Below are 221,374 nucleotides of genomic sequence, written 5' to 3' on the forward strand. Positions count from 1 at the left end.
TGCGCTGATGGCGCTGGTGTTCAGCTTCCTTGCCACGCTTTACCCGGCCTTCAAGGCGGCGAGCACCGATCCTGTGCAGGTGCTGCGTTATGAGTGAGCCAGTCCTCCAAACCTCGGGCCTCAAGCGCACCTTCAGCCAGGGCGGGGCGGACATCCATGTCCTGCGCGGCGTCGACCTGACCGTCGGGCAGGGCGAGATCGTCGCGCTGCTCGGCCCCTCCGGCTCGGGCAAGTCGACGCTGTTGCAGGCGGTCGGTCTGCTCGAAGGCGGGTTTGCGGGTTCGATCCGCATCTCGGGCGTCGAGGTCGGCAAGCTCGAAAGCCATGCGCGCACCGTTACGCGGCGCGACAAGCTTGGCTTTGTCTACCAGTTCCACCACTTGCTCCCCGACTTCAACGCGGTCGAGAATGTCGAGCTGCCCCAGCTCATCCAGAACGCCACCCTCGCCGATGCGCGCGCGCGCTCGGAAAGCCTGCTCACAGCACTTGGCCTCGGCGCGCGGCTGACGCACCGGCCGAGCCAGCTGTCGGGCGGCGAGCAGCAGCGCGTCGCGGTCGCCCGCGCGCTCGCCAACCGGCCGGCGCTGGTGCTGGCGGACGAGCCGACCGGCAATCTCGATGAACATACCGCGGATGTTGTGCTCGCCGAATTCCTGCGGCTGGTGCGCGGCGAGGGCGCTGCGGCGCTGATCGCCACGCATAACGAGCGGCTGGCGGCGAAGATGGATCGCGTCGTGCGGCTGCATGAGGGCGTCCTGGAGTGAGCGTCTGGCGCAAGACGCCGACCCTCACGGGCCGGCACGTCACACTGCGCCCGCTCCACCGCAACGATCGTGCTGCGCTCCTCGACGCGTTCGATGGGCTTCAGGTGTTCACCACCTTCGTGCCCGGACCCGCGACGATCGACGGTTGGTATGACCGTCTGGAGGCTGAAACGGCCGCCGGGCGCACACTTCCCTTCACCGTGCTCGACGCGAGCGGTTCTGTCGTCGGCGTCACCCGCTTCATGCGGATGAGCGAGCCGCATCGGCGGGTCGAGATTGGCGGCACGGTCTATGCCCGCCGCGTTCAGCGCACCGGCCTCAATACCGAGGCCAAGCGCCTGCTGCTGACCCACGCGTTCGAGACGCTCGGCGCGAATTGCGTCCAGCTGCGCACCGATTTCCTCAACCACGCCTCGCGCCGCGCGATCGAGCGGCTCGGCGCGCGTCTCGACGGCGTGCTGCGCGGGCATCTGATCCTTGGCGATCATCTGCGCGACAGTGCGGTCTACAGCATTCTCGCGCACGAATGGCCCGGCGTGCGTCGCAACCTCGACCAGTTGATGGCACGCTGAACCCAACGGTTCGCGCGCCCCGTTTTACGCTGCTATGATCGCTGTCTGCCGGTCCGCGTCAGGCCCGGAGCGCAAGGGAGTGAAGGCATGAATCTGACCGATATCCTGTCCCAGACGGGCGGCATCGAATCGATGGCCAGCGAGCTTGGCGTTTCGCCCGACACCGCCAAGGCGGGTGCAGAGGCGTTGCTTCCCGCGATTCTCGGTGGCTTCAAGAAGCAGGCGCAGGGTAGCGGGGGGATCGAGGGGCTGGGCGGGCTGCTCGGCCAGCTCGGCGGCGGCGGACTGTTCGATGCGGTGCTGAATTCCCAACCGACCCCGGTCGATCAGGGCAATGACGTGCTCGGCCAGATCTTCGGATCCAAGGATGTCAGCCGCACCGTTGCGGGTCATGCCTCGGAACAGACCGGCCTCGATTCCGGGCTGCTCAAGAAGATGTTGCCGATTCTTGCGATGCTCGTGGCCGGCTATCTGGCCAAGCAGGGCGGCCAGCAAGGCGAAGGCGGCGGGCTTGGCGGCCTGATCGGGGGAATGCTCGGCGGTGGCGGCGCAGGCGGCCTTGGCGGAGTGCTGGGTAGCGTGCTGGGCGGCGGAAACGCCGGCGGCGGCGCACCGGCTGCGGCGGGCGGTCTTGGCGGTCTCGGCAAGCTCATCGACTTCAACGGCGATGGTAACCCGCTCGACGATATCATCGGCATGGCCGGAAAGCTCACCCGCTGAACCCGCTGGAAGGAAACACGATGGCCGCGATCACCGACATTCCGGTCACCACGCCGGAAGGGACACAGGTCGACCTCACACCCTATGCCGGCAAGGTGCTGCTGATCGTCAACGTCGCATCGAAATGCGGCTTCACCCCGCAATATGAGGGGCTGGAGGCGCTCCATCGCCAGTTCTGGGATCGCGGGTTCGAAGTGCTGGGCTTCCCCTGCAACCAGTTCGGGTCGCAGGAGCCGGGCGACGCGGCGGAGATCGCGAATTTCTGTTCGCTGACCTATGACGTGACCTTCCCGGTATTTGGCAAGATCGACGTCAACGGACCGGATGCGGCGCCGCTCTATCGCTATCTCAAGAAGGCGGCGCCGGGGCTGTTCGGGACCGAGGGGATTAAGTGGAACTTCACCAAGTTCCTGATCGACCGCGACGGCAATGTTGCCGATCGCTACGCCCCGCAGACCAAGCCCGAAGACATCGCTTCGGATATCGAGAAGCTGCTTTGACCGTGCGGGGCAGGGTGGGCTCAGCGGTCATTGTCGGCCTGCTTCTGGCGCTGGCCTCGCCCGGCCATGCTCAGGAAGTGGCGGAACCCGCATCCACCAGCGTCGCCGGCAACTATGTCGCGTCCGAGCGGGAGATGGTCGCCGGGTTGCGGCTGGACAAGGACGGGCGATTCCAGTTCGGTCTGACCGTCGGTTCGCTGGATCAGATGGCACAGGGGCGGTGGAAGGCGGATGGCAATCGGGTCCATTTGACCAGCGACCCCCGCCCGGTCCCGCCGACCGTCAGGGCCGGACGGGTGGAGACGACGAAGCCGGATCAGCCCTTCGCCATTCGCCTGGTCGGACCATCGGGGGACGATGTGCCTGGCGTGGAACTGCGGATCGAGTTCGACACGGGGGAGCCGCTTGAAAGCTATCTTCCCGGTAGCGCCTGGTCTTTGCCGGAGGAGGAGAAGCGTATTCCCCGCTTCATCACTTTCAGCATCCCCTCGCACCGGATCGACTTCCCCCGCCTGCCACTCGATGCCCGGCCCGGCACGACGGCGATATTCGATCTCACCCCCAATGATTTCGGCGTGGCGGACATGACCGATGCGGTGGTGACGGTGGACGACGGTACGCTGACGCTGACCTACACATTGGGGACGCTGCGGATGAAGCGGCGCGCGGACGACTAGCCCGACGCAGACGTGCGATTAGCTGTGGAAAACCCCGCCGCTTCCTTTGACCCTTCGGCACCCCCACCTATAACAATCCTATGCCCCATTCCGGCTTCGTCCCCCTCCGTATCTTCTCCGCCTACACGATGCTGGAAGGCGCGATCGAGCCCAAGGCGATCGCCGGACGCGCGCGCGCGCTGGGGTTCCCTGCCGCCGGATTGTGCGACCGCAACGGGCTCTATGCCGCAATGCCGTTCGGCGATGCCGCGAAGAAGGCCGGGGTCCAGCCCGTCGTCGGCACGCTGCTGTGCGTCGAGCGACCCGACATGCCCGAGGGCGTCACCCCGCCGCTCGACTGGCTGGCGCTGTTCGCACAGGACCAGCGCGGCTACGAAAATCTCTGCGACCTCGTTTCGCGCGCGCATCTCGAACGCCCGATCGAGAAGGACGCGCATGTCCTCTTTTCGGATCTCGAAGGCCGCACCGACGGCCTGATCGCGCTCACCGCGGGCAAGGAAGGCGGGCTCGCCCGCATGTTCGCCGAGGAGCAGGATTCGGCCGCATTCGCCTATGTCGACCGGCTTCAGGCGCTGTTCGGCGACCGCCTCTATATCGAGATCATTCGCCGGCTGGACGAGGTCGAGGGCAGGGCAGAGCCCAAGCTGCTCGACCTTGCCTATGATCGCGGCATTCCCATCGTCGCGACCAATCCGGCCTGCTACGCCGAGCCCAATTTCCATCAGGCGCACGACGCGATGCTGTGCATCGCCGGGTCCGCCTATGTCGCCAGCGACGAGCGCGCACGCTCCTCGCCCGATACGTGGATGAAGCCCGCGACCGAGATGAAGCGGCTGTTCGACGATCTGCCTGAGGCGATCGAGAACACGCTCGTCGTCGCGCAGCGCTGCGCCTATGCCGCGCCCAAGCGCAAGCCGATCCTCCCCAGCCTCGCCGGCGATCTCGAGGGCGAGGCTGCGCAGTTGCGCGACGACGCGCGCGCCGGACTTGAGGAGCGGCTGGAAAAGGCCGGCGTCACTGACCCGGCCAGGCGCGAGGAATATTTCGCGCGGTTGGCGTTCGAGACCGACATCATCATCCAGATGGGGTTCCCCGGCTACTTCCTGATCGTCGCGGACTTCATCAAATGGGCGAAGATCAACGGTATCCCTGTGGGACCGGGCCGTGGCTCGGGCGCGGGCAGCGTGGTCGCATGGGCGCTGACCATCACCGACCTCGACCCGCTTGAACTCGGCCTGCTGTTCGAACGCTTCCTCAATCCGGAACGCGTGTCGATGCCCGACTTCGACATCGACTTCTGCGAAACCCGCCGTGGCGAGGTGATCCGCTACGTCCAGGCGAAATATGGTCGCAATCAGGTCGCGCAGATCATCACCTTCGGAACGATGAAGGCGCGCGCGGTGCTCAAGGACACCGGGCGCGTCCTGCAGATGAGTTATGGCCAGGTCGACCGCCTTGCCAAGCTCGTCCCCAACCACCCGACCGATCCGTGGACGCTGCCGCGCTCGCTCAACGGCGTCAGCGAGTTCAAGGCCGAATATGACGGCGACGAGGGGGTCAGGCACCTCGTCGATCTCGCCATGCAGCTCGAAGGGCTGCCGCGCCACAGCTCCACCCATGCCGCCGGCGTGGTGATCGGCGACCGCCCGCTCGCTGAGCTGGTCCCGCTCTACCGCGATCCGCGCTCAGACATGCCCGTCACGCAGTTCGACATGAAATATGTCGAAGGCGCGGGTCTGGTGAAGTTCGACTTTCTCGGTCTCAAGACGCTGTCGGTGCTGCAGAAGGGCGTCGAGCTGCTCGCCGCGCGCAACATCCAGATCGACCTCGCCGCGCTCGGCTGGGACGATCCGGCGGTGTACGAACTGCTCCAGCGCGGCGACACGGTTGGCGTGTTCCAGCTGGAATCGGAGGGCATGCGCCGCACGCTGACCGCGGTGCGGCCGACCAATTTCGGCGACATCATCGCGCTCGTCTCGCTCTACCGCCCCGGTCCGATGGACAACATCCCGATGTTCGGCCGCCGCAAGCAGGGGCTTGAGCCGATCGAGTATCCCCACCCGGCGCTCGAGGGGATCCTGAAGGAGACCTACGGGATCTTCGTCTATCAGGAACAGGTGATGCAGGCCGCGCAGATCCTGGCGGGCTATTCGCTCGGCGGCGCCGATTTGCTGCGCCGCGCGATGGGCAAGAAGATCAAGGCTGAGATGGACGCCCAGCGCGCGCTGTTCGTCGAGGGCTGCGCCAAGGTGAATAACATCGCCGAGGCCAAGGCGAACGAGCTGTTCGACTTGATCGACAAGTTCGCCGGCTACGGATTCAACAAGTCGCACGCCGCCGCCTATGCGCTGCTCGCCTATCATACCGCGTGGCTCAAGGCGCACTATCCGCACGAATTCTACGCAGCTTCGATGTGCTTCGAACTTGGCCAGACCGAAAAGCTGGCGATCTTCGTCGAGGATATGAAGCGCCTCAGCGTGCCGTGCCTGCCGCCCGACATCAATTCGAGCGAAGCGGAGTTCTCGGTCGAGGCGGTCGATGACGGCTTCGCGGTCCGCTACGCGCTCGCCGGTCTCAAGGGCGTGGGCGAGAAGGCGATGGAGCTGCTGGTCGAGGAGCGCCACGCCAAGGGCCGCTTCCAGAGCCTCGACGATTTCGCGCGCCGCGTCGATCCGCGGCTGCTCAACAAGCGCCAGGTCGAAGCGCTGGCCGGGGCGGGGGGCTTCGACAGCATCGCGCCCGACCGGCCCGGCGTCTACGCCGCGGCCGAGACGATCCTCGCCGTCGCCCAGCGTACCCATGCCAATCGCGAGAGCGGGCAGGGCGGGTTGTTCGGCGAGGCCGAGCCGGTCGGCTCCGCGATCCAGCTGCCCAAGAGCGCACGCTGGACGCTGGGCCAGAAGATTGAGGCCGAGAAGGATTCGTTCGGCTTCTTCTTCTCCGCGCACCCGCTCGACCGCTACCAGCACCTCGCGCGGCTCCATTCGGCGCGGACGATCGTCAGCCTCAACGCGATCGAGATTGCTGAAGGCGGCCGCGCCGGTGCGACCGTCGCTGCGCTGATCGAGGATGCGCGCTGGCGCACCTCGGCGCGCGGTAAGCGCTACCTCATGGCGACGCTGTCCGACGCCAGCGGGACCGTTCCGTGCACCTGCTTCGATGATCTCACCGCCAAGGAGATGGAGGATGCCTCGCGCATCGGCGGCTGCGGTATTCTGACGCTCGAACTCGATCGCCGAGCTGGCGAGGACTCCGCGCGCGTCACTGTACGCAAGGTCCAGCCGTTCGAAGGGATGGCCAAGGACGTCCGCTTGACCCTTCGCCTCACCGCGACTGAGCCGGGCGCGCTCGCCGCCATCGCCCACCAACTCGCCGATGCCCGCGGCGGGCGGTGCGAAGTGATCCTCGACGCGCCTCTGCCCGGTGGTGGTGAGGCCGAACTGGTGCTCGGCCGCAACTTCCGCATCGACGGCGAGCTGGCGACCCGGATCGAACACCTCCCCGGCGTCGCCGCGTGTGAGCTCAAGCCCACCGAACTGCCCAGGCTCGCGCTGGCGAGCTGATCGCTCGCCCCTTGCATCCGTCCCTTCAAATCCGCAGGATGCCCTTACGGACACGGAAACCCGTGCCGATCAGGTGCTGACAAGGAGAGTGTGATGCTGGGCGCGATGCAGGATTTCGAGCTTCGGGTACCGCGGCTGATCGATCATGCGGAGCGCGAATATGGCGATCGCGAGATCGTCAGCCGCTGGTTCGACGGCAGTGAGACGCGCACCGACTGGGCCGGGATCGCGCGGGATTCGCGCAGGCTGGCGCAGGCGCTCGAGCGGATGGGCATCAAGAAGGGCGATCGTGTCGCGACGATGGCGATGAACCACAGCCGCCACCTTGTCGCCTGGCACGGCACGATCGGCATGGGCGGGGTGATCCACACCATCAACCCGCGCCTGTTCGAGGACCAGCTCGCCTTTATCGGCAACCATGCCGAGGATCGCGTGCTGATGTACGATCGCATGTTCCAGCCGATCATCGACAAGATGAAGCCGCAGTGGAAGACGATCGAGCATTACATCGTCTTCGACGGCGCGGGCCCCGACAGCTTCGAGGCTGTGATCGGCGCCGAGGACGGCAATTATGCCTGGGTCGAGGGCGACGAACGCGAGCCGTGCATGCTCTGCTACACCAGCGGCACGACCGGGAACCCCAAGGGTGTGCTCTACACGCACCGCTCGTCAGTGATCCACGCGATGGCGGAGATCCAGCCGGCGGTGTTCGACCTGTCGACCCAGTCGGTGGTGCTCCCTGTCGTGCCGATGTTCCATGCGGTCGGCTGGGGCATGCCCTTCGCCGCGCCGATGGTCGGCGTGAAGCTCGTCATGTCCGCGATCAATGAGGGCAAGGTGCTGTGCGAGCTGATGAACCGCGAGAAGGTGACGCACACCGCGGGCGTGCCGACCGTGTGGTTCGCGATGTTCCAGCATATGGACGAGACCGGCGATGTCCCCGCGCATCTCAAGGTGGTGACGATCGGCGGATCGGCCGCACCGCGCGCTATGATCGAGCGGATCATGAAGATGGGCGCGCGGGTCAACCATGCCTGGGGCATGACCGAAACCTCGCCGATCGGGACGATGGGTTCGCCCAGCGCCGACTGGGATGAGCTGAGTTTCGAAGCCAAGGTCGACAAGATGGTGTGCCAGGGCCGCGCGCCCTTCGGTGTCGAGCTGCGCACGGTCGACGATGCCGGCAACATCCTCCCGCGCGATGGTACGAGTTCGGGGAGCCTTCAGGTGCGCGGCCCGTGGATCATCAAGCAGTATTTCAAGGATGAGAGCGGCCCGTGCCTCACCGCGGATGGCTGGTTCGACACCGGCGACGTCGCCGTGCTGCATCCCGACGGCATCATGCAGATCACCGATCGCGCCAAGGACGTGATCAAGTCGGGCGGCGAGTGGATCAGCTCGGTCGAGCTCGAGAATGCCGCGGTTGGCTGCCCCGGCGTGGCCGAGGCCGCCGCGATCGGCATCCATCACCCCAAATGGGACGAGCGTCCGCTGCTGCTGGTGATCCGCAAGCCGGGCAGCGAGGTGACCGCCGACCAGGTCCAGCAGCATCTCGCCAACCATGTCGCCAAATGGTGGCTCCCCGATGAGATTCATTTCGTCGAGGCGCTGCCGCACACCGCCACTGGCAAGCTGCTCAAGACCGCGATCCGCGATCAGTATAAGGGCTTCCAGTTCGCGGCGGCCTAGCCGCGAACTGGAGCGCGCGCCTTAGCCCTCGCGCCGCAGCGGCATGAAGCGCGGGTTGCGCAGCAGTGCGGCCGAGACCAGCGAGACGAGCAGCCCGACCGGGAAGATCTCGCTGAAGGTGATTGGCAGGCGGATCAGCGGGTTGGCGTAGCTCACGCGAAACTCCGCCATCCACGCCTGCAACGCCGCCAGCTCCGCCGCGCTGGCGCCCGCCGCACGCTTCCGCTCGACCTCGGCCGCCATCATCGTCTCGACATAGCCGGCACCGTGGATCACGAGCAGCGCTTCCCAGGTGAGCACATACAGCACCCCTGCGACCACCGAGATCGCGATGCCGAGGCCGAAGGCCGGCCAGAAGCGGATCGCACCGCCCAGCTCATGATCGCGCCGCCGCTTGATCGCGACGAATACTGCGCTCAGTGCGATCAGCATGGTGAGGTAGCCGAGCGCCATGCCCAGCGGACCGGTCGGGGGATTGTCGCCGAACAGCGTGACGATCAGGAAGAGCTGGATGCTCACCACCACGCCGGCGATGAGGCCATAGGTCAGGATCAGGCGCTGCATGTCATGTTCCCCTTATGCGTTCGATGCCCGGACGATCGGTCGGCAAGCGCAGCGCGGCAATCGCCCAAAGGGGTGATTTGGGCGGTTTCGCCCAAAATCATGTCAGGGCAGCAGCCCGAGTTCGCGGGCCCGCGCCAGCGCATCGGTGCGACGTCGCGCGCCCAATTTCTCGAACAGCCGCGCGACATGCGTCTTCACCGTGTTGGGCGAGATATCGAGGTTGCGGGCGATCTGCTTGTTGGCGTGACCCGCGTTCAGCTCGCGTAACACCGTCATCTCGCGCTCGCTGATATTGAGCGACGCCTGCGCCGCAGGATTGCCCTCCAGTCGGGGTGGTGCGGTCGAACCCGTCACCCGCGTGCCGATCAGCAGCCCGAGCGCGAGGAAACCGCCCGCGACGAGCAGCACGTACAATTCGGTCGAATGCGCCCGCATCAGCCAGCGATAGTCGAGCCATTGCAGCAGCGCGGTGCCGAGCGCGAGCAGACCGCCATAGAGCAGCACCTGTCGCCACCAGCCGGATCGGGGAAACCGTTTCGCCTGCATGGACCATAGCATCGCGCGGGTCGATGCTGCGCGCAACTACGCTGCGAACGCGTGAGCGACTGCTATTGTCGCCGTCTCCGTCATCCCGGCCTTGTGCCGGGATCCACCAGGAAGTGCGCTGGAAGCTATAGGCTCTATCGCATCGTTCGCTGCACCGTGGATCCCGGCACAAGGCCGGGATGACTGCTGAATTGGATGTTCGCAACCAGATCGCTAGCGGGCAGGCCAGCATAGGACTGCGCCTAGAACAGCTCCCCCTGCGCGCTCGGCGGCGGGCGGAACAGGTCGCGGCGCAGCGGGATATGCTCCTTGTCGAGCCCGAAGCGCCGCGCCGCGATCTTGAATCGCGTGCGCAGCAGCTCCGCCCACGGACCTTTCCCCCGAAACCGGCTGTGGAAATCGGGGTCGTTGTCGCGCCCGCCGCGGATCGACTGGATCGTCGCCATCACCTTGCTCGCGCGATCCGGGAAATGTTCGTCGAGCCAGGCGCGGAACAGCGGCGCTACCTCGTGCGGCAGCCGTACCGGCAGGTAGAAACAGCCCAGCGCCCCGGCCTCCGCCGCGCGCTCCATGATATGCTCGATCTCGTGATCGGTGATCTGCGGGATCACCGGAGAGAGCGAGACATAGGTCGGGATGCCCGCGTCGCGCAGCTTCGCCACCGCTGCCAGCCGACGCTCGGGATGCGGCGCGCGCGGCTCGACCGTGCGGGCGATCTTCGGGTCGAGCGAGGTGATTGAGACCATCACCGCCGCCAGCCCGCGCTCCGCCATCGGGGCAAGCACGTCGATGTCGCGCGTCACCCGGTCGGACTTGGTGGTGATCGTCAGCGGGTGGCCGCATTCTGCCAGCACCTCGATACAGCCGCGTGTGATCCGCCACTCCGCCTCGATCGGCTGATAGGGGTCGGTGTTGGTGCCGAACGCGATCGGCTGGCAGACATAGCCGCGCTTGGTGAGCGCCGCGCGCAGCAGGGCAGGGGCGTCGGGCTTGGCGAACAGCCTGGTCTCGAAATCGAGCCCCGGCGACAGGTCGAGATAGGCATGCGTCGGCCGCGCGAAACAGTAGATGCAGCCATGTTCGCACCCGCGATAGGGGTTCACCGATCGGTCGAAGGCGATGTCGGGCGACTGGTTGCGGGTCAGGACCGTCTTCGCCTTGTCGATCGCGACGATCGTGCGCAGCGGCGGCAGTTCGCCGTCGATCTCCGCGCGCGCGTCGAGCCAGTCGCCATCGGCCTCGCGCGCGGGCAGATTGAAGCGGGCGCTCTCACGATTGTGCGTGGCCCCGCGCACGGGGCGGGTCTTAGCCATGCGCGAACGCTAGGCCTGTGCATGGAACATTTCAAGAACAAAAATGTGCCCGTTAGACGTGTGTGGCGGTCCAGGTGGCGAACCAGTCCAGCCACTTTGCGCCCGAATTGGTTCTGGGCAGGCTCGCTGCGCCGAATCCGTGCCCGCCGCGTTCGAGGAAATGCGCCTCAACCGGCACCTTATGACGCCGCGCCGCTTCCATCAGTGCCACGCTCTGCGAGAGCGGAACGGTGCCGTCGTCCATCGCGTGGCACAGGAATAGCGGTGGCATCGCTGCACTCGCCCGCGCCAGCACGTCGAAGCGTGCGCCTGCGCCGGGTGGCGGGTTGGGGCCGAGCAGGTTGGGACCGGAGCGGCTGTTGGGTCCCGCGCTCGAAAACTGGGTGACCGGGTAGATCAGGCCCGAAAAGGCGGGCCGCGCCGACAGCCGGTCGGCGGCGTCGGCTGGACGATAGACCGGGTCGTTATGCCCCACAGTCAGCGTGCCGCCGAGATGCCCGCCAGCGGAAAAGCCGCAGATGCCGAGCTTGGCGGGATCGATCCCGAACTCTACCGCCCGCGACCGAATCAACCGCATCGCGCGCTGCGCATCCTGCAGCGCCACTTCGGTGCGGTTGAGCCAGCCTTCGCCGGGCAGGCGATAGGCGAGGACGAACACGGCGATGCCAAGGGGGTTGAGCGCGCGCGCGACGTTCACGCCCTCGTTGATCAGGCTGACGAAGACATAGCCGCCGCCGGGCATGACCAGCACCGCACGCCCGTCGGGCCGCATCGGGCGGAACACGCCGACGTAGGGGTAGCGGATGCCCTTCTCCCAGCGCTGCGGGGTGCCCAGCGGCAGCGGCACCGGGACGCTCGATCGCGCGATGCCCGGCGGCGTGCCGGGCGGAAGGCTCGGCCACAGCATGAAATGTTCGCGCGGCGGCCAGGGCGGGGCAGGGGCAAAGATCTTCTGCGTACTCTGCGCGCTTGCCTGCCCGGCGATTCCCAGCGCCGCAGCGCCGCCGATAAATGTCCTGCGGTCGATCGTCTTGTGCATGTCACGTTGATAGCCAACAGCATCGCCCTTTGCATCCGGGGCGTTGCTCAAATATGGGGGCGCCATTCCCCATGGGACATTAGAAGGAAGGACAAGGCGTGAAGGACGTTCTCGTAATCGGCGCAGGCGGCGTTTCGTCGGTCGCGGTGCACAAGATGGCGAAGAATCCGGATCTGTTCGGAAAGATCACGCTCGCCAGCCGCCGCAAGTTCAAGTGCGACGCGATCGCCGAATCGGTGAAGGCGCGCTTCGGCGTCACCATCGACACGGCTGAGGTCGACGCCGACGACGTCGCGGCGACGAGCAAGCTGATCGAGGCTGTGAAGCCCAATCTGCTCGTCAATCTGGCGCTGCCGTACCAGGACCTCAACCTGATGGACGCGTGCCTCAACACCGGCACCGACTATCTCGACACCGCCAACTACGAGCCGCGCGACGAGGCTCGGTTCCATTATGGCTGGCAGTGGGACTATCAGGATCGCTTCAAATCGGCTGGTCTGATGGCGCTGCTCGGTTCGGGCTTCGATCCGGGCGTGACCTCGGTCTTCGCGATGTACATCAAGAAGCATTTGCTCGACACGATCCGCACGCTCGACATCCTCGACTGCAACGGCGGCGATCACGGCCAGCATTTCGCGACCAACTTCAATCCCGAAATCAACATCCGTGAGATCACAGCGCCCGCACGGCACTGGGAGAATGGCGACTGGGTCGAAACCCCGGCGCTGTCGTCGCGCCAGGTGTTCGAATTCGATCAGGTCGGCGCCAAGAACATGTACCTCATGTACCATGAGGAGCTGGAGAGCCTGGTCAAGTTCCTGCCCGAGATCGAGCGCGCGCGCTTCTGGATGACCTTCGGCGAACAGTATCTGACGCATCTGCGCGTGCTGCAGAATGTCGGCCTGACCTCGATCGAGCCGATCCTGTACGAAGGGCGCGAGATCGTTCCGCTGCAGTTCCTCAAGGCCGTCCTGCCCGAGCCCTCGACGCTCGGCACCACGACCAAGGGCAAGACCAACATCGGCGACATTGCGACCGGCACCAAGGACGGCGAAGAGAAGACCTTCTACGTCTATAACATCTGCGATCACGAGGACGCGTTCGAGGAGACCGGCAACCAGGCGGTGAGCTACACCACCGGCGTTCCGGCGATGATCGGCGCGGCGCTGATGCTCAATGGCACCTGGAAGGGCGAGGGCGTGTTCAACATCGAACAGTTCGATCCCGATCCGTTCATGGACATGCTCAACAAGCACGGCCTGCCCTGGCAGGTCCACGAGCTGCCCGAGCCGCTGAAATTCTGATCGAGGGGAAGGGGGCATCTGCTCCCTTCTTCCGTTTGTGCTGAGCCTGTCGAAGCACCTTGTTCTTGGTGAGAGCCCTTCGACGAGCTCGGGGCGAACGAAGGTATTGTTAGTGACCGAAACCCGCGCCGCACCGCCCGTGATGTCGACCAAGGCCGGGGACCCCGGCGCGTTTGCCGGCTTCGACCTGTCGCGCGTGCCGTCGCCCTGCTTCGTCGTCGACGCGGCGGCGGTGGAGCGCAACCTCGCGACCATCGCCGATGTCCGCGACCGCGCGGGAGTGAAGATCCTGCTCGCGCTCAAGGCCTTTTCGATGTGGTCGCTCGGCGATCTCGTCGGCAAATATCTCGATGGCGTCGCGACGTCGGGCCTTCACGAAGCCAGGCTCGCCGCCGACCATTATCATGGCGAGATCGCGACCTATTGCTCGGGCTACAAGGCCGCGGACATGGCGCAAGTGTGCCGGATCTCCGATCACGTCATCTTCAACACCCCTAGCCAGCACGCCGCCATGAAGGGCGAACTCGCCGCCGCCCGCGCGCGCGGCGACATTTTCGACGTCGGCCTGCGCCTCAACCCGATGCATTCGGAGGGCGAGGTCCAGAAATACGACCCCGCCCAGCCGCACAGCCGCCTTGGTTTCCCCGCCGATCAGCTGCTTCCCGAGCATTTCGAGGGTATCGACGGCATCCATGTCCATTCGCTGTGCGAGCAGGATTTCCCGCCGCTGCGTCGCACCTGGGAAGCGCTCCGCCCACGCCTCGCGCCCTATCTCGGCCAGCTCAAGTGGCTCAACTTCGGCGGCGGCCACCACATCACCCGCGCCGACTATCAGCGCGACGACCTGATCGCCTTTCTCAAGGAAGTGCGCGCCGAAACCGGTCTCGAGGTGATCCTCGAGCCGGGTGAGGCGATCGCGCTCGACACCGGCATCCTTGTCGGCGAGTTCGTCGATCTCTTCGACAACGGTATGCCGATCGGCGTCGTCGATATCTCCGCCACCTGCCACATGCCCGACGTGATCGAGGCGCCCTACCGTCCGGCGATGCTGGGCGAGGGCGGCGATGTCCTCGTTCGCCTCGGCGGCCCTTCATGCCTTGCCGGCGACATTCTCGGCGACTTCCGCTTCGCCGAGCGCCCGGTGCCCGGCCAGCGTTTCGCGTTTCTCGATCAGGCGCATTACTCGATGGTCAAGACCACGACCTTCAACGGCGTGCCCTTGCCCACCATCGCGCTATGGGACAGCCGCAGCGACGATCTGCGCATCGTGAAGTCGTTCGGCTACGAAGACTTCGAGGGCCGGTTGTCCTAGACGGCGTCCCGCTGCTACAGGCGGCGGCCGATAATCCCCGCTCGTGCTGAGAGCGGGGAATGCATAGCCAGAGCCAAACGATCCAATGCTGAACCTTTCTGCCATCACCGTCCGCCTCGGCGGCCGCGTCATCATCGACCGCGCCAGTGCCGCGCTCCCGCCGCGGGGCCGCATCGGGCTGGTCGGGCGCAACGGCGCGGGCAAGTCGACCCTGGTCAAGGTGATCGCCGGCCAGATCGACCCCGATGAGGGCAGCGCCGACATGCCGCGCGGCGCGCGCATCGGCTATGTCGCGCAGGAGGCACCGGCCGGAAAGACCACCCCGTTCGAAACCGTGCTCGCCGCCGACACCGAGCGCGCCGCGCTGATGGAAGAGGCGGAAGGCCTCGAAGATCCCGACCGCCTCGGCGAGATCCACGAGCGGCTCGGCGCGATCGACGCCTATTCCGCGCCGTCGCGCGCCGCGCGTATCCTTGTCGGCCTCGGCTTCGACGAGGACGCTCAGCACCGCCCGCTCGACAGTTTCTCGGGCGGCTGGCGTATGCGCGTCGCGCTCGCGGCTTTGCTGTTCAGCCAGCCCGACCTGCTGCTGCTCGACGAGCCTTCGAACCACCTCGATCTCGAAGCGGTGCTGTGGCTGGAGGATTTCCTCCAGAGCTATCCCGCGACGATCGTCATCGTCAGCCACGAGCGCGATTTCCTCAACAACGTCGTGGACCACATCCTCCACCTCGAACGCGGCAAGCTCACCCTCTACCCGGGCGGCTACGACTCGTTCGAGCGCCAGCGCGCCGAGCGTCAGGCGCAGCAGGCCGCCGCGCGCGAGAAGCAGCTCGCCGAGCGTGCCAAGCTGCAGGACTATGTCGCCCGCAACTCGGCCCGCGCCTCCACGGCCAAACAGGCGCAGTCGCGCGCCAAGGCGCTCGCCCGGATGCAGCCGATCGCTGCGGTGGTCGACGATCCCACGCTGGCCTTCGGCTTTCCCGACCCCGATCCGCTGCGCCCGCCGCTGATCACGCTCGATCACGCCAGCGTCGGCTATGACGGCAAGCCGATCCTGCAGCGGCTGAACCTGCGCATCGATCCGGATGACCGCATCGCGCTGCTCGGGCGCAACGGCAACGGCAAGACCACGCTCGCCCGCCTGCTCGCCGCCCAGCTCACCCCGATCGACGGGGAGAAGGCGGCGTCCACGAAGATGCGCGTCGGCTATTTCACCCAATATCAGGTGGAAGAGCTGCACAGCGACGACACGCCGTTCGATCACATGCAGCGGCTGATGGAGGGTGAGAAGCCGTCCTTCGTCCGCGCCCAGCTCGGCCGCTTCGGCTTTGCCGGCGACAAGGCGATGACCAAGGTCGGCAAGCTGTCGGGCGGCGAGCGCGCGCGGCTGGCGCTGGCGCTGATTACCCGCGACGCGCCGCACATGCTGATCCTCGACGAGCCGACCAACCACCTCGACGTCGATTCGCGCGAAGCGCTGATTCAGGCGCTGACCGCCTATACCGGCGCGGTGGTGATCGTCAGCCATGACCGCCACATGATCGAGATGACCGCCGACCGCCTCGTGCTGGTCGATCAGGGAACGGCCAAGCCCTTCGACGGCAATCTCGACGATTACATCGCCTTCGTGCTCGCCAAGGAGCCCAAGGCGACCGCGGCGGAAAAGGCCAACCGCAAGGATGCGCGTCGCGAAGCCGCCGAGGCGCGCGAGAAGGGCAATGCCCTGCGCAAGTCGGCCAAGGCGGCGGAAGCCGAGATGGCCAAGCTTGGTGAGAAGCTCAGCGCGATCGACCGCGCCATGTTCGATCCCGCCACCGCCGCGCCCGACCTCGCCAAGCTCACCATGACCGAGCTGATGAAGCAGCGCGGCGCGGTAGCGAAGGACATGGAGGCCGCCGAAGCTACCTGGGTGGAAGCAAGCGAGGCGCTGGAAGCTCTGGCCGCCTGAATTCTCCTCCCTGAAAGGGAGGGGAGCCTTGTCTCCAATCTACTGCGGGAATCTCGACTCGGCGGCCGCGCCCGTGCGCCGCCGGCGTCTACGTTGTCGACATTCCTGCGCTGAACGCGGAACCGCGAAATCGCCGCCGACCCAACATCGGTTGCCACTTGTTGCACTTTGCAAATTTCACAAGGCTGGCCGTAATGCGATTTTCAGGCTGTTTATAGCTAAGGTTCATTTTGATATTTACGAACTAATAATCTGAAAAATAACATATAATTTCGTTATCTTTCCTACATATCACCGGTTGGGCTATACTCGGACAGAGGGCAAGACCCCGGAAAGGTAAAGTGCAACAACTTCACACACGCGCACCGAAAGCTGAGTGAAAGAACCGATTGCAACCACGCCCGGTCATTCTACCTTGGTGTCAGCGCCCCGATCCCAGAGGGTGTGGAAAAACTGCAGGAAGAGACTGAATGGCCACAGCCGTCCATCAGGTCACGCCCGAAGAGGCTTCCGCTAATCGGCCCCCCGAAGCGGTCGTCGTCCGCTTTGCCGGAGACTCGGGCGACGGCATGCAGCTTACCGGTGGCCAGTTCACGCTTTCGACCGCGCTGGCGGGCAACGATCTCGCCACCTTCCCCGATTTTCCCGCCGAAATCCGCGCCCCACAGGGCACGCTCTTCGGGGTCTCCGCCTTCCAGATCAATTTCGGCTCGGCCGCGATCGAGACCGCGGGCGACGCCCCCGATGTCCTCGTCGCGATGAACCCGGCGGCGCTCAAGACCAATGTCGGCGATCTCAAGCCCGGCGGCCTGATCATCGCGGACGAGGGGGAGTTCAACAAACGCAACCTCGACAAGGCGAAATACCCGGAGAACCCGCTCGAGGACGGCAGCCTCGCCAAATGGCAGCTGCTCAAGCTCAACATCTCGCAGCTGACCCTCGAGGCCGTGAAGCCGTTCGGCCTCGGCAACAAGGAGGCGCTGCGCTGCAAGAACATGTGGACGCTGGGTCTGGCGCTGTGGATGTTCGACCGTGAGCGCGGCCCGTTGGTCGACTGGCTCAAGACCAAGTTCGCCAAGGCGCCTGAGCTCGCTGAGGCCAACATCGCCGCGCTCAACGCCGGCCACGCCTATGGCGAAACTGCAGAGCTGGGTGCGCAGGGCATCGGGCAGCTGCATTTGCCTGCCGCGCCGGTCGAGCCGGGCCTGTACCGCACTGTCACCGGCGCGGATTCGATCAGCCTCGGCCTCGTCGCGGGTGCGCAGCTTGCCGGGCTTAAGCTCTTCTACGGCGGCTATCCGATCACCCCGGCCTCGGCGATCCTGCACCATCTCGCGCGGCTCAAGGAGTTCGGCGTCACCACCTTCCAGGCGGAGGATGAAATCGCCGCGGTCGCCTCGGCGCTCGGCGCATCCTATGCGGGAAGCCTTGGCGTCACCTGCTCCTCGGGGCCGGGCATTGCGCTCAAGACCGAGGCGATCGGCCTCGCGATCATGACCGAGCTGCCGCTGGTCATCGTCAACGCCCAGCGCGGGGGGCCCTCGACCGGGCTTCCGACCAAGACCGAGCAGTCGGACCTCTATCAGGCGGTCTATGGCCGCAATGGCGACGCGCCGGTGCCGGTGATCGCAACGCGCTCGGCGGCGGACTGTTTCGACTGCGCGATCGAGGCGGTGCGCATCGCCACCCAGTATATGACACCGGTGATGCTGCTCACCGACGGCTACCTCCAGAATGCGGCCGAGCCGTGGAAGGTGCCGGACATGAGCGACTACAAACCCTTCCCGGTCGAGTTCCACACCGAGTTGCCGGCGGAGGGCGAGAAGTTCCTGCCCTATGCCCGGGACGACAAGCTCAAGCGGCCTTGGGTCAAGCCGGGCACGCCGGGTTTGCTCCATCGTATCGGCGGGATCGAGAAGGCGCTGGGCACCGGCAATATCGACTATGCCCCCGACACCCACCAGGCGATGACCAACATCCGCAGGGACAAGATCAACGGCATCACGGTGCCCGATCAGGAGCTGGAGCAGGGCGAGGTCGGCGGCAAGCTCGTCGTGGTCGGCTGGGGCTCGACCTACGGCCCGATCACGCAGGCGGTCCGCCGCGCCCGCCGCAAGGGCCTCGACGTCAGCCATATGCACATCCGTCATATCTGGCCGATGCCGAAGAATCTCGGTGATCTGCTAAAGGGTTACGAGCGTATTCTGGTACCAGAAATGAATACCGGCCAGCTCAAGACGGTGCTGCGCGACCAGTTCCTCGTCGACGCCAGACCGCTCAACAAGGTCAGCGGCCAACCCTTCCGCATTCATGAGATCGAAGCGGCGATCGAGGAGGCTCTGGCATGAGCGAGGTTCTTGGAGGCCTCATATCTCAAGTGATTGGCGGATTCTTTGAAATGATGTTGGAGCCATTCTTCAAACGACGTCGGGCGGTATCGCATACCGTCTCGCCGGAAGGTGCGACGAAGCGCAGCCGCAGGCGCAGGAAGGGGCACGCATGAACGAGATCACTACCATCAAGTCCTCGACGCCCAAGGATTGGGAGACCGATCAGGAAGTGCGCTGGTGTCCGGGCTGCGGCGACTATGCGATCCTCAAGGCCGTGCAGCGGACCATGCCGGAAATCGGCGCGACGCCAGAGAATACCGTGTTCATCAGCGGCATCGGCTGCTCGTCGCGCTTCCCCTATTATATGGAGACCTATGGCTTCCACACCATCCACGGCCGCGCGCCGGCGGTGGCGACGGGGGTCAAGCTCGCCAATCCCGATCTCGACGTGTGGATCATCACCGGCGACGGCGACGGCCTGTCGATCGGCGGCAATCACACGATGCACCTGCTGCGGCGCAACCTGAACTGCCAGGTGCTGCTGTTCAACAATGAGATTTACGGCCTGACCAAGGGGCAATATTCGCCGACCAGCCGGGAGGGGACGCGCAGTCCTTCCACCCCGTTCGGCTCGGTCGACCACCCGGCCAAGCCCTGCGCCTATGCGCTCGGCAGCGGCGCCCGCTTCATCGCCCGCGGCATCGACGTCCATAAAAAGCTGCCAGAAGTGCTCAAGGCCGCCCACGCCCATCAGGGCGCGGCGTTCGTCGAGATCTTCCAGAACTGCATCGTCTACAACGACGATGTCTTCGCGCCCTTCACCGAAAAGGCCAATGCCGGCCACCAACTCTGGCTGGAGCATGGTCAGCCGATGGTCTTCGCCGGTGGATCGAAGGGAATCGCGCTGGATACAGAACGCCTTACACTGAAAACCGTAGATATAGTGGAAGGCGACTGGCAGGCCGCCGGCGTCATTGTCCACAACGTCGCCAACCGCGCCATCGCCCATATGCTGGTCGAGATGCCGTTCGGCCCGTTCCCGATGGCGCTCGGCGTCCTCTACGACGATCCCGCCCCGACCTTCGAGAGCGCCGTGGTCGCCCAGAACGCCGCCGCAAGCGAGGGCAAGGTGCCCGATCTCCAGAAACTGGTCAGCAAGGGGCAGACCTGGATGGTCGACAAGGAACCCCACCCAATGTGATGTGGGGCGGTGCGCTCCCCGCTGCGGCAATGCTGCTCGCCACTCCGAGTGCGGAGCCGCCGCCGGAGTTCGCCGTGCTGGTCATCGAGTTTCGCGAAGTCGCGACATTCGCGGGCTTTCCTAAGGTTTGCCCAGGCACCGCCCCCGGCGAAGCCAGCGAGGACGACCTTTGTATCGCCGAACTCTACGACGTGCCGGTCCGGGTGGTGCGTCGGATTTCGGGACCGCTGAGGGTTACGGGTCGAATGCTCCGCTACACCGCCCACAATCTCTATGGTCCTGCAGGCAGGCGGTTGCTGGTGCAGGCATTTTTGTGGAAGCGCGACTGGCTGTTCGCGGGCTGGTGGGAGATGCCCGACGAACGCGGCGAAGTGTGCCTCGACGCGCAGGATGCCGATAACCTTCAGATCAAGACACAATGGTCGCGCTGGCGCGAGCAGGCGGCGGTCGATGCGGGTGACGGCAAATCCCATCCGATACGGTGCCTTCGGCTCTAGCCGTACGGGGAAAGTCGTTACGCGTTCGTCACTTGGCCCTTGCCCGACTCAACTGCGCGTGCATTGTGCCCGACATGCAAGCACCCGCTAGGAACCGCGGTCGCCGGGATGGCAGGGGGAACGGCGCGCAGGCGAGCGGTGTGCTCATCGCCCTTGCCGTACCGTTGTTGCGCAAGTTGCTCGACCGGATCGACGCGGGGCTCGCTTACGGGGCGATCGAACTGACCTTGCCCGGCGGCAAAGGGCGCCGGCTTGGGGGCCGCGCGCCGGGGCCGGAGGCGCTGATCGATATCCGCAACTGGCGTGCTTTGTGGCGACTGGCGACCGGCGGGTCGATCGGCTGGTACGAGGCGTGGCAGGCGCGTGAATGGACCAGCCCCGATCCGGTGCCGCTGTTCGACCTGTTCATGCGCAATCGCGCGACGCTGGGTGATGCCGGGCGGGCGCAGGGACTTTCGCGGCTGGCGAAGCGGGCGTGGCACTGGATGCGCCGCAACGACCGCGACGGATCGCGGCGCAACATCGCCTATCACTATGATCTGGGGAATGATTTCTACGCGCCGTGGCTCGATGCCGGTATGACTTATTCCAGCGCGCTCTTCGCCGAACCCGGCATGGCGCTGGAGGACGCGCAGGCGGCGAAACTGGCGGCGATCCTCGAGCGTACGGCGACAAAGCCGGGCGACGCGATCCTCGAGATCGGCTGCGGCTGGGGCTCGTTCGCGGAGGCAGCGGCGCGGGGCGGGCGCAGGGTCCATGGTCTCACGCTCTCGACCGAGCAAAAGGCCTATGTCGAGGCGCGGGTGGCTGCGGCCGGATTGGCCGGGGTCGATGTCTCGCTGACCGATTATCGCGACGTTTCCGGGCAATATGACGCGATCGCAAGCATAGAAATGGTGGAGGCGGTGGGCGAGGCCTATTGGCCGGCCTACCTCCAGTCGATCGCACGGGCGCTCAAGCCCGGTGGCCGCGCGGCGATTCAGTATATCGCAATCGATGACGCAATCTTCGACGCCTATGCCCGCAACGTCGACTTCATCCAGACCTATGTCTTTCCTGGCGGCCTGCTGCTGTCGGAAGATCGTTTCCGCGCGATCGCGGCGGAGCAGGGGTTAAGCTGGCACGACCGCCGTGAATTCGGGGTGGACTATGCCGAAACGCTGAAGATCTGGCGCGAGCGGTTCGATGAGGCGGTGGTGTCGGACCGGATTCCGGCTGAGTTCGACCCGCATTTCATCGATTTGTGGCGGTTCTATCTCATGTATTGTGAAGGCGGGTTTCGCGGTGGCGGGATCTGGGTGGCGCAGGTGACGCTGATCAAGGACTAAGGGAGAGGGATATGCGGACGGCCTGGATCGCGCTTTCGGCGGTGGCTTTGTGGGGCTGCGCGCCCACAGCGCAGACAGCCGCTCCCGCTCCCGCGGCCAAGGACGAGGCCCGGCTGCGCCAGGTGGGGGCGGCTGTGCTGTTCTGGTCGGCCGAAGAGCGGCTCAAGAACTTCCCGGCGATGGAGAAGATCTTCCCTGGCCATGTCGTCAAAGCGGGCGGCAAGGTAAAGCCATTGCCTGAAGGCACACCGCTTCCGCTCCCGGCCGCCGAGGTCGATGCCTTCATGGCGGCACAGAATGTCGCCGGGCTGCTGGTGCTTCAGGACGGCAAGATCCGGCTCGAACGCTATGCGCTCGGCTATTCGCGCGAGGGCCGCTGGACGAGCTTTTCGGTGGCCAAGTCGGTGACGTCGACCCTTGTCGGCGCGGCGATCAGGGACGGCCACATCAAGTCGCTCGACGAGCCAGTGACGAAGTATATCCCGGACCTTGCCGGCGGCGGCTATGACGGGGTGACGATCCGCCAGATCCTGACCATGACGTCCGGCGTGCGCTGGAACGAGGATTATACCGATCCCAACAGCGACGTGGCGCGGATGTTCGCCGAAGCGGTGCCGCCGGGACAGGATCCGACCGTCGCCTATATGCGCAAGCTGCCGCGCGCCGACGCTCCGGGCAGCAAGTTCGTCTACAAGACCGGCGAGACCAATCTGATCGGCGTACTGGTGCGACGCGCGACGAAGAAGAAGCTGTCGGATTACCTCAGCGAGAAGATCTGGCGGCGTTACGGCATGGAGCGCGATGCCTTCTGGATGACCGATCAGAGTGGCGCCGAGGTCAGCGGCTGTTGCCTCTCGGTTTCGCTGCGCGACTATGCGCGGATCGGGCAGATGTCGCTGGAGGGCGGGAAGGGGATCGTGCCGGACGGCTGGTTCGCCGACGCGACCAGAAGCCATGCGACCCATCCGGGCGGCGGCTATGGCTATCAATGGTGGACGATCCCCGGCGGCTATTATGCCGCGCAGGGGATTTTCGGGCAGGTGATCCTGGTCGATCCCGCCAGCAAGCTGGTGATGGTCACCAGCGCTGCCTGGCCGAAGGCGAGCGACCGGGGGCTGTATATGCAGCGGCTGGCGTTCGCGATGAAGGTGCTGGAGGCCGCGAAGAAGTAGCGATCAGGTCCGCAGCCGTTCGATCGCCTGTGCCAGCGCGACATAGAGCTTACCCATGTCGGAGGAGAGCAGGGTGACGCCGAGCGGCGAGCCGTCGCGCAGTGCGAGTACCTGACGCAGCATCGCCTCGAAATCGTGGATGTAGCGGTTCACCTGCTCGCGGAACTGCGGCTCGCTGTCGTAGAGCGATGCGATCTCGCGCGCGTCGCCGCTGTCGAGCAGGCGGACGGCGCGGCGGGTGAAGACGCCGCGGTCGCCCTTGAGATAGGCCGACCAGGCGCTGTCCGAGACTTCGTGCGCAAACGCCTTGGTGATATCGATTGCGGCGGAATTGAGCGCCTCGACCAGCAGCGAGACGCGGCGCGCGAAATTGTCGCGATCGGCTTCCTCGCGCTCGGCACGCGCCTCCTCAATCCGGCGTTCGACTGCGGCTGAGGTTTCACCAATGCTCATCATCTGCTGGGTCAGCCGCTCCGACGCGCGGCTGGCGGTGGTGACGGCGCTTTCGGAAACCTGATTGAGCTCGATGAGCTGCTGGCGGACACCTGCGTCGATCGCACGACGCATCGCGGTGCTGCCGGCTTCCTCGAGCCGCCGTTCGGCCTCGGGAACGAGACCGGAGAGCGTCGCGCGCGCCTGCTCGGCGGCGGCGCTGGCGGTCTCGCGGATGCGGAGCAATGCTTCGACCAGCTGGGGCGCTGCATCGTCGGCGAAACGGCGGGCATTGGCGATCGCGCGGTCGACAATCTCCTCAAGCTGATCGGTCTTCTCATGCCCCGAATCGAGCGTTTCGATGAGCGCAGCCTGAGTCTTGATGAGCGTTTCGCGCTGACGCGAGACGACGTCGGCAATCGCTTCGATCGCGTCGTGCGTGCTCTCCGCCGCCGTGACGAGCGCGAGCAGCTCGGGCTTGGCGCCCGCGATGACGGTGCGGGTGGTGCCGATCCGGTCTTCGAGCCGGGCCAGCGCTTCGGGCATGGTCTCGTCGATCTCGCGCGCTGAGGAATCAAGCGCGGTGAGCAGGTCTTCGGCGGTGACGATGACGCGGCGCGCGGTCTCGTCGCCGATCTTGAGCGTTTCGGTCATCGCGGCGGTCGAGCTGTCGAGTGCGCTGATCGAGGCCGAGAGCGCCTGAGTACGGTCCATCCCTGCGGCGTGGAGCGATGCCATTGCGCCATCGGCCTGGGCAATGCCGCCGGTGACCGACGCGAGCAGGATGTCGATCCGGGTTTGCTCGTCGCCAAGCTTCTCGGCGATTCGGCTGATGGTTTCCTCCACTTCCCCGATGCGGGCGCCGACGGTCTCGATGCTCTCACGGCCGGCGGCGTCGAGCGAAGCCTGGTTCGTCGCGAGCATCGCAAGCATCGCTTCGCCCTGCGCGGCGATGCCCTTGCGCGCCTCATCCACTGCGGCGGCGGTACGGTCGAGCATCGCGTCGACGGTGCCCGACATCTGGTCCGCAACGCCTTCCAGCCGGGTGCCGGCGGTCTCGCTGGTCGCTTCCATTTTGGCGATGTGCGCGGCCAGGCGCTGGGCGGCGCCGCCGGCGACGTTGTCGGCCTCACGACCGCGCTCGGCGAGCGCAGCAAGTTGCGCGTCGAGTGCGGCGGCGTGCTCGCTGGCCATGAGGCCGGCGCTATCGAGCGTAGCGGCCATGTCGACCATGCCGCCATGTGCCCTGGGCAGCGATGCGAGGACAATGTTGATGCTCTTCTCGGCATTGGCGGTGCTGTCGACCAGCGTCCGCGCACTGCTGTCGATCTGCTTTGCGCCCGCGGCCATACCGTTGGAGACGGCCTGAAGCCGCTCGGCGGCGTCGTCGCCCATCGCCATCAGCGCGGTGGTCTGCGCGGCGAGCGCAGCACGGTTCGCCTCGATTTTGCGCGCCAGCGTTGCGACGACGCGTTCGAGGCTTGCCGCCTCTTCGCGCATTGCGCGGGCGGTGTTGCCGAAGCGGCGCGCCTCCGAGCGGCTCGACCGGCGGGCGAGCAGCCAGAAGATACCGATCAGGATTGGGGGGACGCAGAGCGCGGCAATCAGCTGGACCAGCTCCACCGGCGGCATCGGCGCCGAAAGCGCAGGCTGGAGCAACCAGCCCATCACCCCGAACCAGACGAGGGTCAGACCAGCGGCGAGGAGCGGCACCAGCCATTCGCCGGGCGCGCGATAGACGTCCTCGGACTCGTTTTCTTCTGCCGGATCATAGGCCGGATGCGCGGCGCTTGCCGGTGCTTGTGTTGGCTCCTCGACGAGCGTGAGCGCGTCTTCCTCGTGCGCCGCGAAGCCGGCCATCCTGGTTCCCCCGTTCATCGTCCCAATCTAGCACGGATCACCCAAATCGGAATAGCGCCGGGAAACCAGTCATTAAGCACGCCGTTTTAAACACACGGCATGGCTTATGATCCCGGTGCAATCGATGCGACACTGGCGGCGGCTGTGGGCGATGAGCCCGGCCTGATCGCCGAGTTGCGCGAAGCGTTTCTCGACAGCGCGAAACGTGCGCTCAAGTCGCTCGCGACGGCAAATGATCCTGAAACCTGGCGCGGTGCGGCCCTCCGGCTCAAGGGGCTGGCGGCGAGCTTTGGCGCGGTACGGCTGATGGCGCTGGCGCAGGAAGCGGCAGATTCGCACGCGGGCGATTCCGGCGTGCTGCGCAAGATTCAGCGCGCGGTGGAGCGGCTGTAGCCACCTCTGAAAGTCCCAAAAGTCACACTGCCACGCGCACGCGAGGCAAGTTGACACGTTCGGCATGTTTTTCACGCGCCGGTGTCAAGCGGGACTGGTTGACGATCTCAAAGAGCAGGATCGATCGAAGCAGCTGAAATCCAACATTTCAAGCATTTGCCCTGGCGCTGCGAGGGGCGGGTGTCGAGCGGGTTGCCCGGTTCGCTATCCGGCGATGCGGGTCACCTGAATATGGATGGCGCGCCAGGTTCCGGCAGTCCGGCGGAAGGTGTCGGTGAAGTGGAAGCTGCTGGCGAAGCGCTTTCCGCCGGACATTCCGCGGAGCGTGGTAGACGCAGTGACCATGAAGGTGTCAGGACCGAGCCAGAGGACGGTGCGGTCGATCAGCTTGACGGGGTCGAACTGGTCGCCCGGTGTGGTCCAGCCATCGATGAAGGCGCGCTTCCCGGCACGCACACCGCTTCCCTGAATGAAGATAAGGTCGTCGTCGACCATGGCCTCGAGCCTGGCGCGATCCTGCGTGAGCTGTGCGCGGTCGAATGCATCGGCGATCGCGAGCGCATCGGTGTTACGCGGACCAGTGATGACGGACTCCAGCGGCGCAGCGGCGGACGTCGGGGAGAGGGGCAGGGCAATCGAGGCGATGGCAATGCGCGCAAGCATGGAGACCCTCCCTGTCTTGCGGCAGACAAGCAGCCGCGGCAGTGGATATCAAGCCCAGCCTGCGGCGTCAGGCGAAGCCGTTGCGCGCCAGATCCGCGACGATCGCTCCGACATAGATGCCTTCGTTGCGGAAATGGGTCGAACTCGTCTCCGGTTCGGGTACCCAGCCGCCGCTGTGATGCAGCCCGATCAGCTCGAAATCGCCGTTGAACACCGGCGAACCCGATGAGCCGGGCAGCGTGTCGGTGAGGTACTGGACGACCTTCGAATCGGCGTATTTCACCTCGTTGTCGACCATCGCGATCTGCTTGGGCTGGCCAAGTGGATGCTGGATGATCGTCACCGGTTCGCCGACATTGACCATCGCGGTCCCGCTCACCGGGATCACGCCGTAGCGGTGGCCGGGTGCGCCGGCGACCCCGACGATCGAATAGTCGAGCTCGACATTGGTGTGGAAGACGAGGCCCGGCTGAAGGTCGAAATACTCGCTCGGTTCAAGTCGCCCCGACCGGTCATATTGGTAGTTGAAGCGCGCCTTCGCGACCCCGGCCTCTTCTGCATTGCGGAGGACATGATTGTTGGTCAGCAGGACGTTGGCGCCGATCAGGAAGCCGGTGCCAGTGCCGCGTCCCGGAACCTGCACCAGCGCCACGGCGGCGGCGATCTGATAGGCCCACATCAGGTACGAGATGGGCTTCAGATTGTTGGTCCCGATCAGCTGCTCCTGAACGACCATCGCATCATGCTGGGACCGGGGGATGGTCTGGCGCTGTGCCAGTTCGGTCACGCGGGTCGACGTGCGGCCGGCGCACCAGCGGACCGGCGGTCCTTCGATCGGACCCCCGGACCCGCCGGTAAGCGCGCGCTGCAGGAGAGGCTCGCCCTCCACCTCTAGGCGCCGCTGCCGGGATTGAGCTCCTGCTCGGCGCTGCTCGCCATTTCCTCGCCACTGGCGGCAAGCTCATGCGCCGACTGGCTGAGCTGCTGTGCCTCGGCGACCATCGCTTCGGCGGCTGCGGTGAGTTCGGCGGATTCGGGGCCGGGCGCAGCGCCACCTGCTTCGACGAGATCGGCGAGTTGCCGCAGCGCGTTGGCGATCTCACCGGGCGAAGCCTGTGCACCGGTCGATTCGAAGCCGCCGCGGATCGCGCCGATTCCGGCCGAACGGCCACCCGCGGAGGCGATGGCGATCACCACCGTGCTGGCGCGCGCGCCGATGCCGCTAATGCCGCCGAGCCCCGCGGCGCGCCCGCCCGCCGAAGCAATAGCGATGACCACGGTGGATGCGCGCGTTCCAGCGCCAGTGAGCGAGCCCCGGTCTCCGGCCGATGCTATAGCGATGACGACGGTGGACGCTCTGGTGCCTGCACCCGTCAACGAACCGCGGTCGCCGGCGGAGGCAATGGCGATCACGACCGTGGAGGCGCGCGTGCCCGCGCCGGTGAGTGAACCACGATCCCCTGCGGAGGCGATGGCGATGACAACCGTAGAGGCACGGGTTCCGGCCCCCGTCAGCGAACCGCGATCACCGGCCGAAGCGATGGCGATGACCACCGTCGAAGCCCGCGTACCGGCACCGGTGAGCGATCCGCGCTCGCCGATCACGGCCTGGCTGATGGTGTAGGCCTGGGTGCCGCGCCCGCCGATGCCGCGTTGCCCGGCGGAGGCGATGGCGACGACCACAGTCGACGCCTTGAGCGTGCCCATGAACGATTGTGCGTCGGCGATGTTGGCGCCGAGCAGCGCGTTATAGTTTTCCTGCGTCGCGCCGCTGCCGCCGCCATCCTCCATCGTCTCCAGAGCCTGAGCGAGCACGCGAGCGCGGGCTGCGGGGCTGTCGAGCAGTTGTTGCTCGAGATCGGACCTCGTGTCGGTCATGGTAAACCTCCATCGCTATGGGAAAGGGGATTCAGGTCGTAAGCACCTCGTGGATGAGCCTGTCGGCGACGGCGTCGCCCTGTTGCGTCCGAACAGCCTTCAGGAGCGCGCGGACGCGGTCGCGCTCTTCCTGCGCAAACAGCGCATGGACATCGCGGGCGAGCGTGGCGTCGCCCATCAGCAAGTGGCAGAGATGGCAAGGGCCGATCGCCTTGGTGCGGTCGGGCAGGCGCTTCGCCAGCGCCGGATCGCGGTCCTCCACGAACAGATAGAGGCCGTCGAAACCGCCCTGCTTGATCTGCTTGAGAAACAATGAGCCCGCGACCCGGTCCCAGATCGACGCCAGCGGTTCGTCATAGGCGTTGCCGTAGCTGATCCCGGGCGTGGAGCGGTTGTAGACCGAGCAGCACGGATAGACCTCGCCGTCCCAGAAGACGGTGACATCATGATAGAAGCGCTTGTAGCAGGTGCCGCCGGGCGAAGTGTCGGTGTTGGCGTAGTAGCTTGGCGGGATCTCGCGCTTCTCTGAACGCCCCACCTTGGGCAGCACAACGCGAGTGACAAGGCTGACCTCCGGATTGTTCGCATAGGCCGGGAACATGTCGTGAAGGTTGGTCTTGTCGTCGTAGAAGCTGCCGCACAGCACGCCGCGGACGCCGCGCGAGAGGACATAATCGATCGCGCGCTCGACATTTGCCCGCGGTACGAAGCGTTCATGGCTGGGGTCATAGCTCGCGGTGAACACCGACATGCCGCGATCGATCAGCGGCTGGAGCTTGGCGGCGGTTGCGGCGTCGTCGGTGGCCCAGTCGCAGGCTGAGATCATCGAGAAGGGGAGGCCATAGCCCGCCATCCGCGTGGTGAGTGCGATGATGTCGTCAAAGTAGACGAGCGGCTCTCCGCCGGTGAAGCCGCATTCGGCGAAGACGCCGAGCGCTGCAGCCTGATCGACGAGATTCAGCGCAAACTGAAGATCCATCGTTTCGCTGCGCTTCGGGCCGCATTTGTAGCAGCAATAGTCGCAGGCAAGCGGGCAGGTCATCGTATAGTTGAGGATGAGGATGTTGAACGGATCGCTTTCAACATACTCGCTCATGTTGAAGGCGCGGGTCGATTCGACATCCTGAACAGCTGTCACCCGCTGAACGGGTACGGGAAATGTGGGTGCTGACCGTATCGGCAGCGAACGGCGTGAAATATCGATCACGCCGAGCTTTCCTCGCGTGTTGTTCATGTAGTTGACCTCCAAAGAATGTCGGAGTCAGCGTGTTCAGCGGCTGCGCAAACAATGGATCGAGCCTGGCGATCCGAATGCGAGTCGAACTATAGTCAACGGATTACTTCATGAGAGGCGGATGACTTAGTGAAGTCGTAGCCGAAGTGGTTCTATTCAGTGTCGGGAAAGGGATCGGTTGATCCATGATGGTGTCAACGGGTGCAGTCGCGGAGACTGCTGGCTGCACCTAGGCCTTGCGGCTCAGCTCGCGCATCGCATCGTCGAGTCCCGCCAGCGTCAGCGGGTACATGCGCTCGTTCATCAACTCGCGCAGGATGCGGACCGACTGCGAATAGCCCCATTGTTCTTCGGGGATCGGGTTGAGCCAGACGGCGGCTGGGTAGGTGTTGGTGACGCGTTGCATCCACGCGGCGCCGGCTTCCTCGTTGAAATGCTCGACCGAGCCGCCGGGGTGGCTGATCTCATAGGGCGACATCGACGCGTCGCCGACGAAGATCACCTTATAGTCGTGGCCATATTTGTGGAGCACGTCCCAAGTTGGCGTGCGTTCGGTGAAACGGCGGCGATTATCCTTCCACACGCCTTCGTAGAGGCAATTGTGGAAGTAGAAGAATTCGAGGTTCTTGAACTCGGAGGTGGCGGCGCTGAACAGCTCTTCGCAGAGCTTGACCCATGGATCCATCGACCCGCCGACGTCGAGGAAGAGGAGGAGCTTCACCGCATTGTGCCGTTCGGGCCGCATGTGGATGTCGAGCCAGCCCTGACGCGCGGTGCCGTCGATCGTGGCGTCAATGTCGAGCTCGTCTGCCGCGCCCTCACGTGCGAAGCGGCGCAGGCGGCGCATCGCGACCTTGATATTGCGGGTGCCGAGCTCGCGGGTGGAATCGAGATTCTTGAACTCACGCTGGTCCCACACTTTCAGCGCGCGCTTGTGCTTGCTTTCGCCGCCGATGCGGACGCCCTCCGGATTGTAGCCGGAATTGCCGTAGGGCGAAGTGCCGCCGGTGCCGATCCATTTGCTGCCGCCCTGATGGCGGGCGTGCTGCTCCTCGAGCCGTTGCCTGAGCGTCTCCATGATCTCGTCCCACGAGCCGAGCGACTTGATCGCCTCCATTTCCTCGGGGGTGAGGTATTTCTCGGCAACGGCCTTGAGCCAATCCTCGGGGATGTCGGCGGTGGTGTTGCCGAAGGTGGTCGAGATGCCGCGGAAGACTTTGGCGAAGACCTGATCGAAGCGATCGAGCAGCCCCTCATCCTTCACGAAGGTTGCGCGGGCGAGGTAATAGAAGGCCTCGGGCGTGCGATCGATCACGTCGCGGTCGAGTGCTTCGAGCAGCACGAGATGCTCTTTCATGCTGGCAGAGATGCCCGCGGCGCGAAGCTGGTCGACGAAGGAGAAGAACATGCGGGGAGTTTGGCGCGGGGGAGCGGGCGCGTCCAGCCTTCTCCCGTCATCCCGGCCTTGTGCCGGGATCCACCGGACATCAGGCGGTGACGCATGAGGATCGAGGGCATTGTTCGCCCCACCGTGGATCCCGGCACAAGGCCGGAATGACGGGGAATATGGGGCTACCGTGCGTAGGCGTCGAGCAGGGAGCCGACAAAGTCGGGGCGGTCCCCGGTGAGCTCGGGGGCAGGGCGGGCCGCCGCGACCTTCGCGCCGCTGGCCGGGCGGCCATAGATGAAGCCATGGACCGGATAGATGGTCGAGCCGAGGCCGCGGGTGTCGCGATACCAGACCTTGACCTCGCTCCAGTCGCCCGCGGGTGAGACGTCGAACAAGGTGACATCCTGCTCGACCTGACCGCGCTTGCCGTCGAAGCGCGACCAGTTGGCGTGGGTCACCATGATGACGCGCGGTTCGATGATGCGGCTGACGACCGAGACATGGCCGAGGCGCAGAGCGCTTGATTTTGAGAAGGCGACGACGGAGCCGACTTCAGGCACGTCACCACGCTGGTACTTGCCCTGCGCCTGTCCCCACCAGGTCCAGGCATCGCCCCAGATCTGGATGCCTGAGGCCTGACGCGCAAAGGGCACGCATTCGCCAACATAATCGAGGATCGATGCCGACGCTGGCGCCGCAAAGAGAGATGCGGCGCCGAGCATCGACAAGACGATCCGGCGGGGGGTCCGGTTCGACTTCATCCGCCGGGAGATACGCTTGTCTGCGCTTCGGAAGGGTTTGCGATTATGGTTAACGCGGCATCGGCCATAAGCTGCGCACCGGTGCCTTTACACTCTGCCTGCACCTGCCTATCGACCCGCCATGACACAGCCGGGCGAATCCATCCTTATCGTCGATTTCGGCAGCCAGGTGACCCAGCTCATCGCGCGCCGTGTGCGCGAAGCGGGCGTCTACAGCGAAATCGCTCCTTTCAACGCCGCCGCAGAGGCCTTTGAGCGGATGAAACCGGGCGGGGTGATCCTGTCGGGCTCGCCTGCATCGGTGCTCGACGACGGATCGCCGCGGGTTCCCGACGCGATCTTCGAGTCCGGGCTGCCGGTGCTGGGTATCTGTTATGGCCAGCAGGTGATGATGCAGCAGCTGGGCGGCAACGTGCAGCTGGGCGACAGCGGCGAATTCGGCCGCGCCTTTATCGAGATCGCCGACAGCTGCGTGCTGTTCGACGGCCTGTGGGCCGAAGGCGAAACGCATCAGGTGTGGATGAGCCATGGCGACAAGGTGACGAGCCTCGCCCCCGGCTTCCGCCCGGTCGCGGCAAGCTCCGGCGCACCATTCGCGGTGATCGCCGACGACACACGCCGCTATTATGCGATGCAGTTCCACCCCGAGGTTGTGCACACACCGGACGGCGGCAAGCTGCTCGCCAACTTCGTGCGGCATGTGTGCGGGCTCAAGGGCGACTGGACGATGGCGGAGTTCCGCCAGGCCAAGATCGAGGAAATCCGCAAGCAGGTTGGCAAGGGCAAGGTGATTTGCGGGCTTTCGGGCGGCGTCGACAGCGCGGTCGCGGCGGTCCTGATCCATGAGGCGATCGGCGAGCAGCTGACCTGCGTGTTCGTCGACCATGGGCTGATGCGCAGCGGCGAGGCCGATCAGGTCGTGTCGCTGTTCCGCGGCCACTATAATATTCCGCTCGTCCATGTGAACGCCGAGACGCTGTTCCTGAACGGGCTGGCCGGGGTCACCGACCCCGAGGCCAAGCGCAAGTTCATCGGCAAGACTTTCATCGACGTGTTCGAGGAAGAGGCGAAGAAGATCGGCGGGGCGGAGTTTCTGGCGCAGGGCACGCTTTATCCCGACGTGATCGAGAGCGTTTCCTTCACGGGCGGGCCGTCGGTGACGATCAAGAGCCACCACAATGTCGGCGGCTTGCCCGACCGCATGAACATGAAGCTGGTCGAGCCGCTGCGCGAACTGTTCAAGGACGAGGTCCGCGCGCTCGGCCGCGAGCTGGGGCTGCCCGACATCTTCGTTGGCCGCCACCCGTTCCCGGGACCGGGCCTCGCGATCCGCATTCCGGGCGAAGTGACCAAGGAACGCTGCGATATCCTGCGCAAGGCGGATGCGGTGTATCTGGAGGAAATCCGCAACGCCGGCCTGTACGACGCGATCTGGCAGGCATTCGCGGTGCTGCTCCCGGTCAAGACGGTCGGCGTGATGGGCGACGGGCGCACCTATGAGAGCGTCTGCGGTCTGCGCGCGGTGACCAGCACCGACGGCATGACCGCCGATGTCTATCCGTTCGATGCGAGCTTCCTGACACGCGTGGCGACGCGGATCGTCAACGAGGTGAAGGGCGTCAACCGCGTGGTGTACGACTATACGTCGAAGCCGCCGGGCACGATCGAGTGGGAGTGATCGCGATGACCGTCGCTTTTTACGGCATTCCCAATTGCGACACGGTGAAGAAGGCGCGGGTTTGGCTCGACGCCAACGGGATCGCTTACACCTTCCACGACTATAAGAAGGAAGGCGCGGACCCCGCCCGGCTGGCGAAGTGGGCCGAAGTCGCGGGCTGGGAGAAGCTGCTCAACCGCGCGGGCACGACCTTTCGCAAGCTGGACGATGCCGACAAGACCGATATCGATCAGGCCAAGGCGCTGCGGCTGATGGCGGCGAACCCGTCGGTCATCAAGCGGCCGGTAGTGGAGTATCGCGGTGGCGTGCTGGTGGGATTCAAGCCTGAGGAATGGGCTACGGCGCTGCTTTGACGGGGTGATTGGCAAATTCACCATTTAGGGTAGGCTGCGCGCCATCGAACGATCCAAGCGAGAGGTTCCGATGGCAAGCCGGTTCGTACAGAAGCCACCCCCCTGGTTCTACATTGTCGGCGGCATATTGCTGCTCTGGGGGCTCGCCGGAAGTTGGGCCTTCTATCTGCATGTTACCAAGGGCGCGGCGATGAACCCCGACGCCAACGACTGGGATCGCGCCTATTTCGCGGCGCTGCCCGGCTGGTTCGCGATCGACTTTGCCGTTGCGGTAGGGGCGGGTCTGCTGGGATCGATCGCGCTGCTGCTTCGCTCTAAATGGGCGGTGACGCTTTTCTGGCTGTCGCTGATCGCGGTGGTGATCCAGTTCGGCTATGTCTTCCTCGCGACCGACATGATCGCGGTGAAGGGCGGTTCCACGACCTTTTTCCCGGCGCTCATCTTCGTGATTGCGCTGTTCCAGATCTGGATTTCCGGCATCGCAAAGAAGCGCGGCTGGCTGCATTGAGCGGCTAGTCGCCCTGCCACTGGAAGACCTCTTCCAGTGGCTTCCTGAAGATATGGGCGATCCGGAACGCGGTTTCGAGCGTAGGCGAATATTTGCCCTGCTCGATCGCGGCGATCGTCTGGCGCGTGACGCCGACACGGTCGCCCAGTTCGGCCTGTGTCATCTCGCCCGTGAGAAAGCGGAGCGTGCGGATCTGGTTGGTGATGGGCGGGGTAGCCATGATCCGCTCAAGCCTGACGGCGATAGAGGACGATCTGCCAGACCGAATGGACGATTGACGCGAAGATCAGTGCGGCGAGCAGCGCGTTGCCGACCAGCATCGCTGCAGCTGCGCCGCCCGGCTGGCCGAGCGCCGCGGGACCGGAAATGGTGAGTAACGGTGTCGCGAGCATGACGGCGAATATGGCGACGCAGAGCACCATGTAGCCGGCGATGGCGGCGCGCCCTTCGATCTCCCGCTCGCGCGGATCGGCGGGCAGTTCGGCTTCCGATGGGCGGTGGATCGCGATGGCGATGATCGCGGCGACCTGGAGGACGACGAGCAGGATCACCGCGCTCACGAAACCGCCCAGAGCATCCTGCGGCGTGGGCTGTCCGTTGGCGAGCGAAGCCGCGAACCGTGCGAAATAGAGTCCCCAGACAGTCAGCCCGATCGCGAGCGAAGCCCATTGCACCTTTTCCCGATACGCCATGTGATCTCCTGTATGTTCGTAATATGCGACTCGATGTAAAAAATATTGAACATAGAGTCAATCGTACTGAACATTGCTCGTGCCGTTTCGCTGGAATGGCCCGGAGCGATCCGCTATCGCCGCGCCATGTCCACGACCTTCACGCTCGATACCTCGACCAGCCGCGCGCACCCGACTCCGGCGCCGATGAAACGGCTGACCGTGCCCGCGATTCAGAATCGCAAGGGCAAGGAACCGGTGGTGATGCTTACGGCCTACACCGCGCGGATGGCGCAGTTGCTCGACCCGCATTGCGACGTGCTGCTGGTCGGCGACAGCCTGGGGCAGGTGATCTATGGGCTTCCGTCGACGCTGCCGGTGACGCTGGAGATGATGTGCGCGCATGGTGCCGCGGTGGTACGGGGCAGCTATCACGCGGTGGTGGTGATCGACATGCCGTTCGGCAGCTATGAGGCGAGCCCCGAACAGGCTTTTGCGTCGGCGGCGCGTATCCTGGCTGAGACCGGCGCGGCGGCGGTGAAGCTCGAGGGGGGCGAGGCGATGGCCGGGACGGTCGCGTTCCTCACCGCTCGCGGCATCCCGGTGATGGGGCATATCGGCCTGACACCGCAGGCGGTGAATGCGCTGGGCGGCTATGGTGCGCGCGGGCGTGGTAATGCCGAATATGCCAAGATCATCGGCGATGCGAAGGCGATCGCCGATGCCGGCGCCTTTTCGATCGTCGCCGAGGGGGTGGTCGAAACGCTGGCGAATGAGATCGTCGCAGCAGTCTCGTGCCCGGTCATCGGGATCGGCGCGTCGGCCCAGTGCGATGGGCAAGTGCTGGTGACCGAAGACATGCTGGGCATGTTCGAGCGCACGCCAAGGTTTGTGAAGAAATTCGATGATCTGGCTGGCCGCATTTCCGCCGCGGTTGAAACCTATGCCACTGCAGTGCGTGATCGGAGTTTCCCCGGCGACGAACAAGTGTACAAGCCCAAGGATTGATCCGCTTTCGTTTCCCAGAGAGCGCGGCTAAGGTCCGCGCCCGAAATCCCTTACCCCGATGGAGTGACCCTTGGCGCTGAGCCCGCAAAGCAACGAAGCCTTTCTGCGCGAGGTCGATGAAGAGCTGCGCAAGGATCAGGCGTTGCACGTCTGGCAGAATTACGGCCGCTGGATCATCGGTCTGGTCGTGGCCGGCCTGATCGCTTTCGGTGGCTGGCTCTACTGGCAGAGCCACAGCGGCGAACGCCGGGGTGAGGAGGGCGAGAAACTCAAGGCTGCGGTCAAGGCGCTGAACGAGAACAAGGCACCGGAAGCCGAGGCGCCGCTCAAAGCGCTGGCAGCATCGAGTTCCGTCGGGTTCAGCGCGGCAGCGCGCTTTGCTCAGGCCGATGCCTTGCTGGCCAAGAACGACCTGAAAGGCGGCGCGGCCGCCCTGGCTGCCATCGCCGCCGACAGCAATGTACCGCAGGAATTCCGCGATCTGGCCCTGATTCGCCAGACCGCCGCCGAATATGATTCGCTCAAGCCCGACCAGGTGGTCTCACGGCTGGGCGGCATCGCGGTGAAGGACAGCCCGTGGTTCGGTAGCGCAGGTGAGATGGTTGCGATCGCGCAGCTGCGGATGGGCAAGCGCGCCGAGGCGGGCAAGCTCTACGCCGACATTTCCAAGACGGATGGTGTGCCGCAGGCAATCCGGACGCGCGCGCTGCAGATGGCGGGTGTGCTCGGCGTCGATGCCGTTCCGAACGATGGTGAGGACAAGAAGGCGAAATGATGAAGTCGGTTCGTGTACCCGTCGCGATGGCGGCGCTGGTGGCGCTCAGCGCTTGTGGCATTTTCAAGGGCGGCGACAAGAAGACGCCGGTGCTGGGTCAGCGCGTGCCGATTCTGGCAGCAGAGACGAACATCATCGCCGATCCCACGATCGCCGAAGTTCAGGTGGTGGTGCCGGCGGCAACGTCGAATGACGCCTGGACCCAGCCGGGCGGCAATGCTGCCAAGGTGCTTGGGCACCTGACGTTCAGCGAAACGCCCGCGCGTATCTGGTCGGTGAAGATCCCGGGCACCAGCGGGCGCACGCGCCTTGCCGCGGCGCCGGTGATCGCGAACGGCACGCTGTTCGTGATGGATACCGAGGGTTCGGTTCATGCATTCGATGCAGCGACCGGCGCACGACGCTGGCAGGTCTCGACCATCAAGGGTGAAGAAAATCGCGGCGCGGCTTTCGGCGGTGGCGTGAGCTTCGACGGCGGGCGCGTCTATGCCACCAACGGATTGGGCGACGTCGTGGCGCTCGATGCTGCCGCAGGTACCGAAGTCTGGCGCAAGAAGCCGGGCGGCCCGCTGCGCGGCGCACCGAGCGTGTCGGACAATAATCTGTATGTCGTGACGCAGGACAACCAGCTGTTCGCACTCTCTGCCGCCGACGGAAACACCGTCTGGACGCAGTCGGGAACGCTCGAATCGCAGGGCGTGTTCGGGGCTGCGGCGCCTGCGATCGCGCAAGGCACCGTCGTCGCGGGCTTCTCGTCGGGCGAACTGAACGCCTATCGCTACGAAAATGGCCGCTCGCTGTGGAGCGACACGCTGTCGCGCTCGACCATTTCGACCTCGGTGTCGAGCCTTGCCGATATCGACGCCGAACCGGTGATCGATCAGGGCCGTGTCTATGCGGTCGGGCAGGGCGGGCGCATGGCAGCCGTCGAACTCGCCAGCGGCCAGCGCCTGTGGGAACAGAATATCGCAGGCATTTCGACCCCGTGGATTGCAGGCGAGTGGCTGTTCGTCGTTACCGACGACGCGCGCCTCGTCGCGATTGCGCGTGGCACTGGCAAGGTTCGCTGGATCTCGCAGCTCCGCGGATTCCGGAACGCGGAAAAGAAAAAGAATGCGATCACCTGGGTCGGTCCGGTGCTGGCGGGCAACAGGCTGTGGCTGTCCAACTCGCAGGGCGAACTGGTCTCGGTGTCGCCGGTCGACGGCAGCGTCGGCGCGACGATCGAGGGCAAGGAGGCGGTGAGCCTGAGCCCGGTGGTCGCGAACGGCGTATTGTACACCCTGAGCGACAAGGGTGAGATCACCGCCTATCGCTGAGCGTCGCGTTGGGATAGGAGGCTTGGATGTCCCGTCCCACCGTTGCAATCATCGGCCGACCCAATGTCGGCAAATCCACGCTGTTCAACCGCCTTGTCGGAAAGCGCCTGGCGCTGGTCGATGACCAGCCTGGCGTGACCCGCGACCGGCGCGAAGGCGACGCCGATCTGCTCGGCGTGCCCTTCCGGATCATCGATACCGCCGGGTTCGAGGATGAGGATGCAGCGAGTCTGCCCGGCCGGATGCGCGTGCAGACCGAAGCCGCGGTGCGCGAGGCCGACGTCGCGCTGTTCATGATCGATGCCCGCGCGGGAATCACCCCCCTCGACGAAGAGGTGGCGCGCTGGGTGCGCAGTTCAGGCACGCCGGTCGTGCTGCTTGCCAACAAGGTGGAGGGACGCGCTGCCGAGCCCGGCGTCCATGAGGCGATGGCGCTGGGACTCGGCGATCCCGTGCCCTTCTCCGCCGAACATGGCGAAGGGATTGCGGACCTGTTCGAGGCGTTGCTGCCGTTCATCGAACGCGAGGATGAACCCGAGGAAGATCCGGAGGGAGAGGGCCCTCTCAAGCTTGCCGTTGTGGGTCGACCCAATGCGGGAAAATCGACGCTCATCAACCGCATGCTCGGGCAGGATCGGCTGATCACTGGACCGGAAGCGGGAATTACCCGCGATTCGATCGCGATTGACTACGAGTGGGAAGATTTCGAGGGCAATATGCGCCCGGTCCGCCTGATCGATACGGCGGGGATGCGCAAGCGCGCCAAGGTGCAGGAAAAGCTCGAGTCGATGTCGGTCGTGGACGCGTTGCGTGCGATCGATTTTGCCGAGGTGGTCGTGCTGCTGCTGGATGCCACCCGTGGGCTGGAGGTCCAGGATCTCAAGATTGCCGACAAGGTGCTGCAGGAAGGCCGCGCGCTGGTGATCGCGCTCAATAAATGGGACGTGGCTGAAAATGCCTCCAGCCTGTTCAATGGCGTCAAGGGGGCGCTCGACGAGGGACTGGCGCAGGTCAAGGGTGTGCCGCTGCTCACCGTGTCTGCGGTGACCGGCAAGGGACTGGATACCTTGCTCAAGGTCGCGTTCGAAACGCGCGATGCATGGTCACGGCGGATCACCACCGGCCAGCTTAACCGCTGGTTCGAGCGCGCGATCGAAGCCAACCCGCCACCCGCGCCCGGCGGCAAGCGGATCAAGCCGCGCTACGTCACCCAGGCCAAGACGCGTCCGCCGAGCTTCATCCTGTTCGGAACCCGGGTCGACCTGCTGCCCAAAAGCTATGAGCGCTATCTGGTGAACAGCATGCGCAAGGAGTTCGATTTCGGCGCGGTGCCGGTTCGGTTGACGATGCGCCCGTCGAAGAACCCGTTCGACCGTGAATGAGCTGACCCGGATCGACGCGCGGGGTTTACGCTGCCCCTGGCCGGCGCTGCGGCTGGCGCGTGCTTTACGGGGCGGGACCGGAATGGTCGAGATTCTGGCCGACGATCCGGCTGCCGAGCGCGAGATCCGCGCACTTGCAGCCGCACGCGGCGCGGGGATCGAAGTGCTTGAAACCGATGGAGCTATCGCGTTTCGCATCGGTTGAATGCTACCGCGTCAACCGGTCGTTTACTGATTTGCCCTTATTCATCATACAGATGAGCCGCATGTCGCGGGAGGGTGAATTGGCGTCGTACGATCCGAACAGGCTGGTGGACTGGACTGCGTTCTCGCAGACTCGCACCGAGCTGGGCGCCAATTTCGTCCGTATCCTCGGCTATTTCCATGAGGATGGCGTCAAATCGGTCGCACAAATCGAAGAGGCGATGCGATCGAATAACGCGGCCGCACTGGTGCTTCCAGCGCATACGCTGAAGGGCGAATCGCAGCAATTTGGTGCGGAACCGCTCGCTGATTGCGCGGCAGCGATCGAAACGATCGCGCGGCATTGCGTCGAGAACCGCTACGAGCCGAGCGAGGCATTGCAGCATGTCGTAGAGCTGCGCCCGCTGTTCGAGGCGACATTGTCGCTGCTTGAGCGCGAGGCGAACCCGCTGGTGGAGCGGCGTCCGGCTGCGGCCTTTGGCCGTCGCCCAGGGCTTTAGAGTCCCCTGACTGACGGGACGGCACACAGGCCGTCCCGTACTTCGTTCCCGAGCCTTACTCTGCCTCTTCGGGCTTCGAGTTGAGCTGGATGTAGTTCTGGATGCCCATGCGTTCGATCATTTCGAACTGGGTTTCCAGCGTATCGACATGCTCTTCTTCGCTGTCGAGGATCTGGCGGAACAGGTCGCGGCTGACATAGTCGCGGACCTTTTCGCTATGTTCGATCGCGTCCTTGAGCACCGCAACCGCCTCATATTCCAGATCGAGATCGGCCTGGAGCACCTCTTCGACTGTTTCGCCGATGCGCAGGCGGCCGAGCAGCTGGAAGTTGGGAAGACCGTCGAGGAACAGGATGCGCTCCGACACCATATCGGCGTGCTTCATCTCGTCGATCGATTCGTGCCGCTCGAACTCGGCGAGCTTCTTGATGCCCCAGTGATTGAGCATGCGGTAGTGCAGCCAATATTGGTTGATCGCGGTGAGCTCGTTCTTGAGCACCTCGTTGAGATAGTCGATGACCTTGGGGTCGCCCTTCATGGCTGTCGTGCCTTCCGTTGAAATCCGGGCACGAGTATAGCGCGGAAACGACGCTTCAGACAGTCAAAAATGGCGGATTTCTGCGGTTTTCAGGACCTGCGAACGCTACGCAGCTGCACGCTCGGCATCGATAATGGCTCGCGCAAACGGCACGCACTGGCCGCATTTCGCCTGACGTCCGAGTGCGCGATAGGCCTGGCACGCGCTCATCGCACCGTCACGGGCAGCTTCCCGCACATCCTTCTCGCGAATTGCATTGCAGACGCAGACGACCATCGAAACCCTCACGCTATTCGCAACAGTTAGGGCGACTGCGAGTGATTCGCAATGGTTATTGCGTTGCGTTCGCAACTGATCGTTTGAGTGCGCCGCCGGCCATCGGCTGGAAGCTGCCGCGCGCGAGGCTGCGCCAGAGCCATTCGAGCGGCCCATAGGCGAATCGCTCTAGCCAGGGTTTCGACCAGAGAAGCATCAACGCCCAGATGGCGAGGACGACCAGATAGACTTCTGCGCGCGACAGTTCGCCGTACCAGCCCAGCCCATAGCCATAGAAGATCGTGGTGCAGATCAGGCTGGTTGCGAGATAGTTGGTGAACGCCATCCGGCCGGCCGCGGCAATGCGGGTGGTGAGCCCGCCGCCGGGACGCATGAGCAGGATGATGAGGCTTGCCCAGCCGAGAATCATCAGCGGGCGGACCGGAATGGTGAGCACGATGACGCCGAGCATCACCGAAGACATTGAGAAATCGGCGTCGATCATCAGCGCCGCGAATGCGGCATAGGCGGGGATGCCGACGCCGAAGCCAACCGCGACCCAGCGCAGATAGCGCCGGCGGTTCCAGCTCCCGGTGAGCATGCCCGACCGGAATGCCGCCATCCCGAACAGCATATAGGCGAGCGTCTCGCAGCCGAACATGAACAGCGAGCTGAAGGGAGACGATGCGGCGGTCTTGAAGCGTTCTACCGCGATCTCCAGCCATCCGGCGCGATGCGTGCCAACGATATCGGCGATGGCAGTATCGGAGGGCACGCCGAAGCCGAGCGTGAACGCTTCGATCGCTTCACGCGCCTGACGTGCGCTTTCCGGGTCCGGGTTGGTCAATCCGGCCCGGGAGAATTCGAGGCCGGCAAACATCGCCAGTGCGACAAGCTGCTGGAGAACAAGGAAGACGATGCCGAGACCGATCAGCCGCGTCACCGATGTGTTACGGAAGAAGAACAGCGCCATGCCGACGATGGCGTAATGGTTGAGGATGTCGCCCCACCAGATCAGCCAGCAATGGACCAGTCCGAAAACCAGCAGCCATATCATGCGCGCATAGTGGATCTTTGCGGCGCTCTCGCCCTTCGCCGTCGCGCCGTCGATGACCAGCAGCGTCGAGGCGCCGAAGAGGAAGGAGAACAGTCCGCGCATCTTGCCATCGAAGAGGATGAAGTTGCCGAGCCAGACGGCGAGGTCGAGGCCTTCGGACCCGCCATAGGCACGCGGGTTCATATAGGCGGCGGGAGGCATGGCGAAGGCGATGATGTTGAGGAGCAGGATGCCCATCACCGCGACCCCGCGCACCGTGTCGAGCGTGAGGATGCGGTCGCGTGCCGTGGTCGCCATGAATTTCCCCTGTGTTGCGCGCTTGCTACACCGCGATCGGGGGCGATGCTAGCGCCGCGCGACCAGCGCCATGGGGATGCCCACCAGCAGGATATGGAACAGCAGCTGGCTGGCAATGGCGATCGCGCTGGGGAAGGTGCCGAAGCGCAACGGGACGACCAGCAGGTTCATCGCCACGTAGGTGATCAGGCCGTAGACGACACCCCAGTAGATGGGCTGGGCCTTTAGTTTGGGAAGACGGTCCGCGGCGAGGACGAAGACGGCCGCCATGACCGCCATCAGCGTGAAGTGTACCGCGAGGCCAAGCCCGGCACCCGTCGCACCCCAGAGCTTTGCATCGGGGAAAGGTCCGGAAGCGACGTAGCGCAGCATCGCGTCCACCTGTCGCCCGAAGGCGAGCGTCATTCCGATCGCTGCAAGGATATCGAGCGTGCCTGCCACGAGTGTGGCGACGGCAATTCGCTTTGCGGTGCTCCAGTTTTGCATCTTTCCCCCTTGTTCCATTCGCCGGTCAGCGCAGTTCCTTGCGGATCATCAATTTCAATCCCGACCAGATTTCATCGACTGCACAGACCTTCACGTCGACAAGGCCGAGCGGCAAGGCGATTTCCCGGATCACATCCTCGGTAATATCGGTCTTCACCTTCGCGGCCTTTTTGGGCCACGAGACCCAGATGAAACCGCTGGGGGCGATGAGCTGCCGCAATGCAACCAGCTCGCAGTCGAGCCGGGCGCGTTCGGTGACGAAGACATGCGCCGTGTCGATGCCGGCTCCGGGCGCAGCAAGCAGTTCGAGCCCCAGCGAGTCGAGGGCAATGTCGGCTCGGACACCGGCGGGCATGTCGGCGATGAAGGCGCGCATGCCGGGCTTGAACCCGAGCTTATCGGCGAGCGGAGTGGTCGAATAGCCGGCGGTCACTTGCTGTGGTTCCTCCCGTGATCCGTTCAGAAAGTAGCGAACATCGCCTACTCAAACGCGCGAGGCCGGGATTGTGCGCATCGGACCCGGCAGGACCGGGACGAAGGGTGGCACAAAATGACGCGGTAGGAAAACGCCAACCTCGCCTGCTGCTCCCGCTATGCAAGTATTAACCGCGCGCCCATAGAGTGCGGAGGATGAGTAAGAGTGCGCCAGACGCGGCCGCTGAGCTCGGCACAATGGCTGCCGGACGCGCAGATGTGGTCGCGACACGGCTGGCGCTTGCATTGCCGCTGATCTTCATCCCCGCACATGCCGGCGTGGCGCTGGTTGTCCGAAACCCGCTCGCGGCCGGAACGTTGTTGTTCGAGACGCTGGCGGTGCTGATCGCGGCCCTCGCTTGCGGATGGCGGGCGCAGCGCAACGGAGGCCGCGAGCGGCTTGCCTGGATGCTGGTTGCCTTCGCAATGCTCTGTTGGAGCGTTGGAGTCGGTTGGCAGCTGCTCGGCGCACTGACGCCCGGCGGCCCTGCCGGTACCGGCGCGATTTCGATGTTCCTGTTCGTACTTTACGGCGTGCCGCTGGCGTTCCTGCTGGCGAGTCCAGATGGGGACCCCTGGCGCGCGCGGCTCGTCGACGGCGTATTGGCGGTGGTGCTGGGCGTGTTGTTCGGCGCCTATATCTTCAGCTTCGTCCACCTGTCTGGAGTCGTCGATACGGCCGACGAACTGGCCCTCTCGCTGACGTTCGACATCCAGAACGCCTTTATCGCGATCTTTGCGCTCTTCCGCTATCGCGCGAGCACGACCGAGCGGGAGCACCGGCTGTTCGGCATACTCGCGGCCTTCGCCTGGACGTATATGCTCGCTGCCGGATATTATAATCACTTTTGGGATCACAGGATCGGTGCGCTGGTCAGCGTGGTCGTCGGGATCCCGTTCATTCTGCTCGCGGTTCTGGCGCTGCGCGGGCAAGCGGGATCGCCCACCATCGGTGCAAACGCGACACTTGCGCGGGTAGCCCGGACCGGAAGCCCGCTGATCTTACCGCTGAGCCTGCTGATCGTATCGGCAGCGCTGGTCCCGGTCATGCCTGCGCTGGCGATCGCCGGATGCGTCGCCGCCACATTGGGCTATGGCCTGCGCGCGGTGCTGGCCCAATTGCATGGGATGAGCGAACGCGACCAGCTGGCGCAGCTGTCGCAGGTCGATGCGCTGACCGGGCTCCCCAACCGCCGCCAGTTCGACGAGGCGCTGCGCCGCGAGCTGGTGCGTGCAGACCGGGGCGGGCAGGGGCTGGCACTGCTGATGATCGATATCGACCATTTCAAGCTGCTCAACGACACGCTGGGGCATCAGGCGGGCGACGAACGGCTGCGCGACGTGGCGGAGGCACTTCAGGCCCGCGCGACGCGTGCGACGGATGTCGTCGCGCGCTATGGTGGCGAGGAATTTGCGGCGATCCTGCCGGGCGCCAGTCCGGCCGAAGCGCTGGGCGTCGCGGAATCAATGCGGATCGCGATCGAGGCGCTCGCGCTCGTCTCCCCTGCGCCCAACGGCCGGGTGACGGTCAGCATCGGCGTCGCGCGGCTGACCGAAGTCGATGGCGACGCCGGGCAGCGGCTGATCGAGCGCGCCGATGCGGCCCTCTATGATTCCAAGCGCGCCGGCCGCAACCGCGTTACCGCGGCCTGGCCGGTGGACGAATCCTCGCGCTTGGTGAGCCGCTAGACGCTCAGTTCGCTGCCGGTCCCATCAGCGCTGGGAAGAAGCCCTCATGTGCGGCGCGCAGATCGTCGAGCTTCACGCACCAGTCGCCTTCGTCCAGCTCGAAGATCAGACGGTCCTTGATCGTCCGACCGAGCGGGTCGGCGGGGACATCGGCTTCGGCGGCAGCGGTGAGGAATTCGGTGAGCGCTTCGTCGGGAACGGTGACGAGGTAAAGGCCCTGATCCTCGCCGAAGAAGGAGCCGGCGATTCCGAAGGGTTGCGCCTGATCGATCATCGCGCCGATGCCCGATGCCAGCGCCATTTCGGCGAGGCTGACGGCAAGGCCGCCGTCGGACACGTCGTGCACGGCGTTGACGACGCCGCGACCGATCATCGCGCGGATGAAGTCACCGGTGCGCTTCTCTGCCTTCAAATCGACGGGCGGGGGCGGGCCTTCCTCGCGGCCATGGATCTCGCGCAGCCAGATCGACTGGCCGAGATGACCGCTGCGCTCGCCGACCGCGATGATCGCCTCGCCGGTCGCCTTGAAGCCGATCGTCATCGACTTCGACCAGTCGGCGAGGATGCCGACGCCGCCGATCGCCGGGGTCGGGAGGATCGCCGAGCCGCCGCCGGTGGCCTTGCTCTCATTGTAGAGCGAGACGTTGCCCGAGACGATCGGGAAGTCGAGTGCTCGGCAGGCGTCGCCCATGCCCTCGAGACAGCCGACGATCTGGCCCATGATCTCCGGCCGCTGCGGATTGGCGAAGTTGAGGCAGTTGGTGATCGCGAGCGGGGTCGCGCCGACCGAGGTCAGGTTGCGCCACGCTTCGGCGACCGCTTGTTTGCCCCCTTCGACCGGGTCGGCGAAGCAATAGCGCGGGGTGCAATCGGTGGTGATCGCGAGGCCCTTTTGCGTGCCATGGACGCGGACCACTGCGGCGTCGCCGCCGGGACGCTGAACGGTGTCGGCGCCGACCATGTGGTCATACTGCTCCCAGATCCAGCGGCGCGAGGCGATGTCGGGCGAGCCCATCAGCTTGACGAGATCTGCGACGATGTCGGTGCTTTCCGGATCGTCCGAAAGCTCGGCGGGCTTGGGCGTCGGGACGTGCGGACGGTCGTAGAGCGGGGCTTCGTCGGCCAGCGGTGCGAGCGGGATGTCGGCGACGGTATCGCCCTTCCACTTGAGCACCATCCGACCGGTGTCGGTAACATGGCCGATGACGGCGAAGTCGAGCTCCCATTTGCGGAAGATCGCTTCGGCAAAGGCTTCGCGGCCGGGCTTGAGCACCATGAGCATGCGCTCCTGGCTCTCCGACAGCATCATCTCATAGGGCGTCATGCCGGTTTCGCGCTGGGGCACGTCGTCCATGATCAGCTCGATGCCGACGCCGCCCTTGGACGCCATCTCGACCGACGAGGAGGTAAGGCCGGCGGCGCCCATATCCTGAATCGCGACGATCGCGTCGGAGGCCATCAGTTCGAGGCACGCCTCGATCAGCAGCTTTTCGGTGAAGGGGTCGCCGACCTGCACGGTCGGGCGCTTGGCATCGGCATCCTCGCCGAAGTCCGCGCTCGCCATGGTCGCGCCGTGGATGCCGTCGCGGCCGGTCTTCGAACCGACATAGACGATCGGATTGCCGACGCCCGATGCGGCCGAGTAGAAGATCTTGTCGGTCTGGGCGACGCCTACGGTCATCGCATTGACGAGGATGTTGCCGTCATAGGCCTTGTGGAAATTGACCTCGCCGCCGACGGTCGGCACGCCGACGCAATTGCCGTAGCCGCCGATGCCATGGACCACGCCGGCGATGAGGTGCTTCATCTTGGGATGGTCGGGGCGGCCGAAGCGCAGCGCGTTCATGTTCGCGATCGGGCGCGCGCCCATGGTGAACACGTCGCGCAGGATGCCGCCGACGCCGGTCGCCGCGCCCTGATAGGGCTCGATGTACGACGGGTGGTTGTGGCTCTCCATCTTGAAGATCGCGGCCTGACCGTCACCGATGTCGATCACGCCGGCATTTTCGCCGGGACCACAGATCACCCAGGGCGCTTCGGTCGGCAGCTTCTTGAGGTGGATGCGGCTCGATTTGTAGCTGCAATGCTCGGACCACATGACCGAGAAGATACCCAACTCGGTGAGGTTGGGCTCGCGCCCCATCGCGTGCAGGACGCGCTCATATTCCTCGGGGGACAGGCCGTGCTCGGCGACGATCTCTGGGGTGATCTGAGTCATGGCGCGCGCATAGCGAGGCGCGCGACGTTCGTCACCCCTGACTGTCGAACAATGGGAAAGCGCCGGTTCAGGCGCGTTGTGCGTTTAGACGTTCATGACGGCGGTGATGCTCTCGAGTCCGCGCGAACGGGCGGGCGGCGCGGTGGCGGCTTTGGCGGCGACGTGTGTGCTGGGCATCGTGCTCGTACTGGGGCTGGCGGTGCGCGAGCAGCTGGCCAATGGCGAAAGCGGGGTGGCGCTGTTCGACATCCTGCCAGAGCCCGAACCCCAGCCGAAGGTCGAGCGGATGCCCGAGCGGAACACGCGGCCGTCGGGCGAAGCGGCTCCGCCCAATCTGCGCTCGCGCGCGACCGAGGTGGCGGCGCCCAAGCCGGTCGTGCCGATCGTGGTGCCGCCGCTGGTGATCGCGGCCGAGAAGCCGGCGGATGCGGCAGAGGCGACGAGTGGCGCGGCGGAGGTGGCCGGGCCGGGAACGGGCGCAGGCGGGCAGGGCAACGGCTTTGGCGGCGGTGGCCGGGGTGACGGAGACGGCGCGGGCGATCCGGACGCCACGCCGCCGCGCCAGACTCGCGGAAGCATCCGCGACTCGGACTATCCGGAGGATCTGGCGGACGAGGGGATCGGGGGCAAAGTGACGGTGCTGTTTCTGGTCCAGACCGACGGACGCGTGCCTGAATGCGATGTGGTGCGATCGAGCGGCATTCCCCGGCTCGACGCACTCACGTGCCGGCTGATTCGCGAACGATTCCGCTTCCGTCCTTCGCGCGATGGCAGGGGGCGCCCGGTTCCGGCGCTGGTGCGGGAGACGCATGAGTGGGTGTTCGAGCGGTTGCCGCCGGAACCTGAATGACCCGCTAACTGGACATTAGGCGATCCGATGGTAACGCGACCACATGCACGGAAGTCGCGATCCGCAAACACATGTGATGCCTATTCACGCTGCCTGGCAGTGCGATCTGCGCGACGATTCGCTGACCTGGAGCGAGGGGGTTTACGACCTGTTCGGGCTGCCGCGCGGCAGTGCGCTGGAGCGCGATGCGATCGTCGCCATGTATCTGCCCGAGTCGCAAGAAGAGCTGGCGCGGTTGCGTGGCGCGGCGATTGCGGTGTGCGGGAGCTTCACCTTTGAAGCGCGGATACGACGGGCCGACGGCGCAATCCGCTGGATGCGGATTACCGCCGATGTCGTGACCGAGAATGGCGTGGCGCGCTATCTCTATGGCACCAAGATCGACGTCACCGATGAGATGACGGCTGCTGGCGAGGCTGGCTAGAGAATTTCGCGGATCGTTTCGGGCGGACGGCCGAGGCGGACGCCCTTTTCAGTTTCGACCAGCGCGCGCTCGATCAGGATCGGGTCGGCGGCCATCGCGTCGAGGATCGCGTCGTCGCTGGCATCCTTGAGCACCTTCGCGCCATCCTCCGCCTTGCGCAGGCCATCGCGCGGGGACATGCCGGCCTTCGTATACAGGCGCGCAAGTTCATCGCGGCTCGGCGGGGTCTTAAGATACTCGACCATCGTCACGTCGGCGCCTGCATCGTTGAGGATCGCAAGCGCCTCACGCGACTTGGAGCAGCGCGGGTTGTGATAGATGGTGGCCTTCATTCCGGGATCCCTTGGCTAGACAGGATGCGTACATAGGGCGGAATGGCATGGGTGCCAGCGGTGAAGGAGTGGCGATGACCGAAAAGCGGGTGTGCTTCGATTTCGAGGTAGAATTCTCCAATGGCGGCGGGGTGCAGGGGCAGGATTTCCGCCTCGACATCGACGGTGACGATATCGGGGATGCCGAGCTTGCCCGCTATGTGATTGCAGACCTTCGCCTGCTGATGGTGGGTGAGGTGCGCATCCTCAACAAGCGGATCGTCGAGGAGCGGCACAAGCGTGGAGAGATTGCGGCGATGCCGGGCGTCGCCCCGGGCACGCGGCTGATCGACCTGAGCCATGTGATCGAAGCGGGAATGATCACCTATAAGGGGTTGCCCGCACCCCTGATCTGCGACCATCTCTCGCGAGAAGCGTCGCGTTCGATCTATGCGGAGGGGACCGAGTTCCAGATCGACCGGATCGAGCTGGTCGGGAATACCGGCACGTATCTCGACACGCCCTATCACCGCTATGCCGACGGGCATGATCTGGCGGACCTGCCGCTGACGCGCGTGGCGGATTGCGAGGGCGTCGTCATCCGGGTGGAGGGTGCGGCCGGGCGCGCGATCGACTGGACGGCGTTCGCGGCGCAGGAGGTCCACGACAAGGCAGTGCTGGTGCACACCGGGTGGGACCGGCACTGGCGCACCGATCAGTATTTCGAGGGGCACCCGCATCTGACCGAAGCGGCTGCAGTCTATCTGCGCGATCAGGGGGTTCGGCTGGTCGGGATCGATTCGTTCAATATCGACAATGTGTCCGAGAATACTCGGCCGGTGCACAGCGTGCTGCTGGGCGCGGGAATCCCGATCGTCGAGCATATGACCCGGCTGGGTGAGCTGCCCGCGAGCGGGTTCCGATTCTCTGCGGTGCCGCCGAAGGTGCGGCGGATGGGGACGTTTCCGGTGCGGCCATGGGCTATCCTGCCCGGATGAGGCTTGTCACTATTTCGAGTGACGCCGATCGTTACGCAGCCATATATGAAGGCGCGCGTAGTTGCGAGTTTCCGCTTCTGGTTTGAGGGTCCCGCCGCCCGAGGCGGGAGGGGGAAGGCATGCGCGCGCGTTCGGCGATCCTGACATCGGCTATCGGCCTGCTTCTGGCGGGGTGTGTGCCGTCCGCCCCGGCATTGAGTGGTAATATCGGTGCGATCCGAACCGGCGCCGCGCAGGCGAAAACCGAGTCCACCGGCGCCTTTGCCACGATCAACACGACGGGGCGCGACAGTGCGATCGAGGGGCTGCTCGACGAAAATGTCGCCCCGAACGATGATGCCCTGACCCCGCTGATCACCCGTGATACCATGGCGCGATGGAATACGGCGTTCGACCAGATCGACGCCTATCTCGCCGGGCTGCAGGATCTGACCGATACACGGCGGTCGGATGAAGCCTTTGCGCGGCTGGCAGGCGTTGGCAGCGCGTTGCAGAACGGCGCGCTCCATGTCCGCTTGCCGCGGGACTCGGCGAGTGGTTTTGCCGCGTTCGGCTCCGCAGTTCAGGCCGGTGCCGAGCGGAAAGCACAGTCGATCATGCGCGACGTCGACCCGGCCTTTCAGGCGATGGTGCGCGGGATGGGCGACCTGGTCGCCGGCCCGGGCAAGGGCACGCTGTCGGGAATCGTCGAGACGCAATGGCGGGAGCGGTTGGATGGGATCGCAGCGGACGAGTATGGCAGTGTGAAGCTGGGGACGCGCGATCAGCGGCGCGCGGTGATCCAGGATTACAGCAAGGCGCTCGATGCGCGCGACGCGCAGCTCTATGCGCTGGCCAGCCTGCGTGACAGCCTGTTCGCGCTGGCAGAGGCGCACAGCGCAGCGGCAAAGAGCCATGACGGCGCGACGCTCTACTGGATCGAACAGGTCGACCAGCGGCTCGCCAAGGCGCGCGCCAGTGTGGGGGAGAGGCACTAATGCCCGATAGCAGCATCGACCAGATCGTTATCGAACTGGAAGGCATTCGCGACGCGGTTCAGGAGCGTCGTCTCGAGGCAAGCGACGCCGGTGAGCGCCAGCGACTTGCCGCCGAGTATCGCAAGGTCAACGCGCGGATCGTCAAGCTTCAGGCAGCGGCGTTCGCAACCGGAACCGGCGCGCTGGAAACGCAGATCACATCGATCCGCAATGCCGGGGCTGAGATCAGGAAGGCAACTAAACGGGTCGACGCGATGAATGACGTACTGCACGGCGTTGCCGGCGTGCTGGGCGTGGTCGATTCGATCCTGAGGATCGCCGGGCGAGCGGCGCTCGCCTGACGCTCAGCCCTTCTCTTCCTCGCGCGCCAGCCACTCTTCGAGCCACTTGATCGTATAGTCGCCCTGCTGGAACTGCGGGTTATCGAGCAGCGCCTGATGGAGCGGGATCGTGGTCTTCATCCCGTCGCCTTCGATGACGAATTCCTCGAGCGCGCGGCGCAGCCGGCGGAGCGCGCCCTGACGCGTGGTGCCATAGACGATCAGCTTGGCGATCATGCTGTCGTAGTAAGGCGGTACCTTATAGCCGGTGTAGAGGCCGCTATCGACGCGGACGTTCATGCCACCCGGCGCATGATACGCTTTCACAAGCCCCGGCGAGGGCGCGAAGGTGCGCGGGTCTTCCGCATTGATGCGGCATTCGATCGCATGACCGCGGAACTGGACGTCTTCCTGACGCAGCGTCAGGCCATGACCTTCGGCGACGCGGATCTGCTCGCGGACAAGGTCGAGACCGGTGATCGCCTCGGTCACCGGATGCTCGACCTGAAGCCGGGTGTTCATCTCGATGAAGTAGAACTCGCCATTTTCCCACAGGAACTCGATCGTGCCCGCGCCGCGATAGCCCATATCGGCCATCGCCTTGGCGCAGATGCCGCCGATCCGGTCGCGTTCCTCGGCCGAGAGGACGGGGGAGGGCGCTTCCTCGAGTACCTTCTGGTGGCGGCGCTGCAGCGAACAGTCGCGCTCGCCGAGGTGGATGGCGTTGCCATTGCCGTCGCCGAACACCTGAATCTCGATGTGGCGCGGATTGCCGAGATATTTCTCGAGGTAGACGGTGGCGTCGCCGAACGCGGCCTTCGCCTCGCTGCCCGCCTGCTGCATCAGCGTTTCGAACTGGTCGGGGTCAGTGCAGACCTTCATCCCACGACCGCCGCCGCCCGATGCGGCCTTGATGATCACCGGATAGCCGATTTCGGCAGCGATCTTCTTGGCTTCATCAACGTCGCTGATCGCGCCGTCCGAACCGGGGACGAGCGGGAGGCCGAGCGCACCGGCAGTGCGCTTGGCTTCGACCTTGTCGCCCATCGTCCGGATATGCTCGGGCTTCGGGCCGACGAAGATCAGGTTATGCAGCTCGACGATCTCGGCGAACTTGGCGTTCTCGGAGAGGAAGCCGTAGCCCGGATGGATCGCGTCGGCGCCCGAGATTTCGGCGGCCGAGATGATGTTGGGGATGTTGAGATACGAATCGGCCGCTGCCGGCGGGCCGATGCACACCGCCTGATCGGCGAGGCGGACGTGCATCGCATCCGCATCGGCGGTCGAGTGCACGGCGACCGTCTTGATCCCCATTTCGTGGCATGCGCGATGGATGCGCAGCGCTATTTCGCCGCGATTGGCGATCAGGAGCTTTTTGATTTCCGGCAAGGCGCGTTACTCGACCACGACGAGCGGCTGGTCGAACTCGACCGGCTGGCCGTTCTCGATCAGGATCGCCTTGACCGTGCCGCCATGCGGCGCAGCGATCGGGTTCATCACCTTCATCGCCTCGACGATCACCAGCGTGTCTCCTGCCTTGACCTGGCTGCCCACCGCGACGAACGGCTTGGCGCCCGGTTCGGCCGAGAGATAGGCGGTGCCGACCATCGGCGACTTGACCGCATTCTCATGCGCAGGAGTGATCGAAGCGGGGTCCGACGGCATCGACGCGGGCGCAGCGGCCGCGAGCGGCGCAGCGGCGACCGGCGCGGCGGCATAGGCCACCGGCGCAGCGCTGACCTTGCGCGCGACGCGGACCTTGCGGTCGCCGTCCTCGACCTCGATCTCGGTCAGGTTGGTTTCGTCGAGCACTGCGGCGAGCTGGCGCACCAGCTCAATGTCCACGTGCATGTTCTTTTTGTTCTCTTCGCTCATGCGACCTCGAAAATCGGAAGCGGTCCACAGTTTGCCCGGGACACGCATATAAACGCGCCCAATGTCAGAGACGGGCCGCCGCTTCAAGCGCAAGCACGTAGGAATGCGCGCCGAAGCCGGCGATGGTTCCCTTTGCCGCCATGCCGACATAGCTGTGGCGGCGATACTCCTCGCGATTGTGCGGGTTGGAGATATGGACCTCGATCACCGGGGTCCGGATCGAACGGATACAATCGTAAAGCGCCAGCGACGTGTGGGTATAGGCGCCCGAATTCAGCAAGATCGCCCTGGCGCCATGGGCCTGCGCCTCGTGCATCCAGTCGATCAGATGCCCTTCGTGATTCGACTGGCGCATGTCGATGATGAGATCGAGCTCGCGTCCGCGATCCTCGAGCATGCCGGCAATGTCATCGAGCGTGTCGGAGCCATAGATTTCTGGCTCACGCGTGCCGAGCAGGTTCAGGTTCGGCCCGTTGAGTACGTAAATCGTATCCGCCATGCCAACTCCTGCATTTGAGCTTTTGCGCTAGCCCCTATATCGCGCCCGAGCGAAAGGACCAGCATGCAGACTCATAGCGACGGCACGATCACGATCACGGTCAATGGCGAGCATCGCCGCGTTGCGGGCGGCATCACGCTCGCGCAGCTTGCGGGCGAGCTGGGCCTCGCGCCCGAGAAGGTGGCGGTCGAACGCAATCTGGAGGTGGTTCCGCGATCGACGCTGACGCAGGTGCTGGTCGAGGATGGCGACGAGATCGAGATCGTGCACTTCGTTGGCGGTGGCGACCACGCCGCAGCGGTGAATGACGATAGCTGGACCGTTGCCGGCAAGACGTTCCGCTCGCGGCTGATCGTCGGGACCGGCAAGTACAAGGACTTCGAGCAGAACGCGGCGGCGGTCGAGGCTTCGGGCGCTGAGATCGTCACCGTGGCGGTGCGCCGGGTGAACGTCAGCGACCCCAATGCGCCGATGCTGACCGACTATATCGATCCCAAGAAGATCACTTACCTGCCCAACACCGCCGGCTGCTTCGACGCGGACAGCGCGATCCGCACGCTGCGACTGGCGCGCGAGGCGGGCGGCTGGGAGCTGGTCAAGCTCGAGGTGCTGGGCGAGGCGAAGACGCTGTACCCCGACATGGTCGAGACGCTGCGCGCGACTGAAGTCCTCGCCAATGAGGGCTTCAAGCCGATGGTCTATTGCGTCGACGATCCAATCGCGGCGAAACGGCTGGAGGATGTCGGTGCCGTCGCGATCATGCCGCTGGGCGCGCCGATCGGATCGGGCCTTGGTATCCAGAATCTCGTCACGATCCGCCTGATCGTTGAGGGCGCGACCGTGCCCGTGCTGGTCGACGCCGGTGTCGGCACCGCGAGCGATGCGGCGGTGGCGATGGAGCTGGGCTGCGACGGGGTGCTGATGAACACCGCGATCGCTGAGGCTAAGGACCCGATCCTGATGGCGCGCGCGATGCGGCTGGCGGTCGAGAGCGGGCGTCTGGCGTATCTGTCGGGGCGGATGGGCAAGCGGCGCTATGCTGATCCGTCGAGCCCGCTGGCGGGGCTTATCTAGGTCTTTCCCACCAGCCAGACGGTCATGCCGCCGCAATCGGGATCTTCGATGCGGTGGGCGATCACGGCAAGGCCGCTGCTGGCGAACAGGGCGCGATATTCGGCGGGGGCGAGGCTGGCGTGGAACAGCTCCTCGCCCTCCAGCTCACCGATCGCGATGCCGCGCGCGGGACCGCTGTTGAACAGCGCGACGCCGCCGCGTTTGAGCCAGACGGCGATGCGCGGGATCAGCTTTTCCTGCCATTCCACATCAAGGTGGAACAGGCTGCTCCACGCGATGATGCCGTCATAGGCACTCGACTCGGCGCCGAACTTGCGCATGTCCGCCTCAATCCAGCGATCGCGCGGAAAGCGAGTGCGCGCGAGCTGGATCATGCCCGGGGCGATGTCGATCCCGGTGAGATGAAATCCGCGGTCGATGAAATAGCGTGCGAGCGGTTCGCCTCCGCCGCAGCCCAGATCGAGCAGTGCGCCGTCCTTTGGCAAATGCCGGATGAAACGGTCGAGCCAGATCCGCTCCGGAAAGCTGCGGCGGCGCGCGGCGTCGAAGGCGTGCGCGTGGCGCTGATACAGTTCAGCGATGCGATCAGGCACGCCGCAAGTCCGCCACGTTCTGGCGCCTCCCCGGAACCCTCATATCCCCCATCGGTTGGATAGTCCGGACCAACAGTCAAAGGAGCTCATCATGGGCGAACTCGTCGACAAGATCAAAGGCAACGTCAACGAAGCGATCGGCAAGGCCAAGCAGCACAGCAATGATCCGGAAACGCGGGCGGAAGGCGAGAAGCAGGAAGTGAAGGGCAAGGCGCAACAGCTTGCCGGCAAGGTCAAAGGCGCGCTGGGCGACGACATCTGAATTTGACACAAATTCGCATAAAAGTCGGATTAAGGGCCGTTTCCTGCGGGAAGTGGCCCTTTTTCATGGATGGGCCGATTCGACTCGTTAACTTTCGTTGTGCATTATCCTGTTTCGGGCCGGGCTTTTTCCCGGCGCAAGTCAGCCATCCGGGGGGCTCGACTCGTGATCAACGCCGTTGTCGAACATCCAGTTCTACCTTTCGCTCAGGGCGAGTGGCGCGTCGAACCGCGCGGCAGCCTGGGCTACGTCCTTGCTCAGGCGCGTCGCGAGCGCGAGATGACGATCGAGCAGGTCGCCACGCAGACGCGCGTGCCGATCCGCTATCTCAACGCGATTGAGGACGAGCGCTTCGAGATCATCCCCGGACGCATCTACGCCAAGGGCTTCGTCAAGGCGTTCGCGCGCTCGGTCGGGCTTTGCGAACGCTGGGCGAGCGAGGCGATTACGGAAGCGATGGCCGAGAAGCGGGCGCTGGTCGCGGCCTGACCTCTTCTATCCCCGGATCGCTGTGATGGTGGTGCCGGGGGTGATGAACTCCACATCGGTCTTGAGATGCAGCAGGCGGACGCCCGTCTGCGCCAGCGCACGGTCGAGCGCGGGCGCGAACTCGTCGGTCTTTTCGACGGTCTCGGCCCAGCAGCCATAGGCACGGCCGAGCGCGGCGAAGTCGGGGTTGTGCAGCGTGGTCCCCGACAGGCGTGCCGGGAACTCGCGCTCCTGATGCATGCGGATGGTGCCAAAGGCGCTGTTGTCGATGATCAGCACCAGCATATTGGCGTCGTGCTGGATCGCGGTCGCGAGCTCCTGCCCGTTCATCAGGAAGTCGCCATCGCCCGCAAGCGCGACGGCGAGTCTGTCCGGGCGGCGGAGCGCAGCGGCGACCGCGGCGGGGGTGCCATAGCCCATCGCGCCGGAGGTAGGCGCGAGCTGTGTCGGCTGAGCGCCGTAATGCCAGTAGCGGTGCCACCAGCCCGAGAAATTGCCCGCGCCGTTGCAGATGATCGCCTCGTCCGGCCCAAGCCGCTCACGCATCGCCGCGACGCACTGGCCGAGATCGAGCGTGACGCCTTCGCGCGGCTGCGGGGTGGACCATTCGAGCCACTCGGCATGGGCTTCGGCGCCGGACGGATTTGGCGCGGTTGGGAAGTCAGCACTCGCCAACGCGCTGGCAAAGGAAAAGGGGTCGGAACAGGCTGAAACATCGGCGCGATATACCCGGTTCAGTTCGTTCGGATCCGGATGGGCGTGGATCAGCACCTGGCCCGGATGGTCCGGCGTTATGAGCGTGTATCCGTCGGTCGTCGCTTCGCCCAGGCGAGCCCCAACCACCAGAATGACGTCGGCTGCCTTGATCCGGGCGACGAGTTTTGGATTGGGGCCGTAGCCAAGATTGCCAGCCCATGATTTCCAGTAATTGGGTATCGCATCCTGTCGGCGAAACGCGCCTGCAACCGGAATGCCCCAATTGCTGGCGAAACAGTCGAATGCCGCGCCGGTTGCTCCGTCCCAGCCGGCTCCACCGACGATAGCGATCGGGCGTTCAGCTTTGCGCAAAAGAGCCAATGCCGCATTGGTTTCATCGATACTCGCGCTTTGCCATGCTCGATCAACGCTCGGCCGATCCACGGCCTCGACCTCATCCAGCAGCATGTCTTCGGGCAGCGCGATCACCACCGGGCCCGGGCGGCCGCTGATCGCAACGTTCCACGCGCGGGCTACATATTCGGGGATGCGGCGCGCGTCCTCGATCCGCGTCGCCCATTTGGCGAGCGGGGCGAACATCGCGGGGAAATCGACCTCCTGAAAGCCTTCGCGGTCGCGCATCGAGCGGTCGACATCGCCGATGAACATCAGCATCGGCTGCGAATCCTGCATCGCGACATGGACGCCGATGCTGGCGTTGGTCGCGCCGGGGCCGCGGGTGACGAAGCATATGCCGGGCTTGCCGGTCATCGTGCCGTCTGCGCAGGCCATGAACGCGGCGCCGCCCTCTTGCCGGCAGGTGACGAGGTCGATCTCTGGCACGTCGTGCAGCGCGTCGAGAACCGCGAGGAAGCTTTCGCCGGGAACGTGGAAGATGCGGTCGCAACCTTGGGCCACGAGGTTGTCGACCAGAATGCGGCCACCGTTGCGAAGCTTTGTCATGGGTTCTCTTTTGGTGTCGGGTGCTGGGGAAGTCGAGCGCGTTGCGGCGATTACGCGCCGCTCGCGTAGCGCGCCTTGAGCATCGACCAGACCGCGCGCAGGCTCATCGCATCTCCGCCCTTCGGACGGCCCGGCTTGGGCGCAGGGCGCCAGGCGAACAGGTCGAAATGCGCCCAGGCGATCTCCTTGGGCACGAAGCGGCGGAGGAAGAGCGCGGCGGTGATCGGTCCGGCAAAGGGGCCTTCGGGGGCGTTGATCATGTCGGCGATGTCAGATTTGAGCATCTCGTCATAGCCGTCCCACAGCGGCAGGCGCCACAGCGGGTCCTTCTGATCGATGCCATGGTCGAGCAACTCGTGGGCGAGTGCGTCGGTATTGGCGAACAGCGCGGGAAGCTCCGGGCCAAGTGCAACGCGGGCCGCGCCGGTGAGGGTCGCGAAGTCGAGGACCAGTTCGGGCTTCGCCTCGACCGCCTTTGCCAGCGCATCGCCGAGGATCAGGCGGCCCTCAGCGTCGGTGTTCGTATTTTCCACCGTCAGGCCCTTGCGGGTCTTGAGAACGTCGCCGGGACGGAAGGCGTTGCCAGCGACGGCATTCTCGACTGCGGGGATGAGGAGGTGGAGGCGGACGGGAAGGCGCTGGGCCATCACTACGCCGGCCAGCGCTAGTGCGTGCGCGGCGCCGCCCATGTCTTTCTTCATCAGGCGCATGCCGGCTGAGGGCTTGATGTCGAGGCCACCGGTGTCGAAGCATACCCCCTTGCCGACCAGCGCGATGCGCGGATGCTTGGGATCACCCCATTCGAGCTCAATCAGGCGCGGCTCGCGTCCGCGCGCGGCGGCCATGCCAACCGCGTGGATCATCGGATAGCCCTGTTCGAGCGCGTCGCCGCGGGTAACGGTGAGCGTGGCCTTATGCGTCTTTGCGAGCGCCGCGGCTTCGGCTTCGAGTTCGGCGGGACCCAGATCGGCGGCGGCGGTGTTGACCAGATCGCGCACCTTGAAGGTCGCGGCGGCAAGGCGCAGCGTCTCTTCGATCCGGCCCGGCTCGCTGGTCAGCAAGGTGCGCGGACCGGTCGGGTTCTCGTCCTTGCGGTAGCGATCGAAGCGATACTGGGCCAGCACCCAGCCAAGCATCGCGGCACCCGGTTCGCCGAAAGCGAGGCGGTATGTACCCTCGGGCAATTGCTCGCCGAGCGAGGCGATGCGGTAGGGTGAGGTTTCCGCCTCGTCACAGACCAGCAGCATCGACCAGTCGTCGTCCTTGTCGCCGGGCAGCACCGCGCGGTTACCCGCCTTGCCCACCACCTTGTTCGCGGTGATCGCGGTGCGGACGCGCACCGGCTGCCCCTTAAGCCAGTCGGCCCATTTGTCGGGGTGCACGACATGGATGGTGCGCGCGGGCTGGCCGCGATCGGGCTGAAGCAACGGAGACAGGTCGGTCATTGCGCTGATGTAAACATCCTGAGGGCCGGCCGCCAAGCGCTATCGGCGAAGGCAGAGGGTGAGGGCACGGTCGATCATCGCGGAAAGACGGTCGCGGGACTGAGCGAGCGCTGCGGGGGCAACGCCGCGTTCCTGCGTTTCGAAGTTCACATAGTCGAGGCCTCGCAGCAGCGCGTAGTTGGAGAGCGAGCCATCGGTCACGCCGACCCGCTCGAACACGACGTTGAAGTCGGCCTTGACCAATGCGCGGCCGCACCATGCCGTCGAAGGCGATGTGCCGTTGCGCCAGGGGACATAAGCGAGGGTGTCGTCATCATCGAACGGCCATGCGCGGCCCTGCGACGGGGACGGCTGCATCACATCGTCGCAGAAGCGGATCGAGACCTCGCCGCGACCGGGACGGTCAGACTGGTTGCAGCTCGATGCCGAGGTGTCGAAGCCCGGTGAATTGGTGTGGAGCGCGATGATCGGTCGCGCGCCGCGCGCATAGTCGGCAAGGACGGTGTTGGCGTAGCGCGGATAGCCGTCGCGGAAATTACGGTTGGGGTCGATCGGGCGGCCGCGATCGACCGCAGCGTTGCGGCGGCGGCCATCCTCGGCGATGCCCGAGTCCACCGCGATCACCACTCCGCCATGTTTGCGGACTCCGGCCAGAGCGGCCTCGAACCCGGCATTCTCGTTATCGTGCGGCACGAACCAGAGTGGCCCGCGTGGTTTCTTCACATTGGCGATACGGAACAGCCGCCAGCTGCCCCGCTCTTCCTGAAACTCGATGCGGCTGACGGCGAGGCCACGCCATTCCGCCGGATCGCGGTGGCGGGCGAAGTCATCGTCGGCGATCGTCAGCGGGTCGACCGGGGTGTGACGCACCCCGTCATCTTGTCGCGTGCCGCTCAGCGCCAGCCACAGGGCGGCGGCGAGAGCGGCGCGGGCAAGCATCAGGCCAGCGGCACGCCGTACAGATCGTGCTCGTCGGCGTCCTCGATCTCGACCTGGACGATGTCACCCTGTTTGAGGTGACCCGCGTCGCGGAGGAAGACGGTGCCGTCGATCTCGGGGGCGTCGGCCTGGCTGCGGGCGTTGGCGCCCTCATCCTCGACCTCGTCGACGATCACCTCAAGCGTGCGGCCGATCTTGGCCTGAAGCTTGGCGGCGCTGATCGCGGCGGTCTTTTCCATGATCCGGGCGTAGCGCTCTTCCTTGACCTCTTCCGGCACCGCGCCGGGAAGATCGTTGGCGGCGGCACCCTCGACCGGTTCGAAGCGGAAGGCACCGACACGGTCGAGCTGGGCTTCGTCGAGCCAGTCGAGCAGATATTGGAAATCCGCTTCGGTCTCACCGGGGAAGCCGACGACGAAGGTCGAGCGGATGGTGATATCCGGCGCGATGCTGCGCCAGTTCTTGAGACGCTCCAGCACCTTCGCCTCGTTCGCCGGGCGGCGCATCGTGCGCAGGACGCTGGGTGAGGCATGCTGGAAGGGGATGTCGAGATAGGGGAGGATCAGCCCCTCGGCCATCAGCGGGATGACCTGATCGACATGGGGGTAGGGGTAGACATAGTGCAGTCGCACCCACGGCGCGATCTTGCCCAGTTCGCGGGCAAGATCGGTCATGTGGGGGACGATCTGCTCGCCCTTCCACATCCGCGGCTCCTTGCGGATGTCGACGCCGTAGGCCGACGTATCCTGGCTGATGACCAGCAGTTCCTTCGTGCCCGCTTCCACCAGCTTTTCGGCTTCGCGCAAAATCGCGTCGGGACGGCGGCTGACGAGGTCACCGCGCAGCGCGGGGATGATGCAGAAGGCGCAGCGGTGGTTGCAGCCCTCGGAGATCTTCAGATAGCTGTAGTGGCGCGGCGTCAGCTTGAGGCCGCTGTCGGGCACCAGGTTGATGAACGCGTTCGCGGGCATCGGCGCGGCATCATGAACAGCACCGACGACTTCCTCATACTGGTGCGCGCCGGTGACGGCGAGGACGTTGGGGAAGCGGGCGCGAATGACCTCCGCTTCCTTGCCCATGCAGCCGGTGACGATGACGCGGCCATTCTCCGCAATCGCCTCGCCAATGGCTTCCAGCGACTCTTCCTTGGCGCTGTCGAGGAAGCCGCAGGTGTTGACCAGCACCACGTCTGCCCCGGCATAGTCGGGCGACAGAGCATAGCCGTCGGAACGGAGCTTGGTCAGGATACGCTCGGAGTCGACCAGATTCTTGGGACAGCCGAGCGACACCATGCCCACCTTGGGGGCTTCGGGGAGTCGCGTTGCCATGATTGGCCGCGCACATAGGGAATTCTGCAGAAAAAGATAGGGGCGGGCGTTTCTACTCCTGTTTCAGGGTCTGGCGGCGCGGGGTGGCACGCCACGGCCGAAGCGACGAGGGCAGGACGAGGTCGAGATGCGCCGCCCGCCCGCGCACCGCATCGAGCGTTCGGTTTAGTCGGCGCGCGATATCGCCAGCGGACTGCCGTGCGGCGACCAGCCGGCGGAACTCGGCGTCATCCTCCGTGCTCCAGGGCCGTCGCCGCCGGGGCGAAACCGAAACCGTCATGGCTGGTCCCCCGCGGTTCGAGCTTCGGCGCGGGCATCGCGCAGGATCTCGACCCCGCCCTTGATTGCGATCAGCGCGGTGGCGATGCCCACAGCGAGGTCCGGCCAGTTGACGCCCAGCCACAACACCAGAACGCCCGCGATCAGGACGCCGCCATTGGCGATGAAGTCGTTGAAGCTGAAGATGGTCGCCGCACGCAGATTGACGTCGGGCGCCTCCAGTTTTTGCAATGCGCGCAGGCAAAACCAGTTTACGGCCGCGGCGACGATGGCCATCGCCATCATCGTGACGCCGATCGGCTCGCTGCCTTCGAACCATCGGCGGCCGACATCGAGGAGCACGCCGCCCGCGAAGACCAGCAGCATGATGCCCGAGACGGTTGCGGCACGGGTCTTCCATTGCCGGCCCCGGCTGAGCGCAACGAGGCTCAGCGCATAGACCGCGGCGTCCGAGAGATTGTCGAGTCCATTGGCGAGCAGCGCGCTCGAATCCGCGACCGCGCCCGCGCCGAGAAACGCTGCGGCGAGGCCGGCGTTGAGCACCAGCACCAGCCACAGCGTCCGCCGCTCCTGCATTCCGGTTGGTTGATCTGCCATTGAATGGCCCTTTCAAGCGAAGGCCCACCGCCGCCCTGCGGCAGCGATGGGCCGAAGGTTGCTAATGCGCCTCTGTCTGCTCGACCTCGGCCACGTCGGTCTCACGCCTGCCGTAGCGGGCGTAGAGCGTGGGCAGGACGAACAGGGTGAGCAGCGTGGCTGAGATCAGGCCGCCGATGACGACCGTCGCGAGCGGCTTCTGCACCTCCGCCCCCGATCCGGTCGCGATCGCCATCGGCACGAAGCCGAGCGAGGCGACCAGTGCGGTCATCACCACCGGTCGAAGCCGCGCGAGTGCGCCCTGCCACGCCGCCTCTGCCCTGCTGACGCCGCGCGCCATCAGGTCCTGGATCGACGTGACCATGACCAGCCCGTTGAGCACCGCGATGCCGGACAGCGCAATGAACCCGACCGCCGCGGTAATCGAGAAGGGCATCCCGCGCAGGAACAGCGCGAGCACCCCGCCCACCAGCGCCAGCGGCACGCCGGTGAACACGATCGCCGCATCGCGCACGCTCCCCAAAGCCCCGTAGAGCAGCAGGATGATCAGAGCGAAACAGGCCGGGACTACCAGCAGAAGGCGCTGGCTGGCCGACTGGAGGTTCTCGAACTGGCCACCCCATTCGAGATACTCGCCCGCTGGCAACCGGACCTGCGTGGCGATCTCTGCCCGGGCTTGCTCGACCACGCCGGCGACGTCGCGGCCGCGGACATTGGCCTGAACCACCACGCGGCGTTTGCCGTTCTCGCGGCTGATCTGGTTCGGGCCGGTCGTCACCGCGATGTCGGCGATGCTCTCCAGTGGCACGAACGCGCCGTCCGGTGTCGGCACCGGGACTTGCCCCAGCGTCTGCAGATCGGCGCGTGCCGCATCGGTCAGCCGGATGGTGACGGCAAAGCGCCGGTCGCCCTCGAAGATCATGCCGGCATCGCGTCCGCCGATCGCGGCGGCGAGCGTGTCCTGCATGACCTGCGCGGTGATGCCCAGCCGCGCCATCGCGTCGCGATTGGGCCGGATGTCGAGCATTGGCAGACCCTCGGTCTGCTCGACGCGGACATCGGTCGCCCCCGGCACCTTGCGCAGGATGCCGGCGATCTGGTTGGCGGTCGCGTTCATCGCGTCGGTGTCGTCGCCGAACACCTTGACCGCGATGTCACCGCGCACGCCCGCGATCAGCTCATTGAAGCGCATCTGGATCGGCTGGCTGATCTCGAACGCGTTGCCGGGAAGCCCCTCCAGCGCCTTCTCGATCTTCGCCACTAGTTCGGCCTTGGGCAGCTTTGGATTCGCCCAGTCCTTGCGGTCCTTCATGATAATGAACGTGTCGGAGATGTTAGGCGGCATCGGGTCCGATGCGAGTTCGGCGGTACCGGTCTTGGAGAAGACGAACTTCACCTCCGGGATCGCCGCGATCGCCTTTTCAACGCGCAGCTGCATCGCCTGACTTTGCTCGACCGAGGTGCCCGGCACGCGCAGGACCTGCGCGGTCGCGTCACCTTCGTCGAGCTGCGGCAGGAACTCCTGTCCCAGCGTCGCGAACGCGCCGATCGCGATCAGGAATGCGCCCACCGCTGCCACGATCGTGGTGCGTGGCCGCTTCATCGCGCGGGTCAGGCCCGGCTCATAGCGGCGCTTGAGCCACGTCATGATCCGCCCTTCCTTCTCCTCGACCGGCTTCGACAGCCAGATGGCGAGCATCGCCGGGACGAAGGTGAGCGAGAGGACGAAGGCGCAGACGAGCGCGAGAATGACGGTCAGCGCCATCGGCGTGAACGTCTTGCCTTCCACCCCGGTCAAAGTGAGCAAGGGGACGTAGACGAGGATGATGATCGCCTGACCATAGACCGATGGGCGGATCATCTCACGCGTTGCGCTCGCCACCACCTGAAGCCGTTCGCCCTTGTCGAGCGTGCGGCCGATATGGTGCTGGCGTTCGGCGATGCGCCGCAGCGCATTCTCGACGATGATGACGGCGCCATCGACGATCAGGCCGAAGTCCAATGCGCCGAGGCTCATCAGATTTGCCGAGACTCCGCCGCGCAGCATCCCGAAGCTGGTCATCAGCATGGTGACCGGGATCACCAGCGCCGCGATCAGCGCCGCACGGAAATTGCCCAGCAGCAGGAACAGCACGACGACGACCAGCAGGGCGCCTTCGGACAGGTTCTTCGCCACGGTCTTGATCGTCGAATTGACCAGCCCCGTTCGGTCGAGCACCGGCTGGATGATGATGTCGGTGGGGAGCGAGGCGTTGATGCTGTCGAGCCGTGTCGCGACCGAGGAGGCGACGTTGCGGCTGTTCTCGCCGATCCGCATGATCGCGGTACCGACGACGACTTCGCCGCCATTCTCCGACGCCGAGCCCATGCGGATCGCCTGACCGAGCTTCACCGTGGCGACCTGATTGAGCAGGATCGGCACGCCGTTGCGCGTCGCGATGACGGTGCGGGCGAGCTGGTCGGCATTGGCGATGCGCGCGTCGGAGCGCACGGCAAGGCCTTCGCCATTGCGGTCGACCACGCCGGCGCCGACGGCCTTGTTGTTCGCCTCCAGGGCGGTGGCGAGATCGCCGAGGCTGAGCTTGAGCGCGGTCAGGCGCTGCACGTCGGGCACCACCTGATATTGCTTCACATAGCCGCCGATCGAATCGACGCCGGCAAGGCCGGGGACGGACTTGAGCAACGGCGCGACGATCCAGTCCTGCGCGGTGCGCAGATAGGTCGCCTTGTCCGCCTCGCTGACCAGCCGGTCGCCCTCGGGGGTGATATAGCTGCCGTCGGGCTGCAGACCGGGATCGCCCGGCTTGTGCTTGTCCTCCGGCCGATGGGCCATATGGACGGTCCACATATAGACTTCGCCCAGACCGGTGGCGATCGGCCCCATTTCGGGTGCGACGCCCTCGGGCAGATTCTCCTCGGCGGTGCGCAGCCGTTCCGCGACCTGCTGGCGCGCGAAATAGATGTCGGTCGCGTCGGTGAACACGGCCGTCACCTGCGCAAAGCCGTTGCGGCTCAGCGAGCGGGTATATTCAAGGCCGGGGATGCCGGCGAGCGCGGTCTCGATCGGGAAGGCGACCTGTTTCTCGACGAGTTCGGGCGAGAGTGCGGAGGCACGGACGTTGATCTGGACCTGATTGTTGGTGATGTCGGGAACGGCGTCGATCGGCAATCTCGACAGCGAGAAGGCGCCGACGACGACGGCGATGAGGGTGATGAGCAGCACGAACCAGCGCCGCTCCACCGCAAAGGTGACGATGCGTTCGATCATGACTTAATGCCCATGCTCGGCTTCGCCCTTGCCGAGTTCGGCCTTGAGGGTGAAGCTGCCATTGCCTGCGATCTCTTCGCGCCCGGTCAGGCCCGAAGTGACGGTGACGGTGCCCGCGCCGCGCGCGCCGAGCGTGACCGGCTGTGCGCGGAAGCCGGTTGGCGTGCGGATGAACACGACGCTGCGATTCCCGACCGTCTGGACTGCGGCTGCCGGCACGCTGGCGGTGCCGCTGCCTTCGCCGGGGAGGCCGAGCACTGCGGTCACCGGTTCGCCGACGCGCCATTGGCCTGCGCGGTTGTCGATCAACGCGATTGCGGTGACGAGGCGGGTCGCCTCATCGAGCACGGGCGAGACGAAGCTGATCCGCGCCACCGAACGGCGACCGCTAGAACTGATCTCGACCGGCGTTCCGACCGCGATGCGTGCGGCATCCGCGGGCGACAGCGACACGGTGACTGCTACGCGCGCGAGGTTGGCGACGCGGAACAATTCGGCATCGGCCGCCACCGTCTGACCGAGCACCACGGGGCGCGCCGTGATGCGTCCGCCGATCGGCGCGGTCACGCCGATACGGTTGAGCGCACCGCCGCCGACACCTGCTGCCGAGACTTGCTGCCGGGCGAGCCTCAGCGCGATCCCGGCTTCGGTCGCGGCGGTACGTGCCGCGATCAGGTCGCGTTCGGGCGAGACGCGCAGCCTGAACAACCGGTCCTCGCGCTGAAGGTTCGATTGGGCGAGGGCAGCACGTGCCCCTGCAGCCTCGACCTCGGCGCGCAGCGAGGCTGCTTCCCGGCTCTCGATTACCGCGACGACCTGACCGCGCGCGACGGGCTCACCCAGATTGCGGTTGAGCGCGACGACACGCCCGCCGATTGCCGCCGACACGACCTGAGTGCCTTGCGGGTCGCCCTCGATGGTCGCGGGAAGCGTCAGCGCGCCGCCGCCGCTCGCGGTCACACGGATTACCTCAATGCCTGCCGCTTTGACCTGCTGTGCGGGCAGCGTGATCGCGCCTTCGTCAGCTTCGCTGGTCTCGTTATGTGCCGCTTCGTTTCCGTCGGCTTCTGCCTTGGCTTCGGCGGTGTTGTTGGCGGCTTCCTCCGCTCCTCCGCCACATCCCGAAAGCAGCAAGGCGAGGGCGAGCGGGGCCGTTGCCCCGATCATGAGCTTCTTCATCGTGTTGTCCCCATTGCCGCCGCTGCGGGCGTGGTGAGCCGGGTGAGCCGCGCCTCGGCGTCGTGATATTGCGCGCGTGCCTCGATCGCGGCGGTGCGGGCGTCGAGAAGTGCCTGTTCGGCCTCGAGCAGGACAAGCTGGTCGAACTTGCCCTCGCCATAGCCAAGCCGCGCGATGCGTGCCGCTTCCTGCGCGGCGGTCAGAACCGGACCGGAGGCGCGAACGCTCGCCGCCGCGCGATCGCGATCGGCGCGGGTGGCGGTGATTGCACGCTCGGCGTCGAAACGCGCAAGTCGACGCCGGGCCTCGCTCTGGTTGCGCAGCGCTGTGGCCTGACCCACTGCAGCGCGGCCATTGTTGAACACCGGTAGTGGCACCGACACGCCGAAGAGCATTGCCATGTCACCGCTTGCCTGCATCCGGCGTGTGCCTGCGCTGACCGTCAGGTCGGGAATCCGCTGGCTGCGCGCGAGCCGCAGTTGCGCTTCGGAAGTGGTTACATCCGCTCCCGCCGCTGCAAGCGCGAGCGTGCCCTCGGCGTTCGGCGGTACCGCGGGACCGGCGCGCGCGCTGTCGACTCGGTCGAACCAGGCCTGGTCGAGCGAAGCTGACAAACTGGCACCGGTGAACTGTCCCAGCGATGTCCGGCTTGCCTCGACGCTGGCTAGCGCGCGTTCGAGCTCGGTCTCGGCATTGGTTGCAAGCAGCGCCGCACGCTGTTCGTCGATTGGCGAGTTGGCGCCGACGACGACGCGGTCGCGCGCGATCCGCAGATTTTCGGCGGTGACACCGACCTGATCCCGCGCCACGGTCAGTCGGCGCTCAGCCGATACCGCCTCGATATAGGCCTGAGTGACCTGCAACCGCAGATCGGCGCGAACGATCACCGCGTCGACCCGCGCGCGTGCCGTTTGCGCTTCGGCCACCGCGATGCGCGCCGGGCGCTTGCCGCCCAGCTCGAGCGGAAGGGCGAAGCCGATCGTGGTCTCCGCTCCGCTAAGGCCGCGAGCGGCGCCGGTACCGATCACATTCTCGACGTCCGCATTGAACGTCGGGTTGGGGCGTAGCGCCGCGACTGCACGGCCAGCTTGTGCCGCTTCGATCTCGAGCGCTGCGACTTCACTGGCGGGCGAGATCGCGCCAGCCTGCGCCAACGCCTGATCGAGCGTCAGCGTCTCTCCGACCGCAACGGGCGCGGGCGGGGACGCGTCTTGCGCCTGCGCAATTCCTGCGCAGGACGCCGCGGCGAGCAACGCCGCGTAAATGGACTTCATGATGGAAAACTCCTGACAACCAGAAACAGCCACCGGGCAAATGCCGGCGGTGAGTGGTCGTCAGGCTTGTGGCGGCCTCAGCGCGGGATCGAGTGCGGCAGGGGCAAGCGCAGAGGCAGGGCCGCGGGCACGCAGGCCTTCGCGAGAGGCGTGCTCAGTGCCAACGCTCATGTCGGTCAGCGAAGCGAAATGGTGCCCGTGGCAACCGCCATGCTGGTGCGCGAGATTCTTGTCGCCCTGATCCGTATCCGGGGTGCCCGTCGTATGATCCGAATCGACGCTTTGGACGGTCTGACTCGCCTCGACGCAGACGACCCGCTCGACCGCATGCGCGACCGGCGCGGTGCCGATCGACAGCAGCGCGAACACGCACAGCATCAGGGTAAAGAGGCGGATCATTGCGGCGGTGCAATACCGTGTTGTTTGAAGCTTGTCACCACCGAAACCAAATTGTTCGGAAGTTGATATGGCGTATCATATCCCAAGTTGCCGCCGAAGGTGCCAAAAATACGCCATGAGCATTGTTAATCTATCGCTACGAAGAAGTTTTGCCGGGAAAGTTCAGGTTTGACTTGCCAATGCGGGCAACGCTTTCGAAGCAACTGGTGAATCTCTATCGCTTTGTGTCGGTGCGAGCATCGAACAGTTCTGCCGCAGCCTGCGCATCCAGCGGGCGGCCGAGTAAATCGCCTTGCCCCTGTTCGCAGCCCGTACCGATCAACGCGCCCTCCTGATCCTGCGCGTCGATCCCCGCGGCGGCGATCGTCATGCCCAGCCCTTGCCCTAGTCCGACCAGTGCCTGGACGATGCCTGCGCTCTCGCGCTGGCTGGTCATTGCCTGAACGAAGCTCCGGTCGATCTTGATCTTGTCGAGGCGGAAGCTGCGCAGGTGATAGAGGCTGGAATAGCCGGTTCCGAAATTGTCGAGTGCAATTCGGATGCCGGATTCACGCAGTGCCCCCAGCACGGTGCGCGCGTTGTCGAGGTCCGCGACGAACGCGCTTTCGGTTACGTCGACTTCGAGCCGCGCCGCCGCGATGCCCGTCTCCGACAGAATGGACGTGATGCGCTCAGCCAGAAGATGGTCACGGAGCTGGCTTGCATGGATATCGATCGACAGCGTTACATGCTCGGGCCAGGTCTTCGCCGCGATACAGGCGAGCCGCAGCACGCGTTCACCGATCGCGTGGATCAGGCCGACTTCCTCCGCGATCGCGATGAATCGCTCAAGCGGGATCTCGCCGCGCTGTGCATCGAGCCAGCGGGGGGCTGCGTCGAACCCGAGCACCGCGTGCGTGCGCAAGTCGAAAGTGGGGCGATAAACGACATCGATACGTCCTTGGTCGAGCGCATCCCGAAGCGCGTCCTCCACCTCGGCGCGCTCCTGGATTTGCGCATCCATGGCGGGCTCAAAGAAGCGCAAGGCAGCACGCCGTTCGCCCTTGGCGCGATAGAGCGCGACATCGGCCTTGCGCATCGCTTCTGCGATCGTCGTCGCGTCGGAGGGAACCAGCGCGATGCCGACGCCCGCGCCGACCCGGTGACTTGCGCCCGCTGCAGCGATGGGGAGATCGAGTGCCTCGATCACGCGGAGCGCGATATTGGTCGCGGCTTCGGGATCGGCCAGATGTGTCGCGAGGATGGCGAACTCGTCCCCGCCGAAGCGCGCGACCATGTCGCCGTCGCGCATCGCGGTCAGCAGCCGTTGCGCGACGCCGATCAGCACTTCGTCGCCCGCGCCATGGCCGTGAACGTCGTTGATCCGCTTGAAGCCGTTGAGATCGAGCAGGAGCACCGCATGGGCCGCATCGGCGCGTGGCGGCGCATCGAGCGCAGCGCGCAATGCGTCGTCAAAGCGGCGGCGATTGGGGAGGCCGGTCAGCACATCCTGATAGGCAAGCTTGCGCACTTCACGCTCGGCGGAGAGGCGGCGGGCGAATTCGCGCTTCTGGCGCAGATAGTGCCGGACGCCGAACCCGAACAGCGCGCAGGCAAGCAGCGTCGCGAGCAGCAACGCTTCGTCCAGTTCGACGATCGCGGTGGCGGTATCGATATGGTCCTGATGCTCGAACAGGTCGATCGCGAACACGACATAGGCAAGCACGCCGAGAGCGGCCAGCAACAGGCTGATATCGCGGATGGCGAACCTATGACGAATGACGAAACTCCAGATGCTGCGCAGACTCATGGAGGGCCTCCCGTGCCGTCATAGCATCGGATCCGTTCAGGATCCTGCCCGCGCGATCGGCAGGTCTAGTTGCCATTCCCCACGATCTTGGCGTCGCGCTCGATCTTGTCCCGCGCTTCGACAGATTGTTCCTGACCTTCGGCACGGATCGCGGCTGCAGCTTCGAGGTCGGCGTTGCTTTCGTTGCGCAGTGCCTGACCGCCGGCGCCCTTAGCCTCCGCCTCGCGCGCCAGTTCGGCGCTTTTCTCATCGAGATGATCGGCACGATCGTTGGCGTCGTCGGCAATGCGTTCCTCGGCCCGGATGGCGTTGCCCTCGACAAGCTGCTCGTTCCCCGGATTCTGCGAGCAAGCGGAACAGAACAGAAGCAGCAGGCCAGTGCTGACGCGGATGGTTGTGCGATTGGAGGCGATGTGTCCGATCATTGCGATCCCCTGACTATCGCAGGAAAGGGTAGCCGGCAGGCATTACCAATAAGTTAGGCCCTATTTCGTCCGCACGACCTCGACGATGGTATCCCCCGCCTCAAGTGCTTTAGCCTCATCGGTGAAGAAGCCGAACGGCTGGCCGCCGCGATAGAGGCGCAGGCCGATACCGGTCGGGATCGCGGCGAGCGGCTGGCCGATCTCGTCGGATTTCACCGGGCGTTCGGCGAGCGCGACCGGCCCCTCGATCGAGGCGAGGTCCATCATATAGTCGGCGACGTGCCGGCTCTTGCACGAACTGGCAAGAAGAAGTCCGGCGAAGCTGACGGGGTTGATGACCGTGGTCGCGCCGGCGGCACGCGCGGGGAGTTCATTATCCTCGGCTTTCACCACCGTGCTGATCCTGAGATCGGGGGCGAGGTGGCGGGCGGTGAGGGTGATGAGGACCGATGTGTCGTCGCGGCCCGCGCTGACGATCATCGACTGGGCACGGGTAATCCTGACATCCTCCAGCGTCGCGTCGCGAGTGGCGTCGCCCTGAAGGATGATGCAGCCGCATTCGCGGGCGCGGTCCAGTGCCTGTTGATTGCCGTCGATCACGACGATGTCGCCCGGATCGGTGCCGCGCGCGATCAGTTCGTCAACGGCTTCGGAGCCGGTCGTGCCGAAGCCCGCGACAATGATGTGGCCGTGGAGGTTTCGCTGGATCAGGGCCATGCGCCATCTATCCCATGTACGCTTGAGGACGAAATTATACGCGGTGCCGAGGAACAGCAGCACTGCGAAGACGCGGATCGGGGTGACCACCAGCGCGTCGAACAGCCGCGCGCGCTCGGTGACCGGGGCGATGTCGCCATAGCCGGTCGTGGTGATCGAGATCATCGTGAAATAGACGATGTCGACGAAGCTGATGTGCCCGTCATAATTGTCGCGAAGCCCCTCGCGATCGAACCAGTGGACGCCAATTGCGAGGGCAAGCAGGCCGATGACCGTGAGGACGCGCCACGAAATCGAGACCCACACGGGGAGCGTCGATTTGCGCTTGAGCGTGGCGTGGGGAAGGAAGCGCATGCGGGGTGAAGCTTAGCCGGTATCGCAGTTCGATCAATGCGTGCGCTTACGGTCGCGCCGGGAGCCTCGGTATCGGATCGACCGGCGTGCGGCCCTGACGCATTTCGAAATGGAGCTGCGCACGGTTGGCGCCGCTGTCGCCCGAAAGCGCGATCATCTGCCCACGCTTCACGCTCTGCCCGCGCTGGACGAGAAGCTGTCCGGCATGGCCATAAACGGTGGTCCAGCCACCGCCATGCTGGAGAATGACCAGCCCGCCCAACGAGGGAATGTCGCTGCCGACATAGGCGACGGTGCCATCGGCGGCGGCAAGAACCGGCGTGTCGAGCGGGACCGCGATCTTGATGCCATTACTGCGCTCGCCCGAGGCGACCGGACCGAAGCGCCGGACGATATTGCCGCGCGCAGGCCATTGGAACTGGCCGCGCAGCGCAGCAGGCGGAGCCACCGCAGCGGTGGGCGGGAGGACGCGGGCCGATGATGCGGTGGGCCGGGTCGGCCGCGAACGCTCGGGAATCGCAGGCTGGCTCCCTGTAACGATATCGTCGATGTCGAGGCGGAAGGCGGCGGCGCGCTCCTCGCGGGTGCGGGGACGTTCGGCGCCGGGGATCAGGACGCGCTGGCCGGTGCGCAGGATATAGGGTTCGGCGAGGTCGTTGGCGGTGACGATCTCGTTCCAGGCAACGCTATAGGCGCGTGCGATGGCGATGCCGGTCTCACCATCGCGGACGAGGTGGTAGCGGCCGCCGGGGATCGACAGGCGCTGGCCTGCGCGGATCGTGAAGGGACGCTCAAGGCCATTGGCGCGCGCGATGGCTTCGGAACCGGCGCCCGTCTTGTTGGCGATGCCGCGTATCGTATCGCCGGGCTGAACGACGTAGGTCGAGGCGGGGATCGAGCGCGCGTCGGCAGTGACCCGGCGGGCCTCCCAGGCGGGTAGCGGTGCGGGAAGGGCGGTCACATCCTCCCGTCGCGGGACGCGAGTCGGATCCTGCGGCTCGTCATCGGAATAGCTGCGTGTGGGCGGCGGACCGCTCCCGCCCGGAATGCATGCCGAGGCAAGCGGCAGCAATGCCACCGCGATCAACTTCCAACTAAGGGCCCCCCGGCCAACCATGCCTTCCCCCGGCATCAACGAAATATATCGGTAACCATATCAAGGGATTCGCGATGCGTCATGTCCAGATGTAGCGGCGTGACGGTAATGTAACCCATTTCGATCGCTTCGAGATCGGTATCGGCGACCGGCGTATGATCCACGCGGCCAAGGCCGAACCAGTAATAGTCGAAACCGCGCGGGTCGGTGCGCTTGTCGAGCTTCATCCGGCCATAATCGCGCAGGCCCTGGCTCACCGCCTTGATGCCCTTCACTTCCGCAGCCGGGACCGGCGGGAAGTTGACGTTCATCAGCGTGCGTGGCGCCCAATCCGCGTCGAGCAGGGGGCGGAGCACGCGTTCGCCCCAGTGCTCGGCGGCTTCGAAGCTGACGCGTTCGCCGGGCGAGGGGGCCGCATAACGCTGGCTGAGCGCGATTGAGCGGATGCCGGCGAGTGCCCCCTCCATCGCAGCGGAGACAGTGCCCGAATAGCTCACATCCTCGCCCAGATTGGCGCCGCGGTTGACCCCGGAGAGGATCAAGTCGGGCGGGGAGTCCTTCATGATCTCGGCCAGCGCCATCATCACCGCGTCGGTGGGCGTGCCGGTAACCGCGAACCGGCGCTCGCCGAACTTGCGCAGACGCACCGGTTCGGTCAGCGAGAGCGATCGGCCCTTGCCCGACTGTTCCTCGAGCGGGGCAACAATGGTGATGTCGTCCGAAAGGGTGCGCGCGATTCGCTCGAGCACCTCGAGACCCCGGGCGTGGACGCCATCGTCATTGGTGAGGAGGATCCTCACGCGGGCTCGAGACGGTTGAGACCGCGGAGGTAAGGCTTGAGCGCCTCGGGCACCGCGACCGAGCCGTCTTCCTGCTGGTAGTTTTCCAGTACCGCGACCAGCGTGCGTCCGACCGCGAGGCCCGAGCCGTTGAGCGTGTGGACGAACGCGGGCTTGCCATCGGCATTGCGGTACCGCGCGTTCATGCGGCGCGCCTGGAAGTCGCCGCAGGTCGAGCAGGAAGAGATTTCGCGGTAGCGGGCCTGGCCCGGCAGCCACACTTCGAGATCATAGGTGCGCGTGGCGCTGAAGCCCATGTCGCCGGCACACAGCTTCATGCGGCGGAAGTTCAGGCCGAGCGCGGTGAGGATGCCCTCGGCGCAAGCGGTCATCCGCTCATGCTCGTTCTCGGAGTCGTCAGGGGTGACGATCGAGACCATCTCGACCTTGTCGAACTGGTGCTGGCGGATATAGCCGCGCGTGTCTCGACCTGCGGCGCCCGCTTCCGAACGGAAACAGGGCGTGAGTGCGGTGAGGCGCAGCGGCAGCGCGTCGGCGGAGAGGATCTGCTCGCGCACGATGTTGGTCAGGCTGACTTCGGCGGTCGGGATCAGCCAGCGGCCATCGGTGGTCTGGAAGCTGTCCTCGGCGAACTTGGGAAGCTGGCCGGTGCCGAACATCGCGTCCGGGCGGACCAGAATCGGCGGATTGACCTCCTCATAGCCGTGATCGCCGGTCAGCGTATCGAGCATGAACTGGCCAAGCGCGCGGGCGAGCTTCGCGGCATGCCCGCGGACCAGCGTAAACCGCGCGCCGGCGAGCTGCGCCCCGGTCTCGAAGTCGAGGCCGAGCGCGGGGCCGAAGGCGTCGTGCTCGCGCGGTTCAAAGGCAAAGACGGGCTGCGTGCCGCGGGTGTGGACAAGCTGGTTGTCGTCCTCGTCCGCGCCATCGGGGACGTCGGCGGCGGGAAGGTTGGGGATGGCGGAAAGGGCGGTCTTCAGCGCCTCATCTGCTTCAGTCTGATCGGTGGTGAGCTGTTCGAGCTCGTCCTTGAGCGCGCCAACCTCCGCCATCAGCGCTTGCGCGCGATCCTCGTCCTTCGCTGCCTTGGCCTGGCCGACCTGCTTCGACAGATCGTTGCGGCGTGCCTGAACCTCCTGCTGCCGGGTCGTGAGCGCGCGGCGCGATTCGTCGAGAGCGATCAGACTGGCGGCAAGCGGATCGGCGCCGCGGCGAGCGAGTGCTGCGTCGAAGGCTTCGGGGTTTTCGCGGATCAGGCGGATGTCATGCATGGGGCAGGGCTATGGCGGGACGCGATGACGCGCGCAACCCGGCGCACCGGGTGTGCGTTCACCTTCTGACGTAAGAAGGAGACGAACCATGCAGCTTCCGCACAAAGCCTTTGTCGTTGTGGCCGATGGCCGCAAGATGTTGTTCCTGAGGAACGAGGGCGATGCGGTGCACCCCGACCTGAAGGTCGAGCGTAAGCGGGTGCAAGACAATCCTTCTAACGGCGAGCACAAGACCGACGCACCGGGACGCAGTTTCTCAAGCGTGGGGCCGGGCCGGAGCGCCTATGAGGAAGCGGATTTCCATCAGATCGAGGAAGACCGGTTCGCGGCGGAAACCGCGGAACTGCTGCGCAAGCGCGCGCTCGACAATGACTTCGAGTCGCTGATCATCGTCGCGCCCCCTAGGACGCTGGGCGAGCTGCGCAAACATTATCACAAAGAGGTCGAGAATCGATTGGCGGGCGAGATCGACAAGGACCTCACCCGCCATACGATATCGGAAATCGAGCAGGCGCTGATCGCCGCCGAATAGTTACGCGGCGTCGGCCTCTTTCGCCTTACGATTCTGGAAGCGCTTGCGCACGACCAGAGCCGCTGCGGCGGCGCCGAACAGCAGAACCATCGGCGGGGCCGGGACCGGATCGGGACCACCCGACGAGCCGGTGCTGCCGCTCGACGTGCTGGTCGAGGTCGAGGTGCTGGTCGACGAGGTGCTGCTCCAGCCGCTCGACGTGCTCCATCCGCTTGAGGTCGAGGTCGAGACATCGCCCGACGAGCTGGCCGAGGTGGAGGTCGAGGTCGACACGTCACCCGACGACGAGGCTGAGGTCGAGGACCCGCCGGCAGAGGTCGAGGTCGATGAACCGCCGGTCGAGGAGGTGCTGGTGCTCGACACGCCGCCGGTGGAGGTAGAGGTCGAAGAACCGCCTGAACCACCCGAGCCGCCTGAAGCCGACGAGGTCGAACCGCCCGAAGTGCTGGTCGAACCGCCCGACGAGGTCGACGAGATCACGATCCCGCCGCTGCCGCCCGAACCGCCCGAACCGCCGAAGAAGCCGCCCGCGAAGAAACCGCCGCCAAAGCCGCCGCCGAAGCCGCCACCGCCGACAGCAGCGCCACCGCCGCCACCACCGCCGCCGCCACCGACTGCGGGCATTTCCGCATAGACGGGCGGGGGAAGGGGGACGGGTGCGCCCTGCGCGGTGACCGTGAGCACCTGAGGCTGGCACTGCGCCGTAGTGACGGTGCGCCGTACGATCCGCTTACGGACCGCGGGACGCTTCACGACCGCACGCTTGGTGATCACGCGCTTCACCGCAACAGGCTGCTTCGACATGTAAGACCGCTCAGCGCGGGATTCGGCGACATGCACCGCACCACCGCCGATTACGGCGCCGCCGCACGCGCATGCGCACAATTTAGCCAAGGCCATCCGAACCGACATGATCGTTCTCTCTAGTTTTCCCGGAGACTGCACTGGTGCCGCAGACTCAGCGCCTGAGCAGGCTCATGCACGAAAAGTGCAGAACAAACCATTAAGTGCAATCGTGTTAACTATTGTTTCGACGGCCCGGAGGAAATTTTATCTGGGGATGGCGTTTGCCAGATGGTTAATGTGCCGCAGCGAGACATAAGTGCCCGCGGTGGGAAGTTAGCCCTAACACGAATGGTTAACCGGGGCGGGCGGGCTCGATCCGGTTCAGGTCCATGCAATTTTCCGCACTGCAAGAACAGTTTGGCGTGCGAATCTGTGGATTCGGACGCTTGTGGAGCCGGGCGCACCTGCCTATAGCGCCGTCGGGCAAAAGTCGGATCACGTCGGCATCGCCGTCCTGATCCGGGGTGGAGAGTGGCATGGCGACCGTTTACGAGCATCGCGACGACCCTGAAAAGGCGCCGCCGGCTGCCAATGACCTACCGGATGGTTATCGGCCAAGCCCCGAAGAACCCTTCATGAATCCACGGCAGCTGCAGTATTTTCGTGAGAAGCTGCTGGCGTGGAAAGATGCGATCCATCGCGAGGCGGCGGGCACGTTGTCGCAGCTTCAGGTCGATTCGCTGCGCGAAGCGGACCTGACCGATCGTGCGTCGAGCGAGACTGACTGGTCGATCGAACTGCGAACCCGCGACCGACAGCGCAAGCTGATCGCCAAGATCGACGCGGCGATGCGCCGGATCGACGATGGCGAATATGGCTATTGCGAAGTGTCGGGTGAGCCGATCAGCCTCGGCCGGCTGGAAGCGCGTCCGATCGCGACCATGACGGTCGAGGCGCAGGAGCGCCATGAGCGGAACGAGAAGGTTTCGCGCGAAGAATAGTCCAAGATTGAACGCGGATACCCATTCCGATTAACGGTTTGGATAGCGATTGCTGCTTTAATTCGCGCATGAAAGCGAGTTTGCAGAACGGCAGATGGACCAGTTTCCGACCGATCCCCTGAACGCAAATTTGAGCGATGATCCTTCGAGCCAGCGCTCGGCTTCGCGTGACAGCCTGATGCTATCCGCTCAACTGCGGGTCGGCGACGAGGCTGAAGTTTCCGTGCGCGTGCGCAATCTCTCGGCGGGCGGGCTGATGGCGGAATATGCCAATCCGGTAACGATCGGAACGCGAGTCGAGGTCGATGTGCGTGGCGTTGGCTGGGTTGGTGGCCGAATCGCCTGGACTGCGGAAGGCCGGGTAGGGATCGCATTCGACCGCGAAATCGATCCGCTGGCGGCGCGCAAGCCGGTTGGCAATGGCACCCACACGCCGCGCTATGCAAAGGCGACCGAGGCCGCGCCGCGGCCTGCCCGTCCGCTCTTTCGATCCTGATGATGTAAGGGAGTTTGCCTGACCCTGTCAGGCGGGCTGTCATGATGCTGCAACGATACGGCGTCACCCCGGCTATCGAGCCAGGGCGACACCACGACACGCTTCAGGTGAGCGTGATCTCTTCCTTTACCCTAAGTTTCTGGCGCTTCAGGTCGGCGATGATCATCTGATCGGGCATTGGCCGCTGCGATTCGACGCTGATCCTGCGATCGAGGGTCTCGTGCTTGGCCGTCAGTGCCGAGAGATGCGCGTTCTGCATGGGAAGCTATCCTCCTGCTCGTGGGTTGCGAGGATCACGGAGTAAATCACGATTCGCGGCGCTTGTCGCCCCTTGCGAATCGCTGCATCGACAGGGCAACGGGGTTCTGCGACGGGCCGATTCAGGCACGGGTCGCCCGGGGTGCGTAAGCGAATGGAAGACACCGAGATTCTGCGTCGCCTGGAACTGCTCCGGGTCGAGCATCGCGACCTCGACGCGGCGATCGAAGCGCTGTCGGGCAGCAATGCGCCGGATCAGCTCCAGATTGCGCGCCTGAAGAAGCGTAAATTGCGGCTGCGGGACGAGATCGCAATGCTGGAGGACCGGCTGATCCCTGACATCATCGCATGATCCCGCTTATGAACAACGCATCGCTTTGGGACATGGGATTGCGAGGATTGGCTATTCCGCTGCCGGACCCTTTGTGTCAGCGTCACTCGCGATGAATAAAGGCGACGCAACATCGCGAATCCATCGGCGGCTGATCGACTCGCTCTATACCGAGGCGATGGTGCTGGCAGATGAGACGCGCGCCTATTTTGATGAGATGGGACGCAGCGAACGCGATACGCTCGATGCGATGACGCGCGTGATCTTCTCCTGCGAGTCGCTCAAGGTGACGACGCGGCTGATGCATGTAATCGCGTGGCTGCTGACCCAGCGCGCGGTGGATGCCGGCGAGATTCCCATGCGTGATGCGCTTCATTCATCGCGACGGTTGGGCACGGCGCCCGAGACCGACTCGGCTGCGTTCGACCTGATGCCGTTGACGGCGCAAGGGTTGATCGCGGCGAGTCAGGATCTCTATCGCCGGGTCGCACGGATCGACACGGCGCAAGGGGATGAGGCGCCGGTGCCGGTCAGCCCGGCGCGGCGGATGCTCGATCGGCTATCGCACGCTTTCTAGCGTTCAGGCGCTCCAGCCACCCTCGGACAATGCTGCAATGCGCCCGCGCGCGGCGCGATATTCGCTATCCAGCCGATCGACGAACTCGGCGACCGGCGTGACCGCGTGGACTGCGCCGATCCCCTGGCCCGATCCCCAGATGTCGCGCCAGGCCTTGGCTTTGGAATTGCCGCCCGAGCCGAAGTTCATCTTGCTCGGATCGCTCTCGGGCAGATTGTCCGGGTCGAGACCCGCGCCGACGATCGAGGCGCGCAGATAGTTGCCGTGCACGCCGGTGAAGAGGCTGGTGTAGACGATGTCCGACGCCGAGCTTTCGACAATGCCGTTCTTATAGCTGGCCTCGGCATTGGCCTCGGCCGTCGCGATGAAGGGCGAGCCGATATAGGCAAGGTCGGCGCCCATCGCCTGCGCGGCGAGGATGGCGCCGCCATTGGCGATCGAGCCGGAAAGGATGATCGGGCCGTCGAACCAGGCCCGCGTCTCCTGCACAAAGGCGAAGGGGCTGAGCTGGCCGGCATGGCCGCCCGCGCCGGTGCAGACGAGGATCAGGCCGTCGGCGCCCTTTTCGATCGCCTTGTGCGCGAACCGGTCGTTGATCACGTCGTGCAGCGTGATGCCGCCCCAGCTGTGGACGGCCTGATTCAGCGCTTCCTGCGCGCCGAGTGAGGTGATGACGATCGGCACCTGCCATTTTCCGCAGGTGGCGAGATCGGCTTCGAGCCGGTCGTTCGAACGGTGGACGATCTGGTTGACCGCAAAGGGAGCCGCAGGACGCCCCGGATTGTCGCGATTCCACGCCGCGAGCTCTTCGGTGATCTGGTGAAGCCATTCATCGAGCTGGCTCTGCGGCCGGGCATTCAGCGCCGGGAAGGAGCCGACGATCCCGGCTTTGCACTGGGCAATAACCAGTTCCGGACCGGAGACGATGAAGAGCGGCGATCCGATAACCGGAAGGCGCAGGCGATCGAACAGAGCGGGTAGGGCCATTTGCGTTTCATACCCGAACTGAATTTCCTGTCCAGCGGGCGCGGTATGGCTCATCAGAATACCATACCAGATATTTGAAAAGGCTAATCGACGCGCGTCAGGCCAGTGCGAAAACGGCGCTGCCGATCGGTGTAACTGTGCGCGGAAATCAGCAAAGCAGCGCGTGTCGTAGCGTCAAGCTCGCGCACCGCACGCGCGGGGCTGCCGACGATCAGGCTGCCGGGTGGAAATTCCTTACCTTCGGTCACCAACGCACCGGCGCCGATCAGGCAATCGTCGCCAATCACCGCGCGGTTGAGAATAATCGCGCCCATACCGATGAGGACACGGTTTCCGATCGTGCAGCCGTGCAGGATCGCGTGATGGCCGATCGTGCAATCGGCACCGATGGTGAGCGGGACACCCGGGTCCGAATGGAGCATTGCGCCCTCTTGCACATTACTGCGTTCGCCGATGGTGATCGGGGTGTTGTCCGCGCGGATCACAGCGCCGAACCACAGGCTTGCCCCCTCTGCCAGACGCGCGTCGCCGATAACGTCGGCGCTCGGCGCGATCCAAGCGTCGGGATGGATCGACGGTGCAATGCCCTCGAACGCATAGACGGCCATCATTTCCTCGATTCAAATTTGTTGGCCGGACGGAACGTCCCGCGGTTTCAACCGTATATCCTCATGACTCGGCGCTGCCGAGCCGGATTGCAGGAGACGGTCGATGATCAACCTTATCGTGCTTCTAATTGTAGGCGGCGTTCTGGGCTGGCTGGCCAGCATGGTAATGCGGACCGACGCTCAGCAGGGCATTTTCCTGAATGTCGTTGTGGGCATCGTCGGCGCAGTGCTGGCCGGATTGCTCATCACACCGCTGATTGGCGGCGTGCCGATCACCCAGGGATCGTTCAGCCTGACATCGCTGCTCGTATCGTTCCTGGGCGCGGTCGTTTTGCTCGGAATTGTGAACCTGGTGCGGCGCGGTTCGATGCGCTGACCCGGGCATATCCTTCCCAAGCACCTGGGCGGCTTCGGCCGCCCATTCTTTTTGCGTCAGTGAAGCGCGAGATGGGTAAAATCGGGAACGGGGATACCGAGCGCAAATGCCAGCGCGATCGCACCCATCAGCACCGCGAGCGTCGAGGACATCGAAAACAGGCCCCAGCCCACCGCGGTAACCATCGCCGGATTTGGGCGCGACAGGCGCCGGTTCTGCTCCGCCGACATCAGCACGAATGCCGTCAGCAGCCCGTAGAGGAAAACAGAAAACTCGATCATGTGCTGGGTCCCGCCCCGAAACTCGGCTAGAATTACCGGCAATGGGTTAACGCTTCAATTTCGGCTCGCCGCAACTTTGCTGCATTGCAGCGCGAATTCGCGCCAGTTTCGCGAGTTGAAACTGGGTTCAGGTTCGCTTGACCGTCCGGGGATCGCGCGCCTATTCGCGCTCGCAAACGCACGCAGGAGAGAATCGCCGCGATGAAGAAGCTCTATCCCAGCGCCGAGGCCGCGCTTGACGGTCTGCTTCACGATGGCATGACGATCTGCGCCGGCGGCTTCGGCCTGTGCGGCATTCCTGAGCGGCTGATCGACGCGATTCAGGTGTCGGGCGTCAAGGGTCTGACGATCGCTTCCAACAACGCCGGAATCGACAATGAGGGTCTCGGCAAACTGCTGCGCAGCCGCCAGGTCCGCAAGATGATCTCTTCCTATGTCGGTGAAAACAAGGAGTTCGAGCGGCAATATCTGGCCGGCGAGCTTGAAGTAGAATTCTGCCCGCAGGGTACGCTCGCCGAGCGCTGTCGCGCCGGCGGCGCTGGAATCCCCGGTTTCTACACCAAGACCGGCGTCGGCACGAAAGTGGCCGAGGGCAAGGAAGTGAAGCTGTTCGACGGCGAGGAGTATATCCTCGAGCGCGGCATTCGCGCCGATCTATCGATCATCAAGGGCTGGAAAGCGGATGAAGCAGGGAACCTGATCTTCCGCAAGACCGCGCGAAACTTCAACCAGCCGATGGCGACCGCGGCGAATATCTGTGTCGCCGAGGTCGAGGAAATCGTGCCGGTCGGCAGCCTCGATCCCGACGCGATCCACCTGCCGGGCATCTATGTGAAGCGGATGATCATCGGCGCGCCGTACGACAAGAAGATCGAGTTCCGGACGACGCGGGCGCGGCCGGAAAGCGTCGGCGCCGCGTGAAGCGGCTGCGCGCCGCGGTCGCGCTGACGCTGCTGCCGGTAATGGCGGGCGGCTGCGTGGCGGCGGCGATCCCGGTGGTGGCCGGCGGACTGATCGCTCGCGATCAGCTTCCGGGCGGTGACAAGAAACGCGCCGCGAAGCGGAAGGCGACGACCCCGGCTCCTATCCTGCCGAAAGCCGAAACAGGGCAGGTCGCAATGACCGCGATCGACGGACGCGCCGTAGTTCAGACCGGTTTGAAAGCATTGCCGCGGCCTGACGGTACGGTGCCCGGCGGAGCCGCCGGCTCGGGAGAAGCGGCGGCTTACAGCCTGCAAGCCTATCAGGCGCTTTGGAATCATCTCGCCGTGCAAGCAGAACGCCGCCGCCGGGGCGAGGCGCTACAGTCCGTGATACTGGCGCCCGGTGCTACACTCGATGCGCCGGGCTATGCGGCCTGTGGCGGCAAGCCGTTGGCCGTCGTGTTCGATCTGGACGAGAGCGCCGACAAGGCCGTTGATCCCGATGCGCCGTGGCGCCGCTGGAAGGGTGATGGGACCGATGCGGTTACCGCGACGCCGGGCGCGGTCGAGGGGATTGAAGCGGCGCGTCGCGAGGGCGTCGCGGTGATCTTCACCACGCGCCGCTCGCCCGAAAGCGCGCCCGGGATTACTGGTCTGCTCGATCAGTTGGGCTTCGGCCGGTTCGAGCCGGGCCGCACGCTGATCCTGGCTGGCGGTAGCGAGGCGGGGAAGGGCGACGAACAGGTGCGTCAGGTGATCGCGGCCGGTTATTGCGTCGTCGCGCTGGTTGGCGATTCGCTCAACGATTTCAGCAAGCTGTTCGAAGCGGCAAGCGATTCCAGCAAGCGCCAGACCGCGGCAACCGAAACGATGGTGGCGCCGCTCTGGGGTTCGGGTTGGTTCATCCTGCCGAACCCCGTGCGCAGCATTGCGACGACTGGCGCGCAATGACGGCTTTCGTCCGCAGGACCCCCGGTAGCCTATGGCTGACCGTTGGCGGCTGGCTTAGCATAGCGGCGGCGGTGGCTCACCTTGCCGCGATCGCAGGGGGTGGCGACTGGTACCGTTTTTTTGGCGCGGGCGAGGCCATCGCCAGCGCGGCCGAGCACGGTAGCCCGGTACCGGCCTTGCTGACTCTCGGGATCGCGACGGTGCTCGGTATATGGGCCGCCTATGCCTTTTCGGGTGCAGGCCGCATACGCAGACTACCCTTGTTGCGAACCGGTCTGGTCGTGATCAGCGCCGTGTATCTGCTGCGCGGCTCGGTGCTGTTCATGCCGGCGGCGCTGGGGCGGCAAGACCTGTCGCCTGCTTTCATCTTCTGGTCGTCCGCGATCGTGCTCGTCTATGGCTTGGCCTATACGATCGGAACGTGGCGCGCCTGGCCCAACCTGACGAAGAAGGAATTTGCCTGATGCCCTGGACCCGTGACGAAATGGCTGCCCGCGCCGCCAAGGAACTGCGCGACGGCTTTTACGTGAATCTGGGCATCGGTATCCCGACGCTGGTGGCGAACCATATCCCGGAGGGGGTCGAGGTGACGCTGCAGTCGGAGAACGGGATGCTGGGCATCGGACCGTTCCCCTATGAGGGCGAGGAAGATCCCGATCTGATCAATGCGGGCAAGCAGACGATCAGCGAGCTGCCCCAGTCGGTCTATTTCAGCAGTGCGGACAGCTTTGCGATGATCCGCGGCGGGCATATCGACCTGACCGTGCTGGGGGCGATGGAAGTCGCGCAGAATGGCGACATCGCCAACTGGATGATTCCCGGCAAGATGATCAAAGGGATGGGCGGCGCCATGGATCTGGTCGCAGGCGTCAAGAAGATTATCGTGGTGATGGAGCATAACGCCAAGGACGGCAGCGCGAAGTTCATCCCCGAATGCACGCTGCCGCTGACCGGCAAGAATGTGGTCGACATGATCATCACCGATCTGGCGGTGTTCCAGCGCGCCGACCATGATTCGCCTTTCCGTCTGACAGAGCTGGCTCCCGGGGTGACCGAAGACGAGGTCGCGGCGAAGACCACCGCGGCGTACGAGATGGCACTGGCGGCCGCCTGAGCGGGTAACATTCTAGCCGGTGGAGGCAGAGATCTCTGCGAGGATCCAGTCGCGGAATGCGATGATCTTTGCGCTGAGCTGACGCGTCGACGGATAGACAAGCCAGAAGGCACGGCCGTCGGTAGCGGCGTGGGGATGGACGCGGGCCAGCCGGCCGGCGGCAATGTCTGCGGCGAACAGGATCGGCGAACCGATTGCAACGCCATGACCCGCGATTGCCGCGGCAATATCGAGATACTCAGCGGAGAAGGTCGTTCCGAAGCGGTCGGGCGCGGGGCCGGTGGAATGACCGGTGTCGCGATACCAGATCTCCCACCAGTCGGGGCGGCCCAACAACGGGACCCGAGGTGCTCCGTCGGGATCGTTCAGACCGCGAACGGCTTCCAGCAATCCCGGCGCGCATAGCGGGGTGAATACGCTCGGAAACAGGGGCGTGGCGCGCAGTCCGGGCCAGCTGCCATGACCGTTGCGGATCGCGATATCATAGCCGCCGCCAGCGAGGTCGCGCGCGTCAGGCGACAGGTCCAGCTCGACGCGTAACTCCGGATGAAGCGCCCGGAACCGGCCTAGGCGCGGAGCGAGCCAGGAAGTGCCGAGCGTCGGGAGGGCCGTGATATGAAGCCGGGTCTGATCCGCCTCGATCGCGCGCGCGAATCCGGCCCGCAATGTCGTGAAAGCGGACAGTGCGTCCGCGGCGAGCACTTCGCCAGCGACGGTCAGCTCAACCCGTTGCGCGCGGCGATGGAACAGGTCGACCCCGATCTGTGTCTCAAGCTGGCGGACGTGATAGCTGACCGCGGCAGAAGTCGTCTGGAGCTCGCGCGCGGCGGGTGCGAAGCCGCCCAGCCGCGCTGCCGCTTCGAAGGCGCGGATTGCCATCAGGGAGGGGAGGGTGGTCGTCACCGCAAATCCAGCTGAATGTTTGAGACTAGCTATAGGCCAAGTACCCCAAGTTTGACTGAGGGTAATCCGATATCTTTCGAGTCCCGCACCCGCCGCGAAGGCCGCAGAGGTTGGCGGCCATTTCTCGAAGGATGAGTGTATGCGGACATTCGACGGCTTCCATCGGCGCGCAGTGCTGGCGGGTCTGGGCGGATCGGGCTTGCTCCTGAGTGGAGGGCAAGCATTTGCGGGCGCGACGGACCGGCGGCGCGACTGGGCGTGGCTTGAAGGAAACTGGAAGGTGTACCACCGTCGTCTGCGGCGGCGGCTGGTGCGGGATAGTCATTGGGATCGCTTCACCGGCGACAGCGCCGTGTGGATGACGCTGGGCGGACTTGGCACGATCGACGACAATCTGCTGCGCCTTCCCGGCGGCGATTATCGGGCGATGGGGATCCGCGCCTATGACCCGGCGACCGGCCGCTGGTCGATCTGGTGGCTCGATGGGCGCAACCCGGTGCGGATCGATCCGCCGGTTACGGGGCGGTTCGAGGGCGATACCGGCTTGTTTTCGGGTGCCGACACGTTCGACGGGCGGCCGATCGACGTGCGTTTCCACTGGCGTGGAATCCACGGACCGCGCCCGCATTGGCAACAATCCTTCTCGGCCGATGGCGGCGCAACCTGGGAAATGAACTGGGAGAGTTTCTTCACCCGTACTGCCGTGACGCCAACCTCTCTGCCGACGCGGAGCGACGCTGCGCCAGATGATTGGGCGTTCCTTGCCGGGAGTTGGACGGTGCGCCACCGCAAGCTGCGAAGGCGGTTGGCTGGCAGTCAGGACTGGGATTTGTTCGGCGGGACTTTTGTCAACTGGCCGACGCTGGGCGGCAACGGAAATGCCGGAGACAATTTGATGGAGGCGCCGGGCGGGACGTTCCGCGGCGTCGGATTTCGTGCCTGGGACCCGGCGACGCGCGAATGGCTGAGCTGGTGGCTCGACGGGCGCGACCCGAGCCGGATTGGCGCACCGCTGCGCGGCAGATTCACGGGCGGGATCGGTACCTATCTGTCCGACGACGAGCATGAGGGGCGGCCGGTTAAAGCGCGCGTCACCTGGTCGCGGATCACCGGCAAGACCGCGCGTTGGGAGCAAGCATTCTCGGCGGACGGCGGCAGGACATGGGAAATCAACTGGACTTCCGATTTCACGAGGGTCGCGTAATGGACCGGCGTGCGATGATGCAGAATGCCGTGCTGGCGTTTGGCATTTTCAATGCGCCTTCCGCTGTCGCGCAGGAGAAAGACTTGCCCTTACCTGAGGGCGCCGCTTCGCGCGCGGATTTCGACTATTTCATCGGTAGCTGGAAGGTCGAGCACCGGCGGTTACGCAAGCGGCTGGCCGGAAGCGATGACTGGGAGAACTTCGCCGGCCGTACGCGTTGCCAGCAAATGTTTGGCGGGCTGGTCAACCTCAATGAGAGCGTCTCCTGGCGCGGCGGACGCACCAGCTATGGCATGGGGTTGCGCGCGCTGGACGAACCGGGCGGGCGCTGGGTGGACTGGTATCTCTCAGCAGGCGATCTCAGCAAGATCGACCCGCCGCTCTATGGCCGGTTCCTCCAGGGTGTCGGTACTTTCGTGTCGCGCGATACGTTCGAGGGAAGGCCCATATTGGTACGCGGGCAGTTTTCCTCCGTGAACGCGAGTGAGGCACGTTGGGAGCAGGCATTCTCGACCGACAAAGGCAGGACTTGGGAGACCAATTGGGTGATGCGATATCTGCGCGCGGAGGATGTGAAATGAACGAAAGCGTGACGATCGGATGCAGGTGCGGAGCGACACGCCTTGAGGTCTCGGGGCGGCCAATTCTGGTGTCGGAGTGCCTGTGCGACAGTTGTCGTGCGGCTGCATGGCGGCTCGCCGCGCTTCCCGGCGCGCGGAACATCCTCACCAGCTATGGCGCGACCCCCGCTGCCGAGTACCGCAAGGATCGGGTGCTGTTCCAGTCCGGTGCGGAGCAACTGCGCGAGTTCAGGCTGACTCCGGAAGCCGGTTCGCGCCGGGTGATCGCGGCCTGCTGCAACACCCCGCTATTCCTCGAGTTGAAGGGCGGGCATTGGCTGAGCGTCTATCTGCACCTCTGGCCGGAGGCGCAACGGCCGAAACCCGAGCTGCGGACCATGGTCGGCGATCTGCCCGATCCGTCTGTGCTGCCGGACGACATCCCCAACCTGAAGAGCCACACGATCGGCTTCTATGCGAAGTTGCTCGGCGCGTGGATCGCGATGGGATTCCGCAACCCCCGAATCGAGGTTGCGGGAGCCATCGACGTCTGAACGCTCAGGCGGCTTTGCGCCGCTCCGCCATCTCGTCGTTGAGCATCTCGGCCAGCAGGAACGCCAGCTCCAGCGACTGGCCCGCGTTGAGGCGCGGATCGCAATGGGTGTGATAGCGGTCGGCGAGGTCATGCTCGCTGACATCGATCATGCCGCCGGTGCATTCGGTCACGTTCTGGCCGGTCATTTCGGCGTGGATGCCGCCGGCGAAGGTGCCTTCGGCGCGATGCACAGCGAAGAATCCACGCACTTCGGCAAGGATGCGTTCGAATGGGCGCGTCTTGTAGCCGTTCGCCGCCTTGACGACGTTACCGTGCATCGGATCGCAGCTCCACACCACCGGATGCCCTTCGCGCTTTACCGCGCGCACGAGCTTGGGCAGGCCGTCCTCGATCTTGTCATGGCCATAGCGGGTGATGAGCGTGATGCGGCCTGGCGTCCGCGCCGGGTTGAGCGTGTCGAGCAGGCGCAACAGCGCGTCCGGCTCGAGGCTTGGGCCGCACTTCATACCGATCGGATTGCCGATGCCGCGCAGGAACTCGACATGGGCCGATCCGTCGAACCGCGTGCGGTCGCCGATCCACAGCATGTGTGCGCTGGTGTCGTACCAGTCGCCGGTGAGCGAATCCTGCCGGGTCAGCGCCTGCTCGTACGGGAGCAGCAGCGCCTCATGGCTGGTATAGAAATCGGTGCCCTTGAGCTGGGGGACGCTGTCGGCGTCGATCCCGCACGCCTGCATGAAGTCGAGCGCTTCGCCGATGCGATCGGCGACGTCAGCGAACTTGGCGCTCCACGGGCTTTTGCCCATGAAGTCGAGCGTCCATTTATGGACCTGATGCAGGTTAGCGTACCCACCGCTGGCGAAGGCGCGCAGCAGGTTGAGCGTCGCGGCGGACTGGCTGTAGCCTTGGACCATCCGCTGCGGATCGGGAATGCGTGATTGCGGCGTGAAGGCGATGTCGTTGACGTTGTCGCCGCGGTAGCTCGGCAGTTCGACGCCATCGATCGTCTCGGTATCGGCCGAGCGCGGCTTGGCGAACTGCCCGGCCATGCGGCCGACTTTCACCGTCGGCAGTTTCGACGCGAACGTCAGTACCACCGCCATCTGGAGAATGACGCGGAAGGTGTCGCGGATGTTGTTCGGGTGAAACTCGGCAAAGCTCTCGGCGCAATCACCACCTTGTAGCAGGAAAGCCTCGCCGCGCGCGACCTTGGCCAGCTCCTGCGTCAGTGCACGCGCTTCGCCTGCGAAGACGAGCGGAGGGAAGCTGGAGAGCTGCGTCGTTGCCGCATTCAGTGCCGTGGCATCGGGGTAAATCGGGAGCTGGCGGGCCTCGGCCGACTTCCAGCTGTCGGGGGTCCATCCCATGGCCTGCTCCAAGTTACGGACATGGACATACCAGTCCTGATGATGCGCGATGCCATTGGCGGCAATCTGGTTGAGAACAGCCGGAGATGCGCGCTTCCCATCTTCTTCCCAGCCCTGAACGGTCGAACCGGGCGTGTCGAACCACGCGCCGAACGCGGCACGGGAAAGGGAGCGTTCCTCGCGGAAGCGGCGGATCTTTGAACCAGCTAGTGTCGTCATGATGCGAGCGCCTTACCCCGTGCGGGTAAACAGGTGCAAGACCTAAATTCACCCTTATGGGGTAAGTGGAGAGCCGCACGACCAGATTGGTTCAGCCCGCCTTAATGCGGACGCGGGTGATACCTATATGAGCATGGCCGGAAGCCGGCGGGTGAAGGAAGGTGCGTAGTGATCCGAATGCTGATGCTGGCGGCGATTGCCGCGACCCCGGTGCTCGCGCAGGAGGCCGAGGACGATAATGCGCCGCCCCAGCGGGTGCGCAGCGTGCTGCTGTATGGCGAGGATCAGTGTCCCAAGGCTGAGAGCGAAGATGAGGTGGTCGTCTGCGCGAAGGTCGGGGAGTCGCCTTATCGTATTCCCAAATCGTTGCGGAAGACCGAGCCGGGTCCCGGCGGGACCAGCTGGACTCGCCGGGCCGAGCTGGTCGATGAGGTGAACCGCGTGACGCTGCCGGGCAGCTGCTCGCCGATCGGGAGCTTCGGGCATTCGGGCTGCACGATGCAGATGCTCCAGCAATGGCGCGCCGAGCGGACCGCGAAGAAGGCCGAGGAAGCGGCGATCCCCGGCGGGGAAGAATAGCCTATTGCCCGAAGCCGGGTTCCGAGGCCCGGCTGACGGCTTCACGCGCCGCAGCGAACAGGGCGCCGGCCTTGGCCTCGCATTCGCGCTGTTCAGAGGCGGCGTCGCTGTCGGCGACGATGCCTGCGCCCGCAGTGACGTGCATCACGCCATCCTTCACGATCGCGGTACGCAGGACGATGCAGCTGTCCATTGAGCCGTCGGGCGAGAAATAGCCGACACCGCCCGCATAGGGGCCGCGCTGTTCGCGCTCGAGTTCCGCGATGATCTCGCATGCACGCACTTTCGGAGCCCCGCTGACGGTGCCCGCGGGGAAGCCCGCGAATAGCGCGTCGAGCGCGTCGGCGTCGGGGCGCAGCTTGCCGACCACGTTGGATACGATGTGCATGACGTGGCTGTAGAATTCGACGGTGTAGCTGTCGGTGACCCTGACCGTTCCCGCATCGGCCACGCGACCGGTGTCGTTGCGGCCGAGGTCGAGCAGCATCAGATGCTCGGCGCGCTCCTTGGGATCGGCGAGCAGGCTAACGCGATTGGCCTCGTCCTCGGCCGCGGACTTTCCACGCGGCCGGGTGCCCGCGATCGGGCGGATGGTCACCTCATCGTCGCGGACGCGCACCAGGATCTCAGGGCTGGAGCCGGTGAGCGCGAAGCCGGGGAGGTCGAGGAAATAGAGGAAGGGCGAGGGGTTCACGCGGCGCAGGGCGCGATAGAGCTCGATCGGGGGCAGCGTGAAGGGCGCAGTGAAGCGCTGAGCGAGCACAACCTGAAAGATGTCACCCGCGGTGATATAGTCCTTCGCGCGCTTCACCATCGCAGTGTAATCGTCGGCCGAGGTTGTCGATTGGGCGACGGGCTCGACTGGGTCGGCGGCGACCTTGGGCGGCAGTGGTGCCGAAGCAAGGCGCGCCGCGGTTGCGTCAATCCGTTCCGCAGCAGCCGACAGCATCGCTTCGGTGTCGCGGCCGCCGTCGGGCCAGACGGGCGCGACCAGGAACAGCGAATCCGCCAGCCGGTCGAAGATCAGGATTACCGTTGGCCGCACGAAGATCATGTCGGGCAGGTCGAGGGGGTCGCTGGCGGCGCGGGGCAGCTTCTCGACCAGTCCGATCGTCTCATAACCGAAATAGCCGACGAGACAGGCGAGTGCGCGGGGCAATTCCGCGGGCACATCCATGCGGCAGCTCTGGACGAGCGCGCGGAACGCCTCGAGCGTCGGCTGGCCGGCGGGGCTGAAGGCGGTGCGATCGGTGAGCCAGTACGGATTGACCTCTGCCTGTTCTCCATGCGCGCGGAAGACGAGGTCCGGGGCGAGGCCGATCAGGCTATGACGGCCGCGGACCTCACCACCCTCGACCGATTCCAGCAGGAAATCGCCGCGGCCCGGCTCGATCAGCTTGAGCGCCGCGGCGACCGGAGTGTCGGTATCCGCCAGCTGCCGGCGCCAGACCAGCGCGGGACGGCCTTCGCTCAGCGCTGTACGTGCGGCCTCGAGGCCCTCTGTTCCCGACCCCATGGCAATCAGTTGCCGCCCTGGCCGTCGAGCTGCGCCTTGAGCTTGGCGATCGCCGCATCGTCGCGCTTGACGCCAACCGACTTGCGCGCGGCAGCGACGAACTGCTCAAGATACTCGGCGCCGACGACCTGACCCAGACCGCTGCGGGTCTGCGCAACCAGCTGCTGGTTGCTGCTGGCATCGCCTGGCACGATCTCATCGAGCCAGACCACCCAATAGCCGCCGCCATTGGGCTCTTCGGTCATCTTGGCCTTCTTGGCGGCGATGGTGAACATCAGGCGCACTGGCGGCGGGACTTGCAGGCCGGCCTGGGCGAGCTGCCCACGTACGGCATCAAGTGGCTTAGGCGCGGGCACCGGCAGGCCGGTCTTCTTGATCGCATCGGCGATCGATGTGCCCTTGTTGACGTCCGCGAGCACGGCGATTGCGGCCTTGCGTGCAGCCTGAAGCTGACGGTCGCGAATGAAGCCGGCGACGACTGCCTCGCGGATTTCGGCAAGCGGGCGCGGTGCGGCGGCAATCACGCGATCGGGCTTGATCAGCGCGAAGCTGCCGTCCTGACCGAGCGGTACCAGCTGCGCGTCGTCATTGATCTCCATCGCGAAAGCAGCCTGCGCGATCGCTGTCATCACCGGATCGGGCGGGGTCGGGGTCGTTGCCTCGGCGGCCTGCTGGGTGCGGCCGTCACCGAACACCGGCTGGCTGACCTCGGCCTTGAGCTTGGCGTCGGCGACCGCTTCGTCGAACGTCGCATTGCCGACGATCGCGGTATCGATCCGCGTGCGCAAATTGGTCAGCGCTTCGGCTTCCTTGCGCTGGGTGACCGCGGTGGCGATCTCGGCGCGGACCTGATCGAGGGTCTTGGCCGGAATCTGTTCGACCTTTTCGACGCGAACGATGTGCCAGCCGAGCGGCGAGCGCAGCGGACCGACCACACCGCCCTGCGCCGCGGCAAAGGCGGCGTCGGCAATCTGCGGGCTGTTGGCGCGCGCGAAGCTGTCCTTCTGCGCGTCGGCGACGGTCGAGGGCTGGAGGCCCGCGGCCTGCGCCGCAGCGGCGATCGATTCGCCGCCCTTGACCTTCGCGGCGAGTACATTGGCGGCGTTCTGATCCGCGACGATCACCTGCGCCAGCGTACGCTTGGTGCTGGCGGCGTACTTTGGGGCATCCTGCTTATAGGCAGCCGCGATTTCCGCCTCGGTCGCCTTGGCGCCTTCGGCGAACTGATCGGGGCGGACCACGGCGTAGCGGATCACGCGGCGCTCAGGCAGCGTGTAGCGAGCGCGGTTGCGATTGTAGAAGGCGGTCAGCTCAGCATCGGTGGGGGCGGGACCCGCCGCGATGGCGGTGACCGGGATATAGCCCACCGAGCCCTTACGGCGCTCAAGCAGCTGCGACGCGTACGGCAAAGCGAGCTGGTTCGAGACATAGGTCGCGCCGCGGGTGACACCGACCGCGGGGCCGACAACCCAGCGCGCAAGCGTGCCCTGACGGATATCGGCGCGAACCTGATCCGCGGTAATCCGCTGCTGCGCCAGAAACTGGTCGAACGCGCGCTGGCTGAACTTTCCCGTCACCGGATCGGCAAAGCCGGGCGCACCGGCGATCTCGCCATCCACCGCAGCCTTCGACACGGCCATGCCGTGTTCGCCGGCATACTCCTCGAGCACCATGCGGTTGACGACATCGTCGAGCACCTGATCGAAGCCGCCCATCGCCACGAACTGAGTCATGTCCAGTGCCGGCTGTTCCTGACGGGCGCGGTCGAGCGCGTCCTTGAGTCGGTCCTGCAACTCACGCTCGGTCACCTTGCGGTTGCCGACCTGAACCAGCGCACCCGTCGGGCCGCCGCCACCACCGCCGAGGTTGGTGATGTCGCCCAGCGCAAAGGCGACGGCGATCACCACGAGCAAGAGCAGGGCGATGATCTTGCCGACGGTCGAGAAGAGGGCGCGGCGGAGAATGGTGAGCATGGAGACCCGTTCGATGGGAGAAGTTGAAGGGTGCTTTAGGGGGGTGATGCGCCGCCATCAAGCTTGAGTGCATTCCATAGTGCGCGTACGGCGCTGTCCAAAATCGGACAAAGGGAGTTTGGGATGCGGCGCAAGCTGGTGGCGGGGAACTGGAAGATGCACGGCCTGATCACGGCGCTGCCCGAGATCGAGGCAATCGCGCAGGCCGCGGCAGTGACGCCGGGGGTCGATGTGGCGCTGTGCGTGCCGGCGACGCTGATCGCCCCCGCGGTGACGGTCGCGGCGCGGATGCCGATCGGCGGGCAGGATTGCCACGCGGCGGACCAGGGCGCGCACACCGGCTGTGTCTCCGCCCTGATGCTGCTGGGCGCGGGCGCGGCGCTGACCATCGTCGGCCATAGCGAGCGTCGCGCGGACCAGGGCGAGACCGACGCCGACGTCAAGGGCAAGGCCGAGGCCGCGCACCGTCACGGCCTGAACGCGATCCTGTGCGTCGGCGAGACGCTGGAGCAGCGCGACGCCGGACAGGCCGAGGCCGTCGTCACCGCGCAGCTCGCCGGATCGATGCCCGATGGCGCGGCGGCCGACTGGCTGTCGATCGCGTACGAGCCGGTCTGGGCGATCGGGACGGGACGGACGCCGACCGAGGATGACGTGGCGGCGATGCACGGCGCGGTGCGGGCGAAGCTCTCCGACCTGCTCGGAGCCGAGGCCGCAGGCGCGATGCGGGTGCTGTATGGCGGGTCGGTCAACGGGGCCAACGCCGCGGCGCTGCTGGGGTGCTCCGATGTCGACGGCGCGCTGGTTGGCGGAGCGAGCCTGACCGCCGAGAAGTTCGTGCCGATCATCGAAGCGGCCGCAAAGCTGTGACCGCGGTGCGCACCGCGACCTGCCAGTGCGGCGCGGTCCGGGTCGCCTGCGAAGGCGAGCCCGTCCGCATCTCGCTCTGCCATTGCCTCGACTGCCAGAAACGCTCAGGCAGCGTGTTCGCGGTGCAGGCGCGCTTTCCCGTCGACCGCGTGACCATCACCGGCGAGACGCGGAACTGGTGGCGCGCCGGGGACGAAGGCATGGTCTCCGACCATTATTTCTGCCCGAACTGTGGATCGGACGTGGCCTTCGTCGCGCGCGATTTCCCCGATACGGTCGCGGTGCCGGTCGGCGCGTTTGCCGATCCCGATGCGTTCCCGGCACCGTGGGCCGAAGTCTATGAAGAACGCAAATTCAGCTGGGTCGAGGTGGCGTTGAGCGAGGAACCGGGCGCCCCGCAAAGTTGACGTAATTACGCGGAACGCGATTCATTCTGTCAACTTCGTCGCTCTTGTCGGAGGCTGCGGGCGATCGGCGAGAACCGCCATGGCGAGGCGCAGATCGGGGCGGTGGATCGTGCCGATCTGACGCCCCCGGTAATAGCGCGGGATGGTGATGCCGTTGATTGCGCGGTCCATCGCCAGCGCGAAGACGCGGTCGTAGCTCAGCGACTGGGCGATATCCCACGCCGCGACGAAGCTTTCGGCGCCGGGGCGTTCGCGCAGCTTGTAGAGTGACTGACGACTCATCCCGACCGCGCGGGTGGCGCGCTGGACGGTGCCGGTGATCGCGAGTGCGGTGATGAAGTCGCGCTGTCGCTGGGGCGTCCAGCCATTATGGCGGTTGGAGGTGGGAACGGGCGTGAAGCCGAGCAACTCGGCTTCGTCCGTGGCGAGCAGGGTGCGTGAGTCGTCCATCCACCAGTCTATGGGCATAGACGGGGCTTGTAGGAAAGTTGTTTTTGTTCCTGCTGTGTTCCGGTCAGGCCGGGCGCGGCTGATCGGTTTCGCGCAGCAGCCAGGCGCGGGCATGGGCCTCGTCCTTGCGCTCGTATATCTCGTAGTGGAGACCGGGGATCAGCGCGCTTTCGATCCGGCTGGCGATGCGCACCCACTCCGCATCCGCGACGATGGCGACGCGATCGATCGCGCGGATCAGGCGGATGATGAGAGGGAGGTGCTTCAACTCCTCGACGACCGCGGACAGCGCGACCGCGGGCGAGCCGCGGACATCGGCGAGGATGTCGAGCTGTGGCGTGGTGTCGAGGAGGGTTTCGATCCGGGCGAGCGCGGGCGCGACGTCGGCGGCGGTGAAATGGCCTTCCGCGACGATGGCGATGGCGCGGGGGGAGAGGGGGGTGAAGGTTAGCATTGGTTCTTCAGCGGCGGCTTGACAGGATCGCCCTAGTCGATCTTCTCGATGTGCTTCTGGACAATGCTGGCCGCTTGCTCGACCCACGGTGTGCCAGCGCGTACGGCGACTGACCCAACGCCAGTGGCGCCGATCAACGCCAGCGAAAGCATGGCAACTATGACCTTAGAAGTTAACTTAGAGCCGCTTTCAATGGTTTCGCTTGCTGTTTTTCCAGCAAATTCCAAACCATACCTGAGGATGACGGAAACCAAATTCTCAATTGTTCTCAGAACGGCGAAGGCTGCTTTCTTTGACGTCGCTCCGGGTAACTCAAGGAATGATCGAATAAACGCAATTGTTTTTGGAACCTCTGCGTCGGCAAGGTCGGGGTACTTAGCAAGCTCATCGACAAGGTCCTTAGCTGTTCCGCTAAGTTCCCGCACGTCTTCTTCGTCAATCTCGAGTTCCGCTGCTCTCTGAGAAAAGCGCTCCCACTCCGGAAATTGAGATACATACATGGAAACGCTTGACGAGTATCCATTGAACATTGCGGTAAGTGCGTCGGGCATCTCGCAGGAGTATTGAGCGCACATGACGCTACACGAAATATTGCTAAGGCCAATCTTAACAATACTGTCGTTAGATGAGATTTGCTCATGCAACTTCTTTATACTTGCAACTAATCGGCGATCGCAGTTCGAGTTTTCTAAGCCCTCGATCAGTTGATTGCCTGCGTCAACAATATGCTCTAACGCGTTTTCTACATTATTTTTGTCCTCCGGATTGATAGTAGGAGGCCTGCGCAGAATTTGTATTTTTCCGTCTGCAACAGAAAATTGAACCGGAGCGACCTGCTGTCGAGGAACGATCGACTCAAGGTCGCTGAAGCTCAACGACTGTTGGCGTGGATCTGCTGATACTTGCGACGAAGAGACAAGGTTATGAAGGATTTTTAGCGCGGTCGATACGGTGAGGTCTTCCTGAGAGAAGGTGTCTCTGATTTCCGCATTCATTTGGGACCGCATGCGTTCTGACATCGCGGTTAGCCTGAATGGTCGGTCCGAGACGGCTTCTAGTAGCTTACTGTCTTCAAAAATAGACGTAAGTGACTTCAAGAGCTCGCTTCGTGCAATATCCCACTCTGACGGTTTCAATGCCGCTTGGAGGCGATTGAAAACCGAAAACCTTATACGCATCTCCTCGAACCGCAACATAGTTGCGGCATACGTGTCTCGGTCTTGGGCATCCCGAAGAAACTTCGCCCGCATAGGGCGGTCAATTGAGTAGCGAAAGGAAAGTATTACAGCGTGGATATCTCGCGCGATTTCTGAAAATTCCATCGGATCCCCCAAAAGTATCAGCTCAAACATCCACCCAGCCGTTCAGCCTATCCCACCGACACAAAACTATCCATCACCCGCTTCCGGCCGCTCGTTTCGAACTCGATTTCCAGCTTGTTGCCTTCGATTTCGACGATTTCGCCGTAGCCGAACTTCTGGTGGAAGACGCGCATGCCCAGCGACAGGTCGTCGCGGCCCTTGTTGCCGAGGCTGACGGCGCTGGCGCGGCTTTCGACCACGCGCTTGGGGGCGGTGGTGAAGGTGGAGCTGGGGGCGGCGGCGCGTTGCCAGCCGGGGCCGCGGCTGCCGGATCGGGCGACATTCGCGAAGGGATCGGTATGCTCGCTCCAGTTGGCGCGCCACAGCGAGGCGCCGCCGGACATGGTCGATTCCTCCTCGACATGGTCCTTGGGCAGCTCGCCGACGAAGCGGCTGGGGATGCTGCTGGTCCACTGGCCGTAGATGCGGCGGTTGGCAGCGTGGAGGATGGTAGCGAGGCGGCGGGCGCGGGTGATCGCGACATAGGCGAGGCGGCGCTCCTCCTCCAGTGAGGCGAGGCCGCCTTCGTCGAGCGCGCGCTGGCTGGGGAAGATGCCTTCCTCCCATCCGACCAGGAACACGGTGTCGTATTCCAGGCCCTTGGCGGCGTGGATGGTCATGATCGTGACCTTGGGCTCGTCGGCGTTTGCGTCATTGTCCATGACGAGCGAGACGTGCTCGAGGAACGCGCCGAGGGTTTCGTATTCCTCCATGGCGCGGACGAGTTCGGAGAGGTTCTCGAGCCGGCCGGCGGCCTCGGCGGTGCGGTCCGCCTGCCACATCGCGGTGTAGCCGCTTTCGTCGAGGATGATCTGGGCGAGCTCGGTGTGCGGGAGGGCGCCGATGCGGGTGTCCGCTGCGTCGACGACGGCTCCTTCTTCGGGGGCGGCGCTCGAGTACATGTCGCGCCAGCGGGCGACGTCGCCGACGAAAGTGCCGAGCGCGCGGCGGGCCTGTGGTGTCAGCTCGTCGGTGTCGAGGATGCGCGCGGCAGCGAGGAGCAGGGGAATGCCCTCGGCGCGGGCGAGCTGGTGGATCTTGGCGATCGCCTTGTCGCCGAGACCGCGCTTGGGGACGTTGACGATGCGTTCGAAGGCGAGGTCGTCGGCGCCCTGATGGACGATGCGGAGATAGGCGAGCGCGTCGCGGATCTCGGCACGCTCGTAGAAGCGGAAGCCGCCGACGATGCGATAGGGCAGGCCGGTGGCGATGAAGCGATCCTCGAACTCGCGCGTCTGGTGCTGGGCGCGGACGAGGATGGCGAATTCGTCGAGAGACTTTCCGTCGCGGCGCTGAGCGCCCTCGATCTCGTCACCGACACGGCGGGCTTCCTCGGGGCCGTCCCACACGCCGACGACCTTGACCTTCTCGCCCGCGTCCTTCTCGGTCCACAGTTCCTTGCCGAGGCGGCCGCCATTATTGGCGATGACACCCGAGGCGGCGGCGAGGATGTGCGGGGTGGAGCGGTAATTCTGTTCGAGGCGGATGACCTTGGCGCCGGGGAAGTCCTTCTCGAACTTGAGGATATTCTCGACCTGCGCGCCGCGCCACGAATAGATCGACTGATCGTCGTCGCCGACGCAGCAGATGTTCTTGCGCTCCTGCGCGAGCAGGCGAAGCCAGAGATACTGGACGCTGTTGGTGTCCTGATACTCGTCGACCATGATGTAGCGGAAGCGCTGCTGATAGTGCTGGAGCACGTCGCGGTGGGTCTTGAGGATCGTCAGCATGTGCAGCAGCAGGTCGCCGAAGTCGCAGGCGTTGAGCGTGCGCAGCCGGTCCTGATACTGGGCGTAGAGCGACTGACCGCGGCCATTGGCGAACTGCTCGGACTCGCCGGCGTCGAGGTCCTTGGGGGTCAGGCCCTTGTTCTTCCACCCGTCGATCAGCCCGGCGAGCTGGCGTGCGGGCCAGCGCTTTTCGTCCAGATCGTTGGCGACGATGAGCTGCTTGATCAGGCGCAGCTGGTCGTCGGTGTCGAGGATGGTGAAGTTGTTCTGGAGCCCGACCAGCTCGGCATGGCGGCGCAGCATCTTGGCGCCGATCGCGTGGAAGGTGCCGAGCCAGGGCATCCCCTCGACCGCGTCGCCGACGAGGCCGCGGACCCGTTCGCGCATCTCGCGCGCGGCCTTGTTGGTGAAGGTGACGCTGAGGATCTCCGACGGATAGGCGCGGCGGGTCCAGAGCAGATGGGCGAGGCGCGCGGTGAGCGCGGCGGTCTTGCCGGTGCCGGCGCCGGCGAGGACGAGGACGGGGCCGTCGAGCGTGAGCACGGCTTCGCGCTGCGGGGCGTTGAGGCCGCGCAGATAGGGAGGATCGTCGGGGGAAGGTACGGGTACGGACATCGGTGAACAGGTAGAGAACGCGGGCGCCACGGGCAAGCTGGCATTGGCGGACGTCTTGGGTCATCATCGCGTCCGGGTGAGTAAGTTCTGCAGGAGGGACGATGCGGATCGGACGGCGAGAGGCGATCATCGGGGCGGCCACAGTCGCGCTGGCGGGCAGGCCCGGGCGGGTCATTGCGGCGGAGCCGGTCAATGTGCCGATCACCCTGACCGAGAGGCGAGTGCTGGTGAGCGGCTCGATCGGCGGAAAGGGGCCTTTGCCGCTGGCGATCGATACCGGTGGCGAGATGGGGCTGATCAAGAACGCGGTGGCGGAGCAGCTCGGCCTCAAGCGCATCGGCAAGCGGTGGCTGAATCTCGCGACGGGGCGGGACGAATTTTCGATCTTCGCGGCGCCGGAGGTCGTGCTGGGCGGGCAGGTCCGTCTGCCGGTGCTTGCGCTTGCGGGCGTGGACCGGAATCTCGGCGCGAGCGAGGCGGCATCGCTGCCCGCGCGCGTGCTGACGGTGGTCGATGGCGAGCTCGATTTCGACGCGGGCATGTGGCGGGTCCATGATGGCGGGCTGACCGACCGGACCGGCTGGACCCGGTATGAGAAGGGGATCGTCCAGCGCGGGGTGAGCGAGGATACGCGGTTCCTGTTCGCCAAGGCGGCGCTGAATGGCCGCAGCTTTCGGTTCGGGCTGGACACGGGCATGCCGAGCATGATGCGCATCTACCGCAAGACCGCCGAGGCGGCGGGGCTGTGGGACTCGCCGCGCTGGTCGCCGGGCGGGGAGGGCGGCAAGACGCGCTTCATCCGCCCCGAGACGCTGGAGATCGCGGGTATCACGATCCAGCGGCCGCTGGTGCAGATGCGCGAGGATGCGGATTGGAAGGAGTTCGATACCGGCCTGATCGGGCTGCCGCTGATCCGGCTATTCAATCTTGCGACGAGCAATGCGGACCGTGCGCTGTTCCTGAAGCGCAACGCCCAGAAGCCGCAGCCGATGCGCTACAATCGGGCGGGCATGTGGCTTGAGCGAGCGAAGGACGCGAAGGAGGTGTCGGTCGTGAACGTCGTCGGGCCGGGCAGCCCCGCGGACACGGCGGGTATCAAGGCCGGCGACCGGTTGTCAGGCATCCCGTTCGACACGCTGATCGATCGTACCAGCGAGCGGAGCGGCACAAGGCTGGCGTTCAACGTCGAGCGCGACGGCGCGACGCGATCGGTCGAGCTCGTGCTGGCTGATTTCCTGTAGCGCGCGGCAGACGCTTGAGGCAGGAGAGCGACATGTGGGACAAGATCAAAGGCCGTTTCGACAAGCGGCGTCTGTTGCTGATTGCGGCGCTGGCCGGGGTGGCGCTGTATGTCGGCTGGCGCACGGGCGGGTTCGATGGCCAGCCGGACGAGAAGCCGTGCGTGGCGGGCCGCAACGAGATCAAAGATGACAAGGGTAAGGTGGTGCAGGTGACCCGCACTACGTGCATCGACGAGAAGAAGTGACGGCGCGCAGACGCCGCACGATGGAGGAGTGATGGATGGACGCTGACCGGGCACGGCAACGCCGCGCGCTATGGGCGAGCTTTGTGGGTACGGGAATCGAATTCTACGATTTCTATATCTACGCGACCGCCGCGGCGTTGGTGTTCGGGAAGCTGTTCTTCACCGGTTCCGACTCGCAGACCCAGCTCTGGTCGTTTCTCACGCTTTCGATCGCCTTCTTCGCGCGCCCGGTGGGGGCAGCGGTGTTCGGTCACTATGGCGACCGGATCGGGCGCAAGGCGACATTGGTCGCATCGCTGCTGACGATGGGGATTTCGACGACGCTGGTGGCGTTCCTGCCATCCTATGCGACCGCCGGATGGATCGCGCCGGCGTTATTGTGCCTGTTGCGCTTCGGCCAGGGGTTCGGCCTCGGCGGCGAATGGGGCGGCGCAGCGTTGCTGGCAGTCGAGAATGCGCCGCCGGGATGGCGCGCCCGGTTCGGGTGCGCGCCGCAGATGGGGGCGCCCGCGGGGTTCATCGCCGCCAATGGACTGTTCTTGCTGCTGCTGTTGTGGATGACGCCCGACGAGTTCGCCGACTGGGGCTGGCGCATTCCGTTCCTGCTCTCTGCAGCGCTGGTCGCAGTGGGGCTGTGGGTGCGCCTGAAGCTGGGCGAGACGCCGGAGTTCAAGGCGAGCCTGGCCGAGGCGCCGCCGCCCAAGGTGCCGCTGGGCGAGGTGGTGACGCGGCACGGCGGTGCGCTGGTGGGCGGGACGATCGGTGCCGTCGCCTGCTTTGCGACCTATTATATCGCGACCGCCTTTCTGCTCGGCTGGGGCACCAAGTCGCTGGGCTATTCGATGCACGATTTCCTGAGCGTGCAGCTGGTGGCGATCCTGTTCATGGCGGGCGGCATCTACCTCGCCGCATGGCTGGCCGACGCGAAATACGACCCGCGCCGTGTGCTGGCGGGCGGGTGCGTGCTGGTCGCCGCGAGCGGGTTTGTGATCGCTCCGCTGATGGCCGCGGGGCTGGCCGGAGTGTTCATCTTCCTGTCGCTGCTGCTGTTCGCGATGGGGTTCGTCTATGGCCCGCTGAGCGCCTGGCTGACCGATCTGTTTCCGCCGCGGGTGCGGTATACCGGCGCGTCGATGACCTTCAACATCGCGGGCGTGATCGGCGGCGGACTGACGCCGTTCTTCGCGCAGACGCTGGCGCTCAAGGGCGGGCTGGCGCCGGTTGGCTGGTATCTGAGCGCTGCGGCGGTGCTGAGTCTGGTGGCGCTGGTCGCGCTGCGGCCGAAGGCGAACTAGACCGCGCGCAAGAGCGTGAGTTTGGCCTTGCCGTGCACGCGCTCGGCATCGATTTCGAAGCCTGCGACCTCAATCACTTCGGCCTTCGCTGTTTCGATGCTCACCCAGGTGGCCGGACCGGTCCAGCCAAGGCGGGCGAGCTTGTCGAGCGCGACGGATCCGGCGCCGGTGCCGTAGGGCGGGTCCATCAGGATCACGTCCATCGGTTTGGGCGCAGGGCCGAGCGCGAGGACCGAGGTGGCACGAATGTCCGCGCGGACGCCGAGCTTCTCAGCATTGGCGCGCAAGGCGTCGAGCGCGGCGCGATCCTGCTCGACGAACAGGCACGAGGCGGCGCCACGCGACAGCGCCTCCAGCCCCAGCGCGCCCGAACCGGCGAAGAAATCGGCGACGGCGAGATCCTCGAAGCTGCCGACGCGGCTGGTGAGCATCGAGAACAACGTCTCGCGCATCCGATCGGCGGTAGGACGCGTGGCGTCGCCTTTGGGTGCGACGAGCGGGCGGCCGCGCCATTGACCAGCGATGATCCTCATTTGCGGGGTCCCCGCTTTGTGGGGGCGCCGCGCTTCGCTGGCGGTCGCGGGCCGCGATCACTCGGGCGATAGGACCGTTTGGGGCGATCAAGCAGCGGACCGGCATCGTCGTCGATGCGGGGCGCCGGCTTCTTGAACGGTTTCCCCTTCGCGCTTGCCGGGGCCGCAGATGAAGGGCGATCGTCTCCGGCCCTGGCGGCCGCGCTACGCGCAGCATTGAGCCGCTGGCGTTGTCCGAAACCTGAGGTCTTCTTCACGAGCGGCTTGCCTGTGCCGCCACTTGCGTTTTCGGGCCGGTCGCTACCACGTGCGTTGCCGGGCCGGCCGGGGCCGCGTGCGCTGTCAGGCCGGTCGCTGCCGCGCGCGTTCTCGGGGCGACCGCCGCCACGTGTGTTGTCGGGCCGGCCACTGCCGCGCGCGTTCTCGGACCGGCCGCTGCCGGCGTGTGACCGTGCGGCGCCGGACGAGGTCGTGCGTCCTTGCGCCGGTCTCGCTTGCCTCGCGCCGCTGCGATCACCGCGTTTCGCATCGCGGTCGCCGTCGCGGGGAGGAACGGGAGCCGAAGCCTTGCGGCGTTCGGCACGGTTTAGCGGTTCTGCGGCAGCATCTGCCGCCTCCGGCGCAGCCTCGGCCTTCAGCGCCTTGGGCTTGTTCGACAATTGCAGGTTCGACGCAATCTTTCCGCCGTTCGGTCCGGCGAGCGCCTTACGGAACAGGATCAGGTCATGCTGGCGGACCTCATCGACGTCGCCGGGGAGCATGTCGTCGAGGTGAAAGGGGCCGTAGCGGGTGCGGATCAGGCGGCTGACCTTGAGTCCGAGATGCTCGAGCACGCGGCGAACTTCGCGGTTCTTACCCTCGGTCAGGGTAAGCTCGATCCACACATTCGCGCCGGTGCGGCGTTCGAGATTGGCGTTGATCGGGCCGTAGCGCACCCCCTCGATCTCGATGCCGAGCATCAGGTCTTCGAGCTGGGCCTGACTGACCTCTCCATAAGCGCGCGCGCGGTAGCTGCGCTCGACCCCGGTGGCGGGCAGCTCGAGCTGGCGCTTGAGCTCGCCGTCGGTGGTCATCAGCAACAACCCCTCGGTCGCAAGGTCGAGGCGGCCGACGGGAATGACCCGCGGCAAGCCGTTGGGCAGCCGGTCGTAGATGGTCGGGCGGCCGGCGGGGTCGCGCTCGGCGGTGAGCAGGCCCGCGGGCTTGTGGTAGCGGAACAGGCGCGCGGGTGCCGCAGCGGCAACCGGCTCACCGTCGACGGTGACGCCGTGCAGCGAGGTCAGAACGGTCGCGGGGGTGGTGAGGATTTCACCGTCGATCGCGACGCGACCTTCGGCGATCATCCGCTCGACCTCGCGGCGCGACGCGATTCCGGCACGGGCGAGCAACTTTGCGATGCGTTCGCCGGCTTTGGCGCCTTGTGTGGGCGAGTCCTGAGGTGATGTTGGAGACATTCGCCGCGCGATACAGCGGGTTGGCCTCCGGCGCAAAATTCTTGTGCGACGGGAGCCGCGGACGGGTTAGTGCGTTCTGGCCGCGTAACATTGTGGGTGGGTTATGTTGTTCGGAAAGAAGACCCGGCGGATCACACGGCTCCTGATCGTCGAGGATGAACCGCTGGTCGCATTCGATACCGAGCATTTCCTGATCGAAGAGGGTTTTGCCGTCGTCGCCACTACCGATTCGGTGAACGAGGCGATCGGGCATATCGGTGGCCGCAAGCCGATCGATCTGGTGCTGGTCGATCTCGGTCTGCGCGACGGAGACGGCAGCGAGGTGGCGCGTGCCGCACAGGCAAAGGGAGTGCCGGTGCTGATCGTCACCGGTCGACAGCTGGACGAGGTCGGCGCGATCGGCCTGGGCTGCCTGTCCAAACCCTATCCCCAGCGCGATCTGCTGCGCGCGATCAAGATCGTCGAGACGCTACTGGACGGCAAGACGCCGCGCCGCGTGCCGGCCAGCCTGAAGCTGTTCCAGTCCGTCGCCTGAAGGGCTTTGCATCGCCGTTTTTGCCGCTAGGGTCGCCCGATTGTTCGTACGGGGGATTACATGGCCGAGGCGGTGAAGGCAGAGAGGCAGGGGATGCTGCTCGACGGAATCCGCCCCTATTTTGAGAAGGCGCCGCTCGCCGCGCTGGCGCTGGGCATTTCCTCAGGCTTTCCGTTCACGATGATCGGCGCGACGCTGACCTCGCGGCTTGCGCAGGATGGCATTACCAAGTCCGCGGTTACGGCGTTTGCGCTGACCTTCCTCGCCTATAATCTCAAATGGGCGTGGGCGCCGGTAGTAGACAAGTTCCGCATCCCCGTGCTGGGCGCAATCGGGGCGCGGCGATCCTGGCTGATCCTGACCGGCGCGCTGGTCGCCGCGGCGGTGGTGTTCCTCGGCAGCCTCGATCCCAAGGCGTCGCTGGGCTGGGTCGCGGCGGCAGCGATCATGGTCGGCCTGGCGGGCGCGACGTTCGATATCGTCATCGATGCGTACCGGATCGAGCTGCTCGAGCCGCGCCAGCTGGGCGTGGGAGCGGGCATGTCGCAATATGGCTGGCGGATCGGATCGAACGCGGCGGGGGGGCTTGCCCTGTATATCGCGGCGGATGCGGGTTGGGCCGCGGCCTATGCTGTCTGCGCGCTGTTCGCTCTCCCCGCGGTGCTTGCCGGCCTGATCGTGGGCGAGCCCGAGCGCAAGGTGAACCGCGAGTGGCCCGAACGGATGGGGCAGCAGCCCTATCTGATCTTCATTCTTGCCTTTGCACCGCTGTACCTGGGCGCGCGCTGGGTCGACACGGTGTTGGGCGTCAACATCCTGTCGAACATGGTGCTGGTGGGCTATCTGTTCCCGCTGTTCGACCTGACCGCGCGCCGCGCGCGCGATGCTGGCAAGCCGAGCGGGCTGGCGTGGCTCGGGCTACTTCCGGTGGCGGGGGTGGTCGTGGCGCTGTGGCGCGGCTGGTCCGCGCCCGAAGCGATGCTGTTGCTGGCGGCAGGGGCCGCCGCGTTGCTATGGATCGCATCGCTGCGGCCGATCGCGATGACCAGCGTGGAGAGCGGTAAGGTCGGGCCGCTGATGGAATTCTTTCGCCGCGAGGGCGGGATGATCGTGCTGCTGTTCGTCCTGTTGCACAAGCTGGGCGATACGCTGGCGAACCTGACGCTGCGGCTGCTGTTCAACGAGCAGGGCTATACGTTGAAGGAGGTCGCCTTCTACGACGTGTTCGTGGGGTTCTGGGCGCTGATGGCCGGCATCTTCGTTGGCGGTATCATGTACGCCAAGCTCGGCATGAAGCGGTCGGTGCTGATCTCGCTGGTTCTGATGATGATCTCCAACCTGAGCTTTGCCGGCATGGCGGCGGTCGGACACACCAATGCCGGAATGGCCGCAGCGATGGGCTTCGAGAATTTCGCGAGCGGGATCGGCGGGGTGTGCGTGGGGGCGTATCTCGCGTCACTGTGCAACCTCAGCTTCACCGCGACCCAGTTCGCGATGCTGTCTGCCGCGGCGAGCATTCTCGGCCGGTTTCTCAGCGGCACCTCAGCCGGCAAGATGATCGAGGGTATGGGCTATGTGAACTACTACGTGCTCACGACCTTCCTTGCGCTGCCCGGCGTGCTGTTGTTCGCATGGATGATGCGGAGCGGGCTGGTCGATCGAACGATGGGCACCGCCGGGATCGAGGGTGAAGGCGATGCGCGTGCCGATCCGGAGACCGGCCCTGCGCGATGATCGTCTGGCTCGCCATCCTTGCGGTGCAGGTGACCTGCGTCGTGCATCTGGTGAAGACCGGGCGCAATCCGCTGTGGCTGACCGCGCTGATCTTTCTGCCGATGGTGGGTGCGGTCGCCTATTTCATCGTCGAGATATTGCCCGGTCTGCAAGGCAACCGGCATGTGCGCACGGCGCGTGCCAAAGCCGTGGCGGCGATCGATCCGGAGCGCGAGTTGCGGGCCGCCCGCGACGCGCTGGATCTGACCGACACGGTGGCCAATCGCATCCGGCTGGGCGATGCCGCGAGCGAGCTTGGACGATGGAGCGAGGCCGAGGCGGCGTATCGCGAGGCTCAGGCGAAATCGCCTGAAGACACGGGGACGCGGGCGAAGCTTGCGCGCGCGATCTTCGAGCAGGGGCATGCGGGTGAGGCGCTGGCCTTGCTCGACACGCTCGAGCCGCTCTCCGGGCAGGGCGAGCGGGACCGGCAGGGATTGCTGCGCGCGCGGATGCTGGAGCATCTTGGCCGGAACGAAGAAGCGCTGGCGCTCTATGCCGATATCGTGACGCGGCTGCCGGGCGAGGAGGCGCGGTGCCGCTATGCCGCGCTGTTGCTGGCCGAAGGCTGGGACAACAAGGCGCGCAAGCAGTTGGAGGAGATCGAGTCGCGGGCGAAGCGGCTCGACCGGCAGCAGCGTGCGGCGGAAGGCGAGATGTACCGCTGGGCGGCGGACACGCTGGCGCGGTTGCGCGCGAAGGACGCCTAGGCCTCCAGCGGCAGCCCCAGATCGGTGAAAGCGTTGGCGAGGGCATGGGCGGTGGCGAGGACGCCGTCGACCTGACGCACCCCCAGAAGATCGGCGAGCAGGACGCGGGCACGCGGTATATCGTGCGTGACGCGTGCGATGATCTCGATCGTCGCGCTTTCTGCGGCGGTCATCCGCGCGCAGCACCAGGGTGCGATCTGGATCGGGCCGGCCGAGGCGGTGGACATCTCTGCCATCAGCGAACGCAGCAGGATCAGCGGGCGGCGGAAGTCGCGGCCGAAGGCGGTGACGAAGGCATGTGCGGCGGCCGCGTCATGGAGGCCGCCTGCGCCCATCTGGCGGATGCCGAACAGCAGCAGCCGCGCGCCGGGATCGTCGGGCTGAAGACGGGGCAAGGCGAGGCCGAGGGTGGCGATTGCGGTCATGCGGCGAACTCCGGATTCGATTCGTCCGCCTATCCTGACATTCTGTTATTGATAGTCAATCGCAATAAGAATCAGTCGGGGAGTTCGTCGTTCATTCGGAGCGCTTCACCAGCGAGATAGAGTGAGCCGAGGATGAGAACGATCGGAGCGGCGCTATCGGGGTGCCCGGCAATCTTGCGAAGGGCTGATTTGGGGTCTTCGGCGGTATCGGTGGCCGCGATGCCAAGGCCGCGTGCAACCTCGGCCAGATCGAGCGGGGCGTGATGCGCGTGGCCGGGAACGGGGATCGCAGTGAGAGAGCCGACGAGCGGGACGAAGGGGGCGAGCAGGCCCGCGGCATCCTTGTTGGCGAGCATCCCGAGGATGAGGTGGACCGGACGGCCCTGCGCGACTTCGGCCAGCGCGATGCTGACCGATTGGGCGGCGGCTTCGTTGTGACCGCCGTCGAGCCAGAGCTGGCTGTCGGACGGAAGCAGGTCGAGCAATGGGCCGGGCGAGAGGCGCTGCATGCGGGCGGGCCAGCGGGCGGCGGTTGCAGCTGCAGCGAGAGCGGTTTCGGGGATCGCGATGCGCTGCTGGTGGCGCAGCGTGGCGATGGCGAGCGCGAGATTGGACGGCTGGTGCGGGCCGGCGAGCAGGGGGAGCGGGGTTTCAACGGTCCCGTGGGCGTCGCGGTAGAAGAGGCGGTCTTTGGTGACCTCGAAGTCCCACGCCGTCCCGCGCGCGAAGAGAGGCGCACCGGCGGCGCCTGCTACGTGTGCGATGCGTTCGGCGACGGAGGTGCGATAGGCCATGGTGACGAGCGGGATGCCGGGTTTGGCGATCCCGGCCTTCTCGCCCGCGATGACTTCGGCGGTGTCACCGAGGAACGACTGATGATCGATGCCGAGCTGGGCAATCGCGCAGGCGGCAGGCGCGGGGACGACGTTGGTGGCGTCGAGCCGGCCGCCGAGGCCGACTTCGACGATGCAGGCATCGGCCGGAGTGCGCGAAAAGGCGAGGAAGGCGGCGGCGGTGGTCACCTCGAAGAAGCTGGCGCCGATATCGCCACCGGCATCGAGGACTTCCTGCAGAAGGGCCGCGAGCGCATCGTCGTCGATCAGGTTGCCGGCGAGGCGGATCCGCTCGTTGAAGCGGACCAGATGCGGGCTGGAATAGACATGCGCGGTGAGCCCCGCCGCCTCGATCGCGGCGCGCAGAAAGGCGCAGGTCGACCCCTTGCCGTTGGTGCCTGCGACATGGAGTACGGGCGGGAGCGCGAGATGCGGGTTGCCGATGCGGCCGAGCAGGCGGGTGATGCGGTCCAGCCCAAGGATGTCCGCGCCGGGGCCGAGCGCCCAGAGACGATCGAGCTGGCGCTGGACGGCAGGGTGCGAGGAGTTGGCGTGGTCGGGCATGGTTTAAACCCTCTCCCCCGCGGGGAGAGGGTTTGGGAGAGGGGGCGAGGCAAGCGTGTCGCTCAAGATTGTAAGCAACCCTTCGAGGTTGGTCATCACGTCGTTGTTCCAGAATCGGATCACACGATAGCCCTGTGTTTGGAGATACGCGGCTCGCTGTTCATCGCGTGCAGAGTCAGCGTGCGTGGCGCCATCGAGTTCGATGATCAACTTCCGTGATCGGCAGACAAAATCGGCGATGTAGGGACCAATCACCACCTGTCGGGTGAATTTGAGGCTTTCGAAGCGCTTGGCGCGGAGCGCCGTCCATAGTTCGCGTTCGGGTTGGGGCATGTTGCTTCGTAGTTGGCGGGCGCGTTCGAGCAACATTGGGTCGGTCTTCGCCACTGCCCCTCTCCCAACCCTCTCCCCGGAGGGGAGAGGGCTCTTCGCTGTGCTAAGCCGCCGCCTTTGCTCCGCCCACGAGCAGGCCGATCAGCTGGCTGAGCTTGTCGCGCAGATCCTTGCGGTGGACGACCATGTCGATCAGGCCGTGGTTGAGATAATATTCCGAGGTCTGGAAATCGTCGGGCAGCTTTTCGCGGATCGTGCTTTCGATCACGCGGCGGCCGGTGAAGGCGAGCATCGCCTTGGGCTCGGCGATCTGGACGTCGCCGAGCATGGCATAGGCCGCCATCACGCCGCCCGAAGTCGGATCGGTTAGCACGACGATATAGGGCAGGCCGGCGTCGTGGAGCATCTGGATCGCGACGGTGCTGCGGGGCATCTGCATGAGCGACAGGATGCCCTCCTGCATGCGCGCACCGCCCGAAGCGGTGAAGACGATGTACGGCGCGCGGGCAGCGATCGCGGCTTCGACGCCGACGATGAAGGCTTCGCCCACGGCCTGGCCCATTGATCCGCCCATGAAGGCGAAGTCCTGCACGCCGATCACCGCGCGCTGGCCGTCGATCGTCCCGCTGGCGTTGAGGAAGGCGTCCTGCTCGCCGGTGCTGGCGCGCGCCGCCTTGATGCGCGCGGGATAGGGCTTCTGGTCGCGAAACTTGAGCGGGTCCTCGCTTACGCGCGGGCTGGGCAGGACGGTATAGCCGGCATCGAACAGCTGTTCGAACCGTGCCTTGCCGCCGATCCGCTCATGATGATCGCAGAGCGGGCAGACCGACATGTTCTCCTGAAGCTCGCGGGTGAAGACCATCTGCCCGCAACCCTTGCACTTGTGCCAGAGATTGTCGGGGGTCTCCGCCTTGTTCGGGACGACGAACGACAGGGCGTTGCGGACGCGGCTGAGCCAGCTCATGCGATTTCCTTTCGGGCAGCGGCAATGGCCGTGCTCAGGGATTGAATATAGTTGCGGACCGCGGCGGGCGCATCGGCGCCGTTCGCCGCGATCAGATCGATGATCGCCGAGCCGACCACGACGCCATCGGCGACGCGGCCGATCGCAGCAGCCTGTTCGGGGGTACGGACGCCGAAGCCGACCGCGACGGGCAGGTCGGTTGCGGCCTTGAGCTTCGCGACCGCGGCCTCGATGCTGTCCTGCGCGGCTTGCTGGAGGCCGGTAATGCCGGCGACCGAGACATAATAGAGGAAACCGCTCGCGCCGTTGAGGACTGCGGGCAGGCGCGCCGCATCGGTGGTCGGGGTGGCGAGGCGGATCGTGGCGATACCGTGCGCGGCGAAGGGCGCGATCTCGTCGGCCTCCTCGGGCGGGATATCGACGATGATCGTGCCGTCGACACCCGCGTCCGCTGCCTTCTGTGCAAAGGTTTCGGGCGTCGGGCGCGTCATGGTGTTGGCATAGCCCATCAGCACCAGTGGCACATCAGGATGACGCTGGCGGAAGGCGGCGGCGATGGCGAGGACATCGGCAGTGCGCGTGCCCTTGGCGAGGCTGCGCAGGTTCGCGGCCTGGATCGCCGGGCCATCGGCCATCGGATCGGTGAACGGCATGCCGAGCTCGATCACATCGGCGCCGCCCGAAACGATCGCATCGAGGATCGCGGCGGTATCGCCGTCCCCCGCGGTGACGAAGGTGACGAGCGCGGCGCGGTGCTGCGCGGCGGCGGTGGCGAAGGCGGAGGTGAGGCGGGTCATTGTTCGTCACCCCGGCCTTGTGCCGGGGTCCACCTTGCAGCACGCACGGGACAAGAGGCTCGAATCGCAACGCTCGACGCGCGGTGGATCCCGGCACAAGGCCGGGATGACGGGGGCGGGGTGGGGTTCATATCTCAGCCCCCATCGCCTGTGCGACGGTGTAGATATCCTTATCGCCGCGGCCGGAGACGTTGACGAGGATGATCTGATCCTTCGGCAACTCCCGTGCCTTGTGCTCAAGAGCTGCCAGCGCGTGGGAGCTTTCGAGCGCCGGGATGATGCCTTCGAGCTTGCAGCAGAGCTGGAAGGCGTCGAGCGCCTGGGTGTCGGTGATCGGCAGATATTCGACGCGGCCGCTTTCGTGCAGCCAGCTATGCTCCGGCCCGATGCCGGGATAGTCGAGGCCGGCGGAGATCGAGTGCGCCTCGGTGATCTGGCCGTCCTCATCCTGCAGCAGATAGGTCTTGTTGCCGTGGAGGATGCCGGGCGCGCCGCCGGTGAGGCTGGCGGCGTGCTCCTTGGTGTCGATGCCCTTGCCCGCGGCCTCGACCCCGACCATCGCGACATCGGCGTCGTCGAGGAAGGGGTGGAACAGGCCGATGGCGTTGCTACCCCCGCCGACCGCGGCGATCAGCAGATCGGGCAGGCGCCCCTCGGCCTCGAGCATCTGGGCGCGGCTTTCGGTGCCGATGACCGACTGGAAGTCGCGCACCAGCTCAGGGTACGGGTGCGGGCCGGCGGCGGTGCCGATGATGTAGAAGGTGTCGTGGACGGTCGCGACCCAGTCGCGCAGCGCCTCGTTCATCGCGTCCTTCAAGGACTGTGAGCCACTGGTGACGGGACGGACTTCGGCGCCGAGCAGCTTCATGCGGAACACGTTGGGCTGCTGGCGCTCGATATCCTTGGCGCCCATGAAGATGGTGCAGGGCAGGCCGAAGCGCGCGCAGACGGTGGCGGTGGCGACGCCGTGCTGGCCTGCGCCGGTCTCGGCGATGATCCGCTTCTTGCCCATGCGGATGGCGAGCAGGATCTGGCCGATGCAGTTGTTGATCTTGTGCGCGCCGGTGTGGTTCAGTTCCTCGCGCTTGAAATAGATCTTCGCGCCGCCGTAGTGGGCGGTGAGGCGTTCCGCGAAATAGAGCGGCGACGGACGGCCGACATAATGCTTCATCAGCCCGTCGAACTCGGCCTTGAACGCCGGATCGGCCTTGGCGGCGCGATATTCGCGCTCAAGGTCGAGGATCAGCGGCATCAGCGTCTCGGCGACGTAGCGGCCGCCGAACTGGCCGAAATGCCCGTGTTCGTCGGGCAGGTTGCGGAGGGAGTTGGGCGCGTTCATCACGGGGGCGTTTAGGCGCGTCTGCCGCGCTCGCCAAGCATTGTTACAGCTGTGCGATTACAGCGCTGCGACCGTTTTGAGGAAGGCGGCGATCTTTGCGTCATCCTTGACGCCGGGGGCGGATTCGACGCCGGAGGAGACGTCGACCAGCCGCGCGCCGGTGATGCAGACGGCTTCGGCGACATTTGCGGGGTCGAGACCGCCCGACAGCGCCCAAGGAAGCGGGTGCGTGAAATCCTGAAGCAGGGTCCAGTCGAAGCGCATGCCCATGCCGCCGGGTAACTTGGCGTCTTCGGGCACCTTGGCGTCGTAGAGGAGGCGCTGAACGGCGCCGCGGAAGCTGTTGGCGGCGTCGAGATCGGCGCGGGTCTTGACTGCGACCGCTGCCCAGACGGGCAGACGCGTGCGGATGCCGATCGCGGCAGCACGCTCCGGGGTGGTGCGGTGGAGCTGGATGGCATCGAGCCGTGCGGCGCGGATCACCTGATCGAGCAGCGCGTCCTCGGGATCGACGAAGACCCCGACCTTGCCCGTCTGCGCGGGGACGCGCGCAGCGAGCGCACCGGCCTGATCGAAGGTCACATGGCGCGGAGAGGGCGGGAAGAAGACGAACCCGACATGACTGGCGCCACCGGCCACGGCCGTATCGAGCGTTGCGGCGGTGGAAAGGCCGCAGATCTTGGCAGTGACGGGCATCGAGGCAGGCCATCGGGCGGCGCGCCCGATTCGGCAAGCGGAAGTTGCGGCGCGCCGTTCGGGAACGGCACGCCGCAGAGGCTTACTTCTCGTATTCGCGGACCAGTGCGTCGAACAGGCGGACCCCGAAGCCGCGCGCGCCCTTCGGCATGGTGGGCAGCGATTCGTCGGTGCCGTCGACGCCCGCCATATCGATATGCGCCCAGGGGGTCGGCTCAGGCGTCAGGAAGCCGATGAAATGCGCGCCGCGGCCCGCGCCGGGTCCGGACTTGCTGGTGCCGTTGGCGATATCCGCGACGGGCGATTCCATGTCCTTGGCGTAGCTGGGATGGAGCGGCAGGCGCCACACCGCTTCGCCCGAGCGGGTCGCGGCGGTCTGGACGCGCGTGGCCAGTGCCTCGTCGCGGGCGAACAGGCCGGCATAATCGTCGCCAAGCGCTGTGCTCACCGCGCCGGTGAGCGTTGCGATGTTGACGAGCGCGGCGGGCTTGAAGCGGTCGATCGCGTATTGGTTGGCATCGGCGAGGACCATGCGGCCTTCGGCATCGGTGCTGATGATCTCGATCGTCTTGCCGTTCATCGTGCGGACCACATCGCCGGGTCGCGAGGCATTGCCGCCGGGCATGTTCTCGGCCAGCGCGGCGATGGCGACGATATTGGCCTTTGCACCGCGTTTTGCGGCCGCAAGCGCGCCGCCCATCACCGCGGCGGCGCCGGCCATGTCGCCCTTCATGTCGCCCATGCCCGCGCCGGGCTTCAGCGAGATGCCGCCGCTGTCGAAGGTGATGCCCTTGCCGACCAGCGCGAGCGGGGCGGCGTTTCCGGCGCCCGTGTACTCGACGATCATCATCCGTGCGGGATGGCGCGATCCGGCCGAGACCGAGAGGATCGACCCCATGTTGAGCGCACGCATCTGCGCCTCGTCGAGGACGGTGATGCGGACATTGGACACGCCCGCGAACTGGGTGCGCACAGCCGCGACGAAGCTGTCGGGGGTCTTGGCATTGGACGGCAGGGTGATCAGATCGCGCGCCATGCGGGCGCCTTGCGCGACGCCGGCGAATTCACGGCTGTACGCGGCTTCGCCCGACCGGGCGACGATGGTGATCGGCTGGGCGGCAGGGGCGGTGACGCCGCTCTTGAGCTGGTCGAAGCGATACTGGCCGAGCGTCGCGCCCATCGCGACATGCGCGGCGGGATCCGAGACGCTTGCGGACAGGCTGTCCGCGACGATCGCGATCGGCAGCGCGTTGGCTTTGGTTTCCTGCGCGGCGCGGCCACCGAAATCGGCGAGCGCGGCGGAATCGAGCTGGCCCTGCGGCACGCCGATCAGGACGACGCGGTCATATCCGCCGGCGCCGTAGAGCGAGAGCGTCTTGTCCGCTGCGGCCTTGAACCCGGCGGTCGAGACGGCGCGGGTGACGCTGTCGCGCAGCGGGGCGGGGACGTGGCTGAGGTCGCTGGCGCCCGCCATCGGGATGACCAGCACGCCGCCAGCGGGTGCCGCAGCGGCGAAGCGGATCGGGCGCTCGGCGGTGTTGGCGCGGTCGCTGGGGCTGACGCCGGTGCCGATCGGCGCGCGCTCGTTGGCGAGGGCCGGACCCGCGGCTAAAATGGTGGCGGCAAGCAACAGAACGCGCATCGGCAACAGCTCCCAGGATGATTTTGATATGGTTACCTGCGTAACCAGCCCTTGCCGCAAGGGCAATTACCGTTGGTCGAACAATCGCTTGACCAGCACCACCATCGACAATGGCGGATCGAGCGGTACCGGGAAGGGGCGGGTCTCACCCGATGCGACATAGCCGTGACGGACATACCAGGCGATCAGCTCGGCGCGGCGGTCGATCACCGCCATCTCGATTCGGGTGGCAGCAAAGGTGTCGCGGGCGGTTTGCTCCGCGGCAGCGACGAGCTTGCGTCCGATACCCCCGGCCTGAAGCTGAGGATCGACGCAGAGCAGGCCGAGATAGGCGAGGCCATCGCCACGGTCGGCGATGTTGACGCAGCCGAGGACTGTGTCGCCGTCGCGCGCGATTAGCAGGCGGCTGTCGCCGGCGAGCAGCGAGCGGAGCGTTTCGAGATCGGTACGTTCGCCTGAGACGAGATCGGCTTCATGCGTCCAGCCGGCGCGGGCGCTGTCGCCGCGATAGGCGCGCTCGACGACGGGGTGCAGGTGCGGGAGATCGGCTTCGGTGGCCGGGCGGATGTCGATCGTCAATTCGCAGTCTCTTTTGCTCTTGAGGTTGCCACCAGCGCGATAACTGCGACGACGGCGAGTGCAATCCATTGCCATAGCGGCACGAAGATGAGGACGAGCGCTGCGGTGGATGAGGTCTGGGGGAAAAGCGCGTCGTGATAGGCGATTCCGGACATGAGCGATGACGCGACCAGAAAGATCAGCATGACAAGCGCAACGCCCGAACGCCGTCGGAGGCGGGCAATTCCCCATGGAACGACCGCCGGACCGACAACCCAGAGGCCGAAGGGAATGGCGCCCCACCACCAGTCGATCGACCCGGGATCGCCAACATGGAGCATCAGCGCGACCAAGATGGCTGCCACGACGATCGTGAGCAGCCAGAGAAAGAACAAAGTTCGGTCCGGGCCGGCGGCTTGCGGCCGACTCGCCGCGCCGGTCAGAGCGTCGCCTCGATCGCGCGCGCGGCGAGGTCAGGGTCTTCGGCCTGAGTGATCGGGCGGCCGATCACGAGGATCGAGGCGCCGGCATCGAGCGCGGCGCGCGGGGTGACGGCGCGTTTCTGGTCGCCCATCTGGCCGTTGGCGGGACGGATGCCGGGAATGACGAAGAAGCCGTCCTTCCACGCATCGTGTGCGGCCTTCACTTCCTCGCCCGAGCAGACGATGCCATCCACGCCCGCTGATCTGGCGAGTTCGGCGAGGCGAACGACCTGCTCGTGCGGATCGGGCGAAAGGCCGATCGAGCTCAAATCGCTCGCGTCGAGGCTGGTGAGCATCGTCACCGCGACGACCTTGGTCCCCGTGGGCGCGGCAGCCTTGGCGTCCTCGAGCATCGCGCGGCCGCCAGCGGCATGGACGGTGATGATTGCGGGCTCGAGCGGACGTAACGCCTGCACCGCCTTGCCGACAGTGTTGGGGATGTCGTGGAACTTGAGGTCGAGGAAGATCGGCAGGCCGATATCGGCCATCTCGTGCACGCCCTGACGGCCATTGGCCATGAAGAACTCAAGGCCGAGCTTGATCCCGCCGACATGATGGCGGACCCGCTTGGCGATGGCCTTGGCGCGCTCCAGATCGGGCGTGTCGAGCGCGACGTAGATCGGGCTGCTCATAGCGTCACCAGCGGCGGTGCGGAGGGCGTTTCGGCGGCATCCGGCTGGATCGGCATCGCGGAGGTCGGCGCTGCGGCATGGAGCGCACGCATTTCCTCGACCGTACGCTCAAGCATCGCGATCCGCTGACGGTTGCGCCAGCGCACGGTGTGATAGAGCACCAGCATCGGAACGAAGCCGGCGAGGAAGACGATCAGCAGCAGGAACGGCAAGTTCACGTCGGCAACGAGATTGCTCCAGAGCTGGATCTCGACCGGATGCCAGTTGGTGACCGCGAAGGCCGTGATGAGGCCGAGGATCAGGAACCAGAACAATGCCTTCAGAAATTGCATCCGCGCGAATGATCCTCTGTCGTTTCGGTTAGCTTTAGGACGGGCGGGCCGGATTGGCCAGCCTCAGCCGATTTCCGCGCGGAGTTGGGCGAAGAGGGTCGGGATCGCCTTCAACCGATCCTGCTCCTCGTCGAGGATCGCGTGGAAAATGCTGCGCTTGATCTCGCTCACCCGGCCCGGGCCAAGTGTCGCGTTGGCGGGTAGGGTGGAGAGCAGGATGTCCACCAGCCGCTCGGCGCCGTGCAGACGCCCCCAGAGATAGTCGTTCTCGCGATAGGCGCGGCTGAAGAAGGCGCCGAAATTGTTGAACTGCGTGCCCTTGAGCGTTGCGCGCGCGCCGCCCTTGCGGATCGAGGTCGCGTCGTCGGGCGAAATGCGGTCGACGCGGATCGGATCGAACTCGTTCAGCCCCTCGCCCTGCAGCAGCGGTAGCGTCGCGATGTCGAAGAAGGGGAAGCCCAGATAGGCGAGCAGCATCGGCCGCCGCATCTCCTTCGACAGCGCGCTGAGACCCGCCGAGAGCCGGGCGTCGGTATCGTGATCGAGCGTGCGCAGGTCCATCCGCGCGGCGAGATTGTCGAGCAGTGCGCTGGCGTCGAGATCAGCAGCGCGAATCGCTTCGCGCAGGCCGAGAAACGGATCGGCGCGCTGGCATTCGAGATAGTCGGCGAGCGATTCGTAGATCGCGTCGCGCATCGGCGTCAGTTCCTGATTCTCATGCTCCTGGTCGAGTTCGGTCAGACGGCGCGCGAGCAGGCGCAGGCGGCGGATACGGAAGCCGAGATCGTGCCCGCGAAGAAGATCGAGCGTGGATGCGCTCGCCGAGCCGGGATGGCTGGTGCCAAAATCGTCGGCGCCGCGGCGGTCGATCTCCGCCGCGACCGCATCGCGGATCCGGCGCCAGCGGTCGGGACCGGGCTGATCGCCGATCTGGTGGAGATGGGTAGCGATCCGGTCGACCACCCCCTCGACCTTGAGCATCCCGTAGGCGGCGTGGCCGTAGCCAGCCTTTGCCGCGGCCGAGACCTGCGCGCGACTGCGCCAGGCGGCGAGGCGCTTGGGGGTCGGATAGTCGAGGAACAGCGTGTAGCCGAACAGCGATTCGACCTGGGTCTCGACCTCGCCGCGGATGCGCTCGATGATCGCGAGCATCCGTTCGATCCGGGTCGAGCGCAGTCCGATCGCTTCCAGATTGTCGCGGATCGGCTGCTGGCGGGGCAATTCCGACAGCGCACCGATGATCGTCTGGAAGAAGCCGGGGTTGTCGGGGGTTTCGCTGTAGAAGCCGAGGCGATGCCCGGGTGTGGGGTCGATGAAGACGAAACGCCGGTCGATCTGGCGGCGCGCAGGGCGTTCCTTGAGCGCGTCGATCGCCGGACGGAAGGGGGCGTTGGCGAGGACCGATCCGTCGATCAGCGCGGCCTTGTCCGCGACGCCGGCGGCGTGCTGGCGCGGCAGGACATGCTCGAGAAACGCCTCGCGACCCGGCCATTCGACGCCCCGCTCGGCGAGCACGGCGTCGAGCTCGGCGATCGTCGCGGGCGGGAAGGCGCCCGGAAAGCTCGAGGTGGCGCGGGCGGCGAAGGCAAGCTCGGCAGGGTGCGCGAAGGGTGCATGGGCGTCGGCATGGTCGCTGAACGAGAAGACGAGCCGATGCTCGGTCTCGACCACTTCGGGCGGGGAGTTGAGCTTGAGCCGCTCCGGATGACCGCGAAAATCGGTGACGGTCACGAACAGATCGAGCGGCTGTCCCGCGGGAAGGAGGCGCGGTCCCGCGGGCGCCTTCGCCATCGCGTCGAACGCGTCGAGCATCATGTGCAGCAGTTCCTTGCCGCCGAAGGGCGGTTCGAACCAGCGCGAGCGGACGAACTTTTCGAGCTTGGCGCGGACCTCTTCGCGCGCGCCGGGCTCGACGGTCTGGTCGACGGTCGTATCGTCGCGCGTCAGCATCCACGCGATCGGCAGCGCCCAGATCTTGGCAAGGCGATGCGAGGGCCCTTGCTCCGGGTTCAGCAACGCCTCGACATCGGCGACCTTGAGCCAGAGGTCGGTCAGCGGGTCGAGCGACTGGCCGGTCGCCGCCGCCTGAGCGAGGAACACGCCGTTGATCCCGCCGGCGCTGGCCCCCGCGACGATGTCGACGAGCGCACGCACGCGGACGCCGGTGGTGTCCGCGATCTCGTCGAGCAGGGCGAAGTAAATCGCCTCGCTACCGGTGCCCGGCGTGTCGCCGTCGCGATGCGCGCGACTGGCGCGGGCGAGATGCCACACCTCCTTGGTGATGCCGTGCATGTAAACGGCAAGGCTGATGCCACCATAGCAGACGAGGGCCAGCCGCAGCTCGCGTTCGCGCACCCCGTTCATTCTTTGCCCCCTCCGTTCATCGACGCTCCAGCGACGCCCAGACGGGCAAATGATCCGACGCAGTGCGCGATGCAGGGCTTTCGTGGACGCCACTGGCGGCGACTGCAAGGCCGGGTGAAACCATGATCCGGTCGAGCCGGGCAACCGGACGGCGGGCGTGGAAGGAGCGGCCGGTCTCGGCAAAGTCGAAATGCCGGCCGAAATCCTTGAGACAGCCCGAGCGGGCGGTCCAGTCGTTGAGATCGCCCATCATCACCGTGGGCATCTTGCGCTCGCTACTGTCGAGATGCGTCAGGATGGCATGCGCCTGCCGCCGCCGCCACAGTCCCGACAGGTCGAGATGCATGCCCACGACGCGCAGCGGCTCGCCGTTGATCCGCAGATCAGCCATCACCGCGCCGCGCGGCTCGAGTGAAGGGAGATGGATGATTTCGCAATCGAGGATCTGCGCATCCTTGCGCACGAGGATGGCGTTGCCGTGCCAGCCCATGCTGCCGGTGCGCACGCCGAACTGCACCGCTTTCCACGGGCTGTGTTCTTCGAGGAGATGCGGAGTGATGACGCCCTGCCTGGCGCCGAAACGGCGGTCGGCTTCCTGCAACGCGATCACATCGGCATCGATCTCGCGCAGCACCTCCAGCGTACGTTCGGGACTGCGTCGCCGGTCGGTGCCGAGCGACTTACGCATATTGTAGCTGGCGACTTTCAGCATCCGAACCTGTTTGGGGGGTGGGGAGGGGAAGGGCAAGGGATTGGGGTGGCGAACCAATGACTTTGCTGTCTCGTCACCCCGGCCTTGTGCCAGGGGCCATGGCGCCGCACCGGTGAAGTTCGAGCCTCTTGTCCAATACTGGCCTTCCGGTGGTTCCCGGCACAAGGCCGGGGTGACGACTGGTTCGAGGGCTGAGGGTGGGCATAGCTTATCGTCCGCCCGCTTCCAGCAACCGGCGCGGGGCGACGAGTTCCCAGCTGATCGCGACGCGATCGGCGACACGATCCCAGTCGGTGCCGGGGCCGAGATGGATGCCGACCCAGCCCGAGGGGCCGAAATAGGGCGGGCGGTAATAGAGATCGGGCTCCATCTCGATCAGCATCGCCTGTTCTTCGGTCCCGCTGGTCTTGACGATCGCCGCGGTGATGTCGTCGCCGTGATGATGGTGCCAGAAATAGGCGAACATCTTGCCCTTCTGGATGAAGAAGGCGGGCATGCCGTGCGAGAGCTTCTCGTCCGCCTCGGGCAGCGCGAGCGCGGCGGCGCGGAGCTGTTCGAGCGCCGCTGCCGCCTGAGGGGTCATCTGCTGAGCCATTCCGCGACAATGCGCGGATAGAGCCGGTGTTCCTCGGCGAGCACGCGCTGCGCGAGGGTTTCGGGGGTGTCGCCGGGCACGATCGACACTTGAGCCTGACCCAGCACCTCGCCGCCATCGAGTTCCTCGGTCACGACATGGACGGAACAACCGCCCGCCGCATCGCCGGCTTCGATGGCCCGCTTATGGGTGTCGAGGCCTTTGTATTTGGGCAGCAGCGAGGGGTGGATGTTGACGATCGCCTCGCGCCAGCGTGCGACGAAATCGTCGGTGAGGAGGCGCATATAGCCGGCGAGGGCGATGGCCTCGACCCCCGCGTCGCGGAGCGCGGTGTCGATCGCGGCTTCATACTGGGCCTTGGGCATACCTTTCGGCGACAGGGCGAAGGTCGCGATGCCGTGTTCGGCCGCCCAGACAAGACCGGCGGCGTCGGGCTTGTCCGAGGCAACCAGTGCAACCTCGTACGGGCTGTCCGGAAGGCGCGCAGCCTCGACCAGCGCCATCATGTTGGAGCCGCGGCCGGAGATCAGGATGCCGAGCTTGCGTTTCATTCCAACCGTTCGTGCTGAGCCTGTCGAAGCACCGTTCTTCTTCGCACCGGCTCAGGAGAAAAAGCAGCCCTTCGACAAGCTCAGGGCGAACGGAGACTATTGGTTGTGCGTCGCGCTCCACGCCGCGCGGGCGCTCCACGTCTCGGCGCTGCCGGCGACGGTGCAGCCGCGCTGGCCCGCTTCGATCGTGCCAATGCGGTGGACGGTCTCGCCCGCGGCTTCGAGCGCCTGCGTGACCGCGTCGGCCTTGTCGGCGGAAACCACCGCGACCATGCCGACGCCGCAGTTGAAGGTGCGCGCCATCTCTTCCGGCTCGATATTGCCCTGTGCCTGCAGGAACGCCATCAGTCGCGGCTGCGCCCAGCTGTCGGCATCGACGCGAGCGTGGCAGCCTTCAGGCAGGACGCGCGGGATATTCTCGAGCAGGCCGCCGCCGGTGATGTGAGCGAGGCCGTTGATCGCGCCGTCGCGCAGCAGCGGCAGCAGGCTCTTCACATAGATGCGGGTCGGCGCCATCAGCGCGTCGAGCAGGATGACGTCCTGATCGAAGACCGCGGGACGATCGAGCTTCCAGCCCTTGTCCGCGGCGAGGCGGCGGACGAGCGAATAGCCGTTGGAGTGTACGCCGGTCGAGGCAAGGCCGAGGATCACGTCGCCCGGTGCGATCTTCGCGCCGTCGAGCAACTGGTCGCGCTCGACCGCGCCGACGCAGAATCCCGCGAGGTCATAGTCGCCATCGGCGTACATGCCGGGCATCTCCGCGGTCTCGCCGCCGATCAGCGCACAGCCGGCCTGAATGCAGCCGTCAGCGATGCTCGCGACGACACGCTCGGCGACGCCGTTCACCAGCTTGCCGGTGGCGAAATAGTCGAGGAAGAACAGCGGCTCGGCGCCCTGAACGACGAGGTCGTTGGCGCACATTGCGACGAGGTCGATCCCGACGCCGCCATGATGGTCATGCTCGATCGCGAGCTTGAGCTTGGTGCCGACGCCGTCGTTCGCGGCCACCAGCAGCGGATCGGTGAAGCCCGCCGCCTTGAGGTCGAACAGGCCGCCGAACCCGCCGAGATCGGCGTCGGCGCCCGGACGGCGGGTGGAGCGGGCAAGCGGAGCGATCGCCTTGACCAGCGCGTTGCCGGCATCGATCGAGACGCCCGCCTGGGCATAGGTATAGGGCTTGGGATCGGTCATGGAGTGCCGCCTAGCGATATCGCGCTTGGATTTCCACGCCTGCTTCGCCAAAAGGGCGGCGAATGTTGCGTCGTATGCCCCCTGCCTTCGCCACGACCGCCGCCGTCGCGCTGCTCGCCACCGCGGGGTTCGCGCTCGCGCAGGCCGACAAAGCCGCGCCGAAAGCACCAGATGCAGGCGATAGCTCGGGAAGTTTCGAGGTGAGCGGGGTCGAGATCGACGTCCGCGCCAAGGACGCGGAGTCGGCGCGGCTGGGCGGCTGGCGGCTGGCGCAGCGCAAGGCCTGGACGATGCTGGCGCAGCGGCTGACGGGGCAGGGATCGACTTTGGGCGATTCGGCGCTGGACGGTCTGGTGACGGGAATCGTTGTCGAGCGTGAACAGATCGGGCCGAACCGCTACGTCGCCAAGCTCGGCGTGCTGTTCGATCGCAACCGCGCGGCGTCGATCCTTGGCGTGGGCGGGCAGATGATGCGATCGCCGCCGATGCTGCTGATCCCGGTACAGGTTTCGGGCGGCAGCCATCGCGTGTTTGAGGGCACCAGCGCGTTCGTCGAGGGATGGAAGCGATTCCGCACCGGCAACAGCGGGATCGACTATGTCCGTCCGGGGGGCAGCGGGCCCGACCGGCTGCTGATGAATGCCGGACAGATCGGGCGCACCGGTCGTGGCTGGTGGCGCGCGATCCTCGACCAATATGGCGCCGACGACGTGCTGATCCCGACCGTCGAGCTGCGGCGCAGCTATCCGGGCGGGCCGATCGTCGGCGTGTTCACCGCCGGACACGGGCCGGACAATGTACGGATCGCGCAGTTCGTGCTGCGCGTGAACGACGGCAATGCGCTGCCCGCGCTGATCGATGCAGGAATCCAGCGAATCGACCAGGCCTATCAGGACGCGCTGCGTTCGGGCCGGTTGCGCACCGATCATCTGCTCGGCACCGAACCGCCGCGACCCGAAGTGCCCGTGGAGGAAACGGGCGAAGAGGCGCCGCTCGAGCCGACCGACGTGCCGGTGGCAGCGACGGGCACCGCGCTGACGGTCCAGTTCGATACGCCGAGCGTTGCAGCGCTCAACAGCGGCGAGTCGGCGGTACGCGGTACACCGGGCGTGACATCGGCAACGACGACCAGCATGGCGCTGGGCGGAATTTCGGTGATGCGGGTGACCTTTGACGGCAATCAGGCTTCGCTGACCGCGGCGCTGCGCGCACGCGGCTGGCAGGTCGAGGAAGGCGCCGGCGTCCTCCGCATCCGCCGGGGCGCCCCGGCGCCGGCACCCGCGGCCCCGCCGCCGGCTGCCGGGAACAGCACCGACGGATGAGCCAGTTTTCCCTGCCGCTCGACCGGCCCGCCGGCGCGCGTGAGGACAAGTTCCTGATCGGCGAAGGCAATTCCAAGGCTGTCCATATCCTCGAACATTGGGCGACCTGGCCCGTCATGGCGGCGATCATCACCGGGCCACGCAAGTCGGGCCGCAGCCTGCTCGCGCGGACGATGGCGGTGCGCAGTGGCGGGACGATGATCGACGAAGCCGACCGGCAGCCCGAAACGGCCCTCTTCCATGCCTGGAACGAGGCGCAGGCGGCACACCGTCCGCTGTTTCTGGTGGCGGATGACTCGCCGCCGGTCTGGCAGGTGAAGCTGCCCGATCTGCGATCCCGGCTCAACGCCAGTGCGGTGGCGCGCATCGAACAGCCCGGCGACGTGCTGGCAGCGGAGATCCTGCAACAATTGCTCGACCGTCACGAGATTGTCGCAAATCCCGATGTAGTGGCTTGGGTGATGCGGCGGATCGAGCGGGATTACCTGACGATCCTGCGCACCGCGGAGGCGCTGGAAGAGGATGCCAGCCGCCGCCGCAACCGGCGCTTGTCGATCCCGGCGGCGAAGTCCACACTCACCGCGTCCGGACTTCTCCGAGAGCCGGGCGCGCAACCTTAGACGAGGAAACATGTCGAGCCGCGCGCAATTGAAGCCCGACGACGACGCCCGGATCGAACGGGGTGCGCGCTACTTCAACCGCGAGCTGAGCTGGCTGGCGTTCAACCGGCGGGTAATGGAGGAGGCGACCAACACCGCCCATCCGCTGCTCGAGCGGCTGCGCTTCCTGTCGATCTCCGGCTCGAACCTCGATGAGTTCTTCATGGTCCGCGTTGCGGGTCTCAAGGGCCAGCAGATGCAGGAGGTGGAGGCGCATTCACAGGATGGTCTCACCCCGGCGCAGCAGCTTACCGCGATCGTCGAGCAGGCGGGTGGGCTGGTCGACAGCCAGCAGACCGTGTGGAACGCAATCCGCCGCGGTCTGGGTGAGCGCGGGATCGAGATGCTCGATGCCGACGCGATCGTCGGCGACGTCGCCGACTGGATCGAGAATCATTTCCGGCAGCAGATCTTTCCGATCCTGACCCCGCAGGCGCTCGACCCTGCGCATCCGTTCCCGTTCATTCCCAACAAGGGGCTGAGCGTGATTTTCGACCTTGTCCGCCAGAGCGACTGCGAGCCGATCCGCGAGCTGGTGCTGCTGCCTCCCGCAAGTCCGCGCTTCGTGCGTATGCCGGGCGAGCAAGCTTCATACGTACCGGTAGAAACACTTCTCAAGCGCTTCTCTTCAATCCTTTTTCCGGGATATGACGTCAAGAAGTCAGCGACCTTTCGGGTGTTGCGTGACAGCGATATCGAGCTGGAGGAAGAGGCCGAGGATCTGGTTCTCTATTTCCGCACCGCGATCAAAAGGCGACGGCGCGGACGCGTCATCCGGCTCGAGATGGAGGAGGGAATCGACCCCGCGCTTGAGGCCGTATTGCTGGAGGAACTTGGAGGTAGCGAGGCGCTGTTGACCGAAACCGGCGGATTCCTGGGCGTCGGCGACCTGTCGATGATCGTCGAGGAAGACCGGCCCGACCTCAAATTCTCGCCCTATGCGCCGCGCTTCCCGGAGCGGATCCGCGAGTTTGGTGGCGATTGCTTTGCGGCGATCAAGGCCAAGGACATCGTCGTTCACCACCCGTACGAGACGTTCGACGTCGTGCTCGCTTTCCTCAAACAGGCGGCGAGCGATCCCGATGTGGTGGCGATCAAGCAGACGCTGTACCGCGCGGGCAAGCAATCGGCGGTGATTCAGGCGCTGATCGCCGCGGCCGAGGCGGGCAAGTCGGTAACGGCGGTGGTCGAGCTCAAAGCGCGGTTCGACGAGGAGCAGAATTTGCTGTGGGCGTCGGCGCTGGAGCGCGCCGGCGTTCAGGTGATCTATGGCTTCACCACCTGGAAGACCCACGCCAAGGTTTCGATGGTGGTGCGGCGCGAGGGAGACGAGTTCCGCACCTACTGCCATTTCGGCACGGGCAATTATCACCCGGTGACGGCGCGCATCTACACCGATTTGAGCTTCTTCACCGCCGATCCGCGGATCGGACGCGATGCGGCGAAGATCTTCAACTATGTCACCGGCTATGTCGAACCCGAGGATCTCGAGCTGCTCACGGTCTCGCCCCGGCATTTGCGCGACCGGTTGATGGAGCTGGTGGACGAGGAAATCGCGAATGCGCTGGCAGGCAAGCCGGCGGCAGTGTGGGCCAAGATGAATTCGCTCGTCGATCCGGCGATGATCGAGAAGCTGTACGAGGCGAGCAATGCCGGGGTCGAGATCGATCTGGTGATCCGCGGCATCTGTTGCCTGAGGCCCGGGATTGCCGGGATGTCGGAGAATATCACGGTCAAATCGGTGGTCGGGCGCTTTCTGGAGCACAGCCGCATCTGGGCCTTCGGCAACGGCAAGGCGCTGCCCAATGACGGCGCGAAGCTGTTCATCTCGTCGGCCGACTGGATGCCGCGCAACTTCGACCGCCGTGTCGAGTTCATGCTTCCGTTGCAGAATCCGACGGTGCACGATCAGGTGCTCGACCAGGTGATGGTCGCAAATCTGATCGACACCGAGCAGAGCTGGGAGCTGGAAAGCGATGGCCGCTATGTGCGCGAAGATCCCGGCCCCAAGCCGTTCAACCTGCATCGCTATTTCATGACCAACCCGTCGCTTTCGGGCCGCGGTGCGGCGCTCGAAACCAGCGAGGCGGTGCCCAAGCTCTCGTTGCGCCGCTGGCGCGCGGAGCGTAGCGGGTGAGCGTGACCACACTTCTGTTCCGTAGACCCCGCGCTGCGCCGGCCGCGCAGCGCACCGCGATCATCGATATCGGTTCCAACTCGATCCGCCTTGTCGTCTATGACGGCGCGGCGCGGCTGCCGGCGACCTTGTTCAACGAGAAGGTGATGGCGGGCCTTGGCCGCTCGCTGACCGAAACCGGCGCGATCGACACGGCAGCGCTGACCGTGGCGACCACCGCGCTTGCCCGTTTCGCAAGCTTGGCGCGCGAAATGGAAGCCGATTCGATCCGCACCGTCGCCACCGCCGCGGTCCGTGAGGCGTCGAACGGCGGCAAGCTGATCGCGATCGCGCAGTCGCTGGGGTTGGATGTCGAGCTGCTGTCGGGCGAAGCCGAGGCGCTGGCGGCGGGCTATGGCGTGTTGTCGGGCATTCCCGAGGCCGATGGGATCGTCGGCGATCTGGGCGGCGGTTCGCTGGAACTCGTGCGCGTCGTCGCCGGGACGGTAACCGATCGCGTTTCCTTCCCGCTCGGCGTGCTGCGCATCGGCGCGATCCGCGAGAAGGGGAAGGGGACGCTCGACCGCACCGTCGCAAAATTGTTGAACGACGCCGGCTGGACCGGGCGCGGCGCCGGGTTACCCTTTTACCTCGTTGGCGGGTCGTGGCGCGCGCTGGCGCGGCTCGACATGCATTTGACGGGCTACCCGCTGCCGGTGATCCATGAATATCCGATGCCCGCAGCGACGGTGACGCGACTGCAGCGTACGATCCAGCAACTGGGCAAGGGCAAGATCCGCGCGGTGCCGAACCTGTCGTCGGGGCGTATCGCAACGATGGAGGACGCCGCAGCGTTGCTGGGCGTGCTGATCAGGCATCTGGGCAGCCGCGGGACGGTCGCGTCGGCCTTCGGGCTGCGCGAGGGCCTGCTCTATGGCGACCTGACAGCCGAGCAGCGCCGCGAGGATCCCCTGATCGCCGCCGCGCGCGACGAAGCGCAGCGGTCTGGCCGTTTTCCCGAGCATGGCGACTTGCTGGACGCATGGATCGCGCCGCTGTTCGACGATGACGCCGATCTGGCGCGATTGCGGCACGCGGCGTGCCTGCTGGCCGATGTCGGCTGGCGCGCCAACCCCGAATTCCGCGCCGAACGCGGGCTTGAGATCGCGCTGCACGGCAATTGGGTCGGGATGGACGCGCGCGGACGGGCGTTGCTGGCGCAGGCGCTGTTCACCTCATTGGGTGGCGGATTCGAATCGCCGCCACCGATCGGCCAGCTCGCGAGCCTCGACGATCTTGAGCACGCGAAGCTGTGGGGCCTGGCGATGCGGCTGGGTCAGCGGCTGAGCGGCGGTGTCGCCGGGCCACTGCGCCGTTCATCGCTGGGCGCGACCGAAGACGAACTGGTACTGACGCTGCCGAGCGACGACGCCGCGCTGTATGGCGAGGCCGTGGAGAAGCGCCATCGTGCGCTGGCGGGCGCGCTGGGGCTGACGGCTGCGGTGGAGGTCTGAACCCCGCCGCAGCGCATCGAACGTTTAGCCGCAGTTTACCCGGCGGATCGTGTTGCGGTGATCGACTTCGACGTTGAGCCGGTCCGACCGAAAATCCATTGTCACAGCCTGACCGGGACGAATGACGCGGACATCGCGGGCACCGGCGCGGCGCTTGACGTTCTGAATGACGCGCGGCCCGGCCTCACGCCCGATAGCGCCCTGGACGGCCCCTGCATTGCAGCGGACTGGTCCCGGCATGGGCGTTGGGTAGGATGCGCAGGCCACGAGGCCGACGGGCAACAGCAGAGCGGTGAAGCGGATCATGGCGCGTTCTCCAAGTCTTGGGGCTGTTCGGTGCGAGTCATTTTGAGCTTACCATTGCGGACGGTAAACCCCAACTGCCCCTCGACCAGCGCGAGCGCATCGCGCCCGAACTGCTCGAACCGCCAGCCATTGAGAATGGAGAGCCCCTCGCGCTGGCCGGCAGCGAGCGCTTCGAGATCGTCCGAGCGCGCGAGCAGGCGCGCAGCGACGTTGATGTCGCGGGCGCGAATCTTGAGCAGGAGCTTGAGCAGATCGGCGACCAGCGCGCCCTCCTTGCCGAGCGGGAGCTTGCGGTCGTCGCGCGCGGGCATTTCGGAGGCAGGCATTGGAGCCGCGTTCTCGATCGCTGCCATCAGCCGCCCTCCGATATCGTTGCCGCCCCATGAGGCCGACAGGCCGCGAACGCGGGTCAGGTCGGCCTGCTTGCGCGGCGGATTCGCGGCCAGATCAGCGATCGTCTCGTCCTTGACGATGCGGCCGCGGGGCAGGTTCTTGCCCTGCGCTTCCTTCTCGCGCCATGCCGCCAGCGCCTTGAGGCGGCCCAGCACTTCGGCCTTGCGGCTGGAGATGCGGATGCGCTGCCATGCCTGATCCGGGTCGTTGCGATAGTTTTCGGGATCGGCGATCCGCTCCATTTCCTCGTCCAGCCAGCCGCCGCGCCCGGTCTTGCGCAGCTTTTCCAGCATCTTTGGGAAGATTTCGGAGAGGTGGGTCACGTCGGCGATCGCATAATCGATCTGACGTTTATCCAGCGGGCGGCGCGACCAGTCGGTGAAGCGCGCGCCCTTGTCCACGGTGATGCCGAGATAGGTTTCGACGAGGTTTGAATAACCAATCTGCTCGCCCTGACCGAGCGCCATCGCCGCGATCTGGGTGTCGAACAGCGGGTGCGGGGTCTTGCCGGTGAGGTTGTAGACGATCTCGAGATCCTGACCGCCGGCGTGGAAGACCTTGAGCACGTCCTCATTGTTGACGAGCAGGTCGAGCAGCGGCGTCATGTCGAGGCCCGGCGCCATCGGGTCGATCGCCGCCGCCTCATTGGTATCGGCGATCTGGATGAGACAAAGCTCGGGCCAGAAGGTGTTTTCCCGCATGAACTCGGTATCGACCGTGATGAACGGTTGCTGCGCGAGGCGGGTGCAGAGATTGGCGAGACTTGCGGAGTCTTCGATCAGGCCGTGAATGTGCATCGCAGGCCCATAGACGCGCGCGAGCGGGTTGACAAAGGGGCGCGTGGGCATGAAGCGCGACCGCCTGTTTATAACTCGCTGCCCGAAGGCGGCGTCACTCAGAGATTGCACCATGCACGCCTATCGTTCGCACAACTGCGGCCAGCTGACCGCCGCACAGGTCGGTGAGACCGTCCGCCTTTCTGGCTGGATTCACCGCAAGCGCGATCATGGCGGCGTGCTGTTCGTCGATCTGCGCGATCATTATGGCGTGACCCAGATCGTCTGTGACAGCGATTCGCCCGCGCTGCCGGTGCTGGAGGGGCTGCGCGTCGAATCGGTCGTGACGATCGATGGCGTGGTCAAGGCGCGCGGCGAGGGAACGGTGAACCCGAACCTCGCGACCGGCGAGATCGAAGTATTCGCCAAAGGCGTCACCATTCAGAGCGTCGCGCAGGAACTGCCGATGCCGGTGTTCGGCGATGCGGAATATCCGGAGGAAATCCGCCTTCGCAACCGCTTCCTCGATCTGCGCCGTGAGGGGCTGCACGCCAACATCATGCTGCGCAGCCATGTGATCGCGTCGCTGCGCAAGCGGATGATCGATCAGGGCTTTACCGAGTTTCAGACGCCGATCCTGACGGCGTCGTCGCCGGAAGGCGCGCGCGACTATCTGGTCGCCAGCCGCGTGCATCCGGGCAAGTTCTACGCGCTTCCGCAGGCGCCGCAGATGTTCAAGCAGCTGCTGATGGTCGCGGGCTTCGACCGTTACTTCCAGATCGCGCCGTGCTTCCGTGACGAAGACGCGCGCGCCGACCGTTCACCGGGCGAATTCTATCAGCTCGATTTCGAGATGAGCTACGTCACGCAGGACGACGTGTTCGCGGCGATCGAGCCGGTGCTGCACGGCGTGTTCGAGGAATTCGCCAACTGGCAGGGCAAGGGCCGCAGCGTCAGCCCGCTGCCGTTCAAGCGCATCCCGTACCGCGAATCGATGCTGAAATACGGCAACGACAAGCCCGACCTGCGCAACCCGATCCTGATCACCGATGTGAGCACGCATTTCGAAGGCTCGGGCTTCGGTCGCTTCGCATCGATGGTCGAAGCGGGCGACGTGGTCCGCGCGATCCCGGCGCCGGGTACGCATGAGAAGAGCCGGAAGTTCTTCGACGAGATGAACAGCTGGGCGCAGGGCGAGGGCTTCCCCGGCCTTGGCTATGCGACGCAGAAGGACGGCGTGTTCGGCGGACCGATCGCCAACAACCATGGGCAGGAGGGCATGAAGGCGATCGCCGATGCGCTCGGCCTTGGTCCCAATGACGGCATCTTCTTCGCCGCGGGCAAGGAAGCACAGGCAGCGAAGCTCGCGGGCCTCGCGCGCACTCGCGTCGGCGACCAGCTCGAGCTGATCGACAAGAACCGCTTTGAGTTTTGCTGGATCGTCGATTTCCCGATGTTTGAGGCCGACGAGGATACCGGCAAGATCGACTTCAGCCACAACCCGTTCAGCATGCCGCAGGGCGAGCTGGAGGCGCTGGAGAGCAAGGACCCGCTCGACATCCTCGCCTGGCAGTATGACATCGTCTGCAACGGCATCGAGCTGTCGTCAGGCGCGATCCGGAACCACCGTCCGGAGATCATGTACAAGGCGTTCGAGATCGCCGGCTACACGCAGGAGCAGGTCGACACCAACTTCGCGGGCATGATCAACGCGTTCAAGTTCGGCGCGCCGCCGCATGGCGGGTCGGCACCGGGCGTCGATCGTATCGTCATGCTGCTGGCCGATCAGCCCAACATCCGCGAGGTCATCGTCTTCCCGATGAACCAGAAGGCCGAGGACCTGATGATGCAGGCACCGTCCTTCGTCAGCGACAAGCAGCTCAAGGAATTGCACATCCGGCTTGCGCCGGGCGTCGCGCCGACCGAATAAGGCCTCTGACGTAAGGGCAGGCGGACAAACGCCTGCCCGTTGGAGGGATTTGATGCTGGACGGTTCGGGAATGGCTGCGCGGCAGCGCGTGGAAGCGACGATCGGCCTGGCTGATCTGTTCACCATCGGCATCGGCCCGTCGAGCTCGCACACGGTCGGGCCGATGCGCGCGGCCTGTGCCTTTTCCGAAGCGGCTCTGGATCGTGGCATCCCGGTGTCGGTGTCGTGCGAGCTGTTCGGGTCGCTGGCGCTCACCGGAAAGGGCCACGCCACCGATACCGCTGTGATCCTGGGGCTGGCCGGACATGAGCCGGAGAGCGTCGACCCCGACGCGGTGGCGAGCATCGTTGCGACGATCCAGTCCGAGCAGAAACTGTCGCTGGGTGGGCAGGTGATCGTGCCGTTCGTCGAGGGCAGGCACCTGATCTTCCGCTCCGACCGCTTCCTGCCCGCGCACCCCAACGGCATGCGCTTCGTCGCGCATTATCCTGATGGCGAGCCGTATGAGACCTTCTGGTACTCGATCGGTGGCGGCGCGGTGGTCGAGGGCGGATGCGAGGCGCCGCGATCGAACGTGACGCTGCCGATGAATTTCTCCTCAGGCGCCGAACTGCTGGCGGTGGCGGAGGAGAAGGGCGTGACGATCGCCGATATCGTCCGCGCCAATGAAGCTGCATGGCGCGACGATACCGAGACCGATGCTTTCCTCGATTCGCTGCGCGCGGCGATGTCGGCGTGTATCGAGCGCGGGATGCGCGGCGAGGGCGAACTGCCCGGCGGCCTCAAGGTCAAGCGGCGCGCGCGCGACCTGCACAACAAGCTGGTCGCGCGCGGGCCGCGGTCCGATCCGTCTTTGGTGTTCGACTGGGTGAGCCTGTGGGCGCTTGCGGTGAACGAGGAGAATGCTGCGGGTGGCCGCGTCGTCACCGCGCCGACCAACGGCGCGGCGGGCGTGATCCCCGCGGTGCTGCGCTACTACGAGACCTTCTGTGCGTCGCCGACACCCGCCGGAGCACGGACGTTCCTGCTGACGACCGCCGCGATCGGCTTCCTCTACAAGAAGCGCGCGTCGATCTCCGCCGCCGAGATGGGCTGCCAGGGCGAAGTGGGTGTCGCCTGCTCGATGGCGGCGGCAGGGCTGGCGGCAGCCTTGGGCGCGACCAATGCGCAGATCGAGAATGCCGCCGAAATCGGCATGGAGCATAATCTGGGCCTGACCTGCGACCCGATCGGCGGGCTGGTGCAGATCCCGTGCATCGAGCGCAACACGATGGGCGCGATCAAGGCGATCAATGCCGCCTATCTCGCGATGCATGGCGACGGCAGCCATGTCGTCAGCCTCGACGCGGTGATCGAGACGATGCGCCAGACCGGCGAGGATATGCGGTCGAAATACAAGGAAACCGCGCAGGGCGGGCTGGCGGTGAACGTGGTGGCGTGCTGATCTGACGCCCGGCCAAAGGGAGCAGCCATGCGCGTCGCGGTGTTTGGGACCAAGGGATATGACCGGCGTTTCCTGAGCGAAGCGAACGCAAGCCAGCAGCACGAGCTGGTCTTCCTCGAGCCGCGACTGGATCCGACGACGGTTTCGCTTGCCGCCGGGTGCCGCGCCGTGTGCGTGTTCGTCAACGATGTGGTGGATGCCGGGGTGCTGGGCGCGCTGGAGTCGCTGGGCGTGCGGCTGGTCGCGCTGCGCTGTGCGGGGTTCAACAATGTCGACCTCGCGGCGGCGGAGCGACTGAGGATCGATGTGGTACGCGTGCCTGCCTATTCGCCGCACGCGGTAGCGGAGTTCACCATCGGCCTCATGCTCGCGGTCGACCGGCATATTCCCCGAGCCTGGGCGCGCGTACGCGACAATAATTTCGCGCTGGATGGCCTGATCGGGCGCAATCTGCACGGGCGCACCGTCGGCGTAATCGGCACCGGCAAGATCGGCGCGCTGGTGGCGCGGAGCCTGCGCGCCGGGTTCGGCTGCGAGGTGCTGGCGAGCGACGTCGCGAACGACCCGGAGCTGGAGGCGATCGGGGTGCGGTATGTATCCCGCGACACGCTGCTCACCGAGGCGGAAATCGTTACGCTGCATTGCCCGCTGACGCCCGATACGCGGCACCTGATCGACGCGGCGGCGATCGCGCAGGCGCGCGCGGGGCTGCTGATCGTCAATACCAGCCGCGGTGCGCTGATCGATACCGCCGCGCTGATCGATGGCCTCAAATCGCGCAAAATCGGCGGAGTGGCACTGGATGTGTACGAACAGGAGGCCGACCTGTTCTTTGAGGATCTGTCGAACGAGATTGTCGGCGACGACGTGTTCCAGCGATTGCTGACCTTTCCCAACGTCCTGATTACCGGGCATCAGGCTTTTCTGACCGAAGAAGCATTGCGCGCGATTGCGGAGACGACGCTGACGAGTGTGTCGGACGCCGAGGCGGGGCGGCCACTGGTCAACCGCGTTGGCGTCGATCGGGTGGCGGGTTGAGATGGCAACGCGGACGCTCAACAAGTTCGTGCGGCGCTACACGACGCTGTCCAGCGCGCTCGATACGCTGGTCCACCAGCGGCTGGTGCTGCTCAGTCCCGCAAAGTGGGACGACACCAACGACGTCGAGTTCATGGAACTATACCGTGCCCATGCCGATGCCAAATCGGTGCTGGCGCTGTGCTGCGCGATGGCGAGCGAGACCTATCATCACTGGCGGGTGTTCACCCAGGGGATGGAGGGCGTGTGTATCGAGTTCGAGAAGGCGGCGCTTGAGACCGCGGTACGCGATCATGCGGGCATCGTCGCCGGGCCGGTCGATTATCTTCAGATCAGGCAACTCGAGGCGCTGGAACCTGAGGAGGCGCACCGGCTGCCGTTCGTGAAGCGCGAGGGGTATAGCGACGAGCGCGAGTGGCGGATCGTGGCGACGTGCCTCGACGAACCAAAGCTTACGCTGCCGATTGGGATCGATCTCGGTTCGATCACACGCCTGGTGCTCAACCCGTGGATGCCGCCGGCGCTTGCGGACAATCTGCGCCCGATCATCCGCGGGCTGCCGGGCTGCGCAAAGCTCAAGATCGAGGCGTCGGCGCTGACGAACAGTTCACGCTGGAAGGCGGCGGGGAAGAAGCTGGCGAGCTGATCCGCGGCGGCCACTTGCGGAAGGCCGCGCTGAAGCGGACCCGGAAAATCCAGAAGATCATCGTCGCGAGCACCAGCAGCGGTAATGCGTCCCACAGGAAGAAGCCCTGCCACGCCTTGGGAAACTCGTCCCGCTGGCCGTTGAAGAAGGACGAGGTGGCAATCAGCATCGCCGTCGACATGCGCCACAGATGCCTTCCGATGCGCTGCAAGCCGGATAGCTGCCCCTTGAGGAGGAAGTTCAGGTCGAGCGTGACGGCGAGCAGGGCGAGAGCGCCGAAGACGAAGTGAACCGGCCAGGGCAGGCTATCGACCTTGCCGTCAGGATCGTTGAGCCCCGCCACGCCGAGCAGCAACTGGCCGATCATGCAACCAATTGCGATCGCCAGTGCCGCATGGTCGAAAGCCGTCGGCTTGCCCGAGCGCTGGCGTGCCGCCGTCCATGCGGTCACCACGAGATAGGCGGTGAAGGCCCCGACAAGCGCCGTTCCCCGCTCAGGCTTGAGGATCGCGATCACCGCACCGGTGCTGGTCATGACGAGCATCGATGCGAAGAAGGCTGTGCCTGCTCGCGCGTGCCAGCGGCCACCTTTCCGGACCGTCAGCGCCGCCGCACCCGACAGCAGGGCAATGCTTCCTCCGACGATATGCACGAGCATGAATGCGTTCATGCGACCCTCCCTTGTGCTTGATTCCACGGAGGCGTATTATTGAGGCAGCACACTGCTGCCCATGATCGGGGGGATCAAAGACATGATCGCAGGTAACACCGGAGCGGGATCGGCGCGGTCGAAGGCGGGCAGTGCACTGCGTTTCATCGCCGCAGGGATCGCGCGTGAAATCTACCGGCGGCATTACGGGCAGAAAAGCGTCCGGCGCGAGGTCGAACGGCACCTCGAGCCACTGCTGGCATCGGGCACTGCGCGGATCGAGCGCGTGGCGGGCGCGATGGGATGCAGCCGTCAGACGCTCTACCGCCGCCTGAAGGGGGAGGGGCTGACCTTTGAGCAGGTGCTCGACGAATTACGGCACCGATTAGCGCTCAAGCTGATGCGCGGCGACACGCTGGCGGTGAAGGACGCTGCGTATCGGCTCGGCTTTTCCGACCCTGCGGCCTTCTCACGCGCGTTCAAGCGCTGGACGGGGCAGAGCCCGGCCCAGTTCAAGGCCACCGGGCGCCAGAGCGGCGCCCGGTAGTCCCGATCAGAAGCCGAGGCGCAGTGTCGCGCGGACATTGCGCGGTTCGCCATAGACATAGCCGGCGAACCAGAGATTGTTGTTGAAGTAGCGCTTGTCGAACAGATTGTTGACGTTGAGCTGAAGCGAGACATTGTCGTTCAGCTTGTAGCGCGCCATGCCGTTGACCAGCAGATAGGCGGGCTGGCCGACATTCTCGCGCAGCTTGGTGGCGGGGTTCACGCCGGTCTTGGGCGGTTCGCTTTCCCAGCGCAGCGACCCGCCAAGGCTGAACCCGTCGAGCATCCCGCTGAAATCATAGCGGGTGGACATGCGCAGAATGCGGCGGGGGTGATGTTGCTGCACCTGTTCGCCATTGGCGTCCTTGGCGCGGAAGGCGCTCCAGCCGAGGCTCAGGTCCCAGCCGCTGAGGATCTTGCCTGCGAGTTCGGCTTCATAGCCCTCGGATACGGTGCCGCGTGCAGGACGCATCGCCGGATTGGTGGTGCCGGGGACGAAGAACCCTTCATCGACCACCGCGAAATTGTCCTGTTCGATGCGGAAGATCGCGGCTGAGGCGCGGAGCCGTCCGTTCATCCACTCGCCCTTGAGTCCGCCTTCATAGGCATTGCCGACGATCGGGGGCAGGTAGTTGCCGTTGCGATCCTTGCTATCCTGCGGATTGAAGATGCTGGTGAAGCTCGCATAGGCGGAGATGTTGCCGGTCACGTCGTACACTAGGCCAGCATAGGGCGTCACGCGACCCTTATGGCTGATGGTGTAGGGGGCCGCCGTGTAGAGCGCGACTTCCTCGTTGCGTTCCCACCAGCTGACACGCGCGCCAGCGATGAGCTTGAGCGGGTCGAGCAGTTGGAGGCGGGCCGCGCCGTAAACGGCATATTGCTCGGTCGTGCCGAAGCCGCTCATCCGGTAGCGATTGCCCCAGCGCGGCTCGGCGTACTTGCTGCCGTCCCACAGGTTGAAATTGCCGATCGGGGCGACTGTGGCCGGATCGGGATCGCGGTTGGTCCAGCCGTTGGACAAATGGCGATAGTTTCCGCCCACGATCACCTCGTGCTCGCGTCCGAACAGGTCGAAATTGCCACGCGTCGAGATGCTTGCGTTCCACTGCTTGGGACGCGTTTCGTACCAATAGCCCTCGGCGGTGATGCCGATGCCGGTGACGCGATCGGGATAGCCGCCGGTCCAGAGCAGCTTCGACTCCTCGAATTGCTCATGATAGCTGACATCGGCGCGGAGCGACCATCTGTTGCCCAAGCGCTGCTCGATCGTCACGAACGCGGTCTTCTCGGTCGTGTCCCACAGGTTCCAGCCGGCGCCGGTGGTCTTGGAGCGTGGCCAGTTGGTGCGCGTGCCATCGGCATACCAATAGGGCAGCTGGCCCCAGAGCGTGCCGTCGCGCTCGTCGCGCTGATAGCTCGCGCCGATGCTGAGACGCGTGTTGGCACCGAGATCGGCGTCGATCACGCCATAGAACAGGTACCCCTTCGACTTCTCGATATCGACGAACGAATCCTGCCGGTAATATTGCGCGACGAACCGGCCGCGCACCGATCCGTCGGCGGTGAGCGGTACGGTGATGTCGCCGGTTGCGGCAAAACGGTTCCACGACCCACCTTCAAGGTCGAGCGAGCCAGTCAGTTCGTGCGAGGTGGCGTGTTTGCGGACCAGGTTGATCGTCGCGGACGGCTCGCCGGCCCCTTGCAACAGGCCGTTGGCGCCACGGATCACCTCGATCCGTTCGAACGTGGCGCTGCTGTTCTTCTCCAGCCCGATATTGCCTGTGACGAAGGGCGCGCCGTCGAGCTGGTAGTTGGTAATGTCGAACCCGCGCGCCGCCAGCGTGTTGCGGGCACGGTCGACTGCCTTGACCGAGATGCCGGTCGTGTAGCCGAGCGCGTCGCCGACATTGGCCGCTGCCTGATCCTCGAGCTGCTCACGGGTGATGATGCTGATCGACTGCGGGGTCTGACGCGGGGAAAGGTCGAGCCCGGTAGCAAGGGTATTCTTCTCCTCGCCACGGCCATAGACGACGATCTCTTCGGACTTTTGCGCCTCGTCCGCCGGCGGCTCCTCATGCGCCGCAAGTGCGGTCGTCGGCAGGATCAGCGTCAGCGCGGCGGTAGCCAGCAAGCCGTAGGTCGTCTTCATGGAAATCCCCTGTACTGCGTGCCGCCTTATGGTCGCCGGACAGGGCGGGCAGCGCGTTGCGCGTGCCCTGAGCATGATCGATATTGCGAGTCAATCTTAATTGCAAATAGCGCTAACCGGGGTAGCTGATCTCCATCACTTCATATTCCTTTTCGCCCGCGGGAAGCATCACGCGGCGCAGGTCGCCGATCGCGGCGCCGCGCAGCGCGCGGGCGAGGGGAGCGTTCCAGCCGACCAACCCCTTGCCGGCGTCGGCCTCGTCATCGCCGACGAAGGTGAGGGTCCGGTGGTTGTCGTCCTCGTCCGCGATGGTCGCGGTAGCGCCGAACCAGATGCGGCTGCGGTCCTCCTGACGGGAGGGGTCAACCACCTTGGCCGCCTTCATCCGCTTCGACAGCCAGCCAAGCCGCCGGTCGATCTCGCGCAGCCGCTTGCGGCCGTAGATGTAATCGCCGTTCTCGGAGCGGTCGCCATTTCCGGCGGCCCAGGCGATCGTGTCGACCAGCTTGGGGCGCTCACCGCCGAACAGCGCGTCATACTCGGCCTTGAGCGCCGAATAGCCTGCTAGGGTGATGTAGTTGGGGCGGTCCATGCTCAAAGAAGGCGACCCATGCTGATGATTGGCTCCTCGCCATAGCCCATGCGTGCCCAGAAACGGGCGGCTTCGTCGTTGCCGCTGCGTACCTGAAGATTGACCTTGGTACAGCCCTTTGCCGTCAGCTTCTTCTCGGCGGCGCGGACCAGCCTGGTGCCGATCCCGCAATGCCGGGCATTGGGGTGCACGGCGAGCTTGTAGAGCCAGCCGCGATGCCCGTCATAACCGGCAAGGATCGTACCCAGCACGCGGCCGCTTTCGGTCGCAACCAGAAACAGATCGCGCTGGACGGCAAGCTTCTGAGGAATCGCGACCACGGCATGGCTGTGCGGCGGATCTTCGGGGAAGACCGCCCGCCACAATGCATCGACTTCCTCGAACTGCGCTTCGTCGTACGGAATGACCTCGATCACGTCAGCCCGGTCGATTCTTGCCCAGATACCAGCTCAGATGCGCCGGGCCGCGCGAACGGGCATAATTCGGGTGCAGCAGGTCATAGACCACCGCATTTTCGAGCACGCGCTGGACATAATTCTTGGTTTCGAAGATCGGGATCGCCTCGACCCAGTCGATCACCTCGATGGCGCCGGTGCGTGGATCGCCATTGGCGCGCAGCCATTTGTTCACATTGCCCGGACCGGCATTATACGCGGCGACCGCGAGCGGGTAGTTGCCGCCATAATAGCTCAGCATCCGCTGGAAATAGCTCGAGCCGAGACGGATATTGTAATCCGTGTCCACCGTCAGCGAGGACATGTTGTAGCCTAGGCCGAGCTTTCCAGCGGTCTCGCGCGCAGTGCCGGGCATCAGCTGCATCAGCCCGCGCGCGCCGGCATGGCTCACCGCTTGCTTGTCGAACTGGCTCTCCTGCCGCGCGATCGCGTGGATGATTGTGAAATAGCCTTCCTCGCCCTGCGGCACGCGGACCGAGGGATAGCCGGCAACGGTATAGTCGCTGAGGCCGTTGAGCAGCGCGCTGCGGCCGACCATCACGCCAAGGTCGGGACGGCCGATGCTGCGCGACAGCTCGCTGGCGAGGACGTGATCTTCGGCGCTGGTGGCGTCGGCGGCGATCTGGCGCAGGAACAGGCTCTGATCCTGCCAGCGGCCGAGCGTGCCGAGCAGCCGCGCGGCCTGAACCACTTCGCGATTATAGAAGGCGGTGCGTGCGCCGGACGAGGCACGGGTCCCGTCGAAGGAGGGCGGGGCGCGCAACGCGCGGCTCGTCCGTTCGGCGGCGAGCTGACCGTAATAGAGGTCGGAGAAGGCGGCGGCCCGCTCGTAATAGCCCTGCGCAGCGGCCTGTTGCCCGGCGGCCTCGGCCGCACGGCCAGCCCAGTAAAGACCCTTGGACTGAGTCGTGGGCGTACGGCTGCCGCGCGAGTAACGGTCGAACATCATCACCGCGTCGGCGGGCCGGCGCAGCTTCTGCATCGCAACGTTGCCGGCGAGCCAGACGAGGCTGGTGTAATCGTCACGAATGCCCAGCCCCATCGCGGCGACATCGGCGCCGGGAGGCAGGGCATCGTCGACCTGGTTCGCGATGGCATAGGCGAGGCTGTACTGACCATCACTCTCCGCGGCGCGGGCGTTGACGAGGAGAACTTCGTACCATTTTTCGACATTGCCGGGCAGCGCGGTAAGGCTGCGCTGGCGGGCGAGGAACGAGCGGGCCGAGCCGCTGGCGCCATTGTTGCGGAACCACATCGCGCGATCGGCGATGTAGCCGGGGTCGCGTGAGCCCGATGCCTCAGCCGCGGCCGCCTTGTCCTGCGCATCCGGCCAGTTGCTCCGCATCGACAGCCGCGCGTCGAACAGCGGCCGGTTCTGGGGCGAAGTGAAGTTGATCTGTCGCGCGGCGGCGGTGCGGCCATCCTGCCAGAGCAGCGCGTCCATGCGCGCGTCGTGATCCGCCGGAGTCAGCGCACCGGGGAAGCCCGACAGGATAGCGCTCTCGTCGCCCGGGCGAAGCGCGCCGTTGCGCCATGCCCGGCGGGCCTGCTCGTTCGCCTCGGCACGGCGGCCCGAAGCGGCAAGTGCCTCGGCATAGCGGACGCGGCCAGCGGCGGTCGCAGGCGGAAAACGCTCAAAGAAACGGATGACGAGCGAAGGTGCCTCCGCTCCCGAACCCAGCGAGGTCTCCGCAGCGGCGCGGCGGCTGGTCTCCCCCGGCCAGCCGGGATGCGCGAGCATGAAGTTCGCATAGTCGCTGAACGGCCAGCGATCCGACTGCTGAAGCCGTTTCCACTGGTCGAGGTTATACTGAAGCCCCGAGCTTGCCGGAGCCGAATATTGCGGCGGCGACGCGGTCAGCCCCGCGACCTGAACGCGTGCGCGCTCCAACCCGTCCTGCACGACCTGTGAAGAGACCGCGACACCCGATACGCCGGCGAGCAGAAGCCCGCTCTTGAACAAAGAGGCAAGCATCTGGACATGATACGCAACCGACGCCTATTGGCCACCCCGAAATTCGGAAAAATTGGGGCTTTTTGGCGCATATGTTCACCGGTTCGATCCCCGCCCTGATCACGCCCTTCCGTAACGGCGACTTCGCCGAGGACGTGTTCCGCGATTTCGTCGAGTGGCAGATTGCCGAAGGCTCGTCGGCCTTGGTTCCGGTCGGCACTACCGGTGAGGCCGCGACGCTGAGCAAAGACGAGCATTTCGAGGTTGTCCGCGTGTGTGCGGATCAGGTGCGCGGACGCATTCCAGTGATTGCGGGCACCGGCTCCAACGACACCCGCGTCGCGATCGGCAACGTGAAGGCCGCGAAGGAAGCCGGCGCCGACGCGGTGCTGATGGTCCCGCCCTATTACAACCGGCCGAGCCAGGAAGGCATCTTCCGCCATTTCGAAGCGGTCGCCGCGGAATGCGAACTGCCGATCATCCTCTACAACGTGCCCGGCCGTACGGTGACCGACATCCAGCCCGAGACGGTGATCCGCATCGTTCAGGCCTTCCCGGGCAAGTTCGTCGCGATCAAGGATGCGACCGGAGATCTCACGCGCGTGTCGAAGCACCGCGCCGCGCTGCGGGCGAACTTTGCCCAGCTTTCGGGTAACGACGAAACCGCACTGGCATTCAACGCGATGGGCGGCGTGGGGTGCATTTCGGTCGCCGCCAATGTCGCGCCAAAGTTGTGCGCGCAGTTCCAGGCAGCCTGGGCCGAGGGTGACACCGCGCTGGCACTGGCGCTGCATGACCGGCTGTTCGCGCTGCATCTGGCGCTATTCACCGACGCCTCGCCGGGCCCGGTCAAATACGCGGTTAACAAGCTGCGTCCCGAGATTTCCGCCGAGCTGCGGCTGCCGATGGTCGCGCCGAACGAGGCGAGCAAGGCCGCGGTGGATGCGGCGATGAAGGCCGCCGGGATTATCTGAAGCCGTCCGCTTCCCTTTATTCGCGCGCGGGCTTACATCGCCCGTCCTTATGGCCCGCCCGCGTCCCACCGAATTCGACAAGAAGAAGATCGTCGCCGAGAATCGGAAGGCGCGCTTCGAGTATTTTATCGAGGACGTGTTCGAAGCCGGGATCGCGCTTCAGGGCACCGAGGTGAAGTCGCTGCGCTTCGGCGAAGGGTCGATCGCGGAAAGCTATGCCGAGATTCGCAACGAGCAGGCATGGCTGGTCAACGCCAACATCCCCGAATTCAGTCACGGCAACCGCTTCAACCACGAACCGAAGCGTCCCCGTAAATTGCTCCTTCATCTGCGGCAGATAGAGAAGCTGCACGGCGCGGTAGCGCGCGAGGGGATGACCCTCGTGCCGCTGTCGATCTACTTCAACTCGCGCGGTCGCGCGAAAGTGGAGCTGGCGCTGGCGAAGGGCAAGAAGACTCACGACAAGCGCGAGTCGATCAAGGAGCGTGACTGGAAGCGTGAACAGGGAAGGATCCTCCGCGACCGTGGTTAAGCGGACCTTCTGGGACCGGGTACGGGCATGGGCGGATCGCAACATGCCAACTCGCGAGAGCCTGGAGGCGAACCGCTTCCTGCGTCCTGTGGCGCATCGCGTGCTGGCACCGGAGCTGTGGCGCTTCACCCGCCGGTCGGTGCCGCGCGGCGTCGCATTGGGGATGGTGACGGGGATCATGATCCCGGTCGCGCAGATCTTCTTCTCTGCGCTGCTGGCGCTGCCGTTCCGGGCCAATATCCCGGTGGCGTCGCTAACGACCTTTCTCACCAACCCGTTCACGACGCCGCCGCTCTGGGCGTTCGCCTATTGGATCGGGCGCAAGATCCTGCATTTCGACGCGACCGTGCCGGGCCAGCCGATCGCGACCCATGTCGCCAATGACAGCTGGCTGAACTGGCTTTGGTCGGAGGCGGGGCCGGCGCTGATCACCGGGCTGGTGACGATCACGATCATTTCGTCGATCCTCGGTTATATCATCAGCGCGGTGGGCTGGCGGCTGCGGATCGCGAACAAATGGCGCAAGCGGAAGAAGGAACGCGCCACCACCGGCAGTTGAGCGCGGTAACATCCGAGACTTGATCCGCCGTATCATCGGCGTAAGACACGCGCATCCCGACTCCTGCCCATAGGTGGATGATGCGTCTTTTCGTTACTTCCGTTCTTCTCGCCGGCACCGCGATCGTGGGGGCGTCGACCGCGCTGGTCGCGCGTGAGCCCGCCGCACCCGCACCCACCGCTGAAACCGGCTCGAAGCCGCAGCTCGGCAGCTTCGGCTTCGATGCCAAGGGCATGGACAAGACGGTTGCCCCCGGCGACGATTTCTACGGCTTTGCCAACGGCGCCTGGGCAAAGAGCACCGCAATCCCGGCGGACAAGTCCAATTACGGCATGTTCACTGTGCTCGACGACCTGTCGAAGCAGCGGGTGCGCGAGATCCTCGACGCGGTGAAGGGCGATGCGAACAGCGCAATCGGCCGCGCCTATACGAGCTACCTCGACACCGCGACGGTCGAGTATCGCGGCCTCGCGCCGATCCAGCCCTGGCTGACCCGGGTCAAGGCGCTCGACAGCAAGGCCGGCTATTCGGCGCTGGTCGTCGAAGCAGCGAAGATGGGCATCAGCGGCCCGTTCGGCGCCTATGTCGGGCAGGACGACAAGCATCCCGAGAATTACATCTTTACCATCTATCAGGGCGGCACCGGGCTGCCTGACCGTGACATGTATCTGGTCGACAACCCCAAGATGGCATCGATCCGTACGGCCTATGTCGCGCACCTCGCCAAGATGCTGACGCTGGCGGGTGAGGACAATGCCGAGGCGCGCGCCAAGGCGGTGATGGAGCTGGAGACCCAGATCGCCAAGGTCCAGTGGACCCGCGAGGACGCGTCGGATGCGGTCAAGGGCTACAACAAGTTCACGCTGGCGCAGACCGCGCAATTCTCGAGCCCGGCGCTGGACATGCCGGCGATGCTCAAGGCGATCAGCCCGAAGATCACCGACGTGCTGATCGGCCAGCCAAGCGCGGTGAAGGGCACTGCGGACATCCTCGACAAGGCGCCGATCGCGGTGCTCAAGGATCAGATGCTGCTGCGCAGCCTGGGCGGGCTCGCCAACTATCTGCCCGATTCGGTCGCGAATGAGAATTTCGCGTTCTTCGGCACCACCTTGCAGGGCACCCCGCAGCGTGAGGAGCGCTGGAAGCGCGGGGTGAGCTTCACCGAGGGTGCGCTGGGTGAGGAAGTCGGCAAGATCTACGCCGCGCGCTATTTCCCGCCCGAGTACAAGGCGGAGATGAACAAGCTGGTCGCCAACGTGCTCGACGCGATGGGCCGGCGGATCGACTCGCTTGAGTGGATGCAGCCCAAGACCAAGGCGCGCGCCAAGGCGAAGCTCAAGAACTTCACCGTCAAGGTCGGCTATCCCGACCGCTGGCGCGACTATGCCGGGCTCGAGATCAAGAATGACGATCTGTTCGGCAACGCGGTTCGCTCCAACCAGTTCGACTTCCAGTTCATGATCGACAAGCTGGGCGGCCCGGTGCGCAAGTGGGAATGGGGGATGCTGCCCCAGACCATCAACGCCTATGCCAATTTCGGCATGATGGAAGTGGTGTTCCCAGCCGCGATCCTGCAGCCGCCCTTCTTCGATCCCAAGGCTGATCCGGCGGTCAACTATGGCGGGATCGGTGCGGTGATCGGGCACGAGATCAGCCATCACTTCGACGATCAGGGCGCCAAGTATAACGAGAAGGGTGAGCTGTCCGACTGGTGGACGCCGGCCGATACCAAGGCGTTCGAAGTGGCGAGCAAGGCGCTGGTCGCCCAGTATGATGCCTATGAGGCACTGCCGGGTGAGCATGTGAAGGGCGAGTTCACGCTGGGTGAGAATATCGGCGATCTCGCCGGCCTCACCATTGCGTACGACGCCTATCAGCATTCGCTGGGCGGCAAGAAGCCGGCGGTGATTGACGGCTTCAGCGGTGACCAGCGCTTCTATCTGGGCTGGGCGCAGATCTGGCGGCGCAATTATCGCGAGGCCAATCTGCGCGCGCGTTTGCTGACCGATCCGCATAGCCCGTCGATCCAGCGCGCCTGGGTCGTCCGCAACCTCGACCCCTGGTATGGTGCGTTCGGCGCCAAGGACGGGCAGAAGCTGTACCTCGCCCCGGCGAAGCGCGTCCGCATCTGGTGAGCGTTGCGTCTCCGGTCGGCGCTGAACGCTTGACCGGAGCGCAGGGGGGCGGGAAAGGAAGCGATGGCCTCCGCACCCTTTGCTGACGATCCCCGTTCCGCCGCCGCGCCGCTGATCATCGCGATCGCGGCGGGCGCGGCGGCAGCGGGGATTGTGCTGTTCCTGACCGGATCGGTCATGGTCGCGGCCGGGTTCCTCGCGGCGGCGCTGGCCATTGCCGGCGTGGTGTACCTCGTCGCGCGGCTATGGCCCGCGGCGAAGGAGGAAGAGCCGGCGGTCGACTGGTCGGTCGCGCACACGCTCGCCTCGATGAGCAGCGACGCGCTCGCGGTGACCGACCGTGCCGGCCGTCTGGTCTGCGCCAACGATCGCTTCGGGGCGTTCTTCCCGACCTATCCCGCGCCGCCGGGCGTAGTGCCGGGCGAATGGGCCTCGGCGCAGCTCGGCACGGCCGGGCGAACGGCGTGGCGCGATGGACAGGCGTCGAGCGGCGCGTTCGATGCGGCAGGCACCAAGCTGACCGCGCACATCACCCGCGTCGGGGATTCGATGCTGGTGTGGCGCTTCGCCGGGACCGATGTCGTCGACCTCGCCAAGCAGGCGCAAGCGCTGGTCGCAGGCCATTCGGGCGATCGCCTCGGCAGCGCGGGGATCATGATGGCGCTGCTCGGCGCCGATGGCCGCGTCCGCGCCGCCAACCGCGTCGTGCGCCAGCGCGCGATGGGCGACGAGAATGCCATGATCGAAGGGCGCGACTTCACCCGCTTCCTGATCACCGACAATCTCGGCATCGTTCGTTTCGAGCGCGAGGGTCTGTCGGGTACGCCGCTGCGCGTGCTCGAGATCCCGTTTCTCGACGGGGACAATGCGCCGATGCTGGTGGCGCTGCTCGATGATGAGCTGGCGATCCCGCAGCCGGCGATCGGCGACACCGCAGGCGCGCATGTCCGCTCGCTGATCTCGCTCCTGCCCTCGGGCATTGCGCTGGTCGGTGGGGACGGGCGGTTCGTGCATATGAACGACGCGTTTGTCCGCGCCGCGCATGTCAATTCCGCCAACCCGCCGCTCTATCCGGGCGATCTGGTGGTGCGCGAGGACAAGGGCGCGCTTGCCGACGCGATCCGCCGCTTCGCCAGCGGCGCGGCGCATTCGGTCGACATGACCGTGCGCTTCGCCGAGGCCCCCGATGAGGGCGTCGCGATCTCGATCGCCGCCGCGCGGGGCCTTGGCGAGGCAGCGGTGCTGCTCAGCCTGCGCGACGCGGGCGAGGAGGGCCGGCTCAAGCGGCAGGTGGCGCAGGCGACCAAGATGCAGGCGGTTGGCCAGCTCGCCGGCGGCGTTGCGCACGACTTCAACAACATCCTGACCGCGGTGATCGGCCATTGCGACCTGATGCTGATGCGCCACGCGCCGGGCGACAGCGACTATGACGATATCCAGCAGATCCTGATCAACTCCAACCGCGCCGCCGCACTGACCCGCCAGCTGCTGGCCTTCTCGCGCCAGCAGACGCTGCGGCCGCAGGTGCTGCAGCTGCCCGACGTCATCTCTGAAGTCTCCAACCTCCTGAAACGCCTGCTTGGCGAGACCGTCGAACTGGTGGTCAACCACGGCCGCAACCTCGGCCCGGTCCGCGCCGATCCGGGGCAGCTCGAGCAGGTCGTGGTCAACCTCGCCGTCAACGCGCGCGACGCGATGCTGACCAAAAACCCTAGCGGCGGCGGCACCCTCACCCTCGAGACCTTCAACGTCCCCGCGCATGAAGTGCGCGCGATGGACGAGGATGTGCTTCCGGTCGGCGACTATACCGCGCTGCGGGTCGCAGACACCGGTACGGGCATTTCCGCAGACGCACTGGCGCATATCTGGGAGCCCTTCTTCACCACCAAGGAAGTGGGGAAGGGGACCGGCCTTGGGCTGTCGACCGTCTACGGCATCATCAAACAGTCGGGCGGGTTCATTTTCGCCGAAAGTCCCAAGGGCCAGGGCGCGGTCTTCACCATCTATCTCCCCGTCGACGCCGTGGGGGATGCTGCGACCAAGGCGCCGGTTGCCAAGCCCGTGCAGGGCGATTTGTGGGGCACCGGTACCGTGCTGGTGGTCGAGGATGAAGCGATGGTGCGTGCGGTTGCCGAGCGTGCGCTGGCGCGGCAGGGCTATACCGTGCTGACCGCCGAGAATGGCGAGGCCGCGCTCGAGTTGCTCGAGACGAGCGCAAAGCCCGACCTGCTGATCTCCGACGTCGTGATGCCGACGATGGACGGTCCGACGATGGTCCGCCATGCGCGCAAACGCTATCCCGACCTCAAGATCATCTTCATGTCGGGCTATGCCGAAGAGCAGCTGCGCAAGTCGATCGATCTCGACAATGTCGCCTTTCTGCCCAAACCCTTTTCGGTCCAGCAACTTGCGGAAGCCGCACGCGCCGCGCTGACCGCGAAATAAGTGTTTGGTGGCAATCAATTTTCTCAGCTAGATCGCAAACAATGACCGTACATGGCCGTATCCTTATCGTCGAAGACGAGCCGCTGATCGCGATGATGCTCGAGGATTTCCTCGATATCCTCGGCAGGCAGGTCGCCGGCGTTGCCGACAGCGTATCGACCGCGCTGCCGCTGGTGGCGGCGGGCGGGATCGATGCGGCGATCGTCGACGTGAACCTCAGTGGTGGTGAGAAATGCTGGCCGGTTGCCGATGCGCTCGCGGCGGCGGGGATTCCGTTCATGGTCTCGACGGGCGGTGGCGATGATATGATCGCCGACGGCCACAAGCATCGCCCGATCCTCGCCAAGCCCTTTACGATGGACGCGATCGAGCAGGCGCTGGCCAAGCTTTAGGCAATCCGGCCGGGCATTTCCTCTGCGTCGGCGGCGATCGAAGCGGCCGGTGCGACGGCTTCCCACGGAAACACGAACCAGTCCTTGGTCACGCTGCGGTCGATCGCGCGAGCGGCATATTCGACGCGCTGGCTCGACGTCGCATTGTCGAGCAACGTCGCGAAGCGGATCGCGCCCGGCATCGCTCCCGCGTCGGCAAGCTTGGCGCGCAGCTTTGCGATCGTCGCGCCGCTGTCGTTGATGTCATCAAGGAACAACAGCTTCTCGCCCTCACGCGTCCGTTCGGCCAGCCGCTCGAGCGGTGCGTCGGCGAAGTCATGCACCCGCGAACTGTGATCGACCGACAGCATCGGCATGCCAGTGGCGTGGCTGAGGTAGACCGCCGGCGCGAGGCCGCCGCGGCCGATGCCGATGATGAAATCGGGCCGCCAGTCGCGATCGGCGTGAATCGCCGCGGCGATGGCGAGGACATCGGCGACGAACTGCTCGTGCGAGATCGGCGTGAAGACCGGCATCAGTTCGCCGCCACGAATGCGTCGAGCCGGGCGAGATGTGCCGCCTTGGCATCGTCATCGAGGAATGATCCGGTGAAGCTGTTGCGCGCCAGTGCTGCAAGTTCCGCCTTGCCGAGGCCACGTGCCGCGGCGACCGCGCGATAATTGTCGGCGACATAACCCCCGAAATAGGCGGGATCGTCCGAGTTGATCGTCGCGCGCAACCCTTCAGCCAGCATCCGGTCGATCGGGTGATTGGCCAGATCGTCGACCACGCATAATTTATGGTTGGAGAGCGGGCAGACGGTGAGCGTCATCCCCTCATCCGCCAGCCGCGCGACCAGCGCTGGATCCTCAAGGCTGCGGTTGCCATGGTCGAGCCTGTCGATCTGCAGCAGGTCCAGCGCTTGCCAGATATAGTCGGGCGGGCCTTCCTCGCCGGCATGGGCGACGCGCTTGAGGCCAAGGTCGCCCGCGGCGGCAAAAACGCGGGCGAACTTCTCCGGCGGATGTCCGACTTCGGACGAATCGAGCCCGACTCCTTCAATCCGGTCGAGCCAGGGATCGGCGGCCTTCAGCGTCGCGAACGCTGCCTCCTCATCCAGATGGCGCAGGAAGCACAGGATCAGTTTGGAACTGAGGCCATGCCGACCCTCCGCGTCACGCATCGCCGCAAACAACCCGTCGGCAACGACCTGAAACGGGATACCGCGATCGGTGTGCGTCTGCGGATCGAAGAAGATCTCGGTATGGACCACACCGTCTGCCGCGGCTCGGGCAAAATATGCGTCCGCGAGGTCGTAGAAATCCTGTTCGGTGCGTAGCACGTCCGCCCCGGCATAATAGATGTCCAGAAAGTCCTGCAGGCGGTTGAAGCTGTATGCCGCGCGCACCGCCTCGACGCTGTCGAACGGGATGGCGACCTTGTTCCGCTTCGCCAGCGCGAACATCAGCTCGGGCTCGAGGCTGCCCTCGATATGCAGATGCAGCTCGGCCTTGGGCAAGGCGGCGATGAAAGCGGAGAGATCATGGCTCATGGCTGCGCAGGATCGCGCGAACGGACGGGCAGGGCAAGCGTCAGGCGTACCCCACCCAGCCGCGCCAGGTGAAAGCGGCGTAGAAGAGCGTCACGTCGTCGAACCCTGCAGCGCGCAGCACCGCCTCATCCTGTTCGGGGGAGAGCATATTGACCGCCTTGCTGACCGCATCGCGCGCGCCATAGGCTTGTTCGGGAACCGCACCCGAGGCGATGGCGAAGGCGGCATAGCGATCGAGCCAGCGCTCCCGCGTTTCATCCTGCGGATAGCTGCCATGCGCGGCGACGAAGGGCGCGCCGGCCTTTAACCGTTCGCGGATCGCTGCGGCGGTGCGGGTGCGCTCCTCCACGCCGAGGAAGTGGAGCGTGAGCAGGCACACCGCGCCGTCGAACGGGCCGGGCGGGGCGTCATCGATATAGCCCTCGATCAGGTTCGCGCGGTGCGCATTCGGGCCGAGCATGCGCGCGGCGAGATCGAGCATCGCGCCCGCGGGGTCTACTCCGGTGAACCGCCAACCGGGATAGGCGGCGGCCAATGCCGTGAGTTCCAGCCCGCCGCCTGCGCCCAGTACGAGGATATGGGCATCGTCCGGCACATGCTCGGCGAGCAGAATGCCGGTCATGCGGTGAAGGTCCGAGAAACCCGGCACATAGCGCGGCGGGTTCTCGGCATAGTTGGCGACCGCTTGCGGGTCGGCGAACTTGTCGAGGAATTGCTGTTCGCCACTAGCGGCCATGGGGAGGAACCTTCTCGCAAGGGGTAGCGCGCGCGGCGAAGCGGGCACGGAAATCGGTGTCGAGATCGGCGAGCGTCACGCCGCGCAGCCGCTCGAGCAGCAGCGCCTCGGCGGCGTCGAACGTCTCGTCCAGCGCAGCGTTGACCGCCTGTTCGACCAGACATTGCGGCGCCTGCGACCGATTGCCGATCGCGAGCAGGGCAGGGCGCCCCAACGCTTCATAGACGTCGTGAAGGGTCAGTTCGTCGAGACGGCGGATGAGCGTCCAGCCACCACCATGCCCCTTTTCCGATCGCACATGGCCGCGCTCACGCAACCCGGCGAGGGTGCGGCGAATCACCGCGGGGTTGGTATCCATCGCCTTGGCGAGGGTCTCGGAGGGCACCGGCCCCTTGCTCTCGGCAAGGTGTAACAGGAGGTGGAGAACCCCCGAAAGGCGGCTGTCGCGAATCATGCAACATTAAATGTTACGTGAAATGGGTGAGGTCAAGTGCGATCGAAGCAGAGCGCATTCGGCTTCTCCCCGTTCTCTGTCACCCCGGCCTTGTGCCGGGGTCCACCGGGAAACAAGGGGTAAGCAAGAGGCTTCTCTCAGCCGGAAAGGCAAAGTGGACCCCGGCACAAGGCCGGGGTGACGGCTCTAGAGACCTAGGGGCCTTACTGGCGATCGCTACACCTGATCGCGACGAAAACAGTCGCTGGCGTGGTCGTTGACCATGCCGACCGCCTGCATCCAGGCATAGACGATCACCGGCCCTACAAATTTGAAGCCCTTCGCCTTGAGCGCTTTAGAGATCGCTTCGGAGGTTTCAGTTTTCGCGGGAACGGCCTCACCGTCGCCCTTCACGGTTGTGCCGCCGGCAAGCCCCCATGCCCAGTCGCCAAACCCCTCGCCCCGCTCGGCGAAGGCGAGATAGGCGCGGGCATTGCCGATCGTTGCCTCGATCTTGGCGCGGGCCCGAACGATCCCGGGGTCGGCCATCAGGCGTTCGACATCCGCCGGGCCGAACGCTGCGACCTTTGCGGGATCCCATCCGGCGAAGGCGGCATGAAACCCGGCGCGCTTCTTCAGGATCGTCGACCAGGACAGGCCAGCCTGGAAGCCCTCGAGCATCAGGGTTTCCCATAGCAGCCGTGAATCGCGGACGGGAACGCCCCATTCGGCGTCGTGATAGGCGGTGTCCAGCGGGTTGCTCTCCGCCCAGCGGCAGCGTGTCGGATCGGTCATTACGTTCCTCTGCAAGAATGAGAACAAAAAAAGATCGTTCTTCTCTTGTTCTGGTAGAACAAACGCTATACACAACCGACAACAATGTGATGACAGGCCTGTTGAAGGCTGGGCGTAAAGCCTCTAGCGACGGAGACTTCGGATGGCAGCTTCCCTCAAGGTGATCGACGGAAACATGGCGATTTCTTCGGATAAACAGAAGGCGCTCGACGCCGCACTCGCGCAGATCGACCGCGCGTTCGGCAAGGGCAGTGCAATGCGGCTCGGCTCGAAGGAGACGATGCAGGTCGAAGTGATCTCGACCGGTTCGCTCGGGCTCGACATCGCGCTGGGCGTCGGCGGCCTGCCGCGCGGCCGCGTGATTGAGGTTTATGGCCCCGAAAGCTCGGGCAAGACCACCTTGGCGCTGCACGTCATCGCCGAAGCGCAGCGCACGGGCGGCGTCGCTGCGTTCGTCGATGCGGAGCATGCGCTCGATCCGGTCTATGCCAAGAAGCTGGGCGTCAACATCGACGAGCTGATCGTCTCGCAGCCCGACACTGGCGAGCAGGCGCTGGAGATCGTCGATACGCTGGTGCGTTCGAATGCGATCGACGTGCTGGTGGTCGACTCGGTCGCAGCGCTGGTTCCCCGTGCGGAGATCGAGGGTGAGATGGGCGACAGCCATGTCGGCCTTCAGGCGCGCCTGATGTCGCAGTCGCTGCGCAAGCTGACCGGTTCGATCAGCCGCTCGCGCTGCATGGTGATCTTCATCAACCAGCTGCGCATGAAGATCGGCGTGATGTACGGCAACCCGGAAACCACGACCGGCGGCAACGCACTGAAATTCTACGCTTCGGTCCGCCTCGACATCCGCCGCACCGGCCAGATCAAGGACCGCGACGATATCGTCGGCAACGCGACCCGCGTGAAGGTGGTGAAGAACAAGGTCGCCCCACCGTTCAAGCAAGTCGAATTCGACATCATGTACGGTGAAGGCATCTCGAAGATCGGCGAAATCCTCGACCTCGGCGTCAAGGCGGGGCTGGTCGAAAAGGCGGGTGCCTGGTTCAGCTATGACAGCATCCGCATCGGGCAGGGGCGTGAAAACTCCAAGACCTTCCTCAAGGAGAATCCCGAGGTTTGCTCGCGGATCGAAGTCGCAATCCGTAACCGCACCGCGCAGGTCGCCGAAGAGATGATGACCGGTCCGGACGCCGAGGACGATGGCGAGGATTGATCGTACGCGCTGTGGGCAACGTTCGCTACTTTTGAGGTGAACAGCCCACGATGACAGGATTGGGCCGCGCCGTCTCGTGACGAACGGCGGCGGTCACGGGACTGGTTCCCATCGGAAGGTCCGGCGCCCCACGCGCCGGACCTTTCGGCTTTGGTGGATTGACCGACGAATATATGATTCGTATATATTTCGTATATTCATCAAGAGCCGAGGATCCTATGGGCATCGTGAAGATCGACGAGCAACTGCACGAGGAAATCCGCCGGGCCAGCGCCGTGATGTGCCGGTCCATCAATGCACAGGCGGAATTCTGGATGAAGATCGGCATGCTCGCCGAAGCCAGTCCGACGCTGTCCTTCAGCGATATCGTGAAGATGCAGCTTGCTGCGGCAGAGATTGGGGTCCCGGATGCAGTGGCAGCCTGAAATGGTAAAGACCCCCGACGAACTTGCGCTGATGCGCATTTCAGGCAAGCTGCTGGCGTCGGTGTTCGAGATGCTGGACGGGCAGCAGCTCGCCGGCATGTCGACGATGCAGGTCAACGATCTGGTCGAACGCTTCATCACGACCGACCTCGCGGCGCGCCCTGCGAGCAAGGGACAATACGGCTTCAAATATGTCCTGAACTGCTCGATCAATCACGTCGTCTGCCACGGCATTCCCGATGATGGGGCAATGATCCGCGACGGCGACATCATCAATCTCGATATCACGCTCGAGAAGAACGGCTTCATCGCGGATTCGAGCAAGACCTTTCTGGTCGGCGCCGTTTCGCCGGCGGCACGACGATTGGTGCGGGTTGCGCAAGAAGCGATGTGGAAGGGCATCGAACAGGTACGGCCGGGCGCATATCTGGGTGATATCGGCTTCGCGATCGAGCGCCATGCCAAGGGGAACGGCTATTCGGTCGTGCGCGACTATTGCGGGCACGGCATTGGCCGCGAGATGCATGAGGAACCATCAGTGCTCAACTTCGGGCGGCGAGGAACGGGCATGCAGCTCCGCGAGGGGATGGTCTTCACCATCGAACCGATGATCAATCAGGGCACCCGCAAGGTCTCGACACTGGACGACGAATGGACCGTGGTGACGAACGACGGCAAGCTTTCCGCGCAGTTCGAGCACACGGTTGCGGTCACCGGGACTGGCGTCGAGGTCCTGACGCTACGCCACGACGAGACACTGTCGCGCGGGGCATAATCCGCTGCCGCCGCGCTTTCATTCCCGCCAACCTGCAATGGGCAGCCATTGAACACGGTTAGCGATAGCCTCGTCTTTGCCTGATTTGCTGCTGGCCATCGGTGCCGGAACGACGCAGGTTCGGTGGATGTCAGCGAGGAAGCCCGCCAATGATCACCGTCCATCACCTCGAGAATTCGCGATCGCAGCGCGTCCTGTGGCTGCTTGAGGAACTGGGGCTGCACTATTCAATCCGGCGCTATGAGCGGAACAAGGCTACAATGCTTGCCCCGCCGGAGCTGCGCGCGGTGCATCCGCTCGGCAAGTCGCCGGTGATCGTCGACGACGACGCCGATGGCGGACAGGGCCGGACGGTCGCCGAGACGGGGGCGATCATCGAGTATCTGGTGGAGAAAGCCGATGGCCGGCTCGGCCCGCCAGCGCATCGCGACGCCGTGCTGCGCTACCGGCACTTCCTGCACTATGCGGAGGGTTCGTTGATGCCGCCGCTGCTGGTCAAGCTTGTGCTCGGGCGCGTGCCGCTGCTCGGCAAGACCGCGCAGAGGAAGATCCAGCCGATGATCGATGTGCACCTCGACTATGTCGAGGCGCATTTGACCGAACATGACTGGTTCGCGGGCGACGATTTCAGTGCCGCGGATGTGATGATGAGCTTTCCGCTGGAGGCGGCGCGAAGCCGGGCGGGGCTGGATGCCTCACGCCCGGCAACGATTGCGTGGCTGGCGAAGGTCCATGCGCGGCCTGCCTATCAGGCCGCGCTCGTCGCAGGCGGACCCTATGCCTATGCCTGATGCTTTGGCGGGTGCTCGCCGACCTCGCTGAAGCTCTGCACGTCCTCCAGCGGCCCGCCGCCCGTCGGGGCGTGCGGCGGTTCGACATCGGCGGGTTCGATCGGGTCGAGACGCCCGCCTTCCCACTTCGCGACGACCGCGCTCGCCACCGCATTGCCGACGACGTTGGTCGCCGAGCGGCCCATGTCGAGGAAATGGTCGATACCGAGGATCAACAGCAGGCCCGCTTCGGGGATGTCGAAGAAGCCGAGCGTCGCCGCGATGACGACCAGGCTGGCGCGCGGCACGCCGGCGATGCCCTTGCTGGTGACCATCAGCACCAGCAGCATCGTGATTTCCTGACCCAGGGTCAGGTCGATGCCATAAGCCTGTGCGATGAAGATCGTCGCGAAGGTCATGTAGATCATCGAGCCGTCGAGGTTGAAGCTGTAGCCCAGCGGCAGCACGAAGCTGGCGATGCGCGGCGGCACGCCGAAGCGGTCGAGCGCCTCCAGCGTGCGCGGATAGGCGGCTTCGGACGAGGCAGTCGAGAAGGCGAGGAGCAGGGGGTCGCGGATGTAGCGGACCAGCAGCGTGGTCCGCTTGCCGACGATCAGATAGCAAACGCCGATCAGCAGCGCCCACAGGATCAGCATACCAAGATAGAAGGTGCCCATGAAATAGGCGAGGTTGCCGATGATCGCCGGACCACGCTCCGCCAGCGTCGCCGCCACCGCCGCGAACACTGCGATCGGCGCGAAACGCATGACGTAGTTGGTTACCTGGAGCATCACATGGACCAGCGCCTCGACCGCACTGACCAGCGGCTTGGCTTTCTCGCCGACCGCGGTGATCGCGACGCCGATGAACAGCGAGAAGACGACGATCTGCAGGATCTCGTTCTTCGCCATCGCCTCGATTCCCGATTTCGGGAAAACGTGGGTGAAGAAGTCCTTGAGGTTGAACGCGACCTTATCGACGCCGCTCGTGGCATCGACCGGAGGCAGCGGGAAGTTGAGTCCGACACCAGGCTGGAACAGGTTGACGAGGATGAGGCCCAGGGTGAGCGAGACGAGGCTTGCGCAGATGAACCACGCGACCGCGCGCCCACCGACGCGCCCCAGCGCTGCGGTATCGCCCATATGCGCGATGCCCGAGACGAGGGTCGCGAAGACCAGCGGCGCGATGATCATCTTGATCAGGTTGAGGAAGATCGCGGTGATGATCGAGAAATAGTCGGCGAGCTTCTTGAGCTGCGTCTCGGCGCCAGCCGAATCGGCGCCATAGCTCTGATGAACGCCGTAATGGAGCCCGAGGCCCACAATCGCGCCCAATACCAGCGCGATCAGGATATATGTCGTCAGTTTCTTGGCCATTGGGCTCCCCTCGTTGCGGCGCCTAGACAGGGGATTGCGGCCTGCGGGTCAAGAGCCGTATCGCTAGCGACCATGAACTTCTCCCGCCGATCGCTTCTCGCCGCTGCCGCTGCGGCCCCCTTTGTTGCTCATGCTAGAGTCCTTCAGACGGGCGAACCCTCTGTTCCCGACTTAAAAAACATCACCGCCGATGCGGTCCCGATCGGCCCGGAGGAACGCCGCGCGCGATTGGCACGTGCGCAGGCGTTGATGAAGGCCAACGGCATCGGCGCGATTCTGGTCGAGCCGGGGTCGAGCCTGCTCTATTTCACCGGCGTCCGCTGGGGCCGCAGCGAGCGGCTGACGGCGGCGGTGATCCCGGTGGAAGGCGACCCGATGATCGTCACGCCGTTCTTCGAGGAGCCGTCGGTGCGCGAATCGCTGGGCGTGCCGGCGCAGGTGCGTGTGTGGCAGGAACATGAGAGCCCGTTTGCGGTGATCGCGGGCTGGTTGCGCGAGAAGAAGCTGCACAACCATCGCATCGGCATCGAAGAGACGGTGCGCCATTTCGCGGTGACTGGCCTTGCTCAGGCGATCGGCGATGCGCGGCTGATCGTCTCCGCCAATTCGGTCGTGCGCGGGTGCCGGATGATCAAGACCCCGGCCGAGATCGCGTTGATGCAGAAGGCCGCGGACGTGACGATGGCCGCCTATCGCTGGACTCACCCACAGGTTCAGGCGGGGATGACGCCGCAGGACATCGCCGCGCTGATGACCAGCGCGACGCGCAAGCTGGGCGGGGAGGTCGCGTTCAACCTGGTCCTGCTCGGCGAGGCGTCGGCTTATCCGCACGGTACCGGCAAGCCGCAGCGAGTGGTGAAGGGCGAAGTGGTGCTGATGGACTGCGGCGCGCGGGTCCATGGCTATGAAAGCGACATTTCGCGCACCTTCGTGCATGGCGACGCGACCGTCGAGCAGCGCAAAGTGTGGGGCGAGATGCGCAAGGGGCAGGATATCGCCTTTGCCACGGCACGGATCGGCACCCCCGCAGGGGCGGTGGATGATGCGGTGCGGCGCTACTATGAATCGCTTGGCTATGGCCCGGACTACAAGCTGCCGGGCCTGTCGCATCGGACTGGTCACGGCATCGGCATGGACGGGCATGAGCCGATCAATCTGGTCCGCGGGGAGGCGGTGAAGCTCGCCGCAGGAATGTGTTTCTCCAACGAGCCGGGGATCTATCTGCCGGGCAAGTTCGGCGTGCGGCTGGAGGACTGTTTCCATATGACCAAGACGGGGCCGGATTGGTTTAGCGAACCGCCGAAGTCGATCGAGGAGCCGATCGGCTGAGACGCCAGCTTGACAGGCAGTTTACAAAGCCGACCGAAATCGCGGGTTTTTCAGGCCCCATGGAGGGGAGCATGACATTGGCGCGCCAGTGACGCGCCAGCAAGGCGACGCCAACGCTTCAGCGACGCACCGGTAACGCGACAGTGACGCTACACGGACGCGCCAGTGACGCTACATGAACGCGCCGGTCGCGCGGCAGGGACGCGCCGGGGCGGGGAGGGGAGTTCGACCGTTCAAAGAGCGGCGCGGGTGGCAGCCGCGGGATCAAGGCAAGCAGAGCAAATCCAACATTGCAATCGCCTGCCGCCGGGAGATTGAGTTATGTTCCTCAGGCTTTGCTTCCAGATCTCTTTCGATCGTCACCCCGGCCCTGTGCCGGGGTCCACCGGGAGGTGAGGACTGGGCAAAAGGTTCTGGCGCCGCCGGAGAGGTGGAGTGAACCCCGGCACGAGGCCGGGGTGACGGAGAAGAGGGGACAGAACCCCAATTCGATCCGGTCGAGCCGGCAAGCTAACGTCAACGGGGTCTTACGACCCAATGGAGGTGGCCCATGCTGTTTCGCCGCGAGACATTGGAAGGGATCGCGAACGGGACCATCATCCTTGCGTTTCGCCGGTGGCGCAGCGCGGCGGCAGTGAGCGGCGGCACTCAGCGGACTGCTTACGGCGTCGTGCGGTTCGGTCAGGTCGAGCAGATCGCGCTGGAAGCGATCGGCACCAAAGACGCGATCGCGGCGGGCTATGCGGATCGAGACGCGCTGTTGCGGGAACTGAACGGCCGTGTCGGCGACCTGTACCGGATCGAGCTGGCGGGAATCGAGAGCGATCCCCGGGAGACCCTGCGCGAACACACCGATATCGATCCGGACGTGCTAGCATGGCTCGTGCGGATCGACTGGGCTTTGCCGGTCCTCAGGGCCATCGACCTGTTCCCCGAAGTCCGCGCGGCCGATATCGCAGAACCGCTGGGAATGCCGCGCGACCGGTTCAAGGCGCGGGTACGCGAGCTCAAGAATCGCGGCCTGACGATCTCGCTCGAAACGGGCTACCGGATCAGTCCGCGCGGTGCCGTTGCCCTCGCGAAACTGTCCCGATCACCCTGATCGAAGTGTTTCGCTTGAGCGAACGCGCGCGCGCCCCTAAGTCGGCGCGATGACTTCGACCAACGATATTCGCCGCAGCTTCCTCGACTATTTCGAAGGCCAGGGACATGCGCGTGTGCAGTCCGCGCCGCTGGTGCCGCACAACGACCCGACGCTGATGTTCGTCAACGCCGGGATGGTGCCGTTCAAGAACGTGTTCACGGGTCTTGAAACGCGACCGTACAAGACCGCTGCGTCTTCGCAAAAGTGCGTGCGGGCGGGCGGCAAGCACAATGACCTCGACAATGTCGGCTATACCGCACGCCACCACACCTTCTTCGAGATGCTCGGCAACTTCTCGTTCGGCGACTATTTCAAAGAGCAGGCGATCACGCACGCGTGGACGCTGCTGACCAAAGAATGGGGCCTGTCGCCCGATCGGCTGACCGCGACCGTCTATCATACCGACGATCAGGCGTTCGACCTGTGGAAGAAGATCGCGGGCCTGCCCGAGAGCCGCATCATCCGCATCGCGACCAAGGACAATTTCTGGGCGATGGGGTCGGACGGCCCGTGCGGACCGTGCTCGGAAATCTTCTACGACCATGGCGACCATATCTGGGGCGGCCCTCCGGGCAGCCCGGAAGAGGATGGCGACCGCTTCGTCGAGATCTGGAACCTCGTCTTCATGCAGTATCTGCAGGAGAATGACGAGATCGTCAGCGAGCTGCCCAAGCCGAGCATCGACACCGGCATGGGGCTGGAGCGCGTCGCGGCGGTGCTGCAGGGCGTTACCGACAATTACGATACGGACACCTTCAAGGCGCTGATCGCGGAGAGCGGCGCGCTGACCGGTGCATCGACCACGGGCGAGCATCAGGCGAGCCACCGCGTGATCGCCGATCACATCCGCACCTCGGGCTTCCTGGTGGCCGACGGCGTGCTGCCCGCGAACGAAGGACGCGGCTATGTGCTCCGCCGGATCATGCGGCGGGCGATGCGTCATGCCCATATCCTGGGCGCGAAGGATCCGTTGATGCACCGGATGGTGCCGAGCCTGGTGGCCGAGATGGGCGGCGCCTATCCCGAGCTGGTGCGTGCGCAGCCGCTGATCGAAGCGACGTTGCTGCAGGAAGAGACCCGTTTCCGCCAGACGCTGGCGAACGGGTTGAAGCTGCTCGACGAGGCGACCTCGGCGATGGGTGAGGGCGATACGTTACCCGGCGAGACCGCGTTCAAGCTCTATGACACCTATGGTTTCCCCTATGACCTGACCGAGGATGCGCTGCGTCCGCAGGGCATGAACGTCGATCGTGACGGTTTTGACGCAGCGATGGCGCAGCAAAAGGCAGCGGCACGCGCGGCGTGGAAGGGCTCGGGCGCCAAGGCTTCGGATGAGGTCTGGTTCGACATCGCCGAGGAACTGGGCGGTACCGAATTCACCGGCTACACTGCCATCGACGGTGAGGGACAGGTTGTCGCGCTGATCAAGGACGGCGCACGGGTCGACAAGGCCGGGCAGGGCGACGAGGTATTCATCCTCACCAACCAGACCCCCTTCTATGGCGAAAGCGGCGGCCAGATGGGCGACGCCGGCACCATCATTGGCGACAAGGTCAATGCGGCAGTGACCGACACCAGCAAGCCGCTGGGCCGCCTCCACGCGCATCATGCGACGATTGAGAGTGGCGAGCTGGCGGTCGGCGATACGGTGAAGCTGGCGATCGACGTCGCACGCCGCGATGCCATCCGCGCCAATCACTCGGCCACGCACCTGTTGCATGCCGCGCTGCGCAACCGTCTCGGCGGACATGTGACCCAGAAGGGCAGCCTGGTGGCGCCCGATCGCTTCCGCTTCGACTTCTCGCACCCCTCGGCGCTGACCGCGCAGGAGATTGCGGAGATCGAGGCCGATGTGAATGCCGAAATCCGTGCGAACGAGGCCGTCAGCACCCGGCTGATGACCCCGGACGATGCGGTCGCGGCTGGCGCGCTGGCGCTGTTCGGCGAGAAATATGGCGACGAAGTGCGTGTGCTCTCGATGGGGAGACAGACCGACAAGCGCTACTCAGTCGAGCTGTGCGGCGGCACCCATGTCCGCGCCACCGGCGATATCGCGATCTTCAAGATCGTGAGCGAAAGCGCGGTATCGAGCGGTGTGCGCCGGATCGAGGCACTGACAGGCGAAGCCGCACGGCTGTGGCTGGCCGATCGCGATGCCAAGCTGCGCGAGGTCGCGGCGACGCTCAAGACCTCACCCGACGAGGTTCCGGGGCGCATTGCTGCTCTGGTCGATGAGCGCCGCAAGCTCGAGAAGGAACTGGCCGAGGCCAGGAAGGCGCTGGCGCTGGGTGGCGGCGGTGCGGCTGCGCCTGCCGGCCCGGAACAGGTCGGCGGCGTCAACTTTGTCGGCCAGATCCTCGACGGACTCGACCCCAAGGCGCTGCGCGGCGCGGTGGACGAGGCGAAGGGCCGAATCGGTTCAGGTGTGGTAGCTTTTGTCGCGGTAAATGAAGGGCGTGCAGCGATTGCGGTCGGCGTCACCGACGACCTGACCGGAAGCCTGAGCGCCGTTGAACTCGTCAAGCGTGGTGTCGCCGCGCTCGGCGGACAGGGCGGCGGCGGGCGCCCGGACATGGCGCAAGGTGGCGGACCGGAGGGCGAAAACGGCCCGGCCGCAATCGAAGCCGTCAAGGGGGCGCTTGCCGAGGAGAAAGAAGCTGCCTGACCGTATTTTTCTGACCGCCGCTGCCGCTGCGGTCCTGTTCGCAAGCTCCGGCGCTTCGGCGCAGAAGCTGCCGCCTTATCCGGACGCACTGCGTTGCGCCGCGCTGACCACTGCCGCCGCCAAGATCGGCAAGGGTACGCCGCAGGAATCGGCGCTGTTCGATCACGTGATCTTCTGGGGGATGGCGGCGTCCGATGCCGGCCGCGGCGCGGGCAAGACCGCGAAGGCGGTTGAGGCCGAAGTGACCCGCGACGCAGCGGCAGCCGAGTCGCGGCTGCGTGCGCAGGATGGCGCGACCGCGGGTGCATTGGCGACATGCGTCCGCCAGGTGCCTGCGCTCAACAACTGATCTGATGGAGTGACAAGACCGATGCCGATGCGCCGCCGTTCGTTCATGGGTTCGGCCGGCGCTGCGGCGCTGGTTTCCGCGCTGCCCGCCACTGCACGCCAGGGGAAACCCTCAGGTGGTGCCGAAGACGCGAAGTTTCGGGTTCTGCTCGATACGATCTTCAACGACCGGCTTGCAGAGAATCCGGAGGGGGCGACTTCGCTCGGGCTCGACACCGGCAAGAATGCAGCCCTGAAATCGCAGCTTTCGGGGCGCTCACCGACCGATGATGCTCGCGATCTCATGCGGTCAAAGCGCGAGCTCGCGGCGGTGCGGGGCTTTGCGCCGGCTACGCTGGGCGACGATGCCCGGCTTGATCGGGACGTTCTCACCTATCAACTCGAGCGCAGTATCGCTGGACGCGAGCAGTTCCGTTACGGCGATAGCGGCGGCCGTTTCGTCCCGTTCCGGCTCAGCCAGCTGAGCGGCGCGTATCGCGAGGTCCCCGATTTCCTCGACACCCAGCACCGGGTGAAGGACGCGGTCGATGCCGATGCCTATCTGGCGCGGCTCGGCGCCTTTGCGACCGTACTGGATCAGGAGACTGCCCGTCAGCGTGAGGATGCAGCGCGCGGCGTGTTCGCGCCCGACTATATCCTCGATACCACGCTCAAGCAGTTCACGGCGTTGCGTGAGAAGCCGGCAGTGGACACCGGGCTGGTGACCGGCTTCGCGGCCAAGCTCAAGGGTGCAAACCTGCCACCTGAGCGCGCCGCCGCCGCGGCGAAGATCGTTGCCGAGAAGATCTTCCCTGCGCTCGATCGCCAGCGCGCGCTGGTAACGGAATTGCGCGGCAAGGCGTCGCATGACGCGGGCGTGTGGCGACTGCCGGATGGCGAGGCCTATTATGCCTCAGCCGCCGAGGCTGCGACCACGGTGCGCATGACCGGCGACGAGATCCACAAGCTCGGCCTTGAGCAGGTCGCAGAGATCAGTGCGCGGATCGACACGATCCTGAAATCGCAGGGGATCAGCGACGGGACGGTGGGCGCGCGTCTGGTGGCGCTCAACGAGCGGCCCGATCAGCTCTTTCCCAACACCGATCCGGGCAGGGAGGCGCTGCTCGAAACGCTGCGCACGCAGGTGCGCGCGATGGAAAAGCGGCTGCCCGAGCAGTTTGCGAGCTTGCCCAAGGCGCCGGTCGAAGTCCGCCGCGTGCCGCCGTCGATTCAGGCGGGCGCGCCCGGCGGCTATTATCAGGCCGCGACGCTCGATGGATCGCGCCCGGGCATCTACTATATCAACCTGCGCGACACGTTCGACCGGCCCAAATTCGGGCTCGCGACGCTGAGCTATCACGAGGCGGTGCCGGGCCATCATCTTCAGGTGATGCTGGCGCTCGAATCCTCGGCGATCCCGCTGATCCGCCGCCGTGGCGGCTTCAGCGGCTATAGCGAGGGGTGGGCGCTCTACACCGAACAGCTGGCCGACGAGATGGGGATGTATGAGGGCGATCCGCTGGGGCAGGTCGGCTATCTCCAGTCGCTGCTGTTCCGCGCCACGCGCCTCGTGGTCGACAGTGGGATGCATGCCAAGCGCTGGAGCCGTGAAAAGGCGACCGACTATTTCATCGCCACCACCGGCATTGCCCGCGGCCGCAGTCAGGGCGAAATCGATCGCTACACGGTCTGGCCGGGTCAGGCGTGCAGTTACAAGATCGGGCACACCGTCTGGGTCAGACTACGTGACGAGGCCAAAGCAAAGGCCGGCGCCAATTGGGATCCGCGCCAGTTCCACGAGGTGCTGCGCAAGGGCGCGATGCCGCTCGCAGTGCTGGAACGCGTGGTGCGGGGGCGGATGGCCTAGGCCTCCGCTTCCTTCTTCCGCACGCGGCGGAGGCGGGGCTCGCGTTCGAGATTGGCGGCTTCCTTGATCGTCTGGCGCATCTGATCGCGCTTCTCGTGGATCGACGCGATTACCGGGCCAACCGCGACGCCGAGATCGACCAGCACGGCTTCGGAAAGCTGAAGTGAGCTTTCAAGCGTTTCCGGCACGGCGTCGGTGGCGCCTGCCTTATAGAGTTCGGCGGCATGGGCTGCGTCGCGCGCGCGGGCGATGATCGGAATATCGGATACCCAGCTGCGGACCCGGCGAGTCAGGCGGACGGTAAGTACCGGGTCGTCCATCGTCAGGATCAGCGCGTCGGCATGGCCGAGGTTGAGCCGGTCAACCAGCTCGCTGCGCGCAACATCGCCGAACATGACCGTATAGCCCTCTCGCCGCGCCTGCGCGACGCCATCGATGTCCGCGTCTACGGCGATGTAAGGTTTACCGTGCGCCTTGAGCATATCGGCAACGGTGCGGCCGACCCGACCGAACCCCATGATGACGGTCCCGCCCGGAATGATTTCGGGATTGGCGGCGATATCCGAGTCCAGATCGCGTTCTTCCAGCTTGCGTGAGGCAAAGCTGCCGGCCTTGGCAAGCAGCGGGGTGATGGTCAGGCCAATCGCGGTGACGGTGGTCCAGAAGGCGGCGGTCGATGGCTGGATCAGGCCCGCGGTTGCAGCGACGCCGAGCACGATCAGCGTGGTTTCGGATGGGCTTGCCATCAGCACGCCTGCTTCGGCCGCGGTGCCGGTGCGCGCGCCCGACAGTTTGAGCAACGCGATGGTCACGATGACCTTGATCCCCATGACCCCCAGGATCGCGGCAAGCAGCAGCGGCCAGTCGTTCATCACCATGCGCAGGTCGAGCCGCATCCCGACGGTGATCAGGAAAACACCCAGCGCGAGCCCCTTGAAGGGAGCGGTGATGACTTCGACTTCGCTATGATACTCGGTCTCGGCGATCAGCAGGCCGGCAAGCAATGCGCCGACGATAGGCGACAGGCCGACCGCGGTGGTGGCCATGCTGGCGACGATGACGACCAGCAGGCTGGCGGCGAGGAACAGCTCGGGCGATTTGGTGCGGGCCGCCTGAGCGAAGAGGCGCGGAAGATAGAGACGGCCACCGATATAGAGGATCGCGACCACGATCGCGCTGCGGCCCAACACGACGGCCAGTTCGCTGATTCCAACGTCCCCTGCGGCGGGTGCGAGCGCGCCGAGCAGGAAGATGATCGGCACGAGCGCCAGATCCTCGAACAGCAGCATTGCGAAGGCCGAGCGGCCTACCGCACTGGTCGTCCCGGCTATGGGGAGGACCAGCGCGGTCGAGGAGAGGGCGAGCGCAAGGCCGAGGCCCAGCGCGCCCGCCCAGCTCTGACCGAGGAAATAGAGGCCGGTACCGATCAGGAGCGCGGCTCCGAGAAGCTCCGCGGCGCCAACCCCGAACACCAGCTTTCGCATCGACCATAGTCGCTTGAAGGAAAGCTCGAGTCCGATCGAAAAGAGCAGCAGGATGATGCCGAACTCGGCAAACGGTTCGATCGAATGGGGGTCGGTGATCGTGAGATAGTAGAGCCAGGGGAATTGTGGAACCAACTGGCCGAGGCCCGCGGGGCCGACCAGCATCCCGACCAGAATGAAGCCGATCACCGGGCTGACCCGGAAGCGAGCGAAGGCGGGGATGACCAACCCCGCGGCGCCCAGGATGACGAGCGTGTCGCTGAAGGTGTGGTTGGTCAGATCAAGTGCCATGCAGCACTCTTAACCGGCGGCGGAAGGACTTGTCATCGCCACGACGGGTTGTTTTTTATCACGATGCCGCAGCCTCAGCGTTGTTCGAGCGCTTTCAGTGCCTTGGCCAGCTTCTCGCTCGACGGGTTGAGGCTCAGCGCGCGCCGGTAGGCCAGGATTGCAGCCGGCACCTCTCCCTTGAGCGAATGGATATAGCCGACGTCCTCAGCCGCGCTCGCACTGTTGGGATAGAGTGAGGCGGCCAGGGTGAATATCGCCACCGCCTGCTGCGGGCGCGCCGTACGGAGCATGCGATACCCCCAGTCACTCAGCTGAGCTTCGGGGAAGACGATAGCGGGATCAGCATTACGCAATTCGGTCGCGATGGCGCTCAACTGGCCAAAGCCGCGCTTTGCTGCAGCCGCGCGCAGCTGGGTGACCGGGGGAAGCCGGAAGTTCGGCACATAATTGGCCGCAATCCGATCCAGCAGCAGCTCCGGCGAGGCGCCCTGCAAGTTGGTCAGAACAACCACCGCCACATTGTCGTCGGGGTAGACGGCAAACGCGCCGCGATCCCCGCCTGACTGACCAACCCAGCGGTTCAGGGTGCGATTGTCCGTCGCCCAACCAATCGCGCGATGGGTCCTCGTGCCGTCGGCAAGGACGGCTGGTGTCCACAGCAACGGGAGCGACGCGCGCCCGATCAGCCGCCCATCGAGCAACGCGACGATCCAGCGTGCCATATCACCTGCCGTACCTTCCATTCCGGCGGCGGTGCGGGTCATCGGTGGAAATTCGACGTCCGCGCGGCGCAGCATACCACGGCTGCTTAGCGTGGGGGCATTGAAGCGATAGGATTTCGCCTTGCCCGGTCCCCAGTCGCGAACGTCCCCGAAACCGGTGTGGCGCATGCGGGCCGGCGCAAACTGGCGTGTATGGAAGAATGTCGTGAAGGGCTGTTGGGCGAGCCTGTCGATGATGCGACCCAGCAGCACATAGTTGGTCTGATTATAGCTGCTGCGCGTACCGGGTGCGGAGACGAGCGGCAATGCCGTGACCGCGGTCCAGGCAGCTTCCTCGCCACCCGCGCCGATCAGCGCACCGGAATTCGAATCGACGATGTCCGGCAGGCCGGAACTGTGGGTCAGCAGCTGCCGTATCGTTATCGGGCGCCATTCAACCGGAAGGTCTGACAGGTAACGGGAGACTGGCGCCGCAAGGTCGAGCTTTTGCGCAGCCACCAACTGCATCGCGGCGACGCCGGTGAATGCTTTGGTCATCGAATTGAACGGGAAGATCGTCTCGGATGTGACCGGCGCGCTGGTTTCTGTGTCTGCGACGCCCCACGCGCCCTGAAAGACGATGCGGCCATCACGCACGACTGCGACCTGAAGGCCCGGAATGCCGCTGTCGCGCATTTCTTCGAGAAGCAGATCGGTCGTCGCGCGGTTGGCGGCGGCAACCGGCGGCTGCGATGCGGCAATGCTGATTGCGGGAAATGCGACCGTAACCGCAATCGCGGCGACAACGGCTGAGCCGAGCGGCAGCTGAAATGGCATGACCGGAACCTAGTGCAGGTCCTCCGGCTGAGCAAATTGTCACGGCGCCGGAATGAAACATCCCGGCGCGGGCGGGTCACAGGGCATTTGCACCTTGCAACCCGGTCCGGCCGGGACGTCTCGAATTCAGCAGGGAAGCGTGAAGGTCAGTTCCACGTGCCCATTTCGGTCTCGAGGTTCTGGCGGATCGCCTCGAAGAACTGCTCGGTGGTCATCCAGGGCTGTTCCGGACCGATCAGCAGCGCGAGGTCCTTGGTCATCTTGCCGCTCTCGACGGTCTCGATGCAGACGCGCTCAAGCGTCTCAGCGAACTTCACCACTTCAGGGGTGTCGTCGAACTTGCCGCGGAACTTGAGGCCGCCGGTCCAGGCGAAGATCGAGGCGATCGGGTTGGTCGAGGTCGCCTTGCCCTGCTGATGCTGGCGATAGTGGCGGGTGACCGTGCCGTGCGCCGCTTCGGCTTCGACGGTCTTGCCGTCGGGCGAAAGCAGGACCGACGTCATCAGGCCGAGCGAGCCGAAGCCCTGTGCGACCTGATCCGACTGCACGTCGCCGTCATAGTTCTTGCACGCCCAGACGAACTCGCCCGACCATTTGAGCGCCGAGGCGACCATGTCGTCGATCAGGCGATGCTCATAGACGATGCCGGTTTCCTTGAACTTCTCGGCGAAGCCCTCGGTCTCGAACACTTCCTGGAACAGATCCTTGAAGCGGCCGTCATAGGCCTTGAGGATGGTGTTCTTGGTCGACAGGTACACCGGCCACTTGAGGTTGAGGCCGTAGTTGAACGACGCGCGGGCGAAGTCGCGGATCGAATCGTCGAGGTTGTACATCGCCATCGCGACGCCCGAGCCGGGGAAGTTGAACACTTCGCGGTCGATGACCTGACCGTCCTCGCCCTCGAAGACGAGGCGAAGCTTGCCGGCGCCGGGGACCTTGAAGTCCGTCGCGCGATACTGGTCACCGAACGCGTGACGGCCGACGACGATCGGCTTGGTCCAGCCCGGGATCAGGCGGGGGACGTTGGAGATCACGATCGGCTCGCGGAAGACGACGCCGCCGAGGATGTTGCGGATCGTGCCGTTGGGCGACTTCCACATTTCCTTGAGGTTGAATTCCTCGACGCGCTGCTCGTCGGGGGTGATCGTGGCGCACTTCACGCCGACGCCGAACTCCTTGATCGCGTTCGCTGCATCGACGGTGATCTGGTCGTTGGTCTCGTCGCGCTTCTCGACGCCGAGGTCGTAATATTTGAGATCGATGTCGAGGTACGGCTTGATCAGGCGCTCACGGATCCATTCCCAGATGATCCGCGTCATTTCGTCGCCGTCGATCTCGACGACCGGGTTCTTGACCTTGATCTTCGCCATGCTCGCTTTCCTGTGCGTGAGGGAGGTTTGGCGGTGCGTCTAGGAGGAAGGGGCGGGGGGATCAAGGGCGCCCTAATTCCTGTACTGCATCGTTCAGTTATTTGACAAAGTTGACCTGAAACGCATGTTTTTCGCGTCAACAAGCGCGGCCCTCATTGCGGCGCGGCCGGCATGGATCCTCGCGGTGCGAGCACAGCAGCCGCAATCCAACATTGCAAGTCGCCCACAGACAATATGCGGCGGGCGATTGTCAGCAGGCGGCGAACCCGGCTAAAGCCCGCGCATGCCTTCACTAGAAAAGCCGCCCACCGGTAACCCGCCCGTCAAATGGCGCTGGCCCGCCGTGCACCCGGAGGGACGCAAATACGTCCTGATCTCCGCCGCGATCACGGCGCTGTTCCTGTTCGCGATCTGGGACGAGCTGGGCTTCCTGCTGGTCGGCGTGACGATCTGGGTCGCGGCCTTCTTCCGTGATCCGATCCGCGTGACGCCGCAGGCAGAGGGGCTGATCGTCTCGCCCGCCGACGGCCTCGTCACGATGATCGAGCGCGTGCCGGTGCCGCGCGAGATCGCCGGGCCGGAGGGACTGAACGAAGAGACGCGCGTGCGCGTTTCGATTTTCATGAGCGTGTTCGACGTCCACATCAACCGTACCCCGGTGGCGGGGACGATCCGTCAGGTCGTCTATATCGCCGGCAAGTTTCTCAACGCCGACCTCGACAAGGCGAGCGACGAGAATGAGCGTCAGCATTTCGTGGTCGAGACCCGCGATGGCCTGCGCGTCGGATTCACCCAGATCGCAGGTCTTGTCGCCCGTCGCATCGTGACCTTCGTCAAGCCCGGCGACATGGTCGCGGTCGGGCAGCGCATCGGCCTGATCCGCTTTGGCAGCCGCGTCGACGTGTTCCTGCCCGACGATTATGCGCCGCAGGTGGCACTGGGTCAGCGCTGCGTCGCGGGTGAAACGGTAGTCGGCCGCAAGGGCGGCATCGCCGCGGAGGGCGTTTCGCAGTGAGTTTGAAGCCGCGGCCTCAGCGGCGCGGCATCCCGCTGCGCGCCGTGCTTCCCAACGCGATCACAGCGCTTGCGCTGTGTTCGGGCCTGACCGGTGTGCGCTTCGCCATCGCCGGGGACTGGGAGCGCGCGGTAGTAATGATCATGGTCGCGGCTGCACTCGACGGGATCGACGGCCAGATCGCGCGCATGATCCGCGGCGAGAGCAAGTTCGGCGCGGAACTGGACAGCCTGTCCGATGCGATCTCGTTCGGGGTGGCGCCGGCGCTGATCCTGTATCTGTGGGCGCTGATGTACGTACCCAAGATCGGCTGGATCGTTGCGCTGCTCTATGCCGTATTCTGCGCGCTTCGGCTGGCGCGGTTCAATTCGCAGATCGATACCGAACAACCGCGCAAGCTCGCGGGCTATCTGACTGGCATCCCAGCGCCTGCAGGCGCAGCGCTGGCGATGCTGCCGCTCTATGTCTGGCTGTGGAGCGGCGAAGAGATGGCGCGATCGCCATGGATCGTCACGCCCTGGGTCGCGTTCGTCGGATTGCTGATGGTCTCGAGCCTTGCCACCTATTCGTGGAAATCGTTGCGGCTGCGGCGCAATGTGCGGTTCGAGGCGCTGGTGGTGGTCGCGATCCTGCTGGCGGCATTGGTGACTGCGCCATGGCAGACGCTGACCGTGCTGTGCGCCGGGTATCTGCTAACGCTGCCGTTTAGTGCGCGGGCGTATCTGCGCGGACGGGCGGCGACACCTGCGACTTAGCGAGCGACAGGATGTCTGCGGCAACCGAAGAGATGAAAGCCCGGTTGCGCGTCGATCTGTCGACCTACATGCGTGCCCGGCAATCGCTGGAAGCGGGGGTAATCCGCAGTCTGCTCGCGGCGCTCGACAATGCCGAGGCACTACCGGTTGATCATAACCGCCCTGCATCCCTGCAGGCACGGTTCGGTGACGGAAGCTCTGAAGCCGACCGACGTAGCCTGCCTCAGGAAGATGTCGACGCCATCATCAGCAGCGAAATTCAGCAGCGCATGAATGCCGCAGCCGATATGGAACGGCTTGGCCTAGAGGATCGCGCCGAAACGCTCAGGCACGAGGCGCAGATTGCCAGGCGCTATGCCGGCTAGCGCGATCAGGCCGCCGCACGGAGCGGATAAGCAGTCGTCGTCACCGTCGCAGGGCGGATCGTGCGGACGCGCGGAGCCGTAACGGGGGCAAGGGCAGGGACCGTGTCGCCCATCAGCAGCGCACGCATATAGTCGAGGCGCGGCTGAATCGTGATCCACATCGACCAGACCGAAACCGCAATGGCGGTGGTGAAAAGCAGTGCGACGAGCAGTGCGGCCATGTGAACCTCCCAAATGGTCTCAGGCCTTCGCCTGAGTGCGGCACATGTTCGATGCCCGCTGTGTGAACCCTTTATGTTCCACTCACGTTCCGACTGTCAATCTCTTTTTGTTCTCATGTTCCAGCCGCTCGCCGAGCAGCCGGAACATGCAGCCGCGTGTCTTAAGCCTCCCGCGTCAGCAGCCGCTTGCCGAGCCAGCGGCGGACCGGCAGGTCGTAGAGCTTGAGGGCGGCATAGGCGAGAGCGATGGCAGCAACCGCCACCGCGACCCCGCCGACGATCGCCTCGTTGGTCGACGGCTTATCGGTCACGATCCACGCCATGTAGATATACACGAGCGGATAGTGCGTGATGTAGAGCGGGTAGGAGAGGTCGCCGAAGAAGCGCGCGATGCGCAGCGACACACCGTCCATCTGCTGTTGCCCCGCACCGATCGCGACGACCAGCGGGAAGATCACGATCACGCAGAACGCTTCGTAGAGGCCGTTCATCCACAGATTCTCTGTGCCGCCGAAACGGGGCAGCGACAGCGCGACGATCAGCAACAGGCTGCTGGCCCAGAAGGCGCCCTTCATGCGGATCTTCATGCCGAGCCGCATCATCAGCACGCCGGCGAAGAAGGGGAAGAGCAGCCGGACGAAGCCGATATACAGCCCCTCGCCGGTGAGCGTCCAGCCGCCGACCAGATCGCCGCGCTCGCCGAACACGGCGAGGTGGAACAGCGCGGCACCGGCGATGGCGACGAGCACGCCGAGCCAGCGGTTCGACAGCCGGTACAGGCCGACTGCGTAAAGGATGTTGGCGCAATATTCGAAGAACAGCGACCAGGCCGGGCCATTCAGCGGGAAGGTCTCCCCCCAGCCGCGCACGTCCATGGACGGCGGGACGGGGATCAGCGTGAAGCCGATTCCCATCAGCAACAGCACCTGCCACAGCGAGGCGCCGGCGGCGAGCGGGTAGAAAGGATCGATCTGGAACACGAACAGAGCCGCGCCGACGATCGAGCCGAAGATCACCATCGGCTGAAGCCGGATGAGGCGGCGCTTGTAGAATTCCCACTGGGTCATGCCGCCCCAGCGGTCGTCATAGGCGTAGGCGACGACGAAGCCCGAGAGCAGGAAGAAGAAGTCCACGGCGATGTAGCCGTGGTTGATGATCATCTTGTGCAGGTCGCCGCCCGTATGCCCTTCGAACAGGTGCATGAGCAGGACCATCAGCGCGGCGACGCCACGCAGCCCGTCGAGAATGACATAGTGGTTCTTGGCCGGCGCAGTTACACTCGCCGGCGCCGCATCAGCACGCGCCACGTTTCCCCTCCCATTGTCGCTCCGCCTGCGCGATCCGCGGCGGCCTCAATGGGACATATACAATACCATTGCATTCATAATGCAATACCAATTGTATCGTACGCGTTACCACCTCCGGGCATTGCAATCCGCCACGGGCTCGGCTAAGGGCGCCGCCTCAACCCCACATGGGAAGCATCATAACCCGGTGCTGCGGGCCTCTGGCTCACGGTCACTCGCTTCCCAGAGGATCAACCGGAAGGAGTTATCCCTATGGCGGCACCAGTCGTCTCCATGCAGCAGCTGCTCGAGTCGGGCGCACATTTCGGCCACCAGACGCACCGCTGGAACCCGAAGATGAAGCCTTACATCTTTGGCGATCGCAACGGCGTTCACATCATCGACCTGTCGCAGACCGTGCCGCTCTTCGCGCGCGCTCTGGAATTCGTCAGCTCGACCGTTGCAGCCGGTGGCAAGGTGCTGTTCGTCGGCACCAAGCGCCAGGCGCAGGAAGCCATTGCCGACGCAGCGCGCAAGTCGAACCAGCATTTCGTCAACCATCGCTGGCTGGGCGGCATGCTCACCAACTGGAAGACCATTTCGCAGTCGATCAAGCGCCTCAAGACGCTTGAAGAGCAGCTTTCGGGCGACACGCACGGCCTGACCAAGAAGGAAGTGCTCAACCTGACCCGCGAGAAGGACAAGCTCGAGCTGTCGCTCGGCGGCATTCGCGACCTGGGCGGCATTCCGGACATCATGTTCGTGATCGACGCCAACAAGGAAGAGCTGGCGATCAAGGAAGCCAACACGCTGGGTATCCCCGTCGTCGCGATCCTTGACTCGAACGTCTCGCCCGACGGCATCGCATTCCCGGTTCCGGCGAACGATGACGCCAGCCGCGCGATCCGCCTGTATTGCGAAGCCATCGCCATCGCGGCGACCCGCGGCAACCAGCACGCGCAAGTTGTGAGCGGTGCAGACTTCGGTGCGGCCGAAGTGCCGCCGGTCGAAGCAGCGCTGGCCGAGCCGGCACCTGCCGTCGTCGCCGAGCCGGAAGCTCCGGCAGCCTCGACCGAGCCGGAAACGGCCGCCGAGGGCGAGCGCCAGATCGACGCCTGAGCCGTCATCCAGACGTAATGGGGGCGGGGCAGGGCATTTCAGCTTTGCTCCGCCCGCATCACATTCAAGACATTCAGCTTAAACCGAGGAATTAGACATGGCAGAGATCACTGCAGCAGCCGTCAAGGAACTGCGCGAGCTGAGCGGCGCCGGCATGATGGATTGCAAGAAGGCGCTGACCGAGACCAACGGCGACATGGACGCCGCAGTCGACTGGCTGCGCACCAAGGGCCTGGCCGCTGCCGCCAAGAAGTCGAGCCGCACCGCGGCCGAGGGTCTGGTCGGCCTCGCCGTCGCCGGGACCAAGGGTGTGGCCGTCGAGGTCAACTCGCAGACCGACTTCGTTGCCAAGAACGAGATCTTCCAGGGCTTCGTCCGTGAAGTGACCGCGGTCGCGCTCGAAGGCGGCATCGACGATGTCGAGGTGCTCAAGGCTGCGAAGATCGAGGGCGGCACGATCGAGGAAGTGCTGACCGCGAACATCGCCACGATCGGCGAGAATCAGGTTCTGCGCCGCGCGAAGAAGGTCGAAGTGACCAACGGCGCGGTGATCCCGTACGTCCACAACGCTGCGGCCCCCGGCCTCGGCAAGATCGGCGTGCTCGTCGCGCTCGAGAGCGATGCCGGTGTCGACGTGCTCGAGCCGCTGGGCAAGCAGATCGCGATGCACATCGCCGCAGCGTTCCCGCTGGCGCTGTCGGTCGAGGATCTCGATCCGGAAGTCGTCGAGCGCGAGGCTGCGATCCTGCGTGAGAAGAACGCCGACAAGATCGTGGGCAAGAGCGCCGAAGTGGCCGAGAAGATCCTCAACGGCCCGATCGAGAAGTTCAAGAAGGAGAACGCGCTGCTGACCCAGGCGTTCGTGATGGACGGCAAGACGCCCGTTCAGGACGTGATCGCCAAGGCGGGCAAGGACGCCGGCGCGACGATCGTGCTCAAGGACTATGTCCGCTTCCAGCTCGGCGAAGGCATCGAGAAGGAAGAGAGCGACTTCGCTGCGGAAGTCGCGGCGACGGCGGGCCTGAACCGCTAAGTCGTATCGCTTTGCGAACAAGAAGGGGCGTGGCCACTACGGTGGCCGCGCCCTTTTTGCTGGGCCCTTTGGTGGCTCAGTCGGGGTCGTCGATCGGGAGTTCGCCGAGCGGATCGGCTTCGGTGAGACCGGCGACCTCCTCATAGACCGCGGCGTTCTCGCTCATCTCTTCCGCAAGGGCGGGGTTCTGCGCGCCGACATCGCGAAAGAAAAGCGCGGCATCGCGCAGGAGCTTGGCCGCAAGCTGAGCGTGGTTTGGCATGAGATTCGCGCCTCCGTTGAGCGCGATGCTAGCGGAAAACCCGCGCTGCCGCTTGTCCCTGTCGCGAGGCTCATCTAGGGTCCGCGCCGCTCCCCAATAACCGACAGAATCAAGGGCCAGATGACCGCGCCACGCTTCAAACGAATCCTGCTCAAACTCTCGGGCGAGGTGCTGATGGGTCAGGGCCAGTTCGGCATCGATCCCGCCACCTGCGAGCGGGTGGCGCGCGAAGTGAAGGCGGCGACCGAAGCCGGGTTCGAAATCTGCATGGTCGTGGGCGGGGGCAACATCTTCCGCGGTCTCGCCGGCGCCGCGCAGGGCTTCGAGCGGGCGAGCGCCGACTATATGGGTATGCTCGCGACGGTGATGAACGCGCTGGCGATGCAAAACACGCTCGAGCGGCTCGGCGTCGATACGCGCGTCCAGTCGGCGATCCCGATGGCGAGCGTTTCGGAACCCTATATCCGCCGCAAGGCGATGCGGCACATGGAGAAGGGCCGCGTGGTGATCTTCGCTGCGGGCACCGGGCTGCCATTCTTCACCACCGACACCACGGCGGCACTGCGCGCAGCCGAGATGAACTGCGATGCGCTGTTCAAGGGCACCAGCGTCGATGGCGTGTACAATGCCGATCCCAAGAAGGTGCCGACGGCAACGCGGTATGAGGAGCTGAGCTTCGACCGCGTGCTGGTCGACAACCTCAAGGTCATGGATGCCACCGCGGTGGCTTTGTGCCGCGACAACAACATTCCGATCGTCGTGTTCAACATCCGCGACGAGGGCACTCTGGAAGCCGTGCTGCGCGGTGAGGGCACCTCGACGATCGTCCGTAACCCACCCGAATCCGCATAAGAGGAAGCTGAACATGGCCGCTTACGACAAGGCCGACCTGGAGCGCCGGATGGCGGGCGCGGTCGAATCGCTCAAGCATGATCTGCAGGGGCTGCGCACCGGCCGAGCGAGCATCACGCTGCTCGATCCCGTGACGGTCGAGGTTTATGGCGCACATATGCCGATCACCCAGGTGGCGACCGTCGCCGCGCCTGAATCGCGCCTGCTTTCGGTAACGGTGTGGGACAAGTCCAATGTCGGCCCGGTCGACAAGGCGATCCGCTCGGCAGGCCTCGGCCTCAACCCGATCGTCGACGGACAGACTCTGCGCCTGCCGATTCCCGATCTGACCGAGGAACGCCGCAAGGAACTGGCGAAGCTTGCAAGCAAGTACGCCGAGAACGCCCGCATCGCCGCGCGTAACGTGCGCCGCGACGGCAACGACAGCCTGAAGACCGACGAGAAGAAGGGCGTGTTCGGCGAGGACGAGCGCAAGCGCCACGAGACCGAAGTCCAGAAGCTGACCGACGCCACCATCGCCGATATCGACGCGGCGGCAGCGGCGAAGGAAAAGGAAATTCTGGGCAAGTGACCGCGGTCTCCGCCCCTATTCCGGCGAGTCCGGAGGGCGGGGCCGTTCCCCGCCACGTCGCGATCATCATGGACGGCAACGGACGCTGGGCGAAGGCCCGGCGACTGCCGCGGCTTGCCGGGCACAAGCAGGGCGTGGACGCGGTGAAACGCGTCTCCCGGGCCGCGCGCGATCTGGGCATCGAAGTCCTCACGCTCTACGCCTTCTCGTCCGAGAATTGGCGGCGGCCCGAGGAGGAGGTGCGCGACCTGATGGGTCTGCTGCGCTATTTCCTCAAGAACGAACTGCGCGACCTGGTGGCGGAGAATGTGCGGTTACGCGTGATCGGCGACTATCACGCACTGTCGGACGATCTGGTGGCGATGATCGACGCGGCGATCGAACGTACGTCGGTCAATACCGGCGCGACGCTTGTGATCGCGCTCAACTATGGCGCGCAGGCCGAGATCGTTGCGGCGGCGCAGCGGCTTGCGGCAGCGGCGAAGGCGGGTGAACTCGACCCGGCGGTGATCGACGAGGCCATGTTCGGCGACGCGCTGACCACCCATGGCCTGCCTCCGTTGGATCTGCTGATCCGTACCTCGGGCGAGCAACGGCTCTCCAACTTCCTGCTGTGGCAGGCAGCCTATGCCGAGTTGCTGTTCGTCGATACGCTGTGGCCCGATTTCGACGGTGCCGCGCTGGCCGATGCGATCGCGCAGTTCGGTAACCGGCAGCGTCGGTTCGGAGGGTTGTGAACGACACAGCGCCACGGAAGAATGCAGACCTGCCGGTGCGTGCACTGGTGGGCGTGCTGCTGATCGCGGTGGCGGCGTCCGCATTATGGCTGGGCGGGTTCGCCTTCTGGCTGCTGGTGACGCTCGCCGGGATCGTGATGATCCACGAATGGGGCGGGCTGCACGGCGCGACGCCGGGGCAGAAGAAGCTGGCGCAATATGCGTTGACGGTGCCGCTGGCGATCATGGCGCCGATCGCGGCGGGTCCGGGGTTCCTCGCATTCAGCCTGATGCTGGGTGCGATGTTCTTCATTGCCGCAGCGACACGCAACGGGATGCTGGGGGCAGGCGCGCTGTATATCGGGCTGCCGGTACTGGCGCTGCTGGTGCTGCGCGAGGCGGGGCTGCTGCTGGCCTTCTGGGCGATGGCGCTGGTCTGGGCGTGCGATATCGGGGCGTATTTTGCGGGACGGACGATCGGCGGACCGAAGCTGATGCCGCAGGTCAGTCCGAACAAGACCTGGGCAGGGTTGCTGGGCGGTGTCGCCGGGGCGGGGCTGTTCGCCGCGATCCTGACCCTTTGGGGCCTCGACTGGCGTCTTGCTGCCGCGACGCCGTTGCTGGCGGTGCTGGCACAGGCAGGCGACCTTTATGAGAGCTGGCTCAAGCGCCGCGCGGGCGTGAAGGACTCGGGCAATCTGCTCCCCGGCCATGGCGGCGTGCTCGATCGTCTCGACGGGCTGGTGCCGGTCGCGCCGGTCGCCGCGTTGCTGGTGCTGGCGGTTCGATGAGGAGCGTCACCATCCTCGGTGCGACCGGATCGGTCGGCACCTCGACGCTCGACCTGATCGCACGGGCACCCGACAGTTTCGAGGTGACCGCGCTGACCGCCAATAGCGACGCCGTCGGGCTGGCCGCCGCCGCAAAGCGCGTGCGGGCGAAGCTTGCCGTGGTAGCGGACGAGAGTCGCCTGCCAACGCTGCGCGAGTTGCTGGCTGGAAGCGGGATCGAAGCTGCTGGCGGTGCGAGCGCCGTATGCGAAGCGGCACGGATGGGCGCTGACTGGACGATGGCCGCGATCGTCGGCACCGCGGGCCTCAAGCCGGTGATGGCAGCGATCGAGGGCGGTCGCACAATCGCGCTGGCGAATAAGGAGTCACTCGTTTCGGCGGGCGAGGTCGTCACCCGCGCCGTAGCCGAGAGTGGCGCTACCCTGCTTCCAGTCGATTCAGAGCATAATGCTATTTTTCAGTGCTTTGAATCCGATAATGCAGACAAGGTTTCAAAGATCATCCTCACTGCGAGCGGCGGGCCGTTCCGCGAACGGGCGTTAGCGGAGATGCGCGGGATCACGCCCGAACAGGCGGTGGCGCACCCCAACTGGTCGATGGGCGCTAAGATCAGCGTCGATTCGGCGACGCTGATGAACAAGGGACTGGAGCTGATCGAGGCGTTTCACCTGTTCCCGGTGGCACCCGAACAGCTTGATGTGATCGTCCATCGCCAGTCGGTGATCCATTCGATGGTGGAATATGCCGACGGGTCGGTGCTGGCGCAGCTGGGCTCGCCCGACATGCGTGTTCCGATCGCCTATACGCTTGCCTGGCCGCGTCGCATGGAGACCCCTTGTCAGCGGCTGGATCTTGCCCGGATCGGTCGACTCGACTTCGAGGCGCCCGATTATGATCGATTCCCGTGCCTGAGGCTGGCGCGCGAGGCGCTGGCAGCGGGCGGCGCGCGTCCTGCGGTGCTCAATGCCGCGAACGAAGTGGCCGTCGCCGCGTTCCTCGCACGGCGCATCGGCTTTCTTGAAATTGCCGCAATCGTCTCGGATACGCTGGAGCGCTATGATCCGGCCGCGCCGGAAACGCTCGATCAGCTGTTGATGATCGATGCGGAAGCGCGGACAATCGCGGGTGAGCGTGTGAAGGACTGCGTCATTTGACCGAAAATCCCGGTTTCTTCTTGTACATTCTCGCATTCCTGCTGGTAATCGGGCCGCTCGTTTTCGTGCACGAGCTGGGGCATTATGCGGCAGGCCGCATGTTCGGGATCAAGGCGGACGCCTTCTCGATCGGGTTCGGGCGAGAGATTGCCGGTTTCACCGACAAGCGCGGGACACGCTGGAAATTCGGGTGGCTGCCGCTGGGTGGCTACGTCAAGTTCGCAGGCGACATGAACCCGGCGGGGCAGCCCAGCGCGGAGTGGCTATCGCTTCCCGCGGCTGAGCGGGAGAAAACGTTCCAGGCCAAACCGGTGTGGCAGCGCGCGATCGTGGTCGCGGCCGGACCTGTAACCAACTTTGTGATCGCTATCGCGATTCTGGCTGCATTTGCGGTGGCATATGGCCAGCCCAACACCGCGCCCGTAATCGGGACGGTGGATAAGGGGAGTGCTGCCGCCGCGGCCGGACTTCAGCCGGGAGACCGGATCCTCTCGGTCGGTGGCCGTTCCGTGGATGGGTTCACCGAGATCGCACGTTATGTGACCATGCGTCCGGCCGAGCCGATCCAAATCGGCCTCGAGCGGAATGGTCGCAAGCTCGATCTGAGCGTCACCACCGGCGTTCGTAAGGAGAAGGACCGGTTCGGCAACGTCTACCGGCTGGGCGTGCTCGGAGTCCGCTCCGGACCCGTCGATCTGGTGCCAGTCAGTATATGGGAAGCCCCGATGACGGGGATCCGCGAGACCGGCCGGATCATCCAGATGCAGATCGACGGGCTTGGCCAGATCATTACCGGTCGCCGGTCGGTGAGCGAGTTGGGCGGGCCATTGCGAATCGCTCAGGTCTCGGGCGAACGATTGGCATTGGGACCGACGGAGTTCGTATTCCTCATCGCGCTCGTCTCGATTAATCTGGGATTCATCAACCTGTTGCCAGTCCCGGTGCTGGATGGTGGCCATCTTCTGTTCTATGCGATCGAAGCGGTCCGGCGGAAACCCGTTGGGCCAGAGGTGATGGAGTGGGCATTTCGCGGTGGGATGGTGGCGATCCTGGCGCTGATGCTTCTGGTGACATTCAACGATCTCGGCGCCTTTGGCGTGTGGAGAAATCTGGCCGGGTTGATCGGCTGACGCGGTTAGGGCAGGGCGGTTCGCCGCCGGCCCACGCTTCGGCCAGAAAACTCTTTAAGTCCGACTGGGGTAGGATAGTGACTGCAATCAAGGTTACGAAAATCGGCGTGCGCGCCACTGCGCTGCTCCTGACGGGCACAGTCCTGTCGGGCGTCGCGTTCGCGCAGCAAGCGCCGCAGCAGCCAGCACCCGCTCCGGTCGCCCAGCAGGCGCCGGTAACGCCCGTAGCGGTTCCCGAACCGGCACGGACGGTGCGCTCGTTGCGTGTGGAGGGAACTCAGCGTCTCGAGCCCGAGACCGTGCTGTCTTACACGCGCATCCGCGTGGGCCAGCCCTACACCACCGAGAGCCTTGACCAGGGCATCCGTGACCTGCTGGCGAGCGAGCTGCTGGCCGATGTGACGATCGAAGGCGTCGAGAGCGGCGATATCGTCGTACGCGTGCGCGAGAACCCGATCATCAACCGCGTGGTGCTGGAGGGCAACAAGCGGCTGAAGAACGACAAGATCGTCAAGGAAATCAAGCTGGCGCCGCGCCAGATGTTCACCCGCACCGCGGTGCGCGCCGACGTCGCGCGTATCGTCGAGCTCTATCGCCGTCAGGGCCGCTTCGCCGCCACCGTCGAACCCAAGATGGTCAGCCTCGACCAGAATCGCGTCGATGTGATCTTTGAGATCGAGGAAGGCGCGAAGTCCAAGGTCCGCCAGATCAACATCATCGGCAACGAGGTGTTCAAGGACGGCAAGCTGCGCGGCGAGATGGCGACCAAGCAGGCGCGTCTCACCACGATCATGAGCTCGAACACCAGCTATGATCAGGATCGGCTCGCCTATGACCAGCAGAAGCTGCGCCAATTCTATCTGACGCAAGGCTATGCCGATTTCCGCGTGGTTTCGGCGGTCGCCGAGCTGACGCCCGACAAAAAAGACTTCATCATCACCTATGTCGTCGAGGAAGGTCCGCGCTACAAGTTCGGGCCGGTGACGGTCGACAGCAGCATCCGCGACTTTGACGACAAGGTGCTGGCCGGCAACCTCGCGATCAAGGAAGGCGCCTGGTACAACGCCAAGATGGTCGAGGACACGGTCGACCAGCTCTCCGAAACGGCAGGCATGTTCGGCTATGCCTTCGCCAACGTTTCGCCCGAGTTCAAGCGTGACCGCGAGAACTTGACGATGACGCTCACCTTCAACATCGCCGAGGCGCGCCGAACCTATGTCGAGCGGATCGACATCGTCGGCAATACCCAGACCCAGGACAAGGTGATCCGCCGAGAGCTGCGTCTCGCCGAGGGCGACGCATTCAACACCTTCCTGGTCAAGCGTTCGCAGGACCGCATCAACTCGCTCGGCTATTTCGGCGAGAAGTTCGAGATCGAGCAGAAGGAAGGCTCGACTCCCGACCGCGTCGTGCTGACCGCCAATGTTGAAGAAAAGTCGACCGGCGAGCTGACGCTGTCGGCAGGTTTCTCGAGCCTTGAGCGGTTCATCTTCCAGGGATCGATCCGCCAGCGCAACTTCCGCGGCAAGGGCCAGGATCTGCGTCTGTCGGTCGATTATTCGAGCTATTCGAAGTCGATCGAGGTCGGGTTCACTGAACCCTATCTGTTCGACCAGAACATCGCGCTGGGCGGCACGATCTTCCGCCGCGACTATAACTCGTTCAACTATCTCGGCTCCGATCGGCGCACCACCTATCAGCAGGTATCGACCGGCGGGCAGCTGGTGCTGGGCGTTCCGCTGACCGAATATTGGACCGCATCGGCTCGCTATTCGCTGACGCACGATTCGGTGGGCCTTGATCAGGGCAGCTTCTTCACCAACGGTGTCTGCGATCCGCTCAAGGCCGGCCGCTATCTTTGCGAAGCGCTGGGCAAGCGCTGGACGTCGAGCGTCGGCCTGTCGCTCATCTATGACAGCCTCAACAGCCGTCTGCGCCCCACCGCGGGCCAGCGACTGGTGCTGGGCACCGACTTTGCGGGTCTTGGCGGCGACGTGAAATACGCCCGCGCCCGCTTCGACGCCGACAAATACTGGAACATCGGTGGCGGCTGGATCTTCTCGGCCGGGCTTGAGGGTGGCTATATCCACAGCCTCGAGAAGACCACGGGCAGCATCGATCCGGTGCGCATCACCGACCGCTTCTTCCTGGGCGAACCGCAGTTCCGCGGCTTCGATATCCGCGGCGTTGGTCCGCGTGTACAGCGCCTCAGCTACACCGGCTCGGTGGCCGCCGGAAACCAGACACTGGTCACCGACAAGGACCAGATCTTCGACGATGCGATCGGCGGACGCGCCTATTATCTCGGCAAGCTCGAGCTTGAGATCCCGCTGGGCGCTGGCGCGCGCGAAATGGGAATCCGTCCGTCGATCTTCGTGATGGCCGGCGCGAACTGGGGCGTTCGCCAGCCCGCCAAGGCCGCGAACTTCACCCAGGCAACCGACTCCGCCGGGAACAAGCTGTTCAACGCCGACGGATCGCCGTCGCTGTTGCCGATCCAGACGCCGCAGTTCGATTCCGAAGGGCGCCCGATCTATATCGTCCCTTCGACCGACGCGGTTGCACCGGGTCAGGCCACCACCTGCGTTATCGGCTATTCGGCAACCGCGGGTGGCGCGTGTTCCGGTACGTCGATCAACTCGCGATACAATATCGAGACTGCACCCTTCCAGGAACGCTTCCTGGGCAATTCGCCCCGGCCGCGCGTCTCGGTGGGCATCGGCGCCAATTGGAATTCGCCGTTTGGCCCGCTACGGCTCGATCTCGCCTATGCCCTCACCAAGATCGAGGGCGACGACGACAAACTCTTCAGCTTCAACGTGGGGACTTCCTTCTAATGTCGAAAACCAAGATCATTGTCGCCGCACTGGCGATTGCTGGCGCCTCGCTGGGTGCCGGTACCGCCGCAGCGCAGGCACTCGCCGATGCCAAGGTAGCTGTTGTCGATGTCGAGCGTGTGATGAGCACGTGCACCGCCTGCGCCGCCGCGCGCACGCAGCTGCAGACTCAGCAGACGCAGTTCCAGCAGTTCGCGCAGCAGCAGAGCCAGCCGCTGCAGGCCGAGCGCACCGCCATCGAGACCGCCCTGCGGGCTGCGAACGGCAAGCAGGACCCCGCGCTCGACCTGCGCGTCCAGGCCTTCCAGAAGAAGGCGGAGCCCATCCAGCGCTCGATCACCGAGCGTGAGCAGACCCTGCGCCGCAATGCGCAGTATGTGGAGCAGCAGATTGCACAGCGTCTGGTGCCGGTCATCGAGCAGGTTGCGAACCAGCGCGGTGCGACGATCGCCGTCGCGAAGAGCAGCTTGCTGTTCTCGGCCACCGCGGCTGACATCACCGATCCGGTCCTCGCTGCACTGAACCAGCAGCTGCCGAGCGTCAGCACCACCGCTCCGCCGCCGCAGCAGCCGGCACAGCAGCCCGCCCCGGCCGCGCCGGGCCGGTGACCGATCCGGCAGTGACGGGAGGCTCCATCGGCCCGCTCGATATCGGGCGGGTCATGGCGGCGCTCCCGCACCGCTACCCGATGCTGCTGGTCGACCGGGTCGAGAGCCTGATCCCCGACCAGCGCATCGTCGCGATCAAGGCGGTGACGATCAACGAGGAGTTCTTCCAGGGACATTTCCCGGGAAGGCCGATCATGCCCGGCGTGCTTCAGATCGAAGCGCTGGCGCAGGCAGCGGGCGTGCTCGCGGTCGAGAGCCTGGGTCTCGCCGGCACCGGCAAGCTTGTTTACTTCCTGTCGATCGACGGCGTGAAGTTCCGCAAGCCCGTCGAGCCCGGCGTCCTGCTGCGTCTCGAAGTCGAGTTCCTCCAGAAGCGCTCGCGTGTCTGCAAGTTTGCGGGCAAGGCGTATCTGGGCGACGATCTGGCGACCGAGTGCGAGTTTACCGCGATGATCACGGACCCGCCCTCAGCCTGATTTCGGGCACCTGCCCCTTCGCATTGCAACACGGGCGCGGCTCTGCTAGGGGCCGCGCCTCTTGCTGCCGGTCGGAAACCGGTGGCCTATCCAAGGATAAAGACCCGTGAAGAAAGACACGCACCCCGACTATCACATGATCAAGGTGCAGATGACCGACGGCACCGTGTTCGAGACCCGCACCACCTGGGGCAAGGAAGGCGACACGATGCAGCTCGACATCGATCCGCTGGCGCACCCGGCATGGACCGGCGGCCGTGGCCAGATGCTCGATGCCGGTGGTCAGGTGGCACGCTTCAACAAGCGTTTCGGCGGGCTTTCGCTCTCCAAGAAGTAAGATGCGGGCTGACGGCGTTAACGCGCCGTTAGCCATCATTGCCTAGGCTTGCCCGATGATGACACCGGGCAAGCGTTCCTTTGCAGCTGAATTCGAACCCGCGGTTCTGGGCCGGCGGCGCGCGCCGCGTGCGCCCGTTTCGCTCGATGCGCGGGTAGGTCGCGGCGGTCTCGACCGCGCGCTGTGCAAGGTGGTGGACCTCTCGCTCCACGGCGCCAAGATCGAGACCTTCTCTGCGCTGCGCCGCGATTCGGTGATCTGGCTGACGCTGCCGCATGTCGGCCATTGGGCCGCACGAGTCGTATGGGCGACCGATTTCGAGGCCGGCCTCGAGTTCCAGATATCACTCTCCGAAGACGAGTTCGACAAACTCGCCGCCTGAGTGCGCGCCAACGTGACAATCACATGAATCGGGGTTTGGACTTGAGCGGCGAATCCGCTTAAAGGCGGCGAAACGCCGTGATCCACGCACTCGCCAATCCCACGCGCTTCCTGAAGCTTGCGCGCCCGCTGACGCCCATCCTCTTCTGGAGCGGGCTGCTGCTGGTGCTTGTCGGCGCCTGGGGCGGACTGACGCAGACACCGCCCGACTATCTCCAGAAGGAGAGCGTCCGAATCCTTTACGTCCATGTGCCCAGCGCATGGCTGGGGATGGGAGGGTGGACCTCGCTCGCCATCGCCTGTTTCGCATATCTGGTGTGGAAGCATCCGCTGGCAAATCTCGCGGCGCGCGCGATCGCTCCAGTCGGGGCCGTGTTCGCCGCGCTTTGCCTGATCACCGGATCGATCTGGGGCCGCCCGACCTGGGGCACCTGGTGGGAGTGGGACGGGCGACTGACGTCGATGCTGCTGCTATTCTTTGTCTATATCGCCTGGATCGCGCTTGAACGCGCCGACCGTGAGCGGGGCGGCGACGGGCGTATCCCGGCGCTGTTCGGAATCGCGGGAACGGCGCTGCTGCCGGTGATCCGCTATTCGGTGATATGGTGGCAGACGCTGCATCAGGGGCAGAGCATCACCCTGACCCAATCCAGCATCCATGATTCGATGCTGTGGCCGCTGTTCATGACGGCGTCGGGCTTTGGCCTGATGTTCGGCGGTATCGTGCTGATGCGGATGCGCGCGGCACTGGCGACTCAACGCGTCGAAGCGCGGTTGCGGCGGATGGCGGCATGAACCACTGGCCCTTTATTCTTGCCGCCTACGCGGTGGTGACCGCCGGCGTCGGCGGGCTTTCGGTCGTAAGCTGGCTGGCGATGCGTGGGGCCGAACGCGCAGCCGACGCGCTGAGGGATCGCAAATGAAACGCAAGCATCAACGCCTGATGCTGGGGCTTGCTGCGCTCGTCGCGATCGGCGGAGCGAGCGGACTTGCGTTGTCCGCGCTCAAGGATCAGGCAGCGTTCTTCTACACGCCGAGCGATGTCGCGACCAAGAACCCGCCGGTAGACAAGGCAGTTCGATTGGGCGGGATGGTCGAGAGCGGCTCGATCAGGCATCTGCCCGACGGGATTACAATCAGCTTCGTCGTTACGGACAAGGAAGCCAAGGTGCCGGTGCGCTTCACCGGCGTCGCGCCCGACCTGTTCAAGGAAGGCTCCGGTGTTGTGGCCGAAGGCAAGTTTACCGCGGACGGCGGCTTCGTGGCCGACAATCTGCTCGCCAAGCATGACGAGCGCTACATGCCGCCGGAGATCGCCAAGAAGATGCCGTCGCCCGAGACGCTGAGCAAATGATCGCAGAAGCAGGACTTGCGGCGCTGTGGCTCGCCGCGGCGATGGCGCTGATGCAGCTTGCGATGGCGGCGCTGGGCCTGCGGCTCAGGCATGATGAGCTGGTCGCGGCGGTTCGCCCTGCTGCAATCGTGCAGGGCGTGCTGGCGGCACTGTCGTTCGGGCTGCTGATCGTGCTGTTCCTGCGATCCGACATGTCGGTGCTGCTGGTCGCGCAGAACAGCCATTCGGCCAAGCCGTTGCTCTACAAGTTTGCGGGGGCATGGGGGAACCATGAAGGCTCGATGCTGCTATGGGTCACCGTGCTGGCGCTGGCCGGCGCGGCGATCGCGCTGCTGGAGCGGAAGCTCGACCGCGCGACGCTGACCGCGACGCTGGGCGCGCAGGCATTCATCGCGCTTGGCTTCTACGCTTTCCTGCTGGTGGCCTCGAGCCCGTTCACCCGGCTCGACCCTGCGGCGCTCGATGGTCTTGGATTGAACCCGCTTCTTCAGGATCCGGGTTTGGCCTTCCATCCGCCGACGCTCTATTTCGGCTACGTCGGGCTCTCGATCGCCTTCTCCTTTGCGGTGGGGGCGATGGTGACGCGCGAGGTCGGACCGGTGTTCGCGCGCGCGATGCGGCCCTGGGTGCTCGCAGCATGGGTGTTCCTGACGATCGGCATCACCGCGGGCAGCTATTGGGCCTATTACGAGTTGGGCTGGGGCGGCTGGTGGTTCTGGGACCCGGTCGAGAACGCCTCGCTGATGCCTTGGCTCGCGGCGACGGCATTGCTCCATTCGGTCAACGTGCTGGCGGCGCGCGACGGGCTTCGCGCTTGGACGCTGATGCTGGCGGTCGTTGCCTTTTCGATGTCGATGGTCGGCACCTTTCTGGTCCGGTCGGGCATCCTGACCAGCGTCCATGCCTTTGCCGTCGATCCGGAACGGGGCAGCTTCATCCTTTTCCTGCTCGCCATCTATATCGGCGGGGCGCTTGTGCTCTATGGCGCGCGCGTCGGGCGGGTGAAGGCAGGGCAGGGATTTGACCTGCTGAGCCGCGAGGGTGGGCTGGTGCTCAACAACCTGCTGCTCTCCGTAATCCTTGGCATCGTGCTGATCGGCACGCTCTACCCGATTGCCGCGCAAGCGATGGGCGAGCAACTGTCGGTCGGCCCGCCCTTCTTCAACAAGGCGGCCGGCCCGATCGCATTGCTGCTGGTCGCGGCGATGGCAGTAGGGCCGCTGCTCAACTGGCGGCGCGACGATTTCAACGCGCTGCTGACCAAGCTGACCGTGCCCATTGCGCTGAGCGTGCTGGTGATGGCGGGCACCTTCTTCGCCGCGCCGGGCACGGGATGGATGGAGATCGTCGGGCTCGGCCTTGCTGCAGGGCTTGCGGTGGCGAGCTTCGCGCCGCTGTGGAAGCGCAAACTATTGCGGACCCCGATGTTCACCTGGGGCATGGTGATCGCGCATTTTGGCGTGGCAGTAAGCCTGGCTGGAATGGCCGCCGACAGCGCCTTCACGAGCGAACGGCTGGTCGCGGCGCGCTATGGCCAGCCCTATTATGTCGGACCGTGGCGGGTAGTGCTGAACGGCGTGGCGCCGGTGGTCGGAGAGAACTGGTCGGCGGTCGAGGGGCGGGTAACCGCGAGCCGCGGGCCGGTGGACGGGCCGATGGTCCTGCTGCGGCCGCAACGGCGCTTCTATGCCTCGCCCCCGACCGATACCGCCGAGGCCGCGATCTCGACACGCCTCGACGGGCAGCTCTATGCGGTACTGGGCGCGCAGGATGCACAGGGACGCTGGCAGCTGCGGCTGTGGTGGAAGCCGTTCGTGACGCTGATCTGGCTGGGCGGCGGATTGATCGCTCTGGGCGGCGCATTGTCGCTGATCGGGCGGTTGAAGCGCGAGCGGCGTAACGTGAAGCGGCGCGAGGAGGCCGACTGGTGAAGCGCTGGACACTCTGGGTGCCATTAGTGGTGTTTCTGGCCGTGGTCGCGCTGGCGGCGTGGCGGCTGCAGGACACCGGCGAGACGGTGGTCAAGTCGGCGCTGGTCGGGAAACCGCTGCCCGAATTCAGCCTGCCGGCGATGGTGGAAGGGAAGCCGGGGCTTTCGCGCGCTGACCTCGCGACCGGCAAGCCGCGATTGCTCAATGTCTTCGCGAGCTGGTGCGTGCCCTGCATCGCCGAAGCACCGCAACTGATGAAGCTCAAGGCCGCAGGGGTCGAGATCGATGCCGTAGCGATCAAGGACAGCACCGAAGCAGTGAAGGCATTCCTGTCGCGCCATGGCGATCCCTATGCGCGGATCGGCAACGATTACGACCGGATCGTGCAGATCGGCATCGGCTCGTCGGGCGTTCCGGAAACCTTCGTAATCGACAGTCAGGGCAAGATCGCCGCCCAGCACATCGGCGATATCCGCGAGGACGACGTGCCGAAGCTGCTCAAGGCGCTGGAGGAGGCGCAATGAGCCTGTTGCTCAGCCTCGCGCTGGCGGCAGGGGTGCCTGCGGACCTCGGCTATTCGCAGCTTCCCGACGCCGGCAAAGAAGCGCAGGCGGCCAGACTGATGGGGACACTGCGCTGTCTTGTCTGTCAGGGTCAGTCGATCGCCGACAGCGACGTCGACATGGCCGCCGATATGCGCCGGATCGTGCGTCAGAAGATCGCGGCGGGCGAGACCCCGGAGGCGGTGCGCAACTGGCTGATCGAGCGCTATGGCAGCTATGTGACCTATGATCCTCCGTTCAGCTGGACGACCGCGCCGCTATGGCTGACGCCATTGCTGCTGCTCGGCGCCGGACTGTGGCTGGCGCGCGGAACCATTCGGAGGCGGCGCAAATGATGGGCTGGATCGCGCTCACCGCGATTGGCGCAGCGGCGTTCGCGCTGCTGTGGCTGCTTGGTGTGCCGCGGACTCTTTGGTCGTTCGCGGGTGCGGCGCTGATGCTGGGCGCAGCGGGTTATGCCTTTCAGGCACGGCCCGACCTGCCCGGTGCCCCGGTCTCGGCGGCAAGGAAGGCCCAGGCGGACGAACCGGAACTGCATAAGTTGCGGGGTGAGATGTTCGGCCGATTTGCGATCAACGACGCCTATTTCATCGCAGCCGACGCGCTGGTGCGCGGGGGCGACCCCGACAAGGCCGCGACGATGATGCTGGGCGGCGTGCGTTCGTTGCCGCAGGACCCGTCGCTATGGACGTGGTTGGGAATGACGCTGGTCGAGGCGGACGACGGCACCATGTCACCCGCTGCAGCCCTTGCGTTTCGCCAGGGCGTGACGCTCGCGCCCAAACATCCGGGGCCAGCCTTCTTCTACGGATTGGCCTTTGCACGGACCGGGAATCTCGATGCGGCGCAGCCGTGGCTACGAAAGGCGCTGATGCTGACTCCGGCCAAGGCGGGATATCGCGCCGACGTCGAGCGGACGCTTAAGTCTGTAACCCTGTTCGCCGCGATGAAGGCCCGCGAGCAGCAGCAGCCCGCGCGCTGAGGTTCAGCCGGCCGCAGCGGCTTTTTTGGCGCGCTGCGTCTCGACCAGCTGGATCGCCCTTTGCACCGCAGCGTCGATCGAGAGGAAGCTGGTGTCGAGCACTGCGGCATCGGCCGCAGCGATCAGGGGCGCCTCTGCCCGCTTCGAATCACGTTCGTCGCGCGCGCGGATATCGGCGAGCACCTTGTCGAGGCTCGCCGTGATGCCATTGCGGCGCAGTTCGGCGTGACGGCGCTGGGCACGAATCGTCGGAGTCGCCTTGACGAACAGCTTGGCGTCGGCGTCGGGCGCGATCACCGTTCCGATATCCCGGCCATCGAGGACCGCACCGCCGGCTTGATGCGCGAATCGCTTTTGCCTGTGGAGCAGCGCCGCGCGGACCAGCGGATGCGCGGAGACGACAGAGGCGACCTTGCCGACCTCATCGGTGCGCAACCATTCGTCGGCGAGCAGCAGATCATCGAACCCGGTCGCGGCGACGGCGTCGGCCTCCCGTTCCGGATTCATCTCCTCACGCAGGACGGTTGCTGCGACAGCGCGGTAGAGCAGACCTGTGTCGAGGTGAGGAAGCTGATAGTGACGCGCGAGCGCGCGAGCGATGGTGCCCTTTCCCGATGCTGCGGGTCCATCGACGGCGATAATCATTCTTCAGTCCTGCCGGTCAGTGAATCGAGCGTGGCGAAGAAGCCGGGATAGCTGGTGGCAACCGGCGACACGTCGTCGATGCTCACATCGGCCTTCGCGCCAAGTCCAGCCACCGCCATGCTCATCGCGATGCGATGGTCGAGTTTCGAGGCGACCGGAGCACCGCCTGCGATCAGTTCGCCGCCGGTGCCGGTGATCGCGAGGCCGTCCTCAAACTCCTCAAGCACGACGCCGTTGGGCTGAAGCGCAGCGACCATTGCGGCGATGCGGTCCGATTCCTTGACGCGGAGCTCGTCCGCGCCACGTGCGACCGTGCGCCCTTGTGCAAACGCCGCGGCGACGAACAGAACGGGGTATTCGTCGATCATGCTGGGCGCGAGGTCATGCGGAACTTCGATCGCCTTGAGCGGCGCGTGGCGCACGCGCAGATCGGCGACCGGCTCGCCACCGACGGTACGCGGGTTTACCTCCGTAATATCGGCACCCATCATGCGAAGAGCGGTAATGAGGCCGGTCCGCGTCGGGTTGAGGCCGACATTCGCGATGGTGATGTCCGAGCCCGGCACGATCGACGCAGCGACCAGCCAGAAGGCAGCGGAGGAGGGGTCGCCGGGGACCATGATCTGTTGCGGTTTGAACTCTGCCTCACCGCGGATCGAGATGATCCGGCCCTGCGGGGTTTCCTCGACGGTGATGTCTGCGCCGAAGCCTGCGAGCATCCGTTCGCTGTGATCGCGTGTCGGCACCGGCTCGATCACACGGGTGATGCCCGGGGTGTTGAGGCCAGCGAGCAGCACCGCCGACTTGACCTGTGCCGAGGCGACCGGGAGCGTGTATTCGATCGGTACCGCCGGGCAGAGGCCGCGCATCGTCAGCGGAAGACGCCCGCCGGGGCTCGTCGTGAAATCCGCGCCCATCCTGGAGAGCGGGTCCGTAACCCGGCCCATCGGACGCTTCGAGAGCGACGCGTCGCCGGTGAAGGTCGCGGTGATCGGATGGCTGGCAACCAGCCCCATCAGCAGTCGCGTCGACGTACCCGAATTACCCATTTCGAGCGCTGTCTCCGGCTGAAGCAGCCCGCCGACACCCACGCCCCACACATGCCATACGCCATCGCCGTCACGCTCGATCTTCGCGCCCATCGCACGCATCGCGGCAGCGGTGGCGAGCACATCCTCACCTTCCAGCAGCCCCTCGATCCGGCTTTCGCCGACGGCGAGCCCCGCGAACATCAGCGAACGATGGCTGATCGACTTGTCGCCGGGAATGGTAAGGGTACCGCGCAGCGGACCGCGCGCGGAAATGGCGAGGGGGAGGGGAGTTGCACTGCTCATCGGCGGCGGCTTTGACAGCGGGCTTGCGCTATGGCAAGGCGCCCGCCACTTCAAACGGGGACGCAAGCTTCCCGTCACCCTGGAAAATCGAAGAAAAGGTTAGAGCGGCACATGGTGAAGCCGGAATGGGGCACGAAACAGACCTGCCCGAAATGCGCAACGCGCTTCTATGATCTGACCAAGGACGAGCCGGTCACCTGCATCAGCTGCGGCTTTGCGTGGGAACCCGAGCCGATTCTGAAGTCGAAGCAGCCGCTGCCGTTCGAGGTGGTGAAGCCTGAAGTCGACAAGAAGAAGGACGACGCAGATCTCGGCGACGAGGATCTGGATGTCGATGAGGACGCCGAGGGCTCGCCCGACGATGACGTCGATCTTGGCGGCGACGACGATCTGGGTGTCGATACCGGCGACAGCGACGAAGAAACCTGATCGGGAAGGTCTAAAATCGGGAAAGCAAAAAAACCCGGTTGCAAACCACGCGATGGCTGCTAGAGGCCATCGCCTTCCTGGAACGGATGGGGCCGTAGCTCAGCTGGGAGAGCGCTGCAATGGCATTGCAGAGGTCAGGGGTTCGATCCCCCTCGGCTCCACCATTCCGGGGTAAGTGACTGACAAGTCACTGGATCCTTGAAAGACACAGATTAGGCGGGCGGCTGTTACATTAGTGACGGGAGCCCGCAGCCGCGTGTGGGGACCGCACCGGGCGTGGCGCGATCTGCCACCTCAGACGGGCGGTATCCGTTGAACTTCGCCCGTCTTGACGGTCGCTGGAAGTTTATATTGCCGGCGCAGGCCTAAGGGCCGCGCGAAGACCACGTTCGACATTCCCATGCATATCGTCGGACCAGCTCCGGATCGGCAAAGAGGAGCTCGATTGGCTGGCCCAGCGTGTGGAGGAGCATGCTCGGAGCTCCCACTCCATCTGATCCGAACGCATCAATCGCCTTTCACAACCGGCCGTTATCCTGGCGCAGCCATGAGGGCGAAGCCTGCGGAGCTACAGGCGCAAGAGCGGTCCACCAGTTACGATAATGCGATTGTCGGAACGAAGCTCATATCATCACGACGCTCCGCAACCCTCAATGCCGCGCATACCACTCAAAGCCAAGTACGCTGCAGTTAAAACTATCATCGGAACAGACGCATAGTATATATTATCGAACTTTATATATGCGCCTGAAGACATCAATAGGGCAAGCAACGGAACAAGATTCCACCAATTTGAAAATATTCGGCGATCTCTGGAAAATGAAGTGATTATCGCAATCGCTAACCCTATCGCAGAGGACAGAAAAACAGAGTGCGCCATAGGCAGCCCCATAGCCAAAAAGGCTATCCACAAGAATATTACTACGTAGTGAAAGTATTTTCTCATCTAAATATCGCCGGGCAGGATTCCGATTCGGAATACGCCTCCTCGATCGGCTCGAAGCGGGCATCATCCTCTCCCGCGTCGATGATCTCGCCTACGCCGATATCGCCTGGCGCTGCGGGATCGATGTCGCCGAGGTCCAACTGCGGTTCGCCGATGCCCTGTTCGGCATCGGCCGCGCGCTCGACGGTCACGTCACGATCGCCATGCGGGTGCGCGGGGAGCTGCTGACCTGGCGCGCCGCCTGCGCCCGATTCCGCCATTGGCAGCTCGACCGTCCCTGGCGCGCGGAACAGGCCAGATTGCACCCGCGAGACACTTGGCACCGGCGGTTCGCCAGCAAGATCAAAGGGTTGATACGCTGACGACACCGGGAGTCTCCCCACCAGTGCCGTCTATCTCCCTTAAAAACTACGTGCAGACAATGGCTTAACGGCATATCGGTGCCGTGCCTCTATCTTGCTATCGCTAAATTCAGCTCGACCCTCGAACTGAAGTTACAAATCTAGCCACGTCGATAGCCGTGTCGATCGGACCGAACGCCGCGACCTCCTGATGGGAGGGAGGTGACAGGTCGAGCTTCACAAGTACGTCGAGGATGAGGTCTTCATCTAGTTCCTCTTCCGCAATTCCAAACACCGAGCCAAGGTTGTCTTCCGGATAGGGAGTAAAGTTTTCGTGATATACCCAGTCTTGCAGCTTCAAATAAACAAGGTCTGCCGCATCTGGATCGCCACCCGACCGCGTTACGGAATCAACAAAATCAGAATGGCTTAGTGCAGGCCGACTCTTTGACAGAGCGCTTTGTCTCGCACTGAACGGGAACGCCAAAACTCTCTGAACGATGCCCGTTTTCATTGGTCATCGCTCGCGACGCAGATTCCGATGCTAACGGCATCATATGCCAGCAGTGCCCAGCCAACGATGGGAACTGCCCTACCTGCAAAACGAGCAGCTGATTTGGTCCCCGAGATAGCAAGTGCTCGACCCGTTCCCGGGCCTCCGACAACCGTTGGCAAACGAACCGGTAGCCGAGTCTTACCCAGCACCTTATTGGCCGCCATACCCGCTACCGAAGTGCCCCGTGAGCTTCCCTGTGTGACGAACCGTTTCGTCCCAGGAATGGGTTGCCCTACTGCCACAGCGGCTGCCTCGGCCAACTCGCCAAGGCCAAGTTGATCGCTGGTGCACTGGCCGAGTTTTTCGAGCGTCGAGGGCTCCTCCTTTTGTGGCGGAGGCGGGGGAGTGCCGCCCCGGCCTCCCCCTGGGCCGCTGCCGGGGTTTGTGGGGGCGGGCGCTCCTCTGGGCACACCACCGCCGCCGCCGCCCCGGGTCCCTATAGAGACGCCGTCATACCAATCGCCGCCTGCCGCAGCACAGGCTGCCTGGGCCGCATCGGTCGACACCCCGGCCTTGGCCCGCCAATACTGCCCCCTCCAGAAGCATACCGTTCCAAACGGATCGACGCCGTTCACCGGATCGCTGCCGACATAATTGTACCAGTTCATGCCGTCGTCATAGCCGATGGGATCGGCCTGCAGGAAACGGCCAAGGGTCGGCGAGTAGACGCGAGCCTTGTAGTGCCACATACCCAGTTCGGGCAGCCAGGTCTGGCCGGTATAGCCAAACCGCCCCGTATTCCCCGCGGCGGGGATGCCATATTCGTCATAGCTGTTGATCGCGATCACAGAATTGTAGCTGTCGGTGATGCTGACAACACTGCCGCGCTCGTCCGCCATCAGGAAGCGCCGCGTCGCATCGCTAATCGCGCTCCCTTCATACCAGACGATCGGGTTATCGAAACCAGGCCCGTGGACGTACCGCCGCTGCACTACGTTACTGCCATCATATTCCGCGACCATGTCTATGCCGTCATACGCGAACCGCGTGGTCAGCGACGACTTCGCCGTCTCATAGAGCCGGCCCAGCGGATCATAGGAAAGCGTCGCCGCGCCGGGCGCGGTCGTTAGCATGTTCTCTGACGAATAAGTGTAGCTGTTGCTCCCGTTGCTCGTCAGGTTTCCGCGCGCATCGAAGCCGAAAGCAGTTCCGCCCGCACTTGTGACCTGGTTCAGGCCATTGGCGGCATAGCCTCGATCGACATTATAATGCCCCTGCCAGGCATAAGCGCTATTGCTTTGAGTAACGCTGGTGATTTGCCCTGCCGGATTATAGGCGAAGCCCTGTGCAAGATCGTGAGTTGCGCCGCCCAGATCGTTGCCCAGCGATTCCAGACGCGACACAGCATCATACGCAAATGTCTGGATTGAGCCGTTGCCGAAGGTGACGCTCGTCTGCCGGCCAAGATCGTCATACGCATAGCTGGCCAGTACCCCAACGCCGCTCGTCGCCCCGTTCTCACGAATCTGCGTCACGTTGCTGGCGCTGTCGTAATCATAGCCGATCGTCAGGGCGCTGCCCGGATAGACCATGCTCGTCCGTCGCCCGGCCCCGTCATAGCCAAAGGCCGTCGTGCCCAGCGGTCCTGTTTGCGTCAGATTGCGGCCAAGAGCATCATGCGTGAAGCTCAACGCCTGCCCACCCTGCGTCACGCCTGTTCTGCGGCCAGCCAGATCATAGGCGTAGCTCGCATCGGGCTCCGCGCCGGGAAGGTCCTTCAACGTCAGCCGGTTCAGATTGTCGTAGCTATAGCCGATCGATGCCCCATCGCGCAGTCGCCGGCTCGTTACATTGCCACTCGCATCATAGCCCAACTGCTCATAGTCGGATGCATTGGCGGCGTTCGCGCCCTTGGTCGCCACCGGATACTCGGTCTTCACGAGCCGGTCGAAGCCGTCATATGTATAATTGGTGCGGTTATTCTCCGCATCCAGGACATAGTCGACCTGGCCATTGGTCGTATAGGCCGTCGTCGTTTCATCCGCTTGCTCGGCCGTCCCGACCGCGCTCTGCACCTTGGTAACCTGCCCGGCGGCGTCATAGGTCCGCTTGATGATCCGGTCAGCGCCGGCGCTGCCCGTCGTGCCCAATGTGCATGCGCCCGAAGGCAATGATCCAAACACTGCCGGATTCATCCGCCGCGCGACACATTCCAACCGCCCCTTGGCATCATAGCCATATTGCGTAACCGCCTGGCTCACACCGCCGGCGACAAGCACGTTGCGGGTCTTATAGTCGTTTGCGTCATAAGTGGTCGTCAGCGTCTCTGTGACGGTCATTGCCGCCAGAGCGGGGGCCAGGGTGCCATTGGCATGACCGACCTCGGTCTGGGTCAGTTTTCCGCCCGTATACACATAGCGCGTTGCGCTTCGCCTGCGCGGCCCGCTCCCGTCGGGGTCCGGGCCGATCACGCCCGTTAGCCGCTTGTCGGAATCCCAGAAATAGTGGCTGGTGTCATTTACCCCGGCCAGGGGACCATCGACGGTGATGACATTACCGGCGCTGTCATAACTGTAGTTCTCGGTCATCGAGATACTATTGTCGCCCGCCCGGGTCGTTACGCTCGTCGGCAAGAGGTTGAGACCGCCGCCAGTTGCCGCATAACTGATATCGACTCGTGTTTCGTTCGCGCCATTGACGCACGTCGCGCTAGTTGAGCACTCACTAACACTCGTGAGCTTCCACACCGGAGAATCAGCGTCAACCAACTGGCCGATAGCGTTTTTCTTCTTTGCGTAGAGCGAGGAGTATCCATAGTTGGTCTCTGCGCGCGCATGCCCCGCAGCCGCAGCAGGAAAGCGCACTTGAACCAACTCGCCGCTGGTGGCGCTGTAGCTATAGTCGGTTCGGTTCTGGCGCGCGTCTTCCGTCCATAGTGGCTTCATGCACGCCTTGAGCGTCTCGACCGAGCAATTGGTCACATAGCCCGCCGTCGTCACGATATCTGCCTGGCCCGATCCCGGCTTGGCCTTGCGTCGCGTTTCGGTCACGCGACCGATCGCGTCATGGGTCAAGACAAGCTGGTCACCTTCCGGGTAAATCGTTTTGTACAGCCGGCCTTGCGGGTCATACTCAAACGTCGTTGTCCGCCCGAGTGCATCGGTCTTCGCATCCAGTTTGGCCACGCCAGTCGTGATCACATAGGTTTCGACGATGTTATTGGGCTTGGCGATCGTAACCGTCAGCTGGGTGCCTTGCTGAGAGTAGGTGTAGGTATCGGTCACCCCGGCCTTCGTCACCTGATAGATCTTGCCGTCAGGATAGCGGGTAACGGTCAGATTCGGGTTGCCTGTGCCGTCATTGCTGACCTCGGCTACCCCGTTCAGACCCAAACGCGCGATGAACTCCGAGCTCGGTGAAGCGAAGACCTTCTGAACGAGCCCCTGATTGTTCGTCGTGGTTGTAATGTCGAGACTTGGCCAGGTCTGCGTCAGATTGCTGCATTGATCCGCCAGCGGGTCACAATAATCCTCGCTCAGATTGATCGCTGTGACTTTGACCAGCTTGTTGAAATCGGGGCTACCACTTTGCGTTGCATAACTTGTCTTGAGCATGCGCCCCGTGTTGGTGGTTATCGATTGCGGGCGCTGATAATTGGTGATTGAACAATTTGGGTTTGGGAACCCGAATGGAGGCAGCGGCTCGCAGTTAGTCTGCACTTCGGCAGTCCGATAGTGCCAGGTCAGCGTTTCGCCATTGGCGCGCGTGATCTTATCCAACCAGGAATACAAGCCTGTCGTGGTTGGAGTATTATGGAGGGCGCGCACATTCCCCGCAGCATTGGGCCTAAATTCGTACCTGTCACCATTAGGTGCTGTGTAGACAAAGCCCTGATTGCCGTCGCGGGTTAACGTCGCGCCATTGGCGAGCTCTGGCTGGAGCACATTATTTATGTCGGTCAAGAAGCGGAATGACTTCCCATCGACATAGACCACGGCCCCCGTAATCTCATCATCCAATACATAGGTCGAGAAGCTGTATTCGTTGACTTCGCCATTCCATACGTCAGTGAAGGTGGCGCCGCCCGACGCGATGGACTTGGACTGCCCCGCGATCGTACCCGTGGCCAGGTCCACGCCATTGTCATCGAGGATGGGCCGCGTAGGTGTCGGCGCATTCTGCGCCAGCGCAGGGGCAATCAGGCCGGATGCAAGTACCGTAGACGCAAGCAGGAGCTTCGCTCCGCCTATCATGGCGAGCTTAGAACGGGTCATACCATCCCCCAATTGACATGGAAACAGGTTAGGAGTCCGCCGCGCAGGCGGGCCAGAGAAGAGCTTAGGGCGGCGAGTTCGACGAGCCGGTGGTGTATGCTCTCGTCCGATTATCCGCCTTGTCGTGCTCATACTGCGTCGTGACGTTGCTGCTTACAGCGCCATTACGCACGACCTTCACGAGACGGCCTTTGGCATCATAGGTGTAAGTGACTGTTTCCTGCGCCGTAGCGCCGGTGCACATTGCAAGCAGGATCAAGGTTGCAAACGAAATTCGCATTGGCCCCCCTCTCAAACGCATCAACACGTTGATCGCGAACTCAGGAAATTACTAGAATCACCCGAATGGTCTGCAGAATAGACATGGCGCCAGAACAAAAACAATCATAAATTACAGGTTAACTTCATAACGTATTAGAACCACTCCTGATCACTTAGAATGTCGTATGGATATATTGGTAACGATACCAAGCGACAAAGATCGATAACGGATCAACACGAAGAGAAATTCTCGGAGCTCATATTATGTATGTTGGCGCTATAGTAATGAGCAACGCCTCTAGGACAATCGCAGGGTACGCCGAGGGTGAATGACCCACATATGCTGAACTGCTTTCCGGAGCGCCTTGGCACCGGCTCACGTTGGTCCAGCTAACAGAATGGTGTCGAGCATCGACGACCTTCTGCAACCGGTTTGTACACCACCTGAGCCTGTCCCCGATCAGGACAGGGGTTAACCACCCTTCGCGCGGGACAAAATCGTAAACGGCGCGTTAACTGTTGGACATGGAACGCCTGCAATATCTAGCCGAGTCAGAGCGCGGACATCCCTTCCGAACCGCGCTGCCCGCCGTTCGCCGGCGCGCGCGCAAGCGCGAGGACGAGAGCGATCTCAAGCTGTTTCTGCTGAGCTACGCGGCGTTCTTCGTCTGCTTCTACACCTTCTTCATCTGAACAAGGCGGCCTGCCGCGGAGGCTGCAGGCACGCAGGGTTCATCCGACGGTACTAGCCGGCAATCAATCGCAGGCGCGGTGGAGCTTCTGAGCGATCCACGCCGAGATCAGGCACATGCCCGCCACGACGAGCAGCATGTCCTCCGACGTGATTCCTGCCGCCGAGAGGGCGAGCACGAACAGCGAGCCGAACACCATGGCGCCGGCGTTGACGATGTTGTTCGCGGCGACGGTGCGCGCGGTCTGGTCCTTGGTCACCGTCGTCGTCAGGAAAGCGTAGAGCGGGACCACGAACATGCCGCCGGTGATCGCGACCGCGGTGAGAGTAACGATGACGATCCATGCCTGACGCTGAAGGATGAAGCTGGAGAAGTCGTAGAGAACACCCGGTGCGGCGGGTACCCAGAGCCGCACCTCGATCGAGAACAGCACGACGATCACCGCCATCGCGATGACCGAGATCGGTGAGTATTTCGCCGAGACCTTGCCCTTGAGCATCCCGTTGATGACTACCGAGCCGATTGCGACACCGACCGAAAAGACCGCGACGAGCAGCGACGAGACGCGCGCGTCGGCGGTGAGGACGTTCTTCACCAGCGGCGGGAAGATAATGATCAGCACAGATCCGATCGTCCAAAAGAAGCTGATCGCACAGATCGACAGGAACAGGCGCGGGATGTGCATCGTCGCGCCGACGAGCCGCCAGGAGGAGGTGAACGGATTGAAGTTGATCTTGAGCTTTGGTCCAACCCGCGGTGCAGACGGCACCATGCGGCCGGTGAACCAGCCGATGAGCGCGACCACCAGTACCAGCGCCGCGGCGATTCGCATGTCGTGGGCCACCCAGCCGGCGGTAACCGTGCCGAGCAGGATCGAAAGATAGGTCGCCGCTTCGACCATACCTGTACCACCCAGCACCTCCTCATCTTTCAGATGCTGAGGCAGGATCGCGTATTTGATCGGCCCGAAGAAGGTCGAATGCGCACCAAGGCCGAGCACGGCGCCGAGCATCATGCCAAGGCCAGTGAATGCGTATCCTGCCTGTGCCACCAACATCCCGGCGCCACCGAATAGCATCAGCCCGATCTCTGCTGTTTTCACCCAGCGGATGATCGATGCCTTGTCGGTGGTGTCCGCGAGCTGCCCGGCGAGCGCCGAGAGCATGAAAAAGGGTATCAGGCTGATCCCGGTCGCAAGCGCGTTGAACTGGAACTCGACCGCCGGATCGCTGAATATCTGATAGGTCGCGAACAGCACCATCGCGGTCTTGAACAGATTGTCGTTATAGGCCCCCAGAAATTGCGTGATGAAGAGGGGGAGAAACCGGCGCTCCTTGAGCAATCCGAGCGCGTTATGCATGCGTTGGCGGGCCTTCGTCCGTCTGAACTGGTCCACGGCATAGCCCCGCGGATGGTATGGCGGCAACCGCTAACGGCGCGAGATGACAGGCCGAAGTCCACACATGGCGTAATGCGGGGATGATTGCGCCCGCTTGGGGTGCTAGAGCCGGAACGATGCTGACGCTGCCCAATATCCTGACGCTGTCGCGAATCGTCACCGTGCCGCTGCTGGTCTTTTTCCTGTGGTGGCCCGAATGGCGTGCCGGCTATGCGATTGCCTTTGCGACCTACTGCCTGATGGGGATCACCGACTATTTCGACGGCTATCTCGCGCGATCGCGTGGGACGGTATCGAAACTGGGCGTCTTCCTCGATCCCATCGCCGACAAAATCATGGTCGCGGCGGTGATCCTGATCCTCTGTGCAAAGGGAATCATCGGCGATCTCCACGTGATTGCTGCGCTCGTCATCCTGCTACGCGAGATTGCGGTGTCGGGGCTGCGCGAGTTCCTGGGGAGTGCGCAGGTGTCGGTGCCGGTTTCGGCGCTGGCCAAGTGGAAGACTGCGTTGCAGTTGATGTCGCTTGGCGGACTGGTGCTGGCGGGCGCGTTGCCCGACTGGGGCTGGGTGTATGACGCGAGCCTGGCGATGCTATGGGCAGCAGCCGTGCTGACAGTGATCACAGGCTGGGACTATCTGCGCGTTGGCCTGAAGCACATGGATAGCTGATGCAGCTGCTCTACTTTGCCTGGGTTCGCGAGCGTATCGGTACCGGCGAGGAGACGGTGGAACCGCCTGAGGCGGTGCGGACGGTTGCAGATCTGGCGGAATGGCTGAAGGATCGCAGCCCGGGCCATGCCGATGCACTGGCCGACTTTTCGAAATTACGCGCCGCGGTCGATCACCGATTCGTACCGCTCGAGAGCGAACTGGACGCCGCAAAGGAAGTCGCTTTCTTTCCGCCGGTGACGGGCGGATGATTCGCGTTTCGGTCGATCATGCGCCGATCGACATCGGTACCGAACTGGCCGGGGTCGAGGAGACCGGGGCAGGGGCGGTGGCGAGCTTCACCGGCGTGGTCCGCGCCGACGACGGCGTAACGGCGATGGAGCTGGAGCATTATCCCGGCATGACCGAGGCGGTCCTGTGTGACCTTGCCGAGCAGGCTATGGCGCGCTGGGGTTTGTCATCCGCGGTGATCGTGCATCGCGTAGGGCCGATGGTGCCCGGCGACCGGGTAGTGCTGGTCGCGACCGCGGCGGTGCACCGGCGCGAAGCGCTCGAAGCCTGCGCCTTCCTGATCGATCGGCTCAAGATCGAGGCTCCCTTCTGGAAGCGCGAGACACGCGACGGACATCCGCGCTGGGTCGCTGCGCGCGCCGGTGACGTTCAGGCCGCCGCGCGCTGGGCCGACGGCAGTCCCGACTGAGCCAGCACCTCGGCGAGCAGGCGGAAATCACGTTCGCGTGGAGATGCCTTGCGCCAGACCAGTGCGATGCGGCGCGCAGGATTGTCGGCCTGTAATGGTCGGGCAGTGACATTGGTGTGGTCGAGGATTCCGGCATCGAGCGCCATTTCAGGCAGCATCGTCACGCCGAGACCATTGTCGACCATCTGCACCATCGTGTGGAGCGAAGTACCCAGCATCGTTGCCTCGGCACGCAACTCGGGTCGGTTGCAGGCGGCAAGCGCGTGGTCCTTCAGGCAATGACCGTCCTCGAGCAGCAGCAAGCGCGTCTCGTCGATCTCGCCAGCGGTGATGCTGTGGTGGTCGGGTTCGTACTCGCCCTCAGGAAAGGCGACGAACAGGCGATCCTCGAACAAAGGCGCGGTTTCGACATCGCCACAGGCATAGGGAAGCGCGAGTAACACGCAGTCGGTGCGACCGGTGTGGAGACTCTCGCACGCGGCGCCGCTTGGCTCTTCGCGCAGAAACAGTTTGAGGTCGGGATAGCCTTCGCGAAGGCGAGGCAGGATTCGGGGCAGGAGGAATGGCGCAATGGTGGGGATAACGCTCATTCGCATCTCGCCCGAGAGCGGCCGGCCCGCCGCGCGGGCGAGGTCGGCCAGCTCTTCAGCCTCGCGCAACACGCGGCGCGCCTTGTCGACGATGCGTTCACCCAGCGGCGTGAAGCGGACGACGCGGCGGGTGCGTTCGACCAGTACGACGCCGATCAGCGTCTCAAGCTCGCGCAGGCCAGCGGAAAGGGTGGACTGGGTGACGAAGCTTGCCTCCGCCGCTCGGCCGAAATGGCCGTGGTCCTTGAGCGCGACCAGATATTGAAGCTGCTTGAGCGTGGGGAGGTAGGTCTGCGCCATTGATCGTCCTGAACGATGAATGACGCAGATATAAGTGGCGTGAGCGATTGTAAAAGGCTGGAACGGCGCCGGATTCGAGAATTATGAACCCGGCGCCATGAACTTAGCGGGCGTTCGCCAGTGCGACGGAGTCCGGGCCCGCCGGAAAGCTGAGTTGGCCGCTCTCGTCATGCACCGCGCGCCACACGCCGTCGGCGACGTCGGCAGCGGTGGTCGTCGGCCCGGGTGTGGCGAATGCGCCGAGAATAGGCTCGGCGAAGGGGATATAGGGGGCAGGGATCGCTTCCTCGATCGTCACATCGGTGTTGTGGGTGAAGCGCGTGTCCGGGCCGTAGCCGGGCTGGACGAGTGCGACGCGCACGCCAAAGGCCTGAAGCTCATGCGCGAGCGAGCCGGTGAAGCCCTCGATCGCGGTCTTGCTGGCGGTGTAGATCGAGACCAGTGGCATCGGCGCCAGAGCCACGCTCGACGTCACATTGACGATGATGCCCGAGCCACGGGCGCGAAATGCGGGGATCACCGCCTGGGTCATCGCCATCACGCCGAAGGTGTTGGTCTCGAATATCTCGCGGGCCTTTGCCATGGTCGTCGCTTCGAGTGCGCCGATCAGGCCGATCCCGGCATTGTTGACCAGCACATCGATCGGACCGGCGACTTCCAGCGCGGCGGCGATGCTCTCGGGCTTTGTCACGTCGAGCGCCAGTATGCGCAGTCGGTCGGAAGCGGGCAGGGCATCCTCGCGTGGGGTACGCATCGTCGCGATGACGTTCCAGCCCATGGCGAGGAAATGGCGCGCGGTTTCGAGGCCGTAGCCGGACGAGCAGCCGGTGATGAGGATGGTCTTCATGATCGTCTTCCTTGCGATTGTCGGTGGCAAGGAAATGCCGGAAGTGTGTCGGACGATCTACGCTTGTTAATCCAAAATTCATTAGCTATCGTCCAGATATGACCGATCCTCTCTCTCAAGTGATCGCGCTGCTCCAACCGCGCGGGGTGTCGTCCAAGCTGATCAGCGGAGCGGGGCGCTGGGGGGTGCGCTACGGCGAGTATGGCGCACCCAGCTTCTGCACCGTGATCGAAGGCACGTGCCGGCTCGCGGTGGAGGGGCAGGCGCCGGTGACGTTGCAGGCGGGAGATTTCGTGCTCATGCCCGCGACGCCGGGGTTCGTGCTGTCGGGGTTCGAGCCGGTCATACCCAATTTCATCGATCCGAAAATACCGCCGCCGCCAGCCGAATGTGAAGTGCGCCACGGCGTTCAGGATGGCGAACCCGATGTGCGCCTGCTCGGCGGCTATTTCCTGTTCGGATCACCCGACACGTCGCTGCTTGTCTCGCTGATGCCGACGCTGGTCCATCTTCGCGACGCGGAGCGCCTGTCGTTGCTGGTGCGGCTGGTCGCGGAGGAAAGCGGATCGGATCAGCCGGGCCGGGACATGGTGCTGGAACGGCTGGTCGAGATCCTGCTGATCGAAGCCTTGCGGACCACGCAGCGCGACGGCGCACCACCGGGGCTGCTGCGTGGGCTCAACGATCACAAGCTGGCGGAGGCGATGCGCCGGATGCACGCCGATCCGGCGCGGCCGTGGACGGTCGAGCGACTCGCGCGCGACGTGGGCATGTCACGCTCGGCCCTTTTCGAGCGCTTCACCGGTGCGGTGGGTGTACCGCCGATGGAATATCTGCTGGCGTGGCGCATGGCGCTCGCCAAGGATCTGTTGCGCCGTCGTGACGTCCCGCTGGCCGAGGTGGCCGAGCGGGTCGGCTATGGCTCGGCGAGTACCTTCAGCACCGCGTTCAGCCGCCATGTCGGCCAGCCGCCCGGACGCTATGCCCGGGCGGCCGCCTGACACGGGATCAGGCCGCGGCAGCCTCGATCTCTTCCGCGGGAAGACGGATGAGATAGTCGAAGGCGGAGAGGGCAGCTGTCGAGCCGGCCCCCATCGCGATCACGATCTGCTTGTACGGCACGGTGGTCGCGTCACCCGCGGCGAAAATGCCGGGCTGGCTGGTTTCGCCGCGCGCATCGATCTCGATCTCGCCGCGCGGGGTGAGGGCGATCGAATCTTTGAGCCACTCGGTGTTGGGTACCAGACCGATCTGGACGAAGATGCCCTCCAGCTCGATGTCATGCTCTTCGCCCGAGTTGCGGTCCTTGTAGGTCAGGCCGGTCACCTTTTCCGCGCCACTGACGCGGGTGGTGAGCGCCGAGGTGATGATCTTGACGTTAGGCAGACTGGCGAGCTTGCGCTGGAGCACCGCGTCGGCACGCAGTTGGCTGTCATATTCGATCAGCGTGACATGTGCGACGATGCCGGCGAGGTCGATCGCCGCCTCGACCCCTGAATTGCCGCCGCCGATCACCGCGACGCGCTTGCCCTTGAACAGCGGGCCGTCGCAGTGCGGGCAATAGGCCACGCCCTTGTTGCGATACTCGTCCTCGCCGGGCACGCCCATCTGCCGCCAGCGGGCGCCGGTGGAGAGGATCACGGTCTTGGCCTTGAGCGTCGCGCCATTGGCCAGCACCACTTCGTGCAGCCCGCCTTCGACGCGCGACGGGATCAGCTTCTCGGCGCGCTGCAGGTTCATGATGTCGACGTCATTGTCTTTGACATGGCTTTCCAGCTGCGCGGCAAGCTTGGGGCCCTCGGTGTACGGAACCGAGATGAAGTTCTCGATGCCCATCGTGTCGAGCACCTGACCGCCGAACCGCTCGGCGGCGACGCCGACGCGAAGCCCCTTGCGCGCGGTGTAGATCGCCGAGGCCGCACCAGCAGGACCGCCGCCGACGATGAGCACCTCGAACGGCTCCTTCGCCTCCAGCTTGGCCGCAGCCTTGGCGTCGGCGCCGCTGTCGAGCTTCGCAACGATCTGCTCCAGCTCCATCCGGCCGGAGCCGAACGGCTCGCCGTTGAGGAAGACGGTGGGGACGGCGAGCACCTGACGCGCATCGACCTCAGCCTTGAACAGCGCGCCGTCGATCGCGACGTGGCTGACGTTCGGGTTGAGGACAGCCATCAGATTGAGCGCCTGCACCACATCCGGGCAGTTCTGGCACGACAGCGAGAAATAGGTTTCGAAGTGCAGTTCGCCTTCAAGGCCCTTGACCTGTTCGATCACGTCCTGCGCCGCCTTGGACGGGTGGCCGCCGACCTGGAGCAGGGCAAGGACGAGGCTGGTGAACTCATGCCCCATCGGAATGCCGGCGAAGCGCACGCCGATATCGGTGCCCGCACGGCGGATCATGAAGCTCGGCTTGCGTTTGTCGTCGGCGCGGACGAACGCGATCTTGCCGCTCAGGTCCGCGATTTCGGTCAGCAGGGTCTCGAGCTCGCGCGACTTGGCGTCGTCGCCCAGGCTGGCGACGAGCTCGATCGGCTCGCGGATATTCACCAGATAGCCTTCAAGCTGCTGCTTGAGATGTGCGTCGAGCATCGGAAACTCCTGAAACTGGAAACAATACGGCCCGGGGCAACGGGAAGTTTGCCCCGGGCCGCTTGGGCGCCCGCACAGGGGGAGGGGGACGGGCGCTTTAGTCGGTTTTCGGCTTAGATCTTGCCCACGAGGTCGAGCGAGGGAGCCAGCGTGCTCTCACCCTCTTCCCACTTGGCCGGGCAGACTTCGCCCGGGTGCGCCGCAACATACTGCGCCGCCTTGATCTTGCGCAGCAGTTCCTGTGCATTGCGGCCGACGCCTTCGCTGGTGATCTCGACGATCTGGATCACGCCTTCGGGATCGATCACGAAGGTGCCGCGGTCGGCAAGGCCCTGGCCTTCACGCAGCACGTCGAAGTTGGTCGAGAGCGCGTGGTTCTGATCGCCCAGCATGTAGTAGTTGATCTTGCCGATCGCGGGCGAGGTGTCGTGCCAAGCCTTGTGGCTGAAATGCGTGTCGGTCGAGACCGAATACACTTCGACGCCCATCTTCTGCAGGGTCGGGTAGACGTCGGCGAGGTCCTCGAGCTCGGTCGGGCAGACGAAGGTGAAGTCGGCCGGATAGAAGAAGAAGACGGCCCACTTGCCGCGCACGTCGGCGTCGGTGACGTCGACGAACTTGCCTTCCTTGAAGGCGGTCGCGGTGAACGGCTTGAGCGAGCTTCCGATGAGGGCCATGTTCTGGTTTCTCCGTTATGATGCAGTGCAACTTGTGCGACGCCGCATATAGGTTGCGCTGCAACGGAGATGAAACAGGAAGTCTCGCTTTGATTGATCGAGACAATCACTCAATCAATCGAAAATGATCGAGCTGATCAGATGAGTGCGCGGTACACGCTGTAGCTGCTGGTGAGCGTCAGGACGATGCCGACGAGGATCAGCAGCGTCTTGGTCGGCACGCGCTTGGCGAGGATCGCCCCGAAGGGTGCGGCGAATACGCCACCGATCAACAGACCCACGACCGCATTGGTAAAGGCCGACAGGCCAAGGTGGAAGATGAAGGTGATGGAGACCGAAAGCGTCAGGAAGAATTCGACGCTGTTGACCGTGCCGATCGTGTAGCGCGGCTGCGTGCCCTGGATCAGCAGATTGCTCGTGACGACCGGCCCCCAGCCACCGCCACCCGCCGCATCGAGGAAGCCGCCGGCAAGGCCAAGCGGCTCGACGATCTTCGGTTCCTTATGATGCCGGGTGGGGAAGCTGATGCCGCGCCACAGCAGATAGACACCGATCAGCGCGAGGTAGCCCATCACAAATGGCCGGGTGATCGAGGCATCCAGCGAGGTGAGCAGATAGGCGCCGGTAACGCCGCCGATCACGCCGGGGACGAGCAAGCGAAAGAACAGCTTCCAGTTCACATTCTTGTGAAGCGCGTGACTGATGCCCGAAACGCCGGTGGTGAAGCATTCGGCGAGGTGGACGCCGGCCGAGGCGGTCGCGGGCGGGACGCCAAGTACGCTTACCAGCAGGGTGCTGGAGATAACGCCGAACGCCATGCCCAGCGCGCCATCCACGATCTGCGCGGCGAATCCGACGGCGATGAAAGGAAGCAGTGCCTGGAAGTCGATCGCCTCGAACATCAATTCCCTTTCATTCCAGTCACGACATAGTCACGGGCGCGCCCGGTTTGGCGGCCGGACCCAATCCCTACAAGATACATCGTGTTTAGACGGGACAAGCGGGAAACGCGTCAAACTGGAAAACGCGCCCGTCCTTGCTTAAATACGGTTCGGTACAAAAGGGGCCTGTTCATGTTCCGTGGTCTGGGAGCCTATCTGGATTCGATTCGCGCGCGTGATCCCGCGCCGCGGAGTCGTGCCGAAATTCTACTCTATCCGGGCGTATGGGCGCTGTTCTGGCACCGCGTCGCGCATCGTCTGTTCGGCGCCGAGCTGTTCTTCCTCGCGCGCTTCGTCAATCATACGTCGCGCTGGCTGACCGGAATCGATATCCATCCGGGCGCAAAGATCGGCCGCAACTTCTTCATCGACCACGGCTTTGTCGTGATCGGGGAAACAGCGGAGATCGGCGACGACGTCACCATCTATCAATGCGTGACGCTGGGCGGGACCAGTCCCGACAATGGCGTGGCAGGCAAGCGGCATCCGACGCTGATGGATGGCGTCATCATCGGGTCGGGCGCGCAGGTGCTGGGACCGATTACGGTTTCGCCGCGCGCACGGATCGGCGCCAATGCAGTTGTTACCAAGGACGTACCCGAGGGTGCGGTCATGGTCGGTATTCCTGCCAAGGCGACTCTGGTGGAGGCGGACAAGTGGCAGCGGGACTTCGTTCCCTATGGCACGCCGTGCAGCGATATGTTCGATCCGGCGACGCAGAAGGTGGAGATCCTGCGCTGCGAGCTCGAAGCGATGCGCAAACGACTCGACGATCTGCTCGCCGAACGTGGGACCGCGCGCGGCACCGGGAAGCAGCGCGACCGGGCGTGAGCGCAATCGTAACCCCGTTTCCGCTCAAGGCACCGGATCAGGTGGCGTTCGAGCGTGTCGAACTGAACCGCATTCTCGATCTTTACGGCCGCATGGTCGCAGCCGGCTATTGGCGCGACTACGCAATGCAGTTCGGCCGCGACGCTGCGATCTTCGCCGCCTTTCGGCGCGCCGCCGAACGTCCCGAATTCCGCGTCGAGAAGCGTCCATCGCTTCGCAACCGTCAGGGCATGTGGGCACTGGTCAACGAGGCGGGCGCGGTGCTGAAGCGTGGACACGAACTTGGTCCGGTTCTCGCCCCCGTCGAACGACGACTGATGAAGCTGGTCGAGGATTGATCGTCAGGCGGTGAACCGCTTGGTGAAGCCCTTCACATTGCCCGCTTCGGCCGGCATCGCATCGACCTTGGCCACACTGGCCATGACCGGCCCTTCACGGCAACGATCGACAAAGGTGTCGAGCGCCATGTCCTCGCCATCCGCAAGGATCTCGACCCTGCCGTCCTGAAGGTTGCGGACCCATCCGATCACACCCAGCTGACGGGCGGTGCGTACCGCCCAGTCGCGATAGCCCACACGCTGCACGCGGCCCTCGATCATCAAACGCTGTGCCGCCATAATTATCGTTCCTGCATACACGTGCGCGACCCCTGCGCACCTGGCTGTCATAAATCACGGACAGGCCGGCTGCGAAGGCCGCTAGGGCGCAAATGCAGGGCATTTCGGCGCGCTTTCGACGGTGTTAGGCTGCACCGCATGAAAATCGACCTCAGCGACTATGAGCGCGGCGACAAGTTCGCCGGAGACTATGACAAGGCCCTCGCCGAAGCGCAGGCACGACTCGAGCGTATTCAGGTCGCGCATATCGTGCACAAGCGACCCGCTATCCTTGTGCTCGAAGGCTGGGATGCGGCGGGGAAGGGCGGGATCATCAAGCGAGTGAAAGCGCGATGGGATCCGCGCTTCTTCGAAGTGATGCCGATCAGTGCGCCGAGCGAAGACGAACTGGCGCATCATTTCCTTTGGCGCTTTTGGACACGGCTGCCAGCCAAGGGGCACATCACGATCTTCGACCGCAGCTGGTACGGTCGCGTGCTCGTCGAGCGGGTCGAGGGCTATGCGAGCAAAGCCGAGTGGAAACGCGGCTATGACGAGATCAACGATTTCGAAGCCCAGCAGATCGATGCCGGTGCGACAATGGTAAAGCTGTTCGTCCACATCACGCAGGAGAAGCAGGACAAGGAGCTGGCCGAGCGGCTCGACGATCCGTGGAAACGCTGGAAGACCGGGCCGGACGACTATCGCAACCGGGCGAAGCGGGCCGAGTATCTGGATGCGATCGAGGATATGTTCGCGAAGACCAGCACCAAGCAGGCGCCCTGGACGGTAATCGACGGCAACAGCCGGAAGGCCGGGCGGATCGCAGCGCTCACTGCTATCGCCGATCAGCTGGAAGCGAAGGTGCCGATGACTCCGCCACCGATCGATCCCGAGTTCGAGAAGATGGCGCGGGAAGCGCTTGGAAAGCGCTGAACGTCAGTAAAAGCGGCAGCGCCGGATCGTATAGGCAACGATCGTGATCGCCGGATTGTAGACGCCGGGTCCAATCGCCTCGTCCGCGCGGATGCGGGCTGGATCGACCCCATCAAGCACACCAATCGTGTCTGTCGCAACAGCAGTGAGGATTGCCCAGTCGCCGCTCTTCAAAGCGTCGCTCTGCCCGCGGGGCAGCCGGCGGGCGGCTTCGCGCGCGGCGTACGCCAGAACCCTGGCATTCTCCGATCGGCAGACGAAGGCTTCATTCATCGTCCGATAGGCTGCGCCATGCGTGACCTGAAGGCGGTCATAGACCTCGACCGTGAGCTGCCCGGTCGTAGCCTCTTCTGCCAATGACCCGTCATCGGGAAATTCGATCGGGCGTGTCAGGCGAGGCGAGTCCTGCCCGACAGCCGGAAGTGCATTTGCTAGGAGGGCTAGAGCCAGTATCGACATGGCCGATCTCCGTCTTCAGGCGGGCGCGAAATTCCCGTTCTCGTCCATGACGTGCAATTCGCCATGAGCGATCGCGAAATAGGCACCATGGATCGTCAGCAGTCCGGCTGCTTCGCGCTCGGGAATGCAGGGGAAGGTCCGAAGATTCGCAATCGAGACACGAACGGTCTCCAGCTCCATCTCGTGGATCGCTTCGGCGCCGTGACCGTACTTCGCGACGATGCGAGAGCGAGCATCGTCGAGCAAGTCGACCCAGTGATCGATAAAGCCGCCCTCGCCGGGCGCGGCGCCCGCGAAGCGGCGGGAGAAGGCAGCGTGGACGCCCCCGCACATGCCATGGCCCATCACGACGATCTCTTCGACTTCAAGCTGGGTCACGGCAAATTCGAGCGCGGCGCTCACGCCGTGTCGGCCACCGCCGAGCTCGAAAGGCGGGACGAGATTGGCCACGTTACGCACGACGAAAACCTCGCCGGGGTGCGTGCCGAAGATCGTCGCGGGATCGACCCGGCTGTCGGAACAGGCGATCACCATCACCTTCGGGCTCTGCCCGCGGCTCAATTCCGCCCATCGCGCGTGCTCACGGGGCCATTCTTCGGTGCGGAAGCGGCGGTAGCCGGCGACAAGGTCGGTGAAGTGAGTCATGTGCGCTTCATTGGAGCAGGCCGTAGGGGCTGGCAAGCCGCGAGCGGGATCGCTATCTGCGCGGCATGAGCGAAATGGCACCGATCCCCGAAGCCCGTCCGGAACGTCAGCGCAAGCCCGACTGGATCCGCGTAAAAGCGCCGACCTCCGCCGGCTTTGCCGCGACGCGCGCGCTGATGCGTTCGAAGAGCCTGACGACGGTATGCGAGGAAGCCGCCTGCCCCAACATCGGCGAGTGCTGGAGCAAGAAGCACGCGACCGTGATGATTCTGGGCGACACCTGCACGCGCGCCTGCGCCTTCTGCAACGTCAAGACCGGCATGCCACGGGCGGTCGATCCGATGGAGCCGAACAACGTCGCTGACGCCGCGGTGCAGATGGGGCTCGAGCATATCGTCATCACCTCGGTCGATCGCGACGACCTGCCCGACGGTGGTGCAAAGCAGTTCGTCAAGGTGATCGAGGCGATCCGCAAGGCGAGCCCCACCACCACGATCGAGATACTGACGCCCGATTTCCGCAACAAGCACGAGCAGGCGGTCGAGATGATCGTCGCGGCGCGACCCGACGTCTACAACCACAATCTCGAGACCGTGCCGAGGCTCTATCCGACGATCCGTCCGGGCGCGCGTTACTATGCCTCGATCCGGCTGCTGGAAACGGTCAAGAAGCTTGATCCGTCGATCTTCACCAAGTCGGGCGTGATGCTTGGCCTTGGCGAAGAGCGGCTCGAGGTCCATCAGGTGATGGACGACATGCGCAGCGCCGACATCGATTTCCTGACGATGGGCCAGTACCTTCAGCCCACGCCGCGCCACGCCAAGGTGCAGGACTTCGTGACCCCGGCGGCGTTCGATGCCTATGCCGCAATCGCCCGTGCCAAAGGCTTCCTGCTGGTGGCGTCCTCGCCACTCACCCGGTCGAGCTACCACGCCGGGGACGACTTCGCGAAGATGCGCGACGCACGGGCGGCCAAGCTGGCAAAGGCAGCGGTTCCAGCCTGATGCCACGGCACAGCGAGACCCGGCGACTACCTTATTCGCCGGAGCAGATGTTCGACCTGGTGGCCGATGTCGGCCGCTATGGCGAGTTCCTGCCGTGGGTCAGCGCGGTGCGGGTGCGATCGGACAGCGAGACCGAGATGGTCGCGGACCTGATCGTCGGATTCAAGGGGCTGCGCGAGACGTTCAGCAGCCGGGTGAGCAAGCAGCGGCCGGGGCATATCCGGGTCGACTATCTCGAGGGGCCGCTCAAGCACCTGCACAATGACTGGCGGTTCCGGCCCGACGGCGAGGGCGGGGTGCTGATCGATTTCGAGGTCGACTTCACCTTCAAGAGCCGCGTGTTCGAGATGCTGGCGGGGCAGGTATTCGACCGCGCGCTGCGGATGATGATCGGGGCCTTCGAACAGCGCGCCGCGACGCTTTACGGCGACTCTTCGGCCGGAACCGCGGGCTCGCCCGGCAGCAGCAGTTCGAGCGCGCACAGCGCCGCCTGAAGCCGCACGCCGCCGCGGCCGATATCGCCGAACTCGCGGGTATCGGCCACCACCACATCGGGATTGGCGTCCTTCTCAGCGCGGGCGAAGACGACATGGCCGACCGGCTTCTTGTCGCTGCCGCCGCCCGGCCCGGCGATACCCGTGATCGCAACCGCGACATCAGCGTCGCTCGCCTCTAGCGCGCCCTGCGCCATGCTCCACGCCGTCGCGATCGACACCGCACCGAACGTCTCGAGCACGTCGCGGCTGACGCGCAGCTGCGCCATCTTGGCTTCGTTGGAATAGGTGACGAAACCGGCGCTCATCACATCGGACGAGCCGGGGATTTCGGTGATCGCGGCGGAGACGAGACCGCCGGTGCAGCTCTCTGCAATAGCGACCTTGCGGCCGGCCGCGCGGTTCGCGTCGACGACCTTGCGCGCAGCTTCGACCAGCGCCTTGGGGAGAATCATTTCACTCATCGCGGGCGGCCCATAGGGCATATCGGCAGCCTTGGCGCGCGCTTTTCGTCATTCTGGCTGAGCTGGAGCAGCCCCGCGAACACAGCCGCCAGATTGCGCGGCGGAAGGGGAGCGAGGTTGGTGACAATCTTGTCGAGACCACCGCAATCGGCCGGCTTCACGGTCTGCGCGATGGCAGGGCCGATGATCGCGCGGACCGCGGGAATCGCAAACTGCGACTCGGCGATGAACCCCGCATCCGGCCCAAGCAGCTTGCGGATCCCCGCCTGCGCCGCGGGCATGGCGGGATTCACCCCGGCGTTGATCCGCGCCATGAACGACGCGCTTGGCTGGCGCAGGAAGGCGTTGGCGGGCAGCGCCGCACAGACGCGACCCATCTCGCGGATCACATCGGGCAGCATCACCTGAAACAACGCCTCCGCCTCATTGCCGGTGAGGCATGGACGGGCGGATTGGGCCGAGGCGGCAGACGAGGCGGCGAGGCCGGCCCAGAGCAGGGTCGTGGTGGCGAGACGGGGGATACGCATAACCAAACTCCATTTTTTCACAGGCCGCAGCGCTGCGCTTCTAGCTTCCCGCCGGCTTGCAGATGCTTGGAAAGGCCGAGCGCGGGTTCGCAGCCGTCTTCTGCCGCCGGGTGTCACTCGCGGTCATATCGAGAATGGTCGTGAACAGCCCTGACACGTTGCGGACCGGCATCGGATCAAGATAGCCGAAGACGCGATCGATGTTCGGGCAGTCCTTTGGTTTGAGGTCCTGACTGAGCTTCGGGCCGACCACCGCCTTCATGACCGTCGCCATGGCGTCGAGCGGCAAGTCCTTACCCTTGACCCCGATCATCTTGCCGACCGCGGTCAACATGGCGGGCTTGGTGGCCTCTGCCTCCGCTTCGAACTTGCTGGCCAGCGCCTCGCCCTTTGTTAGCAGATAGGCGTTGACGGGCAGGACAGGTTTGCACGTTTCGGCAATCCCCCGAACGATATCGGGCAGGACGAGAAGAAGGATTGCTTCGACCTCTGCCTCGGTCATGCATGCCGCTTCGGTATTCTGCGCGGCTTGCGCTGCATTGGCGCTTAGCGCGAGCGATGCAGCCGCAACAAAGAAAGCCCGATTCTTCCTCATCCCACTGCTCCCCCAGCGAGCCGCACGGTCGCAATGGCCTGTGCAGCGATACCTTCCCCCCGGCCGGCGAACCCCAGTCGCTCGGTCGTCGTAGCCTTGATGCTTACAGCGCGCGGATCAAGCCGCAGGATCGCGGCGACGCTGGTGCGGATCGCATCGCGGTGCGGGCCGATCTTGGGCGCTTCGCAGATCAGCGTGAGGTCGATGAAGTCGATGATCCCGCCCTGCTCGCGAACGAGGCCGGCGGCATGTTCAAGGAACTGCGCCGAGGCTGCGCCGCGCCATTTCGGATCGCTTGGCGGGAAGTGCATCCCGATATCCCCCGCGCCAATCGTGCCAAGCAGCGCGTCGGTGATGGCATGGAGCGCGACATCGGCGTCGCTATGCCCTGACAGCCCCTTGTCATGCGGGATCAGCACACCGCCGAGCCACAGTTCCTGCCCCGTCTCGAAGCGGTGAACATCGAAGCCGGTCGCGCTGCGGGAAATCAGGCTGGCGGCATGGCGCGCCTCCGCGGCGGCGAAATCGGCGGGGTGGGTGATCTTGTCGAGCATGGGGTCTCCGGGCACCAGCATGACGTCCTGCCCCATGCGGCGGAGCATCTGGGCGTCGTCGGTCGCCTCCTCCTCTGCGGGCCAGGCGCGGTGCGCAGCGAGGATGGCGTCGAAGTGAAAGGCCTGCGGCGTCTGGATGCGATTGAGCCCGGCACGCGGGACATTGTCGCCGAGCGTGGCGTCTCCCCTGGCGAGTGTGTCCGCGAGGGGGAGGGCGGGGATGGCACCGGGGGCCTGATCCAGCGCCGCCAGCAGCGTGTCGATCACGATGGCTGGCAGGAAGGGGCGGGCCGCGTCGTGGATCAGCACGCGGGTCACGCCCGTGTCCGCGAGCGCCTCAAGTCCGGCGCGGACCGAGTCGCGGCGTTCGGCGCCGCCTGACACGAGCCTTACATAGCCGACAGAATCACCCAGTTTTTCACGGGCCTGATCCTCTTGCCCCGTGCCGATCACGACAATGATGTCGGTTACGGCAGGGTGCGAGGATAATGCAGCAACACTATGCAAAACCATTGATTTTCCGCAGAGCTGAGCGAACTGCTTGGGCACCGAACCGCCTGCGCGAACGCCCTTTCCGGCCGCGACGATGATCGCCGCGACTGTCACGACGCGACAGCGACGCGACAGCGACGCGACAGTGAGGCGACAGCTTCGAACCGAAACGCGACACCGACGCGACACCAACGCGACCGGGACGCGCCGGGTCCGGACAGCGACGCGACAGGGACGCGCCGGTCGGGCGCCACCGTGGCGCCACCACGGGCGGAAGGGGCAGGAATTGCAGCGGGTCGCATCCAGCCTGCCTAGCGGGGCGAACGCATGTAGGAAAGTTGTAAGGGCATTGCGGTTGCGACGGCCTGGCGATGCCGCCAGTCCGGACCGGGAGAATGTCCCGGTCCGGTTCGACGCCCCTCTAGCGAGGGGTCGCCATCATTTTGCCGCGGCGATATCCGGGACGTACGTCGACGCGATCTTGTCGACGAACTTTTCCGGAGAAGCGCCCATCAGGTTGGTGAGGACCACGACCGTGAGATCGTCATTGGGATAGATGAAGACGGCCGCACGCGCGCCGCCGACCGGCGTCACCGCCGGATGCGCAGCGCGCCGGGCCGATGGCCAGCCCAGACCGTAGCCATTCACCATCGAGTTGAAGGCGCGATAGGTTCCGTCCTGCTGCGGCTGGGGCTTCCAGAGCTCCGCGAGGCTGTCCTTGTCGACAAGCTTCAGCTTCTGCAGCGCGATCGTCCAGCTTGCCAGATCGGTGGCATTGGTCTGAATTCCGCCCGCCGGGCGTACCAGTTCCTGCCATGGCTCCTGCCGCACAAACGGGGTCTTGCTGCGTTCGACGCCGACGGTCTTCATCCCGTCGATCTTGAGAGTCAGGTGGGTATAGAGCGGCGCGGCGTTGGGCGCCGGGTTCGCCGGATCGATAAAGCCCGCCCGCTTCATGCCAACCGCCCTGAACTGCTTCTCACGGACGAAGTCGGAATAGGATTTTCCGGCGATCGTCTCGATGATCTTGCCCAGCGCGACATAGTTGGTCTGGGTATAGTCGAAACGCGCGCCGGGCGTGTTCTTGAGCGGCAGCGTCTGGACCTTTGCCCAGGCTGCAGCGGGCTCGGCGCCATCGATCAGCCGAACATTGTCGTCAGCAATTTCGGGCAGGCCGGACATGTGGGTAAAGAGCTGCCGGACGGTGATGGCGTGCCAGGACTCCGGGAGCCCCTTGAGATAGGTCGGCAGCTTCGCATCGAGATCGAGCTTGCCCGCCTGGACGAGCTGCATCGCCGCGACGCCGGCGAACGCCTTGCTGATCGAGTTGATCGCAAAGACCGTCTGGTTCGTTACGGGAGTGGCAGCCTCGATATTGGCTTTTCCATAGGCGCCGGTGAACACGATCTTGCCATTCTGAACGATCGCCAGCTGAAGTCCGGGGATGTCGCGTGCAGCCATTTCGTCTTTGACGATGCGCTCGATTGCGACCTTCTTGTCTTCTGTCACGGATGCGGCCGGGGTTTTGGCAATTGCACTGCTATTGAGCCCACCCATTACTGCAATCACGCCGATTGCAGCAGAAATTTTATTTACCATTGCTTTGAAAGTCCGTAAATTGAGGCGCGCATCGAGTGCGAATGCGCGTGGCGATATCAATACACTATTACCGGGGTCAAGCTCTGGTGAGAGATATACAGGCCGATCACTTATCCGGGCTGGCCGCACCCGCTACCTATTCGGAAACAGCCAGTAATGAAGGGCGCGGCCCGGTGGATACCGGGCCGCGCATGCGAGACAGGAACGGAGGTCGGCTTAGCTGCGCTGTACGGCCGGGAAGCCATGCGTCCGTGCGGACAAGGTGACCAGAAGCGTCGCGGCGAGCAGGATCAGGACCGTGACCGGGAAGGCGCCGACCCCGATGCCTTCCAGCAGCAGCCCGCCGGCGATACCGCCCCCCGCAACCGCGAGGTTCCAGGTCGTGACCAGCATCGACTGGGCAACGTCCGCCGCTTCGCCCGCCGTTTTGGCCGAAGCGGTCTGGAACAGCGTTGCGACACCGCCGAAGGCGAGACCCCAGATCGCCGCCGAGGCGTAGACGACGGCCGGGACGGTCCCCGCGATGCCCAGCGCCACCGCCGACACGCCGAACAGGAGGATGCTGACGAGGACCAGCTCGCGCAGCCAGCGGTCGATCAGCACGCCGGTGACCCAGATGCTGAGCAGCGAGGCGACGCCGAACACCAGCAGCACCGTATCGACCCGATCGGTGATCCCGGCCTGCGCGAGGAAGGGGGCGATATAGGTGTAGAGGATGTTGTGCGCGAAGACATAGGCGAAGATGACGAACAGTACCGGCCGGATGCCCGGGAGGGTCAGCACCGATTTGAGCGCGAATTCCTGACCCTGTTTCTGCCCCGGGAAGTCGGGCACCCGCGCCAGCACCCAGAAGACCAGCACGACCGTCAGCACACTCATCAGGCCGAAGGTCCAGCGCCAGCCCACCATCGTGCCGAGGAACGTGCCCGCCGGAATCCCGAGCGAAAGCGCGAGCGGCGCGCCGACCATCGCGATGGCGATTGCGCGGCCCTGAAGATGCTCGGGCACCATGCGCGCGGCATAGCCCGCCGCCAGCGCCCAGAGCAGCCCCGCGCTGACCCCGGCGAAGAAGCGGGCGACGAGGATGACGGCATAGCTGGTCGAGATCGCCGTCACCGTGTTGACCACCGCGAACCCGCCGATCGCGAGCAGGAGCAGGGTGCGCCGCCGCCAGTTCTGGGTGGCGATGGTGAGGGGGATGGCCGTGAGCAACGAGCCGATGGCGTAGACAGTGACGAGCTGGCCGATCAGCGCCTCCGACTTGCCGAGGTTTGCGGCCATTTGCGGGAGAAGGCCGGACGGCAGGATCTCCGTCAGCAGGGTGATGAAGGCCGCCATGGCAAGCGCCAGCAGGCCAGAAAGCGGCAGCCGGGCCTGCGCCGGGCTGTCGGATATCGCAATCGTTGCGCTTGTCATGTCGGAACCCCTTCTCGGAACGTGTTGCAGAGCAGCAATCAGCTCGGAGGGCGAAATAGGGGGCTTTGAATGAACGAAAAACAGGACATAGTGCAAAACACTTTAGCCATTTTGTCGGCCATGGAGAGTCACGATGGACAGTCTGGGCGCGCTTCACGCCTTTGTGCAGGCGGTTGATGCGGGGGGCTTCACCGAAGCCGGGCGCAAGACGGGTACAACGGCTTCGGCGATCAGCAAGGCGGTGGCGCGGCTGGAGGATCGGCTTGGCGTGCGGCTGTTTCACCGTTCGACGCGCAGCATCACGCTGACGCCCGAAGGGTCGATCTTCCTCGAACGCGCCCGGCGCATCCTGTGCGAATATGAGGCGGCGCAGCTGGAAGTGACGCGGGGTCAGGCGGTGCCGCAGGGCAGGCTGCGCGTCAGCGTACCGTCGATGAGCATGGTGCCGATGCTACAGCTCGCCGCGTTCAAGCGCCTCTATCCCGATATCGAGCTTGAGCTGGATGCCAATGACCGTGTGGTCGACGTGATCGGGGAGGGGTTCGATGCGGTGATCCGCACCGGCGAGCATGACGATTCGCGGCTGATGACCCGGACATTGGGCTATTTCCGCCGGCTGATCGTCGGCGCGCCCGACTATTTCCGCGACGCAGGGATACCGGAAACGCCTGCGGATCTCGTCCGGCACCCGGCGCTCGTCTATCGCTACACGTCGAGCGGCAGGCTCGACCAATGGCCGCTGGCGCGGGATGGCGAGGCGGTTCCGTTCGAGATGCAGGTCGGCCTGGTGACGAACGCGCTTGAAGCACAGATCGGGCTGGCCGAGCTTGGGCTGGGCATCGCGTGTGTTCCCGACATCTCGGTGATGGAGCAACTGAAGCGCGGGTCGCTGGTCAGCGTTCTCGACGCCTATCTCGAAAAGCGCACCAAGGTCTGTGTGATGTGGCCGACCAGCCGCCACGCCTCGCCCAAGCTGCGGGCATTCGTCGACTTCGCGCCGAACCTCCTGCCGCGCTGAGCTTGCATCAATCCCGTTGCACCTGTAGAGGCGCTGCCTGTTTTTCAGGCAATAATGACGATGTTGAAGCCCATCCAGATCGGCCCGGTGACGGTCGAGACGCCGGTGCTGCTCGCGCCGATGACGGGGGTCACCGACCTGCCGTTCCGCCGGCTCGTGCGCCGCTACGGCTCGGGGCTCAACGTCACCGAAATGATTGCGAGCCAGGCGGCGATCCGCGAGACGCGCCAGTCGATCCAGAAGGCGGCATGGGACCCGATCGAGGAGCCGGTGTCGATGCAGCTGGTCGGCTGTACGCCCTATGAAATGGGTGAGGCGGCGAAGCTCAACGAGGATCGCGGCGCGGCGATCATCGACATCAACATGGGCTGCCCGGTACGCAAGGTCACCAATGGCGATGCCGGATCGGCGCTGATGCGCGTGCCCGAGCTCGCTGCGCAGCTGATCGAGGCGTGCGTCAAGGCAGTGAAGGTGCCGGTGACGGTCAAGATGCGGATGGGCTGGTGCCATGACAGCCTGAATGCGCCCGAGCTGGCGCGCGTGGCGCAGGAGATCGGCGCGCAGATGATCACCGTGCACGGCCGCACGCGCAATCAGATGTACAAGGGCAGCGCCGACTGGGCGTTCGTGCGCAAGGTCAAGGACGCGGTGTCGATCCCGGTGATCGTCAACGGCGACATCTGTTCGCCCGCCGATGCGCGCACGGCGCTCGAGCAATCGGGCGCCGACGGGGTGATGATCGGGCGCGGCGCCTATGGCCGGCCGTGGCTGCTGCGGCAGGTGATGGATGCGCTGACCGGGAAGGGTGAGCGGCCAGATCCGTCGATCGACGAACAATATGCCCTGATCGCAGAGCATTATGCCACGATGCTCGACCATTATGGCGAGATGACCGGCGTCAATCTGATGCGCAAGCATATCGGCTGGTACACCAAGGGGCTGCACGGCTCGGCTGAGTTCCGCAACGCGGTCAATCAGCAGCCGAAGGCAGCGACGGTGCTGGCGATGCTCGACGAATTCTACGCGCAGTTCCGCGGAAAACCGCTGCACGAGCTATGGCGCCCCCAAGAAGCGGCCTGAGGCCGCCGCCGCAGGCGGGCGAGCCCGACCTGACCGAGCTGTTCGGTGGGCTTCCCGTGGCGGCGCTGGTGCTCGACCCGCAGGACCGGGTAGTGCGCGCGAACATGGCGTGCGAGCATCTGCTCAACCATAGCGAGAAGGCGATGCTCGGCCAGCGGCTCGACCGCATCGTCACCCCGCCCGAGGGCTATCTCGGCCGCCGCGACGGGCATGGCTTTGCCGCCTATGACGTCGAGATCGAGCCGACCCGCAGCCCGCGCACCCGCGTCGACTTCATCGAACAGCCGATCGCCGAACATCCCGGCTGGCGGATCGTGACGCTGCATCAGGCACCGACGTCACGGCGGCTTTCCGTCGGCGCCGACCGCAGCGCCGGCGCGCGCGCGGCGGTGGGCGCGGCGGCGATGCTGGCGCACGAGATCAAGAACCCGCTGTCGGGCATCCGTGGCGCTGCGCAGCTGCTTGCCGCGGATGACGGCGCGGACGGCGGCGAAGGGCGCGCCGAGCTCACCCATCTCATCACCACAGAGGTCGACCGCATCGTCGCGCTGATCGACCGGATGCAGGACTTTACCGACACGCGCCCGCCCAAGCTGGCGCCGCACAATATCTACCCGTTGCTCGACCATGCCCGCCGCGTGGCGCTGGCCGGCTTTGCGCGCGGGATCGTGATCGAGGAGCGGTTCGACCCCTCACTCCCCCCGGTGATGATGGACAAGGACGCGTTCCAGCAGGTCGCGATGAACCTGCTCAAAAACGCTGCAGAGGCGCTGAAGGACACGCCCGAGCCGAAGATCGTGCTGACGACTCAGTACCGGCATGGCGTCGCGATGCGGCCCGGACCGGATCAGCCGCGCCGCTGGCTGCCGATCGAATTTTCGGTGAGCGACAACGGACCGGGCGCGCCGGCGGACATCGCCAGCCATTTGTTCGAGCCGTTCGTGTCGGGCAAGCCCGAGGGCAAGGGGCTGGGGCTGCCGCTGGTCGAGAAGCTGGTCCGCGACATGGGCGGGGTGGTCGAATATGCGCGCGCCGGCGATCCCGAAATGACGGTGTTCCGCGTCAACATGCCGCGGGCGGACGGGTGATATGGACTGGGTCGACATCGTCGGCTGGGCGGGGGCGGTACTGGTGCTGGCGGCCTATGGTCTGGTGTCGACCAAGCGGCTCGACGGCGATAGTGTGGCGTATCAGACGCTCAACGTCGCGGGGGCCGCGGGTATGCTGGTCAACACCTATGTCCGCGGCGCGCTGCCCTCGGCGGCGCTCAACGTGATCTGGATCGGGGTCGGCCTGTACGTGCTGGCCAGGGTCTTTCTTCGGAAGCAGCAAGACGCATGAGCATGACCGGCGCCATCCTGATCTGTGACGACGACGCCGCGATCCGCACCGTGGTGACGCAGGCGCTGCGCCGCGCGGGGCATCAGGTGACCGCCGCGGCGTCGCTGGGCGACCTCAAGCGCGAAATGCGCAGCGCCATGCCCGATGTGGTGGTGACCGACGTCGTGCTGCCCGATGGCAATGGGCTGGATCTGGTGGCGACGCTGACCGGCGAATATCCCGACCTGCCCGTGATCGTGCTGTCGGCGCAGAATACGCTGGCGACCGCCGTGCGCGCGACCGAGGCGGGGGCGTTCGACTACCTTCCCAAGCCATTCGACCTCGATGCGCTGACCACCACGGTGGCGAGCGCGCTGGCCCGCGGACGCCGGCTGGTCGACGATCTGCCCGCGAACGAGGACCATGCCGTCGCGCTGATCGGCCGTTCCCCGGCGATGCAGGATGTCTATCGCGTGATCGCGCGGGTCGTCTCGAACGAGCTGACGGTGCTGATCAGTGGCGAGAGTGGGACCGGCAAGGAACTGGTCGCGCAGGCGATCCACGATCTGGGTTCGCGGCGGCGCGCGCCGTTCGTCGCGCTCAACATGGCGGCGATCCCGCGCGAGCTGATCGAGGCCGAGCTGTTCGGCCACGAAAAGGGCGCCTTCACCGGCGCCGCCGCGCGTGTTGCAGGCAAGTTCGAGCAGGCGTCGGGCGGCACCCTGTTCCTCGACGAAATCGGCGACATGCCGATGGAGGCGCAGACACGGCTGCTGCGCGTGCTGCAATCGGGCGAGTTCACCACTGTCGGCGGCGCACGGGCGATCCGCGCCGACGTGCGCATCGTCGCGGCGACCAACAAGGATCTGATGAGCCAGGTGATGGCCGGGCAGTTCCGCGAGGATCTGTTCTACCGCCTTAACGTGGTGCCGATCGCGCTTCCCGCCCTTCGCGAACGGCGGCAGGACATCAAGCTGCTCGCTCGCCATTTCCTCGACCGCGCCGTCGAGGACGGCCTGCCGCGCAAGGCGATCGGCGACGACGCCATCGCCACGCTCGAGGCGCATGACTGGCCGGGCAATGTCCGCGAGCTGGAGAACCTCATGCGGCGCATGGCCGCGCTCCACCGCGACGAATGGATCGACGCGGCGGCGGTAAGAACGATGCTGGGCGAGGTTGCAGCGTTGCTGCCCGCGGCGCGCGATGCAGGGATTGAGGGCGCGGTACTCGCCCGGCTTCAGCGGATCGCAACCGAGGAGCCCAGGGTGCTGGAGGACGGCACGCTCTATGACCGCATCATCGGCGAGGTCGAGCGTCCGCTGATCGAGGCGATGCTGGCACGCCATGGCCACAACCAGCTGCGCGCGGCGCGGGCGCTGGGGATCAACCGGAACACGCTGCGCAAGCGGCTGGATACGCTGGGTATCGATGTCGGCGGGTCGCGACAGGATGACACCGCCTAGCGGCGATTTGATCGAAGAAGTGTGTTTTCAAGGCAACGGGTATGTTGTAGCTATGCAACGATGACCGCTGTC

The 221,374-nt window shown here is 65.0% G+C and carries 233 protein-coding genes and 1 tRNA gene (2 of these 234 only partly in view); 123 read left to right on the forward strand and 111 right to left on the reverse strand.

Annotation, left to right across the window (positions count from 1 at the left end):
* From AC07NK_RS13240 to AC07NK_RS13275, 8 genes are all read left to right on the forward strand, one after another.
* Positions 1-97, forward strand: partial view of a lipoprotein-releasing ABC transporter permease subunit gene (locus tag AC07NK_RS13240; RefSeq protein ID WP_495171068.1) — the end only. 1,154 nt of this gene lie to the left of the window's left edge; the window shows 97 of its 1,251 coding nt (coding positions 1,155-1,251); the start codon falls outside the window, past its left edge; the stop codon is at positions 95-97.
* Positions 90-764, forward strand: a complete 675-nt coding sequence (locus AC07NK_RS13245) for an ABC transporter ATP-binding protein (RefSeq protein WP_495171069.1) — start codon at positions 90-92, stop codon at positions 762-764. The genes AC07NK_RS13240 and AC07NK_RS13245 overlap by 8 nt, the downstream gene beginning before the upstream one ends.
* Positions 761-1,336: a GNAT family N-acetyltransferase gene (locus tag AC07NK_RS13250; RefSeq protein WP_495171070.1), complete on the forward strand. Its 576-nt coding sequence runs from the start codon at positions 761-763 to the stop codon at positions 1,334-1,336. Before AC07NK_RS13245 ends, AC07NK_RS13250 begins: the two co-directional genes overlap by 4 nt.
* Before the next feature lie 87 nt (positions 1,337-1,423).
* On the forward strand, positions 1,424-2,056 hold the full coding sequence (locus AC07NK_RS13255; protein ID WP_495171071.1) for a DUF937 domain-containing protein: 633 nt from the start codon (positions 1,424-1,426) through the stop codon (positions 2,054-2,056).
* Positions 2,057-2,076: 20 nt separating this feature from the next.
* Positions 2,077-2,556, forward strand: a complete 480-nt coding sequence (locus AC07NK_RS13260; RefSeq protein WP_495171072.1) for a glutathione peroxidase — start codon at positions 2,077-2,079, stop codon at positions 2,554-2,556.
* 2 nt (positions 2,557-2,558) lie between these two features.
* Positions 2,559-3,233 carry a hypothetical protein gene (locus tag AC07NK_RS13265; protein WP_495171073.1) on the forward strand — a complete coding sequence of 225 codons (675 nt, stop codon included), beginning with the start codon at positions 2,559-2,561 and terminating at the stop codon, positions 3,231-3,233.
* Between the two features lie 80 nt (positions 3,234-3,313).
* The gene (dnaE, locus tag AC07NK_RS13270) at positions 3,314-6,796 is read left to right on the forward strand and encodes a DNA polymerase III subunit alpha (RefSeq protein WP_495171074.1); all 3,483 of its coding nucleotides are present in this window, start codon (positions 3,314-3,316) and stop codon (positions 6,794-6,796) included.
* Between the two features lie 93 nt (positions 6,797-6,889).
* Entirely contained in the window at positions 6,890-8,485 is a 1,596-nt protein-coding gene (locus tag AC07NK_RS13275; protein ID WP_495171075.1) for a long-chain fatty acid--CoA ligase, read from the forward strand.
* A 21-nt stretch (positions 8,486-8,506) separates the two neighbouring features.
* Here the strand turns inward: AC07NK_RS13275 and AC07NK_RS13280 are convergent, their stop codons facing one another.
* The 4 genes from AC07NK_RS13280 to AC07NK_RS13295 all read right to left on the reverse strand — a co-directional run bounded on the left by AC07NK_RS13280 (position 8,507) and on the right by AC07NK_RS13295 (position 11,947).
* On the reverse strand, positions 8,507-9,049 hold the full coding sequence (locus tag AC07NK_RS13280) for a DUF4199 domain-containing protein (protein ID WP_495171076.1): 543 nt from the start codon (positions 9,047-9,049) through the stop codon (positions 8,507-8,509).
* 102 nt (positions 9,050-9,151) lie between these two features.
* On the reverse strand, positions 9,152-9,607 hold the full coding sequence (locus tag AC07NK_RS13285; RefSeq protein ID WP_495171077.1) for a response regulator transcription factor: 456 nt from the start codon (positions 9,605-9,607) through the stop codon (positions 9,152-9,154).
* Positions 9,608-9,837: 230 nt separating this feature from the next.
* Entirely contained in the window at positions 9,838-10,908 is a 1,071-nt protein-coding gene (locus AC07NK_RS13290; protein ID WP_495171078.1) for a PA0069 family radical SAM protein, read from the reverse strand.
* Between the two features lie 52 nt (positions 10,909-10,960).
* Positions 10,961-11,947 (reverse strand): alpha/beta hydrolase, encoded by a 987-nt coding sequence (locus AC07NK_RS13295; protein WP_495171079.1) that lies wholly within the window; start codon positions 11,945-11,947, stop codon positions 10,961-10,963.
* Between the two features lie 98 nt (positions 11,948-12,045).
* On the opposite strand from AC07NK_RS13295, the gene AC07NK_RS13300 reads away from it, so the two are divergent.
* The 8 genes from AC07NK_RS13300 to AC07NK_RS13335 all read left to right on the forward strand — a co-directional run bounded on the left by AC07NK_RS13300 (position 12,046) and on the right by AC07NK_RS13335 (position 23,042).
* On the forward strand, positions 12,046-13,251 hold the full coding sequence (locus AC07NK_RS13300; RefSeq protein ID WP_495171080.1) for a saccharopine dehydrogenase family protein: 1,206 nt from the start codon (positions 12,046-12,048) through the stop codon (positions 13,249-13,251).
* A gap of 142 nt (positions 13,252-13,393) precedes the next feature.
* On the forward strand, positions 13,394-14,563 hold the full coding sequence (locus AC07NK_RS13305) for a carboxynorspermidine decarboxylase (RefSeq protein ID WP_495171563.1): 1,170 nt from the start codon (positions 13,394-13,396) through the stop codon (positions 14,561-14,563).
* A gap of 85 nt (positions 14,564-14,648) precedes the next feature.
* Positions 14,649-16,514: an ABC-F family ATP-binding cassette domain-containing protein gene (locus tag AC07NK_RS13310; protein WP_495171081.1), complete on the forward strand. Its 1,866-nt coding sequence runs from the start codon at positions 14,649-14,651 to the stop codon at positions 16,512-16,514.
* Between the two features lie 470 nt (positions 16,515-16,984).
* On the forward strand, positions 16,985-18,862 hold the full coding sequence (locus AC07NK_RS13315) for a 2-oxoacid:acceptor oxidoreductase subunit alpha (RefSeq protein ID WP_495171082.1): 1,878 nt from the start codon (positions 16,985-16,987) through the stop codon (positions 18,860-18,862).
* Positions 18,863-19,013: 151 nt separating this feature from the next.
* A complete protein-coding gene (locus AC07NK_RS13320; protein ID WP_495171083.1) occupies positions 19,014-20,045 on the forward strand; it encodes a 2-oxoacid:ferredoxin oxidoreductase subunit beta in 1,032 nt (343 codons plus the stop codon).
* Positions 20,046-20,074: 29 nt separating this feature from the next.
* A complete protein-coding gene (locus AC07NK_RS13325; protein ID WP_495171084.1) occupies positions 20,075-20,542 on the forward strand; it encodes a hypothetical protein in 468 nt (155 codons plus the stop codon).
* A gap of 74 nt (positions 20,543-20,616) precedes the next feature.
* Positions 20,617-21,870 (forward strand): class I SAM-dependent methyltransferase, encoded by a 1,254-nt coding sequence (locus AC07NK_RS13330; protein ID WP_495171085.1) that lies wholly within the window; start codon positions 20,617-20,619, stop codon positions 21,868-21,870.
* Positions 21,871-21,881: 11 nt separating this feature from the next.
* Entirely contained in the window at positions 21,882-23,042 is a 1,161-nt protein-coding gene (locus tag AC07NK_RS13335; RefSeq protein WP_495171086.1) for a serine hydrolase domain-containing protein, read from the forward strand.
* A gap of 3 nt (positions 23,043-23,045) precedes the next feature.
* Here AC07NK_RS13335 and AC07NK_RS13340 read toward each other — a convergent pair whose 3' ends face one another.
* Positions 23,046-25,334 carry a hypothetical protein gene (locus AC07NK_RS13340; RefSeq protein ID WP_495171087.1) on the reverse strand — a complete coding sequence of 763 codons (2,289 nt, stop codon included), beginning with the start codon at positions 25,332-25,334 and terminating at the stop codon, positions 23,046-23,048.
* A gap of 99 nt (positions 25,335-25,433) precedes the next feature.
* On the opposite strand from AC07NK_RS13340, the gene AC07NK_RS13345 reads away from it, so the two are divergent.
* Positions 25,434-25,727, forward strand: coding sequence for an Hpt domain-containing protein (locus tag AC07NK_RS13345; RefSeq protein ID WP_495171088.1), 294 nt, complete (start codon positions 25,434-25,436; stop codon positions 25,725-25,727).
* Between the two features lie 204 nt (positions 25,728-25,931).
* Here the strand turns inward: AC07NK_RS13345 and AC07NK_RS13350 are convergent, their stop codons facing one another.
* The 6 genes from AC07NK_RS13350 to AC07NK_RS13375 form a co-directional block, all read right to left on the reverse strand.
* On the reverse strand, positions 25,932-26,390 hold the full coding sequence (locus AC07NK_RS13350) for a nuclear transport factor 2 family protein (protein WP_495171089.1): 459 nt from the start codon (positions 26,388-26,390) through the stop codon (positions 25,932-25,934).
* A 67-nt stretch (positions 26,391-26,457) separates the two neighbouring features.
* Positions 26,458-27,279, reverse strand: coding sequence for a trypsin-like serine peptidase (locus AC07NK_RS13355; protein ID WP_495171090.1), 822 nt, complete (start codon positions 27,277-27,279; stop codon positions 26,458-26,460).
* 2 nt (positions 27,280-27,281) lie between these two features.
* Positions 27,282-28,268, reverse strand: coding sequence for a hypothetical protein (locus AC07NK_RS13360; protein WP_495171091.1), 987 nt, complete (start codon positions 28,266-28,268; stop codon positions 27,282-27,284).
* Between the two features lie 31 nt (positions 28,269-28,299).
* A complete protein-coding gene (locus AC07NK_RS13365; protein ID WP_495171092.1) occupies positions 28,300-29,502 on the reverse strand; it encodes a radical SAM/SPASM domain-containing protein in 1,203 nt (400 codons plus the stop codon).
* A gap of 229 nt (positions 29,503-29,731) precedes the next feature.
* A complete protein-coding gene (locus AC07NK_RS13370; protein ID WP_495171093.1) occupies positions 29,732-30,910 on the reverse strand; it encodes a vWA domain-containing protein in 1,179 nt (392 codons plus the stop codon).
* A gap of 164 nt (positions 30,911-31,074) precedes the next feature.
* Complete coding sequence (locus tag AC07NK_RS13375) at positions 31,075-31,653, reverse strand: CHAP domain-containing protein (RefSeq protein ID WP_495171094.1); 579 nt, start codon at positions 31,651-31,653, stop codon at positions 31,075-31,077.
* Between the two features lie 121 nt (positions 31,654-31,774).
* Between AC07NK_RS13375 and guaA the strand changes: the two genes are divergently transcribed.
* From guaA to AC07NK_RS13390, 3 genes are all read left to right on the forward strand, one after another.
* Positions 31,775-33,331, forward strand: coding sequence for a glutamine-hydrolyzing GMP synthase (gene guaA / locus AC07NK_RS13380; protein WP_495171095.1), 1,557 nt, complete (start codon positions 31,775-31,777; stop codon positions 33,329-33,331).
* Between the two features lie 5 nt (positions 33,332-33,336).
* Positions 33,337-33,684, forward strand: coding sequence for an arsenate reductase (locus tag AC07NK_RS13385; RefSeq protein ID WP_495171096.1), 348 nt, complete (start codon positions 33,337-33,339; stop codon positions 33,682-33,684).
* Positions 33,685-33,754: 70 nt separating this feature from the next.
* Complete coding sequence (locus tag AC07NK_RS13390; protein ID WP_495171097.1) at positions 33,755-34,192, forward strand: hypothetical protein; 438 nt, start codon at positions 33,755-33,757, stop codon at positions 34,190-34,192.
* A 4-nt stretch (positions 34,193-34,196) separates the two neighbouring features.
* On the opposite strand, the gene AC07NK_RS13395 is transcribed toward AC07NK_RS13390, so the two are convergent.
* Both AC07NK_RS13395 and AC07NK_RS13400 read right to left on the reverse strand, forming a co-directional pair.
* Positions 34,197-34,412, reverse strand: a complete 216-nt coding sequence (locus tag AC07NK_RS13395; RefSeq protein WP_495171098.1) for a helix-turn-helix transcriptional regulator — start codon at positions 34,410-34,412, stop codon at positions 34,197-34,199.
* Between the two features lie 7 nt (positions 34,413-34,419).
* On the reverse strand, positions 34,420-34,884 hold the full coding sequence (locus AC07NK_RS13400; RefSeq protein WP_495171099.1) for a hypothetical protein: 465 nt from the start codon (positions 34,882-34,884) through the stop codon (positions 34,420-34,422).
* Positions 34,885-35,010: 126 nt separating this feature from the next.
* Between AC07NK_RS13400 and panB the strand changes: the two genes are divergently transcribed.
* From panB to AC07NK_RS13430, 6 genes are all read left to right on the forward strand, one after another.
* Entirely contained in the window at positions 35,011-35,871 is an 861-nt protein-coding gene (gene panB / locus AC07NK_RS13405) for a 3-methyl-2-oxobutanoate hydroxymethyltransferase (protein WP_495171100.1), read from the forward strand.
* Between the two features lie 70 nt (positions 35,872-35,941).
* Positions 35,942-36,646, forward strand: a complete 705-nt coding sequence (locus AC07NK_RS13410; protein WP_495171101.1) for a tetratricopeptide repeat protein — start codon at positions 35,942-35,944, stop codon at positions 36,644-36,646.
* Complete coding sequence (locus AC07NK_RS13415) at positions 36,643-37,965, forward strand: outer membrane protein assembly factor BamB family protein (protein WP_495171102.1); 1,323 nt, start codon at positions 36,643-36,645, stop codon at positions 37,963-37,965. Before AC07NK_RS13410 ends, AC07NK_RS13415 begins: the two co-directional genes overlap by 4 nt.
* 26 nt (positions 37,966-37,991) lie before the next feature.
* Entirely contained in the window at positions 37,992-39,347 is a 1,356-nt protein-coding gene (gene der / locus AC07NK_RS13420) for a ribosome biogenesis GTPase Der (RefSeq protein ID WP_495171103.1), read from the forward strand.
* A complete protein-coding gene (locus AC07NK_RS13425; RefSeq protein ID WP_495171104.1) occupies positions 39,340-39,552 on the forward strand; it encodes a sulfurtransferase TusA family protein in 213 nt (70 codons plus the stop codon). Before der ends, AC07NK_RS13425 begins: the two co-directional genes overlap by 8 nt.
* A 52-nt stretch (positions 39,553-39,604) precedes the next feature.
* Positions 39,605-40,051 (forward strand): Hpt domain-containing protein, encoded by a 447-nt coding sequence (locus AC07NK_RS13430; protein ID WP_495171105.1) that lies wholly within the window; start codon positions 39,605-39,607, stop codon positions 40,049-40,051.
* Positions 40,052-40,106: 55 nt separating this feature from the next.
* Here AC07NK_RS13430 and bfr read toward each other — a convergent pair whose 3' ends face one another.
* The 5 genes from bfr to AC07NK_RS13455 all read right to left on the reverse strand — a co-directional run bounded on the left by bfr (position 40,107) and on the right by AC07NK_RS13455 (position 43,117).
* Positions 40,107-40,589, reverse strand: a complete 483-nt coding sequence (bfr, locus tag AC07NK_RS13435; RefSeq protein ID WP_495171106.1) for a bacterioferritin — start codon at positions 40,587-40,589, stop codon at positions 40,107-40,109.
* A 105-nt stretch (positions 40,590-40,694) separates the two neighbouring features.
* Entirely contained in the window at positions 40,695-40,865 is a 171-nt protein-coding gene (locus AC07NK_RS13440) for a (2Fe-2S)-binding protein (RefSeq protein WP_075152142.1), read from the reverse strand.
* A gap of 55 nt (positions 40,866-40,920) precedes the next feature.
* Positions 40,921-42,198, reverse strand: a complete 1,278-nt coding sequence (locus tag AC07NK_RS13445; RefSeq protein ID WP_495171107.1) for a DUF418 domain-containing protein — start codon at positions 42,196-42,198, stop codon at positions 40,921-40,923.
* Positions 42,199-42,246: 48 nt separating this feature from the next.
* Complete coding sequence (locus tag AC07NK_RS13450; RefSeq protein WP_495171108.1) at positions 42,247-42,684, reverse strand: hypothetical protein; 438 nt, start codon at positions 42,682-42,684, stop codon at positions 42,247-42,249.
* A gap of 25 nt (positions 42,685-42,709) precedes the next feature.
* Entirely contained in the window at positions 42,710-43,117 is a 408-nt protein-coding gene (locus AC07NK_RS13455) for a hypothetical protein (protein ID WP_495171109.1), read from the reverse strand.
* Positions 43,118-43,314: 197 nt separating this feature from the next.
* On the opposite strand from AC07NK_RS13455, the gene AC07NK_RS13460 reads away from it, so the two are divergent.
* Positions 43,315-44,847, forward strand: a complete 1,533-nt coding sequence (locus AC07NK_RS13460; protein WP_495171110.1) for a GGDEF domain-containing protein — start codon at positions 43,315-43,317, stop codon at positions 44,845-44,847.
* Positions 44,848-44,851: 4 nt separating this feature from the next.
* Here the strand turns inward: AC07NK_RS13460 and purL are convergent, their stop codons facing one another.
* Positions 44,852-47,065 carry a phosphoribosylformylglycinamidine synthase subunit PurL gene (gene purL, locus AC07NK_RS13465; protein WP_495171111.1) on the reverse strand — a complete coding sequence of 738 codons (2,214 nt, stop codon included), beginning with the start codon at positions 47,063-47,065 and terminating at the stop codon, positions 44,852-44,854.
* Between the two features lie 94 nt (positions 47,066-47,159).
* Between purL and AC07NK_RS13470 the strand changes: the two genes are divergently transcribed.
* Positions 47,160-47,915: an energy transducer TonB gene (locus AC07NK_RS13470; RefSeq protein WP_495171112.1), complete on the forward strand. Its 756-nt coding sequence runs from the start codon at positions 47,160-47,162 to the stop codon at positions 47,913-47,915.
* Between the two features lie 76 nt (positions 47,916-47,991).
* The gene (locus tag AC07NK_RS13475) at positions 47,992-48,339 is read left to right on the forward strand and encodes a PAS domain-containing protein (RefSeq protein WP_495171113.1); all 348 of its coding nucleotides are present in this window, start codon (positions 47,992-47,994) and stop codon (positions 48,337-48,339) included.
* Here the strand turns inward: AC07NK_RS13475 and arsC are convergent.
* Positions 48,336-48,671 (reverse strand): arsenate reductase (glutaredoxin), encoded by a 336-nt coding sequence (arsC, locus tag AC07NK_RS13480; protein ID WP_495171114.1) that lies wholly within the window; start codon positions 48,669-48,671, stop codon positions 48,336-48,338. The genes AC07NK_RS13475 and arsC overlap by 4 nt on opposite strands.
* Positions 48,672-48,745: 74 nt before the next feature.
* Between arsC and AC07NK_RS13485 the strand changes: the two genes are divergently transcribed.
* The 3 genes from AC07NK_RS13485 (at position 48,746) to AC07NK_RS13495 (ending at position 50,966) form a co-directional block, all read left to right on the forward strand.
* Positions 48,746-49,648, forward strand: a complete 903-nt coding sequence (locus AC07NK_RS13485; protein ID WP_495171115.1) for a cyclase family protein — start codon at positions 48,746-48,748, stop codon at positions 49,646-49,648.
* Positions 49,649-49,767: 119 nt separating this feature from the next.
* Positions 49,768-50,625, forward strand: a complete 858-nt coding sequence (locus AC07NK_RS13490) for a hypothetical protein (protein ID WP_495171116.1) — start codon at positions 49,768-49,770, stop codon at positions 50,623-50,625.
* Entirely contained in the window at positions 50,625-50,966 is a 342-nt protein-coding gene (locus AC07NK_RS13495; protein ID WP_495171117.1) for a hypothetical protein, read from the forward strand. The genes AC07NK_RS13490 and AC07NK_RS13495 overlap by 1 nt, the downstream gene beginning before the upstream one ends.
* Before the next feature lie 3 nt (positions 50,967-50,969).
* Here AC07NK_RS13495 and accC read toward each other — a convergent pair whose 3' ends face one another.
* The 3 genes from accC to aroQ all read right to left on the reverse strand — a co-directional run bounded on the left by accC (position 50,970) and on the right by aroQ (position 53,319).
* Entirely contained in the window at positions 50,970-52,334 is a 1,365-nt protein-coding gene (gene accC / locus AC07NK_RS13500; protein WP_495171118.1) for an acetyl-CoA carboxylase biotin carboxylase subunit, read from the reverse strand.
* 6 nt (positions 52,335-52,340) lie between these two features.
* Entirely contained in the window at positions 52,341-52,820 is a 480-nt protein-coding gene (gene accB / locus AC07NK_RS13505; RefSeq protein WP_495171119.1) for an acetyl-CoA carboxylase biotin carboxyl carrier protein, read from the reverse strand.
* Between the two features lie 64 nt (positions 52,821-52,884).
* The gene (gene aroQ / locus AC07NK_RS13510) at positions 52,885-53,319 is read right to left on the reverse strand and encodes a type II 3-dehydroquinate dehydratase (RefSeq protein ID WP_495171120.1); all 435 of its coding nucleotides are present in this window, start codon (positions 53,317-53,319) and stop codon (positions 52,885-52,887) included.
* Between the two features lie 63 nt (positions 53,320-53,382).
* Between aroQ and thiS the strand changes: the two genes are divergently transcribed.
* Entirely contained in the window at positions 53,383-54,393 is a 1,011-nt protein-coding gene (gene thiS / locus AC07NK_RS13515) for a sulfur carrier protein ThiS (RefSeq protein ID WP_495171121.1), read from the forward strand.
* On the opposite strand, the gene AC07NK_RS13520 is transcribed toward thiS, so the two are convergent.
* A complete protein-coding gene (locus AC07NK_RS13520; protein ID WP_495171122.1) occupies positions 54,390-54,986 on the reverse strand; it encodes a class I SAM-dependent DNA methyltransferase in 597 nt (198 codons plus the stop codon). The two genes, thiS and AC07NK_RS13520, sit on opposite strands and share 4 nt — an antisense overlap.
* Before the next feature lie 91 nt (positions 54,987-55,077).
* Here AC07NK_RS13520 and AC07NK_RS13525 point away from each other — a divergent pair, with 91 nt between their 5' ends.
* Both AC07NK_RS13525 and AC07NK_RS13530 read left to right on the forward strand, forming a co-directional pair.
* Positions 55,078-55,248, forward strand: coding sequence for a CsbD family protein (locus tag AC07NK_RS13525; protein WP_495171123.1), 171 nt, complete (start codon positions 55,078-55,080; stop codon positions 55,246-55,248).
* A gap of 165 nt (positions 55,249-55,413) precedes the next feature.
* Positions 55,414-55,737, forward strand: a complete 324-nt coding sequence (locus tag AC07NK_RS13530; RefSeq protein WP_495171124.1) for a helix-turn-helix domain-containing protein — start codon at positions 55,414-55,416, stop codon at positions 55,735-55,737.
* Between the two features lie 6 nt (positions 55,738-55,743).
* Here AC07NK_RS13530 and AC07NK_RS13535 read toward each other — a convergent pair whose 3' ends face one another.
* The 16 genes from AC07NK_RS13535 to serS all read right to left on the reverse strand — a co-directional run bounded on the left by AC07NK_RS13535 (position 55,744) and on the right by serS (position 74,556).
* Positions 55,744-57,396, reverse strand: coding sequence for a thiamine pyrophosphate-binding protein (locus tag AC07NK_RS13535; protein ID WP_495171125.1), 1,653 nt, complete (start codon positions 57,394-57,396; stop codon positions 55,744-55,746).
* 50 nt (positions 57,397-57,446) lie between these two features.
* Positions 57,447-58,841 (reverse strand): leucyl aminopeptidase family protein, encoded by a 1,395-nt coding sequence (locus AC07NK_RS13540; protein WP_495171126.1) that lies wholly within the window; start codon positions 58,839-58,841, stop codon positions 57,447-57,449.
* A gap of 39 nt (positions 58,842-58,880) precedes the next feature.
* Positions 58,881-59,780, reverse strand: coding sequence for a hypothetical protein (locus tag AC07NK_RS13545; RefSeq protein ID WP_495171127.1), 900 nt, complete (start codon positions 59,778-59,780; stop codon positions 58,881-58,883).
* Positions 59,780-61,108 (reverse strand): 30S ribosomal protein S12 methylthiotransferase RimO, encoded by a 1,329-nt coding sequence (gene rimO, locus AC07NK_RS13550; RefSeq protein ID WP_495171128.1) that lies wholly within the window; start codon positions 61,106-61,108, stop codon positions 59,780-59,782. Before rimO ends, AC07NK_RS13545 begins: the two co-directional genes overlap by 1 nt.
* 52 nt (positions 61,109-61,160) lie before the next feature.
* Positions 61,161-61,388: a hypothetical protein gene (locus AC07NK_RS13555; protein WP_495171129.1), complete on the reverse strand. Its 228-nt coding sequence runs from the start codon at positions 61,386-61,388 to the stop codon at positions 61,161-61,163.
* Positions 61,385-61,984, reverse strand: coding sequence for a cation efflux transmembrane domain-containing protein (locus AC07NK_RS13560; protein ID WP_495171130.1), 600 nt, complete (start codon positions 61,982-61,984; stop codon positions 61,385-61,387). The genes AC07NK_RS13555 and AC07NK_RS13560 overlap by 4 nt, the downstream gene beginning before the upstream one ends.
* 61 nt (positions 61,985-62,045) lie before the next feature.
* Positions 62,046-65,252, reverse strand: coding sequence for an efflux RND transporter permease subunit (locus AC07NK_RS13565; protein WP_495171131.1), 3,207 nt, complete (start codon positions 65,250-65,252; stop codon positions 62,046-62,048).
* A 3-nt stretch (positions 65,253-65,255) separates the two neighbouring features.
* Positions 65,256-66,431: an efflux RND transporter periplasmic adaptor subunit gene (locus tag AC07NK_RS13570; protein ID WP_495171132.1), complete on the reverse strand. Its 1,176-nt coding sequence runs from the start codon at positions 66,429-66,431 to the stop codon at positions 65,256-65,258.
* Complete coding sequence (locus tag AC07NK_RS13575) at positions 66,428-67,705, reverse strand: TolC family protein (protein WP_495171133.1); 1,278 nt, start codon at positions 67,703-67,705, stop codon at positions 66,428-66,430. The genes AC07NK_RS13570 and AC07NK_RS13575 overlap by 4 nt, the downstream gene beginning before the upstream one ends.
* Positions 67,706-67,765: 60 nt before the next feature.
* Positions 67,766-68,104, reverse strand: a complete 339-nt coding sequence (locus AC07NK_RS13580) for a hypothetical protein (RefSeq protein ID WP_495171134.1) — start codon at positions 68,102-68,104, stop codon at positions 67,766-67,768.
* A 214-nt stretch (positions 68,105-68,318) separates the two neighbouring features.
* Positions 68,319-69,893 (reverse strand): putative bifunctional diguanylate cyclase/phosphodiesterase, encoded by a 1,575-nt coding sequence (locus AC07NK_RS13585; protein ID WP_495171135.1) that lies wholly within the window; start codon positions 69,891-69,893, stop codon positions 68,319-68,321.
* A 65-nt stretch (positions 69,894-69,958) separates the two neighbouring features.
* Entirely contained in the window at positions 69,959-70,318 is a 360-nt protein-coding gene (locus AC07NK_RS13590; protein WP_495171136.1) for a hypothetical protein, read from the reverse strand.
* A 60-nt stretch (positions 70,319-70,378) separates the two neighbouring features.
* Complete coding sequence (locus tag AC07NK_RS13595) at positions 70,379-71,389, reverse strand: potassium channel family protein (protein ID WP_495171137.1); 1,011 nt, start codon at positions 71,387-71,389, stop codon at positions 70,379-70,381.
* A gap of 46 nt (positions 71,390-71,435) precedes the next feature.
* Positions 71,436-72,350: a peptidoglycan DD-metalloendopeptidase family protein gene (locus tag AC07NK_RS13600; RefSeq protein WP_495171138.1), complete on the reverse strand. Its 915-nt coding sequence runs from the start codon at positions 72,348-72,350 to the stop codon at positions 71,436-71,438.
* Positions 72,351-72,520: 170 nt separating this feature from the next.
* Positions 72,521-73,285 carry a 5'/3'-nucleotidase SurE gene (gene surE / locus AC07NK_RS13605; protein WP_495171139.1) on the reverse strand — a complete coding sequence of 255 codons (765 nt, stop codon included), beginning with the start codon at positions 73,283-73,285 and terminating at the stop codon, positions 72,521-72,523.
* Positions 73,282-74,556: a serine--tRNA ligase gene (gene serS, locus AC07NK_RS13610; protein ID WP_495171140.1), complete on the reverse strand. Its 1,275-nt coding sequence runs from the start codon at positions 74,554-74,556 to the stop codon at positions 73,282-73,284. The genes surE and serS overlap by 4 nt, the downstream gene beginning before the upstream one ends.
* Before the next feature lie 88 nt (positions 74,557-74,644).
* Here serS and AC07NK_RS13615 point away from each other — a divergent pair, with 88 nt between their 5' ends.
* The 4 genes from AC07NK_RS13615 to AC07NK_RS13630 all read left to right on the forward strand — a co-directional run bounded on the left by AC07NK_RS13615 (position 74,645) and on the right by AC07NK_RS13630 (position 77,371).
* A complete protein-coding gene (locus AC07NK_RS13615) occupies positions 74,645-75,088 on the forward strand; it encodes a host attachment family protein (RefSeq protein ID WP_495171141.1) in 444 nt (147 codons plus the stop codon).
* Positions 75,089-75,131: 43 nt separating this feature from the next.
* Positions 75,132-75,722 (forward strand): hypothetical protein, encoded by a 591-nt coding sequence (locus tag AC07NK_RS13620; protein WP_495171142.1) that lies wholly within the window; start codon positions 75,132-75,134, stop codon positions 75,720-75,722.
* A 688-nt stretch (positions 75,723-76,410) separates the two neighbouring features.
* Positions 76,411-76,875, forward strand: a complete 465-nt coding sequence (gene dksA / locus AC07NK_RS13625) for an RNA polymerase-binding protein DksA (RefSeq protein WP_495171143.1) — start codon at positions 76,411-76,413, stop codon at positions 76,873-76,875.
* 130 nt (positions 76,876-77,005) lie between these two features.
* The gene (locus AC07NK_RS13630; protein WP_495171144.1) at positions 77,006-77,371 is read left to right on the forward strand and encodes a PilZ domain-containing protein; all 366 of its coding nucleotides are present in this window, start codon (positions 77,006-77,008) and stop codon (positions 77,369-77,371) included.
* Between the two features lie 103 nt (positions 77,372-77,474).
* On the opposite strand, the gene AC07NK_RS13635 is transcribed toward AC07NK_RS13630, so the two are convergent.
* Positions 77,475-77,630, reverse strand: a complete 156-nt coding sequence (locus tag AC07NK_RS13635) for a YdcH family protein (RefSeq protein ID WP_495171145.1) — start codon at positions 77,628-77,630, stop codon at positions 77,475-77,477.
* A gap of 153 nt (positions 77,631-77,783) precedes the next feature.
* Here AC07NK_RS13635 and AC07NK_RS13640 point away from each other — a divergent pair, with 153 nt between their 5' ends.
* Together AC07NK_RS13640 and AC07NK_RS13645 are read left to right on the forward strand one after the other, a co-directional pair.
* Positions 77,784-77,981 (forward strand): YdcH family protein, encoded by a 198-nt coding sequence (locus AC07NK_RS13640; protein ID WP_495171146.1) that lies wholly within the window; start codon positions 77,784-77,786, stop codon positions 77,979-77,981.
* 91 nt (positions 77,982-78,072) lie between these two features.
* Positions 78,073-78,537 (forward strand): DUF1465 family protein, encoded by a 465-nt coding sequence (locus tag AC07NK_RS13645; protein WP_495171147.1) that lies wholly within the window; start codon positions 78,073-78,075, stop codon positions 78,535-78,537.
* Positions 78,538-78,540: 3 nt separating this feature from the next.
* Here AC07NK_RS13645 and AC07NK_RS13650 read toward each other — a convergent pair whose 3' ends face one another.
* Both AC07NK_RS13650 and AC07NK_RS13655 read right to left on the reverse strand, forming a co-directional pair.
* Positions 78,541-79,524 carry an NAD(P)H-dependent flavin oxidoreductase gene (locus AC07NK_RS13650; protein WP_495171148.1) on the reverse strand — a complete coding sequence of 328 codons (984 nt, stop codon included), beginning with the start codon at positions 79,522-79,524 and terminating at the stop codon, positions 78,541-78,543.
* Between the two features lie 83 nt (positions 79,525-79,607).
* Complete coding sequence (locus AC07NK_RS13655) at positions 79,608-80,132, reverse strand: gamma carbonic anhydrase family protein (protein ID WP_495171149.1); 525 nt, start codon at positions 80,130-80,132, stop codon at positions 79,608-79,610.
* 103 nt (positions 80,133-80,235) lie between these two features.
* On the opposite strand from AC07NK_RS13655, the gene AC07NK_RS13660 reads away from it, so the two are divergent.
* Positions 80,236-80,508 (forward strand): GlsB/YeaQ/YmgE family stress response membrane protein, encoded by a 273-nt coding sequence (locus AC07NK_RS13660; protein WP_495171150.1) that lies wholly within the window; start codon positions 80,236-80,238, stop codon positions 80,506-80,508.
* A 56-nt stretch (positions 80,509-80,564) separates the two neighbouring features.
* On the opposite strand, the gene AC07NK_RS13665 is transcribed toward AC07NK_RS13660, so the two are convergent.
* Positions 80,565-80,789, reverse strand: a complete 225-nt coding sequence (locus tag AC07NK_RS13665; RefSeq protein ID WP_495171151.1) for a hypothetical protein — start codon at positions 80,787-80,789, stop codon at positions 80,565-80,567.
* Between the two features lie 201 nt (positions 80,790-80,990).
* On the opposite strand from AC07NK_RS13665, the gene AC07NK_RS13670 reads away from it, so the two are divergent.
* From AC07NK_RS13670 to AC07NK_RS13685, 4 genes are all read left to right on the forward strand, one after another.
* Entirely contained in the window at positions 80,991-81,710 is a 720-nt protein-coding gene (locus AC07NK_RS13670) for a CoA transferase subunit A (RefSeq protein ID WP_495171152.1), read from the forward strand.
* Entirely contained in the window at positions 81,707-82,663 is a 957-nt protein-coding gene (locus AC07NK_RS13675) for an HAD family acid phosphatase (protein ID WP_495171153.1), read from the forward strand. The genes AC07NK_RS13670 and AC07NK_RS13675 overlap by 4 nt, the downstream gene beginning before the upstream one ends.
* A gap of 71 nt (positions 82,664-82,734) precedes the next feature.
* Complete coding sequence (locus AC07NK_RS13680) at positions 82,735-83,127, forward strand: hypothetical protein (RefSeq protein WP_495171154.1); 393 nt, start codon at positions 82,735-82,737, stop codon at positions 83,125-83,127.
* Complete coding sequence (locus tag AC07NK_RS13685; protein ID WP_495171155.1) at positions 83,127-83,777, forward strand: CoA transferase subunit B; 651 nt, start codon at positions 83,127-83,129, stop codon at positions 83,775-83,777. The genes AC07NK_RS13680 and AC07NK_RS13685 overlap by 1 nt, the downstream gene beginning before the upstream one ends.
* 12 nt (positions 83,778-83,789) lie before the next feature.
* On the opposite strand, the gene AC07NK_RS13690 is transcribed toward AC07NK_RS13685, so the two are convergent.
* Positions 83,790-84,656 carry a LysR substrate-binding domain-containing protein gene (locus AC07NK_RS13690; protein ID WP_495171156.1) on the reverse strand — a complete coding sequence of 289 codons (867 nt, stop codon included), beginning with the start codon at positions 84,654-84,656 and terminating at the stop codon, positions 83,790-83,792.
* 163 nt (positions 84,657-84,819) lie between these two features.
* Between AC07NK_RS13690 and AC07NK_RS13695 the strand changes: the two genes are divergently transcribed.
* The 3 genes from AC07NK_RS13695 to AC07NK_RS13705 are packed head-to-tail and all read left to right on the forward strand — an operon-like array spanning position 84,820 to position 86,998.
* On the forward strand, positions 84,820-85,884 hold the full coding sequence (locus AC07NK_RS13695; protein ID WP_495171157.1) for a hypothetical protein: 1,065 nt from the start codon (positions 84,820-84,822) through the stop codon (positions 85,882-85,884).
* The gene (locus AC07NK_RS13700) at positions 85,884-86,465 is read left to right on the forward strand and encodes a hypothetical protein (protein WP_495171158.1); all 582 of its coding nucleotides are present in this window, start codon (positions 85,884-85,886) and stop codon (positions 86,463-86,465) included. Before AC07NK_RS13695 ends, AC07NK_RS13700 begins: the two co-directional genes overlap by 1 nt.
* A complete protein-coding gene (locus AC07NK_RS13705; protein WP_495171159.1) occupies positions 86,462-86,998 on the forward strand; it encodes a GFA family protein in 537 nt (178 codons plus the stop codon). Before AC07NK_RS13700 ends, AC07NK_RS13705 begins: the two co-directional genes overlap by 4 nt.
* A 4-nt stretch (positions 86,999-87,002) precedes the next feature.
* Here AC07NK_RS13705 and AC07NK_RS13710 read toward each other — a convergent pair whose 3' ends face one another.
* Complete coding sequence (locus AC07NK_RS13710; protein WP_495171564.1) at positions 87,003-88,367, reverse strand: class II 3-deoxy-7-phosphoheptulonate synthase; 1,365 nt, start codon at positions 88,365-88,367, stop codon at positions 87,003-87,005.
* A gap of 396 nt (positions 88,368-88,763) precedes the next feature.
* Between AC07NK_RS13710 and AC07NK_RS13715 the strand changes: the two genes are divergently transcribed.
* On the forward strand, positions 88,764-89,165 hold the full coding sequence (locus AC07NK_RS13715) for a hypothetical protein (RefSeq protein WP_495171565.1): 402 nt from the start codon (positions 88,764-88,766) through the stop codon (positions 89,163-89,165).
* Between the two features lies 1 nt (position 89,166).
* Here AC07NK_RS13715 and trpE read toward each other — a convergent pair whose 3' ends face one another.
* Together trpE and AC07NK_RS13725 are read right to left on the reverse strand one after the other, a co-directional pair.
* Positions 89,167-90,681, reverse strand: coding sequence for an anthranilate synthase component I (gene trpE / locus AC07NK_RS13720; protein ID WP_495171160.1), 1,515 nt, complete (start codon positions 90,679-90,681; stop codon positions 89,167-89,169).
* 5 nt (positions 90,682-90,686) lie between these two features.
* Complete coding sequence (locus AC07NK_RS13725; protein WP_495171161.1) at positions 90,687-92,654, reverse strand: peptidylprolyl isomerase; 1,968 nt, start codon at positions 92,652-92,654, stop codon at positions 90,687-90,689.
* Positions 92,655-92,777: 123 nt separating this feature from the next.
* Here AC07NK_RS13725 and tpiA point away from each other — a divergent pair, with 123 nt between their 5' ends.
* Together tpiA and AC07NK_RS13735 are read left to right on the forward strand one after the other, a co-directional pair.
* Entirely contained in the window at positions 92,778-93,524 is a 747-nt protein-coding gene (gene tpiA, locus AC07NK_RS13730; RefSeq protein WP_495171162.1) for a triose-phosphate isomerase, read from the forward strand.
* Positions 93,521-93,931 carry a GFA family protein gene (locus AC07NK_RS13735; RefSeq protein WP_495171163.1) on the forward strand — a complete coding sequence of 137 codons (411 nt, stop codon included), beginning with the start codon at positions 93,521-93,523 and terminating at the stop codon, positions 93,929-93,931. The genes tpiA and AC07NK_RS13735 overlap by 4 nt, the downstream gene beginning before the upstream one ends.
* Before the next feature lie 21 nt (positions 93,932-93,952).
* Here the strand turns inward: AC07NK_RS13735 and AC07NK_RS13740 are convergent, their stop codons facing one another.
* The 4 genes from AC07NK_RS13740 to AC07NK_RS13755 all read right to left on the reverse strand — a co-directional run bounded on the left by AC07NK_RS13740 (position 93,953) and on the right by AC07NK_RS13755 (position 98,541).
* Positions 93,953-94,381, reverse strand: coding sequence for a hypothetical protein (locus AC07NK_RS13740; protein ID WP_495171164.1), 429 nt, complete (start codon positions 94,379-94,381; stop codon positions 93,953-93,955).
* A 64-nt stretch (positions 94,382-94,445) separates the two neighbouring features.
* The gene (locus AC07NK_RS13745) at positions 94,446-94,835 is read right to left on the reverse strand and encodes a SpoIIAA family protein (RefSeq protein ID WP_495171165.1); all 390 of its coding nucleotides are present in this window, start codon (positions 94,833-94,835) and stop codon (positions 94,446-94,448) included.
* Between the two features lie 32 nt (positions 94,836-94,867).
* Positions 94,868-96,187 carry a hypothetical protein gene (locus AC07NK_RS13750; RefSeq protein WP_495171166.1) on the reverse strand — a complete coding sequence of 440 codons (1,320 nt, stop codon included), beginning with the start codon at positions 96,185-96,187 and terminating at the stop codon, positions 94,868-94,870.
* A gap of 17 nt (positions 96,188-96,204) precedes the next feature.
* On the reverse strand, positions 96,205-98,541 hold the full coding sequence (locus tag AC07NK_RS13755; RefSeq protein ID WP_495171167.1) for an ATP-dependent helicase: 2,337 nt from the start codon (positions 98,539-98,541) through the stop codon (positions 96,205-96,207).
* A gap of 101 nt (positions 98,542-98,642) precedes the next feature.
* On the opposite strand from AC07NK_RS13755, the gene AC07NK_RS13760 reads away from it, so the two are divergent.
* From AC07NK_RS13760 to AC07NK_RS13770, 3 genes are read left to right on the forward strand one after another with little or no spacing between them, the layout of a single operon-like run.
* Positions 98,643-99,782, forward strand: a complete 1,140-nt coding sequence (locus AC07NK_RS13760; protein ID WP_495171168.1) for an aspartyl protease family protein — start codon at positions 98,643-98,645, stop codon at positions 99,780-99,782.
* A gap of 32 nt (positions 99,783-99,814) precedes the next feature.
* Positions 99,815-100,027: a hypothetical protein gene (locus AC07NK_RS13765; protein ID WP_495171169.1), complete on the forward strand. Its 213-nt coding sequence runs from the start codon at positions 99,815-99,817 to the stop codon at positions 100,025-100,027.
* Positions 100,028-100,062: 35 nt separating this feature from the next.
* Positions 100,063-101,322: an MFS transporter gene (locus tag AC07NK_RS13770; RefSeq protein ID WP_495171170.1), complete on the forward strand. Its 1,260-nt coding sequence runs from the start codon at positions 100,063-100,065 to the stop codon at positions 101,320-101,322.
* Here the strand turns inward: AC07NK_RS13770 and rsmD are convergent.
* A complete protein-coding gene (gene rsmD / locus AC07NK_RS13775) occupies positions 101,319-101,855 on the reverse strand; it encodes a 16S rRNA (guanine(966)-N(2))-methyltransferase RsmD (RefSeq protein ID WP_495171171.1) in 537 nt (178 codons plus the stop codon). The two genes, AC07NK_RS13770 and rsmD, sit on opposite strands and share 4 nt — an antisense overlap.
* The gene (locus tag AC07NK_RS13780; protein WP_495171172.1) at positions 101,852-103,309 is read right to left on the reverse strand and encodes a pseudouridine synthase; all 1,458 of its coding nucleotides are present in this window, start codon (positions 103,307-103,309) and stop codon (positions 101,852-101,854) included. The genes rsmD and AC07NK_RS13780 overlap by 4 nt, the downstream gene beginning before the upstream one ends.
* Before the next feature lie 103 nt (positions 103,310-103,412).
* On the opposite strand from AC07NK_RS13780, the gene AC07NK_RS13785 reads away from it, so the two are divergent.
* Genes AC07NK_RS13785 through AC07NK_RS13795 form a run of 3 tightly spaced genes read left to right on the forward strand, consistent with a single transcriptional unit; the run spans position 103,413 to position 106,327 of the window.
* Entirely contained in the window at positions 103,413-103,844 is a 432-nt protein-coding gene (locus tag AC07NK_RS13785; RefSeq protein WP_495171173.1) for a response regulator, read from the forward strand.
* A 60-nt stretch (positions 103,845-103,904) separates the two neighbouring features.
* Positions 103,905-105,578: an AmpG family muropeptide MFS transporter gene (locus tag AC07NK_RS13790; protein ID WP_495171174.1), complete on the forward strand. Its 1,674-nt coding sequence runs from the start codon at positions 103,905-103,907 to the stop codon at positions 105,576-105,578.
* On the forward strand, positions 105,575-106,327 hold the full coding sequence (locus AC07NK_RS13795; protein ID WP_495171175.1) for a tetratricopeptide repeat protein: 753 nt from the start codon (positions 105,575-105,577) through the stop codon (positions 106,325-106,327). Before AC07NK_RS13790 ends, AC07NK_RS13795 begins: the two co-directional genes overlap by 4 nt.
* On the opposite strand, the gene AC07NK_RS13800 is transcribed toward AC07NK_RS13795, so the two are convergent.
* The 17 genes from AC07NK_RS13800 to purM all read right to left on the reverse strand — a co-directional run bounded on the left by AC07NK_RS13800 (position 106,324) and on the right by purM (position 121,337).
* The gene (locus tag AC07NK_RS13800; protein ID WP_495171176.1) at positions 106,324-106,752 is read right to left on the reverse strand and encodes a DUF6628 family protein; all 429 of its coding nucleotides are present in this window, start codon (positions 106,750-106,752) and stop codon (positions 106,324-106,326) included. The genes AC07NK_RS13795 and AC07NK_RS13800 overlap by 4 nt on opposite strands.
* A gap of 71 nt (positions 106,753-106,823) precedes the next feature.
* Positions 106,824-108,149, reverse strand: coding sequence for a bifunctional folylpolyglutamate synthase/dihydrofolate synthase (locus tag AC07NK_RS13805; protein ID WP_495171177.1), 1,326 nt, complete (start codon positions 108,147-108,149; stop codon positions 106,824-106,826).
* Between the two features lie 3 nt (positions 108,150-108,152).
* Entirely contained in the window at positions 108,153-108,536 is a 384-nt protein-coding gene (locus tag AC07NK_RS13810) for an endonuclease domain-containing protein (RefSeq protein WP_495171178.1), read from the reverse strand.
* Positions 108,537-108,585: 49 nt separating this feature from the next.
* The gene (gene accD, locus AC07NK_RS13815) at positions 108,586-109,446 is read right to left on the reverse strand and encodes an acetyl-CoA carboxylase, carboxyltransferase subunit beta (protein ID WP_495171179.1); all 861 of its coding nucleotides are present in this window, start codon (positions 109,444-109,446) and stop codon (positions 108,586-108,588) included.
* Positions 109,443-110,243 (reverse strand): tryptophan synthase subunit alpha, encoded by an 801-nt coding sequence (trpA, locus tag AC07NK_RS13820; RefSeq protein WP_495171180.1) that lies wholly within the window; start codon positions 110,241-110,243, stop codon positions 109,443-109,445. Before trpA ends, accD begins: the two co-directional genes overlap by 4 nt.
* A 127-nt stretch (positions 110,244-110,370) precedes the next feature.
* Positions 110,371-111,582 carry a tryptophan synthase subunit beta gene (trpB, locus tag AC07NK_RS13825; RefSeq protein WP_495171181.1) on the reverse strand — a complete coding sequence of 404 codons (1,212 nt, stop codon included), beginning with the start codon at positions 111,580-111,582 and terminating at the stop codon, positions 110,371-110,373.
* Positions 111,583-111,639: 57 nt separating this feature from the next.
* Positions 111,640-112,278: a phosphoribosylanthranilate isomerase gene (locus tag AC07NK_RS13830; RefSeq protein ID WP_495171182.1), complete on the reverse strand. Its 639-nt coding sequence runs from the start codon at positions 112,276-112,278 to the stop codon at positions 111,640-111,642.
* An 82-nt stretch (positions 112,279-112,360) separates the two neighbouring features.
* Positions 112,361-113,920 carry a leucyl aminopeptidase family protein gene (locus tag AC07NK_RS13835; RefSeq protein WP_495171183.1) on the reverse strand — a complete coding sequence of 520 codons (1,560 nt, stop codon included), beginning with the start codon at positions 113,918-113,920 and terminating at the stop codon, positions 112,361-112,363.
* A gap of 66 nt (positions 113,921-113,986) precedes the next feature.
* A complete protein-coding gene (locus AC07NK_RS13840; protein WP_495171566.1) occupies positions 113,987-114,493 on the reverse strand; it encodes a GNAT family N-acetyltransferase in 507 nt (168 codons plus the stop codon).
* A gap of 2 nt (positions 114,494-114,495) precedes the next feature.
* Positions 114,496-114,831, reverse strand: coding sequence for a hypothetical protein (locus AC07NK_RS13845; RefSeq protein WP_495171184.1), 336 nt, complete (start codon positions 114,829-114,831; stop codon positions 114,496-114,498).
* Positions 114,832-114,917: 86 nt separating this feature from the next.
* Entirely contained in the window at positions 114,918-115,592 is a 675-nt protein-coding gene (gene pyrF / locus AC07NK_RS13850) for an orotidine-5'-phosphate decarboxylase (RefSeq protein ID WP_495171185.1), read from the reverse strand.
* Positions 115,589-115,924, reverse strand: a complete 336-nt coding sequence (locus AC07NK_RS13855; protein WP_495171186.1) for a lipopolysaccharide assembly protein LapA domain-containing protein — start codon at positions 115,922-115,924, stop codon at positions 115,589-115,591. The genes pyrF and AC07NK_RS13855 overlap by 4 nt, the downstream gene beginning before the upstream one ends.
* A gap of 63 nt (positions 115,925-115,987) precedes the next feature.
* Positions 115,988-118,288, reverse strand: a complete 2,301-nt coding sequence (locus tag AC07NK_RS13860; protein ID WP_495171187.1) for a patatin-like protein — start codon at positions 118,286-118,288, stop codon at positions 115,988-115,990.
* A gap of 16 nt (positions 118,289-118,304) precedes the next feature.
* Positions 118,305-119,000 carry an endonuclease/exonuclease/phosphatase family protein gene (locus tag AC07NK_RS13865; RefSeq protein ID WP_495171188.1) on the reverse strand — a complete coding sequence of 232 codons (696 nt, stop codon included), beginning with the start codon at positions 118,998-119,000 and terminating at the stop codon, positions 118,305-118,307.
* Positions 119,001-119,208: 208 nt separating this feature from the next.
* A complete protein-coding gene (locus tag AC07NK_RS13870; RefSeq protein ID WP_495171189.1) occupies positions 119,209-119,583 on the reverse strand; it encodes an MmcQ/YjbR family DNA-binding protein in 375 nt (124 codons plus the stop codon).
* Positions 119,580-120,146: a phosphoribosylglycinamide formyltransferase gene (gene purN, locus AC07NK_RS13875; protein WP_495171190.1), complete on the reverse strand. Its 567-nt coding sequence runs from the start codon at positions 120,144-120,146 to the stop codon at positions 119,580-119,582. Before purN ends, AC07NK_RS13870 begins: the two co-directional genes overlap by 4 nt.
* Before the next feature lie 96 nt (positions 120,147-120,242).
* Positions 120,243-121,337, reverse strand: a complete 1,095-nt coding sequence (gene purM / locus AC07NK_RS13880) for a phosphoribosylformylglycinamidine cyclo-ligase (RefSeq protein ID WP_495171191.1) — start codon at positions 121,335-121,337, stop codon at positions 120,243-120,245.
* A gap of 62 nt (positions 121,338-121,399) precedes the next feature.
* On the opposite strand from purM, the gene AC07NK_RS13885 reads away from it, so the two are divergent.
* Genes AC07NK_RS13885 through AC07NK_RS13900 form a run of 4 tightly spaced genes read left to right on the forward strand, consistent with a single transcriptional unit; the run spans position 121,400 to position 126,948 of the window.
* Positions 121,400-122,659 (forward strand): heavy-metal-associated domain-containing protein, encoded by a 1,260-nt coding sequence (locus AC07NK_RS13885; RefSeq protein WP_495171192.1) that lies wholly within the window; start codon positions 121,400-121,402, stop codon positions 122,657-122,659.
* Complete coding sequence (locus tag AC07NK_RS13890; RefSeq protein ID WP_495171193.1) at positions 122,656-123,279, forward strand: P-loop NTPase family protein; 624 nt, start codon at positions 122,656-122,658, stop codon at positions 123,277-123,279. Before AC07NK_RS13885 ends, AC07NK_RS13890 begins: the two co-directional genes overlap by 4 nt.
* A gap of 10 nt (positions 123,280-123,289) precedes the next feature.
* Positions 123,290-125,455, forward strand: a complete 2,166-nt coding sequence (locus AC07NK_RS13895) for an RNA degradosome polyphosphate kinase (protein WP_495171194.1) — start codon at positions 123,290-123,292, stop codon at positions 125,453-125,455.
* 2 nt (positions 125,456-125,457) lie between these two features.
* The gene (locus tag AC07NK_RS13900; protein WP_495171195.1) at positions 125,458-126,948 is read left to right on the forward strand and encodes a Ppx/GppA phosphatase family protein; all 1,491 of its coding nucleotides are present in this window, start codon (positions 125,458-125,460) and stop codon (positions 126,946-126,948) included.
* Positions 126,949-126,972: 24 nt separating this feature from the next.
* Here AC07NK_RS13900 and AC07NK_RS13905 read toward each other — a convergent pair whose 3' ends face one another.
* A complete protein-coding gene (locus AC07NK_RS13905) occupies positions 126,973-127,254 on the reverse strand; it encodes an I78 family peptidase inhibitor (RefSeq protein WP_495171196.1) in 282 nt (93 codons plus the stop codon).
* Positions 127,251-128,444, reverse strand: a complete 1,194-nt coding sequence (gene rnd, locus AC07NK_RS13910; protein WP_495171197.1) for a ribonuclease D — start codon at positions 128,442-128,444, stop codon at positions 127,251-127,253. Before rnd ends, AC07NK_RS13905 begins: the two co-directional genes overlap by 4 nt.
* 112 nt (positions 128,445-128,556) lie before the next feature.
* On the opposite strand from rnd, the gene aspS reads away from it, so the two are divergent.
* From aspS to AC07NK_RS13930, 4 genes are read left to right on the forward strand one after another with little or no spacing between them, the layout of a single operon-like run.
* The gene (aspS, locus tag AC07NK_RS13915; RefSeq protein WP_495171198.1) at positions 128,557-130,353 is read left to right on the forward strand and encodes an aspartate--tRNA ligase; all 1,797 of its coding nucleotides are present in this window, start codon (positions 128,557-128,559) and stop codon (positions 130,351-130,353) included.
* 52 nt (positions 130,354-130,405) lie between these two features.
* On the forward strand, positions 130,406-131,797 hold the full coding sequence (locus tag AC07NK_RS13920; protein ID WP_495171199.1) for an L-serine ammonia-lyase: 1,392 nt from the start codon (positions 130,406-130,408) through the stop codon (positions 131,795-131,797).
* Between the two features lie 27 nt (positions 131,798-131,824).
* Positions 131,825-132,835, forward strand: coding sequence for a 2-hydroxyacid dehydrogenase (locus AC07NK_RS13925; RefSeq protein ID WP_495171200.1), 1,011 nt, complete (start codon positions 131,825-131,827; stop codon positions 132,833-132,835).
* Between the two features lies 1 nt (position 132,836).
* Entirely contained in the window at positions 132,837-133,481 is a 645-nt protein-coding gene (locus tag AC07NK_RS13930; protein WP_495171201.1) for a DUF2971 domain-containing protein, read from the forward strand.
* On the opposite strand, the gene AC07NK_RS13935 is transcribed toward AC07NK_RS13930, so the two are convergent.
* On the reverse strand, positions 133,411-134,151 hold the full coding sequence (locus AC07NK_RS13935) for a DUF2306 domain-containing protein (RefSeq protein WP_495171202.1): 741 nt from the start codon (positions 134,149-134,151) through the stop codon (positions 133,411-133,413). The genes AC07NK_RS13930 and AC07NK_RS13935 overlap by 71 nt on opposite strands.
* A gap of 82 nt (positions 134,152-134,233) precedes the next feature.
* On the opposite strand from AC07NK_RS13935, the gene AC07NK_RS13940 reads away from it, so the two are divergent.
* A complete protein-coding gene (locus AC07NK_RS13940) occupies positions 134,234-134,677 on the forward strand; it encodes a helix-turn-helix domain-containing protein (RefSeq protein WP_495171203.1) in 444 nt (147 codons plus the stop codon).
* A gap of 6 nt (positions 134,678-134,683) precedes the next feature.
* Here the strand turns inward: AC07NK_RS13940 and AC07NK_RS13945 are convergent, their stop codons facing one another.
* The 4 genes from AC07NK_RS13945 to AC07NK_RS13960 form a co-directional block, all read right to left on the reverse strand.
* Complete coding sequence (locus AC07NK_RS13945; protein WP_495171204.1) at positions 134,684-136,828, reverse strand: TonB-dependent siderophore receptor; 2,145 nt, start codon at positions 136,826-136,828, stop codon at positions 134,684-134,686.
* Positions 136,829-136,940: 112 nt separating this feature from the next.
* Positions 136,941-137,420: a GreA/GreB family elongation factor gene (locus AC07NK_RS13950; protein ID WP_495171567.1), complete on the reverse strand. Its 480-nt coding sequence runs from the start codon at positions 137,418-137,420 to the stop codon at positions 136,941-136,943.
* 2 nt (positions 137,421-137,422) lie between these two features.
* A complete protein-coding gene (locus AC07NK_RS13955; protein WP_495171205.1) occupies positions 137,423-137,836 on the reverse strand; it encodes a GNAT family acetyltransferase in 414 nt (137 codons plus the stop codon).
* A 1-nt stretch (position 137,837) separates the two neighbouring features.
* Positions 137,838-139,850, reverse strand: coding sequence for a lytic transglycosylase domain-containing protein (locus AC07NK_RS13960; protein WP_495171206.1), 2,013 nt, complete (start codon positions 139,848-139,850; stop codon positions 137,838-137,840).
* Positions 139,851-139,921: 71 nt separating this feature from the next.
* Between AC07NK_RS13960 and dapA the strand changes: the two genes are divergently transcribed.
* The 6 genes from dapA (at position 139,922) to AC07NK_RS13990 (ending at position 146,866) form a co-directional block, all read left to right on the forward strand.
* Positions 139,922-140,803 carry a 4-hydroxy-tetrahydrodipicolinate synthase gene (gene dapA, locus AC07NK_RS13965; protein ID WP_495171568.1) on the forward strand — a complete coding sequence of 294 codons (882 nt, stop codon included), beginning with the start codon at positions 139,922-139,924 and terminating at the stop codon, positions 140,801-140,803.
* 49 nt (positions 140,804-140,852) lie between these two features.
* Positions 140,853-141,335 carry an SsrA-binding protein SmpB gene (gene smpB, locus AC07NK_RS13970; protein WP_495171207.1) on the forward strand — a complete coding sequence of 161 codons (483 nt, stop codon included), beginning with the start codon at positions 140,853-140,855 and terminating at the stop codon, positions 141,333-141,335.
* Positions 141,336-141,378: 43 nt separating this feature from the next.
* Positions 141,379-141,894, forward strand: coding sequence for a DUF2062 domain-containing protein (locus tag AC07NK_RS13975; protein WP_495171208.1), 516 nt, complete (start codon positions 141,379-141,381; stop codon positions 141,892-141,894).
* Positions 141,895-141,971: 77 nt separating this feature from the next.
* On the forward strand, positions 141,972-144,029 hold the full coding sequence (locus tag AC07NK_RS13980; protein ID WP_495171209.1) for a M13 family metallopeptidase: 2,058 nt from the start codon (positions 141,972-141,974) through the stop codon (positions 144,027-144,029).
* 63 nt (positions 144,030-144,092) lie between these two features.
* A complete protein-coding gene (locus AC07NK_RS13985; RefSeq protein ID WP_495171210.1) occupies positions 144,093-146,474 on the forward strand; it encodes a response regulator in 2,382 nt (793 codons plus the stop codon).
* 41 nt (positions 146,475-146,515) lie between these two features.
* Entirely contained in the window at positions 146,516-146,866 is a 351-nt protein-coding gene (locus AC07NK_RS13990) for a response regulator (protein WP_495171211.1), read from the forward strand.
* Here AC07NK_RS13990 and AC07NK_RS13995 read toward each other — a convergent pair.
* The 5 genes from AC07NK_RS13995 to AC07NK_RS14015 form a co-directional block, all read right to left on the reverse strand.
* Positions 146,863-147,381 carry a phosphoribosyltransferase gene (locus AC07NK_RS13995; protein ID WP_495171212.1) on the reverse strand — a complete coding sequence of 173 codons (519 nt, stop codon included), beginning with the start codon at positions 147,379-147,381 and terminating at the stop codon, positions 146,863-146,865. The two genes, AC07NK_RS13990 and AC07NK_RS13995, sit on opposite strands and share 4 nt — an antisense overlap.
* Complete coding sequence (locus AC07NK_RS14000; protein WP_495171213.1) at positions 147,381-148,397, reverse strand: adenosine deaminase; 1,017 nt, start codon at positions 148,395-148,397, stop codon at positions 147,381-147,383. The genes AC07NK_RS13995 and AC07NK_RS14000 overlap by 1 nt, the downstream gene beginning before the upstream one ends.
* A gap of 40 nt (positions 148,398-148,437) precedes the next feature.
* The gene (locus tag AC07NK_RS14005; RefSeq protein ID WP_495171214.1) at positions 148,438-149,133 is read right to left on the reverse strand and encodes a class I SAM-dependent methyltransferase; all 696 of its coding nucleotides are present in this window, start codon (positions 149,131-149,133) and stop codon (positions 148,438-148,440) included.
* Positions 149,123-149,587: an Rrf2 family transcriptional regulator gene (locus AC07NK_RS14010; protein WP_495171215.1), complete on the reverse strand. Its 465-nt coding sequence runs from the start codon at positions 149,585-149,587 to the stop codon at positions 149,123-149,125. The genes AC07NK_RS14005 and AC07NK_RS14010 overlap by 11 nt, the downstream gene beginning before the upstream one ends.
* A 216-nt stretch (positions 149,588-149,803) precedes the next feature.
* The gene (locus tag AC07NK_RS14015) at positions 149,804-150,361 is read right to left on the reverse strand and encodes a DNA-3-methyladenine glycosylase I (protein ID WP_495171216.1); all 558 of its coding nucleotides are present in this window, start codon (positions 150,359-150,361) and stop codon (positions 149,804-149,806) included.
* Between the two features lie 142 nt (positions 150,362-150,503).
* On the opposite strand from AC07NK_RS14015, the gene recA reads away from it, so the two are divergent.
* The 4 genes from recA (at position 150,504) to AC07NK_RS14035 (ending at position 153,571) form a co-directional block, all read left to right on the forward strand.
* Positions 150,504-151,580, forward strand: a complete 1,077-nt coding sequence (gene recA / locus AC07NK_RS14020; protein WP_495171217.1) for a recombinase RecA — start codon at positions 150,504-150,506, stop codon at positions 151,578-151,580.
* A gap of 218 nt (positions 151,581-151,798) precedes the next feature.
* Positions 151,799-152,005, forward strand: a complete 207-nt coding sequence (locus AC07NK_RS14025; RefSeq protein ID WP_495171218.1) for a ParD-like family protein — start codon at positions 151,799-151,801, stop codon at positions 152,003-152,005.
* Between the two features lies 1 nt (position 152,006).
* A complete protein-coding gene (map, locus tag AC07NK_RS14030; RefSeq protein ID WP_495171219.1) occupies positions 152,007-152,780 on the forward strand; it encodes a type I methionyl aminopeptidase in 774 nt (257 codons plus the stop codon).
* A gap of 149 nt (positions 152,781-152,929) precedes the next feature.
* Entirely contained in the window at positions 152,930-153,571 is a 642-nt protein-coding gene (locus AC07NK_RS14035) for a glutathione S-transferase family protein (protein WP_495171220.1), read from the forward strand.
* Here the strand turns inward: AC07NK_RS14035 and AC07NK_RS14040 are convergent.
* Positions 153,562-154,926 carry a dicarboxylate/amino acid:cation symporter gene (locus AC07NK_RS14040; RefSeq protein WP_495171221.1) on the reverse strand — a complete coding sequence of 455 codons (1,365 nt, stop codon included), beginning with the start codon at positions 154,924-154,926 and terminating at the stop codon, positions 153,562-153,564. The two genes, AC07NK_RS14035 and AC07NK_RS14040, sit on opposite strands and share 10 nt — an antisense overlap.
* 72 nt (positions 154,927-154,998) lie before the next feature.
* On the opposite strand from AC07NK_RS14040, the gene AC07NK_RS14045 reads away from it, so the two are divergent.
* From AC07NK_RS14045 to AC07NK_RS14065, 5 genes are all read left to right on the forward strand, one after another.
* Positions 154,999-156,255, forward strand: coding sequence for a M24 family metallopeptidase (locus AC07NK_RS14045; protein ID WP_495171222.1), 1,257 nt, complete (start codon positions 154,999-155,001; stop codon positions 156,253-156,255).
* Positions 156,256-156,805: 550 nt separating this feature from the next.
* Positions 156,806-157,357, forward strand: coding sequence for a hypothetical protein (locus AC07NK_RS14050; RefSeq protein WP_495171223.1), 552 nt, complete (start codon positions 156,806-156,808; stop codon positions 157,355-157,357).
* A gap of 49 nt (positions 157,358-157,406) precedes the next feature.
* The gene (alaS, locus tag AC07NK_RS14055) at positions 157,407-160,064 is read left to right on the forward strand and encodes an alanine--tRNA ligase (RefSeq protein ID WP_495171224.1); all 2,658 of its coding nucleotides are present in this window, start codon (positions 157,407-157,409) and stop codon (positions 160,062-160,064) included.
* A complete protein-coding gene (locus AC07NK_RS14060) occupies positions 160,039-160,413 on the forward strand; it encodes a hypothetical protein (protein ID WP_495171225.1) in 375 nt (124 codons plus the stop codon). Before alaS ends, AC07NK_RS14060 begins: the two co-directional genes overlap by 26 nt.
* Positions 160,414-160,440: 27 nt before the next feature.
* Positions 160,441-162,258, forward strand: coding sequence for a DUF885 domain-containing protein (locus AC07NK_RS14065; protein WP_495171569.1), 1,818 nt, complete (start codon positions 160,441-160,443; stop codon positions 162,256-162,258).
* Here AC07NK_RS14065 and AC07NK_RS14070 read toward each other — a convergent pair.
* From AC07NK_RS14070 to AC07NK_RS14080, 3 genes are all read right to left on the reverse strand, one after another.
* A complete protein-coding gene (locus AC07NK_RS14070) occupies positions 162,255-164,033 on the reverse strand; it encodes a cation:proton antiporter domain-containing protein (protein ID WP_495171226.1) in 1,779 nt (592 codons plus the stop codon). The genes AC07NK_RS14065 and AC07NK_RS14070 overlap by 4 nt on opposite strands.
* A gap of 74 nt (positions 164,034-164,107) precedes the next feature.
* Complete coding sequence (locus tag AC07NK_RS14075; RefSeq protein ID WP_495171227.1) at positions 164,108-165,571, reverse strand: serine hydrolase; 1,464 nt, start codon at positions 165,569-165,571, stop codon at positions 164,108-164,110.
* A 146-nt stretch (positions 165,572-165,717) separates the two neighbouring features.
* On the reverse strand, positions 165,718-166,941 hold the full coding sequence (locus AC07NK_RS14080; RefSeq protein WP_495171228.1) for an NADP-dependent isocitrate dehydrogenase: 1,224 nt from the start codon (positions 166,939-166,941) through the stop codon (positions 165,718-165,720).
* 283 nt (positions 166,942-167,224) lie between these two features.
* Between AC07NK_RS14080 and AC07NK_RS14085 the strand changes: the two genes are divergently transcribed.
* The 3 genes from AC07NK_RS14085 to AC07NK_RS14095 are packed head-to-tail and all read left to right on the forward strand — an operon-like array spanning position 167,225 to position 169,076.
* Complete coding sequence (locus AC07NK_RS14085; protein ID WP_495171229.1) at positions 167,225-167,956, forward strand: phosphatidylserine decarboxylase; 732 nt, start codon at positions 167,225-167,227, stop codon at positions 167,954-167,956.
* Entirely contained in the window at positions 167,953-168,711 is a 759-nt protein-coding gene (locus AC07NK_RS14090; RefSeq protein WP_495171230.1) for a CDP-alcohol phosphatidyltransferase family protein, read from the forward strand. The genes AC07NK_RS14085 and AC07NK_RS14090 overlap by 4 nt, the downstream gene beginning before the upstream one ends.
* Before the next feature lie 44 nt (positions 168,712-168,755).
* On the forward strand, positions 168,756-169,076 hold the full coding sequence (locus AC07NK_RS14095; RefSeq protein ID WP_495171231.1) for a GatB/YqeY domain-containing protein: 321 nt from the start codon (positions 168,756-168,758) through the stop codon (positions 169,074-169,076).
* Positions 169,077-169,081: 5 nt separating this feature from the next.
* On the opposite strand, the gene AC07NK_RS14100 is transcribed toward AC07NK_RS14095, so the two are convergent.
* Both AC07NK_RS14100 and AC07NK_RS14105 read right to left on the reverse strand, forming a co-directional pair.
* Complete coding sequence (locus AC07NK_RS14100; RefSeq protein WP_495171232.1) at positions 169,082-169,297, reverse strand: hypothetical protein; 216 nt, start codon at positions 169,295-169,297, stop codon at positions 169,082-169,084.
* A gap of 161 nt (positions 169,298-169,458) precedes the next feature.
* On the reverse strand, positions 169,459-170,604 hold the full coding sequence (locus tag AC07NK_RS14105; protein ID WP_495171233.1) for an acyltransferase family protein: 1,146 nt from the start codon (positions 170,602-170,604) through the stop codon (positions 169,459-169,461).
* Between the two features lie 252 nt (positions 170,605-170,856).
* Here AC07NK_RS14105 and rpsB point away from each other — a divergent pair, with 252 nt between their 5' ends.
* Together rpsB and tsf are read left to right on the forward strand one after the other, a co-directional pair.
* Positions 170,857-171,702 carry a 30S ribosomal protein S2 gene (gene rpsB / locus AC07NK_RS14110; protein WP_495171234.1) on the forward strand — a complete coding sequence of 282 codons (846 nt, stop codon included), beginning with the start codon at positions 170,857-170,859 and terminating at the stop codon, positions 171,700-171,702.
* Between the two features lie 97 nt (positions 171,703-171,799).
* Entirely contained in the window at positions 171,800-172,735 is a 936-nt protein-coding gene (gene tsf / locus AC07NK_RS14115) for a translation elongation factor Ts (RefSeq protein ID WP_495171235.1), read from the forward strand.
* A 76-nt stretch (positions 172,736-172,811) separates the two neighbouring features.
* On the opposite strand, the gene AC07NK_RS14120 is transcribed toward tsf, so the two are convergent.
* Positions 172,812-172,997, reverse strand: coding sequence for a hypothetical protein (locus AC07NK_RS14120; protein ID WP_495171236.1), 186 nt, complete (start codon positions 172,995-172,997; stop codon positions 172,812-172,814).
* Between the two features lie 120 nt (positions 172,998-173,117).
* On the opposite strand from AC07NK_RS14120, the gene pyrH reads away from it, so the two are divergent.
* The 18 genes from pyrH (at position 173,118) to AC07NK_RS14210 (ending at position 187,680) form a co-directional block, all read left to right on the forward strand.
* Complete coding sequence (gene pyrH, locus AC07NK_RS14125; protein ID WP_495171237.1) at positions 173,118-173,849, forward strand: UMP kinase; 732 nt, start codon at positions 173,118-173,120, stop codon at positions 173,847-173,849.
* 13 nt (positions 173,850-173,862) lie between these two features.
* Positions 173,863-174,420 (forward strand): ribosome recycling factor, encoded by a 558-nt coding sequence (gene frr / locus AC07NK_RS14130; protein ID WP_495171238.1) that lies wholly within the window; start codon positions 173,863-173,865, stop codon positions 174,418-174,420.
* A complete protein-coding gene (locus tag AC07NK_RS14135) occupies positions 174,417-175,157 on the forward strand; it encodes an isoprenyl transferase (RefSeq protein WP_495171239.1) in 741 nt (246 codons plus the stop codon). The genes frr and AC07NK_RS14135 overlap by 4 nt, the downstream gene beginning before the upstream one ends.
* Positions 175,158-175,192: 35 nt before the next feature.
* Positions 175,193-175,927, forward strand: coding sequence for a phosphatidate cytidylyltransferase (locus tag AC07NK_RS14140; protein WP_495171240.1), 735 nt, complete (start codon positions 175,193-175,195; stop codon positions 175,925-175,927).
* Entirely contained in the window at positions 175,924-177,081 is a 1,158-nt protein-coding gene (locus AC07NK_RS14145) for a 1-deoxy-D-xylulose-5-phosphate reductoisomerase (protein WP_495171241.1), read from the forward strand. The genes AC07NK_RS14140 and AC07NK_RS14145 overlap by 4 nt, the downstream gene beginning before the upstream one ends.
* Entirely contained in the window at positions 177,078-178,211 is a 1,134-nt protein-coding gene (gene rseP / locus AC07NK_RS14150) for an RIP metalloprotease RseP (RefSeq protein ID WP_495171242.1), read from the forward strand. The genes AC07NK_RS14145 and rseP overlap by 4 nt, the downstream gene beginning before the upstream one ends.
* Before the next feature lie 77 nt (positions 178,212-178,288).
* Entirely contained in the window at positions 178,289-181,048 is a 2,760-nt protein-coding gene (gene bamA / locus AC07NK_RS14155) for an outer membrane protein assembly factor BamA (protein ID WP_495171243.1), read from the forward strand.
* Complete coding sequence (locus AC07NK_RS14160; RefSeq protein ID WP_495171244.1) at positions 181,048-181,656, forward strand: OmpH/Skp family outer membrane protein; 609 nt, start codon at positions 181,048-181,050, stop codon at positions 181,654-181,656. The genes bamA and AC07NK_RS14160 overlap by 1 nt, the downstream gene beginning before the upstream one ends.
* Positions 181,653-182,132, forward strand: a complete 480-nt coding sequence (fabZ, locus tag AC07NK_RS14165) for a 3-hydroxyacyl-ACP dehydratase FabZ (protein WP_495171245.1) — start codon at positions 181,653-181,655, stop codon at positions 182,130-182,132. The genes AC07NK_RS14160 and fabZ overlap by 4 nt, the downstream gene beginning before the upstream one ends.
* Positions 182,133-182,238: 106 nt before the next feature.
* Positions 182,239-182,469: a 50S ribosomal protein L31 gene (gene rpmE, locus AC07NK_RS14170; RefSeq protein ID WP_495171246.1), complete on the forward strand. Its 231-nt coding sequence runs from the start codon at positions 182,239-182,241 to the stop codon at positions 182,467-182,469.
* 58 nt (positions 182,470-182,527) lie between these two features.
* Positions 182,528-182,851 carry a PilZ domain-containing protein gene (locus AC07NK_RS14175; protein WP_495171247.1) on the forward strand — a complete coding sequence of 108 codons (324 nt, stop codon included), beginning with the start codon at positions 182,528-182,530 and terminating at the stop codon, positions 182,849-182,851.
* Positions 182,852-182,928: 77 nt separating this feature from the next.
* Positions 182,929-183,645 carry a heme ABC transporter permease CcmC gene (gene ccmC / locus AC07NK_RS14180; RefSeq protein ID WP_495171248.1) on the forward strand — a complete coding sequence of 239 codons (717 nt, stop codon included), beginning with the start codon at positions 182,929-182,931 and terminating at the stop codon, positions 183,643-183,645.
* Complete coding sequence (ccmD, locus tag AC07NK_RS14185; protein ID WP_495171249.1) at positions 183,642-183,773, forward strand: heme exporter protein CcmD; 132 nt, start codon at positions 183,642-183,644, stop codon at positions 183,771-183,773. The genes ccmC and ccmD overlap by 4 nt, the downstream gene beginning before the upstream one ends.
* Complete coding sequence (ccmE, locus tag AC07NK_RS14190) at positions 183,770-184,204, forward strand: cytochrome c maturation protein CcmE (protein WP_495171250.1); 435 nt, start codon at positions 183,770-183,772, stop codon at positions 184,202-184,204. Before ccmD ends, ccmE begins: the two co-directional genes overlap by 4 nt.
* Positions 184,201-186,135: a heme lyase CcmF/NrfE family subunit gene (locus tag AC07NK_RS14195; protein WP_495171251.1), complete on the forward strand. Its 1,935-nt coding sequence runs from the start codon at positions 184,201-184,203 to the stop codon at positions 186,133-186,135. Before ccmE ends, AC07NK_RS14195 begins: the two co-directional genes overlap by 4 nt.
* Entirely contained in the window at positions 186,132-186,659 is a 528-nt protein-coding gene (locus tag AC07NK_RS14200) for a DsbE family thiol:disulfide interchange protein (protein WP_495171252.1), read from the forward strand. The genes AC07NK_RS14195 and AC07NK_RS14200 overlap by 4 nt, the downstream gene beginning before the upstream one ends.
* The gene (locus AC07NK_RS14205) at positions 186,656-187,033 is read left to right on the forward strand and encodes a cytochrome c-type biogenesis protein (RefSeq protein ID WP_495171253.1); all 378 of its coding nucleotides are present in this window, start codon (positions 186,656-186,658) and stop codon (positions 187,031-187,033) included. Before AC07NK_RS14200 ends, AC07NK_RS14205 begins: the two co-directional genes overlap by 4 nt.
* Positions 187,030-187,680 (forward strand): tetratricopeptide repeat protein, encoded by a 651-nt coding sequence (locus AC07NK_RS14210; protein WP_495171254.1) that lies wholly within the window; start codon positions 187,030-187,032, stop codon positions 187,678-187,680. Before AC07NK_RS14205 ends, AC07NK_RS14210 begins: the two co-directional genes overlap by 4 nt.
* A gap of 3 nt (positions 187,681-187,683) precedes the next feature.
* Here the strand turns inward: AC07NK_RS14210 and cmk are convergent, their stop codons facing one another.
* Both cmk and aroA read right to left on the reverse strand, forming a co-directional pair.
* Positions 187,684-188,325 (reverse strand): (d)CMP kinase, encoded by a 642-nt coding sequence (gene cmk / locus AC07NK_RS14215; protein WP_495171255.1) that lies wholly within the window; start codon positions 188,323-188,325, stop codon positions 187,684-187,686.
* Positions 188,322-189,659: a 3-phosphoshikimate 1-carboxyvinyltransferase gene (gene aroA / locus AC07NK_RS14220; RefSeq protein ID WP_495171256.1), complete on the reverse strand. Its 1,338-nt coding sequence runs from the start codon at positions 189,657-189,659 to the stop codon at positions 188,322-188,324. The genes cmk and aroA overlap by 4 nt, the downstream gene beginning before the upstream one ends.
* 111 nt (positions 189,660-189,770) lie before the next feature.
* Between aroA and AC07NK_RS14225 the strand changes: the two genes are divergently transcribed.
* Positions 189,771-190,088, forward strand: coding sequence for a TIGR02300 family protein (locus AC07NK_RS14225; protein WP_495171257.1), 318 nt, complete (start codon positions 189,771-189,773; stop codon positions 190,086-190,088).
* 88 nt (positions 190,089-190,176) lie between these two features.
* Positions 190,177-190,252: transfer RNA gene (locus AC07NK_RS14230), tRNA-Ala, on the forward strand.
* 778 nt (positions 190,253-191,030) lie between these two features.
* On the opposite strand, the gene AC07NK_RS14235 is transcribed toward AC07NK_RS14230, so the two are convergent.
* From AC07NK_RS14235 to AC07NK_RS14250, 4 genes are all read right to left on the reverse strand, one after another.
* Positions 191,031-191,225 (reverse strand): hypothetical protein, encoded by a 195-nt coding sequence (locus AC07NK_RS14235; protein ID WP_495171258.1) that lies wholly within the window; start codon positions 191,223-191,225, stop codon positions 191,031-191,033.
* 280 nt (positions 191,226-191,505) lie between these two features.
* On the reverse strand, positions 191,506-191,889 hold the full coding sequence (locus tag AC07NK_RS14240) for a hypothetical protein (RefSeq protein ID WP_495171259.1): 384 nt from the start codon (positions 191,887-191,889) through the stop codon (positions 191,506-191,508).
* Positions 191,886-196,145 (reverse strand): RHS repeat domain-containing protein, encoded by a 4,260-nt coding sequence (locus AC07NK_RS14245; RefSeq protein WP_495171260.1) that lies wholly within the window; start codon positions 196,143-196,145, stop codon positions 191,886-191,888. The genes AC07NK_RS14240 and AC07NK_RS14245 overlap by 4 nt, the downstream gene beginning before the upstream one ends.
* A gap of 64 nt (positions 196,146-196,209) precedes the next feature.
* Positions 196,210-196,404 (reverse strand): hypothetical protein, encoded by a 195-nt coding sequence (locus AC07NK_RS14250; protein WP_495171261.1) that lies wholly within the window; start codon positions 196,402-196,404, stop codon positions 196,210-196,212.
* A gap of 527 nt (positions 196,405-196,931) precedes the next feature.
* Between AC07NK_RS14250 and AC07NK_RS14255 the strand changes: the two genes are divergently transcribed.
* Positions 196,932-197,099 (forward strand): hypothetical protein, encoded by a 168-nt coding sequence (locus AC07NK_RS14255; protein ID WP_495171262.1) that lies wholly within the window; start codon positions 196,932-196,934, stop codon positions 197,097-197,099.
* 63 nt (positions 197,100-197,162) lie between these two features.
* Here the strand turns inward: AC07NK_RS14255 and AC07NK_RS14260 are convergent, their stop codons facing one another.
* Complete coding sequence (locus AC07NK_RS14260; protein ID WP_495171263.1) at positions 197,163-198,458, reverse strand: MFS transporter; 1,296 nt, start codon at positions 198,456-198,458, stop codon at positions 197,163-197,165.
* A gap of 155 nt (positions 198,459-198,613) precedes the next feature.
* Here AC07NK_RS14260 and pgsA point away from each other — a divergent pair, with 155 nt between their 5' ends.
* Genes pgsA through AC07NK_RS14275 form a run of 3 tightly spaced genes read left to right on the forward strand, consistent with a single transcriptional unit; the run spans position 198,614 to position 199,868 of the window.
* A complete protein-coding gene (gene pgsA / locus AC07NK_RS14265; protein WP_495171264.1) occupies positions 198,614-199,168 on the forward strand; it encodes a CDP-diacylglycerol--glycerol-3-phosphate 3-phosphatidyltransferase in 555 nt (184 codons plus the stop codon).
* Positions 199,168-199,419, forward strand: coding sequence for a molybdopterin converting factor subunit 1 (gene moaD / locus AC07NK_RS14270; RefSeq protein WP_495171265.1), 252 nt, complete (start codon positions 199,168-199,170; stop codon positions 199,417-199,419). Before pgsA ends, moaD begins: the two co-directional genes overlap by 1 nt.
* Positions 199,416-199,868 carry a molybdenum cofactor biosynthesis protein MoaE gene (locus AC07NK_RS14275; protein WP_495171266.1) on the forward strand — a complete coding sequence of 151 codons (453 nt, stop codon included), beginning with the start codon at positions 199,416-199,418 and terminating at the stop codon, positions 199,866-199,868. Before moaD ends, AC07NK_RS14275 begins: the two co-directional genes overlap by 4 nt.
* On the opposite strand, the gene AC07NK_RS14280 is transcribed toward AC07NK_RS14275, so the two are convergent.
* Both AC07NK_RS14280 and AC07NK_RS14285 read right to left on the reverse strand, forming a co-directional pair.
* Entirely contained in the window at positions 199,829-200,758 is a 930-nt protein-coding gene (locus AC07NK_RS14280; protein WP_495171267.1) for a hydrogen peroxide-inducible genes activator, read from the reverse strand. The genes AC07NK_RS14275 and AC07NK_RS14280 overlap by 40 nt on opposite strands.
* 103 nt (positions 200,759-200,861) lie before the next feature.
* Entirely contained in the window at positions 200,862-201,605 is a 744-nt protein-coding gene (locus AC07NK_RS14285; protein ID WP_495171268.1) for an SDR family oxidoreductase, read from the reverse strand.
* Between the two features lie 98 nt (positions 201,606-201,703).
* On the opposite strand from AC07NK_RS14285, the gene AC07NK_RS14290 reads away from it, so the two are divergent.
* A complete protein-coding gene (locus AC07NK_RS14290) occupies positions 201,704-202,606 on the forward strand; it encodes an AraC family transcriptional regulator (RefSeq protein ID WP_495171269.1) in 903 nt (300 codons plus the stop codon).
* 7 nt (positions 202,607-202,613) lie between these two features.
* Here the strand turns inward: AC07NK_RS14290 and ahpF are convergent, their stop codons facing one another.
* The 3 genes from ahpF to AC07NK_RS14305 form a co-directional block, all read right to left on the reverse strand.
* Entirely contained in the window at positions 202,614-204,191 is a 1,578-nt protein-coding gene (gene ahpF, locus AC07NK_RS14295) for an alkyl hydroperoxide reductase subunit F (protein ID WP_495171270.1), read from the reverse strand.
* A gap of 113 nt (positions 204,192-204,304) precedes the next feature.
* On the reverse strand, positions 204,305-204,868 hold the full coding sequence (gene ahpC, locus AC07NK_RS14300; RefSeq protein WP_495171271.1) for an alkyl hydroperoxide reductase subunit C: 564 nt from the start codon (positions 204,866-204,868) through the stop codon (positions 204,305-204,307).
* A gap of 137 nt (positions 204,869-205,005) precedes the next feature.
* Positions 205,006-205,770, reverse strand: a complete 765-nt coding sequence (locus AC07NK_RS14305; RefSeq protein ID WP_495171272.1) for a sulfite exporter TauE/SafE family protein — start codon at positions 205,768-205,770, stop codon at positions 205,006-205,008.
* A gap of 171 nt (positions 205,771-205,941) precedes the next feature.
* On the opposite strand from AC07NK_RS14305, the gene epsC reads away from it, so the two are divergent.
* Together epsC and AC07NK_RS14315 are read left to right on the forward strand one after the other, a co-directional pair.
* On the forward strand, positions 205,942-206,640 hold the full coding sequence (gene epsC, locus AC07NK_RS14310) for a serine O-acetyltransferase EpsC (protein ID WP_495171273.1): 699 nt from the start codon (positions 205,942-205,944) through the stop codon (positions 206,638-206,640).
* Positions 206,637-206,978: a DUF2794 domain-containing protein gene (locus AC07NK_RS14315; RefSeq protein ID WP_495171274.1), complete on the forward strand. Its 342-nt coding sequence runs from the start codon at positions 206,637-206,639 to the stop codon at positions 206,976-206,978. The genes epsC and AC07NK_RS14315 overlap by 4 nt, the downstream gene beginning before the upstream one ends.
* A 3-nt stretch (positions 206,979-206,981) precedes the next feature.
* On the opposite strand, the gene AC07NK_RS14320 is transcribed toward AC07NK_RS14315, so the two are convergent.
* A complete protein-coding gene (locus tag AC07NK_RS14320) occupies positions 206,982-207,257 on the reverse strand; it encodes an acylphosphatase (protein WP_495171275.1) in 276 nt (91 codons plus the stop codon).
* Positions 207,258-207,395: 138 nt separating this feature from the next.
* Between AC07NK_RS14320 and AC07NK_RS14325 the strand changes: the two genes are divergently transcribed.
* Entirely contained in the window at positions 207,396-208,172 is a 777-nt protein-coding gene (locus AC07NK_RS14325; RefSeq protein ID WP_495171276.1) for a polyphosphate kinase 2 family protein, read from the forward strand.
* Between the two features lie 3 nt (positions 208,173-208,175).
* On the opposite strand, the gene AC07NK_RS14330 is transcribed toward AC07NK_RS14325, so the two are convergent.
* Together AC07NK_RS14330 and AC07NK_RS14335 are read right to left on the reverse strand one after the other, a co-directional pair.
* On the reverse strand, positions 208,176-208,529 hold the full coding sequence (locus tag AC07NK_RS14330; protein ID WP_495171277.1) for a hypothetical protein: 354 nt from the start codon (positions 208,527-208,529) through the stop codon (positions 208,176-208,178).
* A 117-nt stretch (positions 208,530-208,646) separates the two neighbouring features.
* A complete protein-coding gene (locus AC07NK_RS14335) occupies positions 208,647-209,276 on the reverse strand; it encodes a carbonic anhydrase (RefSeq protein WP_495171278.1) in 630 nt (209 codons plus the stop codon).
* A 65-nt stretch (positions 209,277-209,341) separates the two neighbouring features.
* Here AC07NK_RS14335 and lipA point away from each other — a divergent pair, with 65 nt between their 5' ends.
* Positions 209,342-210,280: a lipoyl synthase gene (lipA, locus tag AC07NK_RS14340; protein ID WP_495171279.1), complete on the forward strand. Its 939-nt coding sequence runs from the start codon at positions 209,342-209,344 to the stop codon at positions 210,278-210,280.
* Positions 210,280-210,774, forward strand: a complete 495-nt coding sequence (locus tag AC07NK_RS14345) for a type II toxin-antitoxin system RatA family toxin (RefSeq protein ID WP_495171280.1) — start codon at positions 210,280-210,282, stop codon at positions 210,772-210,774. Before lipA ends, AC07NK_RS14345 begins: the two co-directional genes overlap by 1 nt.
* Here AC07NK_RS14345 and AC07NK_RS14350 read toward each other — a convergent pair.
* The 6 genes from AC07NK_RS14350 to AC07NK_RS14375 all read right to left on the reverse strand — a co-directional run bounded on the left by AC07NK_RS14350 (position 210,702) and on the right by AC07NK_RS14375 (position 216,421).
* Positions 210,702-211,238, reverse strand: a complete 537-nt coding sequence (locus AC07NK_RS14350) for a CinA family protein (protein WP_495171281.1) — start codon at positions 211,236-211,238, stop codon at positions 210,702-210,704. The genes AC07NK_RS14345 and AC07NK_RS14350 overlap by 73 nt on opposite strands.
* Entirely contained in the window at positions 211,235-211,765 is a 531-nt protein-coding gene (locus AC07NK_RS14355; RefSeq protein WP_495171282.1) for a hypothetical protein, read from the reverse strand. Before AC07NK_RS14355 ends, AC07NK_RS14350 begins: the two co-directional genes overlap by 4 nt.
* 40 nt (positions 211,766-211,805) lie before the next feature.
* Positions 211,806-212,360: a hypothetical protein gene (locus tag AC07NK_RS14360; RefSeq protein ID WP_495171283.1), complete on the reverse strand. Its 555-nt coding sequence runs from the start codon at positions 212,358-212,360 to the stop codon at positions 211,806-211,808.
* Positions 212,357-213,520 (reverse strand): bifunctional 2-C-methyl-D-erythritol 4-phosphate cytidylyltransferase/2-C-methyl-D-erythritol 2,4-cyclodiphosphate synthase, encoded by a 1,164-nt coding sequence (locus AC07NK_RS14365; RefSeq protein ID WP_495171284.1) that lies wholly within the window; start codon positions 213,518-213,520, stop codon positions 212,357-212,359. The genes AC07NK_RS14360 and AC07NK_RS14365 overlap by 4 nt, the downstream gene beginning before the upstream one ends.
* Positions 213,521-213,844: 324 nt before the next feature.
* A complete protein-coding gene (locus AC07NK_RS14370; RefSeq protein ID WP_495171285.1) occupies positions 213,845-214,915 on the reverse strand; it encodes a serine hydrolase domain-containing protein in 1,071 nt (356 codons plus the stop codon).
* A 306-nt stretch (positions 214,916-215,221) separates the two neighbouring features.
* Positions 215,222-216,421, reverse strand: a complete 1,200-nt coding sequence (locus tag AC07NK_RS14375) for an MFS transporter (RefSeq protein WP_495171286.1) — start codon at positions 216,419-216,421, stop codon at positions 215,222-215,224.
* A 133-nt stretch (positions 216,422-216,554) separates the two neighbouring features.
* Between AC07NK_RS14375 and AC07NK_RS14380 the strand changes: the two genes are divergently transcribed.
* The 6 genes in view from AC07NK_RS14380 to AC07NK_RS14405 are tightly spaced (at most 60 nt apart) and all read left to right on the forward strand, a layout consistent with a single transcriptional unit that may run on beyond the window.
* Positions 216,555-217,439, forward strand: a complete 885-nt coding sequence (locus tag AC07NK_RS14380; protein WP_495171287.1) for a LysR family transcriptional regulator — start codon at positions 216,555-216,557, stop codon at positions 217,437-217,439.
* Positions 217,440-217,493: 54 nt separating this feature from the next.
* Complete coding sequence (gene dusB, locus AC07NK_RS14385) at positions 217,494-218,519, forward strand: tRNA dihydrouridine synthase DusB (protein WP_495171288.1); 1,026 nt, start codon at positions 217,494-217,496, stop codon at positions 218,517-218,519.
* A complete protein-coding gene (locus tag AC07NK_RS14390; RefSeq protein ID WP_495171289.1) occupies positions 218,495-219,607 on the forward strand; it encodes a two-component system sensor histidine kinase NtrB in 1,113 nt (370 codons plus the stop codon). Before dusB ends, AC07NK_RS14390 begins: the two co-directional genes overlap by 25 nt.
* 1 nt (position 219,608) lies before the next feature.
* Complete coding sequence (locus AC07NK_RS14395) at positions 219,609-219,860, forward strand: CBU_0592 family membrane protein (RefSeq protein ID WP_495171290.1); 252 nt, start codon at positions 219,609-219,611, stop codon at positions 219,858-219,860.
* On the forward strand, positions 219,857-221,302 hold the full coding sequence (gene ntrC, locus AC07NK_RS14400) for a nitrogen regulation protein NR(I) (RefSeq protein WP_495171291.1): 1,446 nt from the start codon (positions 219,857-219,859) through the stop codon (positions 221,300-221,302). Before AC07NK_RS14395 ends, ntrC begins: the two co-directional genes overlap by 4 nt.
* Positions 221,303-221,362: 60 nt before the next feature.
* A protein-coding gene (locus AC07NK_RS14405; RefSeq protein WP_495171292.1) for a sensor histidine kinase crosses the window boundary here: on the forward strand, positions 221,363-221,374 show its 5' end (the start). 2,244 nt of this gene lie beyond the right edge of the window; only the first 12 of its 2,256 coding nucleotides appear in the window; it begins with the start codon at positions 221,363-221,365; its stop codon lies beyond the right edge, outside the window.

Source organism: Sphingomonas sp. GW821-FHT09B04 (assembly GCF_059418285.1).

What these genes read in the sequence shown, in the direction of transcription:
- AC07NK_RS13245 (WP_495171069.1), top strand. Translation starts at nt 90, where the DNA reads ATGAGTGAGCCAGTCCTCCAAACCTCGGGCCTCAAGCGCACCTTCAGC.
- AC07NK_RS13255 (WP_495171071.1), top strand. Translation starts at nt 1,424, where the DNA reads ATGAATCTGACCGATATCCTGTCCCAGACGGGCGGCATCGAATCGATG.
- AC07NK_RS13260 (WP_495171072.1), top strand. Translation starts at nt 2,077, where the DNA reads ATGGCCGCGATCACCGACATTCCGGTCACCACGCCGGAAGGGACACAG.
- dnaE (WP_495171074.1), top strand. Translation starts at nt 3,314, where the DNA reads ATGCCCCATTCCGGCTTCGTCCCCCTCCGTATCTTCTCCGCCTACACG.
- AC07NK_RS13275 (WP_495171075.1), top strand. Translation starts at nt 6,890, where the DNA reads ATGCTGGGCGCGATGCAGGATTTCGAGCTTCGGGTACCGCGGCTGATC.
- AC07NK_RS13280 (WP_495171076.1), bottom strand. Translation starts at nt 9,049, where the DNA reads ATGCAGCGCCTGATCCTGACCTATGGCCTCATCGCCGGCGTGGTGGTG.
- AC07NK_RS13285 (WP_495171077.1), bottom strand. Translation starts at nt 9,607, where the DNA reads ATGCTATGGTCCATGCAGGCGAAACGGTTTCCCCGATCCGGCTGGTGG.
- AC07NK_RS13290 (WP_495171078.1), bottom strand. Translation starts at nt 10,908, where the DNA reads ATGGCTAAGACCCGCCCCGTGCGCGGGGCCACGCACAATCGTGAGAGC.
- AC07NK_RS13295 (WP_495171079.1), bottom strand. Translation starts at nt 11,947, where the DNA reads ATGCACAAGACGATCGACCGCAGGACATTTATCGGCGGCGCTGCGGCG.
- AC07NK_RS13305 (WP_495171563.1), top strand. Translation starts at nt 13,394, where the DNA reads ATGTCGACCAAGGCCGGGGACCCCGGCGCGTTTGCCGGCTTCGACCTG.
- AC07NK_RS13310 (WP_495171081.1), top strand. Translation starts at nt 14,649, where the DNA reads ATGCTGAACCTTTCTGCCATCACCGTCCGCCTCGGCGGCCGCGTCATC.
- AC07NK_RS13315 (WP_495171082.1), top strand. Translation starts at nt 16,985, where the DNA reads ATGGCCACAGCCGTCCATCAGGTCACGCCCGAAGAGGCTTCCGCTAAT.
- AC07NK_RS13320 (WP_495171083.1), top strand. Translation starts at nt 19,014, where the DNA reads ATGAACGAGATCACTACCATCAAGTCCTCGACGCCCAAGGATTGGGAG.
- AC07NK_RS13325 (WP_495171084.1), top strand. Translation starts at nt 20,075, where the DNA reads ATGCTGCTCGCCACTCCGAGTGCGGAGCCGCCGCCGGAGTTCGCCGTG.
- AC07NK_RS13330 (WP_495171085.1), top strand. Translation starts at nt 20,617, where the DNA reads ATGCAAGCACCCGCTAGGAACCGCGGTCGCCGGGATGGCAGGGGGAAC.
- AC07NK_RS13335 (WP_495171086.1), top strand. Translation starts at nt 21,882, where the DNA reads ATGCGGACGGCCTGGATCGCGCTTTCGGCGGTGGCTTTGTGGGGCTGC.
- AC07NK_RS13340 (WP_495171087.1), bottom strand. Translation starts at nt 25,334, where the DNA reads ATGGCCGGCTTCGCGGCGCACGAGGAAGACGCGCTCACGCTCGTCGAG.
- AC07NK_RS13345 (WP_495171088.1), top strand. Translation starts at nt 25,434, where the DNA reads ATGGCTTATGATCCCGGTGCAATCGATGCGACACTGGCGGCGGCTGTG.
- AC07NK_RS13350 (WP_495171089.1), bottom strand. Translation starts at nt 26,390, where the DNA reads ATGCTTGCGCGCATTGCCATCGCCTCGATTGCCCTGCCCCTCTCCCCG.
- AC07NK_RS13360 (WP_495171091.1), bottom strand. Translation starts at nt 28,268, where the DNA reads ATGACCGACACGAGGTCCGATCTCGAGCAACAACTGCTCGACAGCCCC.
- AC07NK_RS13365 (WP_495171092.1), bottom strand. Translation starts at nt 29,502, where the DNA reads ATGAACAACACGCGAGGAAAGCTCGGCGTGATCGATATTTCACGCCGT.
- AC07NK_RS13370 (WP_495171093.1), bottom strand. Translation starts at nt 30,910, where the DNA reads ATGTTCTTCTCCTTCGTCGACCAGCTTCGCGCCGCGGGCATCTCTGCC.
- AC07NK_RS13375 (WP_495171094.1), bottom strand. Translation starts at nt 31,653, where the DNA reads ATGAAGTCGAACCGGACCCCCCGCCGGATCGTCTTGTCGATGCTCGGC.
- guaA (WP_495171095.1), top strand. Translation starts at nt 31,775, where the DNA reads ATGACACAGCCGGGCGAATCCATCCTTATCGTCGATTTCGGCAGCCAG.
- AC07NK_RS13385 (WP_495171096.1), top strand. Translation starts at nt 33,337, where the DNA reads ATGACCGTCGCTTTTTACGGCATTCCCAATTGCGACACGGTGAAGAAG.
- AC07NK_RS13390 (WP_495171097.1), top strand. Translation starts at nt 33,755, where the DNA reads ATGGCAAGCCGGTTCGTACAGAAGCCACCCCCCTGGTTCTACATTGTC.
- AC07NK_RS13395 (WP_495171098.1), bottom strand. Translation starts at nt 34,412, where the DNA reads ATGGCTACCCCGCCCATCACCAACCAGATCCGCACGCTCCGCTTTCTC.
- AC07NK_RS13400 (WP_495171099.1), bottom strand. Translation starts at nt 34,884, where the DNA reads ATGGCGTATCGGGAAAAGGTGCAATGGGCTTCGCTCGCGATCGGGCTG.
- panB (WP_495171100.1), top strand. Translation starts at nt 35,011, where the DNA reads ATGTCCACGACCTTCACGCTCGATACCTCGACCAGCCGCGCGCACCCG.
- AC07NK_RS13415 (WP_495171102.1), top strand. Translation starts at nt 36,643, where the DNA reads ATGATGAAGTCGGTTCGTGTACCCGTCGCGATGGCGGCGCTGGTGGCG.
- der (WP_495171103.1), top strand. Translation starts at nt 37,992, where the DNA reads ATGTCCCGTCCCACCGTTGCAATCATCGGCCGACCCAATGTCGGCAAA.
- AC07NK_RS13430 (WP_495171105.1), top strand. Translation starts at nt 39,605, where the DNA reads ATGAGCCGCATGTCGCGGGAGGGTGAATTGGCGTCGTACGATCCGAAC.
- bfr (WP_495171106.1), bottom strand. Translation starts at nt 40,589, where the DNA reads ATGAAGGGCGACCCCAAGGTCATCGACTATCTCAACGAGGTGCTCAAG.
- AC07NK_RS13440 (WP_075152142.1), bottom strand. Translation starts at nt 40,865, where the DNA reads ATGGTCGTCTGCGTCTGCAATGCAATTCGCGAGAAGGATGTGCGGGAA.
- AC07NK_RS13445 (WP_495171107.1), bottom strand. Translation starts at nt 42,198, where the DNA reads ATGGCGACCACGGCACGCGACCGCATCCTCACGCTCGACACGGTGCGC.
- AC07NK_RS13450 (WP_495171108.1), bottom strand. Translation starts at nt 42,684, where the DNA reads ATGCAAAACTGGAGCACCGCAAAGCGAATTGCCGTCGCCACACTCGTG.
- AC07NK_RS13460 (WP_495171110.1), top strand. Translation starts at nt 43,315, where the DNA reads ATGAGTAAGAGTGCGCCAGACGCGGCCGCTGAGCTCGGCACAATGGCT.
- purL (WP_495171111.1), bottom strand. Translation starts at nt 47,065, where the DNA reads ATGACTCAGATCACCCCAGAGATCGTCGCCGAGCACGGCCTGTCCCCC.
- AC07NK_RS13470 (WP_495171112.1), top strand. Translation starts at nt 47,160, where the DNA reads ATGACGGCGGTGATGCTCTCGAGTCCGCGCGAACGGGCGGGCGGCGCG.
- AC07NK_RS13475 (WP_495171113.1), top strand. Translation starts at nt 47,992, where the DNA reads ATGCCTATTCACGCTGCCTGGCAGTGCGATCTGCGCGACGATTCGCTG.
- arsC (WP_495171114.1), bottom strand. Translation starts at nt 48,671, where the DNA reads ATGAAGGCCACCATCTATCACAACCCGCGCTGCTCCAAGTCGCGTGAG.
- AC07NK_RS13485 (WP_495171115.1), top strand. Translation starts at nt 48,746, where the DNA reads ATGACCGAAAAGCGGGTGTGCTTCGATTTCGAGGTAGAATTCTCCAAT.
- AC07NK_RS13490 (WP_495171116.1), top strand. Translation starts at nt 49,768, where the DNA reads ATGCGCGCGCGTTCGGCGATCCTGACATCGGCTATCGGCCTGCTTCTG.
- AC07NK_RS13495 (WP_495171117.1), top strand. Translation starts at nt 50,625, where the DNA reads ATGCCCGATAGCAGCATCGACCAGATCGTTATCGAACTGGAAGGCATT.
- accB (WP_495171119.1), bottom strand. Translation starts at nt 52,820, where the DNA reads ATGAGCGAAGAGAACAAAAAGAACATGCACGTGGACATTGAGCTGGTG.
- aroQ (WP_495171120.1), bottom strand. Translation starts at nt 53,319, where the DNA reads ATGGCGGATACGATTTACGTACTCAACGGGCCGAACCTGAACCTGCTC.
- thiS (WP_495171121.1), top strand. Translation starts at nt 53,383, where the DNA reads ATGCAGACTCATAGCGACGGCACGATCACGATCACGGTCAATGGCGAG.
- AC07NK_RS13525 (WP_495171123.1), top strand. Translation starts at nt 55,078, where the DNA reads ATGGGCGAACTCGTCGACAAGATCAAAGGCAACGTCAACGAAGCGATC.
- AC07NK_RS13535 (WP_495171125.1), bottom strand. Translation starts at nt 57,396, where the DNA reads ATGACAAAGCTTCGCAACGGTGGCCGCATTCTGGTCGACAACCTCGTG.
- AC07NK_RS13540 (WP_495171126.1), bottom strand. Translation starts at nt 58,841, where the DNA reads ATGACCGACCTGTCTCCGTTGCTTCAGCCCGATCGCGGCCAGCCCGCG.
- AC07NK_RS13545 (WP_495171127.1), bottom strand. Translation starts at nt 59,780, where the DNA reads ATGCTTGCCCGCGCCGCTCTCGCCGCCGCCCTGTGGCTGGCGCTGAGC.
- rimO (WP_495171128.1), bottom strand. Translation starts at nt 61,108, where the DNA reads ATGGCAACGCGACTCCCCGAAGCCCCCAAGGTGGGCATGGTGTCGCTC.
- AC07NK_RS13555 (WP_495171129.1), bottom strand. Translation starts at nt 61,388, where the DNA reads ATGACGGTTTCGGTTTCGCCCCGGCGGCGACGGCCCTGGAGCACGGAG.
- AC07NK_RS13560 (WP_495171130.1), bottom strand. Translation starts at nt 61,984, where the DNA reads ATGGCAGATCAACCAACCGGAATGCAGGAGCGGCGGACGCTGTGGCTG.
- AC07NK_RS13565 (WP_495171131.1), bottom strand. Translation starts at nt 65,252, where the DNA reads ATGATCGAACGCATCGTCACCTTTGCGGTGGAGCGGCGCTGGTTCGTG.
- AC07NK_RS13570 (WP_495171132.1), bottom strand. Translation starts at nt 66,431, where the DNA reads ATGAAGAAGCTCATGATCGGGGCAACGGCCCCGCTCGCCCTCGCCTTG.
- AC07NK_RS13575 (WP_495171133.1), bottom strand. Translation starts at nt 67,705, where the DNA reads ATGAAGTCCATTTACGCGGCGTTGCTCGCCGCGGCGTCCTGCGCAGGA.
- AC07NK_RS13580 (WP_495171134.1), bottom strand. Translation starts at nt 68,104, where the DNA reads ATGATCCGCCTCTTTACCCTGATGCTGTGCGTGTTCGCGCTGCTGTCG.
- AC07NK_RS13585 (WP_495171135.1), bottom strand. Translation starts at nt 69,893, where the DNA reads ATGAGTCTGCGCAGCATCTGGAGTTTCGTCATTCGTCATAGGTTCGCC.
- AC07NK_RS13590 (WP_495171136.1), bottom strand. Translation starts at nt 70,318, where the DNA reads ATGATCGGACACATCGCCTCCAATCGCACAACCATCCGCGTCAGCACT.
- AC07NK_RS13595 (WP_495171137.1), bottom strand. Translation starts at nt 71,389, where the DNA reads ATGCGCTTCCTTCCCCACGCCACGCTCAAGCGCAAATCGACGCTCCCC.
- serS (WP_495171140.1), bottom strand. Translation starts at nt 74,556, where the DNA reads ATGCATGACATCCGCCTGATCCGCGAAAACCCCGAAGCCTTCGACGCA.
- AC07NK_RS13615 (WP_495171141.1), top strand. Translation starts at nt 74,645, where the DNA reads ATGCAGCTTCCGCACAAAGCCTTTGTCGTTGTGGCCGATGGCCGCAAG.
- dksA (WP_495171143.1), top strand. Translation starts at nt 76,411, where the DNA reads ATGGCGACCGTTTACGAGCATCGCGACGACCCTGAAAAGGCGCCGCCG.
- AC07NK_RS13635 (WP_495171145.1), bottom strand. Translation starts at nt 77,630, where the DNA reads ATGCAGAACGCGCATCTCTCGGCACTGACGGCCAAGCACGAGACCCTC.
- AC07NK_RS13640 (WP_495171146.1), top strand. Translation starts at nt 77,784, where the DNA reads ATGGAAGACACCGAGATTCTGCGTCGCCTGGAACTGCTCCGGGTCGAG.
- AC07NK_RS13645 (WP_495171147.1), top strand. Translation starts at nt 78,073, where the DNA reads ATGAATAAAGGCGACGCAACATCGCGAATCCATCGGCGGCTGATCGAC.
- AC07NK_RS13650 (WP_495171148.1), bottom strand. Translation starts at nt 79,524, where the DNA reads ATGGCCCTACCCGCTCTGTTCGATCGCCTGCGCCTTCCGGTTATCGGA.
- AC07NK_RS13655 (WP_495171149.1), bottom strand. Translation starts at nt 80,132, where the DNA reads ATGGCCGTCTATGCGTTCGAGGGCATTGCACCGTCGATCCATCCCGAC.
- AC07NK_RS13660 (WP_495171150.1), top strand. Translation starts at nt 80,236, where the DNA reads ATGATCAACCTTATCGTGCTTCTAATTGTAGGCGGCGTTCTGGGCTGG.
- AC07NK_RS13665 (WP_495171151.1), bottom strand. Translation starts at nt 80,789, where the DNA reads ATGATCGAGTTTTCTGTTTTCCTCTACGGGCTGCTGACGGCATTCGTG.
- AC07NK_RS13670 (WP_495171152.1), top strand. Translation starts at nt 80,991, where the DNA reads ATGAAGAAGCTCTATCCCAGCGCCGAGGCCGCGCTTGACGGTCTGCTT.
- AC07NK_RS13685 (WP_495171155.1), top strand. Translation starts at nt 83,127, where the DNA reads ATGCCCTGGACCCGTGACGAAATGGCTGCCCGCGCCGCCAAGGAACTG.
- AC07NK_RS13690 (WP_495171156.1), bottom strand. Translation starts at nt 84,656, where the DNA reads ATGGCAATCCGCGCCTTCGAAGCGGCAGCGCGGCTGGGCGGCTTCGCA.
- AC07NK_RS13695 (WP_495171157.1), top strand. Translation starts at nt 84,820, where the DNA reads ATGCGGACATTCGACGGCTTCCATCGGCGCGCAGTGCTGGCGGGTCTG.
- AC07NK_RS13700 (WP_495171158.1), top strand. Translation starts at nt 85,884, where the DNA reads ATGGACCGGCGTGCGATGATGCAGAATGCCGTGCTGGCGTTTGGCATT.
- AC07NK_RS13705 (WP_495171159.1), top strand. Translation starts at nt 86,462, where the DNA reads ATGAACGAAAGCGTGACGATCGGATGCAGGTGCGGAGCGACACGCCTT.
- AC07NK_RS13710 (WP_495171564.1), bottom strand. Translation starts at nt 88,367, where the DNA reads ATGGGATGGACCCCCGACAGCTGGAAGTCGGCCGAGGCCCGCCAGCTC.
- AC07NK_RS13715 (WP_495171565.1), top strand. Translation starts at nt 88,764, where the DNA reads ATGCTGATGCTGGCGGCGATTGCCGCGACCCCGGTGCTCGCGCAGGAG.
- trpE (WP_495171160.1), bottom strand. Translation starts at nt 90,681, where the DNA reads ATGGGGTCGGGAACAGAGGGCCTCGAGGCCGCACGTACAGCGCTGAGC.
- AC07NK_RS13725 (WP_495171161.1), bottom strand. Translation starts at nt 92,654, where the DNA reads ATGCTCACCATTCTCCGCCGCGCCCTCTTCTCGACCGTCGGCAAGATC.
- tpiA (WP_495171162.1), top strand. Translation starts at nt 92,778, where the DNA reads ATGCGGCGCAAGCTGGTGGCGGGGAACTGGAAGATGCACGGCCTGATC.
- AC07NK_RS13740 (WP_495171164.1), bottom strand. Translation starts at nt 94,381, where the DNA reads ATGGACGACTCACGCACCCTGCTCGCCACGGACGAAGCCGAGTTGCTC.
- AC07NK_RS13745 (WP_495171165.1), bottom strand. Translation starts at nt 94,835, where the DNA reads ATGCTAACCTTCACCCCCCTCTCCCCCCGCGCCATCGCCATCGTCGCG.
- AC07NK_RS13750 (WP_495171166.1), bottom strand. Translation starts at nt 96,187, where the DNA reads ATGTTTGAGCTGATACTTTTGGGGGATCCGATGGAATTTTCAGAAATC.
- AC07NK_RS13755 (WP_495171167.1), bottom strand. Translation starts at nt 98,541, where the DNA reads ATGTCCGTACCCGTACCTTCCCCCGACGATCCTCCCTATCTGCGCGGC.
- AC07NK_RS13760 (WP_495171168.1), top strand. Translation starts at nt 98,643, where the DNA reads ATGCGGATCGGACGGCGAGAGGCGATCATCGGGGCGGCCACAGTCGCG.
- AC07NK_RS13765 (WP_495171169.1), top strand. Translation starts at nt 99,815, where the DNA reads ATGTGGGACAAGATCAAAGGCCGTTTCGACAAGCGGCGTCTGTTGCTG.
- AC07NK_RS13770 (WP_495171170.1), top strand. Translation starts at nt 100,063, where the DNA reads ATGGACGCTGACCGGGCACGGCAACGCCGCGCGCTATGGGCGAGCTTT.
- rsmD (WP_495171171.1), bottom strand. Translation starts at nt 101,855, where the DNA reads ATGAGGATCATCGCTGGTCAATGGCGCGGCCGCCCGCTCGTCGCACCC.
- AC07NK_RS13780 (WP_495171172.1), bottom strand. Translation starts at nt 103,309, where the DNA reads ATGTCTCCAACATCACCTCAGGACTCGCCCACACAAGGCGCCAAAGCC.
- AC07NK_RS13785 (WP_495171173.1), top strand. Translation starts at nt 103,413, where the DNA reads ATGTTGTTCGGAAAGAAGACCCGGCGGATCACACGGCTCCTGATCGTC.
- AC07NK_RS13790 (WP_495171174.1), top strand. Translation starts at nt 103,905, where the DNA reads ATGGCCGAGGCGGTGAAGGCAGAGAGGCAGGGGATGCTGCTCGACGGA.
- AC07NK_RS13795 (WP_495171175.1), top strand. Translation starts at nt 105,575, where the DNA reads ATGATCGTCTGGCTCGCCATCCTTGCGGTGCAGGTGACCTGCGTCGTG.
- AC07NK_RS13800 (WP_495171176.1), bottom strand. Translation starts at nt 106,752, where the DNA reads ATGACCGCAATCGCCACCCTCGGCCTCGCCTTGCCCCGTCTTCAGCCC.
- AC07NK_RS13805 (WP_495171177.1), bottom strand. Translation starts at nt 108,149, where the DNA reads ATGCCCGACCACGCCAACTCCTCGCACCCTGCCGTCCAGCGCCAGCTC.
- accD (WP_495171179.1), bottom strand. Translation starts at nt 109,446, where the DNA reads ATGAGCTGGCTCAGCCGCGTCCGCAACGCCCTGTCGTTCGTCGTCCCG.
- trpA (WP_495171180.1), bottom strand. Translation starts at nt 110,243, where the DNA reads ATGACCCGCCTCACCTCCGCCTTCGCCACCGCCGCCGCGCAGCACCGC.
- trpB (WP_495171181.1), bottom strand. Translation starts at nt 111,582, where the DNA reads ATGAACGCGCCCAACTCCCTCCGCAACCTGCCCGACGAACACGGGCAT.
- AC07NK_RS13830 (WP_495171182.1), bottom strand. Translation starts at nt 112,278, where the DNA reads ATGCCCGTCACTGCCAAGATCTGCGGCCTTTCCACCGCCGCAACGCTC.
- AC07NK_RS13835 (WP_495171183.1), bottom strand. Translation starts at nt 113,920, where the DNA reads ATGCGCGTTCTGTTGCTTGCCGCCACCATTTTAGCCGCGGGTCCGGCC.
- pyrF (WP_495171185.1), bottom strand. Translation starts at nt 115,592, where the DNA reads ATGAGCAGCCCGATCTACGTCGCGCTCGACACGCCCGATCTGGAGCGC.
- AC07NK_RS13855 (WP_495171186.1), bottom strand. Translation starts at nt 115,924, where the DNA reads ATGCAATTTCTGAAGGCATTGTTCTGGTTCCTGATCCTCGGCCTCATC.
- AC07NK_RS13860 (WP_495171187.1), bottom strand. Translation starts at nt 118,288, where the DNA reads ATGAACGGGGTGCGCGAACGCGAGCTGCGGCTGGCCCTCGTCTGCTAT.
- AC07NK_RS13865 (WP_495171188.1), bottom strand. Translation starts at nt 119,000, where the DNA reads ATGCTGAAAGTCGCCAGCTACAATATGCGTAAGTCGCTCGGCACCGAC.
- AC07NK_RS13870 (WP_495171189.1), bottom strand. Translation starts at nt 119,583, where the DNA reads ATGACCCCTCAGGCGGCAGCGGCGCTCGAACAGCTCCGCGCCGCCGCG.
- purN (WP_495171190.1), bottom strand. Translation starts at nt 120,146, where the DNA reads ATGAAACGCAAGCTCGGCATCCTGATCTCCGGCCGCGGCTCCAACATG.
- purM (WP_495171191.1), bottom strand. Translation starts at nt 121,337, where the DNA reads ATGACCGATCCCAAGCCCTATACCTATGCCCAGGCGGGCGTCTCGATC.
- AC07NK_RS13885 (WP_495171192.1), top strand. Translation starts at nt 121,400, where the DNA reads ATGTTGCGTCGTATGCCCCCTGCCTTCGCCACGACCGCCGCCGTCGCG.
- AC07NK_RS13890 (WP_495171193.1), top strand. Translation starts at nt 122,656, where the DNA reads ATGAGCCAGTTTTCCCTGCCGCTCGACCGGCCCGCCGGCGCGCGTGAG.
- AC07NK_RS13895 (WP_495171194.1), top strand. Translation starts at nt 123,290, where the DNA reads ATGTCGAGCCGCGCGCAATTGAAGCCCGACGACGACGCCCGGATCGAA.
- AC07NK_RS13905 (WP_495171196.1), bottom strand. Translation starts at nt 127,254, where the DNA reads ATGATCCGCTTCACCGCTCTGCTGTTGCCCGTCGGCCTCGTGGCCTGC.
- rnd (WP_495171197.1), bottom strand. Translation starts at nt 128,444, where the DNA reads ATGCACATTCACGGCCTGATCGAAGACTCCGCAAGTCTCGCCAATCTC.
- aspS (WP_495171198.1), top strand. Translation starts at nt 128,557, where the DNA reads ATGCACGCCTATCGTTCGCACAACTGCGGCCAGCTGACCGCCGCACAG.
- AC07NK_RS13920 (WP_495171199.1), top strand. Translation starts at nt 130,406, where the DNA reads ATGCTGGACGGTTCGGGAATGGCTGCGCGGCAGCGCGTGGAAGCGACG.
- AC07NK_RS13925 (WP_495171200.1), top strand. Translation starts at nt 131,825, where the DNA reads ATGCGCGTCGCGGTGTTTGGGACCAAGGGATATGACCGGCGTTTCCTG.
- AC07NK_RS13930 (WP_495171201.1), top strand. Translation starts at nt 132,837, where the DNA reads ATGGCAACGCGGACGCTCAACAAGTTCGTGCGGCGCTACACGACGCTG.
- AC07NK_RS13935 (WP_495171202.1), bottom strand. Translation starts at nt 134,151, where the DNA reads ATGAACGCATTCATGCTCGTGCATATCGTCGGAGGAAGCATTGCCCTG.
- AC07NK_RS13940 (WP_495171203.1), top strand. Translation starts at nt 134,234, where the DNA reads ATGATCGCAGGTAACACCGGAGCGGGATCGGCGCGGTCGAAGGCGGGC.
- AC07NK_RS13945 (WP_495171204.1), bottom strand. Translation starts at nt 136,828, where the DNA reads ATGAAGACGACCTACGGCTTGCTGGCTACCGCCGCGCTGACGCTGATC.
- AC07NK_RS13950 (WP_495171567.1), bottom strand. Translation starts at nt 137,420, where the DNA reads ATGGACCGCCCCAACTACATCACCCTAGCAGGCTATTCGGCGCTCAAG.
- AC07NK_RS13960 (WP_495171206.1), bottom strand. Translation starts at nt 139,850, where the DNA reads ATGCTTGCCTCTTTGTTCAAGAGCGGGCTTCTGCTCGCCGGCGTATCG.
- dapA (WP_495171568.1), top strand. Translation starts at nt 139,922, where the DNA reads ATGTTCACCGGTTCGATCCCCGCCCTGATCACGCCCTTCCGTAACGGC.
- smpB (WP_495171207.1), top strand. Translation starts at nt 140,853, where the DNA reads ATGGCCCGCCCGCGTCCCACCGAATTCGACAAGAAGAAGATCGTCGCC.
- AC07NK_RS13975 (WP_495171208.1), top strand. Translation starts at nt 141,379, where the DNA reads ATGCCAACTCGCGAGAGCCTGGAGGCGAACCGCTTCCTGCGTCCTGTG.
- AC07NK_RS13980 (WP_495171209.1), top strand. Translation starts at nt 141,972, where the DNA reads ATGATGCGTCTTTTCGTTACTTCCGTTCTTCTCGCCGGCACCGCGATC.
- AC07NK_RS13985 (WP_495171210.1), top strand. Translation starts at nt 144,093, where the DNA reads ATGGCCTCCGCACCCTTTGCTGACGATCCCCGTTCCGCCGCCGCGCCG.
- AC07NK_RS13990 (WP_495171211.1), top strand. Translation starts at nt 146,516, where the DNA reads ATGACCGTACATGGCCGTATCCTTATCGTCGAAGACGAGCCGCTGATC.
- AC07NK_RS13995 (WP_495171212.1), bottom strand. Translation starts at nt 147,381, where the DNA reads ATGCCGGTCTTCACGCCGATCTCGCACGAGCAGTTCGTCGCCGATGTC.
- AC07NK_RS14000 (WP_495171213.1), bottom strand. Translation starts at nt 148,397, where the DNA reads ATGAGCCATGATCTCTCCGCTTTCATCGCCGCCTTGCCCAAGGCCGAG.
- AC07NK_RS14005 (WP_495171214.1), bottom strand. Translation starts at nt 149,133, where the DNA reads ATGGCCGCTAGTGGCGAACAGCAATTCCTCGACAAGTTCGCCGACCCG.
- AC07NK_RS14010 (WP_495171215.1), bottom strand. Translation starts at nt 149,587, where the DNA reads ATGATTCGCGACAGCCGCCTTTCGGGGGTTCTCCACCTCCTGTTACAC.
- AC07NK_RS14015 (WP_495171216.1), bottom strand. Translation starts at nt 150,361, where the DNA reads ATGACCGATCCGACACGCTGCCGCTGGGCGGAGAGCAACCCGCTGGAC.
- recA (WP_495171217.1), top strand. Translation starts at nt 150,504, where the DNA reads ATGGCAGCTTCCCTCAAGGTGATCGACGGAAACATGGCGATTTCTTCG.
- AC07NK_RS14025 (WP_495171218.1), top strand. Translation starts at nt 151,799, where the DNA reads ATGGGCATCGTGAAGATCGACGAGCAACTGCACGAGGAAATCCGCCGG.
- map (WP_495171219.1), top strand. Translation starts at nt 152,007, where the DNA reads ATGGTAAAGACCCCCGACGAACTTGCGCTGATGCGCATTTCAGGCAAG.
- AC07NK_RS14035 (WP_495171220.1), top strand. Translation starts at nt 152,930, where the DNA reads ATGATCACCGTCCATCACCTCGAGAATTCGCGATCGCAGCGCGTCCTG.
- AC07NK_RS14040 (WP_495171221.1), bottom strand. Translation starts at nt 154,926, where the DNA reads ATGGCCAAGAAACTGACGACATATATCCTGATCGCGCTGGTATTGGGC.
- AC07NK_RS14045 (WP_495171222.1), top strand. Translation starts at nt 154,999, where the DNA reads ATGAACTTCTCCCGCCGATCGCTTCTCGCCGCTGCCGCTGCGGCCCCC.
- AC07NK_RS14050 (WP_495171223.1), top strand. Translation starts at nt 156,806, where the DNA reads ATGCTGTTTCGCCGCGAGACATTGGAAGGGATCGCGAACGGGACCATC.
- alaS (WP_495171224.1), top strand. Translation starts at nt 157,407, where the DNA reads ATGACTTCGACCAACGATATTCGCCGCAGCTTCCTCGACTATTTCGAA.
- AC07NK_RS14065 (WP_495171569.1), top strand. Translation starts at nt 160,441, where the DNA reads ATGCGCCGCCGTTCGTTCATGGGTTCGGCCGGCGCTGCGGCGCTGGTT.
- AC07NK_RS14070 (WP_495171226.1), bottom strand. Translation starts at nt 164,033, where the DNA reads ATGGCACTTGATCTGACCAACCACACCTTCAGCGACACGCTCGTCATC.
- AC07NK_RS14075 (WP_495171227.1), bottom strand. Translation starts at nt 165,571, where the DNA reads ATGCCATTTCAGCTGCCGCTCGGCTCAGCCGTTGTCGCCGCGATTGCG.
- AC07NK_RS14080 (WP_495171228.1), bottom strand. Translation starts at nt 166,941, where the DNA reads ATGGCGAAGATCAAGGTCAAGAACCCGGTCGTCGAGATCGACGGCGAC.
- AC07NK_RS14085 (WP_495171229.1), top strand. Translation starts at nt 167,225, where the DNA reads ATGCCTTCACTAGAAAAGCCGCCCACCGGTAACCCGCCCGTCAAATGG.
- AC07NK_RS14100 (WP_495171232.1), bottom strand. Translation starts at nt 169,297, where the DNA reads ATGGCCGCACTGCTCGTCGCACTGCTTTTCACCACCGCCATTGCGGTT.
- rpsB (WP_495171234.1), top strand. Translation starts at nt 170,857, where the DNA reads ATGGCGGCACCAGTCGTCTCCATGCAGCAGCTGCTCGAGTCGGGCGCA.
- tsf (WP_495171235.1), top strand. Translation starts at nt 171,800, where the DNA reads ATGGCAGAGATCACTGCAGCAGCCGTCAAGGAACTGCGCGAGCTGAGC.
- AC07NK_RS14120 (WP_495171236.1), bottom strand. Translation starts at nt 172,997, where the DNA reads ATGCCAAACCACGCTCAGCTTGCGGCCAAGCTCCTGCGCGATGCCGCG.
- pyrH (WP_495171237.1), top strand. Translation starts at nt 173,118, where the DNA reads ATGACCGCGCCACGCTTCAAACGAATCCTGCTCAAACTCTCGGGCGAG.
- frr (WP_495171238.1), top strand. Translation starts at nt 173,863, where the DNA reads ATGGCCGCTTACGACAAGGCCGACCTGGAGCGCCGGATGGCGGGCGCG.
- AC07NK_RS14145 (WP_495171241.1), top strand. Translation starts at nt 175,924, where the DNA reads ATGAGGAGCGTCACCATCCTCGGTGCGACCGGATCGGTCGGCACCTCG.
- AC07NK_RS14160 (WP_495171244.1), top strand. Translation starts at nt 181,048, where the DNA reads ATGTCGAAAACCAAGATCATTGTCGCCGCACTGGCGATTGCTGGCGCC.
- AC07NK_RS14175 (WP_495171247.1), top strand. Translation starts at nt 182,528, where the DNA reads ATGACACCGGGCAAGCGTTCCTTTGCAGCTGAATTCGAACCCGCGGTT.
- ccmD (WP_495171249.1), top strand. Translation starts at nt 183,642, where the DNA reads ATGAACCACTGGCCCTTTATTCTTGCCGCCTACGCGGTGGTGACCGCC.
- ccmE (WP_495171250.1), top strand. Translation starts at nt 183,770, where the DNA reads ATGAAACGCAAGCATCAACGCCTGATGCTGGGGCTTGCTGCGCTCGTC.
- AC07NK_RS14195 (WP_495171251.1), top strand. Translation starts at nt 184,201, where the DNA reads ATGATCGCAGAAGCAGGACTTGCGGCGCTGTGGCTCGCCGCGGCGATG.
- AC07NK_RS14205 (WP_495171253.1), top strand. Translation starts at nt 186,656, where the DNA reads ATGAGCCTGTTGCTCAGCCTCGCGCTGGCGGCAGGGGTGCCTGCGGAC.
- AC07NK_RS14210 (WP_495171254.1), top strand. Translation starts at nt 187,030, where the DNA reads ATGATGGGCTGGATCGCGCTCACCGCGATTGGCGCAGCGGCGTTCGCG.
- cmk (WP_495171255.1), bottom strand. Translation starts at nt 188,325, where the DNA reads ATGATTATCGCCGTCGATGGACCCGCAGCATCGGGAAAGGGCACCATC.
- aroA (WP_495171256.1), bottom strand. Translation starts at nt 189,659, where the DNA reads ATGAGCAGTGCAACTCCCCTCCCCCTCGCCATTTCCGCGCGCGGTCCG.
- AC07NK_RS14225 (WP_495171257.1), top strand. Translation starts at nt 189,771, where the DNA reads ATGGTGAAGCCGGAATGGGGCACGAAACAGACCTGCCCGAAATGCGCA.
- AC07NK_RS14240 (WP_495171259.1), bottom strand. Translation starts at nt 191,889, where the DNA reads ATGAAAACGGGCATCGTTCAGAGAGTTTTGGCGTTCCCGTTCAGTGCG.
- AC07NK_RS14245 (WP_495171260.1), bottom strand. Translation starts at nt 196,145, where the DNA reads ATGACCCGTTCTAAGCTCGCCATGATAGGCGGAGCGAAGCTCCTGCTT.
- AC07NK_RS14255 (WP_495171262.1), top strand. Translation starts at nt 196,932, where the DNA reads ATGGAACGCCTGCAATATCTAGCCGAGTCAGAGCGCGGACATCCCTTC.
- AC07NK_RS14260 (WP_495171263.1), bottom strand. Translation starts at nt 198,458, where the DNA reads ATGCATAACGCGCTCGGATTGCTCAAGGAGCGCCGGTTTCTCCCCCTC.
- pgsA (WP_495171264.1), top strand. Translation starts at nt 198,614, where the DNA reads ATGCTGACGCTGCCCAATATCCTGACGCTGTCGCGAATCGTCACCGTG.
- moaD (WP_495171265.1), top strand. Translation starts at nt 199,168, where the DNA reads ATGCAGCTGCTCTACTTTGCCTGGGTTCGCGAGCGTATCGGTACCGGC.
- AC07NK_RS14275 (WP_495171266.1), top strand. Translation starts at nt 199,416, where the DNA reads ATGATTCGCGTTTCGGTCGATCATGCGCCGATCGACATCGGTACCGAA.
- AC07NK_RS14280 (WP_495171267.1), bottom strand. Translation starts at nt 200,758, where the DNA reads ATGGCGCAGACCTACCTCCCCACGCTCAAGCAGCTTCAATATCTGGTC.
- AC07NK_RS14285 (WP_495171268.1), bottom strand. Translation starts at nt 201,605, where the DNA reads ATGAAGACCATCCTCATCACCGGCTGCTCGTCCGGCTACGGCCTCGAA.
- AC07NK_RS14290 (WP_495171269.1), top strand. Translation starts at nt 201,704, where the DNA reads ATGACCGATCCTCTCTCTCAAGTGATCGCGCTGCTCCAACCGCGCGGG.
- ahpF (WP_495171270.1), bottom strand. Translation starts at nt 204,191, where the DNA reads ATGCTCGACGCACATCTCAAGCAGCAGCTTGAAGGCTATCTGGTGAAT.
- ahpC (WP_495171271.1), bottom strand. Translation starts at nt 204,868, where the DNA reads ATGGCCCTCATCGGAAGCTCGCTCAAGCCGTTCACCGCGACCGCCTTC.
- AC07NK_RS14305 (WP_495171272.1), bottom strand. Translation starts at nt 205,770, where the DNA reads ATGTTCGAGGCGATCGACTTCCAGGCACTGCTTCCTTTCATCGCCGTC.
- epsC (WP_495171273.1), top strand. Translation starts at nt 205,942, where the DNA reads ATGTTCCGTGGTCTGGGAGCCTATCTGGATTCGATTCGCGCGCGTGAT.
- AC07NK_RS14320 (WP_495171275.1), bottom strand. Translation starts at nt 207,257, where the DNA reads ATGGCGGCACAGCGTTTGATGATCGAGGGCCGCGTGCAGCGTGTGGGC.
- AC07NK_RS14325 (WP_495171276.1), top strand. Translation starts at nt 207,396, where the DNA reads ATGAAAATCGACCTCAGCGACTATGAGCGCGGCGACAAGTTCGCCGGA.
- AC07NK_RS14335 (WP_495171278.1), bottom strand. Translation starts at nt 209,276, where the DNA reads ATGACTCACTTCACCGACCTTGTCGCCGGCTACCGCCGCTTCCGCACC.
- lipA (WP_495171279.1), top strand. Translation starts at nt 209,342, where the DNA reads ATGAGCGAAATGGCACCGATCCCCGAAGCCCGTCCGGAACGTCAGCGC.
- AC07NK_RS14345 (WP_495171280.1), top strand. Translation starts at nt 210,280, where the DNA reads ATGCCACGGCACAGCGAGACCCGGCGACTACCTTATTCGCCGGAGCAG.
- AC07NK_RS14350 (WP_495171281.1), bottom strand. Translation starts at nt 211,238, where the DNA reads ATGAGTGAAATGATTCTCCCCAAGGCGCTGGTCGAAGCTGCGCGCAAG.
- AC07NK_RS14355 (WP_495171282.1), bottom strand. Translation starts at nt 211,765, where the DNA reads ATGCGTATCCCCCGTCTCGCCACCACGACCCTGCTCTGGGCCGGCCTC.
- AC07NK_RS14360 (WP_495171283.1), bottom strand. Translation starts at nt 212,360, where the DNA reads ATGAGGAAGAATCGGGCTTTCTTTGTTGCGGCTGCATCGCTCGCGCTA.
- AC07NK_RS14375 (WP_495171286.1), bottom strand. Translation starts at nt 216,421, where the DNA reads ATGACAAGCGCAACGATTGCGATATCCGACAGCCCGGCGCAGGCCCGG.
- AC07NK_RS14380 (WP_495171287.1), top strand. Translation starts at nt 216,555, where the DNA reads ATGGACAGTCTGGGCGCGCTTCACGCCTTTGTGCAGGCGGTTGATGCG.
- dusB (WP_495171288.1), top strand. Translation starts at nt 217,494, where the DNA reads ATGACGATGTTGAAGCCCATCCAGATCGGCCCGGTGACGGTCGAGACG.
- AC07NK_RS14390 (WP_495171289.1), top strand. Translation starts at nt 218,495, where the DNA reads ATGGCGCCCCCAAGAAGCGGCCTGAGGCCGCCGCCGCAGGCGGGCGAG.
- AC07NK_RS14395 (WP_495171290.1), top strand. Translation starts at nt 219,609, where the DNA reads ATGGACTGGGTCGACATCGTCGGCTGGGCGGGGGCGGTACTGGTGCTG.
- ntrC (WP_495171291.1), top strand. Translation starts at nt 219,857, where the DNA reads ATGAGCATGACCGGCGCCATCCTGATCTGTGACGACGACGCCGCGATC.